The sequence below is a fragment of the Pseudophaeobacter profundi genome, from assembly GCF_029697505.1.
In the GTDB taxonomy this organism is placed as follows: Bacteria; Pseudomonadota; Alphaproteobacteria; order Rhodobacterales; family Rhodobacteraceae; genus Pseudophaeobacter; species Pseudophaeobacter profundi.
The window spans coordinates 400,572-577,162 of record NZ_JARJEF010000002.1; the positions used below are offsets into that span (position 1 = coordinate 400,572).

Annotated in this window: 169 protein-coding genes, 2 tRNA genes and 2 pseudogenes (1 of these 173 only partly in view); 104 read left to right on the forward strand and 69 right to left on the reverse strand. The window is 59.5% G+C overall.

Annotation, left to right across the window (positions count from 1 at the left end; all coding sequences use genetic code 11):
- Nucleotides 1-1,047, forward strand: the 3' portion of a protein-coding gene (locus tag P2081_RS05095; protein WP_278921788.1) for a dipeptide ABC transporter ATP-binding protein. The gene continues 1,041 nt to the left of window position 1, outside the view; 1,047 of the gene's 2,088 nt are visible here — the last part of the coding sequence; the start codon falls outside the window, past its left edge; it ends in the stop codon at nucleotides 1,045-1,047.
- 41 nt (nucleotides 1,048-1,088) lie between these two features.
- On the opposite strand, the gene P2081_RS05100 is transcribed toward P2081_RS05095, so the two are convergent.
- The 3 genes from P2081_RS05100 to P2081_RS05110 form a co-directional block, all read right to left on the reverse strand.
- Nucleotides 1,089-2,249 carry a cytochrome-c peroxidase gene (locus P2081_RS05100; RefSeq protein WP_278921789.1) on the reverse strand — a complete coding sequence of 387 codons (1,161 nt, stop codon included), beginning with the start codon at nucleotides 2,247-2,249 and terminating at the stop codon, nucleotides 1,089-1,091.
- Nucleotides 2,250-2,343: 94 nt separating this feature from the next.
- Nucleotides 2,344-2,718 carry a hypothetical protein gene (locus tag P2081_RS05105; protein WP_278921790.1) on the reverse strand — a complete coding sequence of 125 codons (375 nt, stop codon included), beginning with the start codon at nucleotides 2,716-2,718 and terminating at the stop codon, nucleotides 2,344-2,346.
- Nucleotides 2,719-2,939: 221 nt separating this feature from the next.
- Nucleotides 2,940-3,482 carry a lytic transglycosylase domain-containing protein gene (locus P2081_RS05110; RefSeq protein ID WP_278921791.1) on the reverse strand — a complete coding sequence of 181 codons (543 nt, stop codon included), beginning with the start codon at nucleotides 3,480-3,482 and terminating at the stop codon, nucleotides 2,940-2,942.
- Nucleotides 3,483-3,789: 307 nt separating this feature from the next.
- Between P2081_RS05110 and ssb the strand changes: the two genes are divergently transcribed.
- Nucleotides 3,790-4,308 (forward strand): single-stranded DNA-binding protein, encoded by a 519-nt coding sequence (gene ssb, locus P2081_RS05115; RefSeq protein WP_278921792.1) that lies wholly within the window; start codon nucleotides 3,790-3,792, stop codon nucleotides 4,306-4,308.
- 179 nt (nucleotides 4,309-4,487) lie between these two features.
- On the opposite strand, the gene aroB is transcribed toward ssb, so the two are convergent.
- The gene (gene aroB / locus P2081_RS05120) at nucleotides 4,488-5,609 is read right to left on the reverse strand and encodes a 3-dehydroquinate synthase (protein ID WP_278921793.1); all 1,122 of its coding nucleotides are present in this window, start codon (nucleotides 5,607-5,609) and stop codon (nucleotides 4,488-4,490) included.
- A gap of 2 nt (nucleotides 5,610-5,611) precedes the next feature.
- Nucleotides 5,612-6,199, reverse strand: a complete 588-nt coding sequence (locus P2081_RS05125; RefSeq protein WP_278921794.1) for a shikimate kinase — start codon at nucleotides 6,197-6,199, stop codon at nucleotides 5,612-5,614.
- An 81-nt stretch (nucleotides 6,200-6,280) separates the two neighbouring features.
- Between P2081_RS05125 and P2081_RS05130 the strand changes: the two genes are divergently transcribed.
- The 7 genes from P2081_RS05130 (at nucleotide 6,281) to P2081_RS05160 (ending at nucleotide 15,522) form a co-directional block, all read left to right on the forward strand.
- On the forward strand, nucleotides 6,281-6,430 hold the full coding sequence (locus P2081_RS05130) for a hypothetical protein (protein ID WP_278921795.1): 150 nt from the start codon (nucleotides 6,281-6,283) through the stop codon (nucleotides 6,428-6,430).
- A complete protein-coding gene (locus P2081_RS05135; RefSeq protein ID WP_278921796.1) occupies nucleotides 6,420-8,108 on the forward strand; it encodes a hypothetical protein in 1,689 nt (562 codons plus the stop codon). Before P2081_RS05130 ends, P2081_RS05135 begins: the two co-directional genes overlap by 11 nt.
- Nucleotides 8,109-9,125 (forward strand): tyrosine recombinase, encoded by a 1,017-nt coding sequence (locus P2081_RS05140; RefSeq protein WP_278921797.1) that lies wholly within the window; start codon nucleotides 8,109-8,111, stop codon nucleotides 9,123-9,125.
- A 147-nt stretch (nucleotides 9,126-9,272) separates the two neighbouring features.
- On the forward strand, nucleotides 9,273-10,583 hold the full coding sequence (locus P2081_RS05145; RefSeq protein WP_278921798.1) for an HlyC/CorC family transporter: 1,311 nt from the start codon (nucleotides 9,273-9,275) through the stop codon (nucleotides 10,581-10,583).
- Entirely contained in the window at nucleotides 10,580-12,202 is a 1,623-nt protein-coding gene (locus P2081_RS05150) for an MFS transporter (RefSeq protein ID WP_278921799.1), read from the forward strand. The genes P2081_RS05145 and P2081_RS05150 overlap by 4 nt, the downstream gene beginning before the upstream one ends.
- Nucleotides 12,203-12,368: 166 nt before the next feature.
- A complete protein-coding gene (locus P2081_RS05155; RefSeq protein WP_278921800.1) occupies nucleotides 12,369-14,786 on the forward strand; it encodes a GcvT family protein in 2,418 nt (805 codons plus the stop codon).
- Between the two features lie 133 nt (nucleotides 14,787-14,919).
- On the forward strand, nucleotides 14,920-15,522 hold the full coding sequence (locus tag P2081_RS05160) for a nucleotidyltransferase family protein (protein ID WP_278921801.1): 603 nt from the start codon (nucleotides 14,920-14,922) through the stop codon (nucleotides 15,520-15,522).
- Nucleotides 15,523-15,613: 91 nt separating this feature from the next.
- Here P2081_RS05160 and P2081_RS05165 read toward each other — a convergent pair whose 3' ends face one another.
- From P2081_RS05165 to P2081_RS05175, 3 genes are all read right to left on the reverse strand, one after another.
- Nucleotides 15,614-19,942, reverse strand: a complete 4,329-nt coding sequence (locus P2081_RS05165; RefSeq protein WP_278921802.1) for a Hint domain-containing protein — start codon at nucleotides 19,940-19,942, stop codon at nucleotides 15,614-15,616.
- Nucleotides 19,943-20,468: 526 nt separating this feature from the next.
- Entirely contained in the window at nucleotides 20,469-20,927 is a 459-nt protein-coding gene (locus P2081_RS05170) for a hypothetical protein (RefSeq protein WP_278921803.1), read from the reverse strand.
- A 799-nt stretch (nucleotides 20,928-21,726) separates the two neighbouring features.
- On the reverse strand, nucleotides 21,727-22,581 hold the full coding sequence (locus P2081_RS05175) for an alpha/beta fold hydrolase (protein ID WP_278921804.1): 855 nt from the start codon (nucleotides 22,579-22,581) through the stop codon (nucleotides 21,727-21,729).
- 121 nt (nucleotides 22,582-22,702) lie between these two features.
- Here P2081_RS05175 and P2081_RS05180 point away from each other — a divergent pair, with 121 nt between their 5' ends.
- Both P2081_RS05180 and P2081_RS05185 read left to right on the forward strand, forming a co-directional pair.
- The gene (locus tag P2081_RS05180; protein WP_278921805.1) at nucleotides 22,703-22,999 is read left to right on the forward strand and encodes a hypothetical protein; all 297 of its coding nucleotides are present in this window, start codon (nucleotides 22,703-22,705) and stop codon (nucleotides 22,997-22,999) included.
- Between the two features lie 581 nt (nucleotides 23,000-23,580).
- Nucleotides 23,581-24,248 (forward strand): annotated as a pseudogene (locus P2081_RS05185) (transposase); the annotation flags it as partial.
- Between the two features lie 60 nt (nucleotides 24,249-24,308).
- On the opposite strand, the gene P2081_RS05190 reads toward P2081_RS05185, so the two are convergent.
- The 5 genes from P2081_RS05190 to lsrA all read right to left on the reverse strand — a co-directional run bounded on the left by P2081_RS05190 (nucleotide 24,309) and on the right by lsrA (nucleotide 30,129).
- Nucleotides 24,309-25,550 carry a class II aldolase/adducin family protein gene (locus P2081_RS05190; RefSeq protein ID WP_278921806.1) on the reverse strand — a complete coding sequence of 414 codons (1,242 nt, stop codon included), beginning with the start codon at nucleotides 25,548-25,550 and terminating at the stop codon, nucleotides 24,309-24,311.
- Nucleotides 25,551-25,618: 68 nt separating this feature from the next.
- Nucleotides 25,619-26,635, reverse strand: a complete 1,017-nt coding sequence (gene lsrB, locus P2081_RS05195) for an autoinducer 2 ABC transporter substrate-binding protein LsrB (protein WP_278921807.1) — start codon at nucleotides 26,633-26,635, stop codon at nucleotides 25,619-25,621.
- Nucleotides 26,636-26,670: 35 nt separating this feature from the next.
- Nucleotides 26,671-27,654, reverse strand: coding sequence for an ABC transporter permease subunit (locus P2081_RS05200; protein ID WP_278921808.1), 984 nt, complete (start codon nucleotides 27,652-27,654; stop codon nucleotides 26,671-26,673).
- On the reverse strand, nucleotides 27,651-28,661 hold the full coding sequence (locus P2081_RS05205; protein WP_278921809.1) for an ABC transporter permease subunit: 1,011 nt from the start codon (nucleotides 28,659-28,661) through the stop codon (nucleotides 27,651-27,653). Before P2081_RS05205 ends, P2081_RS05200 begins: the two co-directional genes overlap by 4 nt.
- Nucleotides 28,654-30,129: an autoinducer 2 ABC transporter ATP-binding protein LsrA gene (lsrA, locus tag P2081_RS05210; protein WP_278921810.1), complete on the reverse strand. Its 1,476-nt coding sequence runs from the start codon at nucleotides 30,127-30,129 to the stop codon at nucleotides 28,654-28,656. The genes P2081_RS05205 and lsrA overlap by 8 nt, the downstream gene beginning before the upstream one ends.
- A gap of 246 nt (nucleotides 30,130-30,375) precedes the next feature.
- Between lsrA and P2081_RS05215 the strand changes: the two genes are divergently transcribed.
- From P2081_RS05215 to P2081_RS05225, 3 genes are read left to right on the forward strand one after another with little or no spacing between them, the layout of a single operon-like run.
- Complete coding sequence (locus P2081_RS05215; protein ID WP_278921811.1) at nucleotides 30,376-31,314, forward strand: sugar-binding transcriptional regulator; 939 nt, start codon at nucleotides 30,376-30,378, stop codon at nucleotides 31,312-31,314.
- 2 nt (nucleotides 31,315-31,316) lie between these two features.
- Complete coding sequence (lsrK, locus tag P2081_RS05220; RefSeq protein ID WP_278921812.1) at nucleotides 31,317-32,846, forward strand: autoinducer-2 kinase; 1,530 nt, start codon at nucleotides 31,317-31,319, stop codon at nucleotides 32,844-32,846.
- Between the two features lie 37 nt (nucleotides 32,847-32,883).
- Nucleotides 32,884-33,192 carry an antibiotic biosynthesis monooxygenase gene (locus P2081_RS05225; protein ID WP_278921813.1) on the forward strand — a complete coding sequence of 103 codons (309 nt, stop codon included), beginning with the start codon at nucleotides 32,884-32,886 and terminating at the stop codon, nucleotides 33,190-33,192.
- Between the two features lie 205 nt (nucleotides 33,193-33,397).
- Here the strand turns inward: P2081_RS05225 and P2081_RS05230 are convergent, their stop codons facing one another.
- Complete coding sequence (locus P2081_RS05230; protein WP_278921814.1) at nucleotides 33,398-34,087, reverse strand: ArsR/SmtB family transcription factor; 690 nt, start codon at nucleotides 34,085-34,087, stop codon at nucleotides 33,398-33,400.
- 76 nt (nucleotides 34,088-34,163) lie between these two features.
- Between P2081_RS05230 and P2081_RS05235 the strand changes: the two genes are divergently transcribed.
- The 4 genes from P2081_RS05235 to P2081_RS05250 all read left to right on the forward strand — a co-directional run bounded on the left by P2081_RS05235 (nucleotide 34,164) and on the right by P2081_RS05250 (nucleotide 36,300).
- Nucleotides 34,164-34,493 carry an NIPSNAP family protein gene (locus P2081_RS05235; RefSeq protein WP_278921815.1) on the forward strand — a complete coding sequence of 110 codons (330 nt, stop codon included), beginning with the start codon at nucleotides 34,164-34,166 and terminating at the stop codon, nucleotides 34,491-34,493.
- The gene (locus P2081_RS05240) at nucleotides 34,490-34,831 is read left to right on the forward strand and encodes an antibiotic biosynthesis monooxygenase family protein (protein WP_278921816.1); all 342 of its coding nucleotides are present in this window, start codon (nucleotides 34,490-34,492) and stop codon (nucleotides 34,829-34,831) included. Before P2081_RS05235 ends, P2081_RS05240 begins: the two co-directional genes overlap by 4 nt.
- 166 nt (nucleotides 34,832-34,997) lie before the next feature.
- A complete protein-coding gene (locus P2081_RS05245; protein WP_278921817.1) occupies nucleotides 34,998-35,546 on the forward strand; it encodes a YaeQ family protein in 549 nt (182 codons plus the stop codon).
- Between the two features lie 226 nt (nucleotides 35,547-35,772).
- Complete coding sequence (locus P2081_RS05250; RefSeq protein ID WP_278921818.1) at nucleotides 35,773-36,300, forward strand: universal stress protein; 528 nt, start codon at nucleotides 35,773-35,775, stop codon at nucleotides 36,298-36,300.
- Nucleotides 36,301-36,332: 32 nt separating this feature from the next.
- On the opposite strand, the gene P2081_RS05255 is transcribed toward P2081_RS05250, so the two are convergent.
- Nucleotides 36,333-37,067, reverse strand: coding sequence for an NYN domain-containing protein (locus P2081_RS05255; protein ID WP_417699982.1), 735 nt, complete (start codon nucleotides 37,065-37,067; stop codon nucleotides 36,333-36,335).
- A 548-nt stretch (nucleotides 37,068-37,615) separates the two neighbouring features.
- Here P2081_RS05255 and P2081_RS05260 point away from each other — a divergent pair.
- A tRNA-Asn gene (locus P2081_RS05260) sits at nucleotides 37,616-37,690 on the forward strand.
- 193 nt (nucleotides 37,691-37,883) lie between these two features.
- Here the strand turns inward: P2081_RS05260 and P2081_RS05265 are convergent.
- Complete coding sequence (locus P2081_RS05265) at nucleotides 37,884-40,532, reverse strand: hybrid sensor histidine kinase/response regulator (protein WP_278921820.1); 2,649 nt, start codon at nucleotides 40,530-40,532, stop codon at nucleotides 37,884-37,886.
- A 68-nt stretch (nucleotides 40,533-40,600) separates the two neighbouring features.
- Nucleotides 40,601-41,143 carry a putative pterin-binding protein gene (locus P2081_RS05270; protein ID WP_278921821.1) on the reverse strand — a complete coding sequence of 181 codons (543 nt, stop codon included), beginning with the start codon at nucleotides 41,141-41,143 and terminating at the stop codon, nucleotides 40,601-40,603.
- Nucleotides 41,144-41,533: 390 nt separating this feature from the next.
- On the opposite strand from P2081_RS05270, the gene P2081_RS05275 reads away from it, so the two are divergent.
- The gene (locus P2081_RS05275) at nucleotides 41,534-42,148 is read left to right on the forward strand and encodes a response regulator transcription factor (protein ID WP_278921822.1); all 615 of its coding nucleotides are present in this window, start codon (nucleotides 41,534-41,536) and stop codon (nucleotides 42,146-42,148) included.
- Between the two features lie 38 nt (nucleotides 42,149-42,186).
- Here the strand turns inward: P2081_RS05275 and P2081_RS05280 are convergent, their stop codons facing one another.
- Entirely contained in the window at nucleotides 42,187-43,458 is a 1,272-nt protein-coding gene (locus P2081_RS05280) for a cytochrome P450 (protein ID WP_278921823.1), read from the reverse strand.
- A 136-nt stretch (nucleotides 43,459-43,594) separates the two neighbouring features.
- Here P2081_RS05280 and P2081_RS05285 point away from each other — a divergent pair, with 136 nt between their 5' ends.
- Complete coding sequence (locus P2081_RS05285; protein ID WP_278921955.1) at nucleotides 43,595-43,933, forward strand: TfoX/Sxy family protein; 339 nt, start codon at nucleotides 43,595-43,597, stop codon at nucleotides 43,931-43,933.
- A gap of 101 nt (nucleotides 43,934-44,034) precedes the next feature.
- Here P2081_RS05285 and ndk read toward each other — a convergent pair whose 3' ends face one another.
- Both ndk and P2081_RS05295 read right to left on the reverse strand, forming a co-directional pair.
- Nucleotides 44,035-44,457: a nucleoside-diphosphate kinase gene (gene ndk, locus P2081_RS05290; protein WP_278921824.1), complete on the reverse strand. Its 423-nt coding sequence runs from the start codon at nucleotides 44,455-44,457 to the stop codon at nucleotides 44,035-44,037.
- Nucleotides 44,458-44,580: 123 nt separating this feature from the next.
- Entirely contained in the window at nucleotides 44,581-45,783 is a 1,203-nt protein-coding gene (locus P2081_RS05295; protein ID WP_278921825.1) for a multidrug effflux MFS transporter, read from the reverse strand.
- A 212-nt stretch (nucleotides 45,784-45,995) separates the two neighbouring features.
- Here P2081_RS05295 and P2081_RS05300 point away from each other — a divergent pair, with 212 nt between their 5' ends.
- From P2081_RS05300 to P2081_RS05310, 3 genes are all read left to right on the forward strand, one after another.
- Nucleotides 45,996-47,864 carry an ABC-F family ATP-binding cassette domain-containing protein gene (locus P2081_RS05300; protein ID WP_278921826.1) on the forward strand — a complete coding sequence of 623 codons (1,869 nt, stop codon included), beginning with the start codon at nucleotides 45,996-45,998 and terminating at the stop codon, nucleotides 47,862-47,864.
- Nucleotides 47,861-48,484, forward strand: coding sequence for a MarC family protein (locus tag P2081_RS05305; RefSeq protein WP_278921827.1), 624 nt, complete (start codon nucleotides 47,861-47,863; stop codon nucleotides 48,482-48,484). The genes P2081_RS05300 and P2081_RS05305 overlap by 4 nt, the downstream gene beginning before the upstream one ends.
- 69 nt (nucleotides 48,485-48,553) lie before the next feature.
- Nucleotides 48,554-49,135: a retropepsin-like aspartic protease family protein gene (locus P2081_RS05310; protein WP_278921828.1), complete on the forward strand. Its 582-nt coding sequence runs from the start codon at nucleotides 48,554-48,556 to the stop codon at nucleotides 49,133-49,135.
- A 249-nt stretch (nucleotides 49,136-49,384) separates the two neighbouring features.
- Here the strand turns inward: P2081_RS05310 and P2081_RS05315 are convergent, their stop codons facing one another.
- Both P2081_RS05315 and P2081_RS05320 read right to left on the reverse strand, forming a co-directional pair.
- A complete protein-coding gene (locus tag P2081_RS05315) occupies nucleotides 49,385-49,843 on the reverse strand; it encodes a DNA polymerase III subunit chi (RefSeq protein ID WP_278921829.1) in 459 nt (152 codons plus the stop codon).
- A 6-nt stretch (nucleotides 49,844-49,849) separates the two neighbouring features.
- Complete coding sequence (locus tag P2081_RS05320) at nucleotides 49,850-51,334, reverse strand: leucyl aminopeptidase (protein ID WP_278921830.1); 1,485 nt, start codon at nucleotides 51,332-51,334, stop codon at nucleotides 49,850-49,852.
- A 295-nt stretch (nucleotides 51,335-51,629) separates the two neighbouring features.
- On the opposite strand from P2081_RS05320, the gene lptF reads away from it, so the two are divergent.
- From lptF to rsmA, 6 genes are all read left to right on the forward strand, one after another.
- Nucleotides 51,630-52,775, forward strand: a complete 1,146-nt coding sequence (gene lptF, locus P2081_RS05325) for an LPS export ABC transporter permease LptF (protein ID WP_278921831.1) — start codon at nucleotides 51,630-51,632, stop codon at nucleotides 52,773-52,775.
- Complete coding sequence (gene lptG / locus P2081_RS05330) at nucleotides 52,772-53,875, forward strand: LPS export ABC transporter permease LptG (protein ID WP_278921832.1); 1,104 nt, start codon at nucleotides 52,772-52,774, stop codon at nucleotides 53,873-53,875. The genes lptF and lptG overlap by 4 nt, the downstream gene beginning before the upstream one ends.
- A 1-nt stretch (nucleotide 53,876) precedes the next feature.
- Nucleotides 53,877-56,039 carry an LPS-assembly protein LptD gene (locus P2081_RS05335; protein ID WP_278921833.1) on the forward strand — a complete coding sequence of 721 codons (2,163 nt, stop codon included), beginning with the start codon at nucleotides 53,877-53,879 and terminating at the stop codon, nucleotides 56,037-56,039.
- Entirely contained in the window at nucleotides 56,024-57,283 is a 1,260-nt protein-coding gene (locus tag P2081_RS05340; protein ID WP_278921834.1) for a peptidylprolyl isomerase, read from the forward strand. Before P2081_RS05335 ends, P2081_RS05340 begins: the two co-directional genes overlap by 16 nt.
- Nucleotides 57,280-58,311, forward strand: coding sequence for a 4-hydroxythreonine-4-phosphate dehydrogenase PdxA (pdxA, locus tag P2081_RS05345; RefSeq protein ID WP_278921835.1), 1,032 nt, complete (start codon nucleotides 57,280-57,282; stop codon nucleotides 58,309-58,311). The genes P2081_RS05340 and pdxA overlap by 4 nt, the downstream gene beginning before the upstream one ends.
- Before the next feature lie 83 nt (nucleotides 58,312-58,394).
- Complete coding sequence (gene rsmA / locus P2081_RS05350; protein ID WP_278921836.1) at nucleotides 58,395-59,240, forward strand: 16S rRNA (adenine(1518)-N(6)/adenine(1519)-N(6))-dimethyltransferase RsmA; 846 nt, start codon at nucleotides 58,395-58,397, stop codon at nucleotides 59,238-59,240.
- A gap of 135 nt (nucleotides 59,241-59,375) precedes the next feature.
- Here the strand turns inward: rsmA and P2081_RS05355 are convergent, their stop codons facing one another.
- The 3 genes from P2081_RS05355 to prfA all read right to left on the reverse strand — a co-directional run bounded on the left by P2081_RS05355 (nucleotide 59,376) and on the right by prfA (nucleotide 62,272).
- A complete protein-coding gene (locus P2081_RS05355; protein ID WP_278921956.1) occupies nucleotides 59,376-60,152 on the reverse strand; it encodes a DUF4167 domain-containing protein in 777 nt (258 codons plus the stop codon).
- A gap of 225 nt (nucleotides 60,153-60,377) precedes the next feature.
- Nucleotides 60,378-61,217, reverse strand: coding sequence for a peptide chain release factor N(5)-glutamine methyltransferase (gene prmC / locus P2081_RS05360; RefSeq protein WP_278921837.1), 840 nt, complete (start codon nucleotides 61,215-61,217; stop codon nucleotides 60,378-60,380).
- On the reverse strand, nucleotides 61,217-62,272 hold the full coding sequence (gene prfA, locus P2081_RS05365; RefSeq protein ID WP_278921838.1) for a peptide chain release factor 1: 1,056 nt from the start codon (nucleotides 62,270-62,272) through the stop codon (nucleotides 61,217-61,219). Before prfA ends, prmC begins: the two co-directional genes overlap by 1 nt.
- 73 nt (nucleotides 62,273-62,345) lie before the next feature.
- On the opposite strand from prfA, the gene P2081_RS05370 reads away from it, so the two are divergent.
- On the forward strand, nucleotides 62,346-62,660 hold the full coding sequence (locus tag P2081_RS05370) for a hypothetical protein (protein ID WP_278921839.1): 315 nt from the start codon (nucleotides 62,346-62,348) through the stop codon (nucleotides 62,658-62,660).
- A gap of 203 nt (nucleotides 62,661-62,863) precedes the next feature.
- On the opposite strand, the gene P2081_RS05375 is transcribed toward P2081_RS05370, so the two are convergent.
- From P2081_RS05375 to P2081_RS05390, 4 genes are all read right to left on the reverse strand, one after another.
- A complete protein-coding gene (locus tag P2081_RS05375) occupies nucleotides 62,864-63,286 on the reverse strand; it encodes a DUF1499 domain-containing protein (RefSeq protein ID WP_232400858.1) in 423 nt (140 codons plus the stop codon).
- Nucleotides 63,287-63,343: 57 nt separating this feature from the next.
- On the reverse strand, nucleotides 63,344-64,291 hold the full coding sequence (speB, locus tag P2081_RS05380) for an agmatinase (protein ID WP_278921840.1): 948 nt from the start codon (nucleotides 64,289-64,291) through the stop codon (nucleotides 63,344-63,346).
- The gene (gene speB / locus P2081_RS05385) at nucleotides 64,284-65,252 is read right to left on the reverse strand and encodes an agmatinase (protein WP_278921841.1); all 969 of its coding nucleotides are present in this window, start codon (nucleotides 65,250-65,252) and stop codon (nucleotides 64,284-64,286) included. The genes speB (P2081_RS05380) and speB (P2081_RS05385) overlap by 8 nt, the downstream gene beginning before the upstream one ends.
- Before the next feature lie 151 nt (nucleotides 65,253-65,403).
- Nucleotides 65,404-66,567, reverse strand: a complete 1,164-nt coding sequence (locus P2081_RS05390; RefSeq protein WP_278921842.1) for a M20 aminoacylase family protein — start codon at nucleotides 66,565-66,567, stop codon at nucleotides 65,404-65,406.
- 63 nt (nucleotides 66,568-66,630) lie between these two features.
- Between P2081_RS05390 and mazG the strand changes: the two genes are divergently transcribed.
- From mazG to P2081_RS05405, 3 genes are all read left to right on the forward strand, one after another.
- Complete coding sequence (mazG, locus tag P2081_RS05395) at nucleotides 66,631-67,488, forward strand: nucleoside triphosphate pyrophosphohydrolase (RefSeq protein WP_278921843.1); 858 nt, start codon at nucleotides 66,631-66,633, stop codon at nucleotides 67,486-67,488.
- Between the two features lie 92 nt (nucleotides 67,489-67,580).
- Nucleotides 67,581-68,531: a nucleoside hydrolase gene (locus P2081_RS05400; RefSeq protein WP_278921844.1), complete on the forward strand. Its 951-nt coding sequence runs from the start codon at nucleotides 67,581-67,583 to the stop codon at nucleotides 68,529-68,531.
- Nucleotides 68,528-68,977 (forward strand): GNAT family N-acetyltransferase, encoded by a 450-nt coding sequence (locus tag P2081_RS05405; RefSeq protein WP_278921845.1) that lies wholly within the window; start codon nucleotides 68,528-68,530, stop codon nucleotides 68,975-68,977. The genes P2081_RS05400 and P2081_RS05405 overlap by 4 nt, the downstream gene beginning before the upstream one ends.
- A 104-nt stretch (nucleotides 68,978-69,081) precedes the next feature.
- Here P2081_RS05405 and eno read toward each other — a convergent pair whose 3' ends face one another.
- From eno to P2081_RS05420, 3 genes are all read right to left on the reverse strand, one after another.
- Nucleotides 69,082-70,359: a phosphopyruvate hydratase gene (gene eno / locus P2081_RS05410; RefSeq protein WP_278921846.1), complete on the reverse strand. Its 1,278-nt coding sequence runs from the start codon at nucleotides 70,357-70,359 to the stop codon at nucleotides 69,082-69,084.
- 186 nt (nucleotides 70,360-70,545) lie between these two features.
- Nucleotides 70,546-71,478 carry a DMT family transporter gene (locus P2081_RS05415; RefSeq protein ID WP_278921847.1) on the reverse strand — a complete coding sequence of 311 codons (933 nt, stop codon included), beginning with the start codon at nucleotides 71,476-71,478 and terminating at the stop codon, nucleotides 70,546-70,548.
- Between the two features lie 320 nt (nucleotides 71,479-71,798).
- A complete protein-coding gene (locus P2081_RS05420) occupies nucleotides 71,799-72,224 on the reverse strand; it encodes a Fur family transcriptional regulator (protein ID WP_278921848.1) in 426 nt (141 codons plus the stop codon).
- Between the two features lie 369 nt (nucleotides 72,225-72,593).
- On the opposite strand from P2081_RS05420, the gene P2081_RS05425 reads away from it, so the two are divergent.
- A complete protein-coding gene (locus P2081_RS05425; protein WP_278921849.1) occupies nucleotides 72,594-73,901 on the forward strand; it encodes a DEAD/DEAH box helicase in 1,308 nt (435 codons plus the stop codon).
- Between the two features lie 109 nt (nucleotides 73,902-74,010).
- Here P2081_RS05425 and P2081_RS05430 read toward each other — a convergent pair whose 3' ends face one another.
- Nucleotides 74,011-75,429: a protein adenylyltransferase SelO gene (locus P2081_RS05430; protein ID WP_278921850.1), complete on the reverse strand. Its 1,419-nt coding sequence runs from the start codon at nucleotides 75,427-75,429 to the stop codon at nucleotides 74,011-74,013.
- A 71-nt stretch (nucleotides 75,430-75,500) separates the two neighbouring features.
- Between P2081_RS05430 and P2081_RS05435 the strand changes: the two genes are divergently transcribed.
- Nucleotides 75,501-75,920 carry a cupin domain-containing protein gene (locus P2081_RS05435; RefSeq protein ID WP_278921851.1) on the forward strand — a complete coding sequence of 140 codons (420 nt, stop codon included), beginning with the start codon at nucleotides 75,501-75,503 and terminating at the stop codon, nucleotides 75,918-75,920.
- 47 nt (nucleotides 75,921-75,967) lie between these two features.
- On the opposite strand, the gene P2081_RS05440 is transcribed toward P2081_RS05435, so the two are convergent.
- Nucleotides 75,968-77,077: an anhydro-N-acetylmuramic acid kinase gene (locus tag P2081_RS05440; RefSeq protein WP_278921852.1), complete on the reverse strand. Its 1,110-nt coding sequence runs from the start codon at nucleotides 77,075-77,077 to the stop codon at nucleotides 75,968-75,970.
- 224 nt (nucleotides 77,078-77,301) lie between these two features.
- Between P2081_RS05440 and tyrS the strand changes: the two genes are divergently transcribed.
- On the forward strand, nucleotides 77,302-78,588 hold the full coding sequence (gene tyrS / locus P2081_RS05445; protein WP_278921853.1) for a tyrosine--tRNA ligase: 1,287 nt from the start codon (nucleotides 77,302-77,304) through the stop codon (nucleotides 78,586-78,588).
- A gap of 109 nt (nucleotides 78,589-78,697) precedes the next feature.
- Here the strand turns inward: tyrS and P2081_RS05450 are convergent, their stop codons facing one another.
- On the reverse strand, nucleotides 78,698-78,835 hold the full coding sequence (locus P2081_RS05450) for a hypothetical protein (RefSeq protein WP_278921854.1): 138 nt from the start codon (nucleotides 78,833-78,835) through the stop codon (nucleotides 78,698-78,700).
- Between the two features lie 46 nt (nucleotides 78,836-78,881).
- Between P2081_RS05450 and P2081_RS05455 the strand changes: the two genes are divergently transcribed.
- Both P2081_RS05455 and P2081_RS05460 read left to right on the forward strand, forming a co-directional pair.
- Nucleotides 78,882-79,826 carry a GNAT family N-acetyltransferase gene (locus tag P2081_RS05455; RefSeq protein ID WP_313790327.1) on the forward strand — a complete coding sequence of 315 codons (945 nt, stop codon included), beginning with the start codon at nucleotides 78,882-78,884 and terminating at the stop codon, nucleotides 79,824-79,826.
- A gap of 88 nt (nucleotides 79,827-79,914) precedes the next feature.
- Nucleotides 79,915-80,670 carry an SDR family NAD(P)-dependent oxidoreductase gene (locus P2081_RS05460; RefSeq protein ID WP_278921855.1) on the forward strand — a complete coding sequence of 252 codons (756 nt, stop codon included), beginning with the start codon at nucleotides 79,915-79,917 and terminating at the stop codon, nucleotides 80,668-80,670.
- A gap of 126 nt (nucleotides 80,671-80,796) precedes the next feature.
- Here the strand turns inward: P2081_RS05460 and P2081_RS05465 are convergent, their stop codons facing one another.
- The 3 genes from P2081_RS05465 to P2081_RS05475 form a co-directional block, all read right to left on the reverse strand.
- Entirely contained in the window at nucleotides 80,797-82,629 is a 1,833-nt protein-coding gene (locus P2081_RS05465) for an ABC-F family ATP-binding cassette domain-containing protein (protein ID WP_438826527.1), read from the reverse strand.
- An 81-nt stretch (nucleotides 82,630-82,710) separates the two neighbouring features.
- Complete coding sequence (locus P2081_RS05470) at nucleotides 82,711-83,511, reverse strand: GNAT family N-acetyltransferase (protein ID WP_278921856.1); 801 nt, start codon at nucleotides 83,509-83,511, stop codon at nucleotides 82,711-82,713.
- Between the two features lie 114 nt (nucleotides 83,512-83,625).
- On the reverse strand, nucleotides 83,626-84,093 hold the full coding sequence (locus P2081_RS05475; RefSeq protein ID WP_278921857.1) for an outer membrane protein assembly factor BamE: 468 nt from the start codon (nucleotides 84,091-84,093) through the stop codon (nucleotides 83,626-83,628).
- Between the two features lie 98 nt (nucleotides 84,094-84,191).
- Here P2081_RS05475 and P2081_RS05480 point away from each other — a divergent pair, with 98 nt between their 5' ends.
- The 8 genes from P2081_RS05480 to P2081_RS05515 all read left to right on the forward strand — a co-directional run bounded on the left by P2081_RS05480 (nucleotide 84,192) and on the right by P2081_RS05515 (nucleotide 90,553).
- Nucleotides 84,192-84,734, forward strand: a complete 543-nt coding sequence (locus P2081_RS05480) for a YceD family protein (protein WP_278921858.1) — start codon at nucleotides 84,192-84,194, stop codon at nucleotides 84,732-84,734.
- A gap of 222 nt (nucleotides 84,735-84,956) precedes the next feature.
- Nucleotides 84,957-85,163, forward strand: a complete 207-nt coding sequence (rpmF, locus tag P2081_RS05485; RefSeq protein WP_027240639.1) for a 50S ribosomal protein L32 — start codon at nucleotides 84,957-84,959, stop codon at nucleotides 85,161-85,163.
- Nucleotides 85,164-85,202: 39 nt separating this feature from the next.
- A complete protein-coding gene (plsX, locus tag P2081_RS05490) occupies nucleotides 85,203-86,309 on the forward strand; it encodes a phosphate acyltransferase PlsX (protein ID WP_278921859.1) in 1,107 nt (368 codons plus the stop codon).
- A 20-nt stretch (nucleotides 86,310-86,329) separates the two neighbouring features.
- A complete protein-coding gene (locus P2081_RS05495; RefSeq protein ID WP_278921860.1) occupies nucleotides 86,330-87,301 on the forward strand; it encodes a beta-ketoacyl-ACP synthase III in 972 nt (323 codons plus the stop codon).
- Between the two features lie 92 nt (nucleotides 87,302-87,393).
- Nucleotides 87,394-87,696 carry an integration host factor subunit alpha gene (ihfA, locus tag P2081_RS05500; protein WP_278921861.1) on the forward strand — a complete coding sequence of 101 codons (303 nt, stop codon included), beginning with the start codon at nucleotides 87,394-87,396 and terminating at the stop codon, nucleotides 87,694-87,696.
- 120 nt (nucleotides 87,697-87,816) lie between these two features.
- Nucleotides 87,817-89,187: a MerR family transcriptional regulator gene (locus P2081_RS05505; RefSeq protein WP_278921862.1), complete on the forward strand. Its 1,371-nt coding sequence runs from the start codon at nucleotides 87,817-87,819 to the stop codon at nucleotides 89,185-89,187.
- Nucleotides 89,188-89,263: 76 nt separating this feature from the next.
- Nucleotides 89,264-89,340, forward strand: a tRNA-Pro gene (locus P2081_RS05510).
- A 133-nt stretch (nucleotides 89,341-89,473) separates the two neighbouring features.
- Nucleotides 89,474-90,553 carry a 2'-deoxycytidine 5'-triphosphate deaminase gene (locus tag P2081_RS05515; protein WP_278921863.1) on the forward strand — a complete coding sequence of 360 codons (1,080 nt, stop codon included), beginning with the start codon at nucleotides 89,474-89,476 and terminating at the stop codon, nucleotides 90,551-90,553.
- 37 nt (nucleotides 90,554-90,590) lie between these two features.
- Here P2081_RS05515 and P2081_RS05520 read toward each other — a convergent pair whose 3' ends face one another.
- The 8 genes from P2081_RS05520 to P2081_RS05555 all read right to left on the reverse strand — a co-directional run bounded on the left by P2081_RS05520 (nucleotide 90,591) and on the right by P2081_RS05555 (nucleotide 98,679).
- Nucleotides 90,591-90,824 carry a hypothetical protein gene (locus tag P2081_RS05520; protein ID WP_278921864.1) on the reverse strand — a complete coding sequence of 78 codons (234 nt, stop codon included), beginning with the start codon at nucleotides 90,822-90,824 and terminating at the stop codon, nucleotides 90,591-90,593.
- A gap of 175 nt (nucleotides 90,825-90,999) precedes the next feature.
- Complete coding sequence (gene scpB, locus P2081_RS05525) at nucleotides 91,000-91,674, reverse strand: SMC-Scp complex subunit ScpB (RefSeq protein WP_278921865.1); 675 nt, start codon at nucleotides 91,672-91,674, stop codon at nucleotides 91,000-91,002.
- Complete coding sequence (locus tag P2081_RS05530) at nucleotides 91,674-92,471, reverse strand: segregation and condensation protein A (RefSeq protein WP_278921866.1); 798 nt, start codon at nucleotides 92,469-92,471, stop codon at nucleotides 91,674-91,676. Before P2081_RS05530 ends, scpB begins: the two co-directional genes overlap by 1 nt.
- Nucleotides 92,464-93,468, reverse strand: a complete 1,005-nt coding sequence (nagZ, locus tag P2081_RS05535; protein WP_278921867.1) for a beta-N-acetylhexosaminidase — start codon at nucleotides 93,466-93,468, stop codon at nucleotides 92,464-92,466. The genes P2081_RS05530 and nagZ overlap by 8 nt, the downstream gene beginning before the upstream one ends.
- Nucleotides 93,468-95,087 carry an SPOR domain-containing protein gene (locus P2081_RS05540; RefSeq protein ID WP_278921868.1) on the reverse strand — a complete coding sequence of 540 codons (1,620 nt, stop codon included), beginning with the start codon at nucleotides 95,085-95,087 and terminating at the stop codon, nucleotides 93,468-93,470. Before P2081_RS05540 ends, nagZ begins: the two co-directional genes overlap by 1 nt.
- A 97-nt stretch (nucleotides 95,088-95,184) precedes the next feature.
- Nucleotides 95,185-96,930 (reverse strand): arginine--tRNA ligase, encoded by a 1,746-nt coding sequence (gene argS / locus P2081_RS05545; protein WP_278921869.1) that lies wholly within the window; start codon nucleotides 96,928-96,930, stop codon nucleotides 95,185-95,187.
- 159 nt (nucleotides 96,931-97,089) lie between these two features.
- Nucleotides 97,090-97,401, reverse strand: a complete 312-nt coding sequence (locus P2081_RS05550) for a YciI family protein (protein WP_278921870.1) — start codon at nucleotides 97,399-97,401, stop codon at nucleotides 97,090-97,092.
- 126 nt (nucleotides 97,402-97,527) lie between these two features.
- Nucleotides 97,528-98,679: a deoxyguanosinetriphosphate triphosphohydrolase gene (locus tag P2081_RS05555; RefSeq protein WP_278921871.1), complete on the reverse strand. Its 1,152-nt coding sequence runs from the start codon at nucleotides 98,677-98,679 to the stop codon at nucleotides 97,528-97,530.
- A gap of 90 nt (nucleotides 98,680-98,769) precedes the next feature.
- Between P2081_RS05555 and P2081_RS05560 the strand changes: the two genes are divergently transcribed.
- The gene (locus P2081_RS05560; RefSeq protein ID WP_232400813.1) at nucleotides 98,770-99,093 is read left to right on the forward strand and encodes a HesB/IscA family protein; all 324 of its coding nucleotides are present in this window, start codon (nucleotides 98,770-98,772) and stop codon (nucleotides 99,091-99,093) included.
- 80 nt (nucleotides 99,094-99,173) lie between these two features.
- The gene (xth, locus tag P2081_RS05565; protein WP_278921872.1) at nucleotides 99,174-99,980 is read left to right on the forward strand and encodes an exodeoxyribonuclease III; all 807 of its coding nucleotides are present in this window, start codon (nucleotides 99,174-99,176) and stop codon (nucleotides 99,978-99,980) included.
- A 29-nt stretch (nucleotides 99,981-100,009) separates the two neighbouring features.
- On the opposite strand, the gene P2081_RS05570 is transcribed toward xth, so the two are convergent.
- Both P2081_RS05570 and dksA read right to left on the reverse strand, forming a co-directional pair.
- Nucleotides 100,010-101,212 carry an FAD-dependent monooxygenase gene (locus P2081_RS05570; protein WP_278921873.1) on the reverse strand — a complete coding sequence of 401 codons (1,203 nt, stop codon included), beginning with the start codon at nucleotides 101,210-101,212 and terminating at the stop codon, nucleotides 100,010-100,012.
- Nucleotides 101,213-101,308: 96 nt separating this feature from the next.
- Nucleotides 101,309-101,731 carry an RNA polymerase-binding protein DksA gene (dksA, locus tag P2081_RS05575; protein WP_232401133.1) on the reverse strand — a complete coding sequence of 141 codons (423 nt, stop codon included), beginning with the start codon at nucleotides 101,729-101,731 and terminating at the stop codon, nucleotides 101,309-101,311.
- Nucleotides 101,732-101,917: 186 nt separating this feature from the next.
- Between dksA and P2081_RS05580 the strand changes: the two genes are divergently transcribed.
- The 4 genes from P2081_RS05580 (at nucleotide 101,918) to P2081_RS05595 (ending at nucleotide 105,894) form a co-directional block, all read left to right on the forward strand.
- On the forward strand, nucleotides 101,918-102,757 hold the full coding sequence (locus P2081_RS05580) for an AAA family ATPase (protein ID WP_278921874.1): 840 nt from the start codon (nucleotides 101,918-101,920) through the stop codon (nucleotides 102,755-102,757).
- A 333-nt stretch (nucleotides 102,758-103,090) separates the two neighbouring features.
- The gene (locus tag P2081_RS05585) at nucleotides 103,091-104,467 is read left to right on the forward strand and encodes a DUF2927 domain-containing protein (protein WP_278921959.1); all 1,377 of its coding nucleotides are present in this window, start codon (nucleotides 103,091-103,093) and stop codon (nucleotides 104,465-104,467) included.
- Between the two features lie 52 nt (nucleotides 104,468-104,519).
- Entirely contained in the window at nucleotides 104,520-104,687 is a 168-nt protein-coding gene (locus P2081_RS05590; protein ID WP_278921875.1) for a hypothetical protein, read from the forward strand.
- Between the two features lie 22 nt (nucleotides 104,688-104,709).
- Nucleotides 104,710-105,894 (forward strand): vWA domain-containing protein, encoded by a 1,185-nt coding sequence (locus tag P2081_RS05595; protein WP_278921876.1) that lies wholly within the window; start codon nucleotides 104,710-104,712, stop codon nucleotides 105,892-105,894.
- Between the two features lie 94 nt (nucleotides 105,895-105,988).
- On the opposite strand, the gene P2081_RS05600 is transcribed toward P2081_RS05595, so the two are convergent.
- Entirely contained in the window at nucleotides 105,989-106,288 is a 300-nt protein-coding gene (locus tag P2081_RS05600; RefSeq protein ID WP_278921877.1) for a DUF4389 domain-containing protein, read from the reverse strand.
- 43 nt (nucleotides 106,289-106,331) lie between these two features.
- Nucleotides 106,332-106,520 carry a hypothetical protein gene (locus P2081_RS05605; protein WP_278921878.1) on the reverse strand — a complete coding sequence of 63 codons (189 nt, stop codon included), beginning with the start codon at nucleotides 106,518-106,520 and terminating at the stop codon, nucleotides 106,332-106,334.
- A 20-nt stretch (nucleotides 106,521-106,540) separates the two neighbouring features.
- Here P2081_RS05605 and P2081_RS05610 point away from each other — a divergent pair, with 20 nt between their 5' ends.
- Both P2081_RS05610 and P2081_RS05615 read left to right on the forward strand, forming a co-directional pair.
- Complete coding sequence (locus P2081_RS05610) at nucleotides 106,541-107,227, forward strand: M48 family metallopeptidase (protein ID WP_278921879.1); 687 nt, start codon at nucleotides 106,541-106,543, stop codon at nucleotides 107,225-107,227.
- A 208-nt stretch (nucleotides 107,228-107,435) separates the two neighbouring features.
- Complete coding sequence (locus P2081_RS05615) at nucleotides 107,436-108,431, forward strand: LLM class flavin-dependent oxidoreductase (RefSeq protein WP_278921880.1); 996 nt, start codon at nucleotides 107,436-107,438, stop codon at nucleotides 108,429-108,431.
- On the opposite strand, the gene P2081_RS05620 is transcribed toward P2081_RS05615, so the two are convergent.
- From P2081_RS05620 to glnE, 4 genes are all read right to left on the reverse strand, one after another.
- Nucleotides 108,428-108,979, reverse strand: coding sequence for an RSP_2648 family PIN domain-containing protein (locus P2081_RS05620; RefSeq protein ID WP_278921881.1), 552 nt, complete (start codon nucleotides 108,977-108,979; stop codon nucleotides 108,428-108,430). The genes P2081_RS05615 and P2081_RS05620 overlap by 4 nt on opposite strands.
- Nucleotides 108,980-108,988: 9 nt before the next feature.
- A complete protein-coding gene (locus P2081_RS05625) occupies nucleotides 108,989-110,203 on the reverse strand; it encodes an RSP_2647 family RNA methyltransferase (RefSeq protein ID WP_278921882.1) in 1,215 nt (404 codons plus the stop codon).
- Nucleotides 110,204-110,372: 169 nt separating this feature from the next.
- Nucleotides 110,373-110,645 (reverse strand): hypothetical protein, encoded by a 273-nt coding sequence (locus P2081_RS05630; protein ID WP_278921883.1) that lies wholly within the window; start codon nucleotides 110,643-110,645, stop codon nucleotides 110,373-110,375.
- Nucleotides 110,617-113,463, reverse strand: a complete 2,847-nt coding sequence (glnE, locus tag P2081_RS05635; RefSeq protein ID WP_278921884.1) for a bifunctional [glutamate--ammonia ligase]-adenylyl-L-tyrosine phosphorylase/[glutamate--ammonia-ligase] adenylyltransferase — start codon at nucleotides 113,461-113,463, stop codon at nucleotides 110,617-110,619. Before glnE ends, P2081_RS05630 begins: the two co-directional genes overlap by 29 nt.
- A 145-nt stretch (nucleotides 113,464-113,608) precedes the next feature.
- Here glnE and P2081_RS05640 point away from each other — a divergent pair, with 145 nt between their 5' ends.
- Both P2081_RS05640 and P2081_RS05645 read left to right on the forward strand, forming a co-directional pair.
- Entirely contained in the window at nucleotides 113,609-115,174 is a 1,566-nt protein-coding gene (locus tag P2081_RS05640) for a caspase family protein (protein WP_278921885.1), read from the forward strand.
- Between the two features lie 215 nt (nucleotides 115,175-115,389).
- Nucleotides 115,390-116,067, forward strand: a complete 678-nt coding sequence (locus tag P2081_RS05645; protein ID WP_278921960.1) for a nitroreductase — start codon at nucleotides 115,390-115,392, stop codon at nucleotides 116,065-116,067.
- A 60-nt stretch (nucleotides 116,068-116,127) separates the two neighbouring features.
- Here the strand turns inward: P2081_RS05645 and parE are convergent, their stop codons facing one another.
- Nucleotides 116,128-118,086, reverse strand: coding sequence for a DNA topoisomerase IV subunit B (parE, locus tag P2081_RS05650; protein WP_278921886.1), 1,959 nt, complete (start codon nucleotides 118,084-118,086; stop codon nucleotides 116,128-116,130).
- 237 nt (nucleotides 118,087-118,323) lie between these two features.
- On the opposite strand from parE, the gene P2081_RS05655 reads away from it, so the two are divergent.
- The gene (locus P2081_RS05655) at nucleotides 118,324-118,746 is read left to right on the forward strand and encodes a PaaI family thioesterase (protein ID WP_278921887.1); all 423 of its coding nucleotides are present in this window, start codon (nucleotides 118,324-118,326) and stop codon (nucleotides 118,744-118,746) included.
- Nucleotides 118,743-119,441 carry a hypothetical protein gene (locus P2081_RS05660; RefSeq protein ID WP_278921888.1) on the forward strand — a complete coding sequence of 233 codons (699 nt, stop codon included), beginning with the start codon at nucleotides 118,743-118,745 and terminating at the stop codon, nucleotides 119,439-119,441. The genes P2081_RS05655 and P2081_RS05660 overlap by 4 nt, the downstream gene beginning before the upstream one ends.
- A gap of 162 nt (nucleotides 119,442-119,603) precedes the next feature.
- On the opposite strand, the gene P2081_RS05665 is transcribed toward P2081_RS05660, so the two are convergent.
- Nucleotides 119,604-120,287 carry an ABC transporter ATP-binding protein gene (locus P2081_RS05665; protein ID WP_278921889.1) on the reverse strand — a complete coding sequence of 228 codons (684 nt, stop codon included), beginning with the start codon at nucleotides 120,285-120,287 and terminating at the stop codon, nucleotides 119,604-119,606.
- The gene (locus P2081_RS05670) at nucleotides 120,280-121,566 is read right to left on the reverse strand and encodes a lipoprotein-releasing ABC transporter permease subunit (RefSeq protein WP_278921890.1); all 1,287 of its coding nucleotides are present in this window, start codon (nucleotides 121,564-121,566) and stop codon (nucleotides 120,280-120,282) included. Before P2081_RS05670 ends, P2081_RS05665 begins: the two co-directional genes overlap by 8 nt.
- A 383-nt stretch (nucleotides 121,567-121,949) precedes the next feature.
- On the opposite strand from P2081_RS05670, the gene P2081_RS05675 reads away from it, so the two are divergent.
- The 4 genes from P2081_RS05675 to P2081_RS05690 all read left to right on the forward strand — a co-directional run bounded on the left by P2081_RS05675 (nucleotide 121,950) and on the right by P2081_RS05690 (nucleotide 127,710).
- Nucleotides 121,950-123,065, forward strand: coding sequence for an NADH:flavin oxidoreductase (locus P2081_RS05675; protein WP_278921891.1), 1,116 nt, complete (start codon nucleotides 121,950-121,952; stop codon nucleotides 123,063-123,065).
- Between the two features lie 145 nt (nucleotides 123,066-123,210).
- Nucleotides 123,211-123,972, forward strand: a complete 762-nt coding sequence (locus tag P2081_RS05680; protein ID WP_278921892.1) for a SpoIIAA family protein — start codon at nucleotides 123,211-123,213, stop codon at nucleotides 123,970-123,972.
- 205 nt (nucleotides 123,973-124,177) lie between these two features.
- Nucleotides 124,178-126,070 carry a propionate-CoA ligase PrpE gene (gene prpE / locus P2081_RS05685; RefSeq protein ID WP_278921893.1) on the forward strand — a complete coding sequence of 631 codons (1,893 nt, stop codon included), beginning with the start codon at nucleotides 124,178-124,180 and terminating at the stop codon, nucleotides 126,068-126,070.
- Between the two features lie 209 nt (nucleotides 126,071-126,279).
- Nucleotides 126,280-127,710, forward strand: coding sequence for an amidase family protein (locus P2081_RS05690; RefSeq protein ID WP_278921894.1), 1,431 nt, complete (start codon nucleotides 126,280-126,282; stop codon nucleotides 127,708-127,710).
- A 309-nt stretch (nucleotides 127,711-128,019) separates the two neighbouring features.
- On the opposite strand, the gene P2081_RS05695 is transcribed toward P2081_RS05690, so the two are convergent.
- Nucleotides 128,020-128,775, reverse strand: a complete 756-nt coding sequence (locus P2081_RS05695; RefSeq protein WP_278921895.1) for an NAD kinase — start codon at nucleotides 128,773-128,775, stop codon at nucleotides 128,020-128,022.
- Nucleotides 128,776-128,963: 188 nt separating this feature from the next.
- On the opposite strand from P2081_RS05695, the gene glyA reads away from it, so the two are divergent.
- On the forward strand, nucleotides 128,964-130,259 hold the full coding sequence (glyA, locus tag P2081_RS05700) for a serine hydroxymethyltransferase (protein WP_278921896.1): 1,296 nt from the start codon (nucleotides 128,964-128,966) through the stop codon (nucleotides 130,257-130,259).
- 177 nt (nucleotides 130,260-130,436) lie between these two features.
- On the opposite strand, the gene P2081_RS05705 is transcribed toward glyA, so the two are convergent.
- Nucleotides 130,437-130,802, reverse strand: coding sequence for a hypothetical protein (locus P2081_RS05705; RefSeq protein ID WP_278921897.1), 366 nt, complete (start codon nucleotides 130,800-130,802; stop codon nucleotides 130,437-130,439).
- 131 nt (nucleotides 130,803-130,933) lie between these two features.
- Here P2081_RS05705 and P2081_RS05710 point away from each other — a divergent pair, with 131 nt between their 5' ends.
- Complete coding sequence (locus tag P2081_RS05710) at nucleotides 130,934-131,692, forward strand: alpha/beta fold hydrolase (RefSeq protein WP_278921898.1); 759 nt, start codon at nucleotides 130,934-130,936, stop codon at nucleotides 131,690-131,692.
- A gap of 52 nt (nucleotides 131,693-131,744) precedes the next feature.
- Here the strand turns inward: P2081_RS05710 and P2081_RS05715 are convergent, their stop codons facing one another.
- Nucleotides 131,745-131,942: a hypothetical protein gene (locus P2081_RS05715; RefSeq protein WP_278921899.1), complete on the reverse strand. Its 198-nt coding sequence runs from the start codon at nucleotides 131,940-131,942 to the stop codon at nucleotides 131,745-131,747.
- Nucleotides 131,943-132,169: 227 nt separating this feature from the next.
- On the opposite strand from P2081_RS05715, the gene P2081_RS05720 reads away from it, so the two are divergent.
- Complete coding sequence (locus P2081_RS05720) at nucleotides 132,170-132,865, forward strand: Crp/Fnr family transcriptional regulator (RefSeq protein WP_278921900.1); 696 nt, start codon at nucleotides 132,170-132,172, stop codon at nucleotides 132,863-132,865.
- A 60-nt stretch (nucleotides 132,866-132,925) separates the two neighbouring features.
- Here P2081_RS05720 and P2081_RS05725 read toward each other — a convergent pair whose 3' ends face one another.
- Nucleotides 132,926-133,144, reverse strand: coding sequence for a DUF1858 domain-containing protein (locus tag P2081_RS05725; protein WP_278921901.1), 219 nt, complete (start codon nucleotides 133,142-133,144; stop codon nucleotides 132,926-132,928).
- A gap of 124 nt (nucleotides 133,145-133,268) precedes the next feature.
- On the opposite strand from P2081_RS05725, the gene P2081_RS05730 reads away from it, so the two are divergent.
- Genes P2081_RS05730 through P2081_RS05760 form a run of 7 tightly spaced genes read left to right on the forward strand, consistent with a single transcriptional unit; the run spans nucleotide 133,269 to nucleotide 138,839 of the window.
- Entirely contained in the window at nucleotides 133,269-133,721 is a 453-nt protein-coding gene (locus tag P2081_RS05730) for a c-type cytochrome (protein WP_278921902.1), read from the forward strand.
- Nucleotides 133,722-133,733: 12 nt separating this feature from the next.
- Nucleotides 133,734-135,077, forward strand: a complete 1,344-nt coding sequence (locus P2081_RS05735) for a cbb3-type cytochrome c oxidase subunit I (protein WP_278921903.1) — start codon at nucleotides 133,734-133,736, stop codon at nucleotides 135,075-135,077.
- Between the two features lie 3 nt (nucleotides 135,078-135,080).
- On the forward strand, nucleotides 135,081-135,875 hold the full coding sequence (locus tag P2081_RS05740) for a CbbQ/NirQ/NorQ/GpvN family protein (protein ID WP_278921904.1): 795 nt from the start codon (nucleotides 135,081-135,083) through the stop codon (nucleotides 135,873-135,875).
- A gap of 4 nt (nucleotides 135,876-135,879) precedes the next feature.
- Entirely contained in the window at nucleotides 135,880-137,757 is a 1,878-nt protein-coding gene (locus P2081_RS05745) for a nitric oxide reductase activation protein NorD (protein ID WP_278921905.1), read from the forward strand.
- Nucleotide 137,758: 1 nt separating this feature from the next.
- Nucleotides 137,759-137,938, forward strand: coding sequence for a hypothetical protein (locus tag P2081_RS05750; protein ID WP_278921906.1), 180 nt, complete (start codon nucleotides 137,759-137,761; stop codon nucleotides 137,936-137,938).
- Nucleotides 137,935-138,159, forward strand: a complete 225-nt coding sequence (locus P2081_RS05755) for an NnrT protein (RefSeq protein ID WP_278921907.1) — start codon at nucleotides 137,935-137,937, stop codon at nucleotides 138,157-138,159. The genes P2081_RS05750 and P2081_RS05755 overlap by 4 nt, the downstream gene beginning before the upstream one ends.
- Nucleotides 138,156-138,839, forward strand: coding sequence for an NnrU family protein (locus P2081_RS05760; RefSeq protein ID WP_278921908.1), 684 nt, complete (start codon nucleotides 138,156-138,158; stop codon nucleotides 138,837-138,839). Before P2081_RS05755 ends, P2081_RS05760 begins: the two co-directional genes overlap by 4 nt.
- 138 nt (nucleotides 138,840-138,977) lie before the next feature.
- Here the strand turns inward: P2081_RS05760 and P2081_RS05765 are convergent, their stop codons facing one another.
- Both P2081_RS05765 and P2081_RS05770 read right to left on the reverse strand, forming a co-directional pair.
- A complete protein-coding gene (locus tag P2081_RS05765) occupies nucleotides 138,978-140,177 on the reverse strand; it encodes an NnrS family protein (protein WP_278921909.1) in 1,200 nt (399 codons plus the stop codon).
- Nucleotides 140,178-140,271: 94 nt separating this feature from the next.
- Nucleotides 140,272-140,700, reverse strand: a complete 429-nt coding sequence (locus P2081_RS05770; protein ID WP_278921910.1) for a pseudoazurin — start codon at nucleotides 140,698-140,700, stop codon at nucleotides 140,272-140,274.
- Nucleotides 140,701-141,065: 365 nt separating this feature from the next.
- Here P2081_RS05770 and nirK point away from each other — a divergent pair, with 365 nt between their 5' ends.
- The 14 genes from nirK (at nucleotide 141,066) to P2081_RS05840 (ending at nucleotide 154,728) form a co-directional block, all read left to right on the forward strand.
- A complete protein-coding gene (gene nirK, locus P2081_RS05775) occupies nucleotides 141,066-142,214 on the forward strand; it encodes a copper-containing nitrite reductase (RefSeq protein WP_278921911.1) in 1,149 nt (382 codons plus the stop codon).
- 80 nt (nucleotides 142,215-142,294) lie between these two features.
- Nucleotides 142,295-143,137 carry a formylglycine-generating enzyme family protein gene (locus P2081_RS05780; protein WP_278921912.1) on the forward strand — a complete coding sequence of 281 codons (843 nt, stop codon included), beginning with the start codon at nucleotides 142,295-142,297 and terminating at the stop codon, nucleotides 143,135-143,137.
- A gap of 56 nt (nucleotides 143,138-143,193) precedes the next feature.
- Nucleotides 143,194-143,355, forward strand: a complete 162-nt coding sequence (locus P2081_RS05785; protein ID WP_278921913.1) for a hypothetical protein — start codon at nucleotides 143,194-143,196, stop codon at nucleotides 143,353-143,355.
- Nucleotides 143,352-144,746 (forward strand): MocR-like ectoine utilization transcription factor EhuR, encoded by a 1,395-nt coding sequence (gene ehuR, locus P2081_RS05790; protein ID WP_278921914.1) that lies wholly within the window; start codon nucleotides 143,352-143,354, stop codon nucleotides 144,744-144,746. Before P2081_RS05785 ends, ehuR begins: the two co-directional genes overlap by 4 nt.
- Nucleotides 144,747-144,844: 98 nt before the next feature.
- Nucleotides 144,845-145,864, forward strand: a complete 1,020-nt coding sequence (dctP, locus tag P2081_RS05795) for a TRAP transporter substrate-binding protein DctP (RefSeq protein WP_278921915.1) — start codon at nucleotides 144,845-144,847, stop codon at nucleotides 145,862-145,864.
- 142 nt (nucleotides 145,865-146,006) lie between these two features.
- Entirely contained in the window at nucleotides 146,007-146,579 is a 573-nt protein-coding gene (locus P2081_RS05800) for a TRAP transporter small permease (protein WP_278921916.1), read from the forward strand.
- 2 nt (nucleotides 146,580-146,581) lie between these two features.
- Nucleotides 146,582-147,868, forward strand: a complete 1,287-nt coding sequence (locus P2081_RS05805; protein WP_278921917.1) for a TRAP transporter large permease — start codon at nucleotides 146,582-146,584, stop codon at nucleotides 147,866-147,868.
- A gap of 12 nt (nucleotides 147,869-147,880) precedes the next feature.
- On the forward strand, nucleotides 147,881-148,318 hold the full coding sequence (locus tag P2081_RS05810) for a universal stress protein (protein WP_278921918.1): 438 nt from the start codon (nucleotides 147,881-147,883) through the stop codon (nucleotides 148,316-148,318).
- A gap of 8 nt (nucleotides 148,319-148,326) precedes the next feature.
- Complete coding sequence (eutA, locus tag P2081_RS05815) at nucleotides 148,327-149,091, forward strand: ectoine utilization protein EutA (RefSeq protein ID WP_278921919.1); 765 nt, start codon at nucleotides 148,327-148,329, stop codon at nucleotides 149,089-149,091.
- A 20-nt stretch (nucleotides 149,092-149,111) separates the two neighbouring features.
- Nucleotides 149,112-150,101, forward strand: a complete 990-nt coding sequence (gene eutB, locus P2081_RS05820; protein ID WP_278921920.1) for a hydroxyectoine utilization dehydratase EutB — start codon at nucleotides 149,112-149,114, stop codon at nucleotides 150,099-150,101.
- Nucleotides 150,102-151,094: an ectoine utilization protein EutC gene (eutC, locus tag P2081_RS05825; protein WP_278921921.1), complete on the forward strand. Its 993-nt coding sequence runs from the start codon at nucleotides 150,102-150,104 to the stop codon at nucleotides 151,092-151,094.
- A gap of 181 nt (nucleotides 151,095-151,275) precedes the next feature.
- Nucleotides 151,276-151,758 (forward strand): Lrp/AsnC family transcriptional regulator, encoded by a 483-nt coding sequence (locus P2081_RS05830; RefSeq protein WP_278921922.1) that lies wholly within the window; start codon nucleotides 151,276-151,278, stop codon nucleotides 151,756-151,758.
- Nucleotides 151,759-151,867: 109 nt separating this feature from the next.
- The gene (locus P2081_RS05835) at nucleotides 151,868-153,343 is read left to right on the forward strand and encodes an NAD-dependent succinate-semialdehyde dehydrogenase (RefSeq protein ID WP_278921923.1); all 1,476 of its coding nucleotides are present in this window, start codon (nucleotides 151,868-151,870) and stop codon (nucleotides 153,341-153,343) included.
- 11 nt (nucleotides 153,344-153,354) lie between these two features.
- Nucleotides 153,355-154,728 carry an aspartate aminotransferase family protein gene (locus P2081_RS05840; protein ID WP_278921924.1) on the forward strand — a complete coding sequence of 458 codons (1,374 nt, stop codon included), beginning with the start codon at nucleotides 153,355-153,357 and terminating at the stop codon, nucleotides 154,726-154,728.
- Between the two features lie 337 nt (nucleotides 154,729-155,065).
- Here the strand turns inward: P2081_RS05840 and P2081_RS05845 are convergent, their stop codons facing one another.
- Nucleotides 155,066-155,212, reverse strand: coding sequence for a hypothetical protein (locus P2081_RS05845; RefSeq protein ID WP_278921925.1), 147 nt, complete (start codon nucleotides 155,210-155,212; stop codon nucleotides 155,066-155,068).
- 200 nt (nucleotides 155,213-155,412) lie between these two features.
- Nucleotides 155,413-156,321 carry a LysR substrate-binding domain-containing protein gene (locus tag P2081_RS05850; RefSeq protein WP_278921926.1) on the reverse strand — a complete coding sequence of 303 codons (909 nt, stop codon included), beginning with the start codon at nucleotides 156,319-156,321 and terminating at the stop codon, nucleotides 155,413-155,415.
- 90 nt (nucleotides 156,322-156,411) lie between these two features.
- Between P2081_RS05850 and P2081_RS05855 the strand changes: the two genes are divergently transcribed.
- The 15 genes from P2081_RS05855 (at nucleotide 156,412) to P2081_RS05925 (ending at nucleotide 169,718) form a co-directional block, all read left to right on the forward strand.
- Nucleotides 156,412-157,536, forward strand: coding sequence for an NAD(P)/FAD-dependent oxidoreductase (locus P2081_RS05855; protein ID WP_278921927.1), 1,125 nt, complete (start codon nucleotides 156,412-156,414; stop codon nucleotides 157,534-157,536).
- 13 nt (nucleotides 157,537-157,549) lie between these two features.
- On the forward strand, nucleotides 157,550-157,819 hold the full coding sequence (locus P2081_RS05860; protein WP_278921928.1) for a (2Fe-2S)-binding protein: 270 nt from the start codon (nucleotides 157,550-157,552) through the stop codon (nucleotides 157,817-157,819).
- Nucleotides 157,812-159,200, forward strand: coding sequence for an FAD/NAD(P)-dependent oxidoreductase (locus P2081_RS05865; protein WP_278921929.1), 1,389 nt, complete (start codon nucleotides 157,812-157,814; stop codon nucleotides 159,198-159,200). The genes P2081_RS05860 and P2081_RS05865 overlap by 8 nt, the downstream gene beginning before the upstream one ends.
- Nucleotides 159,197-159,967, forward strand: a complete 771-nt coding sequence (locus P2081_RS05870; protein ID WP_278921930.1) for an ABC transporter ATP-binding protein — start codon at nucleotides 159,197-159,199, stop codon at nucleotides 159,965-159,967. The genes P2081_RS05865 and P2081_RS05870 overlap by 4 nt, the downstream gene beginning before the upstream one ends.
- 23 nt (nucleotides 159,968-159,990) lie before the next feature.
- The gene (locus tag P2081_RS05875; RefSeq protein ID WP_278921931.1) at nucleotides 159,991-160,782 is read left to right on the forward strand and encodes an ABC transporter substrate-binding protein; all 792 of its coding nucleotides are present in this window, start codon (nucleotides 159,991-159,993) and stop codon (nucleotides 160,780-160,782) included.
- A gap of 67 nt (nucleotides 160,783-160,849) precedes the next feature.
- Nucleotides 160,850-161,539, forward strand: a complete 690-nt coding sequence (locus P2081_RS05880) for an ABC transporter permease (RefSeq protein ID WP_278921932.1) — start codon at nucleotides 160,850-160,852, stop codon at nucleotides 161,537-161,539.
- A 2-nt stretch (nucleotides 161,540-161,541) separates the two neighbouring features.
- A complete protein-coding gene (locus P2081_RS05885; protein WP_278921933.1) occupies nucleotides 161,542-162,309 on the forward strand; it encodes an ABC transporter permease in 768 nt (255 codons plus the stop codon).
- A gap of 2 nt (nucleotides 162,310-162,311) precedes the next feature.
- Nucleotides 162,312-162,656 (forward strand): RidA family protein, encoded by a 345-nt coding sequence (locus P2081_RS05890; protein ID WP_278921934.1) that lies wholly within the window; start codon nucleotides 162,312-162,314, stop codon nucleotides 162,654-162,656.
- A 271-nt stretch (nucleotides 162,657-162,927) separates the two neighbouring features.
- Nucleotides 162,928-163,377, forward strand: a complete 450-nt coding sequence (locus P2081_RS05895; protein WP_278921935.1) for a hypothetical protein — start codon at nucleotides 162,928-162,930, stop codon at nucleotides 163,375-163,377.
- A 237-nt stretch (nucleotides 163,378-163,614) separates the two neighbouring features.
- Nucleotides 163,615-165,009 carry a 30S ribosomal protein S6--L-glutamate ligase gene (gene rimK, locus P2081_RS05900; protein ID WP_278921936.1) on the forward strand — a complete coding sequence of 465 codons (1,395 nt, stop codon included), beginning with the start codon at nucleotides 163,615-163,617 and terminating at the stop codon, nucleotides 165,007-165,009.
- A gap of 852 nt (nucleotides 165,010-165,861) precedes the next feature.
- Entirely contained in the window at nucleotides 165,862-167,049 is a 1,188-nt protein-coding gene (locus P2081_RS05905) for a tyrosine-type recombinase/integrase (protein WP_278921937.1), read from the forward strand.
- Nucleotides 167,046-167,735 (forward strand): hypothetical protein, encoded by a 690-nt coding sequence (locus P2081_RS05910; RefSeq protein WP_278921938.1) that lies wholly within the window; start codon nucleotides 167,046-167,048, stop codon nucleotides 167,733-167,735. The genes P2081_RS05905 and P2081_RS05910 overlap by 4 nt, the downstream gene beginning before the upstream one ends.
- A gap of 398 nt (nucleotides 167,736-168,133) precedes the next feature.
- The gene (locus P2081_RS05915; protein WP_278921939.1) at nucleotides 168,134-168,343 is read left to right on the forward strand and encodes a helix-turn-helix transcriptional regulator; all 210 of its coding nucleotides are present in this window, start codon (nucleotides 168,134-168,136) and stop codon (nucleotides 168,341-168,343) included.
- 126 nt (nucleotides 168,344-168,469) lie between these two features.
- Nucleotides 168,470-169,219 (forward strand): hypothetical protein, encoded by a 750-nt coding sequence (locus P2081_RS05920; protein ID WP_278921940.1) that lies wholly within the window; start codon nucleotides 168,470-168,472, stop codon nucleotides 169,217-169,219.
- Between the two features lie 154 nt (nucleotides 169,220-169,373).
- The gene (locus P2081_RS05925) at nucleotides 169,374-169,718 is read left to right on the forward strand and encodes an HGGxSTG domain-containing protein (protein ID WP_278921961.1); all 345 of its coding nucleotides are present in this window, start codon (nucleotides 169,374-169,376) and stop codon (nucleotides 169,716-169,718) included.
- A 193-nt stretch (nucleotides 169,719-169,911) separates the two neighbouring features.
- Here P2081_RS05925 and P2081_RS05930 read toward each other — a convergent pair.
- The 4 genes and pseudogenes from P2081_RS05930 to P2081_RS05945 form a co-directional block, all read right to left on the reverse strand.
- Nucleotides 169,912-170,199: pseudogene (locus P2081_RS05930) on the reverse strand (ATP-binding protein); the annotation flags it as partial.
- Nucleotides 170,200-170,344: 145 nt separating this feature from the next.
- Nucleotides 170,345-170,857, reverse strand: coding sequence for a hypothetical protein (locus P2081_RS05935; protein ID WP_278921941.1), 513 nt, complete (start codon nucleotides 170,855-170,857; stop codon nucleotides 170,345-170,347).
- 60 nt (nucleotides 170,858-170,917) lie between these two features.
- The gene (locus P2081_RS05940) at nucleotides 170,918-172,219 is read right to left on the reverse strand and encodes a plasmid recombination protein (protein WP_278921942.1); all 1,302 of its coding nucleotides are present in this window, start codon (nucleotides 172,217-172,219) and stop codon (nucleotides 170,918-170,920) included.
- Nucleotides 172,220-172,469: 250 nt separating this feature from the next.
- Entirely contained in the window at nucleotides 172,470-172,775 is a 306-nt protein-coding gene (locus tag P2081_RS05945; RefSeq protein ID WP_278921943.1) for a hypothetical protein, read from the reverse strand.
- Nucleotides 172,776-172,779: 4 nt separating this feature from the next.
- Between P2081_RS05945 and P2081_RS05950 the strand changes: the two genes are divergently transcribed.
- Together P2081_RS05950 and P2081_RS05955 are read left to right on the forward strand one after the other, a co-directional pair.
- Entirely contained in the window at nucleotides 172,780-174,282 is a 1,503-nt protein-coding gene (locus P2081_RS05950; RefSeq protein ID WP_278921944.1) for a DUF1254 domain-containing protein, read from the forward strand.
- An 87-nt stretch (nucleotides 174,283-174,369) separates the two neighbouring features.
- Nucleotides 174,370-175,920: a DUF1254 domain-containing protein gene (locus tag P2081_RS05955; RefSeq protein ID WP_278921945.1), complete on the forward strand. Its 1,551-nt coding sequence runs from the start codon at nucleotides 174,370-174,372 to the stop codon at nucleotides 175,918-175,920.
- Nucleotides 175,921-176,591: the final 671 nt, after the last annotated feature.

The window sequence follows — 176,591 nt, forward strand, 5'->3', positions numbered from 1 at the left end:
AAGACCCAACCGGGCAAGGTGGTGCTGCAGGTCGACAACCTGAAGAAATACTATGAGGTGGCGGCAAATGCGCTGTTTGGCGGCGGTGCCAAAAGGGTGGTGAAGGCAAACGAGACCCTGAGCTTTGCAGCGCGCGAATCGGAAACTCTTGCAATCGTTGGTGAATCCGGCTGCGGGAAATCAACCTTTGCCAAGGTGTTGATGGGGCTGGAAACGGCAACCGAGGGGGAGATTCTGCTGGATGGCAACAACATCGAGCAGACCGCGATTGAAGATCGCGACACCCGCACCATTTCCGATGTGCAGATGGTGTTCCAGAACCCTTTTGATACGCTCAACCCCTCTATGACGGTTGGTCGCCAGATCATCCGCGCGCTGGAGGTGTTTGATTTCGGCAGCTCTGATCAGGACCGGAAACAGCGCATGCTAGAGCTGCTGGATCTGGTGAAACTGCCACGGGCCTTTGCAAACCGCATGCCGCGCCAATTGTCGGGCGGTCAGAAACAACGGGTCGGCATTGCGCGGGCCTTTTCTGGTGGCGCGCGCATTGTGGTCGCGGATGAGCCTGTTTCGGCGCTTGATGTCTCGGTGCAGGCGGCGGTGACCGATTTGCTGATGGAAATTCAGCGCAAGGAAAAGACCACCCTGCTGTTCATCAGCCACGATCTTTCAATTGTGCGCTATCTCAGCGATCGGGTGATGGTGATGTATCTGGGCCATGTGGTCGAATTGGGCGATACCGATCAGGTCTTTTCCCCGCCCTATCATCCCTATACCGAAGCATTGCTAAGCGCTGTGCCTATCGCTGATACCTCGGTCGAAAAGCAGCATATCGTGCTGGAGGGGGATATTCCTTCGGCGATGGATCCGCCCTCTGGCTGCCCGTTTCAGACCCGCTGCCGCTGGAAGAGCGAAGTGCCCGGCGGGCTGTGTGAAACCACTGTGCCGCCCACCCGCGAGATGCAGGCAGGCCATCAGATCAAATGCCACCTGAGCGATGAGATGCTGGCGCGGATGTCGCCGGTGATCACGGTTGCCGCAGAATGATCGCTACATTGCGGAACTGAGCCAGTGCCAGGATACCGGCGCTAGTCTTCTAGCAGGGATTCATAGCGCTGATCTGTGAGCGTCTTCAAAAAGGCGACCAGTGCCGCCACCCGGCGTTCATCCAGCGCAGGACCATGGGTGAGTTCCTTTTGCGACAGCGTACCGGGCACCATTGGGTCGCCCCAGGGCTGGCCGGTTTCTGGATTAATCTGCGCTGCGGCGGCCTTGCTGTTATAGCGGTTGTAAAACAACACGACACTGCGCAGATCCTGGAACACCCCATTGTGCATATAGGGGCCGGTCACCGCGACATTTCGCAGGGTGGGGGTACGGAATTTTCCGCGCTCGGCCGGATCCGTCACCGCCGGATTGGCCAATAACCCGTCATCGACATAGTCAGCTGCCAGGCCGACCTCTTGCTGCACTGCGGGATTTTGCGGTACACCGATATTGTGATAGCTGTAGTCGCTGAAGGTCTCTTGCGCGTCCATCGGGCTTTGGCGCAGCTGATGGCATTGGTTGCAATTGGTGAACTGATCGGAGAAGAACAGGGTGCGGCCCAGCTCTTCCTCTTTCGAAAACTGTGCCTTTCCAGCAAGGTAGCGGTCATACTTACTGTCAAAGGGAGCGAATTCTGCGCTGCGTTCAAAGGCGGCAATTGCCGCAGTCATAGCCGCAAATCCCCGATCTGGATCTTGCAGAACATCGGGCGAAAACAGCCCGGCAAAGGCCGCTTGATAGGCAGGTTTTTCCCGCAGTCGCTGCACCAGAACCGCCTTATCCGGCAACCCCATCTCGACCGGGTTCAAGGGCGGGCCACCGGCCTGCTCTTCCAGATCACGCGCCCGGCCATCCCAGAACAGGCCGCCGATCCAGGCACCATCTGCGTTTTTCTGAAAGGGCGGGATGAAGCCCGCGTAAGAAGCGGTCGGCGCGTTGCGGTTTCCCAGCGAATGGCCATCATCCCCCAAAGAAAATGCGCCGCGCGCCGATGGGCGCGGATCACTAAAGCCCATTTCCGGTGCATGGCAACTGGCGCAGGCCTGGGTCCGGTTTTGCGACAGGTCCTGATCGTGAAACAGCGCCTCTCCCAGCTCTTCCAGGCCCAACTCTTCCAAGGGCGGCTGCGCCTGACCTGCGCTGCCGCACAGGATCCAAAGCGCGGCAAGCGTAAAACGGATAGAAGATTGAGCGGGCTTCATCATGGGCTCCGGAATGAGGGGCGATGCCGGTAGTTTCCCCATCCCCATACTGCGATCATTGATGTAGCGCAATTTCCAATGGTAAAATCGGTGCTTAGCTCAACAAAAGCACCACAATCATAAGCAGATTCATCGAAGAAAACTGCATCAACCATGGGTGACGCCGACTGCGCAGCGCGACATAAAGCGCCAGAACAATCGAAACGCCCATCGCCGCAAGCGACAGCCCACCACCGACCAGCCCCGGTAAACCAGTATCCGGCCCCCAGGGGGACTCAGCAAGCGTTATACCCTTGACGCCAAACCCAATCGTAATGCCAAAAATCGCACCAAACAGAGTTGCCCCGACGCTGCGGGCCTTGGCCAGTCCGCGCCCGCCCAATACGCTATCAATCATGTCATGTGTCGGCACCACGCCAGGTGTCCATTGAATGCGCTCTAGCCGGTCTTCAAAGCTTCTGCTGGTCACGTGAATTCCTCCTGAAATCGCAGGCAAGATCATAAAAAATTAAGGCCGATTGGTGGCAACGTAGCGGAGTTAACAGGGCGTTAAGCAAAATTACGATCTCGTTAACGCGATCCGTGCTGGCGCGACGGGATGGCCGCATGGACTGGTCAGACATCCTGTCAGCCCCGTCTGACGGATACTTTGCATCCAGGCGCCGCTCTGGCCCCTCGCCTGCGCAGGCATCAGCTGCCCCAGATGACGGCCACGTAGTTTTGGGTTTCTTTGTAGGGCGGTACTCCGCCATATTTGCGCACCGCCTGCGGCCCGGCATTATAGGCGGCAAGCGCCAGACGCCAGGAGCCAAAGTTGCGAAACTGTTTGGCCAGATAGCGCGCGCCACCTTCAAGATTTTGTTTCGGAACAGCCGGGTCCACCCCTAGCCTGCGCGCCGTGGCAGGCATCAGCTGCGCCAGCCCCATAGCTCCTTTGTGGGATTTCGCATTTGGGTTCCAATTGCTTTCCTGCTGCACCAGCCGCAAGAACAGATCTTCGGGCACCCCATGTTTACGTGCAGCCCGGCGCGCCATCGCCAGGTATTCACCGCGATACTTGCCGCTGTAGCGCGGGCTGGCTGAGGTCAGGCCGGGAATAGGCTTTGGCTGCAAACGGACAGAGTTTTCATACTGCTGCGCGGCACGGGTATCCAGAATTCGCGTGTGCGACGCAAATAAATCACGTCGGCTCTTGGTGCTGAACATATCCGCAGATGCGCTGGATGCCAGCATAAGCCCACCTGCAAGACAGGCACATGACATCCCAAATCTCTGTGACCGCATTGCTCCCCCCCTTAACCCTGCAAATATTTTGCCATACTATAACGAAACGTTTACCAAATGAAAGCGATCCTGCCGACTGGGCTCTGCGGTTTGCCGCCGTTGCTGCAAGGTATTGAGACACAGAAATCCCGTCAGGATCAGAGCAGCGCTTTTCACCCCGCGCCAAGGTCTATACCCTCCCCCCAACTTTGCGGATGAGATTCGCTCGTAGTCCCGCACGCGTTACAACATAAGATAGAAATAAGGACGGACCCCAATGGCCGGCTCAGTCAACAAAGTCATCCTCATCGGCAACCTGGGCCGCGACCCAGAAGTCCGGTCGTTTCAGAACGGCGGCAAAGTGTGCAATCTGCGCATTGCCACTTCCGAAAACTGGAAAGACCGCAACACCGGCGAACGCCGTGAACGCACCGAATGGCATTCGGTTGCAATCTTCAGCGAAGGTCTGGTCCGGGTCGCAGAGCAATATCTGCGCAAAGGCTCCAAGGTCTATATCGAAGGCCAGTTGCAAACCCGCAAATGGCAGGACCAAAGCGGAAATGACCGCTATTCCACCGAAGTCGTGCTGCAGGGCTTTGGTGCCACGCTGACCATGCTGGACGGTCGTGGCGAAGGCGGCGGTGGTTTTGGCGGCGGCCAAGACAGCGGACAGGGTGGCGGCTATGGTGGCGGCAGTGGCGGTGGCTACGACAGCGGCAGCCAGCAGGGTGGTGGCTATGGCGGCGGCAGCAGCGGCCCGTCGCACAACATCGACGACGACGAGATCCCATTTTAAACTACCCAATCGCGCATGTCCGGCTGCAAAGGCAAAAAGGCCAGGCCGGACAAACACGCGTGAAACTGGCAAGACAACCATCCGTCCGGGCAATCAGAAAAGGGCCAGCATCTGCTGGCCCTTTTTCTCAGGTTTCTACTGTTCGTCTTGGCGCGCTAACTGGCCCAACCCAGCAGGATCTAAGCCTGAGGACGATCCGCCAAGGCGTCCTGCAAGACAGACAAGACCACCTCTTGGGGCACATCTGCAGTGACAAAGGCCTCGCCAATGCTGCGGGCAAGGACAAAGCGCAACTGGCCGTCCACCACCTTCTTGTCCTGGCTCATCAGTTCCAGCAGGGTCTCGGCATCGGGTAAGGTGCCGTCGATATCCGACAGATCAGTTTTCATCCCCATGGCTTTCAGATGGGCGCGTACCCGGCTGGGATCTTCCTGGCTGCACAGGCCCAAACGTGACGACAGCTCAAAGGCCAGCGCGCAGCCAATGGCCACGCCTTCGCCGTGCATCAGCCGGTTGGAATAACCGGTTGCGGCCTCTAGCGCGTGGCAAAAGGTATGGCCCAGGTTCAAGAGCGCGCGGTTGCCCAGTTCGGTTTCATCCTCGACCACGATATCCGCCTTCATCTGCACCGAACGGGCCACTGCCTCGACCCGCGCCTGCATATCGCCCGAGGCCAGATCTGGCCCCTTTTCTTCCAGCCATGAAAAGAAATCCGCATCGCCCAGCATGCCGTATTTGACCACTTCACCATAGCCGGCCAGGAAATCGCGCGCGCTAAGCGTGCCCAGAACCGCCGTATCCGCCAGCACCAATGTAGGCTGATGAAAGGCACCAATCAGGTTCTTGCCCTGGGGCGCGTTGATGCCGGTCTTGCCACCGACAGAGCTGTCGACCTGCGCCAACAGCGAGGTCGGGATCTGTACGAACCTTACGCCACGGCGCAGCACAGAGGCGGCAAATCCGACCAGATCACCAATCACCCCACCGCCAAGGGCGATGACGACGTCGTTGCGCTCTACCTTTTGCTCCAGCAGCCATTCCACCGCGCGCGAAAACTGCGGCCAGCTCTTGGTTGACTCACCCGCCGGCAAGGCCAGAGAGACCATTTCAATCCCGGCGTCGGCCAGCCCGGCGCGCAGGGCATCCAGATGCAGGCCCGCAACCGTTTCATCCGTGACCACCGCCACACGCGGGCGCGTCAGAAAGGGCCGAATTCGCTGCCCGGCGTGCTGCAACAGCCCCGGCCCGATCACCACATCATAGGCGCGCCCCTCCAGGGGAACATGTACGATCCGTTCCATTATCAGCTCTCCAATACGTCAGGTCGCGCCTGTAGGGCCAGCAGCACCCGGTCTACCATTTGTTCAATCGACGCCCGCCCATCCGATACCACCGCGATATCTGCCTTGGCATAAAATGGCACCCGCTGCTGATACAGCTCTGCCAGGGTGGCGCGGGGGTCAGCGGTCTGCAACAGAGGCCGCGTATCCCGGTGGCGTACCCGATTCCACAGCACCTCCAGATCGGCCTGCAGCCAGATCGAGGCACCATTTCGGGTGATGGTTTCACGATTTTCCGCCGCCAGAAAGGCACCGCCTCCGGTGGACAGCACGCCGCATTCCTCGGTCAACAGCCGGGCAATGACCTGGCGCTCTTTCAGACGAAAGAAGGCCTCGCCATCGCGGGCAAAAATCTCGGGGATAGTCATATTGGCGGCGGCTTCGATTTCGTGATCGCTATCCAGAAAGGGCACCCCCAGCCGCGCGGCCAGGGCGCGGCCAACTGCCGTTTTTCCTGCGCCCATCATGCCAACCATGACAACAGTCTTTTTCAAGCGTCCGGGATCGGGCTTTGAGGCATCTGCCTCGGTCATTTGCTCTTTTTCGCTCATTCTTCAGTGAATGACGTGATATTGCAAAAAAGGCCATATATAACTTGGTCAAAATACAAAGAAGCAGGCAGCAGGTGTGCAATGGTGCGATTGATCAAATATCTTGTCATTTTTGGGGTTCTGGCGGCAGTGGCTTTGATAGCCTATGCCTATATCGGCCCATGGTTCGGGGCTGATTTCAGTGTCCCCATTGAAGAAGTCCGAAAACCGGTCGTCCTAGATGCAAACTGACCGGGGCAAAAAACAGCGGAAAAAGAATCGCTCTTTCGCCACTCTTGCTTTCACTGCCCTGGCGATCTCTCTGCCCTTTGGTACGCTAGAGGCCCAGGGGCACAGTCAGGCACCGCTCACCGTTATTGACTGGCTGGGGCAACCAAGCAGTACCGGTCCGTTGCCCAGCACCGTCCTGCTAGAGCCACCGGTGACCGGCAGCGCCAGTCATCCGCATATCACCGTAACGCCCCTGCAGGCGCTGCTGCCGCCAACCGGGCTGGTCGCGCCCTCTGCAACCGGGTTGCCGGTGGACCTGTGGCGCGGCAGCGACCCCGAAGTCATTTCCCGACTGATCCGATCAGTTTCGGTGCGGGGGAATCCGGCGATGCAATCGCTGCTGTTTACCCTGCTGCTGTCGGAAAGTCGGCCACTGCGCGCCGAGGGCGATGTCGTTTTGCTGGCGCGGCTGGATCGATTGATCAGCCTTGGGGCGTCGGACCCGGCGCAGGCGCTGGTCGAACAGGCAGGCCCGACAGCCAGCCCGGCACGGTTTCGGCGTTGGTTCTTTACCGCCCTGCTAAGCGGTGGTGAGGACCGCAGCTGCACCGCCCTGATTGCGGAGCCATACCTTGCCCCCGACTACCGGGCGCGCATTTTCTGCTCGGCGCGGCGTGGCGACTGGCCCACTGCGGCGCTGATGCTGGAATCGGCCCATGCGCTTGATCTGTTGCCGAAGGCGCAGCTTGATCTGCTCGACCGGTTTCTCAACCCCGATATATTCGAGCTGGCGCCGCCGCTGTCCCGACCAAGCAATCCCGACCCGCTGACCTTTCGATTGTTCGAATCCATTGGCGAGCCGCTGCCCACAGCGCCGCTGCCACGGGCCTTTGCGGCGGCAGATCTGCGCGACCTGGCTGGCTGGAAGGCCCAGCTGGAAGCGGCAGAGCGTCTGACACGCGCCGGGGCGCTGAACCCAAATCAGCTCCTGGGGCTCTATACTGATCGCAGCCCTGCCGCCTCCGGTGGGATCTGGGATCGGGTCGCAGCTCTGCAGCATTTCGAGGCGGCCCTGAACAGTGGCAGCAGCGCCGAGGTTGGCAACGCCCTGCCCGCCGTCTGGACCGCGATGCAGCAGGCCGGATTGGAGGTGGGCTTTGCCGATCTGTTTTCGACCCAGCTGGCGCGTTTCAAGCTGAGTGGCCCGGCAGCAGAACTGGCCTGGCAGATCCGCCTGCTGGCCCCCACCTATGAAATCGCGTCTCACAGTCCGCCAAAGGACAGCGACAAAAACAAATTTCTGGCCGCGCTGGCCCAGGGTACCCCCGGGAACCCCGGCAGCAACATCGCGCAGCGCCCCAGCCCTGCGGCACAGGATACCGTGGAAACAACAGAGGAAATGCCCAACGACGGTGCCACGCCACCGCGGCAGGGATCATCCCTGCGTCATAGCTCCCCCCTGATGCAATCGATCATTCAGGGGTTTGACGAAGACGCCGAGGTGCCTACAGAAATCCGTACCCTGCTGGACAACGGGCAATTGGGCGAAGCAATCCTGCGAACCATGGATCTCTTTGCGCGCGGAGCGCAGGGCAACCTGGGTGCGCTGAGCAAGTCGCTGGCCGCATTGCGGGCGGTAGGATTGGAAGACACCGCACGGCGCGCCACCCTACAATTGATGCTACTGGAGCGCGATTGAATGGCCGCGCCCCGCGATGACCTGCAGTGGATCTCTACCTTTCTGGAGGCCCAGGCCGCCGAGGCGGGCGCGGCGCGCAATACTCTGCTCGCCTATGGGCGTGACCTGAAAGATGCCGCCACCTGGCTGCACCATCGCAACCGGGCCTTTGATGCCGCCAGCCGGGACGATATCGAGGCCTATCTGATTAGCTGCGATGCCGAAGGGCTGTCCCGCGCCACCCGGGCCAGACGGTTATCTGCCATTCGTCAGCTCTATCATTTTGCCTTTGAAGAAGGCTGGCGCGCCGACAATCCGGCAATCCAGATCAAAGGGCCGGGACGGGCCAAATCGCTGCCCAAGACGCTGGAAGTGATTGAGGTCGACCGACTGCTTGACGCTGCCCGCCAGACGGGGCGCAGCCCTGCGGACCGCCTGCGCAACACCTGCCTGATGGAGCTGCTCTATGCCACCGGCATGCGGGTGAGCGAACTGGTCTCGCTGCCGCTGGCGGCGGCGCGCGGCGATCCCAATATGCTGCTGGTCATGGGCAAGGGCCATAAAGAACGCCTGGTGCCACTATCGCCCCCGGCGCGTGCTGCCCTGCGGGCCTGGCTGAAACATCGCGACAGCGAGCAGGCCGAAAAACAGACCCGCCCCGATCACACGGGATCAAAGTTCCTGTTTCCGTCGCGCGGCAAATCCGGGCACCTGACGCGCCACTGGTTTTACCTGCTGATCAAAGACCTGGCGGTGAGCGGCGGGGTAGATCCGCAAAAAGTCACGCCTCATACCCTGCGCCACGCCTTTGCCACCCATCTTTTGGCCAATGGTGCCGATCTGCGAGCCATTCAGGCGCTGCTGGGCCACGCCGATATTGCAACCACCGAGATCTATACCCATGTGCTGGATGCGCGGCTGAGCGAACTGGTGCTGCAACACCACCCGCTATCGCGCGCGACAGAAACCGAAACAGACGGCGCTCAATCAGGCGAAGGCGAGGCTGCGCAGAACGAAAGCCAGGACCAGGCACCCTGACAGGCCCGGCTCCTCTACCAGCTACCCGCCTGTCTTGCTCCCTGTATCGCTTGCCTTTGCGCCAGATTGGACACCCTGAACAGGACTTGTCTGATAGGCCGCTACGGCCCATAACATCGAACGACACAAACAGAATTTGGACCCACCATGGACACCGCCCAAACCGTTTTGGACAGCGCATTCTGGATCTCAGCCGGGGCCATCCTGCTGCTCTTGGTTCTCTCGGCTTTTTTCTCTGGCTCGGAAACTGCCCTGACAGCCGCCTCGCGGGGGAAATTGCGGAGCCAGGCCGACAAGGGATCGCATGGCGCAGAACGCGCCCTGAAAGTGACCGAAGACAGCGAGCGGCTGATCGGGTCGGTTCTGCTGGGCAACAACCTGGTAAATATCCTGGCGACATCCCTGGCAACGGCCCTGTTGACCCGTGCCTTTGGCGAAAGCGGTGTGGCCTTTGCCACCCTGGTGATGACCCTGCTGGTGCTGGTTTTCGCCGAGGTTCTGCCAAAAACCTATGCCATTTCCAACGCAGAGAAGGCCGCCTCGGCGGTGGCCCCGATCATTGGCGTATTGGTGACCATTCTTGCCCCCATCGTGTCGGCCGTGCGCTTTCTGGTGCGGGGCATTCTGCGCCTGTTTGGCGTCCAGATCGACCCTGACAGCCATATCATGGCAGTACGGGAGGAAATCGCCGGCGCGCTGCAGATCGGCCATTCCGAAGGTGTGGTCGAAAAGGAAGATCGCGACCGTATTCTTGGCGCGCTGGATCTATCGGATCGCTTTGTAGAAGAGGTCATGCTGCACCGCTCTCATATCGAGATGATTGATGCCGAGGCAGAGCCTGCGGATATTCTGGAACAATGCCTGACCTCGCCGCATACCCGCCTGCCCGTCTTCAAGCGCGAACAGGAAAACATCATCGGCATTGTCCATGCCAAGGATCTGCTGCGCGAAATGTATGCCCAGATCGGTGGCCCGGATGGCGACGCCAGCGCGCTACGGAATTTTGAGATCACCACGGTAGCAAAACCGCCCTATTTTGTCCCTGAAACAACCACGCTGGACGATCAGATGCGGCAGTTCCTGCGCATGCGCAGCCATTTTGCCCTGGTGGTGGATGAATATGGTGCGCTGCAGGGGCTGATCACACTCGAAGATATTCTGGAAGAGATCGTTGGCGAGATCACCGATGAATTCGACCCGGCCGAAGAGTCACTGGTGCGCAAGGAATCCGATGGCAATTTTATCGTCGAGGGCGCCACCACCATCCGCGATCTGAACCGGGCCACCGACTGGAACCTGCCGGATGAAGAGGCCAATACCATTGCCGGCCTGGTCATCCACGAGGCCCAGATGATCCCCACCAAGGGGCAGGTGTTTTCCTTCCACGGCTTCCGGTTTGAGGTCACGGGCAGAGAAGGCAACCGGATCACCGCCTTCAAGGTGCGCCCGCTGACATGAACCGGGCCTATATATGGTTCGACCAGGTCCTATTGGACCTGCTGCGGCAATTGAGATGGAGCTTCCTGCCGCCACTGTTGATCTATTTTGCCTATGGCGTGCAGGGCGTCACCTCTGTGGCGGGGACCTTTTATGTAAAGGAATACCTGGACCTTGATGCCGCATTTCTTGCTGGTTTGGGGTTCTGGGTCGGGCTGCCCTGGGCCCTGAAGATGCCGCTGGGCCATTTGGTCGATCTGATGTGGCGCTGGAAATATCTGCTCATCGTGCTGGGCGCTGCGCTGATGGCGACAAGCTATGGCATTCTCGCCAGCCTGCTTCTCATTCCTGATGTGATGGCTGCGGTGATGCCCCCCAATGCCTGGTATGTGACTTCGGCCCTGCTCGCGCCCTGCGGGTTTGTGCTGCAAGATATCGTGGCGGATGCAATGTCTGTCGAAGCCGTTCCCCGTTATGATGCAGAGGGAGCCGAGTTTACCGCGGCAGAAACCCGTGTGCTGCATACCACGATGCAGACCCTGGGCCGGATTGCCCTGATTGGTGGTTTCAGCGCTGCGGCGGCGCTGAATGTCTGGCTGTTTGACGGCGCCGACGCCCTGACGCAGGCAGACAAGGGCGCGCTATATGCCCAGGTCTTTCTCTTGGCGCAGCTGGTGCCACTGCTGTCGCTGACGGGAATCGCCGTGGCGCTGTTTCAGCGCCTGCAGCTTGGTGCCAGGCTGCGCCGTATGGGGCTATCGACTGCTGACATCAAAGCCCGCCTTACCCTGCCCCGCGATCCGGTCTCGGTGAACTGGTGGTATTTCATCGGCGGCGGTGCTTTTGTGGCCCTGACCCTTGGCATTGGCCTGAATGATATCGAACAGGGGCAAGAGCTGGTCTTTGCGGGATCTATGCTTATTGTGCTGTTGCTGATGCGTCAGTTGATCAAGGTTCTGACACCAGCACAGGCGCGTGCCCTGATCGGTACCGCGATTATCATCTTTGCCTATCGCGCCACGCCCCTGACCGGGGCTGCTGCCACCTGGTTTGAAATCGACGTGCTGAGCTTTGACCAGCAGTTTCTGTCTGTGCTCTCGCTGATTTCATCGCTACTGACGCTCTTTGGCATGGTGGTGCTGCGGCCGCTGATCGCAAACAACACCATCGCCTGGATCATCATATTTCTCGCGCTGAGCGAGGCCATGCTGAGCCTGCCCAATATCGGCCTCTACTATGGCCTGCAGAACTGGACTGCCCCCTTGACTGGTGGTGTGGTGGATGCCCGCTTCATTGCACTGGTCGATACGGCGGTTGAATCCCCCCTGGGGCAGGTCGCCATGATCCCGATGCTCGCCTGGATCGCCCGCAACGCGCCCAGCAACCTGAAGGCAACCTTTTTTGCGGTGATGGCAGCCTTTACCAATCTGGCTCTCTCGGCCTCCAGCCTGGGGACAAAATACCTGAACGAATTCTTTGTCGTCACCCGAGAGGTCAGCAATGCCAGCGGTCAGGTTTCAACTCCGGCAGATTACAACCAGCTCGGCCTCTTGCTGATCACGGTTGCCCTGCTTAAACTGCTGATCCCGCTTAGCGCCGTTGTGCTGGTGCAAATCAGTCGGCTGCGCAGCACTGACTAAGGCGGCATTCCCTTCCCCCATTGGCAGACTGCGCCCTGCCCACCACCATGAGTGTTTGATGTTCGGGCGTGTTTTTGCCCACCAGCGGCACGCCTGGTCGCTTTTTTTGCTGGACTACTGTTCACAACTGTCCAGAATAAATCTGACACAACCAGGGAGAAGCCTCATGAAGACCACCACCCGCGTGGCTGTGATCGGCGGCGGCGTTGTCGGCTGTTCGGTCCTTTATCACCTGACCAAACTGGGCTGGTCCGATGTCATGTTGCTGGAACGATCCGAACTGACCTCTGGCTCGACCTGGCACGCGGCGGGGGGCTTTCACACCCTGAACAGCGATACCAATATGGCGGCGCTGCAGGGATATACCATCACGCTCTACCGCGAGCTGGAAAAGATCACCGGCATGTCCTGCGGTCTGCATCATGTCGGCGGCGTCACACTGGCCGACAGCCAGGAACGCTTTGACATGCTCAAGGCAGAGCGCGCCAAACACCGCTTCATGGGGCTACAGACCGAAATCGTCGGCCCCGAAGAAATCGCCAAGATCGCCCCGGTCACCAATATCGATGGCATCCTGGGGGGGCTGTATGACCCACTTGATGGTCACCTTGATCCCTCGGGCACCACCCATGCCTATGCCAAGGCGGCCCGGATGGGCGGTGCAACCATTGAAACCCACTGCAAGGTCATCGAGACAAACCAGCGTGCAGATGGAAGCTGGAATGTGGTGACCGACAAGGGCACAATCCATGCCGAGCATATCGTCAATGCCGGCGGGCTTTGGGCACGCGAGGTCGGCGCAATGGCCGGAATCTACTTTCCGCTGCATCCGATGGAGCACCAATATATCGTCACCGACGAGGTACCACAAATTGCCGAAATCATCGACAACGGCGGCGAACACCCGCATGTGATGGACCCGGCCGGAGAAAGCTATCTGCGCCAGGAGGGCCGCGGGCTGTGCATCGGATTCTATGAACAGCCCTGCAAACCCTGGGCGGTGGATGGCACGCCCTGGGATTTTGGCCATGAACTGCTGGCCGATAACTTTGACAAGATCGAAGCCTCGATTGATTTTGCCTACAAACGCTTCCCGGCCCTGGCAGAAGCTGGGGTAAAATCCGTCATTCACGGCCCCTTCACCTTTGCACCCGACGGCAACCCGCTGGTGGGGCCAGTGCCCGGAGTGCGCAACTATTGGTCCGCCTGTGGCGTCATGGCCGGGTTCAGCCAGGGCGGCGGCGTTGGGCTGATGTTGGCGCAATGGATGGTTGACGGAGAGCCAGAACGCGACACCATGGCGCTGGACTGTGCCCGCTTTGGTGACTGGATCACCCCTGGATATACCCTGCCCAAGGTCATCGAGAACTATCAAAAGCGTTTCTCCATCGCCTACCCCAACGAAGAACTGCCCGCAGCCCGACCGTTTCGTACCACGCCGATGTATGACATCTTTGATCAGATGGGCGCGGTCTGGGGCCAACAATACGGGCTAGAGGTTGCGAACTATTTTGCCAATAGCGATGAACCCCGTTTTGAAACACCATCGTTTCGCCGCTCCAACGCCTTTGCGGCCACCGCCCGTGAGGTCAAGGCGGTACGTGACGGCGTTGGCATCAATGAGGTGCATAACTTTGGCAAATACCGCGTCAGCGGCAGCGGGGCGCGGGCCTGGCTGGATCGTATCATGGCAGGCCGGGTGCCGCAGCCTGGGCGTATCAGCCTCACGCCGATGCTGTCGCATCAAGGTCGGCTTATCGGCGATTTCACCATCTCTTGCCTGAGCGAGCAAGAATTTCAGCTCACGGCATCTTATGGGGCCCAAGCCTATCACATGCGTTGGTTCCTGCAGCATCAGGTCGCGGGCGTCGATATTCAGAACGTTTCAGACAGTCGCAACGGGTTTCAGATTGCCGGCCCCCAGGCAAGCGCGGTGCTGCAAGCCTGCACCCGGACTGACATTTCTGACATGCGGTTCATGGATCTGCGCCAAATGACCATCGGCATGGTCGACTGCCTGGTGCAGCGGATCAGCTACACTGGCGATTTGGGCTATGAAATCTACTGTGATCTGCCCAGCCAGCGCGCGCTCTGGTCCAGCCTGTGGCAGGCTGGCAAACCCCATGACATGCGGCCCTTTGGCATGCGGGCTATGATGTCGCTGCGGCTGGACAAGTTCTTTGGCTCTTGGATGCGGGAGTACTCGCCAGACTATACTGCGGCGGAAACCGGGCTGGACCGGTTTATCTCGTTCAAAAAGACTGCGGATTTCATCGGCCGTGCCAAAGTCGAAGCCGAGCGAAAAGCAGGGCCCGCCCGTAGGCTCTGCGCCTTTGAGGTCGCGGCCACGGATGCCGATATCACGGCCTATGAACCAATCTCACTGGGCGGTGAAGTGGTGGGGTTCTGCACCTCGGGAGGGTATTCCCATCATGCGCAGAAATCCATCGCCCTGGGGTTTGTCCCGGCCCAGCATGTACAAGAGGGGCTGGAGGTCGAGATCGAAATCCTGGGCCAGATGCACAAGGCGCGGCTGATCACCACGGCGCTGTTTGATCCAGAGGGCACCCGCATGCGCGGCTGACCCGGTCGGCTGCGTTGCAATGTCATCCCCTTGCCAAGGGGATGACACCGGGCATTTCCACTGGTCATTCGCAGGCAATGTTCCCAAACTGCCCCGCAACACGTCACGGTCATTCACCAGCCCAGGGGGCACCATGGATAATATCGCGGTTCTTTTGCTTGCAGCCGGTGCGTCTTCGCGGATGGCGGGGCAGGACAAGCTGATACAGCGGATCGACGGCAAGCCCCTATTGGCGCGGATCTGCCAGCGCGCCGACAACACCGGACTGCCCTGCTATGTGACCCTGCCAAGCAAGACCCACCCGCGCGCGGCGCATATCGGTGCAGCGCAGATTGTTCCGGTTCCTGATACGGCAGAGGGCATGGCCGCCTCGATCCGCGCAGGAGTGACAGCCCTGCCAGACGCGATCGATGCGGTCATGATCTTACCCTGCGACATGCCGGATCTACAGACCGAGGATCTACTGAACCTGGCGCGCCGGTTTCACGGGCCAGACAGCCCAGTGCTGCGCGCCACCACAAGCACCGGCACCCCCGGTCATCCCGTGCTATTTCCGCGCCGAAGCTTTGCCGGTCTGCGCCAGATCACCGGCGATCAAGGGGCCCGCGCACTGCTGCGCCAGGAAACTGTGCAGCACGTCGCCCTGCCCGGCCAGCGCGCGGTGACCGATCTGGATACCCCTGAGGCCTGGGCGAAGTGGCGCGCCGCGCAACGACAGGCACAGCCAGAAATCTGACTTCCGTTATCCAAAGCTTGGCAGAAGATAATAAGGGACAGCACCCAGCGGCACCGTCCCCTATTTCATCATTGTCACATCGTTGATGCGCTTAGTGCACCAAAAGGCGCGCCTCGTGGCGTTTCAACGACCGTCGGGCAGAGCTGTAGGCGACGCGGCCCTGCTCTGACTTGAGTTCTGGGAACAGCTCAAAGACTTCGTTGCGCTGGGTGTTATCCAACCCGCGCAGAGTTTGATCCCCCGGCTGGAAGCTCTCGGTCCAGGCACCATCCGACAGGACCACCTCATGCTGATCGAACATAAAGTGGATATAGGTCACCGAACTGGTCTCTACCGCGTCAATGCCCACCAGCCCGGTCAGGTGCTTGGCTGCGACCAGCACTTCGCGGTCTTCGAAATACAGTGCGGTCTTGTCATTGGCCACCAGCACCCGGTGATTGGGGCTGACCATCATGTCGCGTTCCGGCAGACCATTACCCAGGGCGCCTTCACGGATCAGGATCGGCTGCAGATGTTCCGCTTGTTTCAGATCGGAACTTTCCAGACAGCGTGTCCCGAGCCAGCGAATGACCTGAATGCCGTTGTCGCGGGTGATGACCCGGTCCCCAACAGCCAGATCTTCCACCCGGCGCTCACCTTCTGGGGTGGCGATACGGGTTCCCGGTGTAAAACAGGGCACTACGACTGTCTCGATCTCATAGAAGTTCGCAGTCCCCGTTTCGGCACCGCTGGCATCAAAGAACGTCACCACACCGTTTTCGGGGTTGGTGTCATCCAGATCAACGGTCAGGCTGCCACCGGCGTTCTGCGCTTCGGCTGCACCGGTAAGATCCAGCACGTCGATGTCAGAGCCATCCGCATCTTCGCCACCATAGATCGTATCACCTTGGCCCATACCCGTGAAACTATCTGAACCGATGCCGCCAAAGGCCAGATCAAGACCGCTATCGCTATCAAGACCAACGGTATCTGCACCCGCGCCACCGGACAACAGATCGTTGCCCTCGCCGCCCGACAAGCTATCGTCGCCTGCGCCGCCTGCGACCAGATCATTGCCGTCATCGCCTGTCAGCGTGTCGTTGCCTTCACCGCCGGAAACGACGTCATCGCCTGCGCCACCGCCAAGAAGATCATCGCCAAGACCGCCAGAGACTTCATCCTCGCCGGTTTCACCGTAAACCGTGTCCGCACCGCTTTCACCGCGCAGCACATCGTCCCCGCTGCCACCTTCGATAAGGTCATCGCCACCTTCTCCAAAGACCTCATCATCGCCAGCGCCGCTGATCACGGTATCACCGCCATCGCCGGCAAGGACGATATCATCGTCGCCGACTTCACCGGGCAACAGAGCATCACCGGCATCGATCAGGTCGCCGTCCGGGTCGCCAAGGTAAGATGTGTCGATCACATCGCTCCCCGCAGTCCCTTCGACGACACCATCACCGGGTAGCGGGCGCGCTCCGGGAAGCAAGGGTGCCGCAGGCACATCATCCCCAGAAGGAGGCGGAGCAGGTGCCGCCGGCAATGGCGAGGTCGGGTTAATCACATCCTCAACAAATAGCACGTTCTCGATATTCGAGAATGTCGCGGTACCGATCACTGTCTGGGTTGTCAGGTCATAGAAATCGATCGTGCCATTTTCCGGGTTCGCCGGATCGTAGTTGATCACCGCAGGCCCGTTGATGACGACAGTATCATTGTCGATACCCGTTTCGCTGCCGTCGATCACATCGCCGGGGCCGACCTCGATAAAGACATCCTGATCGGCGCCACCGACCAAAAGGTCAGCGCCTTCGCCACCGTCGATCAGGTCGCCGCCGGTGCCACCAAGGATCGTGTCATCGCCGCTGCCACCAAGAAGAATATCAGCAGCGCCATCGACGCTGTTGCCTTCGTCACCGTCATTCACATCCCCATGCAGGATGTCATCCCCGTCGCCACCAACCAGCAGATCGCTGTCAGCACCGCCGGTCAGGCTATCGCTGCCCTCTCCCCCAAACATGAGGTCTGTATCGGCCCCCCCATCAATGGTGTCGTCACCTTCGCCACCGCCAAGGATATCAATCCCCGCGTTGCCGGAAATATCATCATCACCGCTGCCACCCAGCACCAGATCAACGCCATCGCCACCTGCAAGAAGATCATCACCATGGCCGCCCAGCACAATGTCCGACCCGTCGCCGCCATCAACCGTATCATCATCGATGCCCGCATCAATGAAGTCGTCGCCGCTGCCGCCGGTGATCAGATCGTCATCATCCTGGCCATAGATCACATCATTTCCGGCGCCGCCGTCGATGGTATCCATGCCATTGGTGGGATCAGGATCAACCGGGCGCCCGTCAGCGCCATCATCCATAATGTTCAGCGCATCCGGAAACGCCGGGTCAAGCCCACCATAGAGAGTATCATCACCCGCACCGCCAAGCAGGCTGTCGGATCCTTCACCGCCAGTGATGACGTCATCATCAGTCCCGCCATCGATGGTATCATCATCTATACCACCATCAATGGTATCAAAGCCCGCGCCCCCAGCGATCAGGTCATTGTCATCGCCGGTGGTGATCAGATCATCGCCGGCACCGCCATCGACGGTATCGCGATCATTGAAGGGATCAGCATCCGCCGGCACAAAAGGAATATTTGGCGTGGTGCCCGTATAGCCATCAAACCCCCGGTCCGGCAAAGGTGCCAGGTCATCCGAAGAGGTGTCGATGACATCATCGCCCTCGCCGCCATCAACACTGTCAGAACCATCGCCACCAATCAGCGAGTCATCCCCGTCATTGCCAAGGATGATATCATCGCCGTCGCCACCATCGATTGTGTCATCGCCCGGCACAACGGAAGGCGGGGTTCCAAGGGCGTCGAAGAAGACATCGCTAACCACCACGCTGCTAGAGATGTTGCCATCCTGGCTATGGGTGATCACAATCGATGTAACCGGTCCGGGAATGGTTACCAACATAGATGTATTGGGATTGTCGTCACTGGTGAAGGTGTCGTCTTCCTTGGCGGTGGCCGTGTCGTAACCGGAAACAGCATCGGTATCTGTCATCGTCAGACCAGGGCCACCCGCCAGGTTCACCACCACCGGGTTTCCGGCCGCATCAAAGGCAGTAATATTGACCACACTGTCAGCATCGATATCGCTGACACGGAAAGAGACATCACCAACCGGTCCCGAAAAATCCAGCTGATAGTCGGCACTGCTTGCATCAGCACTGGTTGCCGAATTCAAGCCGCTTTGCGGATCTGCCGCCACACCGCCGGTGTTGATATTGCCAACAAACTGCGGCACATCGGTAAAATCGCTGGTCGGCGCACCGGTGCTGGTGACAACCGAAAAATCAACAGTAACCGAGCCGGTATCCTGCGAGAATCCCGCCGTCAGGTCATCGCCGGGATCAACCGGGTCGCCGCCATCCGGATCAGGCGCGAGATCCCACTGGAACACTTCGCGGGTGCCACCACCGCCCACACCACCGGGAACATCAGTGTCGCCCTGCAGCACGTCATCGCCGGCGCCGCCGCTCAGGCTGTCTGCCCCGCTGCCGCCATGTACGGTATCATCGCCAGCACCTGCCAGCACAGTATCATCGCCGCTACCGGCATTGACCAGGTCATCGTCGGGTCCGTCAGCCGGGTTGATCGCATCGCCATTGTCGATACGGTCGCCTTCAGGATCCCCCAAATAACCGGTATCAATCAGATCATCTCCAGTGCTGCCTTCGACGATACCGTCGAGCCCACCGCCATTGTGCTGCACGACATTATCGTCCAGAACCGCAACATAGTCGATGCTGCCTTCAAAGGCATTGCCACCGTCACCATCGGCCCCGATGACAAAGCTATCTTCGCCATCCGCAGTCACATCAAGGGTCATTCCAACCACATCATCGCCGGTGGTAAAGCTGGTCCCCTGAGTGCTGTTTTCCACCACCAGGGTCACGCCGCCGGGGCTCCAGCAGTAGGAAACGGTCAGCAGATCACCCGCAGCAAAGAAACCGGGATCGCTTGCAAAATCCACTGTATTGCCATCATCAGCGTGGCTCAGGCTGACAACACCCTCTTCGCTCACCCGAATGACAAAGCGCTCACCGTCGGCATCATCCTGCGATGACAGACCTCGGCTTACGACTGTTTGCTCACCGCTTCCCGGCACCGCAGTGGCCTTGAAGGAAGTGATCAGGGAACCGGTTGCAAGATCAAACGGCCCGTCCTGGTCGCCTGCTACATTGAACTGGCTGTCACTGCCATTTCCCAGCATCCAGCCGCCCGCATAGGTCGCACCGCCAACCCCGACACCATCCTGGGCAATCCCATCGCCAAGACCGCTGTCATCGGTGGTGTACCCGTCGCGAAAGTCCCACAGACCAACCAGATTGGCCGAATACGGGTTGTCAAAATTGTCAGCCATCTCGTTCTCCTTATCGGTGTGGCGCCGCAGTCAGCGCGCCCCGTCGCTCGAAGCGTTCAATCCGAAATAAAATCAACCGCAAAACCGCAGTTCCAAATTCATGCCCGAAGTTGAGGAGACAGCACTATCTAGCCACGCGTTACGTGTTCTATCCCGTACAACAGGACAGAGTGCGCCGATTCAGGTTGTACGGAAATTGGATCAAACGTGAAGGCAGTTCACGCGGCGCCTTTGATAGCAGGCTGCGCCAGATCTGGTCTCGTAGCACCCTAGAAAATATACCCCCCAGTGGGTGAGTAATGAATAGCGGATGAATATATTTCAACAAAGAGAAAAAACCGTCAGAAATTTTAATAAATTGCCAGACAGCCCTGAAACTGGCCCCAGACCTGAAAATTGAGCAGCAGGCGGAAAGTCGCGATTGTTCTCAAATCAACATCAATGCGGCGCAAGAGCACGAATAGCGACCACTAACAGAGACAAAAGCCACCCATTCAGCGCAGGGTTGTTTCCAGTTACGCAACCTTCAGGCCCCCCCCACCCTGGCAGACACAGAGAGGCCGCGTGATATCCGCCCCGGCAAACGGATGGCAAAATTGGAACCAATTGCGAAAAATACGAGGAACTGTTTCCCTAAAATAGTCAATCGCGCGGGAATCGTATCACGCTCCACATCGCGCGCATGATATACACCGGGCCTTTCTGCCAAACATATCACCCCAACCAGCCTGCCATGGTCCAGCCCCTGAATAGAGCTTTCCTGCGTTCCATTTCGCTTCCAGAAAATCGGAATACCGGCGGCTGCAAAGGCCAAAGAAAAAAGGCGGTGGGCCACAGTCATCCTTTCATTCAACTGGTTCTGGTTGGCAGTCTTGCCGCGGTGACTAGTCAAATTAACGGGCGGATCCAACGCCGAAGGCGGTCTCGGCAACTTTTGCGCTAGGGGTCTGAAGCTCGCCGCGCGCACGAAGCAGGCATAGGTCATTCTGACTATGCACCGACCGTCGAGGCGATCGGTCGCCTGTTCGATAAACTGGCCCCCCCTTGGCAGCCGAAACGGTGGCCAAGGTCATCTGGGACGTCGCCAATGAGACCGGAGACCGCTTGCGCTTCCCGTGTGGGCGCAGATGCCAAGCCCCTGTTGGACGCGTGCAAGAGCCAGGATGACGCGAGCTTCAGCGATGGCATCAAGACGCTGATGAGCAGCAGATAGCAAGCCAACCGGAACTGGGTGAATGGCCCGATAGGTGAGAGCTGTGGCTGCGCCAAAGTCGACGCAGTCCGCAGAGTGGCCTGTCGTCAGCGTTGCACCGCTGCATGTGCAGCTAAACCGCTTCTTATTCTAGTGTTTTCCGCCATTCATGCAAAACAGACCGGTTCAGCTTAGTTCAGGGAACCTATGGATACTTCGTACTAAACCCAGATGACTGCAGCCAGCCCAAGTGGGCTCGAAGCCGACTTGAGGCGGTGCAGAGTGCTGATCGCTGGTCTGTACGGATATCTTCACCGTCGTTGGTGACCGCACCGCCCGACCTGCATGTGCAGGCCCGCCAAACGGGTCACCAGGCATGCGGCCGCTTGGGGCTGCTGGGGGCACCTGCGACAGCAACGGCAACCTTCCAGGCCGGTGATCAGCCCGCTGCGGTGCCGCAAGGCAGATCTGAGTCCGAAGTGTCGGATGCCAGAGTAAGTTCTAATGCCGGGACCGGTCAGAGGAGCGGACCCGGTGAAACTGGTCAGTTCCTGCAATACCCCGCGCGGTCTATATTCACACGGGGCATGCTTCAGGCTAGGAAGTTCAGGAGGGTTTCGTCAAACCGCTCTGCTTCTTCCAGTTGCGGGGTGTGCGCGCTCCGCTCAAAAAGAGCAAAGACCGGCTGTCGATTGTCCGGGTTAAGGGGGAGCCAGGTTTCCAGCGGCGCAACCAAATGGTCATGCCGCCCCATGCAAATCAGAAGCGGGGTCTGAATCTCCTGCAACGCTGTGCCTGGATCGAAATCGCGAAACACGTCCCCCCACAAACTGTCGAAAATCGGCATATTAACGTGGACACCCTGCCAAAGATCGGAAGCATCGAAACATGGATCAAACCAGCTGCGGGCGGCCAGCCCCAGGCACATCCAGATGAACCTCTTTTCCGGTTCGGCATCGATCTTCGCAGCCATCCGTTCCAGATCCTGCGCCAAACGGTGCTTGCGTTCCGGAGCCGCAAGCATACCCCAGATCCGCTCCACGTATGCCATGTGCTCCGACGAATGGCTTGGTCCGGTTGCAACAACCACGGTTTTCCGGACAAGATCCGGCCTGCGGCGGGCGAACTCCAGTGCCATGTAGCCGTGGCCCGAGTGCCCCATCACATCCAGGCGTGAAAGGCCAAGCGCGCTGCACATCGCAGAGATATCATCAGTAATGGTCACCAGTTTGCAGTCACGCGCCTCGACACCGCGGTCGGCATGAGAGAAGCCGCGGTGATCAATGAAGATAAGCTTTCGCTTGCTGCGCAAGCCTGCTGAAAATGTGCGAGGATAGAAGACGTGGCTGCCAATGATCAGCAGTGGTTCTCCTTCCCCCTCGATCGTGTAGCCGAGCGCGTAGCCATCCCGGTGGATGCGCCCTTGGACGCTGTCATATTTTTCCATATAAATTTACCCGCAAGAGGTGTCCTCTTACGCTCCGATTGAAGCAGTTGAACGTTCGGCCTGTCATTTGCCGGACGGCCGGTAATGATCGATCTGCGATCTTTGCTAACGGATAAGTTTCATGGAATCCCTGCTGCTGTTTCGGGGCGCTCCTATTGCTTTTCTCGTAACCAGTCAAGCCGCTGAGGTTTCCGGACAGGCAGCATTCGACCGCGGAGGCGTCATTGCCAGAGATGACGCGAACAGCAGCAGCCCGGCACTGTGTGAGCTCACAGGTTCCAAAACCTCGCAACCGCAGCGAATGGCCGGAACGGCGGGCCGCGCCGCAGCAGAAACCCTCTGCTGGTTGCATCAAACGGCCGAGTTTGCAAAGGGCGCTTTCTGCGCTTCGCTGCACTTGGTGCGAGCCGCAGCATAGCAGCACAGCAGCATAGTTGTATTGCCTTTCGACCTATGAATGGCTGCTATCGTCACGCTGTGGCTTGATCCGCGCATGTGCAGCGAATGACCGAACCGCCCATTGTTTTTCCACACAATCGGCTATCAGAAATCTTCGCAAGGAAGCCCTCAGCTACCGCGTGGTCGTCAAGTTCTAGAGCTAAGATTAACTCCGCGGCTCGCAGCCGTTGATCTCTCCATTTATTGCGCCCAAACGAAGGTTCGCCATCCATACACTCCTGGACCTCTGCAAATGAATTCGTGGGTCCTTCTGGCGCCCTGCAGCGTGGGTATATTCGCACCCCGGTGTTTGGGGCGATGGTGAATTTCCGCGGAGTTGGTTTTTGGATTGGGGTTGTTGTTATGTAGGAACTACACCGAGGCAATACTTGTTAGCTTTCTGGCCGGCATCTGACTTCGATCTCGATTGGCGCAGGGGCGCAGCTCACCAGCCTCTTCCTTGTTCAAACGCCCGGTGAGCATTTTACTCATGTTGACCTGCCCCCCGCGAAATCCCTCATTGTGATGTAGAGTCTGCGCCAACTCTGAAGGAGCAGACACATGCGAAAGAGCCGTTTCACCGAGGCGCAGATAATCGGGATGATCAAGGAGCAGGAGGCCGGAATGCCGACTGCGGAGGTGTGCCGCAGGCACGGCCTGAGCACGGCGACGTTCTACAAGCTCAAGGCCAGGTATGGCGGTATGGAAGTGTCCGAGGCGGCCAGGCTGAGGGCGCTGGAAGATGAGAACGCCAAGCTGAAGCGCCTGCTGGCGGACACCATGCTGGACAACGTCGTGTTGAAAGACCTGCTGGGAAAGAACTGACGACATTGATCAAGCGGCGAGATGCGGCGCTCCAGGTGATGCGGGATCATGACATCTCGCAGCGCCGGGCGTGCAGGCTGGTTGGTGTCGATCCCAAGACAGTCCGGCGAGAACGCCCGCCGGATTGCTCCGAGATCCGCAAGGAGATGCAGGAGATTGCCGGCAAGCGGCGTCGGTTCGGCTATCGTTGGATCGGCGTTATGCTCGAACGCAAGGGCATGATCATGAACCACAAGAAGCTGTATCGGCTCTACCGGGAGGAAGGGCTCTCGGTGAAGCGACGACGTGGCCGCAAGCGGGCCCGCGGCACACGCACACCGATGCCGGAGGCGGCGCGCCCAAATGCGCGGTGGTCGCTGGACTTTCTGTCGGACAGCTTCGGTGCTTCACGCAAGTTCCGCATAAGGACTGGTCGGCCGGAGCAGGTACCGTTCCCTTCGCACCGGCACCTGCATTGCTCCAAGTCACTTTTGAAGCTTTGCCTGCTCCAACGACCAATACTCCATATCAAACAGGTCCGCCTCGGAGATCGGGGCAAAGCGCTTGTAATCTTCCGCAGCATTCACGATCCGCGCGGTCTGCTCAAACAGATCGCCCGCGATACGCGCCGCTTGGTCGTTGGCGCCCAGGCCAAAGATCCCAAGCCCCGGCACCAACACAACGCGCGGCGTAGTATCCAGCATGACTTTCGGCTCGGATGCTTTGGGGGCGTTGCGATTGAAGTAAGCGGCATATTCTTCCGCGTAGGCATCCAGCGCCGCGTCAACCTGGGCAAGGTCGGCACCTTCTTCAACAATCATGCCAAAGGGCTTAATACGGATAACGTGATCCGGCGTTGCGGTGCCACGGCGCGACAGCTCTGCCAGATTGCCCCGAGACAGGTAGCTGCGGATGGATGGGCCGGTGCGAAAATCCATCGCAGGCTCTGCCCCCAAATCGCGCCGCGTCGCCAGCGCGCCGCGCAGGGTTTCCGCCAACCCCTTGGGCGCATCACGGTCTGTCACTTCGGGACCGGGCACCTGAATGCCGCGTTCAGCCAGATAGTCCTCGGCCATGGTGACAAAGGCAATCATCAGCTCATAGCTGGCCTGTGCGGTCTCGGCAAAGGTGAACAGGCCATGCTGCTCCAGCCACAATCCCTCAACCGACGGGTCGCGCGCCAGCGCATCCTTGCAGGCATGGCTCAACGAATAGCCCGGCATCACATAGGGCACAAACCCGACGCGACCGCCGTAAATTTCTGCGACGACCGTTTCCATGTCTTGCTGATCCGCCAGGGCAAGGATTGCGGTCGCATGGGTGTGGTCCACAAACGCATGCGGCATATAAGCATGCAGCAAGGCCTCGATCGATGGGTTGGGGGCGTCCTGATCCAGCAGATACCGGCGCAGATAGGCCACCATGTCCTCATCAGACATATGCGCGACATCGCGGGTCTTCAGCAGCGGTGCAAGCCACATCGCGGGCAAGCCCGGTGCCTCGATGTCACCCAGATCCCAGCCGGAGCCTTTCACATGAATGATCGCCCCGCCTTCGGCGTCGGGAATTTTGACGGAGGTATTGCCGCCCCCGTGCAGCACCAGATCTGGCTCCTGGCCAATCAGGCGCGAGCTGTAGACCCGCAAGCCAAGCGCGGCGGGCTGGCCCTGTGCCTCGGCGGCATCGATGAACTGTTGTGCCTCGGTGTCATTCCATCTGGACTGCATATCGGTTTCCCTGAAAGTCTGCGCAGGGATGCATGATGCACCCCTGCTGATTGTATTTATGACTTCGATCAGAAGTCAAAGTTGTCGATGTTTTCTGCGGTGAACACGGTGCGTTCAGGCAGCAGGACGATGCCGTTGCCCTCGGCTTCGTAGTCATAGCCCTGCACCGCGTTCGGCGAGACCTCAACTTCGCCGATGCCGGGCACGTCAATCTTGTCGCCCACATTCAGCGGGCCGTTTGCCAGCACATGTGCCGCAACCGCAACCGAGATCGCGCCCTGCTGGGTCACGTCCCACAGGCCGAACCGCTCAACCGTGCCGCGCTTAACATAGGGGCGCATCACGTTTGGGGTGGAAAAGCCCACGATGGTCACATCGCCGCCACGCTCCAGATTCTCAGCGGCCTGCGCAGAGGCCGGAAGCGCGTTGGCATCGGGCGCGATGATCACATCGAGATCCGGATAAGCGGACAGGATGCTTTCCGCAGTTTGCAGCGATTTCTGCGCGTCGTTGTACCCGTACTGCGTGGTCACAACCTCCCAACCGGGGTGCTCGGCGGCGATCTTGGCCTTGGCCGCTTCGGCCCAGGCGTTCTGATCGGTCACGGTCGGTGAGGAGTAGAAGAAGGCAACCTTGGCGTTTTCCTTACCTTCCAGACCGTCATCGGCCATGTCCACCAGAAGGCCACCCAGCTGTGCCGGCGTACCCTGGTTAACATAGTAGGAGCGGCATTCCGGGTTCACATCGGAATCCCAAGTCATCACCAGAACATCGCGCGCCATTGCCTGCTTCAGTGCCGGGCACAGACCATCGGGCGAGACCGACGACAGGATCACCGCGCCATATCCCTGGTTGACGAAGTTGTTCACGAACTGAACCTGGCCGGACACGCTCGGCTCGGTCGGGCCGTCATAGGTCACATTGACCCCCAGCTTGTCGCCCATCTCGGTGGCACCATTGCCGCCCGAGGTGAAGAAGCCGACACCGACGAGCTTGGGAACAAAGGCGATGTCCGCAGCGGTTGCTGCCGTGGTCATCATCAGGCCAGCCGCGATTGTGCTGAGCAGTTTTGCAGTGGTCTTCATTGTGGTTTCCTCCTCCATTGGAACCTGTGCCCGGATCAGTCGGCCTGCGCCGAGCGCTCCGGTAAAAACTCTCGCAGCAGCGCAGCCCCGTGGCGCAGCGCAACGACAAGAACCAGCAACGCCCCGGACAGCGCGCTGGAAATCTGGCTGGGGACACCGCTCATTTGCAGGCCCTGTTGCAGATATCCGATGATGAATGTGGCGATGACCGTGCCCAGCACTGATCCCTTGCCGCCATAGATGGACGCACCACCCAGAACCGCGGCGGTGATCGCGGGCAGCAGCGTCGCGCTGCCCAGATCCACCCGCGCCGAGCCGAAATAGGCCGACAGCATGATCCCGGCGAGCGCGGCAGCAAGGCCGGTCAACACGTATGTCATAAGCTGCACCCGAAACACCGGCATGCCGGAATGGCGCGCGGCATTCTCGTTGAGGCCGATCTGGAAAACCAGACGCCCAAAGCGGGTCAGGTGCAGCAATACCAGCAGCACCGCCGCAAAGCACAGGAAGACAAACAGCGGCATCGGCAGACCCATCACCTGCGCATAGCCAAGCGCTGTGAACCCTGCCGGAAAACCGCCGATCCCCTCGTAGCCATTTGCACCCACAACACCGGACAGAACTGTCGCCGCGCCCGAAAACATGTAGAGCGACCCCAGCGTCACCACGAGCGGCTGCAACCGCGTCAACCGGATGATGGTGGCGTTCAGAACACCTGCAAGCGCCCCGGTGGCAAAGCCCACCAGCAACGACAGCGGCAAAGGCTGACCAAAGAAGTTGGCGATGCCAAACGCAATCGCAGCAAGCCCCACGGTTGAGGCAAAGCTCACATCGATGCCACCTGCGATGATCACCAGCGTCAACGGCACGGCGACGATGCCAACCTGCACAAAGTCCGAGGTTCCAAACAACAAAGAGCTGGGACGCAGGAAGCGCGGGTTGATCATGCCGAAGATCAGAAGTTCGGCCACCAGAATGGCCAGCAGGAGCACCTCCCACCGCATCACATAGCGTTTCATGCTGCGTCCTCCAGCGGTTGGGATTTCTGTTCCGTATTGCTGCCTCGGCGATAGCGTGCGGCCCGGTCGCGGGCCTCCAGCGCGATGCGCAGCCGTCCATCGATCAACAAAACGCCCAGCAGCATCGCACCGCCAATCAGGTCGTTCCAGTAGGCCGGTATTTTCAGGAACACGAGAGAGGTGTCGATCGAGGTGAAAAAGATCACGCCGATCACTACACCACCAACGGAACCAACCCCGCCCAGCAGGCTGATCCCACCCAGCACCAGCGCCGCAATCGCACGCAGCTCAATCCCGCTGCCAGCCTGATTGGGCACAAATCCGATCTGCGCCGCAAAGGTGATCCCGGCCAGCGCATACATCGCGCCCGCCCAGGCAAAGGCCAACAGCTCAATCCGCCGTACCGGCAGGCCCAGATGATGCGCCGCCTCACGGTTGTCGCCGGTCACCATCACCCAGCGCCCCCGCCTGCTTCGCAAGAACCACCAGACTGCGACGATCACCAATGCGGTGATAATCCCCATGATGGAAAGCCCGCCATAGGATTTCGCACCAAGCGACTTGAGCGCCTCGGGGAGTTCCTCGATCCACTCACCTCCGGTAGCAATCAGCATGACCCCGCGAAACAGGCCAAGCGTGCCGAGCGTCGCCACGATGGATGGTACACCAAGCCCAGCCACCAGCAGACCATTCACCACCCCGGCACAGATCCCTGCCCCAAGCGCGAAGCCAAGCGCCAGCGGCAGCGCAAACCCATCATTAAGCGCCAGCCCCAGCACCACCGCAGACAGCCCAAGGATGGAACCACCCGAGACATCGATATTGCGCGTCAGGATGACCGGAAAGATCCCCAAGGCAACCAGCATCAGCACCAGCCCATTGGACCAGATGATGGTGGCCGTCCCGGCCGACAGGAACCCCGGCGCGGCCAGCCCGACCAGCAACAGCACGGCCACGGTGACAAGAAACAGGGTCGCGACACGGTCGCGGGCGATCCGCTCAAACATGCTCGGCCTCCTGGGCCTCAAAGGCCAGTTGTGAGATTTCATCCGGGGTTGCCCCAGCGGGCAGCTCTCCCGCCACATGACCGCCAGCCATCACCGTGATCCGGTCCGACAGGCGCACCACCTCGTCAAAATCTGACGAGATCAGCAGCACCGAGGTGCCCTGGGCCGCAAGCTCTTCGATGATGCGGTAGATATCGTTGCGCGCGCCTACATCGACGCCGCGGGTGGGTTCGTCCAGAATCAAAAGCTTCGGTTCGGCCGCAAGGCATTTGGCCAATAGAACCTTTTGCTGGTTGCCACCCGAAAGGCTTCCTGCCGGTTGATCCGGGCTGGCACATTTAATTCCCAGCATGTCGCGGTACTGGGCAAAGCGCTTGCGCTCAGCATTGGGGCGCAGGAAGAAGGGCAGCCGGTCATGAACAAAGGACGAGGCATTCCAAAACAGCGGTGCCGCAAGAAACAGCCCGTATTGTTGCCGATCCTCGCTCAGATGCACAATGCCCTGACGCACAGCGTCACTGGGGGAGTTTGCCAGAAATGCCTGCCCCTCAAGTATGACATCTCCACTACCGCGCGGGCGCAGACCAACAAGGGTCTCGGCCAGCTCGGTGCGCCCTGCCCCGACCACACCAGTCAGCCCCAGCACCTCACCGCGGCGCACCTCAAACGAGATATCGACAAAGCCTTCACCGCTGAGCGCATCGAGCGACAACACCACCCCGCGTGAGATCTGCTTGCCAGCACCGCGCGCTTCCAGCTCTGTCACACCCGGGCTCATCGCGGTCAGAATATCGGCGTCCGTGCTCTGGTCCATGCCAGCGCTCAACACCACATTGCCGTCGCGCAGCACCGTTATCCGGTCACAGACCGCACGCAATTCGTGCAGCTTATGTGAAATGAAAACCAGCCCGTGACCCGCAGCCCGCAGTGCCTGCATGCGCGCAAACAGGGTCTGCACCTCATGCGGCGTCAGGGCTGAGGTCGGCTCATCCAGGATCAGCACCTTCGCCTCGCGGATGAGGCCACGCAGGATTTCTACGATCTGACGGTCGGCAATCTCCAGCGTTGCGGCCTTGGTATCCGGCGACAGGGGCACGCCAATCTGCGCGATCAGCTCTTCAACCCGTGCGCGATAGGCAGCAGAAGGCTTGGGCAGGCCGATACAGATGTTTTCAAGCACCGACTGGTTCGGGAAAATATGTGCCTCCTGAGGCACCAGATAGAGCCCCATCGCCAGCGCCTGCGCGGGGGTCGCAGGCTCCAGTGGAGCATTGGCAATCCGCACCTCGCCACCGCTGGCCTGCACCAGCCCTGCGAGTATTTTCATCAACGTGGACTTGCCCGCCCCATTGCCGCCCAACAGCGCATGAATTTCCCCGGCACGCACCGAGAAATTCACCCGCTTCAACACCGGGACGCCAGCGTAGCTTTTTGACACAGAGTCCAGCTCTGCAAGCACAGGTTCCATAACGCCTCCTCAACGTTATCGGCTCTGCCGCTGAAGCGCTGATCCGGAACCCCTATCTGGATTCGCCAATTTGATCATCTGTTAGCGACATCATCATTTGTTCAGCATAATCAAATCCTGTCAACCGCCTTGAATCGCAAATTTTGCAATTTCACTCACCTGAACCGCCCAACAAGAAGCGGATTGACTTGAACAAATGATCTGTCATTAGTTAAATGATCTTGTGAGCCGTGGAGGAAGGCCCCTATGACCGACCAGACAACAAACGACGCTGACGAAGCGCTGCTGGCACGGGTGGCCTGGCTTTACTACAACGACGGCCTCACCCAGAGCGAAGTCGGTGAGATCCTCAACCTGTCCCGCATCAAGGTCTCGCGACTGCTGGATGCCGGGCGCACCTCCGGGCTGATCCAGCTGCGAATCAATTCGCGGCAGCGTGGATGCCTGGAACTGGAAAGCCGCATGAAGCAGCAGTTCGGACTGAGCGATTGCCGCGTCATTCCCGAAAGCCCCATCGACGATACCAATATGCGCATCGGTCAGGCTGCAGCGCAGTATCTGATGCAGAAGCTATCTCCCGGCGACAGCCTGTCGGTTGGCTGGGGCGACACCGTCACCCATTCCATCCGCATGCTGGGCTACACCGCACAGGAGCGTGGGGTTGGACTGTACTCCCTGACCGGTGGCGTGCAGACCTATGTGGAAGGCATGCGCGAGGCCAACTGGCACCGCAATGTCAACATCATCCCCGCACCGCTGGTGGTCTCCACCCCCGAACTGGCGCAGGCGCTCATGCAGGAACCAACTGTGGCCACTCTGATGGCCAAGGCGCTTGAGGCGGACTACAAACTCGTCGGCATCGGCGGCATCAGCGAGACGGCAACCGTGGTCAGCCATGGCTATATCCCACCGGGCGAAATTGACCCGCTGCGCCGCGGCGGCGCGCGCGGTGATATCCTGTGCCGGTTCTATGACCGCAGTGGCGCAGGCCTCGCCCTGCCCCTGCATGAACGCGTGATCGGTGTGGATCTCGACCAGCTGCGCAATTCCAGCAAGGTCATCGGTGCCGCAGGCGGCGCCACCAAGGTGGGCCCGATACTGTCCGCCCTGCGCGGCAAGATCGTCAGCATTCTGGTCACGGATGAACCCACCGCCCTCGCCCTTCTCGACGCAGCAGAGGTCTGAACATGACATACTATCTGGCAATTGACGCAGGCACCGGGAGCGGCCGCGCAGTCCTGTTCGACGACACTGGCGCAGAAATCTGCGCATCGGGACAAGAATGGTGGCATGCCTCAGACCCGCGCTACCCCGGCTCAATGGATTTCGACACTGCAGGTAACTGGGCCACGCTCGCCCGTTGCTGCCGTGAAGTGATTGCCAAGTCCGGCATCGACCCCAAGGATATCAAGGCCGTCAGCGCCACCGCCATGCGTGAAGCCTTTGTGTTGCACGACAAGACAGGCGCAGAAATCTGGGCCTGCGCAAATGTCGACGCCCGCGCCAGCCAAGAGGTGCGCGCGCTCAAGGCAGATCATCCGGATCTGGAACAGGACATCTATGCACGCTCTGGGCAGACCTACGCGCTTGGCGCATTGCCGCGGCTGATCTGGCTGCGCAAACATATGCCCGAGGTGCTGGAGCGCGCTCAGTCCCTGACCATGCTATCAGACTGGGTGCTGTATCGCCTCTCAGGCGCACTTACCTCGGAGCCGTCAAATGCAGGGACTACCGGCCTGATTGGCCTACAAAACCGTGCCCCGTTGCGCGATGTGTTTGATCGCATGGACCTGCCCACGGGCCTAATTCCGCGCAAGGCCAGCACCGGCGAGGTCATCGGGGAGGTACACTTATCCGCCGCCAAAGAAACCGGTCTTGCGCCCGGCACACTGGTGGTTGCAGGCGGTGGCGATTGCCAAACCGGCGCACTGGGGTTGGGCGTGGTCAATGAAGGCGATTGTGCCGTTCTGGGCGGCACCTTCTGGCAACAGGTGGTCAATGTACCTCTCAGCCTGACGGACCCGACCATGAACCTGCGGATCAACCCGCATGTGGTGCCTGACCTCAACCAGGCCGAGGCGATCAGCTTTTTCACTGGCGCGGTGATGCGCTGGTTCCGCGATGCCTTTGGCCAGGGCAAGAGCTACAGCGAACTGGAAGCCGCATCCAAATCCGTACCACCAGGCGCCTACGGTATCATCCCGATTTTCTCCGACGTGATGCGCTATGGTGAATGGTTCCATGCCGCGCCGTCGCTACTGAACCTGTCGATCGACCCGGAACGCGCTGGCCCCGAAGCAATCTTCCGCGCGTTGCAGGAAAACGCCGCCATCGTCGCGCATCGCAACCTCGAAGCGGTGTTTGATCTGACTGACCGGCGTCCGCAGCGGATCATCTTTGCCGGTGGAGCCTCAAAATCGGCCCATTGGTCGCAGATCCTTGCAGATGTGACCGGGCTGACCGTGGCCACCCCGCGCGTCAAGGAAGCCACCGCGCAGGGCTGCGCCGCCGCAGCGGCAACTGGCGCGGGCCTGTTTTACTCGCTCCGCGAAGCCGGAAATGCCTGGTCCCAGATAGAGGCCGAGTTTACCCCAAACCCGGACCTTCACGCGCTCTACTCCGACGCCAGCGCCCGCTGGGCCAAGGCCTATGCGGTGCAGCGCGAACTTGTTACCTCACATGTAACAACCTCCATGTGGCAGGCCCCCGGCACCTGACGCCGCACCCATTCAGAAAACTCCCGAAAGGATTCCCATGCTTATTCAACTGGTCAACATCAAGGTACAGGACGGCACACGAGATACCTTCCTTGAGGCTTTCACCATCAACTGCAATGGCACCCGCGAGGAGCCGGGCAATATCCGCTTCGACCTGCTGCACGACCCCGAGGATGTAAACAATTTCTTCGTCTATGAGATCTTTGAAAGCGAAGCGGCGCTGGATGAGCACCGCAAAACCGCACATTACCAAACCTGCGTTGAAATGATTGATCCGATCACTATTGGCGGCCGGACCAAGACCTATTTCACCCCTATTCTGGTTCAGGGAAAGGAAATGCTCTAAATACTGCTGAATTTGTCCGGTAAGCGGGACGATCTTCTTCCTGAAGGGATTGGACTTATCATTGCCCGTCAGGACAGCGAGCCTGGAAGTAGGCTTTTGACCGCCTCTTCCAGCCTTCCACCGACGAAGTTGCGATAGCATGGCGAGATTTCTTGTCGCGCGCAGGCCCTGTCTACGCGCGACCTGCACCACTGGACAGGTCCCGCTAGGGGTGAGCGACCGGAAACAGGCGATGGAAGGCGACAGCCCCCGGATCCGAAAAGGAAACGATACGGGTCTTTTGATCGCGTTTAGCCCAGGTCAGGTCTTCAAACCGGGTCAGGAACGCGCGGCCAAGGCTGCCCGCCAGATGCGACCGTCGCTCGCTCCAGTCCAGGCATTCCCGGCAGAGCGGAGCACGCGCCCGCTGTAATGCTTCTGCGTCAATCTCAAAATCTGATACAAAAGCCAGCCCTGACTGGGTCAGCGCCAGGTCTGCGCCCTCAAGAACAAGATGCCCCTGAGCGATCAGACTATCAAACATCTGCGTCCCCATGTCTCCGGCGAGATGGTTGTAGCAAACCCGCGCCCTGCGCAGTTCCGCATCCTTCGGACCCGTGCGTTTCCGTAGATGTCCGGCGCCGACCGCCAGCCCCATCAACCCTTCTAGAACATGGGCGACCTCATCACTGGCAAGCGAAAAATACTTGTGCCGCCCCTGCTTGCGCGGGCGTAGCAGCCCACCGGCATCCAGTTTTGACAAATGCGAACTGGCGGTCTGGATCGTAACTCCGGCCTCTTGCGCCAGTTCGCTCACCGTCAGGGCCTTACCGCTCATTAGGGCGGTCAGCATGTTGGCGCGCGCGGGGTCGCCGATCAGCGTGGCGACCTGGGCAATATCTGGACCTTCTTTCATACTTCGACCCTAGTCGAAACATTCAGGCCGCGCAATCGACTAGCGTAGTGGCACGACACCTATGAAAGAGACAGCCATGCTAACCTGTATAATTCGCTACCACATCGACCCGACAAAAAAGGCCCAGTTCGCGCAATACGCCCGAAACTGGGGGCAGGCCATCCCGCGCTGCGGCGCTGATCTGATCGGGTATTACGCCCCACATGAAGGATCTTCGACGCTGGCCTATGGCATCTACAACCTGGCGAGCCTTGCAGACTATGAAGCCTACCGAGCGCGCCTTGCGGCGGACCCGCTGGGACGGGAAAACTACGAATTCGCGCAGAAAGAGAAGTTCCTGCTGCGCGAAGACAGGACATTCCTGAAATGCGTATCTACGCCGCACGGGCCCGGTGCGGTCCGATGATTGCAGTCATATTTGAGGTTGAACCAGCGCCGGGGCGCAAAGGCGATTATCTAGACATCGCTGCCCAGATACGCCCAATGCTGGACGAGATCGAAGGTTTCATTTCCGTCGAGCGGTTCCAGAGCCTGACGAATGCGGATAAGATCCTGTCCCTGTCGTTTTTCGAGGATGAAGCCGCAATTGCACGCTGGCGCAATCTGAACGCGCATCGCGCTGCGCAATCGCAGGGACGAGACGGCGTTTTTGCCAACTACCGCCTGCGCATCGCCAGTGTCATCCGGGACTACGGCCTGTATGACCGCGACGAAGCGCCGTCTGACAGCAAGGCAGCACATTGATGATTGCCCCCATTGCAGTGGCCTAGCAGCACCTGCGCGGCAGCGATGTCGTCCGAACAAAACCCCATCGCTGCCGCATCCCTTCTGTTGGCCATGTCACTTTATCGCTTTCACAAAGCCACCAGACGCACTAGGCATCCCCATCTACGCAAATTTGGGACAGACCATGGCGCAAAAATCCACCATCTATAAAGTTGAACTCTCCGTTTGCGATATGGACCGTCACTATTACGAGACCCACAAACTGACCGTTGCCAAACACCCGTCCGAAACAGACGAACGGCTGATGGTGCGCCTTCTCGCTTTTGCGCTGAATGCGCATGAACAATTGGAACTGACGCGCGGCCTGTCAACGGATGACGAGCCAGACATTTGGCAAAAAAGCCTGAGCGGCGAGCTTGAATTATGGGTGGCGTTAGGCCTGCCTAGCGAGAAGATCGTGCGCCAGTCCTGCGGCAAAGCCAACGAGGTGATTATCTATTGCTACGGCGGCAAACCCGCTGAGATGTGGTGGGAGAAGATCAAAAACAGCACCACTCGGTTTGATAATCTTCAGGTTATAAATTTTTCCGAGACCGACACCCGCAACCTGGAAAAACTCGCAAGTCGTTCAATGCGGCTGCAGGTCAATATTCAGGACGGTGAAGTGATGGTCAGTGTTGATGATAACATCGTCTATGTGACCCCGGACAAATGGAAAAGCTCAGATCACTGATCTGTCGATCGGCCCGCCCCAACAGCAGCCACCACCAGCCGCGGTGACGCGCCATAGCCTGCAAAAGAACACCTGAACCCCACCGCTGCGCCAACCTCAGATCATGGGGGAAAGCTGTTTCCCAATGCAGGTCTTCGGAATATGTGCCGGGTCTTGACCGGCATCAATGCATCTGAAGACCGCGCTCTTTAGTCTCTCTCTCATCACACAAAAGGGAGAGGGAGACATGATTTCCAGTATCCTCGTCGCAACGGACGGCTCAAAAACGGCGGACCGAGCGGTTGGTTTGGCAGCCGAGCTTGCCGCAAAGCTTAGTGTCCCGCTGACTGTCGGTCACGTATTGCAGCATAGTGCGCAGGTAGAAGAATTGAGCCGCATGGCTGAAGTTGAGCACTTGGTACACCATGTCAAATCGCAAAAGCCGTTTCACCTGGGTGACATTCCGTCCAACATGGATGCCCTGTTCTCCAATGATCTCACTGGCGCAGAGCGCGAGAGAGTAATCGCGGTGATCGGTGACGAAATCGCAGCCCGCGCTGCCAGCCATGCCAAAGAGTTGGGTGCCAAGACCGTCTCAACCCGTGTAGTGAATGGCAATTACGATGACGGCATTCTCGGCATGGCAAAAGAGGTTGGTGCAGACATGATCGTGATCGGCCACCGAGGGCTGGGACCGATAAAACGCATTTTCCAAGGCAGCGTGTCGCAGAAAGTCAATCAGCAGGCCGATTGCACGGTGGTCACGGTGCACTGACCGCTTGGCACAGGCATGAAATGGTCAGAAACTCAGTCCAACCGGCGCACCAAGATCTGGTTGCCCTCGCCGCGTCTGGTTTCAAAGGTTTTCAGCGTTGATATCAGATCGCTGAGTTTACGTTTGCCATAGCTGCGGGTGTCAAAATCAGGTGCAGCGGCGCTGATATACTGACCGATCTGCCCTAGTGTGAACCATTCGTCATCCTGATTGATTGCATCCATGGCGCGCTTCACCAGCTTGCTTGGGTCTTCCAGTTGCGCCGGCGCGCCAACCAGGGCTTCTTCCTTTTGCGGCTTTGGTTTTTGTGATGTCTTTGTTGGCTCAGGCGTCAGGTTCTCGACATAGATGAAACGCTTGCAGGCCTTTACAAATGCAGCCGGGGTTTTGCGCATTCCCATGCCAAAAACATCCACGCCTTGTTCGCGTATTCGGCTGGCCAGCCGGGTAAAATCACTGTCAGAGGAAATCAGGACAAAGCCGTCAAACCGACCGGAATGCAGGATATCCATCGCATCAATGACCAAAGCAATATCCGAGGCATTCTTGCCTGTGGTATTGGCGAACTGCTGGTGCGGCACAATGGCCAAAGCCGCCAGCTTTTCCTTGGTCCAACCCTGCGCACCGTTACCAGAGAAATCGCCATAGATACGGCGAATACTGGCCTCGCCAAGCGAGGCGATCTCTTCGAACATGACCTCTGCATGTTTGGCAGAGATATTGTCCGCGTCGATCAGGACGGCCAGAAGTGGGGGTTTGGGTGCAATTACCACGGCATGGAACTTTCTCTTGGCAGATGAAATGGCGACAGATACGCCAATATTTTCAGCATGAAACAGTCCCACATCATCGTGATACTGTTGGCGAACATTGCTCTGTTTGCAGGGGCCTGACCGCGCGCAACGCGACAAAGCCTCTACTATCCTGCTCGCCTTTCAGAGGGTTACAATAGCAGATCCCCTTGGCGAGGTCAGGTCAGTTAGACCCTATCTTGAACCATGATGCAATTGAACAGGGAATACGGCAGGCGCTGTGGGCGGCGCAGACCTGATGGCACACATCCGCAGGAAACAGCCGAACAGCCAATGCTTTTGCGGTTCAGCGTCAGGGCACAGCCATGGATGCAATACGCTTCTCTGCGCAAGTCGCGTGCAGACGCCGCGAACGCGCTTGCACTGCAACCGCATGACCATCCCAAAACCGCAGGCCGCGCCCCTCTCCTGTGGCGCCTGGTAAAGAGGTTGGAAAAAAACTTTCGACATATGCGGTTTTCCTCTGGACGCGCAAAAACCGCAAAGCTATATCGGGCCCATATTCCGGCGTAGCTCAGCGGTAGAGCAGTTGACTGTTAATCAATTGGTCGTAGGTTCGATCCCTACCGCCGGAGCCAAAGATTTCAAGGGCTTAGAGGCTACGCCTCTAGGCCCTTAATCTATTTTGGGGACACCGGGGAAACGAACATTCAAGCGCACCTCACGTTCTGAATTACAGGTGTTCACCTGGCCTGATTGATCCAGCGGTACCAACGCTGATGTGCAGCCGATGAACTGCGCGAACGGTCACGGCCTGGGCAAGCGCGCACACTACGCCGTATGGGCGGGCTGTGTCAGATGCGCCTGCAACATCGGCTCTACCATCTGCCAGCTGCTCTCAAGCGCGGCAGCGGCGGGTGGCGCGTCAGTTGGTAGCATCTCGATGTCACTCAGGGCACTGCGCAGCTCTGCCAGCCCCAGAACAGCTGCCGATCCCGCGAGGCGATGGGCCTCTTTGCGCTGCGCCATTTGCAATGCTGAGCCAGCCTGAATCTGAGTGATGAACTGCGTAACCTCGGCAATGAAGGTCTGCAGGAAGCCCTGGGCACGTTCGGGGCCAAGCGTTTCGAAAAACTGGATAATATCGGATTGGCCGCGTGCTGGCTGTGCGCTTGTAGCCTGCGGAGCCGACGCGATCAAAGCGGACGAACCCTGCGCGCGGCGCAGCACGAGCGCCGCCAAATCCAGCCCGCTGATTGGTTTGGTCGCCACCTCGGCAAACCCTGCCGCAAGAATCCGGGCATGGTCCTCTGGCCCGGTATGGGCGGTCAGCGCGACGATCTCGACCCCTTCGGCCAGTTGCCCGGCACGAATTCGGTGGATCGCTTCGATCCCGTCCACCTCTGGCATGCTGATATCCATCAGGATCAGGTCAAATTTCTGCATGCGGCAGGCCTCGACCGCCTGCGCCCCACCAGCGGCGGCGGTAACCTGATGCCCCTGGCTCTGCAACATCTGCTGCAGTAATTCGCGGTTGATATCGTTGTCTTCCACCACCAGGATTTTGAAGCTGCACTCCAGCGCAGGCCTGTCCTGTGCGCGCTCTGGGGTTTGCTTGGCCTCCAGCGTCAAGGGCAGGGTCAGGGTGAACAGGCTGCCCTCGCCCAATTCGCTCTCGCAGGTGATGTTGCCGCCAAGAGAGTCAACAATACGGCGCGTGATGGCCAGGCCAAGGCCGGTTCCCTCGCTGCCGCGCCCAAAGCTGGCATCAAGGGTGATAAAATCCTCAAAGATCCGTTTCTGGTCCTGCGGTGCTATCCCAGCACCGGTATCAGAAATATGAAAGGCAATCTGGCCGGGGCTTGTACTGTGTTCAACATCGACCGTGATCTGCCCGTCGCTTGTGAATTTGATCGCATTGCCAATCAGATTTAGCAGCGCCTGCTGCAGCGCCCGCACGCGACCCACGACATAATCGCCGCCCTTTATATTATAGTTCAGGACCAACTGGTTGCCCCGGTTAGACGCCGAGGCCTTCTGGCTCTCGACCAGGCCATCAAGGATCTGCCGCAGATCAAAGGCACTGGCCTCTTCGGAGGCAACCCCGGCCTCTAGGCTCGACAGTTGTAAGATATCGTTGACGTGGTTCAGCAGCAGCTCTCCGGAAACCTGCATTGCATTCAAATAGCGCAGCTGCTCTTCATCGGGGTCAGTCAGATGCAGCAGATCAACCGCCCCCAGAATGCCCGTCAACGGTGTGCGCATCTCATGGCTCATCACTGTCAGCAGATTTGCCTTGGCCTGTTCACCCGCCAGGGCATCATCGCGGGCGCGCCGCAGCGCTTCTTCGGCGGCGATCCTATCGGAAATGTCACGAATATAGCTGACAACCACCAGATCCGCCTGGCTGCGGCTCACCGAAAGAGACAGCTCGACCGGAAAGACCTCGCCGGATTTGCGGAGCGCGTCCAGCTGCACCCTGCCGTTGCCGACAAGGCGCGGCTCGCCGGTTTGCCAATAGCGATCCATTCCCATCCGATGGGCTGCCCGCAGATGCGGCGGAATGATCAGGCGCTCCATGTTGGCGCCAATCGCCTCGTCGCGGCTGTAGCCAAAGATTGTCTCGGCAGCGCCATTGAAGGCAAGGATCGTCCCCTTCCGGTCCACCACGAGAATGGCGTCCAGCGAAGAAGAGATCATCGCCTCCATCCGGGACAGCGCCTTGCTGCGTTCCATCGCCAGGGCTCGACCCCGGCGATACATCCCCCCCAAGAGCAAGGCGGTGATGGCCAAAGCAACAACAAGCGCCACCACGACAAACGCCATACGCGACAGCAGGGCAAAAAGATTCAAGCGCTTGCCTTCGGCACCTTTGACCTGCATGGACACGCCGAGCAGCGCCAGTTCGCGTACCTCATCGCCGTTGCCCTGCAACTGCGCCAGGATCTCAGCTCGGTTTTGCATCAACTCTGCATCCGGCACGTCAATCAATTCCACCAGAGTTTCGCGCCGGGCCTCAAGGCGGTGCAGCACCCTGCCCCCGCGATCACTGTTGCGCATATCCGCAAAAAGCGGCCCCTCAACAAAGGTATTGATACGGCTGTAATAGATATCAAATTGCCGCCGCACCTTCGCCAGATCTGCGGGTTCCACCACCAAGAGCGTTTCGGATTGCAGCTTCAGGTGCTCGACCTCGGCCTGCGACAAAACCCATTGCATATTATCAGTGGCTGCAGCGGACAGGCCATCAAGGCGTTGCACCACCTCCAGCCCCATCCTCACGGCCTGCACTGCAAGCAGCGGCAAGATCACAAGCGCAAGAAAAAACAAGACCTTGGTGATGCGAGGCCAGCCCCCTGGCAGCAGAACGACAGGCTTGCGACCAAAAGGCCAAGCTGCAGAGAAGACCCCGCGCAATCCTGCGGGGGCGACAGTCTCTGTGGTGCGCGTCTGTTGGGCCTGTCGGCTGGTCTGCATCATATCACTCAGCCATCTTGGCCTTTCTTGTCAGGCGACCTGCGTCTCGCAGCATCAGCCAGTTCCAATGATCACTGCAGCGTCGTCTCAACAATCAGCCGGTCCAGTTGCCAGACACTGCGAGAATAGGTTGCCTCACTGCGATAGGCTGCATTGCTGTCATAGGGATAAACCACCCACAACGGCCCCTTGTTTCGTAAAGACATTAGCTTGCCATTGCGTTGAAAGGCAATCATCGCGCCGCCCTCAACGGCATCCGATACTGGCACTTCCACCATATAATCATTCACCGCACGCGCCTTGATACTGGTGGTCTTGAGGCCCTGTTCCTGCTGCAGCCGTGCCAGGATATCGACCAAAGGCACCCCGGTAAATTCTTGCGGTCCGGTTGTCCAAATTGTCGCCGTTGTAAAGCTCTCGATGTCAAAGCCCTGCAGATCCTGGAGAGAGAGGCTTAGCAGCGGCGAGGTGCCGCCTTCCTGGGCCACTGTCAGCAAAACAGGTTCCTGCCCGGACTGGGTCTCTGCCCGCGCCATGCCAATGTCACCTGTTGCTGACAGGCCAAGCAGGCCACACAAAAAGGCCAACGAAAATATCATCTTCCAGCGTTTCATATGTTTCTCTCCAACTTTCCGACGGCCCCGTTTGCGCATCACCTGATGCCGCAGCCTAGGGGCCAGACGTTTATCTGTCATAAACCCTGACACATCTGGTGCGAACACTCATCCACGCCTCAGGATACCGGGCCTATCCTTCCGTATAGGGCCAGTACCCGACACCCAGAAAGACCAGGAAAGATCGACAACCTTGGCAGATTATAAAGGTCACCAACTCCCCCACATTATATGACTGCCCATACCAACACCCCGCTCTACAACCACAGTCAGAGCACAGATTGCTCGCCCGCAAAGAAGCGCAGAGAATTGTCCTGAAAACTTTATGGAATTGAAAGACTTCTAGTTGTACGTTCTGAGTGAACCCAGTTGAACAGGTCACAGAAATTCATGCGTATCCTGCTAGCAGACGACCACGATATGGTCCGCGAAACCATCTCTGCCTATCTCGAAAGCAAAGGCGACGCGATCGTTGCTTTGGCCACCGACATCGACGGGGCGTTGCGCACAATCCGCGATGCGGGGCCGTTTGATCTCGTGTTGCTGGACTATCAGATGCCCGGAATGAACGGGCTGGTGGGGCTTAGTGCTGCGATCGAAGCCAATGGCGGCAAGGGTGTCGCCATCCTGTCCGGCAGTGCTCCGGCCAAAACCGCGCAAGAAGCGCTCAAACTGGGGGCAATTGGCTTTATTCCCAAAACCATGGGGGCGCAGTCACTTCTCAATGCGGTTCGTTTCATGGTCGCCGGAGAGGTCTATGTTCCGGTTGATCTGATGCGCGAAGAGGCCACACCATCAACCCATCCGCTGGCAGAGAAGCTCAGCCAGCGTGAATTTCAGGTGCTGGAAGGGCTTTGCAAAGGCCTGGCCAACAAGGAAATCGCCCGCGACCTGGATCTGCAGGAAGTGACGATCAAACTGCATATGCGCACCCTGTGCCGCAAGCTGGATGCAAAAAACCGCACCCAGGCCGCGATGGCTGCCAAAGAGGCCGGCCTGTTTTAGACACTGCGCCCGCCTGCAGGCCATCTGCCTGGCCCTGGTCATCCCTCGGCGGGGTGCCCATCTGTCCCGGACAAGCGCGTCGGCAAGGCTGCGTAGCCGCGAAAACGCATGCGCCCACCATCCCGCCGCCCCGGCAGAATGCTGTAGTCGGGAAAGCGTGCAAGAAAGCGTTCCAGCGCAATTCTGCCTTCCAGCCGCGCCAATGTCAGCCCGACGCAGACATGCGGCCCGCCCGCAAAAGCAAGATGGCGATTTGGCTTGCGCGCGATGTCAAATTTGGTGGGCTCGACGAAAACCTCTGGGTCACGGTTGGCCGCGCCAATCACCAGATGCAGATTGCTGCCCGCCGGAATCGTCACCCCGCCAATCTCTACCTGATCCGTGGTTTCACGATTGCCCAATTGATTGGGCGAGCGATAGCGCAGCACTTCTTCGACTGCGGTTTTCATCAACTCTGGCTGCGCCAGAAGTCGCGCCTTTTGCACCGGATAGTCGTGCAAAAGGGCCAGTCCGTTTCCGATCAGATTTGTTGTGGTCTCATGCCCCGCATTCAGAATGAAAATGCAGTTCTGAATCAATTCTATTTCGCTCAGCCCCTCTGCCCCGTCCGGGCCTGTTTCGGCATTGATCAGCCGGGTCAGCACATCGGTTTCGGGATCACCAGGCGCCGCGCGTCGCCGCGCCACCAGATCGCCCAGATAGGCCTTGAACTCGGCAACGGCGCGATTGCCGCGCGCCAGGGTTTCAGCGCTGAGCGCGGGTTCCAGCGCGCCCAGAATGGCCAGAGACCAATCGCGCAGCGGGGCGCGTTCATCCGCGGGGACATCCAGCAGATTGCCAATGATCTCGATTGGAATGCAGGCCGCGAAATCCTCAATCAGGTCCACTTCCCCGCGGCTGTCCATCTGCGTCAGCAACCGGTCTACTGCGACAATCAACCCTGGCTCCATTCGGGCAATGGCACGCGGCGTCAAGGCCGATGTCATCACCCGGCGCACCCGCGTATGCAGCGGCGGGTCGGAAAACACCAAAGAGCTGGTGTGATGCTCAAAAAGTTCGGACTCCGGGCCAAATTTGGGGGCAAAGGCCGCCTTTTTGTCGGATGAAAACAAGGTCGTATCGCGGTATATCCGGTCAAGATCCGCATGGCGACTGACCACATAGGACCCATCCTTTTGTGGTAGCACTGGCGCCTGCGCCAAAAGCGCATCATAGATGGGAAAGGGATCTTCGACAAAGCCGTCAAAGGGCGCAGCAAGATCAAAATCTCTGACGTCAATCACCGGTGTGAAATCTGCGGATATGGGCAAGGTGGCTCCTCCGATAGAACTGCGCGCAGGGTCCGCCACCAAACCGCAACTGTCAATCACATCCGGCGCTGACAGAGGCCGCGAATTGGCAAAACCTTCGGGTGACAGCCCGGCAAACCCGGTCTATGTTCGCCCTATGTCCACACCGATTTCAACCATCCGCAATCTTGGCCCCGCCTATGAAGAGGCCTGTAAACGCGCCGGTATTCACAGCGCAGAAGAGCTGCGCAGCCTGGGTGCGGATAGCGCCTATGCACGGCTGCTGGCCAATGGCAGCAAGCCGCATTTCATTGGCTATTACGTGCTGGTCATGGCGCTGCAGGGACGGCCATGGAACGATTGCAAAGGCGAAGAGAAAAAGGCCCTGCGCAAACGGTTTGACGCCATCAAGGCGCATAGCTTTGACACAGGGCTTTCAGAGTTTGAGCGCATCCTGGATCAGATAGGCGTGATCGAGAAACCCGCAAACGCCTAGCGCAGGGCCTATCCAGCCAAAGGCGACATCGCCATAAAAAACGGGCCGCACCGGCACTAGACCGATGCGACCCGAATTTGTCCTCAGATCAAAGCGGTGGCTTAGCCGACCAGCTCCAGACCAGAGAAGAAGTAGGCGATTTCAACAGCAGCTGTTTCAGGTGCGTCGGAACCATGTACCGAATTTTCGCCAACGGATTCAGCAAATTCGGCGCGAATGGTGCCGGGTGCCGCATCGGCTGGGTTGGTGGCGCCCATGATTTCGCGGTTTTTCGCGATGGCGTTTTCACCTTCCAGAACCTGGCAAACGATAGGCTCGGACGACATGAACTCGCACAGTTCGTCATAGAAGGGACGCTCGGCGTGCACTTCATAGAATTTGCCGGCCTGTGCCTTGGTCAGCTGAATGCGCTTTTGTGCGACGATGCGCAGGCCAGCTTCTTCAAATTTGGCGTTGATCGCGCCAGTCAGGTTGCGGCGGGTAGCATCGGGTTTGATAATCGAAAAAGTGCGTTGCAGAGCCATCGGGAGTTCTCCATTTAAAACCGGCGCCAGAAATTCTGCGCCATATGATCGCGCGCCGCCTACCATGCCTGTAGGCACATGGGAAGAGGGAGAGTTGCGCGCCAGATCAAAAAGGCAACCGCCTTACGCGGTTTCCTCCAGCGGCTCATGGATATCCAGCCAGCGGACATAAAGGGCTGCGGCCAGGGCGCAGAAGCTGGACAGCAGGATGATCGACAAGACCATGAATGGTGCATTGTCAGGCGTCACCAAAAAGCCGGTTCCGGTGGTCATCAGCGCCCCCAGCGCCACCACAATGGCCCCCGACAGGCCCGAAGCACTGCCTGCCAGATGCGGCCGCACCGACATCAGGCCCGTGCTGGCATTGGCAACAGTCAGACCATTGCCAAAGCCCACCGCAATAGCAGAGCCAAAGAACACCAGCGTCGCGCCCTGCCCGGCCAGAAACAGGCTCAATCCAATCAGCGGGCCAACAACCGCCGCCAGACGCCCTGCAAGGATCAGCGAGATCAGCGGCACCCGCCGCGCCAGCAGGCCGGTAACAAAATTGCCAACCATGAACCCGCAGGTGATAATCCCGATCCCCACCCCCAAGAGCGCCGGGTTCAAATCGAACCAGGCCGCCGCCACCAAGGGCGCCCCAGTGATAAAGGCGTAAAACCCCCCGATGGAAAAGGCGAGACAGAAGCTATAACCCCAGAACCGGCGCGCGCGCAGCAGCTCTGGGTAGCTGCGCATCTGCGCCCCGAATGTGGCAGCCCGCTGGTGATTGGTTTCGCCCCAATCGCTCCAGCTAAGCAAGAGCACGCCAAGCCCCAGAACCGCATAGAGCACAAAGCCGGAGCGCCAGCCAAAGGCGATGTCCAATGCGCCGCCCAGCATCGGCCCAAGCATCGGTGCCAGCGCCATTGCCATGGTGACATAGCCCAGCTTGCTGGCCGCATCTGCGGTAGAGTACATATCACGGATGGCCGCACGTGACAGCACCTGCCCCGCCACCACGGCGCCCTGCAACATGCGAAAGCCCAAGAACACCCAGATTGATTCTGCCAGCACGCAACCCACCGAGGCCAGCGCAAATACCAGCATCGACGCCAGCAGAACCGGCCGCCGCCCATAGCGATCCGACAGCGGCCCCATGATCAGCTGCAAAACTGCCGACAGCGCCAGATACCCGCCAAGCGACAGGTTCACCAGGCTATAGCTGCTGTCAAAGTCGGCGGCGATCCGTGGCAGCGATGGCAGGAACATGTTCAGTGACAAAACCGCCAACGCGGTGCTGACGATCAGCGTCACAAGATGAGGAGCACTCTGCGCAGCCCGCATTATTTCACCAGAAAGTTGTCGCTAGGTGTCCCCCTGCTATCAGCAAGCCCTGCGCCAGACCAGCCCTGCCAATCCGTCGCGTGACGCAGCCTGCGCCGCAGCGATTTAGAAGGTGACAATCGGCGCCAGCCAGGCCCAAGAAGTGACTGAACCCACAAATGCCACCCGAGACGCATTGACAAGGCGCGGACACTGCGACAGTGGATGACCCCATGCTACGTATTCAGGATATCACCTATTCGGTTGAAGGCCGCCCTCTGTTCGAAGAGGCCAGTGCCACCATTCCCAACGGCCACAAAGTAGGGCTGGTGGGGCGCAACGGCACCGGCAAGACCACCTTGTTCCGCCTTATTCGCGGCGAGCTGGCGCTTGAGACGGGGTCGATCACCCTGCCGTCAAAGGCCCAGATCGGTGGCATCGCGCAAGAGGCGCCTTCGTCCAATGTGTCGCTGATCGACACCGTGCTGGCTGCCGCCACCGAACGGGCCGCCTTAATGGCCGAGGCCGAGACCGCAACAGATCCGACCCGCATTGCCGAGGTGCAGACCCGGCTGGCCGATATCGACGCCTGGTCCGCCGAAGCGCGCGCCGCCTCGATCCTCAAAGGTCTGGGGTTCGACGAAGAGGCACAACAGCGCCCCTGCTCTGACTTTTCAGGTGGCTGGCGGATGCGGGTTGCCCTGGCGGCGGTGCTGTTTTCCGAACCCGACCTGTTGCTGCTGGACGAACCGACCAACTATCTTGATCTCGAAGGCGCACTCTGGCTTGAGGCCTATCTGGTCAAATACCCGCACACTGTAATCATCATCAGCCACGACCGGGAACTGCTGAACCGGTCCGTGGGCGGCATCCTGCATCTGGAAGACCGACAGCTGACCTATTATGGCGGCAACTATGATCAATTCGCCCGCCAGCGCGCAGCCAACCGGGCCAATCAGGCGGCTCAGGCGAAAAAGCAAGACGCCCGGCGCGCCCATTTGCAAAGCTTCGTCGACCGCTTCAAGGCCAAGGCAAGCAAGGCAAAACAGGCGCAAAGCCGCGTCAAAATGCTGGAAAAGATGGAAACCATCCGCGCACCCGAAGATGCCGCGCGCACCGTTTTCACCTTTCCCACCCCGGAAGAGCTGTCGCCGCCCATTATCGCCACCGAGGGCGTCAAGGTCGGCTATGATGACAAGGTGATCCTGAGCAATCTGGATCTGCGCATCGACCAGGATGATCGCATCGCGCTGCTGGGCAAAAACGGCGAGGGCAAATCGACCCTGTCGAAAATGCTCTCGGCCCGTTTGGCACCGATGGGGGGCAAGATGGCGCAGTCCAGCAAGCTGCGCATCGGCTTCTTTGCCCAGCACCAGGTGGACGAGCTGTATATCGATGAAACCCCGCTACAGCACCTGATGCGCGAGCGCGCCAGTGAGGGCCAGCCGCGCCTGCGGGCGCGTCTGGCTGGATTTGGCCTTGGGGCCGACCAGGCCGATACCGAAGTGGGCCGTCTGTCGGGCGGGCAGAAGGCGCGCCTGTCTCTCTTGCTGGCCACCCTGGATGCGCCGCATCTGCTGATCCTCGATGAGCCGACCAACCACCTTGATATCGAAAGCCGTGAAGCTCTGGTCGAGGCGCTGACCGCCTATACCGGCGCGGTTATTCTGGTCAGCCACGACATGCACCTGCTCAGCCTGGTGGCCGACCGGCTCTGGCTGGTTTCCAAAGGCACCGTCAAACCATACGAGGGCGATCTTGCCTCGTACCGGGCGCTGCTTCTGGAGAAAGACAAGCCCGCGCCCAAGCCCAACGCCAAGGCCGCTAAAAAAGACAAGCCGAAAGCCGCACGCCCATCGCGTGAGGCGATTCTGGCCCTGCGCAAAGAGGCGCGCAAGTCTGAGGAACGGGTCAACAAGCTCACTCAGATGAAGGACAAACTGGATGTGAAGCTGGCCGATCCGGAGCTTTACGAACCCGAGAAAAAAGACGAAGCTCGGGTTTGGCAGGGCAAACATAGCGAAGTCATCGTGGCGCTGGAACGCGCAGAACTGCTTTGGATGCGGGCTCTGGAAAAACTGGAAAAAGCCGAGGCCCTATGATCGACACCGCCTTTTTGATCACCTCTTTTGTGACGCTCTTTGTGATCATTGATCCCATTGGCCTTACTCCGATCTTTCTGGCGCTGACACAGGGGGCCACCCCACAGGAACGTCGCTCTATTGCGCTGCGTTCCGCCTTGACTGCCATGGTGCTGCTGGCGCTGTTTGCCGCCTTTGGCGAGGCGGTGCTGGGCTTTGCCGGCATTTCCATGGCCGCCTTTCGCGTGGCGGGCGGTGTGCTGCTGTTTCTCACAGCGCTGGACATGCTGTTTGAACGGCGCACCAAACGGCGCGAACATCAGGGGGAAGAGGCCACTGCGGCAGAGGATCCATCCGTCTTTCCGCTGTCTATTCCGCTGATTGCAGGCCCGGGTTCGATTGCGACGGTGATCTTGCTATCGGGGCAAAAACCGGGGCTGGAAGGCTTTGCCCTGGTGATGTGCGTGGTGCTGAGCGTATTGGCGCTGATGCTGTTGATGTTTCTGGTCTCTGGTCTGTTCGAACGCGCAATTGGCAAAACCGGCATCAATGTGGTGACCCGCCTGTTGGGGATGCTGCTGGCAGCGCTGAGTGTTCAATTTGTGCTGGACGGGCTGCGCGATTTTGGCTTTGCCACCTAAACCGCCCCACCAGCCTGCCCCAACCACCCAAAGCGCCCCATAAGCCGTCACCAATAAAGGATCATACGCGTGGAAAATCTTGATTTTGGTCGCCTGATCTATCTGGTTCTGCTGCTCTGCGCGGTTGGCTCCTGGGTCTTTGTGCAAAACCGTCAGGGCCTAAGCAAAACCGTGCAGCAACTGGCAATCTGGGGTTTCATCTTTCTCGGCGTGATTGCGGCCTATGGGCTGTGGGGCGACATCCGCCACACCCTGCGCCCGCAGCAATCCGTCATGGGAGCCGCCGGGCAGGTCACGGTGCCACGGGCACCGGATGGGCATTACTATCTGACCCTGACCGTGAATGGCGCCGCGATAGAGTTTCTGGTCGATACTGGTGCCTCTGAGGTGGTGCTAAGCGCGTCAGACGCCCGCCGCGCCGGGTTTGAACCGGAAACTCTGGCCTATCTGGGGCGTGCCACAACCGCCAATGGCGAGGTGCGCACGGCGCCGATCCGGATCAAGGAGCTGGCCCTTGGCCCCATTCGCGACCAAAATCTGCGGGCCTGGGTCAATCAAGGAGAGATGGATAAATCACTTCTGGGGATGACCTATTTACAGCGCTGGTCCAGCATCGAAATCCGCAACGGCGCGCTGGTTTTAACCCGCTAGGCGGCCGCCAGATCACTGCCAGATCACCGTGTGATCTGTAAAGTTCAACCTTTTCTTGCGCATATGCGCTTGCAATTGGCGCATCAACTGTTGGGAAAACAGGGGCGGCAAGATACGTTGAATAAGGCACACAGGCGCGGAAAATTTCGGTCTCTGTCAGAACGGCCGCCGCAGAATCCGCGCAACGCGGCAAAAGATAATCAGATATGGCAGATAGCGGGGTTTGACATCAGGCGCTGCGGTTCAGGATCAAGCCTCTGCCTTCATCTCCCAGCGCCCCGATTCTTCGGACCAATACTGCGCCGAACAGCCGGCACCCGTCAGTGATTTCCATTGCAGACGCGCCTGTTGCACCGCGCCTTCGTCGGTTCCATCAAACAGGATGCAGACCCGTTGCAGGGCCTGCACCTCTTCTGGGGTGATCGGCGCGCCATCCACAGTCATCAAACAATCAGGTTGATTTGGGCTTGCTTGGCTGGTGGTCAGCAGGATGGGTTGCAGCGCATCATGGGCGCCGCCCGACAGGCCATGCGCCAGAAAACTATCAGCCCGCCCCTGCCATAGCGTTTCATCCAGCCAGGTCATGCGCCCGACGTCCTGGCCCCGCACTGCAATGCGCCAGCCCGCACCGCGCGCCTTTTGCAACAACACGGGCAGTGTCTCTTGCAGCGGGCGGCGGGTCAGGTGGTAGAAATAGGCGGCTCCCATTGTCGGTTATTCTTCGGTCTCGAACTGGTCCTGCACCAGACGATCCAATGCCATGACCCCCCAGCCGGTTGCCCCCTTCGGCGCATAGGAGGTGGCCGATTTCACCGAGGCGACACCGGCGATATCAAGATGAATCCAAGGCATGTCTTCCTTGATGAATCGCTTCAGGAACTGCGCCGCAGTGATAGAGCCCGCCGGGCGGCCACCAACGTTTTTCATATCGGCAATGCGCGATTTCAGCTGATCGTCATAGCCCTGCGCCAGAGGCAGGCGCCAAGCCCCTTCATCCGCAGCCTCGGCCGCCTTCAGGAAGCCATTGCACAGGCTATCATCATTCGAAAAGACCCCGGCCTTTTCATGACCCAGGCCAATGATCACCGCACCAGTCAATGTCGCCAGATCAATGACGCCGCAGGGTTTAAAGCGTTCCTGCGCGTACCACAGCACATCACAAAGCACCAAACGCCCCTCGGCATCGGTGTTGATCACCTCGATGGTGTCACCCTTCATGGATTTCACCACATCCCCAGGACGGGTGGCATTGCCAGAAGGCATGTTTTCCACCAGCCCGACCAGGCCAACCACATTGGCACGGGCCTTGCGCAGGGCAAGCGCCTTCATGGTACCAACCACAACACCAGCGCCGCCCATATCCATGGTCATATCTTCCATGCCCGCCGCCGGTTTCAGGGAAATACCGCCAGTGTCAAACACCACCCCCTTGCCCACCAACGCCAGCGGGGCTGCGGCCTCGGCACCGCCCTTCCACTGCATCACAGCCACATGAGAGGGGCTATCAGAGCCCTGTCCGACGCAGAGCAAAGCCCCCATGCCCAGCTCTTCCAGTGCGGCCTCATCCAGAATTTCCACCTCAAGCCCGAGTGCGGACATCTCTTTGATACGCCGCGCGAATTCGACGGTGGTAAGCACATTTGCAGGCTCGTTCACCAGATCGCGGGTCATATGCACCCCTTCCGCCACAGCGGCCAGCGGCGCGTAGGCGGACGCCATGTCATCGGCAGATTTATGCGCGACCGTGATCGTCGGAAGATCAGCGGGTGCATCGTCTTTGGGCGATTTGTGATTGTCAAAACCATAGCTGCGCAGGGCGATGCCCATCGCAAGTTCTGCCGCTTTGGACATGGCACCGGCCATCACCGTCAGATTTTTTTCTGGTGCTGCTGCCGCCAGCTTTGCCCCTGCCTTGCGCGCCTCGGTTGGGGAAACGCGCCGTGGCAACACCAACACATGCAGGGCTTCGGCTATCAAACCAGCCGGCCAGGCCAAGGTGATAACCTTTCCAGGCTTGTGCTTGTCAAATCCAGGGGCTGCGATCAACCGCGCCAGAGCGCCCTTGGTCAGCCGGTTGGCCGCGCGCGCGGCCTGATCCATCACGCCCCCTGGGGTCACCAGAACGGCCACATGTCCGGTCATACCCGACAGCTCTTTTGGATCATACTCGGCAAAGCGGATGGCGGGCAAAGTGCTCATGTCTAGGGCTCCTGTCGGGATCAAATCTGGAATTGCTTCGCCAATAGGTAGCTTGCACCCCGCGCAATGGCCAGCCCCCACAGGCAAGAGCACAAAACGCAGTGTCAATTGGGGTTTGGCATAGGGCCTTCACGGCGGCGGGTGCCGCTCTGCCTGATTGCTCTGCGCTCTGTCGGGGCGTACCTGGCGCGAAAGCTTCGCAAGAACACGGAATTGGACCAAATTGCAGTTTTCCCCGCAGAACAATTCCTTTATGGTTTGGCAAAATGATAATGGCAGGGTCTGGGGGGATCGAGTGTCACGCTTCGACAGATACGTCCTGTCGCAATATCTGCTGTTATTCAGCTTTTTTGCGCTTATCTTAGTTGCCGTCTTCTGGGTGAACCGGGCGGTTGTCCTGTTTGATCGCCTGATCGGCGACGGCCAGACAGCGATGGTGTTCTTTGAATTCACCGCCCTGGCGCTGCCCAACCTTATACGCATGGTACTGCCGGTGGCGGTCTTTGCATCGGCAGTCTGGGTTACCAACCGGTTGCAGGGTGAAAGCGAATTGACGGTTCTGCGGGCCACGGGGACCAGCCCCTGGCAAATGGCGCGACCTGCGCTGGTCTTTGGGCTGATCACCGGGCTGATGATGTCGGTCCTGACCCATTTTCTGCTGCCCAGTTCGATCAATCAGCTGGCGCTGCGCGAACAGGAAGTATCCCGCAATGTGACCGCCAAGCTGCTAACCGAAGGAAATTTTCTGCACCCCGCCAAGGGCGTGACCTTTTATATCCGCCAGATCAACACTGACGGCACCCTGAATGATGTCTTTCTATCCGACCGGCGAGACCCGAATAACAGCGTCACCTACACTGGCGCCCGCGCCTTTCTCGTACGCGACGCAGAGCGTACCCACCTCATTATGGTTGATGGAATGGCACAACGTCTGGACCTGAAGAAACGGCAGCTTTCGACCACGAAGTTTTCTGATTTCTCCTATGATATCAGTTCTTTGACTAACAATTCTTCTGTGTCAAATCGCAATATCCGGGCGATTCCCAGCTGGGAACTGTTTCAAAACCGTGACCTGCTCCCCCAGTCGGACGGCTACACCCCCGGTGCCTTGGCAGAGGAATTCCACCTGCGCTTTGCCCGTGCCTTGATCTGTGTTGCCGTGGCGATGATCGGGTTTTCGGCACTGATGCTGGGATCCTACTCGCGCTTTGGCGTCTGGCGTCAGGCGCTCTTGGCTTTTTTGCTGCTGATCCTGATCGAAGGGCTGCGCGGCGTGGTTTCGGAACCCGTGATGAAAAACCCTGACCTTTGGCCGCTGATCTATTTGCCCGCACTGACCGGGCTTGCCATTGCGATGGGGTTCCTACAGCTGGCGGCGCGGCCACCGGTGCTGCAACGGCGCGGAATCGCGGCTGCAAACAAACAGGAGGCCCGGTCATGAAGCTGGATCTCTACTATGCGCGACGCTTTTTTCAGTGGTTCGCCATCATCTGCGGTGTCTTGATGACCCTGGTCATGCTGATTGACCTGAACGAACAATTCCGCCGGTTTGACAGCGTTGACATTGGCGCCGGGAAGCTCCTGGGCTTGACCCTGCTGAATGCGCCCGCCGCGCTAAGCGAATTTCTACCGCTGATCATGATCTTGACCACAATTGTGCTATTTGTCGGGCTGGCCCGCAGCAGTGAACTGGTGGTGACGCGGGCGATTGGGCGCTCTGGCATCCGGGCGCTGGCTGCCCCAGTTTTGGTCGCCGGGCTCTTGGGGCTCTTGGCGGTCAGCACGCTCAACCCGATTGTTGCCGCCACCACCAACCGGTACAAAACCCTGGCCGATACCTACCGCAACGGCGGGCCTGCTGTGCTGTCGCTCTCTGGCGAGGGACTGTGGCTGCGCCAGGGCAGCACAACTGGGCAAGCGGTGATCCATGCCACCTCATACGGTGGTGGGCAGGATGACATCATTCTTTATGACGTGACCCTTATCGAATATGCGACGGACAAGGGGCCGGTGCGGCGGATCATCGCCAAGAGCGCCAAGCTGGATGGGGAAGAATGGCTCTTGCGCTCTGCCAAAGCCTGGCAATTGGCAAGTGGCATCAATCCGGAAAAATCGGCCACCACCCATGAAACACTGCGCCTGCCGACCTCGCTAACCCAGGATCGTATCCGCGACAGGCTAGGCTCGGCCGATGGGATTTCGATCTATGATCTGCCAAGTACCATACGCGACCTGTCGCAGGCAGGGTTTTCCACCAAACGCTATCAGGTCTGGTATCAGGTAGAACTGGCCCGGCCTCTGTTCCTGATCGCGATGGTTCTGGTGGGGGCTGCCTTTACCATGCGCCATGTGCGCTTTGGTGGTACTGGGCTGGCAGTGCTGACCGCTGTGCTCTTGGGGTTTGGGCTGTACTTCATACGCAATTTTGCGCAAATCTTGGGGGAGAACGGCCAGATCCCGGTAGCACTTGCTGCCTGGGCACCGCCGGTGGCCTCTATTCTGCTGACGATGGGACTGCTCTTACATGCTGAGGACGGATAATATGCGCCGCGCCCTATTGCTCTCGGTGGTTCTGCCATGGCTGGTCGCTGCCCAGCCTGCAATCGCACAGGGCACCGGCCCCCTTCCCGTTGCAGAGCAGCCAGCAATCCTGGTTGCTGATCAGCTGTTCATCACCCCGGAACGCCAGTTGATTGCCAAGGGAAATGTCGAAGCATTCAGGGGCGATGTTCGCCTACAGGCCCGGCAGATCACCTTTGAAGAAAGCTCTGGTACCCTGCAGATCGAGGGACCAATCCGCATTGATCAAGGCGGCGATATCACCATTCTGGCCGACGCCGCCGAGATGGACCGCGATCTGCGCGATGGGTTGCTGACCGGTGCCCGCATGGTCTTCAAGCAGCAACTGCAAATGGCCTCGCTCGAAATGGCCCGAGTTGGCGGGCGGTATACCCAGCTCTACAAGACCTCTGTGACGTCTTGCCATGTCTGCGATGACGGCGAACCACCACTCTGGCAGATTCGGGCCGAGCGGGTGATCCATGATCAGGTCGAACAGCAGCTCTATTTTGAAGGTGCCCAGGTCAGGGTGCTGGATGTACCCGTCTTCTACTTTCCCGCCGTGCGCCTGCCGGACCCTTCGCTGAAACGCAGCACCGGCTTCCTGGTGCCGTCGACGCGCAGCACCTCGAACCTGGGAACCGGGATCAAGGTGCCCTACTTCTTTACCCTGGGCGACAGCCGGGATCTGACCCTGGCCCCCTACATTTCCGGCAGCACCCGCACCCTGGATGCACGCTACCGCCAAGCCTTTCGTCGCGGAACTATTGAATTGAACGGCGCCTACACACGCGATGATCTTCAGCCCGGCGATGACCGTGGTTATCTGTTTGCGACCGGCCAGTTTCACCTAAAGAACGATCTACAGCTGGAACTTGACCTCAAGTCCGTCTCGGACAATGCCTATATTGCCGATTACGGCCTGCCCGATCAGGATCGCCTGCGGTCTGAAATCACCCTGACCCGCGCAGGACGCGACAGCCTGCTGCGCGCCGGCATCATCAAGTTCAAGACCCTGCGCGACAGCGAAGACCAGGATCTTCTCCCCTCGAACATTGGTGAAATCTACTACCAGAAGCGCTATTTCCCGATCTCCATCGGTGGCGAGACACGACTGACACTGGAAGCGCATGGCCACAGTCGCACCTCGGACATCGAAGGGAACCGGACCGAAACCAATGGCCGCGATCAGGGCCATATTACCGCCGATGTCGATTGGCGTCGCCACTGGCAGCTCGCAGGCGGGCTAGAGGTCGAGTGGGCCGTGGGGGCCGCAGTCGACGGCTTCACCACCTATGACGATTCTTACTATGATGAACACAGCTCACGACTTACCCCGCGGTCGCGCCTGACCCTGCGCCTGCCAATGTCCAAAACGGATGCCAGCGGTGCCGCGCAGTTCCTGGAGCCCATCGTGCAACTGGGCTGGAGCAATACCATCGGCGAGGATACCGCCCGCGATGAGAGCAATTTTGTCGAATTTGACCAGGGCAACCTGCTGTCGCTTTCGCGGTTTCCGGCGGCGGATGCCCGCGAAGATGGGCTGTCACTGGCTTACGGGGTGAATTGGGCCCGCTTTGCCAGCAGCGGCTGGCAGGCCTATGCCACACTCGGCCAGATTTTGCGCCAGGACAGCGATCCCCGCTTTACCGAAAGCTCGGGGCTGGGAGGGATCACGTCAAACCTGTTGCTGGCCGGGCAATTGAAATTCAGCGACGATATGGCGCTGACGGCGCGCGGCTTGCTGAATGATTCCCTCAACTTCTCCAAGGCTGAGGTGCGCGGCGACTGGTATCGCGATGATCTGTCACTGTCCGGCAGTTATCTCTGGCTTGGCACCGACCCCACCGAAAGCCGCAATACCGAAACCTCTGAAATTTGGTTGGATGGCTCTTACGCGGTCTCAGCCAACTGGGAGGCCAGTGCCAACCTGCGCTACGATATCTCGGATGCGCGGGCGACCCGGGCCGGCATTGGCCTTGCCTACAGCAATGAATGTGTGACGGTCGACCTTTCGGTAAACCGGCGCTATACCTCAACCACAAGCGTCGATCCCTCAACGGATTTTGGGTTCTCAATCTCCATGAACGGGTTCTCAATCAATAACGGCAGCAAACAGTACAGGCGATCATGCAGACACTCTTGACCCAGGCCTTCTCCGCTTCCCTGATGCGAAGCTTTTCCAGAACCGCAGCCGCCGCCACGCTGGCGCTTGGGCTGGTTTCCACGGCCACGCCTCTGGTGGCGCAGGGGCTGTTTTCGCCCGCTATTACCGTGGATGGTGCCGTCATCACCAATTACGAATTGAAGCAGCGCGCCTTGTTCATGGGCATCCTGCGCACCCCCGGCAACCCAGAAATCATGGCCCGCAAGGAGCTGATCAATGATCGGCTCAAACTGGCGGAAATGGCAAGGGTTGGCATATCTCCCAGCGAAGAAGAGATCACTGCAGGCATAACGGAACTGGCTGGGCGGGCCAATCTGACCTTGAATGAATTCCTCAAGGTGCTTGGCGAAAACGGAATCGAGCCGGAAACAGTGCGCGATTTTACCAAGGTAGGCCTGGGTTGGCGGGAATATATCAGCTCGCGCTTTTTGGGCCGTGCCCGCCCCACCGAGGCAGAGATCGACCGCGCCATGGGCCAGGCCGGAGCAGGCGGGGTACAGGTGCTGCTCTCAGAACTGATCGTGCCGCTCAACGAGCAGAACGTCCAGCAGGTGCAGGAACTGACCGATCAGGTCGGGCAATTGACCAGCCAAGCCGCATTTTCCGCCGCCGCGGCCCAGTACTCCGCCTCTGACAGCCGCGCCAACGGGGGCAAACTGCCTTGGATGAACCTAACCAAACTGCCGCCGCAGTTGCAGCCCGTGGTGCTTGCACTTGATCCGGGCGAAATCACTGAACCGCTGCCACTGCAAGGCGCCGTTGCCATGTTCCAGATGCGCGGTGTGCGCGAAGTAACCGGCGGCAGCCAGCGATACTCGGCGATCGAATATGCCGCCTACTACATTCCGGGCGGCCGCAGCCCCGAGGCCCTGGCCCAGGGACAGAAGATTGCCAATTCCATTGACAGCTGTGATGATCTTTACGGTATTGCAAAGGGTCAGGACCCCGCCGTGCTGGACCGCAAAAGCCTGCCCCCTAGTGAAGTCCCCCAGGACATCGCCATTGAGCTGGCCAAGCTGGACCCAAATGAAACCTCGCTGACCCTGACCCGCAACCAGGGTCAGACGCTGATGCTGCTCATGCTCTGCGGGCGTAGCGCCGAACTCGGCGAAGGCGAATCCCGTGAAACGGTCGCAAATGCGCTGACCCAACAGCGGGTTGCCTCCTCCGCTGACAGCTTTCTGGAACAGCTGCGGGCAGATGCGCTGATCATCGAGAAATGACTCCTGCAATCCAGGGGGGCTCTGGGGCCTCCGCCGCCCCCAGAGCGCTGGCCCCGCTGGCGCTCAGCTGTGGTGAACCCGCCGGGATTGGCCCGGAAATCGCCGCCATGGCCTGGCAGCAACTGAAAGACAGTTGCCCGTTCTTTTGGATTGGCGATCCGCGCCATCTACCTGCGAGTCTGCCAGTGCAGCCGATCTCGCACCCACACGAGGCGCTGGCCCATGCGGCACGAGCCCTGCCGGTTCTGCCGCTGAAGTTTGCCGGCGATACCACCAAGGGCCGCGCCGATCCGGCCAATGCGCCCGGAGTGGTGCAATCCATTCAGCGCGGGGTAGAGCTGGTGCAATCCGGGCAGGCCGCCGCGCTGTGCACCGCCCCCATTCACAAGAAAGCGCTGATTGACGGCGCGCAGTTCGCCTTTCCCGGCCATACCGAGTTTCTGGCCCATCTGGCAGGTCGCGCCCGCGTGGTGATGATGCTGGCCAGCCCGGCCCTGCGGGTGGTGCCTGCCACCATTCATATCGCCCTGGCGGATGTGGCAACCACCCTGACCCCTGCACTGCTGCAAGAGGTGGTCGAGATCACGGCCCAGGGGCTGCGCCAGCAGTTTGGCATTGCGCAGCCGCGGATTGCCGTCGCCGGGTTGAACCCACATGCCGGCGAAGGTGGGGCCATGGGCCAGGAAGAACTGCTCTGGATCAATGCGTTGGTTGCAAAGCTTGATGCCGAGAGCCAAGCGCTGACCCTCACCGGGCCACATCCGGCGGATACGCTATTTCACGCCGCCGCCCGCGCCCGCTATGATGCGGCCATCTGCATGTATCACGATCAGGCGCTGATCCCGATCAAGACGCTGGATTTTGACCGCGGCGTCAATGTCACCCTTGGGCTGCCCTTTATCCGCACCTCGCCGGACCATGGCACCGCATTTGACATCGCGGGCACCGGCCAGGCCAATCCCTCTAGTCTGATCGAGGCGCTGAAACTTGCCCAGAGCATGGCGCAGCGCGCAACCGCGCCCTCTTGACGCGTTACATCCCACTGCCTATCCCGGCCCAACCCTCTCTTTGACTGGCGCCCCGCAAGGTCGCGCGCCCTGGACATATTGATATGAGTGCAATCGACAGCCTGCCTCCGCTGCGCGAGGTCATCGACACCCATCAGCTTCTGGCGCGCAAGTCGCTGGGGCAGAACTTTTTGCTGGATCTCAACCTCACCGCCAAGATCGCGCGTCAGGCTGGCGATTTGAGCGGCTGCGACGTGCTGGAAATCGGTCCCGGCCCCGGCGGGCTGACACGGGGGCTATTGGCCGAAGGAGCGCGGCGGGTGCTGGCAGTGGAAAAGGATAGCCGCTGCATGCCGGCGCTTGCCGAAATCGCTGCGGCCTATCCCGGCCGGTTGGAGCTGATCAATGGCGACGCGCTAGAGATCGACCCGCTGCGACATCTGACGCCTCCGGTGCGGGTTGCTGCCAATCTGCCCTACAATGTCGGCACCGAACTTCTGGTGCGCTGGCTCACCCCCAAGGACTGGCCGCCCTTCTGGCAAAGCCTGACCTTGATGTTTCAACGCGAAGTGGCCGAACGTATCGTTGCCCAGCCCGGTACCAAGGCCTATGGCCGCCTGGCGCTCCTGGCACAGTGGCGCGCTGATGCGCGTATCGTTCTGGCGCTGCCCCCCGAAGCCTTTAGCCCGCCACCCAAAGTGCATAGCGCCGTGGTGCATCTGACCGCGCTGGCCGAACCGCGCTTTCCAGCTGATGCCGCAACCCTGTCGCGGGTGATTGCTGCAGGCTTTAATCAGCGGCGCAAGATGCTGCGTGCCAGCCTCAAAAGCGTCGCCCCCGGCATCGAGGACCACCTGCGCGCAGCAGGTATCGCCCCGACTGAGCGCGCCGAACAGGTCAGCCTAGAGCAATTCTGCGCCCTCGCCCGCAGCATCAAGCCGCTGGACTAGCCCCCCGATCAGGCACCGCAGCTGATCCGGACACGATCGCGACTAGCAAATCATCAGACACAAAAAAACCGGTGCCCGAAAGGACGCCGGTTTTTTGTTGGGCTGTTCAAATAGATCAGCAAAACAGAAGAGGCCTTATTCAGCCGCTTCCGGTGCATCCTCAGGCTTGGCCTTGGGCTTTGCCCGCGCACGTGGCGCGCGTTTGGGCTTGGCTTCCTTGACCTCCTCCGCAGAAGACGCCTGATCGTCCCCCTCGCCGCTTGCACCCTGTTTGGGGGCAGGTTTGCGGCTGCGCGGTTTGCGGCTGGCCGGTTTTTTCCCGGCGCCCGCTGGCTCTTGCCCCTGCTGGCCCTGACCATGCTGGCCCTGGCTTTCGGGGGTTTCAACTAGGCCGCTCTCCTGTGCCGAAGCATCGACGCCGTTATCGACCGGCGCCCGTGCGGCGTCGCGCGGGTCCAGGACCTCGGGCTGCGGCGCGTTGGCCGGATCCGCATTGGCGGAGTCACCAGCCTCCCGGCGGGGGGCTGCGGCAGGTTGCTGCTGTTGTTGCTGATTGGCAGAGGCTTCGCGCTCCTGCCGTTCAAGACGCTCTGCGCGTTCGCGATCCCGCTCTGCCTGGCGCTCGCGGTTTTGCCGTTCCTGATCTTCACGCCGCGCATCGATTTCGCGCTGCGCTTCGTTCAACAACCGCAGGTAATGTTCCGCGTGTTGCTGAAAGTTTTCAGCCGCCACCCGGTCATTGCTGAGCTGCGCATCGCGAGTCAACTGATTGTATTTATCGATTATTTGTTGCGGGGTCCCGCGCACCTTGCCCTCTGGGCCGGAGCTATCGAAGACCCGATTTACAACATTGACCCCATTGGGGCGGTTCCGGTTCGACTTGGAACGCGAACGTGATTTTGACGATCTCATATGCCTAACGTCAGCCTTAATTTCATGTGTCATGGATCCAATGCAGCGCATCCCGGCGCCGGATGATCGACTATTTTGGGCTTGGTGTCGCTGGGAGGTAGAGAAACCTCGCCGTTATTGAGCGACACTTTGAGTAACCACTTTCTACCGCCCCAGACAAGGGGCGCACCTCATATTTCCCACATTTTCTTTCAAAAATAGAAATTTTCGCAACAAAATGCCACTTTAGGCCTGCCTTTGGCCGGTAACAACGCGGTCGCGCCCATCCAGATCCGGCAGGATGCGCAGATCGACCAGGCCCGCGTCTTGCAGCAATTTCACCACTGCTTGGCCCTGAGTGGGGCCAATTTCAAGGCAGAGCCGCCCGCCTGGGCGCAGATGCGCCATCACCCTGGCAGCGATTGCGCGATATGCGCCCAAACCATCGCCGCCATCGGTCAACGCCATATCGGGCTCATGGCCGCGCACCTCGGGCGACAGGCCTGCCATTTCGTCCAGGGCAATATAGGGCGGGTTAGCAGTGATCAGATCGAATTCACCACTGACATTGGCAAACCAGTCCGACTGCTGGATATCAATGCGGGCCTCCACCCGGTGCAGCACCGCATTGGCGCTGGCCTGCAGACAGGCGGCCTCGCTCAGATCCACACCCAGCCCCGACGCGCGCGGATTTTCCGCCAGCAGCGTCACCAGAATGCAGCCAGAGCCAAGGCCAAGATCCAGCACCCGTTCAAACGGCTGCGACAGGGCCACCTCGATCAGGGTTTCAGTTTCCGGGCGCGGATCCAGCACATCTTTGGAAACTTTGAAACGGCGGCCATAAAATTCACGCTCGCCAATCAGATGCGACACCGGCACCCGAACCGCGCGCAGCGCTATCAGTTGCTCGTAGCGGTCGGCCACCTCGGGGGAAAGTTCCTCTGGCGCGATCAGGGTGACGCGGCTGGCCTCTATGCGGGCGGCATGCGCTAGCAGAATACGGGCATCGCGCGCCGGATCCTCTACCCCTGCGGCCCGTAGCCGCGCCGCCGCAGCGGCCATGGCCTGGGCAGCGGTGCCTTCCATCACTGCCCCATCTCAGCCAAGAGCCGCGCCTGATTGTCTGCCGTCAGCGCGTCGATAATTTCATCAAGATCCCCCTGAAGGATTTGATCCAGCTTATAAAGGGTAAGGTTGATCCGATGGTCAGACATCCGCCCCTGGGGGAAGTTATAGGTGCGGATCCGTTCCGACCGATCCCCCGAACCGACCTGGCTGGCGCGATCAGCGGATCGTTCGCCATCAATGCGCTGGCGCTCCAGATCATAAAGCCGAGCGCGCAGAACCTGCATCGCAATCTCGCGGTTTCGATGCTGCGATTTCTCGGCGCTCACCACCATGACGCCGGTGGGAATATGGGTGATACGCACCGCAGAATCGGTGGTATTGACGTGCTGCCCCCCCGAGCCAGAGGCGCGCATGGTATCAATACGAATGTCACCAGGGTCGATCATCACATCGACCTCCTGGGCTTCGGGCAGCACCGCCACGGTGGCCGCCGAGGTGTGAATCCGGCCACCGCTTTCGGTGACGGGCACCCGCTGCACCCGGTGGACGCCGCTTTCGTATTTCATCCGGGCAAAGACGTTTTCGCCTTTGATATGGGCCACCACTTCCTTGATGCCGCCCAGTTCGGTGGCCTGTTCTTCGATAATATCGAACTTCCAGCCGCGCGCCTCGGCGTAGCGCTGGTACATCCGCAGCAAATCACCGGCAAAAAGCGCGGCCTCGTCGCCACCGGTGCCGGGGCGAATTTCCAGCATGGCCGGGCGGGTATCGGCTTCATCCTTGGGCAAGAGCGCCAGCTGCAGCGCCTGCTCTGCCTCGGGCAGTGCCGCCTGCAGGCTGGGGATTTCTTCTTCCGCCAGTTCCTTCATATCCGGATCCGCCAGCATTGCTTTGGCGTCGTCCAGATCTGTCAGCAACTGGCGATAGGCGGTGATCTGTTCGGCCACTGGCTTGATCTCGGAATACTCCCGCGCCAGGTTGGCGATCTCGGCACCGCTTGCCCCCTCTGCCATAGCGGCTTCAAGATACTGAAACCGTTGCAGGATCTGCTCTAGCCGCTCTTCGGGGATCATCCGTGTCTCATCCTCTTTGGGGTATCGTCCTGCCGCTTTGGCATAAAGATCTCTTCTGTGATATGCTAGCCGCATGCAACATGCCAGTGCCCTTATCGCATTCCTGTTCACCTGCCTTGCCCTCCCCGCGTTTGCGGATGTTCAGGGGCCAGGCGGCACGGTTATTGATTGCTACTGTACCGACAAAAGCGGCGCCAGGGTTGAGCTGGGCGAACTACGTTGCCTGAACGTAGATGGGCGCCGATTCATGGCCCAGTGCCAGATGTCGCTAAACGTGCCGATGTGGCGCGAGGTGCAGGCGAACTGCCTCTCGGCGAGCCTGTCGGGTTCTGCACGCAAAACCGCAGTGCAACACACTGCTCCGCGTGGGGCGCTGCCCGCCCTGTAGCATAACGGCTGCGACAACCGGGCAACTAGGCGGCGCGCGCCGCGAACAGGCTGAAACCACCGCCGGATCAAGGCCCAGCCCCCGGCTGGCAACAAGCCAAAGCATGGTGCCAGCCAGCGTGGCCACCAGGTTTTATGCGGCAAGAATATGCGAAATCAGACGCGTAGGCCCAGCGGCGTGACTGCAAATAAATGCGACAGGCTCTAGTCTGCAAGCTTGGGCATCAAGGACAGCCAGGCGTCAATCCGCGCCTTGTTGACGCCAAGATCAGAACGGCCAAACCGCAGCCGGGCATAGACCTTGAGCAGATCGCCATCCTGGCGTGCCGTGGTATAATCGGGAAAGCCGATGACCTTGGTACGGGTCACATAGGTCGCCTGCCCGTCCTCGACCGATCCGGACAGCAGATTGGTGCGCGCCGCGCCCGAGGCAATTCGATCAAACTGGCGCAGCCCATCCGGCCCCGTACGCACCACCCGAAACACCCCGCCGCGAAATTCCTTGTCTTCGGTCAGTTCTGGCTGGGTGTTCCAATCAAAAGGATCAACCGGGGCCAGCCTGATAAAGCCCACAATAACCACGGCTGCGGCCAACAACACCCAAGCCAGTATCATGATCCTACCCATCGCGGCCCCGCCCCCTTGCCTGATGTGCCCCCCAATGGATGGGCCATGCGCAGCAGCTTAGCGTGATTTCACACCAGGAAGAACGCACATCATCTCATACAGCAAATTCGCCGCAGTCAGCGCGGTATTCCCCGAGGGATCATAGGGCGGCGAAACCTCGACGAGGTCGCAGCCGACAATGTTCAGCCCCTTCATGGCGCGGATCAGTTCCAGCGCCTGGGGCGTGGTCAGCCCGCCTATCTCTGGTGTGCCGGTGCCGGGCGCATAGGCCGGATCAAGGCTGTCGATATCATAAGAAATATAAACCGGGCGATTGCCGATATCGCGGCGAATCTCAGCGCCCATATTGTGCAGTTGTCGCCCCCAAAGTTCTTGTGCCGGGAAATGCTGAAAGCCCCAGCCCTGTGCCTCGGTGAAATCATTCGCACCATAGCCAGTGCCGCGAATGCCGATCTGATAGGTTTTATCCGCGACAATCAGCCCTTCCTCATAGGCGCGGCGAAACACCGTACCATGGGTTTCTCGCTCACCGAACATATCGTCGTTCACATCCGCATGGGCATCGATATGCACCAGGGCAACGGGGCCGTATTTGGCCGCAATCGCCCGCAGGATCGGCAGGGTGATCGAATGATCGCCCCCCATGGCCATCGGGATCACTCCGCCCGCCAGGATGGCATTGTAGCTGTCTTCGATGATGCGCAGCGATTCCTTCAGCGAGAAGGTATTGATTGCCAGATCGCCGATATCCCCGGCATTCAGGCTGTCAAACGGTGCCGCCCCTGTCGCCATGTTATAGGGGCGCAGCATCGCGCTTTCGGCGCGGATCTGTTTCGGGCCAAAACGGGTGCCAGAACGCCAGGAGGTTCCAATATCGATCGGCACCCCCAGAAAGGCCACATCCAAGCCATCAAGCGAGGTTGCCTGCGGCAGCCGCATAAAGGTGCTCGGTCCGGAAAACCGCGCCAGATCATTGCCACTAATCGGTTGATTAAACTCAGCCATTTTCTCTCATATTCCAGCCCAGAAGGCAGATAATTTCCATTGCCACATGCGCCCCGGCCACTGCGGTCGCCCCTGTGGTATCAAATAGAGGCGAAACCTCCACCACGTCGCCGCCCTTGATATTGATCCCTGCGATCTCGCGCAAGATGCGCGCCGCCTGGGCCGAGGTCAGCCCGCCCCAAACGGGGGTGCCGGTGCCGGGGGCATAGGCTGGGTCCAGCCCGTCGATGTCAAAGCTAAGATAGGTCGGCTTGTCCCCGACGATCGCCTTGATCCGGGCTGCGGTCTCAACCGGGCCAATCTCGTGGACGGTGGGCGCATCAATGATGTTGACCCCAAGCGTATCCTCGACCGTGGTGCGAATGCCCACCTGCACCGAGGTGGCCGGATCGACAATGCCCGATTTCACCGCCTTGTAGAACATGGTGCCGTGGTCGACGCGGTCAAAATCATCATCCGGCCAGGTATCGGGGTGGGCATCGAACTGCACCAGCGATAGCGGGCCGTATTTTTCGGCATAGGCTTGCAGGATCGGAAAGCTGATATAGTGATCGCCCCCCAGCGTCACCGAGGCAGTATCAGTGGCCAGAATGCCGCGAATATGATCACGTAGCGCATCCGGAAAGGCCGCGACATTTGCATAGTCAAAGGCCAGATCGCCATAATCGGCAATCGCCAGTTCGCTTAAGGGATCATAGCCCCAGCCATAGGGCGGATCAAAAGGTTGCAGGCTAGAGGCCTCGCGGATGGCGCGCGGGCCAAGACGGGTGCCCGGGCGGTTGGTCACCGCCTGATCAAAGGGGACGCCGGTGATGGCAATATCAGCATGCGTCAGGTCTTTGGTATAGCTGCGGCGCAGAAAGGACAGCGCCCCGCCAAAACTGTTCTCAAAGCTGAGCCCCTTGAGATCATCACGTGTGAATGCCTGATCCACCTGCGTTTTTGCGTCTTCCAGTGCCATGGGTCTATCCCTCTTGCAGCCGCCTGCCCGGCGTCAAATCCGTGCGAAACGAGGCACGATGCTTGCGTGATCCCCAAAGGCAGGCATAATTTGATCATATTATAGGGCGGAAATAGCTGCTTTTTCCGCCCCTGTCACCTTTTTCCGTAGATCAGCGCAATGGCAACGCCCGTTCCACCAGCCGGGCAAAGAACGAAGCCCCCACCGGCGCAATGTCGTCGTTGAAATTATACTTGGGGTGGTGCAGTCCGGCGCCTTCGCCCTGACCAAGGAACAGATAGGCGCCGGGACGGGCCTTCAGCATGTAAGAGAAATCTTCGGCACCCATTTCGCGCTCGCCGTCTGGTTCGACGTTTTCAGCGCCTGAAATCTCGGCCGCCACGTCAGCGGCAAAGGCGGCCTTATCGGCATGGTTGACGGTCGCAGGATAGCCAAGTTCATAGTCCAGCGCGGCGGTGACGCCATAGCTGGCCGCCTGGCCTGCCACGATTTCCTCCATCCGGCGCATCACCATTTTCTGCACCTCCGGGTTAAAGCTGCGCACCGTGCCATTGATATAGGCGGTATCGGGGATCACATTGTCCACCGTGCCGGTGTGGATCTGCGTGACCGAAACCACCAGGTCTTCCAATGTGTGATGATTGCGGCTGATGATGGTCTGAATCGCCTGGGCAATGCCACAGGCTGCCATCACCGGATCACGGGTTTCATGCGGCATCGCGCCATGACCGCCCACCCCCTGGATATTGATATGAAAGGTATCAACCGCCGCCATCAGTGCGCCGGGCGCGGTCAAAAAGGTGCCCACAGGCAGGCCGGGGGCATTGTGCAGTGCATAGACCTCCTGAATGTCGAACCGATCCATGATGCCTTCTTCCACCATGATGCGGGCACCACCGATGGCCTCTTCGGCGGGCTGGAAGATCAGCGCCACCCGGCCGGCAAAATTGCGCGTCTCGGCCAGATATTTCGCCGCCCCCAGCAGCATGGTTGTATGGCCGTCATGGCCACAGGCATGCATGTTGCCCGCATGTTGCGAAACATAGTCTACGCTGGTTTCTTCCGGGATCGGCAGCGCATCCATATCCGCACGCAGGCCAATGGTCCCCCCCGGCCCCTGGCCATTGATGATGGCCACCATGCCCGAGGTGGCAATGCCCTCGTGCAGCTCATCCACGCCAATCTCGCGCAGGCGTTCGGCCACATAGGCCGCAGTTTTGGGCAGATCCAGCGCCAGTTCGGGGATCTGGTGCAGATGCTGACGCCATGTCTTCATCTCTGTCGCGTAATCAGCAATGCGGTTCACAACCGGCATGGGGTGGACTCCTGTGTGAGACTCGGGATTGATGCATCAGACACTGGAACAAGAGCCGCCGCAATGCCTGACACACCGCTACCGCCCCCCTATGACCCTGCGCTGATCCACAACGAAAGCGCTGGAATAGAACGACTTCTGGAGATCATGCAAGCCCTTCGCAACCCCGATCACGGCTGCCCCTGGGATATCGAGCAGGATTTTGCATCCATTGCGCCCTATACCATCGAAGAGGCCTATGAGGTCGCCGATGCGATCGAGCGCAAGGCCTGGGATGAACTGAAGGGAGAGCTGGGCGATTTGCTATTCCAATCAGTGTTTCACGCCCAGATGGCCGCCGAGGCTGGGCATTTCAGCTTTCAGGATGTGGTGACCACCATGTCGAACAAAATGGTCTCGCGACATCCGCATGTTTTTGGCGATGAGAATCGCGACAAAAGCCCCGAACAGCAGACAGCCGACTGGGAAGCGATCAAGGCAGCCGAGCGCGCCGGGCAGAAGCAGGATGGCACGCTTGACGGGGTGGCCGTGGGGCTACCGGCTCTGCTGCGTGCCTATAAACTGCAAAAACGCGCCGCCCGTGTGGGCTTTGACTGGCCGGTGATTGATGATGTCATCGCCAAGATCGCCGAAGAAAGCGCCGAACTGGCTGAGGCCCGCGCCGAGCTGAGCCAGGTTGAGGTCGAGGAAGAGTTTGGCGATCTGATGTTTGTCATGGCCAATCTGGGCCGCCACCTGGGCGTCGAACCCGAGGCCGCGCTTCGCAAAGCCAATGCCAAATTCATCCGCCGCTTTGAAGGCGTCGAGAGCAAGCTGGCCGCCAAAGGCAAAACCCCAGGCGATAGCGATCTGGCTGAAATGGATCTGCTCTGGGATGCGGTGAAACGCGATGAACGTGCTGCAATCCCTGAAAGCGATTGAAGAAATACCGTATTCCACGTGACAACCGCTGCACTGGACAATCCCCAGCCAGACTGCAAGGCTGGTAGCTTGAAATTCAGGACAGATCCCTCATGACCAGCACATCGCCTCGTAAAATCATCATCGACACCGATCCGGGCCAGGATGATGCCATCGCGATCCTGCTGGCGCTTGCCAGCCCAGAGGAGCTGGATCTGCTGGGCATCACCTGCGTGGCAGGCAATGTGCCGCTGGCGCGCACCCAAACCAATGCCCGCATCATCTGCGAGGTGGCAGGCCACCCCGAAGTCAAGGTCTTTGCCGGCCGTGACGCCCCCCTGTCGCGCCCTCTCGTCACCGCCGAAGCGGTGCATGGCAAGACCGGGCTGGATGGGCCTGAACTGTTTGACCCCAGGATGCCACTACAAACCCAACCTGGCGTTGACTTCATCATCGACAGCCTGCGCCAGGAACCAACCGGCACGGTCACTCTGTGTCCGCTGGGCCCACTGACCAATATCGCCGCCGCCTTTCAGGAAGCGCCCGATATCGTGGACCGGGTGCAAGAAATCGTGCTGATGGGCGGCGCCTATTTTGAGGTGGGAAACATCACCCCCGCCGCTGAATTCAACATCTATGTTGACCCGGAAGCCGCTGATATCGTGATGAAGTCCGGCGTGAAAATCACCATGATGCCACTGGATGTCACCCATAAGGCGCTGATCACCCGCCCGCGCATCGACGCGCTGCTCGCGCTGAACAGTCGGGTTGGCCAGTTTGCCGCCGAAATGCTCGACTTCTTTGAACGGTTCGATATGGAAAAATACGGCTCCGAAGGTGGCCCGCTGCACGACCCCTGCGTGATCGCCTATCTCATCCAGCCCGATCTGTTCAACGGGCGCCAGATCAATGTCGAGATCGAAACCCAGTCAGACCTGACCCTGGGCATGACTGTGGCCGATTGGTGGCGGGTGACGGATCGCCCGCAAAATGCACTGTTCATTGGTGATGTCGATGCCGACGGATTCTTTTCGCTGATCACCCAGAGACTGGCCAGACTATGAGCGCCGCACTGCATCTGGCCCGCCCCGAGGATCAAGAGAAGCTGTTACCCATGGTGGCCGCCTTTCACGCCGAGGCCGGGTTGGACACCAGCCCCGCGCAGCGCGAGGCAGGCATCGTGCCTTTGTTGGCGGGCATGCCCTACGGGGCGGTTTATATCATTGGCCCCACCCGCGCGCCGATTGGCTATATCGTCGTCACCTTTGGCTGGTCGGTGGAATTTGGCGGCATGGATGGCTTTGTCGATGAAATCTACATCCGCCCGGCCGTGCGCGGCCGTGGCCTTGCCACCGAGGTGCTGATCGAGCTGCCAAAAACCCTTGGCGCAGCCGGGGTCAAGGCGCTGCACCTGGAGGTAGACCGGCAGGATGAAAAGACTCAGAGGCTGTACCAGCGCACCCGGTTTGAACCGCGCGACCAATATATGCTGATGACCAAGGTACTGTAGCCCCCCTGATCACCGCGCCGCGCGGGCAATCAGACATTCGCAGAAAACGACAAAGGCCCCGAATTTTCGGGGCCTTTGATTTGGCGGCGCGTTACTTTTACGCCTTAGCCCTTAAGGATCGAACGACCTGCATATTCCGCCACCTCGCCCAGCACTTCTTCAATGCGGATCAGCTGGTTGTATTTCGCCAGCCGGTCAGACCGCGCCAGAGAACCCGTTTTGATCTGACCACAGTTGGTGGCAACTGCAAGATCGGCAATGGTGGCATCTTCGGTTTCACCCGAACGGTGCGACATCACATTGGTAAATCCCGCACGATGCGCCATATCCACCGCCTTCAGGGTCTCTGTCAGGGTGCCAATCTGGTTCACCTTGACCAGCATCGAATTGGCGCTGCCGCGCTTGATGCCTTCGGCCAGACGCGCGGGATTGGTGACAAACAGATCGTCACCCACCAGCTGTACCTTGTCGCCAATCTTGTCGGTCAGCAGCTTCCAGCCGTCCCAGTCATCCTCGGACATGCCGTCTTCGATGGAAATGATCGGGTAATCGGCAACCAGCGCTGCAAGGTAATCGGCATTTTCTTCCGAGCTCAGCACCTTGTCTTCGCCCGACAGCACGTATTTTCCATCCTTGTAGTATTCGGTCGCGGCACAATCGAGCGCCAGATAGATATCCTCGCCCGGACGGTAGCCTGCTTTTTCGATAGACTTCAGAATGAAATCCAGAGCTTCGCGGGTCGAGGCGATATTGGGGGCAAAGCCACCCTCATCGCCGATCCCGGTGGACAGACCTGCCGCCGACAGCTCTTTCTTCAGGGTGTGGAACACCTCTGCGCCCATGCGCACGGCCTCGCGGATACTGTTTGCAGCCACAGGCATGATCATGAATTCTTGAATGTCGATCGGGTTGTCTGCGTGTTCGCCGCCATTGATGATATTCATCATCGGCACAGGCAGAACCCGCGCAGAGGTACCGCCCACATAGCGAAACAGCGGCTGGGTGGTGAAATCAGCGGCTGCTTTGGCAACAGCCATCGACACCCCCAGGATAGCATTGGCACCAAGGCGCGCCTTGTTCGGGGTGCCGTCCAGGTCGATCATCGCCAGATCCAGCGCGACCTGATCGGTTGCATCAAAGCCGACCAACTCTTCGGCGATCTCACCATTGACGGCGGCAACCGCCTCCAGAACGCCCTTGCCCAGATAGCGATCCTTGTCGCCATCGCGGCGTTCAACCGCCTCATGCGCCCCGGTCGAAGCCCCGGATGGCACTGCGGCGCGGCCCATGGTGCCATCTTCAAGGATCACGTCAACCTCAACCGTGGGGTTGCCCCGGCTGTCGAGGATTTCGCGGGCGTGAATGTCGATAATCGTGCTCATTTGGACGGTCCCTGACTGTAACAAAAGATGCCTGCGTCATAGCAGCCGGGGGGCAAATGTAAACAGCTCTCGTTACCGCTAACGGCGTTTAATTCACGAGGTTAGGGCTAACATCTCACTGTTTGCGCCACCGGTAGCGATGCCGGTTTGGCCAGGGCTGACACCCGCATCGCCAGACCGCCCCGGTTACCGCGCCACAACCGCCACGCCATCCCCTGCCGTCGGGCCAGATGCCAGCGCGATTTCACGTGCCATCTCGCGGGCCAGCCGACGTTCACGCACAAAGGTGTAAAGCCCAGAGGCAATGATCAGCGCCGCACCACCAAGCGTCAGCGCATCGGGACGTTCGCCAAAAACAAGCACCCCGACAAGGATCGAAAACAACAGCCGACTATAGCGAAACGGCGTGATCGCCGAGGCATCGCCAATGCGGGTTGCAATCACGATCGCATAATAACCGCCAACGCCGAAGATGATGCCGCCCAGCATCATCAGCGCCTGTGATCCATCCACCGACACCGGGTCTGCGCCTGTCGACAGCAGCAACAGCCCGCCCGCCACAATCAGCGAGGCAAAGGCCTGAAAGCTGACTACCGCAGAGGAAATCGACACATCCACCAGACGTGTCAGCAGATCGCGCGCCGCGATGGCCAGAACCGCAAGCAACACCAGGAAGACAGCAGGGTCAAACCCCGCAAGCCCCGGGCGAACAATCAACAAGACCCCGACAAAGCCCACGCAGATCGCGCTCCAGCGGCGCCAGCCCACCTGTTCGCCCAGAAACAAGGCGGCGCCCATGGTGATGACCAGCGGCAGCGCCTGAAACACCGCCGCAACGGTAGAGATATCCACCAGCGACAGTGCCGTGGCAAAGGCCATGGCCCCGATGGCTTCGGCCAGGGTGCGCAGGATTGCCGGCCCACGCCAGGCTGCGGGCGCAAACAGATTGTCGCGCTTATAAATGGCGGCTACTGCAAAAACCGCCCCCGAACCCGCCCCCAGCATCATCAGAATCTGGCCCACCGGAATATCCCCGGACAGGCGCTTGATAAACATATCTTCCAGCGTGAAGGCCGCCATCGAGGCGATAACCAATAGAATTCCATTGAGATTGTTCATGGGCGTCCTCCTGAAATCGGGCAGGATTTAGATGGCCCCTATGCCCCCTGTTCCCAATGCCCGCACGCGTCTGTCGCCAGGATTTGCGCTGTAGCAATTGCGCCGACGACCCAACCGTGGATGCGGCGAAGCAGCCCCGGCTGCAAGCCTCTTTGCGACAACGGGCGCAACAAGTTGTGGGGTAAGGCATCACATAAATTGATGTACGTCGCGCGATAGCCCTGCAACCCTGGGCAGGTACAGCAAAATCACACTCTCTCTGGGACAGGGGGCTCTACGCTGGGCATTTTTTCCGAGTGAGACGCCCAAGCAATCTGCGGCTACTCTTCGTCGGGTGCCGCGTCCTTCTTCATCGGCACACCATAGAGCTCCAGCTTGTGCCCCTTTAGCCGATAGCCAAGCTTTGCGGCGATTTTTTCCTGCAGCGCCTCGATGTCGGGATCGCAGAATTCAATCACCGCACCGGTGTTGATGTCGATCAGGTGATCATGGTGTTCACGATCCGCATCTTCATATCGCGCCCGCCCATCGCCAAATTCCAGCCGATCCAGAATTCCCGCCTCTTCAAAAAGTTTGACGGTACGATACACGGTTGCAAGGGAAATCCCTGCATCCAGGGCGCTGGCGCGAGCATAGAGTTCTTCCACATCGGGGTGATCCGGGCTGTCTTGCAAGGCACGGGCAATCACCCGGCGCTGACCGGTCATCCGCAGGCCCTTGGCCTCACATCGCGCAATAATCGTCATCACGTATTACTTTCGTCCACTGATCTGGGTTCCCTATGTAGCCAAACAACGCGCCGACGAAAACCGGAATTCCACTCAGACATCGCATTGACTTTGGCGTCAGAACATCCCATGTGGGCTGCAGGTATACTTCCCTGCCGCGTGAGCAGAGACAGCCGAACGCGCAATATGCGCGACAGACCCGCTGTCTAGTGAAGTTCCAAGGTTCCCAAAATCACGCGTGGGGCACTCGCAAATCCCAGTGGCCGGGCAGTCGCCTGTTGCCGCTCGAGGGCTTTGCCCCAACAAAAAGCCAGCGCCTTTTGCGACTGGCACAGACGGCGCATGCCGATGGCTCTGCCATGGCACCGGGCCGCGAAAGGACGATACGTGACTGAATTTTCAACAATGGGCCTGCCCGAACAGGTACTTTCTCGACTGGCTGAAATGGGTCTGAAGGATCCAACGCCAATCCAGGCCCGCGCCATTCCCCATGCACTGAACGGCGAAGATGTGCTGGGTCTGGCCCAGACCGGCACCGGCAAGACCGCCGCCTTTGGCGTGCCGCTGATTGCCCGGATGCTGGACTATGGCCGCAAGCCCGCCGCCCATACAGTGCGTGGCCTGGTACTGGCCCCCACCCGCGAGCTGGCCAACCAGATCGCCGCCACCCTCAAAGCGCTGACCGAAGGCACCCCAATGAAAATTGGCCTGGTGGTTGGTGGCGTCTCGATCAACCCGCAAATCCAGCGGATTTCACGCGGCACCGATATTCTGGTGGCCACCCCTGGCCGCCTGCTCGACATTCTCGACCGCAAAGCGCTGGATCTTGGGTCCTGCGATTTTCTGGTTCTGGACGAGGCCGACCAGATGCTGGATCTGGGCTTCATCCACGCCCTGCGCAAGATCTCGGCGCTGCTGCCAGACGAGCGCCAGACCATGCTGTTTTCGGCCACAATGCCCAAGCAGATGAACGAGATCGCCAATTCCTACCTGCAGCGCCCCGTGCGTATCGAGGTGACGCCTCCGGGCAAGCCCGCCGCCAAGGTGACCCAGTCGGTCCACTTCATCGCCAAGGCCGAAAAGCTGAGCCTGCTGAAGGAACTGCTTGCAGACCACAAGGATGAGCGCACGCTGGTCTTTGGCCGCACCAAACACGGCATGGAAAAGCTAATGAAGACACTGGAGAAATCCGGCTTTTCAGCTGCGGCGATCCATGGCAACAAAAGCCAGGGGCAGCGTGAACGCGCCTTGGCCGCGTTCAAATCCGGCCAGATCAAAGTGCTGGTTGCCACTGATGTGGCCGCCCGCGGACTGGACATTCCTGACGTGAAATATGTCTACAACTACGAACTGCCCAATGTGGCAGATGCCTATGTGCACCGGATTGGCCGGACCGCCCGCGCTGGCAAGGATGGCCAGGCGGTGGCTTTCTGCGCCCCCGATGAGATGGACGAATTGAAGGCAATCCAGAAGGTGATGAAAATCACCATTCCAACTGCCTCTGGCTCCCCATGGGAGGCGATGCCAGATCCTGCTGGTGCGTCCCGTGGTGGTCGCCCCGGTGGAAAACCCGGGGGTGGCAATCGCCGTCGCGGCGGCGGCGGTGGCGGCGGACGCGGCCAATCCCAGGGCGGTGGCGGTGGCGGTGCGCGCTCCGGCGGCAAGCCCGGTGGCCAGCGGCGTCAGGCCACATAGGCCCCACCTGTAAAGGCCTAGGCCAAATGCGATGACCTGAATTAAAAGGCGCGCTGCTCTATGCAGCGCGCCTTTCCTGTTGTCAGTACAATAAAAACCGCCCCACGGATCAGGTGCCGCAAAAGGTCGCCGCGACGACCTCGTTCTCCTGTGGTGGACGGCGCAGATCTTCTGCATCTGCCTGCACCGTGAATGGATTGGCCAGAACCTGTTGCATCCGTTCAAACAAGGAAAGATCCCCGGCCACTGCGTCTGCGATCATCTCTTCGATCCGGTGGTTGCGCGGGATATAAACTGGGTTTGCGGCGCGCATCACCGCCTTTGGATCCTGTTCCTGCGCGCAGCGCTGGCGCCAGCGCCGTTCCCAGCCATCAAAGGCTTCGGGGGCCAGGAACTGATCGCGGGCATCGCCGTCGCCAAGGGCGGCAAAGACATTGGTGAAATCCGCCTGTCCCTGCTCCAACAGCTCCAACAGCTCCGAGATCAGCTCCATATCCGCGTCCTGCGCAGTCTCCAATCCGATTTTACGGCGGAACAGGCGCAGCCACTCGGCCTCAATCAGGGCGGGCATGGCATGTACGATCTCGGTGGCCTCATCCACTGCCTGCTGCGGATCATCCAGCTGCTGAATCAAGGCGGTGGCCAGCTGCGCCAGGTTCCACACCGCAATGCTGGGCTGGTTCGAATAGGCATAGCGCCCCATCCGGTCGATCGAAGAAAACACCTGATCGGCGCGGTAGTGATCCATAAAAGCGCAGGGGCCATAATCAATCGTTTCGCCGGAAATGCTGCTGTTGTCGGTGTTCATCACCCCATGAATAAAGCCCACCGACATCCAGGCGGCGATCAACCTGGCCTGCGCATCGCGTACCGCCCGCAGCAGCCCCATGGGCCCCTGCGCCTGCGGATAGTGGCGGTTGATGGCATAATCGGTCAGCTGGCGCAGCGCTGCGATCTCACCGCGCGCGGCAAACAGCTGAAAGGTGCCTACCCGCAGATGGCTCGCGGCCACGCGGGTTAGCACGGCACCCGGCATCCCGCCTTCGCGCCAGACAGTTTCGCCGGTGGCAACCGCCGCCAGCGCCCGGGTGGTTGGGATCCCGAGTGCGTGCATCGCCTCTGAGATCACATATTCGCGCAACACCGGCCCAAGCCAGGCGCGGCCATCGCCCCGGCGCGAATAGGGCGTGCGCCCCGAACCTTTGAGCTGAATGTCATAGCGCTTGCCATCCTGGCCCAACACTTCGCCCAGCAGAATAGCCCGGCCATCGCCAAGCTGCGGATTATAAGTGCCGAACTGATGCCCGGCATAGGCCTGGGCCAGCGGATCCGCACCACTGGGCATCTGGTTGCCAGCAAAGACCTGTGCCTGTTCCTGCGCGCTGTTGCCAGACACCTGCAACAGATCCGCCAGCGGCTGATTAAAGGCAATCAGCTGCGGCGCGGTCACCGGTTCCGGCAATTGCTTGCTGTAAAAAAGGGGGCCCAGATGGGCATATGTGTTGTCAAAGGGGATGTGCATAACCATAGCGCAAAGATATGCTGCAAATGCAGAATTGCCAGTGCAAATGTACGGCCTGTGTCAATATGAGGAACATCATGACCGCAGATGAAATCATCGCAGAACTGCAGCTCACCCCCCACCCTGAAGGCGGCTGGTACCGTCAGACCTGGGTGGCGAAAAATGCGGGACGTGCCAGCGGCACCTGTATCTATTTTCTGCTGCGCGGCGGTGAAACCAGCCATTGGCACCGGGTCGATGCCACCGAAATCTGGCTCTACCATGCGGGCGCGCCGCTGGTTCTGTCCATGTCGCCAGACGACACCGGCCCGGCGCAGGATCATCTGCTCAGCCCGGATCTGACAAAGGGGCAGCCGCAGCTCATCGTGCCAGAGGGGCACTGGCAGGCTGCGCGCAGCACCGGCGACTACACTTTGGTCAGCTGCACCGTCTCGCCCGGTTTTCAATTCGAAGGTTTTGAGCTTGCCGCGCCGGGTTTCGACATTCCGCGCGGATAGATCTGCCCCTGCGCCCCCTGCAAGCTCCCTGCGCGGGCGCAGGTGGTTCAGCGGTCAGGCATGCTGACCACGCCGCCACCGACACAGGCGCTGACCCCCGTTGTGCCCGGGGCAGAGGTCGCCAGCCCCCGCGCAACCCTCACTGCCAGATAGGCAAAGGCCTGCGCCTCAAGCATATCGCCGTCCAGCCCGACCTCTTCGATCTGTTTCACCGGACAATCAAGCGAGACCTCAAGCATCTGCATCAGGACTGGATTATGACGGCCACCACCGGTCACCAGAACCACCGAGGGCGGCTCGGGGCAATGCTCCATCCCCTGCGCCACAGATGCCGCGCACATGGCCGTCAGGGTCGCAGTGGCATCCGCATCGCTCAGCTCGCCGACAAGATCAATCATTTCAGCAAAATCATTTCGGTCCAATGACTTAGGCGGCATCTTGGTGAAATAAGGCTCTGCCAGGAATAGTTCTAGCGCACCGGTTTCGACCACGCCCTTGCTGGCAATGCGCCCATCCTTGTCAAAGGGCTGCCCCAGACGAGTCTGCATCAGATCATTGATCGGCGCATTGGCTGGCCCGGTATCAAAAGCCAAGAGCGCACCCGCCGCTTCGGGGCTGTCAAAGCGGGGGTCCACATAGGTCAGATTGCCCACCCCGCCGAGGTTTAGAAAGCAAATCGGACCGCTGGCCTTGATGTACTTGGCGCAGGCAAAGTGGAAAAACGGTGCCAGCGGCGCGCCCTCGCCGCCCAGACGCACATCATCGCTGCGAAAATCCCAGACAACCGGCAGGTTCAGCGCCGCTGCCAGCCGGGAGCCATCGCCCACCTGCAGGGTGCCCTGCAGGCGCGGAGCATGGGCCAGGGTCTGACCATGAAAGCCAACTAAATCAACCTCTTCAAACCCGGCAAGCGCAGCCTCATGCGCGGCGTCAACAACACCGGTGGCGGCGATGACCTCGGGCCCGTGCCACAGTCCAAGCGCGGCGCGCAGGGTACTGCGCTCGGCCTCGCTATAGGGGTGATAGCGGCTGGGGCCAAAGCCGTGGATCGACAACCCGTCGGTTTCCACCACCGCGACATCTACCCCATCCAGCGAGGTGCCGCTCATCGCGCCCATTGCGCGCACCACACCCGTCTTGGCGATTGCCTTGCTCATCCTGCGCCTCATCCCTATGGCCTGCTGTCGCGGCCTGCTATTCTACCCTGTTCACGCCCCGTCGCCAGACCTGAAACCACCGATAAATACTCACGGTTTCGTCTGCTGTACATATCGGCCTGCAGGATCGCTGAACACAGCCTGAAATTAGTCGGTAAAACAGGTTCCATGTAACCGATTTGCGGCTTATACACCACGTCGCAAACCAAAAACCGAGGTATACTATGACCTATCACCCCAAATCGGATTTCATCGCAGTCATGATGGAACGCGGCTATCTGGCCGACTGCACCGATTATCAGGGCCTGGACGAGGCGCTGCTAAAGGGGGTTCAGCCTGCCTATATCGGTTATGACGCCACGGCGCAGTCGCTGCACGTCGGGCATCTATTGAACATCATGATGCTGCGCTGGCTGCAAAAGACCGGTCACAAACCGATCACCCTGATGGGCGGCGGCACCACCAAGGTGGGCGACCCCTCGTTCCGCTCGGACGAGCGCCCGCTGCTGGGCCCTGAACAGATCGACGCCAATATCGCAGGGATGAAGAAGGTATTCGCCAACTACCTCACCTATGGTGACGGTGACACCGACGCCCTGATGCTGAACAACGCGGAATGGCTCGACAACCTGAACTACCTCGAGTTTCTGCGCGACATCGGCCGCCATTTCTCGGTGAACCGGATGCTGTCATTTGAGAGCGTGAAATCCCGCCTCGACCGCGAACAGTCGCTGTCGTTCCTGGAATTCAACTACATGATCCTGCAGGCCTATGACTTCATGGAGCTGAACCGCCGCTATGGCTGCACCCTGCAGATGGGCGGATCAGATCAGTGGGGCAATATCGTCAACGGCATCGACCTGACCCGACGGGTGATCGACCATGAGGTCTATGGCCTCACCTCGCCGCTACTTACGACCTCTGATGGTCGCAAGATGGGCAAATCGCAAGGTGGCGCGATCTGGCTCAACGGCGAGATGCTGTCTCCTTATGAGTTCTGGCAGTTCTGGCGCAACACTACCGATGCCGATGTGGGCCGTTTTCTCAAGCTCTATACCGAATTGCCGGTGGACGAATGCGAGCGCCTCGGCGCGCTGCAAGGGTCAGAGGTGAACGCCGCCAAGGTGATCCTGGCCAATGAGGTAACAACCCTGTTGCATGGTGCCGAAGCGGCCAAAACCGCCGAAGCCACTGCGCGCCAGGTCTTTGAACAGGGCGGCGTCGGGGATGACCTGCCCAGCTTTGCGCTCAAGCTTGGGGATCTGAACATCATCGACGGCACAACGCTGGAGCGCGAAGGTCAGTTCCTCTCTGCCCCGGCACTCTTTGTTGAGGCCAAGCTGGCCAAGACCGGCAAGGATGCCAAACGGCTGATCTCTGAAAACGGCGCGCTGATCAACGACGCGCCCGTACGCAAGGATTTCCCCTTTGTAGAAATCAACAGCCTGCGCGCCCAAACCAAGCTGAGCGCTGGCAAAAAGCGCCACGCACTAGTGCAGCTGGTCGATTGATCTACAATCCCGGAACACAAGATATAGAACGGGGCCCTTTGGCCTCGTTTTTTATGGGCTATCGCCGTGTTTGACAGCCCCTTGCCGCCCGTCCAGCGCCGCAGCGCTGCTACCACAGCAACAGATCAATAAGCGTCAGCACCACAAAAACCGGGATCGACAACAGGCTTGCCAGCACAAAAGCGGCGGTCAACGTGGCGCGCGGATTCGGGGCAATGCGCCCAAGGACAGGTTTTGACGTTTTCATGCCTGAATTAACCATGATTTAGGTTTCTGATTGGTAAACAGGGACCATGCTTGACCAACCCCTGCCTGATATGACGCTGACGCCCGCGCCGCTTCCCCCGAAGGGCCTTGCGCCCTTGGCACAGTCTGATGCCTTTTATCGCGCACTGTTGGCAACAGGGCAGGCACCGCTTCGGCTGCCTGAACAGGGCAACATGCTGGTCACCAGGCGTCGCGTTGCCCCCGGCCTTACACTCGCAATGATCAACCGTGCGCGCCATGATGAGATCAAGCATCTGCGCCAAACATTGCGGGACAACGGTCTGGGCCGCACCCCGGTCATATTGTCGCCCGACCACCCCTGCCCCAATCTGATCGAGATCGGCGCCCTGCCGCTGATCAGCCCCGCCGCCGTGGCGCTGCTCGACCTGACACAGCCCGTGGCCATCCGCCATGCGGCCCTGCATCAGAAATGGCGCAACCGCCTGACGCGGGCACAATCCGCTGGGCTACAGGTTCGCCGCCAGACGATGCCGCATGTCCCCAACCACTGGCTGTTCACCGCCGATGCCGCGCAGCAGCGACAGCGCGGTTATCGCAGCTGGCCCACTGCGCTGACCCTGGCCTATGCCAAAGCAAACAAGGGGCAGGCAAAGCTGTTTCAGGCCTTTGAGGGTAGCACACCCATCGCCGCCATCTTGATCCTGCGCCATGGCAACAGCGCCAGCTACCACATCGCCCACGCCACGGCACGAGGCAAGACACTCTCGGCGCATAACCTGCTGATCTGGGAAGCCATGGCGTGGCTTGCGAGCGAGGGCTGCCAACAGCTCGACCTTGGGGTGATCAACACAGAAGAAGCCCCAGGTCTTGCCCGTTTCAAGCTGGGCACAGGGGCGCAGCTGAGTCAGCTGGGCGGCACCTGGCTGCTCTGGCCACCTATGGGGCGACTGCTGCGACCTATCGCGGCGCTGGATCGTGCCCGGATGCGCGCACCATCAGACGCGCCGTAACAAGCCCCGAACAGAGGACGGACTAGACAGGGCAAACAGGTCTGGTAGTTATTGAACAGACGTTCAGATAACCAAGGGACCCGCACTCATGAAACTTTCACAGACCTGCGCCATCATCACCGGGGGCGCATCAGGCCTCGGAGAGGCAACCGCACGCCATTTTGCTGAAAACGGCGCCAAGGTCACCATCCTGGATCGCGACGCCGAACGCGGCGCAGCCGTGGCAGCAGAAATTGGCGGCCATTTTGTTGAAACCGATGTCACCAATGAGGCGTCTGTTACTGCCGCCATCGCCTTTGCGGTGGAAAAGATGGGGCGCATTTCGGCCTGCGTGAACTGCGCTGGCATCGCCTATGGCATCAAGACCATTGGCCGTGACGGTGCGCATCCGCTGGATGCATATCAACGCACAATCGACATCAACCTGGTTGGCACCTTCAATGTCGCCCGCCTGGCCGCAATCGAGATCGCCAAGAACCCCCCCGAAGCCGATGGCGCCCGTGGGGTGATCATCAACACCGCCTCTATCGCTGCCTATGATGGGCAAAAGGGCCAAGCGGCCTACGCGGCCTCCAAGGGAGGCGTGGTTGGCATGTGCCTGCCGATGGCGCGTGACCTGGCGTCCTCGGGGATTCGGGTCATGACCATTGCGCCGGGTATCTTCATGACGCCCATGCTGGCAGGCCTGCCCGAAGAGGTGCAGCAGCAACTGGCTGCAGATGTGCCCAACCCCGTGCGCCTGGGCGACCCGGCGGAATATGGCCGCCTGGCCGGCTTTATCACCGAGATGGGGTATCTCAACGGCGAAGTCATCCGCATTGACGGCGCCCTGCGCATGCGCTGAGGCTGAAACAAACTGGCCCAAACAAAATGGGCAGGCCCGGCAATCACTGTCGGCCTGCCCATCGCCCGAGGGCAAATCAAGATCAAGGTTGGAATTTAACACATTGTTAATTAACAACCTTACCTATCAACCTTCGGATTTCTCCTCAAGCATCATCCATTCTTCTTCGGCAGCGGCGAGCTTCTCTTGCCGTTCCACCATAGCCTCTGTCGCCTTTTTGAATTTCACCGGCTCGCGGGTAAAGAGCGCAGGATCCGCCATTAGCTGTTCCAGCTTGGCAATCTCTTGCTCCAACCGCTCGATCTCTGCTGGCAGGGCCTCTAAGCGGTGCTTTTCCTTAAAGGAGAGCTTGTCCTTGCCGCTGGCTCCGCTGCCTGCGGCACCCTCCTTAGCTTTGGCTCTTTGTCCTTTGTTTTTCTGCGATTTCTCGGCCTTCTCAGCCCCAGGCAGGCCACCGCGCTGGCTGATATAATCGCTCCAACCACCGGCATAGGCGGTCACCTTGCCATCGCCTTCCATGGCGATGGTGGTGGTGGCCACCCGGTCCAGGAAATCACGGTCGTGACTGACCAAAAGCACGGTGCCCTCGTAGCTGTCCAGCAGCTCTTGCAGCAGGTCCAGCGTTTCCACATCCAGATCGTTTGTCGGTTCATCCAGCACCAGCAGGTTGCTTTGCCGCGCCATCAGACGCGCCAGCAAGAGACGCGCCTTTTCACCGCCCGAAAGCGAACGTACCGGCGCGCGGGCCTGGGCCTCGTCAAAGAGGAACTCCTTGAGATAGCCGACCACATGCTTTGGCACGCCGCGCACCATGACCTGATCGGCCTTGCCGGAAATCCCCAGCAGAGGGTCCGAAGTGAGATTTTCCCAAAGCGTCGCATTGGGGTCCAGCTGATCGCGCGTCTGATCGAACAGGGCGATTTCAAGATTGGTTCCCAGCTTGACCGACCCGGCGTCCGGTTCCACCTGCCCCAGCATCAGTTTCAGCAGGGTGGTCTTGCCCGCGCCATTTGGCCCGACAAAAGCCACCCGATCACTGCGCTGAACCTTCAGGGAAAAATCCTGCACAATCTGTTTGTCGCCATAGGCTTTGCTCAACCCGTCGACTTCGATCACCTTACGGCCGGATTTAGGCCCCGCCTCCAGCGCCAGCTCTGCCGCGCCCTGGCGTTTGATCTGGCCGGCGCGCTCGTCCTTTAGCTCGTGCAGGGCACGAACACGGCCCATATTGCGCTTGCGGCGGGCAGAAATGCCTTCAACGGCCCAGCGGCTTTCGCTCTTGATCAGGCGGTTGAGCTTGTGCCGCTGCTGATCTTCTTCTTCCCAGATCTTGTCGCGCCAGGCCTCAAAGCCTTCAAATCCCTTTTCCTGTCGCCGGACCTGGCCCCGATCAACCCACAGCGTTGCCCGCGTCAGCGCCCGCAAGAACGCCCGGTCGTGGCTAATCAGTACATAGGCGGCGCGGGTAGATTTCAGTTCGGACTCAAGCCAGGTGATGGCCTCGATATCCAAATGGTTCGTCGGCTCGTCCAGCAGCATCAGATCCGGCGCTTCGGCCATCAACTTGGCCAAGGCTGCCCGGCGTTTCTCCCCGCCTGAGGCGGTGGCAACCGGGCGGTCGGGATCAAATTTCAGCCCCTCACCGGCGCGCTCTACCTTGTAGAGTTCGCCCGGGTCGAGTTCCGAGGCGGCAAATTCGCCAAGGGTGGCAAACCCGCCCATCTGCGGGTCCTGCTCCATATAGCCGACCGAGCGGCCAGACGGCACCACTAGGCTGCCGGTGTCGGCTTCAACAAGCCCTGCCATCACCTTCATAAGGGTGGATTTTCCCGATCCGTTGCGGCCAACAAGGGCAACACGGTCGCCAGGTTGCACCACCAGATCCAGGTCTGAAAAGATGGGATCGCCGCCAAAGGTGAGGGAGATACCGGTCATCTGTAAAAGAGGAATACGTGCCATGACAGCCAGCTAAACCGCGACGGGCCTGAGGTCAACGCTCCGCGCCATTGTTGGGTCGAAACGCCAGATCAGTGCCACGGTTCAGTGCCCTTGTGTGATCGCCCGCAGCAGGCGCTGTCGTACCCTCGGCACCCCGTCGACCTCCAGCCCCGTGAAAACATGGCAGGTGCCCAGGTCATGGTCGACCACCAGATGGTCGCTGACCCGCCCCCCCATTGCCAGATAGCTGCGCAACAGTGGCGGAAGTTGTGCCTGCGCCGCGTGCAGATCCGTTGCGGCCAGCGCGGCACGGCCCTGCAAGACCTGCGCAAACCCAAGCGCCCGAGGCGATTTTGCTCCCGGCCCCCAAGACAGCGGCGCCAGATACCGCTGCTGCAAGAGCGAAAAAGCATCCAGATAGGCGCCAGGATCGGTGCCGGTAAACGAGGTGCAGCCAAAAAGCAGACCAACATCGTGGCGATCTACCAACAGCGCCACCGCGCCCCAGGCAAAGCGCACAACATCCGCATCCCGGCAATCCGGGTCGATACAAAAGCGCCCCAACTCCATCACGGCGCCATCGCGGCTGGAAATATTTGCAAGATCATAGAATTGCGCCGAATAGCTCTTGTCGATCTGCGCGCCATTCGGCAGCAGCAAGCTGCGAAAATAGCCGACAGGCTCGGCGGTGCGGTCGTGTTCGATCAGGATATGCTGGCACACAGCATCATAGGCATCGCCGTCCAGCCCATCGGTTTGGAAACACCGGCTGCGCAGCTGCCGGGCCGCCATCAAATCCTGCGCCCCGATGGCAAAACGCGCACGGTAGCCGCTGCGCTGCAACAGCAGATTTTCTTTGCCCCCGCACATACCGGAAGGCCGCCCCAAACCTGTCTCAGCCACCCTGCAGGCTCCTTCTGCCAAGGCAAAGCCTGCCGGGGGTGAGGCGAGGTTCAGGCAAGGAATGACCCAGGGTGAAATCCATTCAGTCGCCCCCCGGATCCAAAACCCTGCCGTTTATTCGACAAACGAGCCAGGCGAGAAGTTCCCAAGGCTGCCAAGCAGCTGTCGCAGGAATGTCTTGTCCTGCACGCTGGAACTGGTGACGCGCCGCTCAAGCGGAATCACCCGCCCGTCTTCCAGGCTGTAGTGTTCGACACCGGAAACCACATTCTTGTCATCAAAACTGATCGCCACCAGGGAACGCGACACCGGTTTGGTTGCGCTCACCCCGCGGGTGCGCATCAGGGTCGCGACATAGTAGTAACCGCCATCGTTCAAAACGCCCGATGCGCCTGGCTCACCAATGGTTTCCGCAACAGAATCCTTGGTATCCACGCCAACGACCACCTCGGCCAATTGCTCTGAGGTCGGCACGTAGCCATGTTTCTGGTAGATCGCGGAGCAGGCTGTGAGGGCTGCGGCTGCAAGCACCCAGGCAGCGTATTTCCCCACCGATTTCAGCCTATTTTTCTGTGCATTCATCATCTTCCCCACACCACTGTCTCGCCTCTGGCTTGAACACGCCTTGGAACCCGATTACCTAATGCAAGCCTCCTGTTCAAGAAACGAAAGTTCTAACCATGACTGATAGCACCGCCCTGAGGGTGTCCGAACTGCCACAGAACAGGGCCACCACCTTTGATCTGAGCCCCGATACAGCAAGTCTGAAGGCCCTTGCCGATGAACTTGATATCAAGGCCCTGCGAAAGCTGCGCTTTACCGGCACGATCAGCACCAAGGGGCGGCACGATTGGCAGCTTAGTGCGCATCTGGGTGCCACCGTTCAGCAGGACTGCGTTGTGACACTGGAACCTGTCACCACCCGAATCGATGAAAAGGTCGAACGCTTTTTTGTCTCTGACTTCTCTGAACCCGATGATCCAGAGGTAGAAATGGTCGCGGATGAACGGATCGAACCGCTTGGCGAGACAATTGATCCGCATGCGGTGATGATCGAGGCGCTATCGCTGCTGATTCCCGCCTATCCGCGCAAGGAAGGTGCCGAGCTGGAAGAAACTGTCTATAGTCAACCTGGGGTTATCCCCCTGCGCGACGAAGACACCAAACCTTTTGCTGGACTCGCGTCCTTGAAGAAACAACTGTCGCCAGAAGATAAGGGTTAAAAAACTCGAAAATAGTGGTTTTGCGGGTGGCATCGGCCGCCCGACTGGCCTAAAAAACAGCTTGCGCCGTCGGAGATTCTAAGTATTTTCGCGCGCTCATCGAAATTTTTGGTTGGACATCGGAGAGGCTGCGGCCTAAACGCTCGCCTACCGATCAAGACGATTAAATGTGAAACGCGCCGCGGGCATGACCCCAAGGCCCCAAAATACGAAGGTTGAGACATGGCCGTCCAACAGAATAAAGTATCCAAGTCGCGCCGCAACAACCGCCGCGCGCACGATGCTCTGGTTGCTGCAAATCCAAACGAATGTTCAAGCTGCGGCGAACTGAAGCGTCCCCACCACGTCTGCCCCTCCTGCGGCAACTATGACAGCAAAGAAATTGTTGCCATGAATGACGACGTCGAAATCGACGAAGACGCGGCATAAGATCGCGACGATCACACATCTTGCGGGGCGGACTTTTGCATGACGGGTAAACCCGATCAATCAGTGACAAAAGCCGACCGCATTGTGATCTCGGTTGACGCCATGGGCGGAGACGCCGGCCCTGCTGTTGTGGTGGCCGGCCTTGCCATGTCTGCGGAAAAGAATCCCCAGCTGGGGTTTCTGCTGCATGGCCCCGCCGATGAGTTGACCCCCCTGGTCAATAAACGTCGCATCCTGCAGGGGCGGGTAGAAGTGCGTGATGCCCAAAAGGTTGTCACGATGGACGACAAGCCCAGCCAGGTGATGCGCAATGGCAAGGGCACCTCTATGTGGTCCACTCTAGAGGCGGTCAAACAGGGTGAGGCCGCCGGCGCCGTTTCTTGTGGCAATACCGGGGCGCTGATGGCGCTGTCGATGCTGCGTCTGCGCAAGATGCCAGGCGTCAATCGCCCGGCCATCGCCATCCTGTGGCCCTCGCGCAATCCGCAGGGGTTCAACGTGATGCTGGATGTCGGCGCCGATGTGCGCGCCGATGCACAGGATCTGTTGCAATATGCCCTGATGGGCACCTCTTACGTGCGCAATTCCATGAATATTCGCCGCCCTCGTGTGGGCCTGCTGAATGTGGGCACCGAGGAACACAAAGGCCACGCCGAGCTGAAAGAGGCCCATGCCCTGATCGCAGCCCAGGCCGCCACGGCAGATTATGACTTTGTCGGCTTTGTCGAAGGCAGCGACATTCCTGGCGATGCGGTTGATCTGATCGTCACCGATGGGTTCACCGGAAATGTCGCCATTAAAACCGGCGAAGGCACGGCAGGCATGCTGCGCAGCGCCCTGCGTGAAGCTTTCGAATATTCGATTTTGTCACGCATTGCTGCGGTACTTGCCTATACGTCGCTGGCACGGCTGGCCAAACGGCTGGATCCCCGCCACGTCAATGGTGGCGTCTTTTTGGGCCTGAACGGCACAGTGGTCAAATCCCACGGCGGCGCAGACGCCACAGGCGTTTCCGCAGCGGTCAAGCTCGCATTCCTGCTGGCCCAGCAGGGCTTTGCAGAAAAGCTGGCTGCGCGGGTTGCATCTGCCGTCGAGCTTACCCAAGATGGTAATCTCACCTCGGATGGCGAACATCCCTCCAAATAATTCCAAAAGGCAGGCAAAGAATGACGCGACGCGCAGTAGTGGTTGGCACAGGACATTATCTCCCTGAGCGGGTCGTGGAAAACGCCGAGTTCGAGGCCTCTCTGGATACCAGCGACGAATGGATTCGTTCGCGCTCTGGCATTGAACGGCGTCATTTTGCTGCCGAAGGCGAAACCACCTCTGATATGGCCACTGCCGCGGCGCTCAATGCGCTGAAAGACGCCGACCTGGATGTGTCGGATGTGGATGCCATTGTCCTGGCGACCTCGACGGCGGATCTGACCTTTCCCTCTGCGGCGACCATGGTGCAGGCCAATCTGGGCATGACCAACGGCTTTGCCTTTGATGTGCAGGCCGTCTGCGCCGGTTTTGTCTATGCGCTGACCAATGCCAACGCGCTGATCCTATCCGGCCAGGCAAACCGGGTCCTGGTCATCGGGTCTGAAACCTTCAGCCGCATCATGGATTGGACCGACCGCTCTACCTGCGTGCTGTTTGGCGATGGCGCGGGTGCCTTGGTGCTGGAAGCCCAAGACCAGCCAGGCGACACGGATGATCGCGGCATTCTTTCAACCGATCTCAATTCCGATGGTCGCTATAAAGATCTGCTCTATGTGGATGGCGGCGTCGCGACCCAAAATACCGGTCACCTACGGATGCAGGGCAACCAGGTTTTTCGCCATGCCGTAGAAAAGCTGGCAAAGACAGCCCAAACCGCGCTGGAGCGTGCTGATCTGACAACCGCCGATGTCGATTGGATTGTGCCACATCAGGCAAATATCCGCATTATTCAAGGCACTGCCAAAAAGATGGGCCTGTCTATGGACAATGTGGTGGTGACCGTGCAGGACCACGGAAACACCTCTGCAGCCTCTATTCCGCTGGCGCTCTCAGTTGGCAAATCACGCGGTCAAATCAAGCCCGGAGACCTGATCGTCACCGAGGCAATTGGCGGTGGCTTGGCCTGGGGCGCGGTGGTGTTGCGCTGGTAGCCTATGAGCCGGGAAACAAGCCGGCTGCAATTCATTGATATTGACAGGGAAATTCCCCTGCCCCTATGATTTGACAAACAATGGGGATTAGCATGGGCGAAAAAACTCTTACACGAATGGATCTGAGCGAAGCTGTCTTCCGTGAAGTCGGCCTGTCTCGAAACGAAAGTGCGCAGCTGGTAGAGAGCATGTTGCAACACATGTCCGATGCCTTGGTGAAGGGCGAACAAGTCAAGATTTCATCTTTTGGCACCTTCAGCGTGCGGGATAAATCTGCCCGCGTTGGCCGCAATCCCAAAACCGGAGAGGAAGTCCCGATTCAGCCCCGCCGCGTGCTTACCTTCCGCCCGTCGCACCTGATGAAGGACCGGGTGGCAGACGGCAACCGCAAGTAACGCTGCGCGGCTGCGCCACACGACGGATACAGATACGGCCTACCCTGTCTGCTCCGGGGCTCCGGGTAGGACCAGGTTAAACACGCTCGTCCCAGAGCAAAGATCATTGGAACCATCAAGATGTCAAAATCAGCAGACGCTTTTCGCACGATCAGCGAAGTCGCGGACTGGCTCGGCGTGCAGGCCCATGTTTTGCGCTTTTGGGAAAGCAAATTCACACAGATCAAGCCGGTAAAACGGGCCGGTGGGCGGCGCTATTACCGGCCTGCCGACATGTTGCTTTTGGGTGGCATCCGAAAACTTCTGCATACAGATGGCCTGTCGATCAAAGATGTGCAGGCAATCCTGCGTGATCTTGGCATTGGCCATGTCAGCCAGCTGTCCCATGGGCTGGACGCGGATGGGCCGCCATCCGAGGAGGCAGGTTCCACCACTGCTGCCGCCACTGCTGGGAATAGCGCAGAATCAGATACCGCCCCCCCCATAGCCGCAGCAACCCCGCCCGAAAGGGCGGCGAACCTGGGCGATGAAGCTCAGACGCGTGCCCCGTCTGAGACGGTCAGCCCCCCCTTTACCCCTTCCACGCATACAGAATGGGCGCGTCTCTCCGAAGCATCCACATCCAAGGCAACCACAACCAATGATGCCTCGGAACCAAGGTCAGTCGCCGGGAAAATGCCTGATGTCACGCCCGCCCCCGTTGGGGCAGAGCCAGTATCGTCGGCTGCCGAAACTGAACAGATGGATATGCTGCTCGATACGCCTGCCCCTGCTGCGCCCGCGTCGCCAGAGCCAGAGCCAGAGCCAGAACCCTCTATCACAGAGCCACCCAAGCAGCCGCTGCACGACTCGTCGGCAGCCTCGGAACCAGCCGCAATGCCAGCCGCTGTTGAAGGTGCGCCCCTAGAATCTGCACCACAAGACGGCGGTGCAGAGGCACCGGTGCCTGATGGCCACTCCGAACCAGCCGAGGCCCCCCTGGACAGCACAGCCATGCAGCCCGGCGCCCCAGCGGCCCAACCGATCGAAGCGCCTGCTGCCGAGACCGTCTTGCCAATTCTTGATGTAGAACCGGACTCTGACACTTCGCCCCGGCCTGGCAGCCCCGTTTTTGACAGCCCGGCCGCTGATGCAGTAGCGCCAGACAGCCTGGCAGCTGAACCAGATCCTGTGGACCATGACAGCGCCGCCGCTGCGGCAGCAGTGGATGCGCCAAATCTGGACCCGATGGCAGAGGCGGACGCCGCAGTAGCAGAGCAAGAGACTGCTCCTGTCCAGGATCAGCCGCAAGCGCAGGGGCTGGACAACGCGCCATCTGATGTGCCTCTACAGGGTGACCTGGTACTTGGTGCCGCAACAGAGCAGCTGCCGCCCTCGCCGTTTGCCGATGTGCTGATCTTGCTGGCGCAAACCAAGTCTTTACCAGCGCATGTACAAGACGAGGCCGCAGTCTGCCTGAACGAACTGCGCGCAATCGCGTCGCAACGCTAAAATAATCGCCGGACAGGAAAAAAACCGAAATTACCCCCTTGCCCCTGCCGCGAAATACAGTAGAACCCGTCCTCAGCGGGCTATGGCGCAGCCTGGTAGCGCGTCCGTCTGGGGGACGGAAGGTCGCAGGTTCGAGTCCTGCTAGCCCGACCAAAAACCGTCTGAGTGTTCATCACTCAGGCGGTTTTTTGCTTTTCCTTTCTTAGCCTTGCAAGGTTTTGCAAAATCTCTTGATTGCTGCTATCGCTTGGCATATCGGCAGCCCCGACCAAAAGGAAAATGGATCATGACCGGCGTTCTCCCCAGCCAAGCCATTGAGCAGATGTTTGCCCGAGCTGAGATCACCAGCCCGATCCCGCTGGTCGAAGGGCAGATCCAGCCCGCCAGTCTTGATTTGCGGCTGGGTACGGTTGCCTTCCGGGTGCGTGCCTCTTTTCTCGCCGGCAAGGACTGCAGTGTTGCCAATCGCATCAGCGAATTTGAGATGCACCGCATTGACCTGTCGGATGGCGCCGTGCTGGAAAAGGGCTGCGTCTATCTGGTGCCCCTGATGGAGGCGCTCTGCCTGCCCGATGGCATTTCTGCGGTGGCCAACGCCAAAAGCTCAACCGGGAGGCTGGACCTGTTGACCCGTACCATCACGGATGGCGGGGTTGAATTTGACCGCATCAAACCGGGCTATTCCGGACCACTCTATGCCGAGATCTGCCCGCGCTCTTTCTCGGTGCTGGTGCGCCCTGGCATGCGGTTGAACCAGATCCGGTTCCGCCAGGGCCAGGCCGTCCTGACGGACGATGAACTGGCGGAACTGCACGCCCAAAGCCCGCTGGTGGATGGCACAGCAGTGATCGAGGACGGCTTAGGCTTTTCGGTCGATCTGCGGCTGCCGGGCACCGATCTGGTGGGATACCGTGCCAAGCCCCATACCGGGGTCATTGATTTGGATCGCATCGGCGAATACGATCCGCAGGACTACTGGGAGGAAGTGCACAGCACCTCTGGCCGCATCATCCTGGACCCTGGTGCCTTTTACATTCTGGTCAGCCGCGAATCGGTACAGATTCCCCCTGCCTATGCCGCAGAGATGGCCCCCTATCTTGCCATGGTCGGTGAATTCCGGGTGCATTATGCCGGCTTCTTTGATCCCGGTTTTGGCCATGATGCGGCGGGCGGCAGTGGCTCTCGCGGGGTGCTGGAGGTGCGCTGCCACGAGGCTCCCTTTGTATTGGAACATGGCCAGGTGGTGGGCCGCCTGGTCTATGAACGTATGGCCAGCCTGCCAGAGCAGCTCTATGGTGCCGACATTGCGTCGAACTATCAGGGCCAGGGGCTGAAACTGTCCAAGCACTTTAAATCACCGCAATAATTTTGCGGCGGCCGTCAGCGTGGTGCCAAGGGCAGGATTACCCCTGCTGATTGCGCTTTGCCCGGCGTGCCTGCCGGATGGCGCGAATCCGGTCGCGTTCAGCCCGCGCCTCTGCCTCGGCGGGTGTTTCAATCCGGTCATCAGAGGCAGCGTGGCGCCCACGGCGCCGTTTTCGCCCTGAAAACGCGCCAAGGCCCGCATCAACCCCGGCATTCACGGCCTTCCCCAGCAGGCGGCGTATCACCATTTTCACGATCATATCGAGGTTCATCCCGGCTCTCCTGTGTTCGGCTCAAGCCCCATGTCCGGGCTGGCTCTGCCTGACGGCGTTCCCTCCGACCTAACAAGCAAATCGGGCAATTCCTTGACGCAGCCAACCACCTTTGGGGATCGTCTTAGGCCCAAAGCAAGCCGCGCAAGGCGGGTGCCGTTTTGCACGCCACGCCCTAGTCGCCAAACAGCTCCGGCTGCTCGCCCATCTCGCTGTCCTCATCGCTCCCCTCGCCCATGGGAAGCGATCCGGGCGGTGGTCTGTTTTCCAGCAATCCAGCGGCGCGTAGCTCTTTCAACCCGGGCAGATCACGGGCACTTTCAAGGCCAAAGTGATCCAGAAACACCGGCGTCACCACAAAGGTAACTGGCCGCCCTGGTGTCATCCTGCGGCGGCCAATGCGGATCCATTCCATCTCAAGCAGTTGGTCAACGGTGCCGCGCGACACCGACACGCCGCGAATCTCTTCGATCTCGGCCCGGGTCACTGGCTGATGATAGGCAATGATCGCCAGGGTCTCGATCGCCGCCCGGCTGAGCTTGCGGGTCTCGACGATCTCTTTTTGCATCAAAAAGCCAAGGTCAGGTGCAGTGCGGATGGCCCAGGCATCACCGACGCGAACAACCCGCACTCCGCGCCCCTCATACCGTTTGCGCAGATGCTCAATGGCGGCGCGTGGATCGCAGCCATGCGGCATCCGCGATTCGAGATCACGCAGGGTGACAGGGGTGGCACTGGCAAACAGCACCGCCTCGACCATGCGTTCCTGTTCGGCAATGGGAGGCGCGTCAAACAGGCTGTCGCTGTCCTGCGGCGGCTCTGGCGTATTGTGGGCGGTCGGGGTCTCCATCAAGGGTCCTCATCCAGGCTGCGCAGTTGAATAGGCGCAAAATTATCGCTTTGACGGATTTCCAGCCGCCCCTCTTTGACCAGTTGCAACGAGGCCGCAAAGGTCGCCGCCGTGGCCGAGCGCCGCTTGACCGGATCCTTGTGCCAGCCATCCGGCAGATAGCTGAGCATATCGGTCCAACTGCCGGTAAAGCCGATGAGAGCGCGCATCCGCTCCAAGGCCTCTTCCATGGTAAAGACACTGTCGCGATCCATCACAAAGGGGCGAAAGTCATCCTTGGTACGGATACGGGCATAGCCCTGCATCAGATCCAGCAGATTGGCAGAATAGGTGACAGTGCGAATGCGCTGAACATCCTGATTCTGGCCGCGGGAAAAGAAATCGCGCCCCAACTGATCGCGCCCCATCAACCGGGCCGCCGCATCGCGCATCGCTTGCAGACGTTCCAGCTGAAAAGCAAGATGCGCCGCCAGTTCGGCCCCGGAAGGCCCCTCCTCGCTGGGATCAGGCGGCAAGAGCAGTCGGGATTTCAGATAGGCAAGCCAAGCCGCCATCACCAGATAATCCGCCGCCAGCTCAATCCGCAGTTCCTTGGCGTGGTCTACAAATGTCAGATACTGACGCGCCAATTCCAGGACAGAAATTCGCCGCAGATCCACCTTTTGGGTGCGCGACAGCGTCAGCAACAGATCAAGCGGGCCCTCATATCCGTCGACATCAACAATAAGCGCCTCGGCCGCCAGCCGTTCTTCGACCGATTGCGCGGTGACCTCGTGAAACAGATTTTGTTCAGACATAGACCTTTCCGCTCATCAAGGCGGTAAGTTCGGCTTCAACAGCCTCTGTGTCAAGCGGCTTGGGCGGCAGCCGCTGTGCCAGGGCCGCTGCGGCACGGGCCTGCCCCTTCGCATCCATTTCGCCTGCGGCCTCGGCTACCGCGCGGCGGGCGTCCAGCGGGGCATTGCAATAAAGCACAAGATCGCAGCCTGCGGCACGGGCGGCGGCGGCATTCTCAGCCGGAGCGCCAGCCAGTGCCTTCATAGAGATATCATCCGTCATTATCAGCCCGTCAAAGCCAATGTCGCGCCGGATCATCCCCATCACAGTATCCGAGATCGTTGCAGGCTGACTGTCCAGCGCCTGATAGACCAGATGCGCCGTCATCCCCAGCGGCAAGTCGCGCAGCGCCTGAAAGACGGCAAAATCCTGCGCCTGCAGTTCAGCCAGTGGGGCAGCGACGCGTGGCAGGTCTTTGTGGCTGTCCGCGGTGGCCCGGCCATGGCCGGGAATGTGCTTCAGCACTGGCAGGACCCCGCCATCCAGATGGGCATTTGCAACTGCGCGCGCCAGACGCGCCACCTGTTCGACACTGTCGCCATAACAACGGTTCTTGAGGAAAGGATGGGTCTGCGCAGTCAGCAAATCAGCGACCGGGGCGCAGTTGCTATCGACCCCAAGCGCGTGCAGTTCAGCAGCAATCAGGCGATAACGCAGATAAAGCGCCCGTTCGGCCCCCGGACCGGCCTGTATCACATGATCCAGTGGCGCCATCCAGTTGCGCGCCAGCGGGCTGCGCAGGCGCTGTACCCGTCCGCCTTCTTGATCAATGGTGATCAGACAGTTCCGACCCACCGCATCGCGCAGCTCTTGACACAGGGCCCGCAGCTGCGGCGCGCTTTCGATATTGCGGGCAAAAAGGATAAAGCCAAAAGGATCGGCATCGCGGAAAAACGCCTTCTCGGCCGCGGTCAGTACCAGCCCTTCGGCATCCAGAATGGTTGCGCCCACCGCCATCAGCGGGTTGTCACAGGAATGCAGTCGGCCTTGCCCGCGACCAGAGTGGAACAAAAGCGGCGCGCGTCAGACAGCCCTTCAAAGCCCATGGCGCGCAACCGGTAAAAGGTACGCCCACCGCTTTCAGCGCGCTGAATCACCCGCGTCTTGCCTTCTAGGTAATCTTCAAAGCGGGCATAGATCCGATCCCATTCGGCCCGGGCCACTTCAGCGCTTTCATAGGCGCCTAGCTGGGCCAGACGCGTGCCCGGCTCCAGGCTCTTGGGATCGGCCTCTGGGGTGGTCCGTGCAGCCGCAGGGCTGGCAGAGGCCGTAGCAGCCGGGCTAAAACGCGCCGGGCGCAGGTTGGGCCGCAGCGACACCTTGACGCCGGGGGCGTTCAACAGGGCCGAAGACGGCGCAGTTGCCGTACCAATGGCCGCGATTTCAACGGGTTTCAGCGGAGCTGGCTGCACAATCGCAGGTGCCGCTGCGGCAGCGGTCTCCTGGGCAGAGCCAAGCGGCTGGACCCCATCGGTGAGCTCCGCCACCAGGGAATCAATATCGCCATTCCGGTAGGCCGTAACCGAGGCCTCTGAAATCTTTGCCTCTGCCTCCGCTGCGGCCTGATTTATCTCTTGCGGCGGCAAATCCGCCTCTGGCGCGGTCAGCCGCGACATCGGCTGGTCATCCTGTGCCAGTTCAATGGGTTTCGGCGCCAGCGTCAGCCGGTCGGCGGGGGCTTCCGCAGTGCCATTGGCGGCAACTGAATTCACGGCAAGCCCTTGGTTATCTGCCTGACGGCCACCAGGATTATCAGGCTGCGCCCGCATCGGGCCTTCGACTGCCCGCACAACCGGTACACCGCTGACATCACGCATAACCAGCTGATAGCCCCAGGTCCCAATCCCGATCACCAATGCCAATGAGGCCGCCGCACCAAGCAGGCTGGCGGTGCGGCCCATGCTGGTGCCCGGGTTGGCGGGGGATGTCACATAGTCGGCATCGCCATAGCCGTCTTGCGCGGTCTCTTGTGCATAATCGTAGCCATAGCTTTGGGAAGCCGCGCCACCATAGGCGTCGTGGTCATCGCTGCCGGGACCGCTATAGGCCAGGTCATGGTAGCCTTGATCCCGCGTGGTGTTCAGCGGCTGCGCGTTTACCGCCGGGCTGTCCTGCAGGGGATGGTTTTGATTGGGAAAGGTCTGGCTGGCATAGCCTTCGCCGGGAAACGCCTGATCAATGGCATGCTGGCCACCATAGCTTTGCGCGCCAATGCCGGGAACGCTGTAGTCATCGCTGACGTAGTCCTGCAATCTTGGCTGGGCCTGCTGACCAGCAGAAAAGGCAACCGGATCAACAGAGGCCCTGCCCCGGCCCAGATCATGACCGGCTTCGCTTGCCGCATAGTTTGAATAAAGATCGGGGCCTTCCGCCGGAAACGGGCTGGCCGCAGAGGCACGCAGCGCCGCCGGGGCGGGACGCGTCATCTGCGGCTGCACGCTGGCCATTGGACCAGCCTGACCACCCACTGCCCCGGCTGAAGTGCGCGCCGGGCCAAATTGATCAGAAGCCCCCTCGTCGCGGGTGCTATCGTGGGAATAGGGCTGACCAGAGCCCGCCTGCGCAAAATACGCCATAATCCGCCTCACTGCCCATGCAATCGGCGCGCCAAAACTCGCCTGATTGCTTTTGGGTCTCTTGAACTGCCTCTGTCCGACGGTTTGGGCGATTTTGTTACCGCATCTCCTGCGCCGGATTCACCCCTAGAATACCAAGACCGGCGGAAATAACAATGGAAACACTGCGCGCCAGCGCCAAATTGGCATGTGTTGCCGATTGGCTGCTCTCGTTAACGAATCGTAAACCAGTTTCGCTTTTGCCAAGGTGGTACAGCCCGTGCAGTTCTGAAGCGAGATCATAGAGGAAGAAGGCAACCCGGTGCGGCTCATGGGTGCGGGCCGCGATCTCGATCTGACGCGGCCATTCCGCCAGTTTCTTGGCCACGGCGAGCTGCGCCGGATGGGTGACCTGCGCCAAATCCGCACCGTCCAGAACCGTATCCGTAGTCTCGATCCCTGCCTCGTTGGCCTTGCGCAGGGTCGAACAGATCCGGGCATTGGCATATTGCACATAAAAAATCGGGTTGTCTTTGGATTGCTCTAGCGCCTTGTCCAGGTCAAAATCGAAGCCCTGGTCGTTCTTGCGGGTGAGCAGCATAAAGCGGGTCACATCCGAACCAACCGCATCCACAACATCGCGCAGGGTGACAAAGGTGCCTGCCCGCTTGGACATCTTGAACTCCTGGCCATCCTTGAACAGCTTTACCAGCTGGCACAGCTTGATATCAAGTGGCACCCGGCCATCAGACAGGGCCGCGACAGCCGCCTTCATCCGTTTGACATAGCCACCGTGATCGGCACCCAGAACATCGATCAGCTCATCAAAGCCGCGGCTGACCTTGTCATAGTGATAGGCGATATCAGGAGCAAAATAGGTCCAGGTGCCATCGGATTTCTTGACCGCCCGATCAACATCATCGCCATGGTCAGTAGATTTGAACAGGGTTTGCTCGCGCGGTTCCCAGTCATCGGGCTTCTTGCCTTTTGGCGGCTCCAGCACCCCCTGATAGATCAGCCCCTTGCTTTCAAGCGCTGCCAGGGCAGCCTCGATCTTACCGGTGCCGTACAGCGATTTCTCCGAATAGAAGACATCCATCTTGATGCCCAGCATGGCCAGATCTTCGCGGATCAGCGCCATCATCGCATCGGTGGAAAATTCCCGCACATCCGCCAGCCAGACCTCTTCGCCCTTGCCCACATAGGCATCGCCGACCTTGTCCTTCAGCGCCTGCCCCACCGGCACAAGATAGTCACCGGGGTAGGTTCCATCGGCAAAGGCAATCTCTTGCCCGTGGGCCTCCAGGTAGCGCAGGTAGACAGACCGCGCCAATACATCGACCTGACCGCCACCATCGTTGATGTAATATTCACGGGTGACGTCATAGCCGGCATAGGCCAACAGCGAGGCCAGCGCATCGCCAAACACCGCGCCGCGGGTATGGCCCACATGCAACGGCCCGGTGGGATTGGCCGAGACATATTCCACATTGACCTTTTTGCCCGCTCCGACATCGGCGCGCCCATAATCAAGCCCGCCCTTCAGCACCGCGCCCAGAACCGACTGCCAGACAACCGGGGCCAACCGCAGGTTCAGAAACCCGGGGCCTGCAACCTCGGCCGAGGCAACCCGTTCGTCCGCATCCAGCTTGGCCGCCAGGGCGCTTGCAATGTCGCGCGGCTTCATCTTGGCCGGCTTGGCCAGCACCATGGCCGCATTGGTTGCCATATCCCCATGTGCCGCATCGCGCGGCGGTTCAACCGCCACATTTGCAAAATCAAGCCCCTCGGGCAGCGCGCCCTCGGCGGTCATCGCGGTGAGGCTGTCAATCACCAGTGCGCGGATATCGGAAAAAAGGTTCATCTCGGGGCGTCCCATTGGTTCGGCTTGATGGTTTGACTTTGCGCTTATCATGCCTAGCCCAAGGGTCAACCTTTATGGCATCCGGCCAGCCCTGAAGCGGCCTGAAACAGGCGCAAACCGGCATCGTGACACACGACCGGCCCCCAAGCTGGACGCAGGCTACCCCGCCGACGCGCCAACAGCGCCCTCGGTCTGGGCCGCAATCACATAGCGGCGCAGACCCGCCACATAATAGGGATCAGAAACGATCAGGCGCTCCACATCGGCGCGGCTTTCGGCACAGACCGTCCAGATGGCACCGGGAAAATCCTGCATGGGCCGCATCGCCAGAGGCCCACCGATCTGCAACTCGGCCCGGCTGCGCACAAAAGCGATATGGGCAGCACGCCGCGCCTTATCGGCCCGGATCCGGCCCATGTCAGGGGCATCCTGAAAGGTCACGCGCCACTGCCTTACTGCTATTCCCGTCATTGTACCCTCTGCCCGATGTTTTGCACAAAAAGCGGCAAGCCAGCCGCAGATCATAGGGCCAGTCAGCACCAGAGGTAACGCCAGAGCGGCAGGTCGCCCGGAAAACATGCGGTTCAGGTCAGGCCGCTAGGATATCAGGCCAGCGGCGCGCAACGCCTTGTATTGCTGCAGGGCGAACCGATCGGTCATCCCGGCGATGTAATCCGAGGTAATCCGCGCCAATGCCACCTGGTCTGGCGCGGCGGCAATATCGCCATGCCAGCGCCCCGGCATCTGATCGGGATGGGCCATATAATACGGAAACAGTGCTTCGACCACTGCCGCCATGCGCGCGCGCACCTCCATCACCGATGGCGCCCGATACATGCGCCGGAACAGAAAGGCGCGGATTTCTTTCAAATCGCGCCAGATCTCTGGCGAAAAGGCCACCACAGGCCGCCCCAGGGCGCGTACCTCTTCGACGCTGGCCACCCCACTGTCAGCTAGGTTCTGACCTGTGGTTTCAATCACATCCGCCACCATCACCCCAAAGACCCGGCGCAGGGCTTCATGGCGACGACGCAGCGGCTCCAGGCCTGGGTATTTGTGATCAACGGCGCCATAGGCCGCGCCAATGATGGGCAGATGGGTGATTTCCGCATCCTCAAACAGGCCGGCGCGCAGCCCATCATGCAGATCGTGATTGTTATAGGCGATGTCATCCGACAGGGCCGCGACCTGCGCCTCGGCGCTGGCGTGGGTGTGCAGCTCCAGATCCATCGCGGCGTTACATTCCGCCAGCGCCCAGGGCAGCACCCCCTGCACCGGCCCATTGTGTTTGGCAATGGCTTCAAGGGATTCCCAGGTTAGATTCAAGCCGTCGAACTCCGCATAGTGGCGCTCTAGGCAGGTAACAATACGGATGGCCTGGGCATTGTGGTCAAAGCCCCCATAGGGCTGCATCAGCGCATGCAGCGCATCCTCGCCGGTGTGGCCAAAGGGCGTGTGCCCCAGATCATGCGCCAGCGCCACCGCTTCGGTCAGTTCCTGATTGAGCCCCAGCGCCGCCGCAATGGTGCGCCCCACCTGCCCCACCTCGATCGAATGAGTCAGACGGGTGCGATAGCTATCACCTTCGTGTTCGACAAAGACCTGGGTCTTGTGTTTCAGACGGCGAAAGGCGCTGGCGTGAATGATACGATCCCGATCTCGCTGATAGGGTGAGCGAAAGCTGCTTTCCTCCTCAGGGATCAGCCTGCCCCGGCTCTGGTCAGGCTTGGTGGCATAAGAGGCATGCATGACTAATCTTTCTCTAGTGAAATCTTGTCGTCTGGGCCGCACCTTTCTATATAATGAGGTGCGCTGCAATACAGCATCGGGAGAGACCACATGCACCTGCCACCAAAAGTGACCGACCGGGCCTTTGCCCGCCTGACCGAAATTGGCGCTGCAACGCAGGGCCAGGCGCTGCGCATTGCGGTCGAAGGTGGCGGCTGTTCCGGGTTTCAATACGAAATCGGCCTGGACGCGCCCAACCCGGATGATCTGGTGCTGGAAGGCCAGGGCGAAAAGGTTGTGGTTGATACCGTGTCCCTGCCCTTTCTGGAAAATGCCGTCATCGACTTTACCGAAGAGCTGATCGGTGCCCGCTTCACCATTGAAAACCCCAATGTATCCTCCAGTTGCGGCTGCGGCACCTCGTTTTCCATGTAGGCAGCCCCCCTTGCTCCTATCGCGCTATTCAGCGATAGATCGGCCACCCCAACCCCTTTGCCGAGGCAGGAGACGCAGCCATGAAGATCGCCAGTTTCAACATCAACGGCATCAAGGCCCGCGCCACCGCCCTGCCGCAATGGCTGGATGAGGCGCAGCCTGATGTGGTTGTCCTGCAAGAGATCAAGTCAGTGGATGAGGCCTTCCCGCGCGAGCTGATTGAAGATCGCGGCTACAATCTGGAAACCCATGGCCAAAAGGGCTTTAACGGGGTGGCGATCCTGTCAAAGCTGCCGCTAGAGGATGTCAGCCGGGGCCTGCCAGGCGATGAAGATGATATTCAGGCGCGCTGGATCGAGGCCACGGTTGTCGGCCAGCAGGCAATCCGCATCTGCGGTCTTTACCTGCCCAATGGCAACCCGGTTGAACTCACCGACGCGGGCGAGCCAGTACCAGGTGGAAAATACGCCTATAAACTGGCCTGGATGCAACGGCTGCAGGCCCGCGCCGAGGCGCTGTTGGCGGATGAAATGCCGGCGCTGATGGCTGGCGATTACAATATCATTCCCCAGGCAGAAGACGCCAAACGCCCCGAGGCCTGGGCAGAGGACGCGCTGTACCGCCCCGAAAGCCGCGCTGCCTATCAGCGGATTCTCAATCTTGGCTTTACCGATGCCTTTCGTGTCCGTCATCAGGGGCCGGGGCATTATTCATTCTGGGATTATCAGGCTGGTGCCTGGAACAAAGATGACGGGATTCGCATCGACCATTTCCTGCTCACTCCCCAGGCCGCCGACCTGCTGCTGGATTGTCAGATCGACAAGGAAATTCGCGGTCGCGACAAACCATCGGACCACGTGCCGATCTGGGTCGAATTGGACATCTAGGCAGGCCGTCCCTATCGCAAATCGGCCTTTCAGCCCTGTGCCGCTGCAGCCTGTGCCGTGACATCATGGCGATAAATCCAGTCGAACTGCGCCACCATACGCTGCGGCGCGAGCGCGCCGCCCAGTTTCAGAACCTGATGCGCGGGCCACTGTAGCGGGGGCCGCAGGTGGTATTTCCAGGCATTGCCACTGGCCGCCTGCACCACCCGTTCGGCGCGATTTTGGCGCTGGCTTTGATACGCGGCCAATGCCTCCGTCAGATCACGCCCCTGCGCCGCGGCCTCTTCAAGGCAAGCGCCCAGCACCCAGGCATCCTCAAGCGCCAGATTGGCCCCCTGGGCCATAAATGGCAGCGTCGGGTGCGCCGCATCTCCCAACAGGGCCACGCCCCCCTGATGCCAAGATGCTGCTACGGGATGGCGAAACAACCCCCACAGGGCGCAGTCACGCACCTGCGCCAACAACTGCTGCGCCACCCCGCCAAAGCTGGCAAAGGCCCGGCGCAGGTTCTCCGGATCATCCGCAAAATTCCAACTCTCATCGGCCCAGGCGCGGCGTTCCTGCACCGCCACCAGATTAATCAAAGATCCATCGCGCAATGGATAGGCCACCAAATGCTGCCCCGGCCCCATAAAGACCTGCGCTTCGGGCGGCAGACCGCTGTGATTGGGCACGATCGCCCGCCAGGCCACCTGGCCGGTGAACTGAGGCGTCTGCGGGGTGTTCAGCGCCCTGCGCGCCTGAGAGTGCAGCCCATCGGCACCGATCACCAGATCGCCACCACATTGCGCCCCATTGGCAAGATGCACTATCGGGCGGCCTGCCGTGGTCGTGATCCGATCCACCTTTTGCAACAGGCGCACCTGCACCCCGGCATCCCGCGCGCCATCCACCAGCAGACCGATCAGATCGGCCCGATGGACGCAATAGTAACGCAGATCAGAAGCATACTGGTCCAGGTCCAGGCGCAGCACCTCTTGCCCGCGCCGATGCCCGCGCAGCACAACCGCCCGGGCACGCTGGGAACACCAGGCCAGCGCATCATCCAGCTTCAACGCCCGCAGAACCGCCATGCCATTGGGGGTAATCTGCAGTCCAGCCCCAACTTCCGAGACCGCTTCGCTTTGCTCCAGCACTGTGACCTGCGCCCCAAGTCGCCGCAAAACCAAAGCCGCCGCCAGACCACCAATGCCGGCCCCAACAATCGTGATCTTCAAATGTTCCAGTGTCATTGCGGCCCGCTGCGTTGCGCTTGTACAGGTTCCATAAACGAAAAACGCCGGAGCAACAGGCCCCGGCGCTATGGTTTTTTTACTTTGACGAAATAATCAATCGTCGCGGTGTACTTTTTCGCGCCGTTCATGACGTTCCTGGGCTTCCAGGCTCATGGTGGCGTTGGGACGGGCATCCAGCCGCTTCAACGAAATCGGCTCGCCGGTGACTTCACAGTACCCATACTCGCCTTCGGCAATGCGACGGATCGCAGCGTCGATCTTGGAAACCAGTTTGCGCTGGCGATCCCGCGTGCGCAGTTCCAGTGCCCGGTCGGTTTCTTCGCTGGCGCGATCAGCCACATCTGGAATATTACGAGTGTTGTCTTGCAAGCCCTCAATCGTATCGCGGCTTTCAGCGAGCAGATCCTGCTTCCAGTTCAGAAGTTTGCGACGGAAATACTCAAGCTGCCGATCATTCATGAAAGGCTCATCTTCGGCCGGACGGTAATCTTCCGGCAGAAACATTTCTTGTTTCATTTCGGCTCCTTCGGTCTCGCTCATTCTGTAGGTCTCATTAATTTTCGCCATACATCCTGGCTCCCCATGCCGCTGCGTTTATCCCCTGAAAGGCCAATTGTCACTACACAATCATGACGCACACAGGTTAAAACCGTGCTAAATATGCCAAATCGAGGCAATGCTAGCAGGGGATCGACTATAACTATGCAATTTCAGGGCACTAAAGACTACGTCGCCACGGACGATCTAAAAATTGCGGTCAATGCCGCTGTCACGCTGGAACGCCCCTTGCTGGTCAAGGGCGAACCGGGCACCGGTAAAACAGAGCTGGCGCGGCAAGTGGCTGACGCCATGGGGCTCAAGATGATTGAGTGGAACGTCAAATCCACCACCCGCGCGCAGCAAGGCCTGTACGAATATGACGCCGTCAGCCGGTTGCGCGATAGCCAACTGGGCGAAGAACGCGTCCATGATGTGAAGAACTACATCAAAAAAGGCAAACTCTGGGAGGCCTTTGAGGCCAATGAGAAAGTGGTCTTGCTGATCGACGAAATTGACAAGGCCGACATCGAATTCCCCAATGATCTGCTGCAAGAGCTTGATAAGATGGAATTCCACGTCTACGAGACCGGCGAAACGATCCGCGCGGTCAATCGGCCGATCATGATCATTACCTCCAACAACGAAAAAGAGCTGCCGGACGCCTTCTTGCGCCGCTGTTTCTTTCACTACATCCAGTTTCCCGATGCCGAAACGATGAAAAAAATCGTCGCGGTGCATCACCCTGATATCAAAGAGGCGCTGCTCACGACGGCTCTGACGCAGTTCTATGAAATTCGCGACACGGCCGGCCTGAAGAAGAAGCCCTCCACCTCAGAGGTGCTGGACTGGCTGAAACTGCTCTTGGCAGAGGATCTGACCCCGCAGGATCTGGCCCGTGACGGCGCCGATGCCCTGCCGAAACTGCACGGGGCACTGTTGAAAAACGAACAGGACGTGCATCTTTTTGAGCGCCTTGCCTTTATGGCACGCGGCCGCCGCTAACGCCTGTTGCGGCGCCAGGCGACATCTGATTTGCAGGGGGGATCAGCCGATCTCTCCTGTGAAACACTGATTTCGCTGCTACGAGATGGTCACGCTTTTATGCAGGCGACAGCGGGGCGCGCTTCGCCTCTTCAAATCTTGCGGTTCTTGCCCTAACAATTGGAAAAGAGCCTGTCTGTCCGGGGCCTTGTTCGCCGTTTCTGAAGCATTTACCCCCTGAGTGGAGACCCTGCGGTGATCGCGACATCTCAACCGACCACCCCGATCTTGTCGCCCACCCCGCGGTCTTGCGGACTGCTGTGCAATACAGGCCCCAAACGCTGGGCTGCTTGCCTGCGTCGCAGCGCCACAGTGTTGGCCCTCTGCTCTCTTGTCGCGGCCTGCGGCCTGCCCGCCGGTCAGATGCAAAGTGGCGCAACACCCGCCAGCCGGGCAGCGCTGAACGCCAGAACCCTTCCCCCGGCCAAGGTCTTTACATCCTCGAGCCCGCAGCCGCCGCAGCGGTCCAATCGCGATATCGCGCGTGATTTTCTGGATCTGCATTTCCAGCTGGAAGGCGGCACTGTGCTGCCCGTCTTTACCCGTTTCGAACGCCCCGTCCGGGTGCACGTGACCGGCAGACCAAGCCAGATATTCCTGAAAGATCTCGACCGGCTGTTGGCCCGCCTACGCCAGGAGGCCGGGGTCAGCATCAAGCGCGTCACCACCGGACCGGCAGAGATCACCGTGCAGGCGGTTTCCAGTCGGGACATCCACCGCGCCCTGCCACAGGCCGCCTGTTTTGTGGTGCCCAATGTTGGCTCTCTGGCGGAACTGCGGCGCAAGCGGCGCAGCCCGCAGACCGATTGGTCGCGCCTGCGCAGCCGCGAGAGACTTGCCGTCTTTGTTCCGATAGACGTCAGCCCGCAGGAAGCCCGCGACTGCCTGCACGAAGAGCTGGCCCAGGCTGTGGGTCCGTTGAACGATCTTTACCGCCTGTCCGACTCTGTATTTAACGACGACAACGTTCATACCGTGCTCACCGGGTTTGACATGCTGGTGCTGCGCGCCAGCTATGCGCCTGAACTGCACACCGGCATGAGCCGCAGCGAAGTGGCGGCACAGTTGCCCCAGATCCTGGCCCGGCTGAACCCAGCCGGAGAATCTATCGCCGCCCGCCCCCTGCCCGCGACCCCGCGCAGCTGGATCGCCGCGATCGAAACGGCGCTGGGACCTGGCAGCAGCCTTGGGATGCGCAAACGGGCCGCCAATCAGGCGGTCATCCTGGCGCGCAATGCAGGCTGGTCCGATCACCGCCGCGCCTATAGCCACTATGTCTTGGGGCGGATGATCCAGGCCGATGAACCAGATCTGGCGCAGCGCCATTTTCAGACCGCGCTGAATGTGCTGCGCGCGCAGCGCGGAAGCGCGCTGCACCAGGCCATTATCAATCCGCGTATGGCCGCCTATCAGATTGCCCGTGGCGATGGCGCTGCAGCCCTGGAACAGATCACCCCGACGCTTGCGGCTGCTAATCGCTCGGAAAATGCCGCCCTTTTGGCCACCGCCATGCTGATCAAGGCCGAGGCCCTGGATCTACTGGGCCAATTTGCCACTGCCAACACGGTCAGACTGGACAGCCTGGGATGGGCGCGCTACGGCTTTGGCCCGGATTGGGCAGTGCAGTCCAAGATCCGCGAAGTCGCGGAACTGCGCCCCTCGGACAACTGAACAGGCAACAGATATCGGCGCGCCCTCGGCGGCAAAAACAGGCGGAGAAGACATGATCGTAATTGGTGCAGTGCTGCTGGGGATCCTCTTGGGGGTCTATAACGCCCGGAAACGTGGCGGCAATACAGCCGATTTGCTGCAATATGCCGCTGTCTATGCCATCGCCTTTGGTATTGTCGGGGTCATCGCCACCATCGTGATCCATCGCGTGCTGGCCTAAACCGTCGCGAAAGGCCTCTTTCATGTTTCAGCCCTTTTTTGAAAATCTGCGCAAGGCGGCAATCCCGGTGTCTTTGCGCGAATACCTTACCTTTCTGGAGGGGATGAAAAAGGGGCTGGTGACCTACGACATCGAAGCCTTCTATTTTCTGGCCCGCGCCGCCATGGTCAAGGATGAGCGCAATATCGACAAGTTCGACCGCGCGTTTTCCGCCACGTTCAAAGGGTTGGAATCGATCCCGAATTCCGCCGTAATGGACGCTGTGGACATCCCCGAAGACTGGCTCCGCAAGATGGCTGAAAAGCACATGACGCCGGAAGAAAAGGCCGAGATCGAAGCCATGGGCGGCTTTGAAAAGCTGATGGAAACCCTGAAACAGCGGCTGGAAGAACAAAAAGGCCGTCATCAGGGGGGCAGCAAATGGGTTGGCACCGCCGGCACCTCGCCCTTTGGCGCCTATGGCTATAATCCCGAAGGCGTCCGCATCGGCCAGAAAGAAAGCCGCCATCAGCGCGCGGTCAAGGTCTGGGACAAGCGCGAGTTCAAGAACCTGGATGGCGATGTCGAACTTGGCACCCGCAACATCAAGGTGGCGCTGAAGCGCCTGCGCCGCTGGGTGCGCGAAGGCGCGCATGAAGAGCTGGATCTGGACAATACCATTCGCTCTACCGCGGAACATGGCTACCTGGATGTCAAAACCCGACCTGAACGCCATAATGCCGTAAAAGTCTTGTTGTTTCTGGATGTTGGCGGCTCGATGGATCCGCATATCAAGGTGGTGGAAGAGCTGTTTTCAGCCGCCCGCACCGAATTCAAACACCTGGAATATTTCTACTTTCACAACTGCCTCTATGAAGGTGTCTGGCGCGACAACCGCCGCCGTTGGGACGCGCAGATGCCCACCCATGAGGTGCTGCGCACCTATGGTCCTGATTACAAATGTATCTTTGTCGGCGATGCCTCGATGTCGCCCTATGAAATCGCCTATCCCGGCGGTGCCAATGAGCATTGGAATCAAGAGGCCGGTCAGGTCTGGCTGGAACGGGCGCGCGACCAGTGGAAATCGCATCTCTGGATCAACCCGGTACCGCAAACACACTGGGACTATACCCATTCCATCGGCATGATCCGCGAGATATTCGAGGATCGCATGGTGCCCATGACGCTGGATGGCTTGGAACGCGGCATGAAAGAGCTGACCAAATAGGGCCAGCCCCCCAGTTTTGCCGACGTGATCCCCCGCCGCAACAGAGCGCGGTAGCCAATTTGGCCGCCAGCTCAGATCGGGCAGTCCGGGTCAGTCAGTCCAAATCGCTCCAGGGCCAGGGTTTCACATTGCTCGCCACCATCTGATAGCGCGCCGCCTTGGCGATCCAGATTCCCAGATCGGTGCCAAAATCGGCCAGCCGCTCGTTTGGCTCTTTGGTGACGGCAAGTACAATGAACTGCAGCACCGTCGCAGTGGCAAGCACCGTCTGGGCCACCGAAATCATCACTGCGATCAGGATCATATAAAGCAACCGTGTCAGCAGGCCTTCCTGCTCCTCCGGTTCAAACTGTTCGCCATGTAAACGGCCATCGATATCATCTGGATCAGGCACCGGCACCCTCTTGGTTTTGGATTATTCCTACGCCTACCCTTCCCTACCCAAGGCCAGTCTGCAACCGTGAAAACTCCAGCGAGGCTGCGCAATCGGTGCCATACCCCGCATCGCGCGCGCCATTTGCCCCCAGTGCCGAGGAACCAGTGCCGAGGAAAACGCCACGCACCAGGGTGGTTTTCACGGCGACCGAACCGCACAGGATGCCGCTGCTCTCTTGTCCTGCGCGCATTTTCTGCCCATATCTGACCCATGTTGCGTTTTACCCCCATCCTGCTGGCCGTGATCTATGGCCTTGTCATGTACCGGATTTCGGTCTGGCGCACCCACCGCGAGCTGGACGCGCGTTCAACCGAGCTGGCTGATGCCAGGCTGCGCCGCCTGACCGATCGCATGGCCGCTGCGCTCGAAATTGATCGCATTCCGGTGTTCATCTACGAGGTTGATCCCGTCAACGGGCTGGCAGCACCGGATGGGCGGATCTTCATCACCCGTGGGTTCTACCGCAAATACCAAAGCGGCGAGGTCACCGACGCCGAGCTTGCCTCGGTCATCGCGCATGAAATGGGGCATGTGGCGCTGGGACACGCCAAGAAACGCATCATTGATTTCTCAGGCCAGAACGCCCTTCGCACTGCATTGATGATGATCCTTGGACGCTACATCCCCTTTGTTGGCCCCTGGATCGCCGGATTGCTGGCCAATCTGCTTGCCGCGAGACTGTCGCGCGGTGACGAATATGAGGCCGATGAATATGCCGCCGCACTGCTGACCAAGGCTGGCATCGGGCTAGAGCCGCAAAAGAGCCTCTTTGTCAAACTTGAGGCCCTGACCGAATCACGGGCTGGCATGGCTCCGGCCTGGCTGATGTCACACCCCAAAACAGAAGAGCGCATCGCGGCGCTGGAACGGCTGGAAGCAGGCTGGAACAAGCACTGATGACATCTGCCCGCGCAGCGCGCCTTCCGCCCTGCTCTGTGCAGGCGCAAGTACAGCGGCCCGGCGCGCAAGCCCCCGAGGACTGGCCCGTTTCTGACACAACGTCATTCTTGTCTTGCCCCCTTGTCATTGCGCGTCAGGCATCCCAGATCAGACACTCCTGTAACTGGAAGCCTATTGATTCCTGGACGCTGAATTGGACCCCCTTATGCGCTACTCTCTTCTTGATCTTGCCCCGGTACCCGAGGGCAGTGAAATCCAGCAGTCCCTTGCCAATAGCACCGATCTGGCGCAGCAGGCCGAAGGCTGGGGCTATCACCGCTACTGGCTGGCAGAGCATCACAACATGCCCGGCATCGCCAGCGCCGCCACCGCCGTTCTGATCGGCCATATTGCCAGCCAGACCAAAACCATCCGCGTTGGCGCCGGGGGCATCATGCTGCCAAACCACGCGCCCTATATGGTGGCCGAGGCCTTTGGCACCCTTGCAGCCCTACATGGCAACCGGATTGATCTGGGGCTGGGCCGCGCCCCCGGCACCGATATGCAGACCGCTCGCGCCCTGCGTCGCGGCATGGCAAGCGGCGCTGCACATGGCGACAACTTCCCGCAGGATGTGGTTGAACTTATAGGGTTTCTTGGTCCGCTGGACCCCGCGGCCAGGGTGCGCGCCTTTCCAGGGCAAGGCAGCAATGTACCGGTCTGGATTCTTGGCTCCAGCCTCTATGGCGCGCAACTGGCGGCGCAACTGGGGCTGCCCTATGCCTTTGCCTCGCATTTTGCACCGCAGGCGCTTGAGGACGCGCTGGCGATCTATCGCCGCGATTTCCGTCCCTCCGCCTATCTGGACAAACCCCACGCGATGATCGCGGCAAATGTCTTTGCTGCCGAGACCGACGCCGAAGGAATCCGGTTGCGCACCACCATGCAGCAGGCCTTTGCCCGCTTGCGCCTTGGCCAGCCCGGAAAACTGCCGCGCCCGGTGGATGATATTGCCGACCACCTGTCGCCCCCGGTGCTGGCGGGTGTGAATGAGGCGCTCACCATCTCTGCTACCGGCAGCCCGGATACCGTCCGGCAAGAGCTGTCGCAGATCGTCGCGCGATATGCGCCGGACGAAGTGATCATCACCGGCCAGATCCACGACCATGCGGCCCGACTGCGCTCTTTTGAAATTGCGGCAGAGGTGCTGAAAACGCTCTAGCTCTGGCCCGAGGCCAGCGCCTTGGCCAGACGCGGCAACCGCGCCTTTTTCAACAGGGGCCTGATCTCCCAGCCGCCGCCAGACAGGCGGTTGGCCTCGTCCAGAACCCGTGCCCCCAGCGCCTCCATTCTGGCGTTGTCCTTGAGCCAAAGATCGTACAGCAGCTGATCCGGCCCCAGCCGCTCCAGCCCTTCTTCCGCCAGGGTATGGCGGGGGAAATCCTTGTTGTTCAACGTCACAATGGCATCGGCATGGCCCGCAATCGCGGTGGCCAGCACATGGACATCAGCTGGGTCCGGCAGCCAGAGCCGGGCCTCGACCCCCGGCGCAGGCGGCACCACCGCCTGCGGCCAGGCGGCGCGTATCAGCGCCACCTCTGCCTCGGCCTGGGCCGCGCCTTCCGGGCCAAGTTTCAGCGCCGCACGGCGCCATTCTTCCAGAATGCGATCTGACCATAGGGGGGTAAACGCCCCCATCCGTGCCGCGCCGATCAGCATTTCGCGCATCACGGTGGGGTAGAGCACGCAGGTATCCAGCAGCAACTTCATGGTGCCGGGTCAGTCCAGGCGAAAGAAAACAGACTTGAGATAGCCACTTTCCGCCAACTGCGGCAATTGCGGATGATCCGCCCCGGCATAGCCGGTGTGGATCAGCTGCCCACGCCGTCCCGCGCGACCGATCCCGCGAGCAGAGGCATTGCGGAAGCGCGATAGATCCGCCGCATGCGAACAGGAACACAGGCCCAGATAGCCACCGGGTGCCACCAGCGGCGCCGCCAGCTTGGCGATCCGCTCATAGGCGCGCAAACCCGCCTCCAGCGCCTGTTTTGACGGGGCAAAGGCCGGGGGATCACAGATCACCACATCAAACAACCGACCTTCTTCGGCCAGGGCGGCAAGCTGATCAAAGGCATCGCCTTGACGCGCAATGAAACTGTCGCCAAAGCCCGCCGCAGCCGCCCCCTGTGCCGCCAGATCCAGCGCCGCTGCCGAGCCATCGACACAGGTAACAGAGCCAGCGCCGGCGGCACGCATCGCCAGGCCGAAACCGCCGACATGGGAAAACACATCCAGCACATCGCCCCCCTGCGGCACCAGACGCGCGGCAAAGGCATGGTTGTCGCGCTGATCATAGAACAGCCCTGTTTTCTGTCCGCCGGTCAGATCCGCCATATAGGTGGCGCCGTTCATCTGCACTGGCATCGGCGCCGTCGGGGTCTCCCCCAGCAGAGTGAGGCTCTCATCATCGAGCCCTTCCAAACCACGGGTCCGCCCCGAGGCATTCTTGAGGATCACGGTGCAGCCTGTGACCGCGGCAAGGGCTGCGGTCAGTGACTCCAGATGGGCCTCGGCCCAGGCGGCGTTGGGCTGCACGACACAGGCCTCGCCAAAGCGGTCGATCACCACCCCCGGCAGGCCATCGGCCTCGGCGTGGACCAACCGGTAATAGGGCGCATCATAAAGGCGTTCACGCAGCGAAAGCGCCTGAGATATCCGCGCCTGGAACCAGGCCTGATCAATCACCGCATCCGGGTCGCGGTCCAGCATCCGGCAGATGATCTTGCTGGTCGGGTTCACCGCCACCGTGCCCATCGGTGTCTGGGCTTCGTCCAGCAATACGGCCAGGCTGCCGGGCGCGAGTTTGCGCGTACGCCGGTCGGTGACCAGTTCGTTGGCATAGACCCAGGGAAAGCCATGGCGCAGGGCACGGGCATTGGCTTTGGGCAGGAGTTTTACGCGGGGGCGCTCTGGCGCCGAGGATGAGGCTGTCATGCCCTCTCTTATCCCCATCGCGGCAAGGGGGCAACCGGCGTGACAGCCCGCCGCCACAGCCGCCAGATCAGTGGACAGACGGCTGTGGTTGTTACCAAAGCCCATGCCCCAGCATCAGGGGTCTGCCTAGGCACTACCATGCAGGCAGGGCCAGTCCCGCCCGGTCACATCAGTCGCGCGGCCGGGTACGCCAACCGCCGCGGCGGCGTGGTTCCCCGATGTCAGTCAGCCCCTGACGCAGCACCTGCGTCATCGGATGATCTGCCGGGGCCCCGCTATAGTGATCCAAGATCTGGGTGATGGCACTGCGGTGATCCAACCCGGTGGGCAGGCTCAGCGCCCAGTCGAGAAAAATACTGCGGCATTGGCTTTCGGTGATGCCTTCGATCCGGTAGGCCTCGCGGATCAGCTGCTTATCGTCCAGCCCTGTCAGGCTCTGCATGGTCAACTCCCTCCTGCAAGGTCTGCGCAATGATTGCGTCACAGCCCCTATACGCCGCCTCCAGCGCCGCTTCCAGATCTTCCAGACAGTCAAAGCCCGCACTGCTGCACAGAAACTGCGCACCGCCCTCGCCCAGATTTTCCTGCAACAGGGGACTCTGAGAGATCAGTCGCGCGGCTGTCTGTACCGACCAGTATAGATCATATGACTGGTGCAACCGACGCGCATCTGCGGCATCCAGCCAGCAACGAGCGACCGCCTGCTGCAATCCACCTACGACATCACGGCTGGGGGCCACCTCGCCACCAGCGCCTGAATCCAGGCTGCCCCGCCCCGCCAGCAAGGCCCCGGCTTGCGACAGCAGCTCAATATCCATCATCCGCCCTGCCCCTGTCTTGGCATCCCAAACCCCAGAGGGGCGTTTTGCGGCCGCCAGACGCTGGCGCATGGCGGCGACCTCGGCCAATACGGTCGGCACCTCGCGCTCCTGCGCCAGCAGGCTGCGCCGAAAGGTTTCAAAGCGTTGTTGCAAGGCTGGATTTCCGGCGATGCCCCGCGCCCGCGTCAGCGCCAGGTGTTCCCAGACCCAGGCCTCTGATTGTTGATAGTGGCTATAGGCGGACCAGCTGGTTGCCACCGGCCCGATATTCCCCGAGGGGCGCAGCCGCATGTCGACCTCATAGAGCCGCCCCTGCGACATCGGGGCCGACAGCCCGGTGATCAACGCCTGGGTCAAGCGCGCGTAATAGGCGCGGGTTCCAAGCGGCTTGCGCCCCTCGGACATCTCCACCTCCTCGGGGTCGTAGATAACAATGATATCCAAATCCGACTGCGCGTTGATCTGCCCCGCCCCCAAAGAGCCCATGGCCACCACCACCGGACCACTGCCCGGCGGCGGGCCGTGCTTGACGCTAAACTGGCGGATCACCCGTGGCAAAAGCGCCTTGATAACGGCTTCGGCCAGTTCGCCATACTGCGCCCCCGCTGTCGCCCCATCAATCAAGCCACGCAGGTGATGCACCCCGATGCGAAAGTGCCATTCCTTGCACCAGCGCCGGGCCCCGTCCAGCTGGGCCTCATAGTCCTCTTCCAGATCGAGAACCGCCTCCATCTCTTGGCAAAGCACCGCCCCACCCGGCCAGTCTTCGAAGAACGAGCCGCCAATCACCGCGTCAAACACGCCAGAGTTTCGCGACAGAAAGCCCGCCAGCGCGGGTGATGTGCCGACGATATCAACCAAAAGATCCAGCAGTTGCGGGTTCGCCTCAAACAGTGAAAACAACTGCACCCCAGCCGGCAGCCCGGCCAGGAACCCATCCAGCGCCAATAGCGATTCTGCTGGTTTTGCCGTGCGTGACAGCCGGGCCAGCAGATCCGGTTTCAGACGTTCAAAGATCTGCGCCCCCCGCTGCGAGCGCAGCGCCGGATAGGTGCGCCAGCGCGCCGTGATGCTTTCGTCCATCTCGACGGGCAGTTCGGGGCGTGGCTGCGCGGCTGCGTCCGGGGCAAAGAAATCTTCGGTCAGCTCATGCACTTCTACCAGACGGCGGTGAATGTCGCGCTGCAGCTCTGCCGGATCCTGCCCCATCAGACAGGCCACACGGGCGATGCCCTCTTCTGCACTGGGCATTCTATGCGTCTGGGCATCATGTACCATCTGGATCCGATGCTCGACGTCGCGATGGGCGCGGTAATGATCGCTCAGCCTCGCCGCGACATCGTCAGGGATCCAGCCGCGGGCAGCCAGGGCGTGCAGCCCCTCGACCGTGCCGCGCAGACGCAGGCTTTCGTCGCGCCCCCCTGCAATCAGCTGACGGGTCTGGGTGAAGAATTCAATCTCGCGGATACCGCCACGGCCCAGCTTCATGTCATGGCCTGGCACCGTGATCGGACCGCCGGTCCCCTTGTTTTCCCGGATACGCAGACGCATATCATGCGCATCCTGAATGGCGGCAAAATCCAGATGCCGCCGCCAGACAAAGGGACGCAGGGTTTTCAAAAAGGCCTCGCCCGCCGCCAGATCACCGGCACAGGGGCGCGCCTTGATATAGGCGGCGCGTTCCCAGGTGCGACCCAGGCTTTCATAATAGCGCTCTGCCGCCTCCATCGCCAGGCAGACCGGGGTGACGCCCGGATCCGGGCGCAGGCGCAGATCGGTGCGGAACACATAGCCATCAGAGGTGCGATCGCTGAGGGTGGCGCACATATTGCGGGTCGCCCGCACCATGCTCTGGCGCGCCTCAAAGAACGCATCCGGCTCAAACCGGGTTTCATCAAACAGGCAGATCAGATCAATATCAGAGCTGTAGTTCAGCTCATGCGCGCCCATCTTACCCATGGCGAGGATGCTCAGCCCGCCTGCGGTTTCAATCTCCGCCTCGTCTAGCCCTGGCAGTTTCTTGCGCCGGATCAGGGCGGCAATTTCCGCCTTTATCGCCACATCCGCGCTCAGCGCACCAAAATCGGTCAGCGCGCCGGTCACCTCCTCCAGGCTCCAACCACCGCATAGATCACAAAGCGCCGTCAGCAACGCCACCCGGCGCTTGGCCTGACGCAGCCCCGGCTTCAGCTGATCCGGCGCGAGGCTGCGACAGCTGGCAAAGATCTCTGCCAGGGCCGATTTGGGCGCGCCCAATGCGCCCCCGATCCAGTCGGCTTCCTGTTCGATCAGGCGCCGCAGATAGGGGCTGGATCCGGCAGTGCCAGCAATCAGCTCCGCCTCCTCAGGCGCTAGCCCCGCGACCAGATCACGGGTTTCGGCCCCTAGGGCGGCATCATAGGGGCGTGGCAAGCGGGTGATGTGCAAACAATCAGACATGTGCAAACTTGTTCTGCCTGCGCCACCGCGTCAATCCAAGAAGCGCCGCAGCGCGGCAAACTGCGCGGTTTGGACAAAATGGTGACCTGCGCCGCGTTCTCTGCCACAGTATGACAAGAGTGAGGGGCAAACAGAAAGGACTGCGATGTTTGGGCAGGGAATGGTTGGGCAGGCGACGCTTGTCTACAGGCGCTTGGCTGTTTTCATCATCGTGATTTTCACCAGTTGCGCCCCTCTGCAGGCGAAAGAGCGCATCGCGCTGGTGATCGGCAACGCCAGCTACGCCCATACCTCGCCACTGGCAAACCCTGGCAATGATGCCACGACCATGGCTGCCACCCTGCGCGCAGCTGGCTTTACCGTCACCCGACTGATTGATGCGGATCAGACCAGCATGAAGCGGGCCTTGCTGCAATTTGGCAGGGCATTGCGTGGCCCTGCAGTCGAGGCCGGATTGCTATACTATGCGGGCCACGGGGTGCAGCTACGCGGTGAAAACTATCTGGTGCCAGTGAATGCCAATATCACCAGCGAAGATGAAATCGATTTTGAAGCCATCAATGTGAACAGCTTCTTGCAGGTGATGAACTCTTCCAACGCAGATATCAACATCGTCATTCTGGATGCCTGTCGCAACAACCCCTTTGCCAGCAGCGCGCGCTCGGCCACGCGGGGCTTGGCGCCGGTGGATGCCCCCAAGGGCACCCTGATTGCCTATGCCACCGCGCCCGGCGATGTGGCGTTGGATGGTGCCCAGGAGAATTCGCCCTATACCCAGGCGCTGAGCGCGGCCATTGCATCAGGTGGCGGGCGCACCATCGAGGCCATTTTCAAGACGGCCCGACGGCAGGTTCTGGCTGCGACCGACGACCAGCAGGTGCCTTGGGAAACCAGCTCCATCATCGGTGATTTCTACTTTCACCAAACCCCCAGCACGCCCGGTGCAGCCCCGCCCACGCCGCAGCAGCCGCAGCAGATCGTTGCCATGCCTGCGCCGCAGACCAATCCCGTGCAACCACTGGACGAGGAAGAGATAGCGCGCAAATATGACCTGGCCCTGCGGCTGAACAGCGCGGCAGCCTGGCGCATCTTTGTCAAAGAATACCAGGATTATCCCGATAGTTTCTACATGGCCCTGGCGCTGGAGGCCCTGTCGCAGCTTTCACAGGGGGCGGCTGCAATTGCCCCTGCGCAGCCCTCCATCAGGCCGACAACGCCGAAGCTGCGCCACTGGCCCCTTCCACAGATGCGCATTCGCGACTGCTATGACCGGCAGTTCGGCCCCGCCGCGCCCAGTGCCCAGCTCTGCGTCTCCTCACTGCTGGCCCCGCAGGCCGGCAATAGCTACGCCGGCGGCAATCTGGCAGACAATCGGCCCGAAACCGCCTGGATCGAAGGCGAGCGCGGCGATGGTATCGGCCAGACCCTGCGTTTTGCCTTTCAGGCCCCGACCCAGATCAACGCCATCCTGCTGGCCAATGGCTACACCAAAAGCCCCAGCATCTTTACCAAGAACAGCCGGGTGCGCGCCCTGCGCGTGCAAAGCTCGACAGGCTATGACAGCACCGTCCGGCTGCTGGATCAAGGCGCCATGCAGCGGCTGAATATCCCCGCACTGGGCCCCGTCACCTGGATCACCCTGACCCTGCAGGATGTCTATCCGGGCAGCCGCTACCGCGACACCGCCATCAGCGAGATCCAGTTTAGATAGCCAAGCGTCATAGATCACAGGCCACAGGCGGGGCCCAAGTGCCGCTGCGGCACGCGCGCAAAACCCCCTGTAAAGCACGAAATTTGCCACCTAAGATCGCTGACATGGGTGCCCCGATCCGAAAAGGGTCGAGGTGCCCAGCTGCCGCATCCGCCCCGTCAGCGCAGGTGGGCGATGTGGTCGATCATGCAAGCAAGGTGCAAAAGGGGCCAATGATGAAGCTTGAACAGGCAATGCAAGAGCGCCGCTCTATCCGTGGGTTTACCGATCAACCCGTCGCAAAAGAACTGCTGCAAGAAATCATTGCACTGGCGAACCGCGCACCCTCTTCGATGAACACCCAGCCCTGGCATCTGCATGTGCTGACCGGCGCGCCGCTGGAACAGGTGCGCCGAGGCAATACCGAACGGATGCTGGACGGCACGCCCCCCAGCCGCGACATCGAAGACTATGCCGCCTATGAAGGCGAACATCGTGCCCGCCAGATCGAAATCGCCGTGCAGCTGTTTGAGGCCATGGGGATTGAACGCCACGATAAAGAGCGTCGGCAAGACTGGGTCATGCGCGGTTTTCGCCAGTTTGACGCGCCGGTTTCAATCGTGGTCTGCTTTGATCGCAGCCTTTTGGACAATACCATTGCCCATTTCGACACCGGCGCCCTGACCTACGGCCTGGTTCTGGCCGCCTGGAGCAAGGGCCTGGGCGCAGTGATCAATGGCCAGGGCATCATGCAAAGCCCGGTGGTGCGTGAGGTTGCCAATATTCCCGAGGATCAGATCATTCTGACCTGTGTGGCCCTTGGCTGGCCGGATGAGGATTTTGTGGCAAATTCCGTGATCTCACGCAGGCGCCCAGTCGCAAACACCACCCGCTTTCTGGGCTTTGACGACTAGCCCAGGCACCGCTGCCCCCAGCATCGGGGGCAGCCGAAGCAAAACCAGGGGCTGGGCAGGTTAAACGTCCAGTTCTTCGACGAATTTGGCGTTTTCCTGGATGTATTGATAGCGCAGTTCAGGCTTTTTACCCATCAGACGTTCCACCAGATCGCCCGTCTCGCCCGGTTCATCCTCGTCAATGGTGACGCGGATCAGCTTGCGGGTGGTCGGATCCATGGTGGTTTCTTTCAGATCCTTGGCATCCATCTCGCCCAGACCTTTAAAGCGCGAGACATCAATCTTGCCCTTGCCGCCCAGGCCCTTTTCCAACCAAGCGTCGCGTTCTGCTTCATCCAGGCAATAGACCCGGCGCGCGCCCTGCGTCAGGCGAAACAGCGGCGGGCAGGCAAGATAAAGATGCCCACCGTCAATCAAGGGCCGCATCTGGGTAAAGAAAAACGTCATCAGCAAAGAGGCAATATGGGCACCGTCAACATCCGCATCCGTCATGATGATGATTTTGTCATAGCGCAGATCATCCAGCATGAATTTGCTGCCCATGCCGACGCCCAGCGCCTCACAGAGATCATTGATCTCGGCGTTGGAGCCCAACTTGTTCGAGGCCGCGCCCAACACGTTGAGGATCTTGCCCTTCAGCGGCAGCAAAGCCTGGTTCACCCGGTTGCGCGCCCCCTTGCCCGAACCACCAGCCGAGTCACCCTCGACGATGAACAATTCGGTGCCCGCGCGGTCCTTGGAGGTGCAATCCGTCAGTTTGCCCGGCAGGCGCAGCTTTTTGGTGGCCGTTTTCCGCTGGGTCTCTTTTTCCTGCTTGCGGCGCAGGCGTTCTTCGGCCCGGAGCACCAGAAAATCAAGGATGGCACCGGCCGATTTGGTATCCGCCGCGAGCCAGTTATCAAAATGGTCGCGCACCGAATTTTCCACCATCTTGGCAGCCACCTCGGTCGACAGGCGATCCTTGGTCTGGCCGACAAAGGCCGGGTCGGCAATAAAGCAAGAGACCAGCGCGCAGCCCCCAACCGTCAGATCTTCGCGGGTGATGCTCGCCGCCTTCTTATTGCCGACCAGCTCACCATAGGCTTTGATCCCCTTAAGAACCGCCGCCCAGAACCCGGCAACATGGGTGCCGCCTTCGGGGGTGGGCACCGTGTTACAGTAGCTTTGGGTGAACCCGTCACGCGATGGCGTCCAGTTGATCGCCCATTCCACATAGCCCGGCGCGCCAAATTTCTCGCGGAACTCGACCTTCCCGGCAAAGGGCGCGTCGGCATAGACAGAGGATTTGCCCAGCACCTCGGTCAGATAGTCTTTCAGCCCGCCGGGAAAGTGGAAGGTGGCGTCTTGCGGAGTTTCCCCATCATTGATGGCGCTTTTCCAGCGGATCTCAACGCCGGAGAACAGATAGGCCTTGGACCGCACAAGGGTGAACAGGCGCTTGGGCTTGAACCGGTGCGAGCCAAAGATCTGTTCATCCGCATGAAAGGTAACAAATGTGCCCCGCTTGTTCGGCGCGGCACCGATCTTTTCCACCGGACCCAACGGCAGGCCACGGGAAAACCGCTGCTCGTACAGCTCTTTGTTCTTGGCAACCTGCACCACCAGACTGTCGGACAGCGCATTCACCACCGAAGAACCAACCCCGTGCAACCCCCCCGAGGTCTGATAGGCCTTGCCCGAAAATTTGCCCCCTGCGTGCAGGGTACAAAGGATCACCTCCAGCGCTGATTTATCGGGGAACTTGGGGTGCGGATCAATTGGAATGCCGCGCCCATTGTCCGAAATGGTAATGGAATAGTCGGCATTCAGCGTAACTTCGATCCGGTTGGCATGGCCGGCAACCGCTTCATCCATCGAGTTGTCGAGGATTTCGGCCACCATATGGTGCAGCGCTCTTTCATCGGTGCCGCCAATATACATGCCGGGACGCTGGCGAACCGGTTCCAGCCCCTCCAGCACCTCGATAGAGGAGGCGTCATAGATATCGGCGTCGGGAGTACTGAGGAGGTCGTTTGCCATCGGCGGGGGCTGCTCTTCATTTGTTTTGGTTGCGGCCATTATGGCAGGTGTTGTGGCCTTGTGAAAGAGGTCCCCTAGGGGCTGTGAAAAACCTTTCCTGACGCTCTTGCAGTCAAGGGCAGTATTCCTGGCAGACCCGCCCCCCCTGACGGGAGAATTCCTGCCGCGAAATCCAGGGTGGAGTTGACCGCCCGGCACAGCTAGGCTTCTGCATGACCCCACAGCGATGAGACCAAAATGACTCAGCCAGACCTGATGAGCGTCACAGACGCGCAACGCCTGTTGGATGAAAACTTTGCCGAATGGGTGCGCGCCCTGAATTTGACGGTCACCACATTTTCCCCGACCGAGGCCGTACTACATATGCCCCTTGCCCCGCATCTGGAACGGGTCGGCGGTATTGTATCAGGTCAGGCGCTGACCGCACTGGCAGATACCGCCATGGTGCTGGCCGCGATTGCCCATGCCGGCACCCTGCGGATGTTTGCCACCACCGATCTGCACACACAGTTCCTGCGTCCGGGCGTTGGCTCTGCCATCCTGTGTCAGGCGCAGGTGGTGCGGGCGGGCAAGGCCCTGGTCTTTGCCCGCGCTGATATGCGCGAAGAGACCAGCGACAAGCTGGTCGCCACCGCCACTGCCACCTTCTATGCCGCATGAGACTGCGCATCGGCCTGGTCCTCTCTGTGCTTCTTGGGCCGCTTCTGCTGTCCTGTGGCCGCCCGGTCAGCCAGGCGGAACGGGGGTTTCTGGCCGAAATTCACGGCGAAAGTATCGATCTGGACCGGGTGCGCCTGGTGCGGGGCGCGCCGGTCGCACCCGTCACCTATCGCCGCAAACCGCGCCCGCGCGAAACCTGCCGGGAACGTATCCTGCCCCCCATAGAGGAAGAAACCGTCGTCACCTCTTCGCCAGCCGCCATTGCCCTGTTCAACCGCATCTTCTTTGTCAAAGACTGGTATACCGAGGATTACATGCCCGCCTACCCAGAGCGGCTCTATCTGGTAGAGGCCATGTTGCTGGCGCATGAGATGACCCATGTCTGGCAATGGCAAAACCGCGCCCAGACCGGCTATCATCCGCTGCGCGCCGCCGCCGAACATGGCAGCAGCCCCGATCCCTATCTCTTTGCGCTGGATGGCAGCCCAGATTTTCTCAGCTACGGCTATGAACAGCAGGGGGCCATCGTCGAAGAATATGTCTGCTGTCGTGCCCTGGCACCACAGGCCGCCCGCAGCAAGCGGCTGCATGCGATGCTCAAGGCGGTCATGCCGGTGTCGGATCTGCCAGCCAGCCGCGAAAGCGGCGTCTATCTGCCGTGGAAAGAGGTCGAACTGGCGGGGATCTGCGGCTAGTCGAAGGCCCCATCGATACCGCCCTCCGGGTAGAAACACCGGCGCGCGCTTTACGCCTTGTCTCTTGCGCCTGCTCCACAGCAGGCTCTGGCCGGTACTTGCGACAAGAACCGGCCTACCCGTGGCGCCTGGCGTCTGGATTACCCAGCTGGCCTGACCTGGCTAGAAATCCACCAGCCGCCCGTTCTCCAGCTTGACGCGGCGGTCCATCCGGGCCGCCAAATCGGGGTTATGGGTCGCCACCAGCGCCGACAGGCCCGTGCCCGAGACCAGATCCAACAACGCGGCAAAGACCTGATCCGAGGTGCCAGGGTCCAGATTGCCTGTGGGTTCATCCGCCAGCAAAACACGCGGGCTATTCGCCAGGGCACGGCAAAAGGCAACACGCTGCTGTTCGCCACCCGACAACGCCGCAGGGCGATGATTGGCGCGGTTCGACAGGCCCACCAGAGACAACAGCTCTAGCGACCGCAGCCGGGCCGCCGCCTGCGGAGTGCCATTGGCCAGCTGTGGCAGCACGATGTTTTCCAGCGCAGTGAATTCCGGCAACAGGTGGTGGAACTGGTAGACAAACCCCACGTCGCGTCGCCGCAGGGTGGTACGCTTGCCATCGCCTTTGCCATCGCCCCCCTGCCCGGCCACATGAACAGATCCACCGTCCGGCGTATCCAGCAACCCCGCGATATGCAGCAAGGTGGATTTCCCCGCCCCCGAGGGCGCGACCAGGGCCACCATCTCTCCGGCTGCAAGGCGCAGATCAACACCGCGCAGCACGTCAATCTGCGCCGCAGTGCCCTGATTGTAGGATTTCGTGACGGATTTCAGTTCCAGAACGGCTTCATTCATAGCGCAGGGCCTCTACCGGGTTCAGCCGGGCTGCGCGCCGGGCGGGAAAGATTGTCACCACGAAGGACAGGCCCAGCGACAGGCCGACAGCCGACAGCACATCGGGCAGGTTCAGCTCGGCCGGCAGCGCATAGATGCCGCGGATCGACGGATCCCAGACACCGCCCCCCATGAGGTAGTTCACAAAAGAGAAAATCGGATCGATATAGCTGGCAAAGAGACAGCCCAGAATGACCCCGAACAGCGTCCCCAACACGCCGGTAAAGGCACCACAGATAAAGAAAATGCGCATGATCGAACCTTCGCTCAGCCCGATGGTGCGCAGGATCCCGATATCGCGGCCCTTGTTTTTCACCAGCATGATCAGGCCCGAGACGATATTCATCGTCGCAATAAGCACCAGGATCGACAGGATGATGAACATTACATTGTCTTCGACCTCCAGCGCGCGCAAGAACCCGCCCGAAGCATCGCGCCAGGTCCAGACGCCGATCGACCCTGCCGCAGCGCGCAGCAGCGGCAGCACCATCAGATCCACCTCTTCCGGGGCCTCGACCATGACCTCGATTTCATCGGCCACACCTTCGCGGTTGAAAAAGCTCTGCGCCTCAGCAAAGGGCATGTAAAGGCGGGTGCGGTCAATGTCATAGCGCCCTGCAGTAAAGATATAGACCACCTCATAGGCCTTGACCCGTGGGCTGGTGCCAAATGCAGTCTTGACGCCATCGGGTGAAATCAGCTTGATCCGGTCGCCGGGGCTGACGCCCAGTTCGCGCGCCACCCCCGAGCCAATGGCGACCCCCTCTTCAAAGCGGGCAAGGTCCCCCATTGCACCGTCGCTTTCGGCCACGCCGGGAATGGTCAGAATACCTTCTTTGGCGATGCCGAAGACTTCGACGCCGGAATTACGCTGGCGGGCGCTGGCCATGACCTGCCCCTTGATCAGCGGTGCCGCCCGGATCACGCCGGGCACCTTGGCCACCCGCGCGGCCATGGCATCAAAATCTTTCAGGCTGCGCTCCATCTGGCCTGCCGCATTCAGGGCCCCGTGGGAATAAAGCGTGACATGCGCATTGGCCCCCAGAATGGTGCCGACAAATTCCGAGCGAAACCCAGACCGCACCGCCAGAGTGGCAATCAGGGCAAAGACCGCCAGGGTAATGCCGATCAGGCTGATCCAGGTCATCACCGACACGCCCCCTTCGGCCCGGCGGGCTCGCAAATAGCGCCAGGCTATCATCCATTCAAAGCGCGCAAAAGGTGGGGGGGTCGTGGCCATGCTGGCTCCTGCTCAAAGTTTTGCGCCAAAGTGGTCTTTCCCGCCGCGCGGGTCAAGCAACAGCAGGCTGCATCGGCAATTCTGCACCCGGCTGTATCGACCTTTCCCAGCACCTGCCAGCCTGCGGTGCGCATACCCAAGACATGCAAGACCAAAAGCCCAGGCAATCGTGGCCGACCCCAGCGCCGCCGCAAGACATGAAACCACCGCGCGCCAGAGCTTTGCAGGCCCCAGCCCCACAGAAGGCGCCGGATGGAAAAACGCTGGGTCACAGTCCCTCACGACCCAAAGTAACCCCTACCCTGTAACCGCTACCTGCTGTTTCATATCCCCAACGCCTGGGCGGTCAGAAAGCACGCGCCCACACCGAAGCACAAAAGGACATGACCATGGACCCTGTCGAGACCCTGTTTACCCCCGTCACCCTGGGCAAGCTCAGCCTGAAGAACAAGATCGCCATGGCACCGATGACGCGTACCTTTTCGCCCGGCAATGTGCCTGATGACAAAGTGGTCGCCTACTATCGTCGCCGGGCCGAAGGCGGCGTTGGGCTGATCATCACCGAGGGCACCTTTATCAACCACGAGGCCGCAAGCGGCTATCCGAATGTGCCCGCCTTTTATGGTGATGCGGCCTTGGCGGGATGGAAAAAAGTTGTCGATGCGGTGCATGCGGCGGGTGGCAAGATCGCGCCGCAGCTATGGCATGTAGGTGCCATCCGTCGCCCCGGCGTCACCCCAGGCGGCGACACCCCCGGCCACAGCCCCAGCGGCATGGCCATCCCCGGCAAGATCACCGGTCACGCCATGACCCAAACCGATATCGACGCAGTGGTCGCCGCCTTTGCCCAGGCCGCAGCCGACGCCAAGGACATCGGCTTTGACGCGATTGAGCTGCACGGTGCGCATGGCTATCTGATCGACCAGTTCTTTTGGGAGGGCACCAACCAGCGCAGCGATGGCTATGGTGGCGATCTCGCCCAGCGGTCCCGTTTTGCACTAGAAATCATAGCTGCCGTGCGTGCCGCCGTGGGCGAGGATTTCCCGATCATCTTTCGCTATTCCCAGTGGAAACAGCAGGACTATTCCGCCCGGCTCTGTGACACCCCCGAGGCGCTGGAGGCGTTTCTGGCCCCACTGGTCAAGGCAGGCGTCGACATCTTTCACTGCTCGACCCGCCGGTTCTGGGAACCCGAATTCGGCGGCAGCGACCTGAATCTGGCGGGCTGGACGCGCAAGCTGACAGGCAAGCCCTCCATCACCGTGGGCAGTGTCGGGCTGAACGCCGATTTCCTGCCGGAAGATGGCACCGCCGATTTCAAGGCGGCAGAACCCGCCAGCCTCGACCGTCTGGTGGAACGCGCCAATCGGAACGAATTTGACCTTGTCGCCGTTGGCCGTGCCCTGATCGCCAACCCCGACTGGCCAAACCAGGTGGCCGCTGGCCAGGGGGATCGGTTGATCGCCTATGAAAAGAAGATGCTGCACGACCTGCGATAACGGCAGCACGGGGCTGCCGCATTGCCGTTATGCGCGCGCCCCGTCTCGCTTGTGGCCCATGCGGACAGTCCCGATTTGATATGCACCAGTGAAAATCTACATCCTAATCATTCTGGGAACACCGAAGGCTTTCACGATGATCAAAATGAGCGATACTGGCACCGCAGGCCAGCTTGAGATGCGCATGAGCGGAACCATCTCATCCGAGGACTATGAATACGTACTGACACCAGCACTTGAAGCGGCGCTAACCGAAGTTGACGCGGTGCGCCTGCTGATTGTGGTTAGTGGCGATGTGAATTTTGAAGTCGGGGCCGTCTGGGCCGATATGAAACTTGGCCTCAGTCATTGGCGCGGCTTCGACCGGCTGGCGGTCTGCGCGGCCCCTGGCTGGATTGCCAACAGCTTTCGCGCCTTTGCGCCGTTCATGCCCTGCCCGGTACAGGTTTTTGATCTGAAAGACGAAGACGCAGCCCGGCGTTGGCTCAGAGAGTCACTTGGCGCCATTCACCTGCGCACATTGGGCGGCCCAGCCGTGCAAATTGAACTGATCGGCAAAGTGAGCCCCGAGGACTACGCAATCGCGCAGGGTGATCTAGATGCAAAGCTGCGCGAAATGAACGGGTTTCGCTTGCTGCTTGATCTGCGCGAATTTGATGGCTGGCAAGGATTGTCGGCCATGGCGGCCCATATGTCGCTTGCGCGTTGCCACGTCGGGATGCTGGACAAGGCGGCCATCGTTGGCGACCGGGCCTGGCAGAAAATGGCGCAAAAGATCGGTGCGCAGTTCGTGGGGGCAGAGACCCGGTTCTTTGACGCGGAAAATTTTGAAACCGCAAAGAGCTGGCTGATTTCAGACCAACCCCAGGATCGCCAAGCCAGCAAACACCCGGCAGGCGGAGATTAGCCATTTCAGATTAGCAAGTTTGCGAAACCAAGGAAAACTTGCTGTGAAACCCATCTATATAGAGACTTTGCAAAACTTTGCAGTCACTCTTGACCGCAGGGTGCAAATTTATTGCGTCTCTGTGACGCGGGGTCACTATGATTACTTGCTCAGACGGCGGGCTTGCGCCTAACTCGTTTCAACACAAAACGCGTGGAGGACGCCGATGTCGTATAAAGAGACCTATGCCCAGTGGAAAGCCGACCCAGAAGCCTTTTGGATGCAGGCCGCCGAAGCCATTGATTGGGATACCCCCCCAAGCAAGGCGTTGACAACCAAGGGCGAGGGGCTTTTTGAATGGTTTGCCGATGCCAAGGTCAACACCTGCTACAACGCGGTGGACCGCCATGTTGAGGCCGGGCGCGGCGAGCAGACGGCGATCATCTATGACAGCCCGATCACCCATACAAAACGCGAAATTTCATATGTGGAGCTGCGCAATCGCGTGGCAAATCTGGCCGGCGCCCTGCGTGCCAAGGGCATCGAAAAGGGTGATCGCGTCATCATCTATATGCCAATGATCCCCGAAGCGCTGGAGGCCATGCTGGCCTGTGCCCGTATCGGTGCCGTGCATTCGGTGGTCTTTGGCGGCTTTGCTGCCAATGAACTGGCAGTGCGCATTGATGACGCCACCCCCAAAGCCATCATCGCCGCCTCTTGCGGGGTAGAGCCGGGCCGCGTGGTACATTACAAGCCACTGCTGGACGGCGCCATTGAGCTGGCGACGCATAAACCGGATTTCTGCGTCATCCTGCAGCGCGAACAGGAAGTGGCACAGCTGGTCGAAGGCCGGGATTTCAACTGGCATGGCTTTCAATACGGGGTCGAACCCGCCGACTGCCTCCCGGTTGAGGGAAATCACCCCTCCTATATCCTCTATACCTCTGGCACGACGGGTCAGCCCAAGGGGGTTATTCGCCATACTGCAGGACAGTTGGTGGCGCTGAACTGGACAATGAAGAACATCTACAACGTCGATCCCGGCGATGTGTTCTGGGCCGCCTCGGATGTGGGCTGGGTCGTGGGCCACAGCTATATCTGCTATGGTCCGCTGATCCACGGGAACACCACCGTTGTGTTTGAAGGCAAGCCCATCGGTACCCCGGATGCGGGCACGTTCTGGCGGGTGATTTCCGAACATAAGGTCAAAAGCTTCTTTACCGCGCCCACCGCCTTTCGCGCGGTAAAGCGTGAAGACCCCAAGGGCGAATTCGTCGGCAAATACGACCTGAGCTGCCTGGAACAGGTCTATCTGGCGGGCGAGCGCGCCGATCCAGACACCATCACCTGGGCGCAAAACCAGCTCAAGGTGCCGGTGATCGACCATTGGTGGCAAACCGAAACCGGCTGGTCGATTGCCGCCAACCCGCTTGGTATTGAAGAGCTGCCAACCAAACTGGGCTCGCCCGCCTTGCCAATGCCCGGCTATGAAGTCGATATTCTGGATGAAGGCGGCCACCCCGTCGCCGCCGGAGAACTCGGCGCCATCGCCATCAAGCTGCCCCTGCCCCCCGGCACCCTGCCCACGCTGTGGAACGCCGAGGCGCGCTTTCGAAAAAGCTACATGACGACCTTCCCCGGTTATTATGAAACGGGAGATGCGGGCATGAAGGACGAAGACGGCTATCTTTACATCATGGCGCGTACCGATGACGTGATCAACGTGGCCGGGCACCGCCTGTCAACCGGAGCGATGGAGGAGGTTCTGGCCGCGCATCCGGATGTGGCGGAATGCGCAGTGATTGGCGTGGCCGATGCGCTCAAGGGGCAAATGCCGCTGGGCCTTCTCTGCCTGAATGCCGGGGTCAACCGCGATCCGGATGAGATCATCGCCGAGGTGGTCAAACAGGTACGCGACACGATTGGTCCGGTGGCGGCCTTCAAGACGGCGGTGATTGTCGACCGCCTGCCCAAGACCCGATCCGGTAAGATCCTGCGCGGCACCATGGTGAATATCGCAGATGGCACCGCCTGGAAAATGCCGGCGACCATTGATGACCCGGTGATTCTGGATGAAATCACCGAAGCACTGCAAAGCCTTGGCTTTGCCAAAGCCTGACACCAGATCGCTGGCCTTTTTTGGGGGGCGGCAACGCCCCCTGACCGCCCCGCAAGCGCCGCCGCGGCGATAGATTGACCGCATGGCGCACAACGGCCGCAAAAACCAGGAAACACCCAAAAAATCTAATCGATCCGCGCGAACTATGGGCGGGTTTCCCTTGCAACCGATTTGTGCCGCTCTACCCTGCCCGGCAGGAGATGAGCATTATGAAAACAGACGATATCTGGCGCCTTAGCGCCACCGAACTTTCCACCCTGACACGGGCCGGCGACCTCTCGGCAGAGACCGCTGTTCAGGCCTCGATTGACCGCATGCAGGCGGTCAACCCCGCGCTGAACGCGGTGGTGGAAGACCTGAGCACCGAGGCCCTGACCCGGGCCCGAGATCTGGACAAGGCCCGCGCTGCTGGCGCGACGCCGGGGCCCTTGCAGGGGGTGCCCGTGACCATCAAGATCAACGTTGATCAAGCAGGCCATGCCACTTCAAACGGTGTGGTGGCGCTGAAGGATCTGATCGCCCCCGACGATGCGCCGGTGGTGGCAAACCTGCAAAAGGCCGGCGCGGTTGTGATCGGCCGCACCAACACGCCCGAGTTTTCCTTTCGCGCGGACACCGACAACCCGCTGCATGGCCGCACCCATAACCCCTGGGGCAAACATATCTCGGCTGGCGGGTCTTCTGGCGGAGCGGGTGCCAGTGTCATGGCAGGCATTGGCGCGCTGGCGCATGGCAACGACATTGGTGGCTCGCTGCGGTTTCCGGCGGCCGCAAATGGTGCGGTGACGGTGAAACCCGGCCTGGGGCGTGTGCCCGCCTGGAACCCCAGCCAAAAAGCCGAACGCGGCATCCTGGCGCAATCCATGTCGGTGCAGGGTCTGATCACCCGCTCGGCGGCAGATCTGCATCTGGCGATGCCCAACCTGATTGCCCCCGATCACCGCGATCCCTTTCATGTGCCCCTGCCTTGGCGCGGCGCGGCGCTGGATGGCCCCATCAAGGTTGCCTTTACCCGCAACACCTATGGCTATGATCTGCACCCCGAGGTCAATCTGGCACTGGAAACCGCCCGCGATGCGCTGTCGGATGCAGGCTATGTGGTGGAAGAGGTCGAAACGCCAGATGTCTTTGACGCTGGTCGCACCGGCTATCGTGCCTTGATGGGCGAAGTCTATGCCATGATGAAGCAGGATATTGACGCTGCCGGGTCTGATACCGTGCGCCAGATTTTTGAGGTCTATTTTCAGGAATTCCCCCCCTTTGCCGGGACGGAACTGCTGCAGATGATGGCCAAACGCAGCCACTACGCCCGCGAATGGGCGCAGTTCATGCAGGATTATCCGCTGGTGCTGACGCCGTTTTTGCCGCAGCCGTTCTTCAAGCCGGATCGCGACACCGAAGGTGCCGAGGGCGTGCATGAAGTGCTGGGCTGTGCGGTCTATTCCTACGCGATGAATTACCTCGGCCTGCCAGCGGGCTGCGTGCCGGCACGACTGGCGCCCCTGGCAACCGGGCCGCAGCCGATCAATGTTCAGATTGTGGCCCGGCGCTGGCGCGAAGACATGGCGGTCGATGCCTGCGCCGAAATCGAACAGCGGGTTGGCCGCTTTAGCCCACAACTGTGGGATCAGATGGCCTAGGCGGCGCTTTGGCGCCCGCAAGACTATGCACATAAAAGAAGACCGGGAGAGGGGTTGCCCCTCTCCCGGCTCCTTTCAGACCATGAAAACTAGCTGATACACGACTGCCTTCCGCCAAAGGGCCAAATTTGTCGCTCACTACACAGGCAGGCTCCATCCAGAAGACTAGGAATGACCACAGAAACTTTGACCTGCCGTAGGGTAAGAGTGCCTTAGAAACAGGCGACAAGACCAGCCCTATCACAGAAACGTGATCGTATATCGCGCGCACCTGCAGCAAAGAGCAGCCCGGCCAGGCCCCCTCCTCTTTCAGGTAAATTGTTCTGAGATCAGGCGCTCTTCCAACCCATGGCCAGGATCGAACAGGATCTTGTGGCGGATGCTGCGTTCTGTCTGGATTTCAACCCACTGGATATCGGGGCAGGAAATGGAATCCGCATCGGCCATCACCGGGCGCTTGTCTGCCTCCAGCACATCAAAGCGTACCTTGGCGCTGCTGGGCAACAGTGCGCCCTGCCAGCGGCGGGGGCGAAAGGCGGCAATCGCCGTCAGCGCCAGGACATCCGACCCAATTGGCAGGATCGGCCCATGCGCCGAATAATTATAGGCGGTGGATCCCGCCGGGGTCGAGACCAGCGCCCCGTCGCAGACCAGCTCTGACAGTCTTTGCCGCCCATCCACCGATATCTTCAGCCGCGCCGCCTGCGGACCTGCCCGCAGCAGCGAGACCTCATTGATCGCCAGGGCCTTGTGGACGGCCCCATCCCTGCCCATGGCTGTCATTGACAGCGGATTGATGATCTCTTCATTGGCGGCCTCTAGCCGGGCAATCAAACCGTCCTCATGGTATTCATTCATCAAGAAACCAACGGTGCCGCGGTTCATGCCATAGACTGGCGCCGCAAGATCGACCATCTCGTGCAGGGTTTTCAGCATGAAGCCATCCCCGCCCAGGGCCACAATCACATCGGCCTCGGAGGCGTCGACCGTACCGTGCCGTTTGACCAAAGCATCACGGGCCAATTGTGCCACCGGGGCATCACTGGCCAAAAAGGCGATTCTCATTGTCTCTAAACCCTGTTTCCGGTGTGAGCCATTTTGTTCCGAAACAAGCACAGCTGAACCACAAAGACCAGACTTGCCGCTCTAACGCCGATGATTGCCGCTTTACAGCCTTTAAGATCTGTGAAGTTTCCGATAGGAAATTCGCAAGAACACCCAAACCTGCCACCTCCTACCTAAGCGGAGCCATCATGACAGCGACCCCCCGTGATCCCGGATTTTTCACCGAAGCCCTGGCCGAACGTGACCCCGAACTTTTTGGTGCCATGACAGACGAGCTGCATCGCCAGCGCGACGAGATCGAATTGATCGCCTCTGAAAACATCGTCTCTGCCGCGGTGATGGAAGCACAGGGTTCTGTGCTGACCAACAAATACGCCGAGGGCTATCCTGGCCGTCGCTACTATGGCGGTTGCCAGCACGTTGACGTGGCTGAAAACCTGGCCATCGACCGCGCCAAGCAGCTGTTTGGCTGCGAGTTTGCCAATGTGCAGCCCAACTCTGGCAGCCAGGCCAACCAGGGGGTGTTTCAGGCGCTGATCCAGCCCGGCGATACCATCCTTGGCATGGACCTCTCTGCGGGCGGTCACCTGACCCATGGCGCGCGGCCAAACCAGTCGGGCAAATGGTTCAACGCAATCCATTATGGTGTGCGCGAAGACAACAACCTGATCGACTATGACCAGATCCAGGCGCTGGCGACCGAACACCAGCCCAAGCTGATCATTGCTGGTGGGTCTGCCATCCCACGTCAGATTGATTTTGCCAAGTTCCGTGAAATTGCCGATTCCGTTGGCGCCTATTTCATGGTTGATATGGCCCATATCGCTGGCCTGATTGCTGCGGGTGAACACCCCTCGCCCTTCCCACATGCGCATGTAGCCACCACCACAACGCACAAAACCCTGCGCGGCCCCCGTGGCGGCATGATCGTGACCAACGATGAAGCCATCGCAAAGAAGGTCAACTCGGCGATTTTCCCCGGTATCCAGGGTGGTCCGCTGATGCATGTGATCGCAGGCAAGGCTGTTGCCTTTGGCGAAGCACTGCGTCCCGAATTCAAAGAGTATCAAAAGCAGGTGCGCGCCAATGCGGTTGCCCTGGCGGATGAGTTGATCAAAGGCGGTCTTGATATCGTCACTGGCGGCACCGACACCCATGTCATGCTGGTGGACCTGCGTCCCAAAGGCGTGACCGGCAACATCGTCGACAAAGCCCTTGGCCGCGCCCATATCACCACCAACAAAAACGGCATCCCCTTTGACCCGGAAAAACCCACGGTCACGTCCGGGATCCGCCTGGGCACCCCTGCGGGTACTACCCGTGGCTTTGGCGAGGCGGAGTTCCGCGAAATCGCGCGGCTGATTGTCGAAGTGGTTGATGGGCTGGCCGCCAATGGCGAAGAAAACAACGCAGAGGTAGAGGCTGCCGTACGCGGCAAGGTTTCAGCCCTTTGCGAAAAATTCCCTCTGTATCCAAACCTCTAAGGCTGGATCTTAACAAAAACAGAGCCGTCGCCGATACCCCGGCGGCGGCTTTTTGAATTCTGTTTCCCAGTGTTCTAACCCACATGTCGCAGGCCGCTTGGCGCCTTCGAATAGATCACCCAGCACCGACGCGGTTCCGCCCCGGCCACATCTCTCCTGCATCAGATGGTTCAGGACCTAGATAAAGCCCCGCCAGCGCAGAACCACAACCAGCAGCACAAAGACCACCAATAGCGAAAACACCATTCCTGCCAGCATCTCTAGCAGGCGTCCCTTGCGTCTATCCGCGATATCAATGGATTTCAGGTGTCTTTTCACTTCGCGCGCGGCCTTTCGCAGGGACTCTTCGTCCTGGATCTGGCGCAGTTTTGGATGTTCCAGCAGCGGCAGCGCCTCGGCCAGGCGCATCCCCTGTTTGTAAATCCGACGCGGCAGGCGACGGCGCGCCTTGGCCAGGGCCCCTGCCAGATCGCCAGAGGCCTCGGCACGAGAGTTCAGCAGGTCTTGCACCTCTTTGATATCGGCAAAGATGTCCTGGGCCATAGCTGTGCTCCGCGCTGCGGGGCCACGATGATTTTGCGCCCCAAAAATGTCCTGCCCCTCTCAGTAGCGCAAGGGCGGCGGTGTCTCAATGGGGCTGGCGCCGCAAAGCGCAGGGCGCTATCACTGCGCCCATGCTGAACTACATCCTACATGGCCAAGCCACCGACAAACCGCCCCTGCTGATTGCCCATGGGCTCTATGGTTCTGCCCGCAACTGGGGGGTGATCTGCAAACGGCTGGCAGATGAACGCCAGGTGGTGGCGGTTGATCTGCGCAACCATGGCCAAAGCGCCTGGACCCAGAGCCACAGCTATCCCGAGATGGCCGAAGATCTGGCGGAGGTCATCACGCAGTTTGGTGGACAGATGGATGTGATCGGTCATTCCATGGGGGGCAAGACCGCAATGATGCTGGCCCTGAACCACCCGACCATGGTGCATCGGCTGATCATCGCCGATATCGCCCCGGTGCCCTATAGCCACAGCCAGATCCAATTCATCGAGGCCATGCGCGCGGTGGATTTTTCGCGGGTGGAACGCCGCCCCGATGCCGAGGCGCAGCTGGCCGCCGCCGGGGTGGAACCTGCCTTGCAGAGCTTCTTCACCCAATCACTTGATATTGCAAACAAAGGCTGGCGACTGAACCTAGACACCCTGGCCCGGCACATGCCGGACATTATGTCCTTTCCACAGACCGAGGCCCAGTGGACCGGGCCCGCGCTGTTTTTGGCAGGAGCCGAATCTGACTATGTGCGCCGCGCAGATCGCGACGTCACCCTGGCCCGGTTTCCCAATGCACGTTTTGCCAAAATTCCCGGCGCTGGCCATTGGCTGCATGCCGAAAAGCCGCGCGAATTTGAGGCCAACGCGCGTGCCTTCCTGAACGCCTGATCAACATTGGCAGATAAGAATCGGCCAGCCCGGGCGTCTGCCCAGCAGGCCGTTAGCTATGGGCAGCAGCCCCCTGATACAGCTGGCGCGCCACCAACCAGGCGACCGGCATCCCCAGCAGCGCCCCCATCGCGGCGGCAGTCAAGATTGCCTGGACAGAAACAAATCCAGCAACCAGAACGACAATAACGCCCGCCCCGGCCAGGCTGCTGCCAATGAGAGAATACAAAATGGATGCAAGGCGTAGCATGTGAACCTCCTTTAAGGTCTAGGCCTGGAAATTACGCCCTATATAAACGCACGGGGCCCTGGCCACTTTGATCAGGATCATCCCGCCGCCAAGAAACCGTCATCAGGATTCACGCCGCCGCTCATCGGCAACACAGTCGGCTGCGGTGCTATTTACCTCATGTATATCCACACAGTTTCTGATAGGGGGTACGAAACCGAACCAGCATGAGCCAGCATGAGGCGCCTTTGAAAAATCTTGATGAAAGCCTGCTGACGGGATTGCCCCCCTTTTGTCTTTTGCAGCGTACAGAGATCCGCGAGATTCTGGATCAGGCGACAAGCAAACGGATCGACGTAGGGGCCGAAGTGTTTCACGAGGGCCACGATGCGGAACGGTTCTATCTTCTATTGGATGGCTTCATCCGGGTGATCAAGAACACGCCCACCGGCGAGCAGATCATCGCGCTGCATATTGCGCCCGGGCAGCTGTTCGGAATTGCCCCTGCGCTTAGCCGTACCACCTATCCGGCAACCGCCGTGGCCGCAGCGGAATCCATCGCCCTGTCATGGCCCGTCCGCCTGTGGGATGACTTCACCAGCCGCTACAAGGGATTTTCCACCGAAAGCTACAAGACACTGGGGCAACGGTTGGAGGAAATGCAAAGCAGGATCACCGAGCTGGCAACACAGGCCGTTGAACAAAGAATTGCAGCCGCTTTGCTGCGCTTGGTCAACCAGTCCGGACGCAAGACCGATCAGGGGCTGGAGATCGCCTTTCCGATCACTCGTCTGAATATTTCGGAAATGACCGGAACAACCCTGCATACGGTCAGCCGCCTGCTATCCGCCTGGGAACGTGACGGCGTGGTCAAATCCACCCGCAAGCATATTGTCGTGACCGATCCGCATCGGCTGGTGCTGCTGAGCAAGCCCAAAGGCTAGGCCTGCGGCAATCGCGCATAATAGTCCCGGCCGCTGCGCGTCTGCGGGGATCAGCTGGGGTCAGCCGCCTTTCTGGCGGATCTTCTGGCGCAGTTCAGCGCGAAATTCTTCTTCATCCAGGGCGTATTCCTCGCAGGCGTCGATAACCGTGTGAAACGGGGCGATCGGACAGCCCGGGCAAAGCATGTCGCGCGCGAGAAACAAATCCACCACATCCGGCCAATTCGCAAATAGCACAGACAGCGGCAGATCCGGGTCTTCCGGGTCATGGTCGGCCATGGGCAGATCCTCCTTTTGATGCATTCTGCACTCAAGAACAGATCCGAACTTTGCGCTGGCACAACATTCGGCAGGCGCAGTCTTTTATTCATCAGACATCCGCAACTGTACTCAGGACCGCGACATGTCAGAGATACTCACCAAATCGCGGGCCAGGAATGTGTTCTACGGAGGATCCTTGTTCTTCGTCGTCGTATTCGTGGCCATGACCGTGCATAGCCATCGCTATATCGTCGAAACCTCCACCGCAGGAATGCCGCTAACGGACGAGGTGCGCCTCGGCAAGCACGTCTGGGAACGCGCCTCCTGTATCAACTGCCACACCCTGCATGGCGAAGGCGCCTATTTTGCGCCCGAAGTGGGCAATGTGATGACCCGCTGGGGCGTTCTGGACGACCCGGAAGGCGCCTATGAAATGCTTGATGGCTGGATGCAGGCCCAGCCATCCGGAATCGAGGGACGCCGTCAGATGCCCCATTTTGACATCACCGAAGAGGAAATGCGCGGGCTCGCAGAATTTCTGCGGTGGGCCGATCAGACAGACACCCAGGACTGGCCGCCCAATGATGCGGGCTAAGGGAGAAATACTATGAAATATCAATCACAAAAAGTGGCCTACGCCTATTTTCTCGTGGCAATGGCCCTGTTCGCGATTCAGGTTCTGGGCGGGTTGCTGGCCGGGTGGATCTATGTATCGCCAAACACGCTAAGCGAGCTAGTGCCCTTTAACGTTGTGCGTATGCTGCACACCAATGCGCTTATCGTCTGGCTTCTGCTCGGCTTCTTTGGCGCCGCCTACTATCTGGTACCGGAAGAAAGCGAGCGGGAACTCTTCTCGGTCAGACTGGCCTATATCCAGCTTGCGATCCTGGTCGTCGGCACCCTGGGCGCGGTTGTTTCCTACCTCGTAGGGATCCACGGCGGCCGCGAGTTCCTGGAGCAGCCGCTCTGGGTGAAATTCGGCATTCTGGTCGCAGCGGTGATTTTCCTCGTGAATATCTCGATGACCGTGTTGGCCGGGCGCAAGACCGCAATTACCAATATCCTGTTGATGGGGCTGTGGCTCTTGTCCCTGTTGTGGATCTTTGCCTTCATCAACCCCGACAACCTCAGCCTTGATAAAATGTACTGGTGGTTTGTCGTTCACCTCTGGGTGGAGGCCACCTGGGAACTGGTGATGGCAGCAATCCTTGGCTATCTGATGCTGAAGATGACCGGCGTTGACCGCGAGGTGGTTGAAAAATGGCTCTATGTCATCGTTGCCACCGCGCTGTTCTCCGGCATCCTTGGCACTGGCCACCACTTCCTGTGGATTGGCACCCCCGGCTACTGGCAGTGGGTTGGCTCCATCTTCTCCACCTTTGAGGTGATCCCGTTCTTCGCCATGATGAGCTTTGCCTTTGTCATGGTCTGGAAGGGCCGCAAGAACCACCCCAACAAGGCGGCGCTCTTGTGGTCGCTCGGGGCCTCTACCGTGGCCTTCTTTGGGGCAGGTGTCTGGGGCTTTTTGCACACATTGCACGGGGTGAACTTTTACACCCACGGCACCCAGATCACCGCCGCCCACGGTCACCTGGCCTTCTATGGTGCCTATGTGGCGATGAACCTGGCGATGTTCTCTTATGCGATGCCGCAGCTGCGGGGCCGCGATCCCTATAATCAGGTGCTGAACATGGCCTCTTTCTGGCTGATGACTGGCGGCATGGCCTTCATGACCTTTGTGCTGACCTTTGCCGGCACCATCCAGACGCATATGCAGCGCATCGTCGGGGACTACTACATGGATGTGCAGGACCAACTTGGCCTCTTTTACATGATGCGCTTTGGCGCAGGTGCTGCGGTGGTTCTTGGGGCTTTGCTCTTTATCTACAGCCAACTGGTGGTCCGGCGTGAAGTCATCGCCCCCGGCCCGATTGCAACCCCAGGAGAATAGAAAATGAATGCGATCAACACTCCTGCAGTGCCTTTCTATCAGGCCAGCAAAGACGAAATATCGGTCTTTGAAATGGCCCAAGCCAACGGTTTGCCCCTTCTTCTGAAGGGGCCCACCGGCTGCGGCAAAACCCGCTTTGTGGAACATATGGCAGCCCGGCTTGGGCTGCCACTCCACACCGTTGCCTGCCACGATGACCTCTCGGCGGCCGACCTGATCGGGCGCTATCTGCTGAAGGGCGGCGAAACCGTCTGGGTCGATGGCCCGCTAACCCGTGCGGTACGGACGGGCGGCATCTGCTACCTCGACGAGGTGATCGAGGCGCGCAAGGATGTGGCCGTGGTGCTGCACCCCTTGACCGATGATCGCCGCCGTCTGGTGATCGACCGCACCGGCGAAGAACTGACAGCGCCCAAATCCTTCATGCTGGTGGCCAGCTACAACCCCGGCTATCAGAACATCCTGAAAAAGCTGAAACCCTCCACTCGGCAACGCTTTCTCTCCATCGGCTTCGATTTCCCCGAGCCAGGGCTGGAAACCGCCGTGGTTGCGGCCGAAAGCGGTCTGGATGAAAGCCGCTCTGCCGCCCTGGTGCGGCTGGCGGGTCATATCCGCAAACTTTCCGGCATGGATCTGGAGGAAGGCGTATCGACCCGCCTGCTGATCTATGCAGCCACGCTGATCGCCAAGGGCATGCGCGTGGATCAGGCGCTGGAGGCTGCGATCATTGCACCGCTCAGCGACGAGGACGACGTCTGTCAGGCGCTGCGCGATCTGGCAGCATCGGTTTACGGGTGACATCATGATACATGCGCGCGACCTTCTTGAACCCGAAGAAACCGTGGGAAACCTGTGGCATGACATTTCCACACGTATTGGCGCCGATGGCGCCAATACCGGCGAGGCGGTGTCCTACGATGAGGTCCGAAGCAGTGTCGCCACCCTGTTCCGCGCGCTTGGCGGCCGCAGCGGTGTCGAAATCCAGGAAGCCCCGGCCACTGCGATGGACCACCGTCCGGACCTGCTGCGCCGTCTCGGCACCCCCCGCGAAACCGGCTATCGCGCCAGTTTTGACGGCGAGCGATTGCGGCTGCCGCCGGTGATGGCAGCCTTTCCCAGCCGCGCGCTCAACCGTCAGGCCTATTTGTGGCTGGCCGCCATGGCCGCGCATATCGACCTGCCACAGCCCAACCTGCCCCCCTATCAGGCAGATCAGGCAGAAATCACCGCCAATGCGCAGGCCGCCGACCGCGCTTTTGCCGCCTGCCCAGGGCTGCGCCAGGGCTATGGCGCCCTATCGGCCCATCTTACCGCCAATCGCAAACGCAGCGGCCTGCCCCGCTTCGAGGCACAGATCGAGCGCCGGATTCTGGATCAGCTCGGCGCGCCCTACGCGCCGGTTGCCCCCTGCAGCAACACCGCACCGCGCGGCTATCGCAGCTATCTGGCGGTGCCGATCTGGCTACGCCTGCCCACCTGCGGCAACAGCCGCCCCCCTGCCCCAGATGCCGAAGAAAGCGAGGCCCCAAGCCTGGCCATGGCCACCCGCAAGGCGGGCCAGCGCGAAGACCGCGAACAGGCCAACCGCAAGGACAGCTTCATCATCCACCGCTTTGAATCGATCCTGTCCTGGGCCGAAAGCCTGAACATCAACCGCATGGTCGATGATGACGATAATGAACACGCCGAAAAGGCCGCCGAAGATCAGGACAGCATCACCCTGTCGCAGCACATGAAGCGGGCGGCTTCGCGGCTGCGGATCTCGCTGGATCTGTCACCGCAGGATGCCGAACACGAACGGCTGGCGGATCGCTACACCTACCCCGAATGGAACCACCGCCTCGGCCAGCATATGCCCGATCATACCCGCGTGCTGGAGGTCGAGGCCGAACCGGCAATGGATTTCAGCCCCGATGCGCGACTGGTGGCACGGGTACAGCGCCAGTTTGCCCCCTTGATGCCAAAGCGGGTGATGCTGCCCCGGCAGTTGGACGGCGACGATCTGGACCTGGACGCAGTGGTGCAGTCCCGCGTTGATCTGTCGATGGGCCAGCAGGGCAGCGACCGTGTCTGGCAGGACAGCCGCCCGATGGCGCGTGACCTCAGCGTTGCGGTGCTGATGGATTGCTCGCGCTCGACCGAGGCCACAGTGGGGGACCGGCCGGTGATCGACACCGCCCGTGAATCCCTGGCCGCCCTGGCTGCGGGCATCGCCACTGCCGGTGATCGCCTGGGCATCTGGGGCTTTTCTTCGCTGCGCCGCGACCGGGTCTTCCTGACCCGCGCCAAAACCTTTGAACAACCGATGGACCAAAAGGTCACGGCCCGGATCGGTGGCTTCAAACCCGGCCACTACACCCGACTGGGCACCGCCATCCGCCATGCCTCGGCCCAGTTGGCCGAGGAAGGCAGCGCGCGGCGTCTACTGCTGGTGCTGACAGATGGCAAACCCAACGACCTGGACCACTATGAAGGCATTCACGGTATCGAAGACAGCCGCATGGCCGTCCGCGAAGCCCGCGCCCTGGGACATGCGGTGCATGCGGTAGTGATCGACGCGGATGGCCAGGACTGGTTTGCCCGCATCTTTGGGCGCGCGGGCTTTACCCTGCTGCCCGATCCGGCCCGCCTGCCCAGCGCCCTGCCTGAAATCTATCAATCCCTCACCATGGAGCACTGACATGAAACAGATCCTCTGCGCGCTTACCCTTTGCCTTGCCCCCCTGGCCGCCCTGGCCGATAGCTTTGAGCGCCCGATCCCGCAGCCCCAGACAGATGTCGCCGAGTTCTGGTTTATGATCGCCTCTATCCTGTTGATCGCAGCGCTGGTTTCGGTGCATATCGTGTTGAAACGGCGATGACATCCCGCCCCTCTTTCAAGCTGTTCGCCTGTCTCTACCCCTTTGGGGCGGGGGCGGCGGCGGTCAATGTCTTCTTTGCCGCGCTGATTGGCAGTTGGCTGGGATGGGAGGTGCTGACCCCGCAGATAAGCGTGCTGATCGGCGCGTTTCTGGGGGTGCCTGTCACCTGGGTCTTTGCCTGCCATATTAAAAACCTGATGGAGCAAGCAGACAGGAAATGACCGGATGGCAAGAATTCGCTCTGGCGCTTGGCGCTTTTATGCTCAGTCACCTTGTCCCGCGGATCGGTGGCCTGCGTGACAGATTGATACAAGCCATGGGCCGACGGGTGTATTTTGCCCTATACGGAGCCCTATCGCTGGCGCTGCTAGCCTGGGTCATTGTGGCGGCTGGCCGCGCCCCCTATGTCGCGCTTTGGGATCAGGTCGCCTGGACCCGCTGGGCGCCGTTCTTGCTCACCCCCTTTGTTTTTGTTCTGACCACCTGTGGGATCGGCAGCCCGCTGCCCGATAGTCTTGGCGGCAGTCGCAAGCGCGCCTTTGATCCGGGCCAGCCCGGATTTTCGGCCATCAGCCGCCATCCGCTGCTGCTGGCGCTGGCGCTCTGGGCGGGGGCACATGTGCTACCAAATGGCGACCTGGCCCATGTGGTGCTATTTGGTCTGTTTGCCGCCTTCCCGCTGTTGGCGATCTGGGCCTTTGACCGCCGTGCGATGAAAACCTACAGCGCTCAGCAACTGCAATCCGCTCCTATCCTGTCGCTGCGTCCCCTGCTGAACGCAGACTGGTGGCGCAGAAATACCCGCCCTGTGTTGATCCGCACAGCGATCGGGCTGGTGCTTTGGGCCGGGGCGCTGCATCTGCATGGCCCGGTGATTGGCGTCTGGCCGTTTCCGCATTAGGCCTATTCCAATCAGCCTGTCCCCATGGGCACTGCTGATGACTTCAAGACCACAGGTAAAACAGCGCGGGCAGAGGAAACCCTGCCCGCGCTGTCTTGTCAGTTCTATTCGGGACGCCGGCCAGATCAGTCGGCCAGATCAGTCAGCCCGCACCTGATTGGCCTTTTTGCGTGCGGCCCGCCCAGATGCCAGCCAGGGGACCAGACGCCAACACAAGAGCGCAAAGGAAGTCGTCCACAACAACGCCGCCAGATCCAGCCCGGTCAGGCCAGCAGGCAATTCAACATAGCGCCACAGCCGCCCGATCAAGGCCAGCACCAGCCCGGCGAAGGCCAGGTTCAACACCGGTCCAGAGACCAGAGCGCGGCCAGTGTGCCCCATGGTCGCCCGCATCATCACAGCAACGGTCATCCCGCCAATCGCGCCGATGCCCCAGATATGCAGCCCCGCATCAGCAGAGAGCAGCCCCATTGCCGCCGCCGCATTGGCAATCATCCCCAGAGGGGCAAAGAAAAAGGCGACATGCAGCATGGCCAATATCGGATTGTGCCACGTGGCAAACCCGCACCAGCGCCCCAGCCGGATAAACTGCAGAAGCCCAGCCATAAGGATAAACGCCGCTGCCACCGGCGCCTGCGGCCAGATCACCCAGATGACCAGCGCAGGCGCGGATACCAGCAGGCTCAGCTTGTCAAACCCGCCAAAGGGCGCGGGCAGACGGCTGTGCCCCGCCTTGTTCAGCCAGTTGCGGGTAAAGCTGGGCAGGATACGCCCGCCAATCAGCAGGACCAGGAATATCAGCAGCGCCAGACCAAGGCGGCGACCAACCGCAGCCTCGCCAGTCCGGGCGACCTCGGCGAAAAAGAACAGATTGGCCAGCGACAATAGGCTGACGGGGATCAGCACCATCAGATTGCGCCAGTTGCGCCCAGCAATGATTTCGCGGGCAATCAGAATGGCCAGCACGATCAAAAAGGCGCTATCGATCAGCGCAACGCCCCACCAGGGCAGCGGCAGCAGGCCGAAGACCGCAACGCGACCACTGAGCCACAAGATCAGCATCAAGAGTAGTGGCCGCCCCCGTGTTGGCATCCCGCCAGTCCAGTTCGGCACAGCCGTAAACAAAAATCCGGCAATCACCGCAGCGCCGTAGCCAAAGATCATTTCGTGACTGTGCCAATCCACCGGCGGCAACGCGCTGTTAAGGCTAAGCTCTCCCTGCCAGATCAGCATCCAGAAGGGGATCGCCACCAGCCCAAAGAGGCAGGCCGCCATAAAGAAGGGGCGGAACCCATAGGACAAAAAGGCGGGTCCAGTATAGGGAGTTGGGCGGGACATATTAAACTCCTGCGATTGCGAATGGAAAAGGCGGCCCCATCATGGCGCCGCCTGTCAGGGCAATTGGCCGACAATTCTGTGGCCGTTCCCTGAATTACTGCACCTGGGCAAACAGGTCTGCAAAGACGCCCTTGGCTTTGCCTTTTTGCTTCACCGCCTCGGCTGCCTCTCGGTTCACCGCTTCGCCAACCTGAATAAGCGCAACCATGCCCATACCATAGTGGGGGGTGCATTTGACGCCATAGACGCCTTGCGCATCGACAGTCATCTCAAAGTCAGCGTTGAACTTGGTTTTGAACGCCTCCACGCCTTCGGGCAACATCCCCTTGACGCTTTCGACATTGTGGCCTTTGTCGGTGGCGACAAAATGGATCACGTCACCCGGCGCGGCTTTGACAAAGGCCGGTTCAAAGACCATCGCCCCTGCTTCGCCCCGATTGAGCATCTTGACCTCAAAAGTCTCGGCTTGGACCAGGGAGGCCACACAAGCAAAGATCGCGGCACAACCAATTTTCTTGAACATCTGATTTCCTTTCACGGGTTCGGTCTGTGTTTGTTTGCGCCCCGCTTATCAAATGTTTTGGCATGGCGATTATTGCTCTGGATCAAACTTCCGACTGAACGTCCGCTGGTTCTGCTTTTGCTGCTTTCCATCGCTTGGCCTGCCGCCCGCAACGCCGAGTCTCGCGCGGGTGACACTGCCGTCCAGCTGTAACCAGTTTGCCAGGGAATGCAGAAAACCGAAAATAATGCCTCCGTATGGTGGGGGCGAAAAAAGCCGGAAAAAAGCGACGAATACCCCGCCAATGTTGTTTCAGATCAACCTTCGAATTTTCTGGTCTGCTTATCGTCTGGCCAACAAACACGTTCATCAAAGGAGAAGAAGACATGCTTACCAGACGCGCAGCACTTATGGCCGCCGCAGGGGCTGCTGCCCTTCCAGCGTTGATCAAAACCGCCAAAGCAGAAGAAATCATGGATACCTCGGGGGCCGCGCCCGTCGATCTGTCGACCCTGAAGCGGATCAAGCATAAACTTGTCCGCCCCCCCATGGTTCACGAACACGAACAGGTCGCACCGGCGGAACCACGGATCGTCGAATTCGAAATGCAGATTGTCGAAAAGGAAGTCGAAATTGACAGCGGTGCCCATCTGCAGGCGATGACTTTCAATGGCTCGATCCCTGGCCCGATGATGGTGGTCCATGAAGGCGACTATGTCGAGCTCACTCTTTTTAACTCGCCTGAAAATCTGATGCAGCACAACATCGACTTCCACTCTGCGACAGGTGCGCTTGGCGGTGGGTCGCTGACACTGGTGAACCCCGGAGAAAAGACCACCCTGCGTTTCAAGGCGACCCGTCCAGGGACATTTGTCTACCACTGCGCCCCAGGCGGCCCCATGATCCCATGGCACGTAGTCAGCGGTATGTCCGGCAGCATTATGGTTCTGCCCCGTGACGGGCTGAAAGATCACAATGGCAAACCCGTCAGCTATGATCGCGTCTACTACATCGGCGAAAACGACTTCTACATCCCCAAAGATGAAAACGGCGACTACAAGCGCTTTGAAGATGTCGGGGCCAGCTATCCTGATACCCTGGAGGTGATGAACGGCCTGATCCCAAGCCACGTTGTCTTTAACGGCAAGGTTGGCGCGCTGACCGGCGACAATGCGCTGCACGCTTCGCAGGGGGAAAAGGTGCTCTTTGTGCACAGCCAGGCGAACCGCGACAGCCGCCCACACCTGATCGGTGGTCATGGCGATCTTGTCTGGGAAACCGGCAAGTTCAACAACACACCGGAACGCGACCTGGAAACCTGGTTCATTCGCGGCGGCTCTGCCGGGGCGGCGCTGTATGAATTCCTGCAGCCGGGCGTCTATGCCTATGTGAACCACAACCTGATCGAAGCGGTAAACCTGGGCGCAACCGCCCACGTGGTGGTCGATGGTGACTGGAACAATGACCTGATGGAACAGGTCGAGGCACCAACCGCATACGATGCCGCCTACGAAGGTAAATCTGCCCTGCCATAGGTCGCCACGGCACCGCAGAGACAAGATCACCAAAGGCGGCCGGGCCACTGGCCGCCTTTGGACCGCTTAGGAGAACAAACATGAAACCGGTTGTGAAAATTATCGCTGTGGCGGGCCTTGGTGTCGGCCTTATCGCCAGTCTTGCAATCGGACTGGGTTTGACCAGGCCGCAAACAGCGCCCGGCAGCGCCGCATCAGTTGACTTGGTTAATATCCCGGCGGGCACCATCGACTACCGCCCTTTTGGCAATTTTGTCGCCGAGGGAAAATCACGCTCGCCGCGCGCGTACAAGCTGGAGGTCGCCGGTTTCACCATCATGAAGTATCAGGTCAGCCGCGCCGAATATGCCGCCTGTGTCGCCGATGGCCCCTGTGCCAGCGTACCCACCACCGGTGGCGATTACCCGCAGACCTATGTAAATTGGAAAGATGCCAACGACTACGCCCGGTGGTATTCACAAAAAACCGGCGAGCACTGGCGCCTGCCCAGCGACGCGGAATGGCAATTGGCCGCTGCAGAACGCTATGGCGATGCCGCACCGGATACGCTTGAACTGGATCCCGGCCAGCGGATGCTGGCGCAGTATTCCGCTGGCACACTGCTGCGCGGCACCGCCAGCCCGGCGCTGCGCCCTGCCGGGGGCTTTGGGGAAAACTCGCTGGGCCTGGCCGATATCTCCGGCAACGTCTGGGAGTGGACCGATGGCTGCATGCAGAGCGGCTCCCTGCGCGCAGATGGAGCCGTCGCAGAGAGCGAACCCTATTGCTGGGTGCGCATTGCCGGGGGCATTCACCGCGCGGCAATCGTAAGCTTCATACGCGATGCCAGCGTTGGCGGCTGTGCCGTTGGCCTGCCGCCAAACCATCTCGGCTTTCGGCTGGTCCGCGACACCCTGCCCGCCCGGTGGTGGCAGCTTTTCTGACGCCCCCCCACTCATCTCGGTGCGGGTGCGCGTTTGAACGCACAGGAAACCATCTGGTGGCTGATCTCTTTGATGCACCGGACATCAGAACATCTGGGCAAAAAGCACCTGATTGCCAGCTGGTCAGCGCCTTACTGTCGGCGTTTCAAATACCCGCCAAACGCCCGGTGATAGATCTTCTTGTCCGCGGATTTGAATTGGCTACAATTGTCGCATGACAAATTGGATCCCCTCCCGAAATTCACTGAGCTCGCCGCTGCACACCAGCCTCGCCATGTCGATTGCCGAAGCGATCAAAGATGGCAGCTTGTCAGTGGGACAGAAGCTCCCGCCCCATCGCAAACTGGCTGACGATCTGAGGCTCAGTGTAAATACAGTGAGCAAAGCCTATGATATTCTGCGCCGCCAAAACCTGATCGAGGGCCAAATCGGGCGTGGGAGCTATGTCGTGGACCCCGGCAAGCCCGATCACCAGCCCTTTAAACCAGAGGTCGATTCGCAAAACCTGTTCGACATGTCGATTTCGCACCCGCTGTTCAATCGCCTGCATGTCGACGCCATGCAATCTACCCTGAAGTCGATGCAGGCAGATCTCGATCCGGCCCTGTATCTGTCCTCTCGTCCGAACATCGGCCATGAAACGCATCGCAAAACCGGTGTAAAATGGCTGTCGCATTGCGGGCTTGAGACCAGCGTTGGCTCTGTCCTGATGACCAATGGCGTGACCCATGGCCTGTCGGCGGCACTGTCGGCGATCCTGCGTCCTGGGGATGTCATTTTGTCGGATATGATCACCCACCACCTGCTGGTTTCAAGCGCCGCCTACTTTGGCTACCAGCATGTTGGCCTTGAAACTGACGCGCAGGGAATACTGCCCGATGCCCTGGAAAAGGCCTGCGTAGAAAAGTCACCTAAGCTATTGTATTTGCTACCATCACTGGCAAACCCCAATGTCCACATGATGCCCGAAGAGCGGCGGCGCCAGATTGCTGCCATCGCCCGCAAACATCGGCTGCACATTGTCGAAAACGATGCGTTTGGCCCAGTAGCCGAGGATAGACAGCCACCTGTGTCGATCTTTGCGCCCGAACTTTCCGTCTACCTGACGACCTTCACCAAATGCACGGTCAGCGGCTTGCGCGCAGGCTATGCTGTGGTTCCGGACCATCTGCTACCAGCCATGACAGCACGATTGATCGTATTCGGTTGGATGGCGACGCCACTGATCTGCGAACTCGCATCACGCTGGGTAGAGGATGGCACGGCGCAGGCATTGGCAGACTGGCAGCGCGTCGAAATCGGCAAGCGGTATCACATTGCAACGCAAGAGCTTGCCGGTTTCAGCTGGACCGGTCACCCGGCGAGTTTGCATCTGTGGCTACACCTTCCGCCTGATTGGGATTCCAACAGCTTTGTTGCCCATGCCCGCGAACTGAACGTGGCGGTATCGCCGGAAAGCCCCTTCCTTCCTCCCCAGGCTTTGCCAACCAATGCGGTGCGTATTGCGCTTGGGAGCATCCGTGAAACAGACCGTTTTCGCCAGGCGCTGAGGCTGCTGTCAGGGTTGCTGACCCGCCCGCGTGAGCCGCTGCCGCAACTCGCCTATTAGGAATGTAGCACAACAATATAATAATTGACTCACAGGTCATTCTTCGGAAAGTGATATGGCATCAAAACCCAAAACACTGGAATATCTGGGAGGATATGATGACTGTTGCCACACCTTTCGCCCTGCGCGTCGGCGCGCCCCTGGTCGCAGCGCTGCTGACCACAACTGCGGCCTATGCTGATAACTGGCGCTATGCCATGGAAGAGGGCCTGGAAGATCCACAGGGCCTCTATGCGACGAAGTTCAAAGAAGAAATTGAGGCCAACTCGGATCACACGGTGCAAATTTACGCTGTTGGCACCCTTGGTGAATCGGCAGATGCGATGGAGCAGGCGCAGGCAGGCTTGCTGCAGTTCATCGACCAATCACCAGGCTTTACCGGTGCCTTGATCCCGGAAGCCGAAGCGTTTTTGGTGCCTTATGTACAGCCAACCGACCCCAAGGTTGTGCGCAAGTTCTTCAAGGAAGGCGTCGCGGTAAACGAGATGTTCCACGAGATCTATCGTGAGCAAGGCCTGGAGCTGCTGTCAGTCTTCCCCGAAGGCGAAATGGTTGTCACCACGATGGAGGAATTCCGGACCCCTGCCGATCTGGAAGGCATGAAAATCCGCACCATGACCTCGCCCCTGCTTTTGGAAACCTACACAGCCTTTGGCGCCTCGCCGATTGCCATGCCCTGGGGCGAGCTGATCGGCGGGCTGAAAACAAAAATGGTCGATGGGCAGGAAAACCCCACGATCTGGATCGAAGCCTATGATCTGGACAACCTTACAAATGTCATGACCTACACAGGTCACGGTCAATATACCACGGCGGTGATGGCCAACGCCGATTTCTACGACGGGTTGAGCGACGCAGACAAACAGCTTGTGCAAAACGCCTCACAGGCAGCGCTTGACTATATTCTTGATGTGGCCGTCGAGCTGGATGCAACCGGTCTGGCGAAAATCAAGGAAACCAACCCGGACTACATCATCAACCGTCTGACCGCAGAAGAACGTGCGCCATTCAAGGAACGTGCGAAAGCTGTCGAAGCAGCCTTTGTTGAACGTGCGGGTGAACGTGGCGCGGCCATCTTGGAACAGATGAAAGCGGATCTTCTTACTGCACAGCAGTAACGCGTGTAAGGGGCACGCATGTCGGCATCCGCCCCCCCCCGAAACACCAAACCATCGCGGACCCTGACCGGGTGTTGGGGGCCGCGCTTTGGAAAATGACAAGAAATAACAATCAGATTTGCGACGATCCTGGGGAGGACGCATGAGCGATACGCCAGTACAAAAAACGGGCCTGACTTGGCTGATTGATGGCATCGACAAAGGCATCGCAGCGCTTGAACGCGCAATCATGGCCATCGGGGTCATTCTGATGGCGGTGAATACCATCGCCAATGTCATCAGCAGGTTCGTCTTCAACCATTCCATCATCTTCGCAGAAGAGCTGAACAGCATTTTCATATTGTTGGTGACCTTTGCCGGCATTGGCTATGCTGCGCGCCATGGTCGGCATATCCGAATGTCGGCAATCTCGGACGCGCTGCCGCAACGGGCACGCAAACTGCTCATGCTTCTGATCTCGGCTGTAACAGCAGTGCTGCTGCTGGTTTTGGCCTGGTACGCAGTGCAGTACATCATGAGCATGTATAGCAAGGGACGGGTCTATCCTGCGCTTGGGATCCCTGTCTATATCAGCTACCTCTGGGTGCCCATTGGCCTGTTCGTAACAGGCATTCAGTATGCTTTGACCTTCATCAAAAACCTGCAGGAACGGGAAATTTACCTGTCCACGGATCTGTGTGAAGCAGATGCGCAAGAACTGGAATTGGAGCTTTAACCATGGCACTCGTGATGTTTTCCGCAATGGTTGTCCTGCTGCTTCTCGGGTTTCCAATGATGGTTCCCCTGATCGCCGGCGCCTTGATCGGCGTGATCGAACTGTTTGGCACGGTTGATAAAACCGAATTCATGATCCAGCAGATGCTGGGGGGCATTCGGCCCTCGTCATTGATCGCGGTGCCAATGTTCATTCTGGCCGCTGATATCATGACACGTGGTCAATCCGCTGGACGCTTGATTGATATGGTCATGGCCTTTGTGCGCCATGTGCGCGGCGGATTGGCCGTCAGCACTGCGGCAGCCTGCGCATTGTTCGGGGCGGTTTCCGGCTCTACCCAGGCAACGGTTGTGGCCGTCGGGACGCCGCTAAGGCCGCGAATGCTCAAAGGTGGCTACAAGGATTCCTTTATTTTGGCGCTGATCGTCAATTCAAGCGATATTGCCTTTCTGATCCCGCCCAGCATTGGCATGATCATCTATGGCGTGGTCGCCAAGGCCTCTATCCCAGAACTATTCATCGCCGGAATTGGCCCGGGCCTGCTGATCCTTGTGATGTTTTCCATCTACAGCATGATCTACGCCAAGATGAATGATGTACCGACCGAACCCGCCGCATCGTGGAGCGAACGCGCGCAGGCGGTCAAACGCGCCCTCTGGCCGTTGGGCTTTCCGGTTCTGATCATCGGCGGCATCTTCTTTGGCATCTTCAGCCCAACTGAAGCAGCAGCGATCAGCGTGGCCTATGCGGTCATTCTGGAGGTACTGGTTTTCCGGACGATGAAGATCACCGAGCTATATCATGTTGCCCTGTCAACCGGAATGGTCACGGCAGTGGTGTTCATTCTGGTGGGCGCAGGGGCCGCCTTTGCCTGGGTTCTGTCATTTGCACAGATTCCGCAACAGATACTGGGCGCGCTTGGCATTGATGAAATGGGACAGATCGGCGTGCTGTTCACCATCGCCGTGGCCTTCTTCATCGGCTGCATGTTCGTGGATCCGATTGTGGTCATCCTGATCTTTGTTCCGATCTTTGCCCCCGTGGTGGAAAAAACCGGACTTGATCCAATTTTGGTTGGCACCTTGATCACACTGCAGGCCGCTATCGGTTCGGCGACACCGCCATTCGGATGCGATATCTTCACCGCAGTCGCGGTATTCAAACGCCCCTATCTGGAAGTGATCAGAGGCACACCGCCATTTGTCTTCATGCTTCTCAGTGTCTCGATCTTGATGATCTTCTTCCCGCAGGTTGCACTGTTTCTGCGCGATATCGCTTTTGACAAATAGGAGGCACAGTACATGTTCAAATCCATACTTGCCGCTTTTGACGGCTCCGAAGGATCAGAGGCCGCGCTTTCCAAGGCCGCCGAATTGGCCATACTGTGCGGTGCAGAATTGACGATCTTGACCATGTACCGCCATCATTCGGTGCTAGAGGGATCGATGTATGTAACCAATGCCGATCAGCCCGATGATGTTGATGCAATCATGAGCAATCATGCCAAGACAACCGCCGAAGGCGGCGCGGCGCTCGCGCGGCGGGCAGGCTGTGAAAAGATCCGCGCCTTTGTCAAAGGCGGGCCGACGGCGCGTACAATCGTCGGTTTCGCAAGAGAGCACGACAATGACCTGATCGTCATGGGTAGTCGCGGACTGGGATCAATTGAGGGATACCTGCTCGGCAGCGTTTCTCATAAAGTCACAAGCCTTGCGCAATGTCCGGTTCTGTTGGTGTGAAGAAGGTGATGACGCTGGACTTGCGATCTTCCGCCTCATCTGTGACTGCCCGGCTGGATCGGCAACCGGTTGCCAAACGCATCGGGCTTGTTGCGCTGGCAACGGATCACACCACCGAGACCGATTTTGCCCGCATGTTGCAGGGGCATGATGTCGGGGTTTACGTAAACCGGATCGAATTTGAAAACCCGATAACCCACGAAAGCCTGTTGCGGACCGGCCCCCGTCTGACCGCTGCTGCGGCAGATATCCTACCGGATGAGCCACTGGATGTGTTGGTCTATGGCTGTACAAGCGCATCGGCTGTCTTGGGCAATGCCAAGGTGGCCGAGTATATGAACCGCGCCAAGCCGGATACGCCCTGTGTCACCCCCAGTTCAGCGGCACTTGATGCCTTCGCCGCACTGGGGATCAAAAAGATAAGCGTCCTGACGCCCTATGCAAAGGATGTGACGGACACACTGGTCCGCTATTTCGCAGAGCACGGCCCCGAGGTGGTGAGTGCAGAGTGCTTTGGATTGTCCGATGATCGCGACATGGCGCGTGTCTCTCTGGACAGCATCATCGACGGCGGGGTTGCTGCCTGCGCCGCGCAGGCGGATGCGCTTTTCGTCTCCTGCACCGCCTTGCGCGCAGCCAGTTGCGTGGCACAGTTAGAGGCCCGCCTGGGCAAGCCGGTGATCACCTCTAATCAGGCGATGGTCTGGCGCTGTATGCGACACCTCGGGCTGACCGGCGACTTTCCCGTTGGCGGCACGCTGTTCAAAACCTAAGAAAACGTCAGGATGACACAATGAACTCTGAAGTCACATTTCAGGATAGCTTTGCTGCGCGCGCACGGATCACCGGGGCAATACGGGTGACACCGACAGTGCCATCAGACTGGCTCAGCCAGGCCAGTGGCGGCGATATCCGCCTAAAGCTGGAACAGCACCAGATCACCGGTAGCTTCAAACTGCGCGGGGCGACAAATGCAATCTTGTCACTCAGCGATGCGCAGCGCGCCAAAGGTGTGGTTGGGGTATCCACCGGCAATCACGGGCGCGGCCTTGCCTATGCGGCTGCAAACGCCGGGGTACGCTGCATCATCTGCATGTCCGAACTGGTGCCGCAAAACAAGGTAGAAGGCATCAGGGCACAGGGGGCCGAAGTGCGTATTGTCGGGCGCAGCCAGGATGATGCACAGACCGAAGTCGACAAGCTGGTGGCAGAAGGCATGGTCATGCTGCCGCCTTTTGACCACCGCGACATCATTGCAGGCCAAAGCACAGTCGCGCTAGAGATGCTGGAACAGTTCCCAGAGCTTGAAACCGTCCTGGTGCCCCTGTCGGGCGGCGGGCTGATTTCGGGCGTCGCAATGGTGATGAAGGCGGTAAATCCATCAATCAGGGTTATCGGTGTCTCGATGGAGCGTGGCGCGGCCATGTATGAAAGCCAGCAGGCGGGCAAGCCGGTCATGGTGCCGGAACTGGCAACCCTGGCGGATTCCCTTGGCGGTGGGATTGGCTTGGACAACCAGCATACCTTTGCCATGACGCGCGACCATGTTGATGAACTGGTTCTGGTAAGCGAGGGTGAAATCGCCGCCGCCATCCGCCACGCCTATTGGCAGGAACGCCAGATTATTGAAGGATCTGGCAGCGTAGGCATTGCTGCGCTGCTGGCCGGAAAAATCAAAGACCCGCGACGCTGTGTTGCCCTGATTTCAGGGCAGAATATCGACATGGCTCTGCATCACCGGATCATTTCCGGCGAAGATGTTGATGTAATGGAAGAAACATAAATGCCCGATATCAAGATACTGACCGAAGCCGACCTGCGCGATCTGGTGCCGCTGGATATCGATGCGGTGGACTGCATCGAACAGGGGTTCACAACCCTGGCGCAGGGCGGCGTTGTCATGCCGCCGATCATGACACTGATGGTGCCGGATCATAACGGCGAGGTCTGCGTGAAATCAGCCTATGTCCCCGGCATCGACAGTTTCGCCATGAAGATGAGCCCCGGCTTCTTCGACAACCCCAAGCTTGGCCTGCCCAGCACATCAGGGCTGATGGTACTGTTCTCTAGCAAAACCGGCATGCTGGAAGCCCTGCTGCTGGACAATGGGTATTTGACGGATGTGCGCACGGCTGCTGCGGGGGCGGTTTCGGCACGGCATCTTGCCCGCGCAGATGCGACGCGTGTCTGCGTCATCGGGGCTGGCGTTCAGGCGCGGCTTCAGCTCCTGGCGCTGACCCTCGTACGCGGCATCAACAGTGCTGTGATCTGGGCACGGGACGGCGCAAAGGCCAAAGCCATGGCGGCCAGCCTGAGTGATGAACTGGGCTTTGAGGTCACCGCCAGCACAGATGCGGCAGCTGCCGTTGCCTCGGCCGATATTGTTGTCACGACAACGCCTGCAACCGAACCTGTGATCAGGGCGGACTGGCTGCGGCCCGGACAGCTGGTCATCGCCATGGGATCGGATCAAGAACACAAAGGCGAGCTGGCCCCGGAATGCCTGGCCAAGGCAACGCTGTACCTGCCCGATGCGCAGGCGCAATGTGCCATCAAGGGCGAGCTGCGCAGCGCCATTGACGCGGGCATTTTCCCGGCTGATCGCCAGTTTGCCGAATTGGGTGATGTCACCTCTGGCAAGGCGGCTGGCCGTCAGTCTGACAGCGATATCATCATCGCAGATCTGACTGGCACCGGCGTGCAAGACACGGCCATCGCCACCCTTGCCAAACAACGGGCCATGGCCGCAGGCAAAGGCTCCAGCTTTACCAGCTGACCCTGCCCCAATGCTGCCCTGCCATCCGCCGCAAAATCGGTATCGGCAAGGCCTGCGCGGAAAAATTGGCCCCTGTTGCGCGCAGACCCGCCGGATATTTTCCCGGACTTATCCATGCGCGTGATTGCACAGCGATGATCGGGTTGTTAGGTGCTTAATCGCGTTCTCCGGAGGTGACACCATGCGGCTTGATGCCCGCGATCTTGATATTCTGAAGGTCCTGTCAACCGAGGGACGTATCACCAAAACGGCCTTGGCGACCCGTGTTGGCCTATCGCCCACCCCCTGCTGGGAGCGGTTGAAAAAGTTGGAAAAAGCCGGCTTGATCAAAGGCTATCGGGCCGAGATCAGCCTGCAAAAGCTTGGTGCCCATGTGACAATCTTTGTCGCCGCCGAACTCTCGGATCATACTGCGGCCAGTTTTCAGACCTTTGAGGCCGCGATGCAACGCTATGACGAGGTCACGGCCTGCTGGGCGCTTGGCGGCGGGTTTGACTACATCCTGCAGATTGTCACCCGCGATATCGATTCCTATCAGCGCCTGATCGACGAAATGCTCGATTCCCGTATCGGGCTGGCACGCTATTTCACCTATGTGGTCACCAAGCCTGTAAAAGGCCATGGGGTACCGCCACTTTCGCTCATCGCAGGGCACCAAGAGTAAATCTCTGCCCGCGACGGGCCAGGCAGAGAAAACCTCTGCTTAGCCTTTGATATTTGGTCTCTTCCTTGGGTCAAAATGCCAACAATGGCAGACAACAAAGGAGAGCCCGATGACAAACACTGCCCTGTCTGCGCGCGATGATATCGCTGACAAATCCTTGGTGCGCAGTTTTTCCTATGTAAATGGGAAATGGTGTGCTGCTGCCTCGAGTGACACCATCCGCGTGACCGATCCGGCAACTGGCGCGGTTATCGGCGAAGTGGCCAGCCTCTGCGCAGAGGAATCCTCTGCCGCTGTGGATGCGGCGCAGGCCGCCTTTCCCGCCTGGTCCGGTCTATTGCCGCAAGAGCGCTCTGCCATTCTGCGCCGCTGGTTTGACCTGATCCTGCATCACAAGGAAGACCTGGCGCGGATCATGGTGTTGGAACAAGGCAAGCCCCTGTCGGAAGCACGCGGCGAAATCGACTATGCGGCCTCCTTCGTGGAATTCTATGCCGAAGAAGCCAAGCGCCCAAATATCGAAGGGGTCACCAGCCACCTGCCCGATGCCGAGGTCGAGGTCTGGCTGGAACCGGTCGGTGTGGTGGCCATGATCACCCCCTGGAACTTTCCTGCCGCAATGCTGACCCGGAAAGCCGCCGCCGCCATGGCAGTCGGCTGTACCGTTGTCGCCCACCCGTCCGGGGAAACCCCGCATTCGGCGCTGGCTCTGGCGGAACTGGCCGAAAAGGCAGGCGTTCCGGCGGGTGTGTTCAACGTGGTTACCGGCCGCGCCGCTACCGTGGTTGGGCCTTGGACAAAAGACACCCGTGTGCGGGCGCTCTCCTTCACCGGCTCGACCGAGATCGGGCGGTTGCTTTATCGTCAATCCGCCGACACCGTGAAAAAACTGGTGATGGAACTGGGCGGGCATGCACCAGTGATCGTGTTCAAGGGGGCGGATCTGGACGTGGCGGTCACTGAAACGATCAAAGCCAAATTCGCCACGTCAGGACAGGATTGCCTGGGTGCCAACCGGATTTTTGTCGAACGCGCCATCTATGATGACTTCTGCGCCCGCTTTACCACCGCAACCCGCGCCTTGTCGCTGGGCATTGGCATGGATGACCCCGATATCGGGCCGCTGATGAATGAAAAGGCGGTGCTAAAGCAGGAAGAGCACGTCGCCGACGCCCTGGCCAAAGGCGCCAAGCTGGCCTGTGGTGGCGCCCGCGATCCGCTGGGATCGCTGTTCTATCAGCCCACGGTTCTGACAGATGTCCCCAAAGAGGCCGCCATTATGTCGGACGAGACCTTTGGCCCGGTGGCGGCCATCGCGCCCTTTGACACCGAAGAAGAGGTGATTGCCCGCGCCAATGACACCGAATACGGGCTGGTTGCATATCTGCACAGCCATGATCCACGCCGCATCTACCGGATGTCACGTGCGCTGCAATTTGGCATGGTTGCGGTGAACCGCACCAAGGTCACCGGTGCCCCCATTCCCTTTGGCGGTACCAAACAGTCTGGCCTGGGGCGCGAAGGTGCGCGTCGGGGCATGGAAGAGTTTACAGAAATCAAATACGTCTGCCGCGATTGGGCATGAGGAGAGAAAAAATGCTGAGAAACGACCAACTTGATCAATGGGACCGCGAGAACTTCTTCCATCCCTCTACCCATCTGGCCCAGCACGCCCGTGGTGAGAGCCCGAACCGGGTGATCAAAACCGCCAGCGGAGTGCATATCGAAGACCGCGACGGCAACAGGCTGCTGGATGCCTTTGCCGGGCTGTACTGTGTCAATGTCGGCTATGGCCGCCAGGAAATCGCCGAGGCGATTGCCGCGCAGGCGAAAGAGCTGGCCTATTATCATTCTTACGTAGGGCATGGCACCGAGGCATCGATCACCCTGTCAAAGATGATTCTGGACCGCGCACCCGCCAATATGTCCAAGGTCTATTTTGGCCTTGGCGGCTCTGACGCGAATGAAACCAACGTCAAATTGATCTGGTATTACAACAATATCCTTGGCCGTCCCGAGAAGAAGAAGATCATCTCGCGCTGGCGTGGCTATCATGGGTCGGGTCTGGTGACCGGATCACTGACAGGTCTTGAGCTGTTTCACAAGAAGTTCGACCTGCCCCTGGCCCAGGTGCTGCACACCGAAGCGCCCTATTATTTCCGCCGTGACAATCTGGACCAGACAGAAGAGCAGTTCGTCGCCCATTGCGTGGCCGAACTGGAGGCGATGATCGAACGCGAAGGTGCCGATACCATTGCCGCCTTTATTGGCGAACCCATTCTGGGTACCGGTGGTATCGTACCGCCCCCTGCAGGCTATTGGCCCGCGATTCAGGCCGTGCTGAAAAAGCACGACATCCTGCTGATCGCGGATGAGGTCGTCACCGGGTTTGGCCGTCTCGGCACTATGTTCGGCTCTGATCACTACGGGCTTGAAGCTGATATCATCACCATCGCCAAGGGGTTGACCTCGGCCTATGCGCCGCTGTCTGGATCTATTGTATCGGACAAGGTCTGGAAGGTGCTGGAGCAGGGCACGGATGAAAATGGCCCCATCGGCCATGGCTGGACCTATTCCGCCCACCCCATCGGCGCCGCAGCCGGGGTTGCCAACCTGCAGTTGATCGACTCGCTGAATTTGGTGGAAAATGCCGGAAGCACGGGTGCCTACCTGCAGAAATCCATGCAAGAAGCCCTGGGCGATCACGCCAATGTTGGCGATATCCGTGGCGAAGGGATGCTCTGCGCGGTGGAATTCGTAAAGGATCGCGACAGCCGCACATTCTTTGATGCCGCTGACAAGATCGGTCCGCAGGTCTCGGCCACACTCTTGTCGCAGGACAGCGTCATCGCCCGTGCCATGCCGCAGGGGGATATCCTCGGCTTTGCCCCGCCCTTCTGTCTCAGCCGGGAAGAAGTCGATACCGTCGTCGCCGCCACCAAACGCGCCGTGACGACAGTCTTGGGCTAGGCAACCTGGCATTTGTCCCCCGGGTGTGCAGCGGTCAATCTGGCCGCAACGCACCTGGGGGGCGACACGCGATGCAGGCGCTTGTTGCACGGCGACTGCTGAACCTGACCGGGGTATGCGTGCGATTTCTTTGCGCGGGCCGTAGCTCATAGAGAACAGCAGTTTGTCGAGGCAAATTGCAGATGACGTCGTACAATTCAGGGGAAACGGAACGCAGACTAAGGTCATCGACGCACTGACCGACCCGTCTAACACAAGCTCACCTTTGGGGCGAGCACCGTGCAGGTTGGCCTCAGGGGCGCGTAACTGATAGAAATCAATTCAGCTATGGCGGAGGTCACATGCGTTTATTCTTTCTGATTACCGTTGCGGCATCAACTAGAGATTTGGCGTCGGTTGCGGCTTCTCCACCTTCGTAGGCAGAGGTCTCGCTCTCAAAGCAGCTATTCGCATCGGCAAGCTGAGCATTTCTAATAGCACTCATACAGGTGCCTCCCTCGTCAGGGACAGCAAAGCGGGCGATTGCTGGATTGTCTTGCAGGCCCATGCCTGGGCAACCGGATTGGCCTGTCCAGCCCAACCAGGACATTTGACTGACCTGCCCTCGCAGCCGCGCGGCATTCCAAAATATGCCGTTCAACCCGCGAATTCGTCGAGACAAAAAAATCGCCCGAGACGCTATACTTAGACACCAAGAAGCGCATCAAAACGCGCTTCAACCAGTTTCAAAAACTGCTCTGCTACGCGCGACGGCTTTCTGGTGGTCGGCAGAAGCAGATCATATCGAAATGGCTGTGCAGGCAACAAAGGGCGCGCCGAGATCCGGCCGAGATTGGCAAAATGTGTTGCCGTCACCGGCTCTACTATCGAAATACCAGCCCCGGCTGAGACCATCTCACAGATCGACGCAGACAATTGCGCTTCGGCGACGATCCGGGGACGGGCGCCGCCTGCCGATAAAAACGCATCTGTTTCCGAACGGGTTCCGATTTCCGCACCCAGAGCGATGAAGGGACGCTGATCGAAGTCTTCCGGCGCGAGCACCGCTTTTTGTTCGAGTTCGTGGGCCGGAGGGAGCACGGCCAGCATCGGCGCGGTGAACAGCTCGCGGCGCAGCACGGCGGGATGGTCATTGTCCAACGCAGCAAACCCAAGATCAAATTGTTGCGAACTAAGATGACGCAGCACCGCCTGAGAGCTTCGTGTACGCAAAGAGACGGTGATTCCGGGCTCTTCTGCGATGAACTCCGCGATGACGTCGGGCAAGAGCTTCAGAGCGAGTGCAGGCATGCCAGCAATAAGCAAGCTGCCGGTCCGAAAGTCTCGAATGTCCTCGATGACGCGGGAAATTTCCATCATCCCCACGAAGGCCCGCTCAACCTCTTCATAAAGGGCGCGGGCCTCAGAGGTGGGCACGACCTGCCTGCCCTGTCGCTCGAACATGTCAAAACCGGCAGCGCGCTCTAAATCCGCAATCAGTTTGCTGACCGATGGCTGCGTGGTGCCGAGCACCGTAGCAGCGGAAGTGACCTTGCCGGTCTCCATCACGGCCCTAAACGCTTCGATCTGACGATGAGTAAGTCGAGGGAGCATAAAGATTCATAGCCTCAGAGAATGATTTGAGAAAATAATACAATTATTCTTATGAATGCAAAGCTGCGATTTTGACGGTGGAGGAATCACATGCAGCAACGCACCCCTGAAATCACTATCGTCGGCGGCGGCATTGTCGGCCTGTCTGTAGCACTCGGCCTGCTGTTGGCCGGATCGCGCGTGCGAGTACTGGATGGGGCTGACAGTGATGCTCGGGCTTCACAGGGGAACTTTGGTCTCGTCTGGGGGCAAGGCAAGGGCTGGAATTTCGCGCCTTATGCCAACTGGACGATGGATGCGCTGGACGCTTGGCCAAGCTTTGCACAGAAGTTGCAGGAGCTGTCAGGCATCAACGTGGCATTGGTCCAATCCGGAGGCTATGAGTTTTTTACCGATCCAACAGAGATGGAATGCTTCAAAGCAGAGCTGGATCAGCAAGCCGGATATCTGGGCCGCCGTGCTAGTTATGAGATGCTAAACGGCGATGACCTGCGCAGCCAGCTGCCTGATGTCGGAGCAAAGGTTGTCGGCGCAAGCTTCTCGCCACGCGATGGCCATGTAAATCCGCTCCGTTTTCTTCGCGCCCTGCGTTGTGCGGTTCAGGCGATGGGCGGGCGCGTGACTATGGGCGCCACCGTTGCTGCGATCACGCCACAGCCTGGGGGTGGGTTTGCGCTTGCGCGGGCCGATGGGGAAGTAACCCACACCGAGCAGGTCGTGCTTTGCGCCGGTCTTGGCGCAACCACTTTGGCCCGGAATCTTGGCTTTATTACACAGGTCAAGCCGCAGCTTGGCGAGTTACTGATCACCGAAAAGCTGGGGAGCCGCCTTCCCTTCCTGTCCAGCACTATCCGCCAGGTCGACGAAGGCGGTGTACAGATTGGCGGTACCAAGGCCGATGCAGGGTTCGACGATCATGAGTCATTGGCCGCCATCGCTGGGCTCGCGCGCCATGCGGTTACGGTATTCCCGGCGCTTGCCGATGTGCGGGTTATCCGGGCCTGGGGCGCGCTGCGGGTCATGTCGCCGGACGGTTACCCGGTCTATGCCAAATCCGCCGCGCATCCCGGCGCATTTCTGGTGACCTGCCACAGCGGTGTCACGCTTGCACCCCTGCATGCCAGCGTTCTGGCTCATTGGATTTTAAACACGTCCCCCACCCCTGATCTGGAGGCTTTCGATGAGTGTCGATTCGCGCTTTCTCATGCTGCCTGAGACCGGAAATCGCATGCGGTTCACCCTTGATGACAAACCGGTTACGGCCCCAGTTGGGGTCACACTGGCAGCGGCGCTACTGGCCCATTCGGGTGATTGGACGCGACAGACCGCACAGGGCACTTCGCGCACGGCCTTTTGCATGATGGGTGTCTGTTTCGATTGCCTGGTTGAGGTCGATGGTACGCCCAACACCCAAGCCTGCATGACCCCGCTGCGCGAAGGCATGATTGTCCGTCGACAGGTGGGGCTACCCGCTCTGAAAGGGGGTCAGAATGGCTGATGTCGACCTCATCATCATTGGCGCAGGGCCCGCTGGTATGTCAGCGGCCGCCGTGGCGGCCCGTGACGGTATCCGGGTGTTGATTTTGGACGAACAGCCGCAACCCGGTGGACAAATTTATCGGAACGTCGCGCAAAACCGAGGCAATCGCAGCTGGCTTGGGCAATCCTATGCCGCCGGGGCATGCCTTGTTGACGCGCTTAAACACCCTGGCATCACCATTCAATCCGGCGCGACCGTTTGGCGGTTGGACAAAGGACCGTTCGTCACTTGGTCGCGCGGCGGCATAAGCCAGACAACCTCGGCTGCTCATGTGCTGCTGGCGACCGGTGCACAGGAGCGCCCGGTTCCGTTTCCTGGCTGGACGCTCCCCGGTGTAATGCCTGCCGGCGCCGCGCAAATATTGATGAAGACCGCAGGGTTGCTGCCCAAGAATGCCGTTCTCGCGGGTTCCGGCCCCCTGCTCTACCTAATTGCCGCGCAGATGATTGACGCTGGAAGCGCCCCACAGGCCCTGGTCGAGACACAGACGCCCCGCCAGATGCTGCGCGCGCTGTCACATTTGCCGCGCGCAATGTTCGGCGCGCCAACCTTGCTGAAGGGTTTGACCCTGATTGCCAAAATCCGCGCAGCAGGTGTGCCGCGCTATACCGCTGCCTCGGATTTCCGAGCCAGTGCCGAAGCAAACGGCGACATTGGTTTTCGGTTCCGGGTGAAGGGGCGCGATCGAAGCCTCACCTGTGGCCTGCTGTTGACGCATCAGGGCGTGATCCCCGGCACCCATATCACGCGGGCTGCGGGCATCCCGCATCAGTGGAACGCCGCGCAGGGTGCCTTTCAGCCCGAACATGATCTTTGGGGCGCTACCGATCAGCCGAGCCTGCATGTGGCCGGAGACAGTTCCGGGATCGGCGGGGCGGATGCCGCAGCGGCAGCGGGTGAATTAGCGGCGCTGAACATCCTGTGCCAAACTGGCCACCATAGCACCGAAACCCGCGATCAGCGCGCCGCCCGTGCCCGCGCTGCTCTGTTCCGCGCCCGCGCCATTCGGCCTTTCCTTGATACTGCCTATCCGCCACCCGCCGAAATACTCACCCCGTCAGACGACACCATCGTTTGCCGCTGTGAGGAAGTCTCTGCCGGGGCCATACGGCATGCCATACGTGAAGGCGCCCAGGGCCACCGCCAGATCAAGACATCCCTGCGCTGTGGCATGGGCCCCTGTCAGGGCCGCATGTGCGACGCCACGCTGCGCGGCCTTCTTAGCGCTGAGGCCACCACAAACCGAGCTATTTCCCCGCCCCGCGCCCGTACACCAATCAAACCGATTGCGTTAGGCGAGCTGGCCGCACTCTCACCCCTTCAGGAGGAAACCACATGACCGCCCCCGCAGCCCTGAAAGTCATAGACCTGCACAAGAGATTTGGCGCACATGAGGTCATCAAAGGCGTGTCCCTTGAGGCGCAAAAGGGCGAGGTAATTGCCATTCTTGGTGCATCGGGCTCTGGCAAGAGCACCTTTTTGCGCTGCATCAACTTGCTCGAGACGCCGAACTCCGGCGAGGTCTGGCTGGCAGGCGAGCAGATGCGAATGACGCAGAACCGCCGGGGCGAGATCGTACCGCAAGACCTGCGACAGGTCGAAGGCATGCGCGCCCGTCTGGCGATGGTGTTTCAGGGTTTCAACCTTTGGTCACATATGACCGTGATGGAAAACGTCATGGAGGGCCCGCTCTACGTTCAGGGCACCCCCCCGGCGCAGGCCCGAGAGAAAGCTGAGGCGCTGCTTGCCAAGGTCGGCCTGTCGGATCGGGCGGACTATTATCCCGCGCATCTGTCGGGCGGCCAGCAGCAACGGGTGGCAATTGCCCGCGCGCTTGCAATGGACCCTGACGTGATGCTGTTTGACGAGCCGACTTCGGCACTGGACCCCGAACTGGTGGGCGAAGTGCTGGGTGTCATGCGTGATCTGGCCGATGAGGGCCGCACAATGCTCGTTGTGACTCACGAGATGGGTTTTGCCCGCGATGTCTCCACCCGAACCGTGTTTCTGCACCAAGGCGAGGTCTGCGAAGAGGGCCCGCCTGCAGAGCTGTTTTCCAACCCGCAAACCCCCGAGTTTCAAGCGTTTTTGTCACGCATGAACTAATCACCCACAGAGAGGACCAACCCATGTTTCGCAGAACCATCCTGAGTGCCGTCGCTGCTTCTGCACTGAGCGCACTTGCCCTTCCCCTTGCTGCACAAGACACGCTGCGCATCGGCGTCGAAGGCGCTTACCCTCCGTTTTCCTCCAAGGAGTCCGATGGCACACTTATCGGCTTTGACATCGAGATCGCCAAGGCGCTCTGCGCGGAAATGAAGCGCGACTGCGAGTTGATCGAGCAGGAATGGGACGGCATGATCCCCGCACTGAAAGCCCGCAAGTTCGATGCCATCGTTGCTTCCATGTCGATCACGGAAGAGCGCAGGCGTCAGATTGATTTCTCTGAAAAATACTACAAGACCCCGGCGCGGCTGGTGGCTCCCAAGGACGCCGATTTCGAAGGCACCCCCGAGGGTCTGGCCGGTAAGCGCATCGGTGTGCAGCGCGGTGCGACACACCAGTGTTACGCAGAGAAGATGTTCCCCGATGCCGAGATCGTGCTCTACGGCTCGCAGGACGAAGTCTTTCGCGATCTGGCGCTTGGCCGCGTGGATGCGCAGCTCTCTGATAGCCTGATCGCACAAGAGAGCTTCCTCAGCGCAGAAGCCGGTGGCGACTATGCCTTCCTTGGCGGAGATCACACCGACGTCGAATGCTATGGCGAAGGCGTCGGCATTGCCGTGCGCAAGGGGGAAGATGCGCTGCGCGCGGATCTGAGCAAGGCCATCACAGCACTCCGCGAGAACGGCACATATGCCGAGATCAACGACACATACTTCCCCTTCGATATCTACGGTGGTCGACCTGCGGGCGACTGATCTTAGACCTGACACACTTCATCAGGGCGACCCACCGCTGCCCTGATGATCCAATGAAGGATACGCCATGAACCTGCTTTTGGAATATCAAACCCAATTGATCGACGGCACGATCATGACGATCACACTGGCGCTGACATCGCTGGTCATCGCCTTGACCTTTGGCCTGCTCGGTGCTTGGGCGAAACTTTCCGCCAACCGTTTGGCCCGGCGGTTGGCCGGAGCTTATACCACCATAGTGCGCGGGGTGCCTGATCTTGTGCTGATCCTGCTGGTGTTCTTCGGCGGTCAGGTAACGCTTAACAACATCGGCGCGGCGACAGGGCTTTGGGGCTATGTCGAAGTCAGCCAGTTCGCGGCGGGTGCAGGCACAATCGGCGTGATCTTCGGCGCCTACTTCACCGAAACGTTTCGCGGCGCCATCATGGCAATCCCGCGTGGTCAGATAGAGGCAGGTATCAGCGGCGGGATGCGCAAATCGCTGATATTCCGTCATATCATCTGGCCGCAGATGGTCCGCTTTGCCTTGCCGGGTTTCACAAACAACTGGCTGGTACAACTCAAGACTACGGCGTTGGTTTCAGTCATCGGGCTTCAAGACTTGGTCTATAATGCTTTCACCGCCGGTCGCTCGACGGATCAGCTTTTTACCTTTATGGCGGCCGCATTTGTCATCTACCTGCTGCTAACTGGCGTGTCCGACCTACTGCTGCGTGCGGTGGAACGTCATTACAACCGCGGCGCGGTAAGGACGTGATCATGGAAACCCTGCTGTCCTATATCCCACTCGACCTTGCCCTGATCGCCGAGAACTTTGACCGCTTTCTCTATGGGGTTTGGGTGACACTGAACCTGACCTTCCTGTCGCTGCTGCTGGGCGGTTTGCTGTCGATCCCCATGGCAATCGCCCGCGCATCGAAACACCGGGTCTTCAACCCGTTGGTGCAGGGTTACACCTATGTCTTTCGCGGCACGCCGCTGTTGGTGCAAACCTACCTGATCTATTACGGCGTCGGCCAGTTTGAGGTGATCCGCACAAGCTTTCTGTGGGACCCTGTTCTGTCCTCCGCCTGGTGGTGCGCGCTCATCGCCTTCACACTCAACACCGCCGCCTATACGACCGAGCTGCTGCGTGGCGCCATAGCGGACACCCCCACCGGCGAAGTGGAGGCTGCCATTGCCACCGGCCATTCCGACCGCAGCCGCATGCGCCGGATCATCCTGCCCTCAGCCTTTCGCCGCGCGATTCCGGCCTACTCCAACGAAGTCATCTTCATGCTGCACGGCTCAGTCATTGCCAGCACGATCACCTTGCAGGACATCCTTGGCGTAGGGCGCTGGCTGAACGGGCGCTATTACCTCGCTTACGAGGGTTTCATCACCGCCGCCGTGCTCTATTTCCTGATCGTCCTGTGCATCACATGGGCCTTCCGCAGGTTCGAGCGCCGCTACCTACGCCATCTGACCCGTCGCGACACAGGCATCGCGCCTCACGCGGCCTCCCTCCCGACCCCTGAAAGAGTATGACCATGATCGAACGCATCCACACCAATCAACGCATGAGCAAAATTGTCAAACACTGCGGTGTCGTCTATCTTTGTGGGCAGGTCGGCAGCGGGACAACTCTGGCCGAGCAGACCGAAGACTGTCTTGGACGCATCGACAAGCTGCTCTGCGAAGCAGGGTCATCGCGCGCACATATATTGCAGGCGATTGTCTGGCTTGCTGATATGGCGGAATTCGACGAGATGAATGCAATTTGGGACGCTTGGATACCCCAAGGTGCAGCACCGGCACGCGCCTGTGGAGAAGCCAAACTGGCGGATGCAGATTTGCGAGTGGAAATTATCGTAACCGCTGCTGTAGTTGGTTGACGATCGGTTCCAGGTTCACCCTGTTGTCGATGACGTCCCAGTCTTCGGCAAATTTGCCGAAGACAACGTTGGCCCATGGTCCCTGTCATCGGCAGATTGACAAGCCAAAGATACAGGGTAGGCTCAACTTATGGTTATGCATGAGAATCATTTCCGGTTTCTGCTTCTGAACCGCCCCCGTCCCCGGGTGGCGCACGCTTAGGCGTCTCTTCAACCCCCGGGGCCATCTCAAACCCTTCATTGAGACTGCGATCCTTTCCGGGGGACCATCATGCACATCACCGATCCGATGCACTTGCCTGCGGGCAGTGCATATCAACCGTCGTTCAAATGCCTGCCACTCAGAGGCCGCTACCAACTGATCCAAGCCGACAGGATTGGGATCGAGCGGTTGCTAAGTCTTGGCCTCTCGGCGAAATGTCCAAACCCGACACTGATCGAAGGCTTTCTGCGGCACAAGCTACGTCTGGCCCGGCGTGCGCCCGAACCGACGCCCCCAAACCTCGTGGTGGCCGGGCGCCAGGTTTCGTTCATGACCACCGGCGGCAAGGCCCGCAACGGCAAAATCACCATGGTGCCGGGCGAGAACCTGGGTTGCATCCCGGTCACCTCGTTTTTGGGGGCGACAATGCTGGGGATGCGAAAGCTGCAAAGAATGCCCCTACTGCGCGAGGACGGGTCAATTGACACCCTCGTTGTGCTGGACGTGGGCGACGCTTGACGCGGCGAGGCCCGCAAGGCCAAGATTCGCTTGCCTCACCGCCGCAAGTCCGGATTGAGCCCAAAGCGCGGAATGCTGGTGAGTGTTAAATGTCAGCGTCCGCCCCGGAGCAAGCGATACGCCACGCAACATACTGTGCAAAATTTGGCAAGTCGGCAGTCCTATTTAGGCTAGCTCCGGGCGCTCAAACTTGATAGCGCGAATTGAATATCGCCAAACATCCGAGGAGTCGATTGCTTGGAAAACGTATTTTGTCTCGGCTGGGAAGAATGGCTGAGTTTGCCTGGGCTGAGCCTTCCCGCTATTCGAGCGAAGGTCGACACCGGGGCAAAAACTTCTGCCCTTCATGCCGTTGCAATCGAACCCTTTGGCCCCGCCGATGCGCCCCAGGTCAGGTTTGTCGTACAGCCGAACCCGGACGACGAGAACCTCGAAATCACCTGTTCTGCGAAAGTCGTTGATCGTCGGCAGGTTACGAGTTCAAACGGAGAGATTGAACTACGTTATGTGATCGAAACTCAGGTTCTGGTGGGCGGTCGGGAATGGCCGATCCAGGTCACTTTGACCAACAGGGAAACCATGGCTTATCGCATGTTGCTGGGCCGCTCGGCGATTCAGGATGATATGCTTGTCGACCCCAATGTTTCTTTTGCCCAGCCCAGACTTTCCTTCTCCGATTACAGAGGGTTGCCGCGAAAACGCCCGGTCAAGCGTCCTTTACGCATTGCTTTGCTTACACGTGAAGCAGGTAGCTATTCGAGCAAGCGCCTTATTGAGGCAGCCCAGGAAAGGGGCCATGTCGTCGAAGTCATCAATACGACCCGCTGCTATATGAAAATCGGAGGCATTACCCCGGAGATCCACCTTGATGGCAAAGTGCTTCCAAGATTTGACGCCGTTATCCCGCGCATTGGAGCATCGGTCACAAGTTACGGAATGGCGGTCTTGAGGCAGTTTGAGGCAACCGGAGCATTTTGCCTGAACTCAGCAGAAGCAATTGGTGCCTCTCGCGACAAGTTGCTGGCCCATCAAATATTGGCGCGGGCAAAGATACAAATGCCAGTTACGACATTCGCCAGTTCACCAAAAGACACCAAGAGCCTTATCGAACTCGCGGGGAAAGCCCCGGTTGTTGTGAAGCTGTTGTCATCGACGCAAGGCAAAGGTGTTGTTTTGGCAGAAACCGCGAAAGCGGCAGAAAGTCTTGTAGATGCATTTCGCGGTTTGGATGCCAGTTTCCTGGTTCAGCAGTTCGTTAAAGAAGCCTCTGGATCAGATTTGCGCTGCTTTGTCGTCGGCGGCAAAGTTGTGGGCGCAATGAAGCGTGTCGGGGCTGACGGTGATTTTCGCTCAAACCTTCACCAAGGCGGAACAGCAAAATCCGTTCAGATCTCTAAGGAAGAGCGGGAAACAGCCAAGAGAGCTGCCAAAGAATTGGGCTTGTCCGTGGCCGGAGTTGACATGTTGCAGTCTTCGGATGGCCCCAAAGTGCTGGAGGTAAACTCATCTCCGGGACTTGAAGGAATTGAGCGAACGTCTGGAAAGGACTTGGCCTCTATTATCGTAAAGCATCTTGAACATCACGTCAGACCTTTGTCGCGTTATCGAGACGGCGGGAAAACGGCCAGCTGACATTTTGAAGCTGCGGTACTCCAAGCGACGCGCGTCCCTTGGTTGGGAAAACGCGGACATTCGCGCGCGCGGCGGCGGCTTGAAGGGCTTACGGACACATCACTTCTGGGGTCTATTGAAATCAGCTCCAAATCGCGCCGCGCGACAGTCAGAACTGAAGGCATGAGCGGTATTTCTCGAATACCGCTTGCCGGGGCGAGGTCCTGCAACTGACGATCTCGCCACTTGGCAAAATCCTTCGCAGACAGATCCTCAAGGCGAATTTTGGCAATAGAGTCTCGCCCAGACTTCTCCAGCCTGATGACTTCCCACCTGTGACTGCGCTTGGAGGGCGAAACCTCGCACGCATAGCGGTTGAACACCTCGCCCAATGTCTGCTTGGCTGCCATCTTATCGCTGTTCAGAATCTCGCGTTCCGCCCAAAGAGCCCAATCTTTGGCCCCTTGCTTTATCGGAAATACCTTTGACTTTCGGATATCGTTGCGGACAACCTCGGCCCGGCATCCTGATTTAAGCTTCCGAATGGACGCAACGAATTACGCGCCGTGCGGAACATATGCGTAAACGAATACACATTCCTGCACATCATGGCCAGCTACCCGATACCGCCACATCTGCAAAACACTTATTTTAAAAGGAAAAACATTCAAAACCGTTCATATCAGTTTAGATGCTGGTGCGGGCGGTGGGACGCGCAGTTCAATATCTATGCACATCAGCCGTAGTCAATTCATGGATGGAGCCAGCTTTGGTGTTGAAAACAAAGCATCTTCCCGTCTCATTCCATCTCGACGATCTCCACTGAATACTATACCCATAGGTGGACTAAAAGGTGGACTGTAAAGGCCTCAAATGATCCGGAACAAACTAACGGCCCGCGGCCTCATGACTCTGAACGCAGGGAAATATTGTGATGGCGCTGGGCTCTGGCTGGTGAAATCCGATCAGAAGAACGGAAAATGGGTCCTGCGGCTCACCGTTCATGGCAAGCGCCGGGAAATGGGGCTGGGGCGCTGGCCTGATGTAAATTTGGCGGAAGCCCGCGAGAAGTCGGGGGAAGCGCGCCGTGAGTTACGTGAGGGGCACGACCCAATCCGGCAGCGTCAAAAACGACGCCAGGATGCCCTGCGAAACCTTCACCTCTTCCGAGACATTGCCCGTGATGCGTTTGAAGCACGCAAGGCGGAGCTGAGGGATGGCGGCAAGGCAGGCCGTTGGTTCAGTCCGCTTGAACTGCATGTGTTGCCAAAGTTGGGGCATGTGCCTGTAGCAGAGATCACCCAGATTGACCTGCGCGACTGTTTCGCGCCGATCTGGCACACGAAAGCTGAAACCGCGCGCAAGGCCTTGACCCGCACCTCTATCTGTCTGGACCATGCGGCGGCGCTGGGCATCGATGTGGACCTGCAGGCCCCAAAAAAGGCGCGGGCTCTACTCGGAAAGTCCAAGCAGACATCCACCCATATTCCTGCGCTCCCCTGGCAGGAGGTGCCGGGGTTCTATCAGAGCCTTGATGAGGGAACAGTGACGCATCTTGCATTACGGTTGCTGATCCTGACCGGGGTACGCTCCAAGCCGCTGAGATTCATACGAGAAGAGCAAATACAGGACAATATTTGGATAATCCCTGGAGATCAAATGAAGGGACGTAAAGACGCCACCACCGACTTCCGCGTCCCTCTTTCGGCTGAGGCACTAAATGTCATAGATAAAGCGCGTCAACATGCACGTGATGGCTATCTGTTCCCCAGTGTTCGCAAGGGGGTCCTCTCTGACGCCACGATGTCCCGATTGATGGAACGGCGGGGTCTTGAAGCACGCCCTCATGGGTTCAGGTCAAGCCTCCGGGTTTGGTTGGCTGAGGTCACTGACGCCAGCCATGAAGTGGCCGAAACGATGCTTGGCCATGTGGTCGGCAGTGCTGTTGTACGCGCCTATCGGCGTACGGATTTTCTCGACCAGCGCCGAACCCTGCTTGAGCGCTGGGCCTCGCATCTTGCAGACAACACCAATACTCCCGTCAATCAGGTGATAAAATGACTGCGCATAAACGCTACCTCCCTCTCTTCGATGAAACAGGTGCCTGGGCTCTGGATCGGCCCGACCTTTATGTGTTGGTCCGCATGTCCGTGCAGGAGGGGCAAGCGAAGAGCGATCCAGAGGCAACCTACCGCTACATCGCCGAAGCGTCTGATAATACGAAATCCGAATTAAACGACCCCGAAAGCACGCTTGAGAAGCACTACATCAGAGGGCATATGACCGAGCGCCGGTACGCCGCAATGGTGGTGACGGAACTGTTACGGCTCAAGTTGAACGACGAGAAACCCACCCTGGCCAATGCACTCAAGCTGATCACGCACGAGCTGAGCAGAGCAAAGCCAACCACTCAGGAAAGTTCAATCAAAAGCCAAGTTAAAACCGCTTTCAGCAAATGGCGAAACACCAGCCATCTCGAGGCTGCGTTTCGGATTAGTGGCATGTCTGGTCAGTCATTCGAGGCCGATCACAAGCAGTTCCTGAGTTTCCTCGCAATCGCGAAGGCGCTTGAGGACTTCATGGATGAAGTTTGCGGGCAAGGCGATCTGAGTTGGAACCCTTGGCGTGTCCCGGAGCAAATTGACGCTGCATTCTCAGGACAAATGACCCGTCTCAGTGATGAAGAAAGAAAGCTTCTGTCTACGAATTGCCCCCCCCGTGAATTGCCAAGTCACGCTTATCCATAACCTGCGGGCTGCGTCCTGTTCCGGGGATAGCATTGGCCTGCGCGGCTGTGGTTAGGCCAGAAATTTTACGGGAAACATAGGAAACTTTACAAATACAGTCTGTGTTTTTTGTGTGAAAAGTCGCAAAAAAATCAAAAATACAGAATTTTAATAAATGAATACAGTCGACTAACTTTACGAGCGTAGGGAAATCAGAAGCAAAGCAGACCAAGAAGAAGATATTGATGACTGATGGCGCTGATACAGGCCACAGCCCCTTTTCCCTTTGGCAATGATCGATATCGTCCGGACAAACTCAGGCCCAGAAGGGGGGGGTAGAATTTTTTTCTACCCTCCCCACGCCGGGCGTTGTCGCCTTTAGATGTCTCATCTCAACTCGAATAGAGGCATCCAAAAACATGTCGAATCAATCAATCTCTCGCACAGATGGCGTCGACCCACTGCTCAAGGTCAGCGAAGCCGCAAATATCTTGTCAATCAGCGTCCCAAGCTTCTGGCGGCGGGTCGCAGATGGATCCGTTCCCCGACCGATCAAGCTTGGCTCTTCGTCCCGCTGGCTATGCTCAGAAATCCTTGCGGTGATCGAAGAGGCCAAGGCGCGTAGATGAAACGCAACCGTATCGCTGAGCTGCCCCCTTGGAGGACTGCTCGCCAATACCCCTGAGATCCCGCATTCATGGCGCGCCTGCACGCTGCCGGTGGGAAAGGGATCATTTTTTTCGAAAGGCCGCCTCATGATCGGAGATATGGTTTTCCTCCAAATTCTCATCCAGGACATGCTGCGCGTGTTTCGCCGCCTAGAGTATGTCGAGCTTGGGCTGTTCATGCGCATTGTACTCGAAAATTGCCTGCACCAAGGTCCATTGCAGCGAGACGACCCTGGGCTTTTTAAACTTCTCGGGGCCAAAACCAAGAAAACCTTCAACCGCACGCTGGAGGTCTTGATCGAAAAGGGCGTGGTTCGAGACGAAAACGGTGCCATCATGGCACCTCTGGCTGAGAAAAGTATCAGTCATTTTCAAAATCGCTCTGGCACGGCTAAACGCGCCGTTGCGAGCCGCAAGGATCGGCAGCAACACAGCTCCGAAATGGATGCATCGCCGCCCGAATTCGCGCCCCCTGCCCTGGAAAGCAGTCGCTTTGAAGCCGCCTCCCAAATTGGCCAACATGAAACTCGAGAAAAAGGCGATGCAAATCAGCAGCTGCCATTTGATCGCTTGCTCACAGAATTGCAAAGCCATGCGCTCGACGGGGGGCACCCGAACCTCGCAGAGGGGCTTATTGAGGAAGGTGCCCAGCGCCAGGTAGAGGCATGGTGTACGTTGGGATTGCCCCACTCAAAGATCGTCGCAACCATCGTCAAGACCATGCAAAAGAAGGGCCCTAGGCGGATCTCCTCCTGGAGCTATTTTGACCAGCCTCTGCAGGAAAGCGCGGGCTCGTTTTTGTGGGACCAACGGCATCTGACTGCCCCTCAAGCTTAGGCTTCAACGCACAAGGCAAAATGGCCAATTAAGTGCCGAATATGGGCTACGGGAAGAAGTGAAACTCCATGGGGTATTACTGGGATGATGAAGTGTGACGATTTTTGAGAAAAAAGTTATGAGAAATCCCCGCAGGAAAAACGAATCCAGTTGGATGGAGCTGGAAGAGGTTTATCGCCGTTCAAATATAGAATACCGGAGTTGCCCCTTTGAGGCCGTAACAGGCCGCAACCACGAGCGGGTTTGTCACGTTTGCCTCTTGGGAGGCTGCCGGGATCTCATCACTTTGGGGCTCGATGACGAGGGGAGAGCCCTTCCACCGGCGGCGCGTCCCCGATGTGGTGCAAAGAACCGGAAAGGCTCCCATTGCAAACTACCGGTGGCGCCCGGCAAGCGGCGTTGCCGGTACCACGGCGGCGCCTCCACCGGCCCCAAGACCGCTCAGGGGCGCGCAAAAATTGCAGAAGCCCAGCGCAAAAGATGGGCTAGACAAGGATGATCACATTGGGCAACCCTGCAAAGGCGCTTCACTCCCGATGGGACTATGGGAACAGGCATGCCCACACGCGCAGCTTTGATCACATGATTTAGTTACCCTCGTAACATCGCATGGAGCCCAAATTAGGGCTATGTCTGTCTGTTGATTGTCACTGAGAACTGACCCGGTATTTTCACCGAGATTTGACCCACCTTCAGTTATGCGCTGTAGTATATGATGTGGTCAATGTTGCGGTCTCCTTTCCTGTTTTCTTTGCAGCCTCAGAGCTGGCTTTGAAGCGGTAGCTGTCGTTTCCGGTTTCCAGAATGTGACAGCGGTGTGTGAGCCTATCGAGGAGCGCAGTGGTCATCTTGGCATCTCCGAAGACCTGCGCCCATTCTGAGAAGCTGAGGTTGGTGGTTATGATCACGCTGGTGCGCTCATACAATTTGCTGAGCAGATGGAATAGAAGCGCACCTCCAGACGCGCTGAATGGCAAGTAGCACCGTTGTAGCACTGCGCATCTAACAGCAACGCAGAAAGCCGCCCTGAGGCGGTGCTATGCGTCTTATTTCATTTAGTAATTATTGGTTGCGGGAGTAGGATTTGGCCTGTGGCGAACGATTTTTACGGATTTCTCCTGAGCTTCACGCGGAGGTGAGTTCTGAACTCTCATCACAGCCATCTTTACCCTGAGACTTTTCCGCCTCGCGTTGTGCCTCTTCTTTCTGCTCACGCAGATCATCTTCAACCCGCTCGAAGACGCCCTCTGGCATTGGGCTATGTTTTGCGATGCGGCGGCGATTGCCGGCGGTCGCCAGCATGCAGACCTCGTAGTAAAAATCCTCAACGGCTTCGGGCTCGTTTTCCGCCAAAAACCCGATCCAATCTTCGATCGTTTCGGCGATCGCCTTTCGGGCGGCCTGTTGTGTGGCCTCGTCCTTTCTGGACATATTCGCCGCGACATTCGCGACCTTGAACATAGCGGCTTGCATCGCCGGGCTCATTGTCGCCGCAGCAAGGTTCTTACGGGTGGCTTTGACGGGCTTGCGGAACATACGTTTGCTCATTTGAGTGTCCTTTGGTTTGGTGTTTTTACCGCTTGAGGCGGGATTGCCCCGCGGCATAAAAATTAGATAAAAACGTTTTTCTGTGGGCAATCGTCTTTTCCCGGAGAAAATGGTGCGAGAACCATTCAACTATCTGTATTATATATATTTTTATTTTTCCCGCCTCTTTGTGGATCTTTCATGTGAAAGATTTCCCGCCGAAATCGTCATTTTAAGACGTCGAGCCAGGTCTGGAAGTTTACTGATATTGCCCGACAGGTCGGCTCCCAAAGCCCCGCCAATCCTGGCCAACAGGGCTCTCACCTCTTCAAGCGTTTTATTGGCAGCCTGGAAATCCTGATTGACCCTCTCAAGCGCTTCGTTGCGCGCCGTCTTGAACATCGCGCCCCATCCACGGCGGAAGGCCTTTGCAATGCGCGATGCCCCTTTGGGTGAACGTTGCGCATGTCGCTGTGCCCGCAAGAACACCGCGTCCTGTTCGCGCCCTTTCACTGGCACCAACGCGTCCTCAGCAGTTTGCGCAACAGGATCGACCGCGCCCTGCGCCACCGCATCGGTGATTTCAATGATGGTCTCTGCCTCCGCCGCTTTCTCTTCTACGACGGCCGAGCGGGTCTCAAGGTCACGCTCACGCTTGGCCAGCTCAAGGTCCTTCTTGCGCCGCCAGTCGCGCGTTTTGCTGTGCATCCGCTTTGGAGGCGGTGTCTCGCACTTGGCGATGGCCTCGCGGTATGCCTCCTTACGCCGCTCCCCACGATCAAGACCGATCTCGGAGAACCATTCGCCAACGCTATCTTGGGCGTGCTCATAATCTTCGATCACATCAAACTTGGAAGGCTGCAGCATTTGCCGGGTCGCAATGACTTTTTTCTCACCGGTCTTTTTGTCCTTGCGCGTCATCTCAACCTGCACGCGCGGCAGGATCACAGCGTGAATGTGGTAGGCCTCTTCATCGAGGTCCGCACGAGCATGGATGACATCATCGCCAAATGCACCCTTCAGCCAGGCAATCGACCGCTCTTCAAAATCCGAGATCCGTTGATTGTGCTCGACACCTTCGCCGAACACAGCTGCGGGGTCAGCATCGAACCATTCTTTGTTGGCCGTCAGGATCACCTCGCGCATCGGCCCGTGCCGCGTTGGCCGCCAGGGGTTGTGCGGGCCTTCTGCCAGCCGCTTCTGGATGTCTTTTTTTCGCTTGCGCTGCTCCAGGGCTTCCAGTTCTGCCGCAAAGTTCTGCGCCTTAATAGCTGCGATCTCCGCCAAGGCATTGGCAGCCCAGTCCTCGCCTCCGATCAGCAAGCGATTTGGCGCTGGCGGATGTTCAAGAATGTGGCCGATGTCACCGCCGACCCGCTTGCGGTGTTTCTCATAGCCTGCGAGGTGTTCAGGCCCGATACCCTCAAAGCGTAGGACAACCGGGTAGCGTGTTTCGAAGTGTGAACCATCCATTTTTCATCTCCTTGGTGGTGGAGACGAAAAAATGGTTATGCGGTTTTCGAGACCATAATTTGGATGCGTCGAAAGTTGCAGGTGAAAGAAATCGCCTCAGCGATGGACCGGCAAGGGCCGATCAAACGCAAATGGATTCGGGCGGAAAGTCTGAATTCGCCGCGCTTGCGAACACACACTGTCAAACACACGAAAGCAGCTATTCAGGACCCAGGTTCGACGCGCCGACCTGCTGCAACAACTGCCAAAGTCAGCAATGCGCAAAACGGAGTTTGCAAAGTCCGTCTTTCGGCCTGGGAACACAGCCTGCGACCGCTGCGATGCCGCGTGAAAAGCGGTCATTGATGAGAGGTGCAGCGAAATTTTGGGGTTGGAGGGCAGCACTGCGGGACACAGCGGTCATCCAGGTGATTTCGTCAGTTGCTGGTGTGGAGCCTAAAGATGACGGTCCAAAGCGGCACCGGATTGTGCTTTGCTTTGCTTTGCTTTGCTTTGCTTTGGTGAAACCGTAGTGTTGAGACAGCACAATCATTAATTGAATAAGAATCAGGAACAATATTATGATCCGCTCAACCACTGCGCGTGGCCTTTGTCTTTCGATCCTATTGTCATCACCTGCAGTCTCTCAGGTTTCGCAGGAAGAACTCGACGCGATCTCCATCCCCGACAAGGTCGAGACAGCAATCGGGACGCTGGAGTTTTTTGATGGCGTACCGACGGACGCCACGATCTCTACCGTCTATGATAACCTCGACCGCATGCGCGGCATCGACGTGTTTCTCGACAATATCGGCGCCGTGTCGATGTACAGCGTGCGCAAAGGGCTGGCAGATGCCGGGGCAGAAGGGGCGAACAAGATCGCCCTTTTCGGAAATTTGATGGATTCTCAGACCCTTGTGGTCACGGCCAACACCTCGACGCTCTACGCCTATACTTATACCGACCTTGCCAAGGATGGCCCGACGGTGATCGAGGTTCCGCCGGGGATGCTCGGCTTTCTCAACGATGCGTGGCAGCGTTTCGCCGGAAATATGGGCGTCACCGGGCCGGACAAAGGCAAGGGTGGTAAATATCTTGTCGTGCCCCCCGGCTATGCCGGTGATATTCCTGACGGATACTTCCTTTTGAAGCCATCGACCAACCGGAATTTCCTTTTTCTTCGGGGGTCGATCGCAAATGGGCTTAAGCCCGCGGTCGAGAATATCGAATCGAAGCTGCGGGTCTATCCGCTGAAAGATGAGGCCAACCCGGCAGTGACAGAGTTCGTCAACGTATCCAATAAGGCGTTCAATACCGTGTTTCCAAGCGACTTCAGTTATTTCGAGATTCTGGACGAGGTGATTCAGGGAGAACCAATTGAGGCAATCAGTCCAGACGTGCGTGGTGAGATCGCGGCGATCGGTATTGTGAAGGGTCAGACCTTCGCGCCGGATGACCGGATGAAGCAACTGTTGACCGAAGCCGCCACACTCGGCGCCGCTTCGGCCCGCGCCATCACCTATCATCCCCGTATCGCCGGGGTGAGTATCTACCCCGATGACCCCAAGAGCGTCTGGTCCACCGCCTTCGCCAACAAGAACACCAGCTTCGAGGCGGATGGTACAATGGGACTGGATGCGCGGGCACTGTATTATTTCAATGCCGGTGGCGTGACCCCGGCCATGGCCGCCACTACGCCAGGCGCAGGCTCGGATTATGGTTTGGCGGTCCTTGATGCCAATAAGCAGGCGTTTGACGGATCAAGGACCTACAAGCTCACCCTCCCCAAGGACGTTCCGGTCAAGGATTTCTGGGCTGTTACCCTCTACGATACCCAGACCCGCTCGCAACTTCAGACCGGGCAGCCATTTCCAACTATCGGCAGTCAGACCAAGGGCATGACCCAGAACGCGGACGGGTCCTACGACGTGTATTTCGCGCCCGAGGCACCGGAAGGCAAGGAAGGCAACTGGCTGCAGACCGTTCCAGGCAAGAGTTGGTTCACGATCCTGCGCATGTACGGCCCGCTGGAATCTTGGATCGACCAGAGCTGGCGCCCCGGCGAAATCGAATTGGTTGAATGACTGCATCGGCGGGGCAGTTGTCCCGCCGAATAGCACCGAATGCCTGTCACGCATCAGTGTGCCGGAATTTACATAGAGGATAAAGAGATGATGACACAGACACACGGATATCCGGGCGCGCCGTTTGCCCCGACGTGGATCAGCGCGGTGCTGGCACGTTCGAGTGAAGTGCTGAACTCCACAAAGCGTCACGCGATCAAAGCCTTGGCGGCCATCTCCCTTGTCGGCATGACCGCTGGCGCACAAGCCCAGACAGAGCAGAAACCGGAGGACATCGCAGCGCAGGCCTATATCTACGGCCTGCAACAGGCAATTTATTATGGACAGCGCTGGGTTTACACCCAGAATGACGACAAGGACAACATCGTCTACGCCGGTCTGAACCAGTTTTCCTGGGTGCGCAAACAGATCACACCGGATTATCCGGTGGTTACGCCGAACGCGACCACGCTCTATGGCGCAGGCTTTCTCGATTTGCGCGCAGGGCCGGTTGTCGTCGAAGTGCCTGAAATCACCGACCGCTATTTCAGCGTTCAGATCATGGATCAGTACGGTATTTTCCGGATGATCGTCGGGTCACCCTTCAATGGGACAAGGGCGCGGAAATATATTCTGGTCCCGCCAGGATTCACCGGCAACCTTCCGGCCGATTTTCCAACCACCGAAATAGTACAATGGCCGGCCCTGACCGCTTACGGTGTGGTGCGGATGGCTGTCGAAACCGGGACGGATGCCGAAATCAAGACAATCAACGGCTATCAGGATCAGGTGACAATCACGCCTTTGGCTGACTGGCTGTCCAATGGCAACAAGGGCATCGCCCAAGCCGACAGAGAGATCGTGAAGGGCGATTTCCTCATCCCCAATGGTCTGCCGGAATATCAGTTCGGTCAGGTCGACAAACAGACTGCCGAGCAATATTTCACGCTGCTCAGCGTAATCCTGAATGATCCGACTATGCCAACGCTCACGGATTCGATAAAGGAAGCCAACATGCTCAGGCAGCTTGAGGCGTTCAGTATCGGCAAGGGCCTGAGCTTTGACTGGTCCAAGCTGACGGCAGAGCAGCAAACGGCACTGGAGTCCGGGTTTAAGGCCGGGTTTAACAGCGTGCGTCAAACGATGAAGAGCAATATGATAAACATGAACGGCTGGGGCGTTGTGCGAAATGACGGCGGATTTGAAACCCGCTGGATGGACCGGGCGATCATTGCGGATGCGGCCTGGGCGGCGCCCGACAAAAATATCTCGCATGGTGGCGCGTTCTTGTTCACCGATTCCGACGGCAATCCCTTTAACGGCAAGAGCAAATATACCCTGACTTTCGACATGAATGATCTGCCGCCCGTGACGCAGTTCTGGTCAATCCCGATCTACGACGCCAACGGGTATTTCGTTGCCAATGAGATCAACCGCTACACTGTAAACAGCTTCATGCTGAAATCTGGTGAACTGGCGGCTAAGGATGGTAAATTGGTGATCTACATCCAGAACGAAAAGCCCTCTGATCCGGATCAGGTTAAAAACTGGCTTCCGGCACCTGCGGCCGGCTTCCGGTTCACGTCACGGTATTACGGACCCTATGCGCCGCTGACCAACGGCACCTACAACATGCCCAAGGTCATCAAGGAAGAATAAACGCCAGACAGCTAGGGGCAGTAGTCCATTGCCCCCTAGCTTCCCTGCCTCGCAACGGCGGTAATGAGATGATCCTGTCACATCCGGCTCCGGCTAGCGAAATACCAGATTAAAATTGAAGAGCCGTCTCCTTGGCTTGGATTATCATTTCTGCTGCGGGATTTTCGCTATAGCGCAGTTGGCCAGTTCAGTAAATTTCGTGGCTGAATCAGCGAACGTAAAACCCGAAAAACTTCAGGCTTTGATGCACCCCAGTAGCTCGCTGCGAGCGCGAGTGACCTTTGCCAAAACAACGTCTGCATCGGGCTCTCACCCGCCGTTCGCCTCGCCAGCACACCAAATCGGCACTGAGACCGGAGGTCAAGGTCAGCTGAGCGGGACTTTCCCGACCTTCGTTTTTCGCGCTTTGCTGACGCAGCATTTGCTCGCACTTGCGGCACGAGTGTTGTTGCATCGCAGCGTGTGTCGCCATTCCAGCCGTTCAAGAGAGGTGTTTTGGGTGGAACCGAGACCGTGCTTTCGCTGCATGCGGTCCAGACAAACAAGACGCGGACAAAGCCGACCTCTGGTTTTTATTTGAGGATGTCTGCTTTACAAACGGCTACCGCCTACAGACTTTAGCTAGTATCAGAAGTTAATAGGTGTTTATGACAAGCTCCTTCACCACACGA

What these genes read in the sequence shown, in the direction of transcription:
- P2081_RS05100 (WP_278921789.1), bottom strand. Translation starts at nt 2,249, where the DNA reads ATGAAGCCCGCTCAATCTTCTATCCGTTTTACGCTTGCCGCGCTTTGG.
- P2081_RS05110 (WP_278921791.1), bottom strand. Translation starts at nt 3,482, where the DNA reads ATGCTGGCATCCAGCGCATCTGCGGATATGTTCAGCACCAAGAGCCGA.
- ssb (WP_278921792.1), top strand. Translation starts at nt 3,790, where the DNA reads ATGGCCGGCTCAGTCAACAAAGTCATCCTCATCGGCAACCTGGGCCGC.
- aroB (WP_278921793.1), bottom strand. Translation starts at nt 5,609, where the DNA reads ATGGAACGGATCGTACATGTTCCCCTGGAGGGGCGCGCCTATGATGTG.
- P2081_RS05125 (WP_278921794.1), bottom strand. Translation starts at nt 6,199, where the DNA reads ATGAGCGAAAAAGAGCAAATGACCGAGGCAGATGCCTCAAAGCCCGAT.
- P2081_RS05130 (WP_278921795.1), top strand. Translation starts at nt 6,281, where the DNA reads ATGGTGCGATTGATCAAATATCTTGTCATTTTTGGGGTTCTGGCGGCA.
- P2081_RS05135 (WP_278921796.1), top strand. Translation starts at nt 6,420, where the DNA reads ATGCAAACTGACCGGGGCAAAAAACAGCGGAAAAAGAATCGCTCTTTC.
- P2081_RS05140 (WP_278921797.1), top strand. Translation starts at nt 8,109, where the DNA reads ATGGCCGCGCCCCGCGATGACCTGCAGTGGATCTCTACCTTTCTGGAG.
- P2081_RS05145 (WP_278921798.1), top strand. Translation starts at nt 9,273, where the DNA reads ATGGACACCGCCCAAACCGTTTTGGACAGCGCATTCTGGATCTCAGCC.
- P2081_RS05150 (WP_278921799.1), top strand. Translation starts at nt 10,580, where the DNA reads ATGAACCGGGCCTATATATGGTTCGACCAGGTCCTATTGGACCTGCTG.
- P2081_RS05155 (WP_278921800.1), top strand. Translation starts at nt 12,369, where the DNA reads ATGAAGACCACCACCCGCGTGGCTGTGATCGGCGGCGGCGTTGTCGGC.
- P2081_RS05160 (WP_278921801.1), top strand. Translation starts at nt 14,920, where the DNA reads ATGGATAATATCGCGGTTCTTTTGCTTGCAGCCGGTGCGTCTTCGCGG.
- P2081_RS05165 (WP_278921802.1), bottom strand. Translation starts at nt 19,942, where the DNA reads ATGGCTGACAATTTTGACAACCCGTATTCGGCCAATCTGGTTGGTCTG.
- P2081_RS05170 (WP_278921803.1), bottom strand. Translation starts at nt 20,927, where the DNA reads ATGACCTATGCCTGCTTCGTGCGCGCGGCGAGCTTCAGACCCCTAGCG.
- P2081_RS05175 (WP_278921804.1), bottom strand. Translation starts at nt 22,581, where the DNA reads ATGGAAAAATATGACAGCGTCCAAGGGCGCATCCACCGGGATGGCTAC.
- P2081_RS05180 (WP_278921805.1), top strand. Translation starts at nt 22,703, where the DNA reads ATGGAATCCCTGCTGCTGTTTCGGGGCGCTCCTATTGCTTTTCTCGTA.
- P2081_RS05190 (WP_278921806.1), bottom strand. Translation starts at nt 25,550, where the DNA reads ATGCAGTCCAGATGGAATGACACCGAGGCACAACAGTTCATCGATGCC.
- lsrB (WP_278921807.1), bottom strand. Translation starts at nt 26,635, where the DNA reads ATGAAGACCACTGCAAAACTGCTCAGCACAATCGCGGCTGGCCTGATG.
- P2081_RS05200 (WP_278921808.1), bottom strand. Translation starts at nt 27,654, where the DNA reads ATGAAACGCTATGTGATGCGGTGGGAGGTGCTCCTGCTGGCCATTCTG.
- P2081_RS05205 (WP_278921809.1), bottom strand. Translation starts at nt 28,661, where the DNA reads ATGTTTGAGCGGATCGCCCGCGACCGTGTCGCGACCCTGTTTCTTGTC.
- lsrA (WP_278921810.1), bottom strand. Translation starts at nt 30,129, where the DNA reads ATGGAACCTGTGCTTGCAGAGCTGGACTCTGTGTCAAAAAGCTACGCT.
- P2081_RS05215 (WP_278921811.1), top strand. Translation starts at nt 30,376, where the DNA reads ATGACCGACCAGACAACAAACGACGCTGACGAAGCGCTGCTGGCACGG.
- lsrK (WP_278921812.1), top strand. Translation starts at nt 31,317, where the DNA reads ATGACATACTATCTGGCAATTGACGCAGGCACCGGGAGCGGCCGCGCA.
- P2081_RS05225 (WP_278921813.1), top strand. Translation starts at nt 32,884, where the DNA reads ATGCTTATTCAACTGGTCAACATCAAGGTACAGGACGGCACACGAGAT.
- P2081_RS05230 (WP_278921814.1), bottom strand. Translation starts at nt 34,087, where the DNA reads ATGAAAGAAGGTCCAGATATTGCCCAGGTCGCCACGCTGATCGGCGAC.
- P2081_RS05235 (WP_278921815.1), top strand. Translation starts at nt 34,164, where the DNA reads ATGCTAACCTGTATAATTCGCTACCACATCGACCCGACAAAAAAGGCC.
- P2081_RS05240 (WP_278921816.1), top strand. Translation starts at nt 34,490, where the DNA reads ATGATTGCAGTCATATTTGAGGTTGAACCAGCGCCGGGGCGCAAAGGC.
- P2081_RS05245 (WP_278921817.1), top strand. Translation starts at nt 34,998, where the DNA reads ATGGCGCAAAAATCCACCATCTATAAAGTTGAACTCTCCGTTTGCGAT.
- P2081_RS05250 (WP_278921818.1), top strand. Translation starts at nt 35,773, where the DNA reads ATGATTTCCAGTATCCTCGTCGCAACGGACGGCTCAAAAACGGCGGAC.
- P2081_RS05265 (WP_278921820.1), bottom strand. Translation starts at nt 40,532, where the DNA reads ATGATGCAGACCAGCCGACAGGCCCAACAGACGCGCACCACAGAGACT.
- P2081_RS05270 (WP_278921821.1), bottom strand. Translation starts at nt 41,143, where the DNA reads ATGAAACGCTGGAAGATGATATTTTCGTTGGCCTTTTTGTGTGGCCTG.
- P2081_RS05275 (WP_278921822.1), top strand. Translation starts at nt 41,534, where the DNA reads ATGCGTATCCTGCTAGCAGACGACCACGATATGGTCCGCGAAACCATC.
- P2081_RS05285 (WP_278921955.1), top strand. Translation starts at nt 43,595, where the DNA reads ATGTCCACACCGATTTCAACCATCCGCAATCTTGGCCCCGCCTATGAA.
- ndk (WP_278921824.1), bottom strand. Translation starts at nt 44,457, where the DNA reads ATGGCTCTGCAACGCACTTTTTCGATTATCAAACCCGATGCTACCCGC.
- P2081_RS05295 (WP_278921825.1), bottom strand. Translation starts at nt 45,783, where the DNA reads ATGCGGGCTGCGCAGAGTGCTCCTCATCTTGTGACGCTGATCGTCAGC.
- P2081_RS05300 (WP_278921826.1), top strand. Translation starts at nt 45,996, where the DNA reads ATGCTACGTATTCAGGATATCACCTATTCGGTTGAAGGCCGCCCTCTG.
- P2081_RS05305 (WP_278921827.1), top strand. Translation starts at nt 47,861, where the DNA reads ATGATCGACACCGCCTTTTTGATCACCTCTTTTGTGACGCTCTTTGTG.
- P2081_RS05315 (WP_278921829.1), bottom strand. Translation starts at nt 49,843, where the DNA reads ATGGGAGCCGCCTATTTCTACCACCTGACCCGCCGCCCGCTGCAAGAG.
- P2081_RS05320 (WP_278921830.1), bottom strand. Translation starts at nt 51,334, where the DNA reads ATGAGCACTTTGCCCGCCATCCGCTTTGCCGAGTATGATCCAAAAGAG.
- lptG (WP_278921832.1), top strand. Translation starts at nt 52,772, where the DNA reads ATGAAGCTGGATCTCTACTATGCGCGACGCTTTTTTCAGTGGTTCGCC.
- P2081_RS05335 (WP_278921833.1), top strand. Translation starts at nt 53,877, where the DNA reads ATGCGCCGCGCCCTATTGCTCTCGGTGGTTCTGCCATGGCTGGTCGCT.
- P2081_RS05340 (WP_278921834.1), top strand. Translation starts at nt 56,024, where the DNA reads ATGCAGACACTCTTGACCCAGGCCTTCTCCGCTTCCCTGATGCGAAGC.
- pdxA (WP_278921835.1), top strand. Translation starts at nt 57,280, where the DNA reads ATGACTCCTGCAATCCAGGGGGGCTCTGGGGCCTCCGCCGCCCCCAGA.
- rsmA (WP_278921836.1), top strand. Translation starts at nt 58,395, where the DNA reads ATGAGTGCAATCGACAGCCTGCCTCCGCTGCGCGAGGTCATCGACACC.
- P2081_RS05355 (WP_278921956.1), bottom strand. Translation starts at nt 60,152, where the DNA reads ATGAGATCGTCAAAATCACGTTCGCGTTCCAAGTCGAACCGGAACCGC.
- prmC (WP_278921837.1), bottom strand. Translation starts at nt 61,217, where the DNA reads ATGGAAGGCACCGCTGCCCAGGCCATGGCCGCTGCGGCGGCGCGGCTA.
- prfA (WP_278921838.1), bottom strand. Translation starts at nt 62,272, where the DNA reads ATGATCCCCGAAGAGCGGCTAGAGCAGATCCTGCAACGGTTTCAGTAT.
- P2081_RS05370 (WP_278921839.1), top strand. Translation starts at nt 62,346, where the DNA reads ATGCAACATGCCAGTGCCCTTATCGCATTCCTGTTCACCTGCCTTGCC.
- P2081_RS05375 (WP_232400858.1), bottom strand. Translation starts at nt 63,286, where the DNA reads ATGGGTAGGATCATGATACTGGCTTGGGTGTTGTTGGCCGCAGCCGTG.
- speB (WP_278921840.1), bottom strand. Translation starts at nt 64,291, where the DNA reads ATGGCTGAGTTTAATCAACCGATTAGTGGCAATGATCTGGCGCGGTTT.
- speB (WP_278921841.1), bottom strand. Translation starts at nt 65,252, where the DNA reads ATGGCACTGGAAGACGCAAAAACGCAGGTGGATCAGGCATTCACACGT.
- P2081_RS05390 (WP_278921842.1), bottom strand. Translation starts at nt 66,567, where the DNA reads ATGCCGGTTGTGAACCGCATTGCTGATTACGCGACAGAGATGAAGACA.
- mazG (WP_278921843.1), top strand. Translation starts at nt 66,631, where the DNA reads ATGCCTGACACACCGCTACCGCCCCCCTATGACCCTGCGCTGATCCAC.
- P2081_RS05400 (WP_278921844.1), top strand. Translation starts at nt 67,581, where the DNA reads ATGACCAGCACATCGCCTCGTAAAATCATCATCGACACCGATCCGGGC.
- P2081_RS05405 (WP_278921845.1), top strand. Translation starts at nt 68,528, where the DNA reads ATGAGCGCCGCACTGCATCTGGCCCGCCCCGAGGATCAAGAGAAGCTG.
- eno (WP_278921846.1), bottom strand. Translation starts at nt 70,359, where the DNA reads ATGAGCACGATTATCGACATTCACGCCCGCGAAATCCTCGACAGCCGG.
- P2081_RS05415 (WP_278921847.1), bottom strand. Translation starts at nt 71,478, where the DNA reads ATGAACAATCTCAATGGAATTCTATTGGTTATCGCCTCGATGGCGGCC.
- P2081_RS05420 (WP_278921848.1), bottom strand. Translation starts at nt 72,224, where the DNA reads ATGACGATTATTGCGCGATGTGAGGCCAAGGGCCTGCGGATGACCGGT.
- P2081_RS05430 (WP_278921850.1), bottom strand. Translation starts at nt 75,429, where the DNA reads ATGGTTATGCACATCCCCTTTGACAACACATATGCCCATCTGGGCCCC.
- P2081_RS05435 (WP_278921851.1), top strand. Translation starts at nt 75,501, where the DNA reads ATGACCGCAGATGAAATCATCGCAGAACTGCAGCTCACCCCCCACCCT.
- P2081_RS05440 (WP_278921852.1), bottom strand. Translation starts at nt 77,077, where the DNA reads ATGAGCAAGGCAATCGCCAAGACGGGTGTGGTGCGCGCAATGGGCGCG.
- tyrS (WP_278921853.1), top strand. Translation starts at nt 77,302, where the DNA reads ATGACCTATCACCCCAAATCGGATTTCATCGCAGTCATGATGGAACGC.
- P2081_RS05450 (WP_278921854.1), bottom strand. Translation starts at nt 78,835, where the DNA reads ATGAAAACGTCAAAACCTGTCCTTGGGCGCATTGCCCCGAATCCGCGC.
- P2081_RS05455 (WP_313790327.1), top strand. Translation starts at nt 78,882, where the DNA reads ATGCTTGACCAACCCCTGCCTGATATGACGCTGACGCCCGCGCCGCTT.
- P2081_RS05460 (WP_278921855.1), top strand. Translation starts at nt 79,915, where the DNA reads ATGAAACTTTCACAGACCTGCGCCATCATCACCGGGGGCGCATCAGGC.
- P2081_RS05465 (WP_438826527.1), bottom strand. Translation starts at nt 82,629, where the DNA reads ATGGCACGTATTCCTCTTTTACAGATGACCGGTATCTCCCTCACCTTT.
- P2081_RS05475 (WP_278921857.1), bottom strand. Translation starts at nt 84,093, where the DNA reads ATGAATGCACAGAAAAATAGGCTGAAATCGGTGGGGAAATACGCTGCC.
- P2081_RS05480 (WP_278921858.1), top strand. Translation starts at nt 84,192, where the DNA reads ATGACTGATAGCACCGCCCTGAGGGTGTCCGAACTGCCACAGAACAGG.
- rpmF (WP_027240639.1), top strand. Translation starts at nt 84,957, where the DNA reads ATGGCCGTCCAACAGAATAAAGTATCCAAGTCGCGCCGCAACAACCGC.
- plsX (WP_278921859.1), top strand. Translation starts at nt 85,203, where the DNA reads ATGACGGGTAAACCCGATCAATCAGTGACAAAAGCCGACCGCATTGTG.
- P2081_RS05495 (WP_278921860.1), top strand. Translation starts at nt 86,330, where the DNA reads ATGACGCGACGCGCAGTAGTGGTTGGCACAGGACATTATCTCCCTGAG.
- ihfA (WP_278921861.1), top strand. Translation starts at nt 87,394, where the DNA reads ATGGGCGAAAAAACTCTTACACGAATGGATCTGAGCGAAGCTGTCTTC.
- P2081_RS05505 (WP_278921862.1), top strand. Translation starts at nt 87,817, where the DNA reads ATGTCAAAATCAGCAGACGCTTTTCGCACGATCAGCGAAGTCGCGGAC.
- P2081_RS05515 (WP_278921863.1), top strand. Translation starts at nt 89,474, where the DNA reads ATGACCGGCGTTCTCCCCAGCCAAGCCATTGAGCAGATGTTTGCCCGA.
- P2081_RS05520 (WP_278921864.1), bottom strand. Translation starts at nt 90,824, where the DNA reads ATGAACCTCGATATGATCGTGAAAATGGTGATACGCCGCCTGCTGGGG.
- scpB (WP_278921865.1), bottom strand. Translation starts at nt 91,674, where the DNA reads ATGGAGACCCCGACCGCCCACAATACGCCAGAGCCGCCGCAGGACAGC.
- P2081_RS05530 (WP_278921866.1), bottom strand. Translation starts at nt 92,471, where the DNA reads ATGTCTGAACAAAATCTGTTTCACGAGGTCACCGCGCAATCGGTCGAA.
- nagZ (WP_278921867.1), bottom strand. Translation starts at nt 93,468, where the DNA reads ATGGCGGTGGGCGCAACCATTCTGGATGCCGAAGGGCTGGTACTGACC.
- P2081_RS05540 (WP_278921868.1), bottom strand. Translation starts at nt 95,087, where the DNA reads ATGGCGTATTTTGCGCAGGCGGGCTCTGGTCAGCCCTATTCCCACGAT.
- argS (WP_278921869.1), bottom strand. Translation starts at nt 96,930, where the DNA reads ATGAACCTTTTTTCCGATATCCGCGCACTGGTGATTGACAGCCTCACC.
- P2081_RS05550 (WP_278921870.1), bottom strand. Translation starts at nt 97,401, where the DNA reads ATGACGGGAATAGCAGTAAGGCAGTGGCGCGTGACCTTTCAGGATGCC.
- P2081_RS05555 (WP_278921871.1), bottom strand. Translation starts at nt 98,679, where the DNA reads ATGCATGCCTCTTATGCCACCAAGCCTGACCAGAGCCGGGGCAGGCTG.
- P2081_RS05560 (WP_232400813.1), top strand. Translation starts at nt 98,770, where the DNA reads ATGCACCTGCCACCAAAAGTGACCGACCGGGCCTTTGCCCGCCTGACC.
- xth (WP_278921872.1), top strand. Translation starts at nt 99,174, where the DNA reads ATGAAGATCGCCAGTTTCAACATCAACGGCATCAAGGCCCGCGCCACC.
- P2081_RS05570 (WP_278921873.1), bottom strand. Translation starts at nt 101,212, where the DNA reads ATGACACTGGAACATTTGAAGATCACGATTGTTGGGGCCGGCATTGGT.
- dksA (WP_232401133.1), bottom strand. Translation starts at nt 101,731, where the DNA reads ATGAAACAAGAAATGTTTCTGCCGGAAGATTACCGTCCGGCCGAAGAT.
- P2081_RS05580 (WP_278921874.1), top strand. Translation starts at nt 101,918, where the DNA reads ATGCAATTTCAGGGCACTAAAGACTACGTCGCCACGGACGATCTAAAA.
- P2081_RS05590 (WP_278921875.1), top strand. Translation starts at nt 104,520, where the DNA reads ATGATCGTAATTGGTGCAGTGCTGCTGGGGATCCTCTTGGGGGTCTAT.
- P2081_RS05595 (WP_278921876.1), top strand. Translation starts at nt 104,710, where the DNA reads ATGTTTCAGCCCTTTTTTGAAAATCTGCGCAAGGCGGCAATCCCGGTG.
- P2081_RS05605 (WP_278921878.1), bottom strand. Translation starts at nt 106,520, where the DNA reads ATGCGCGCAGGACAAGAGAGCAGCGGCATCCTGTGCGGTTCGGTCGCC.
- P2081_RS05610 (WP_278921879.1), top strand. Translation starts at nt 106,541, where the DNA reads ATGTTGCGTTTTACCCCCATCCTGCTGGCCGTGATCTATGGCCTTGTC.
- P2081_RS05615 (WP_278921880.1), top strand. Translation starts at nt 107,436, where the DNA reads ATGCGCTACTCTCTTCTTGATCTTGCCCCGGTACCCGAGGGCAGTGAA.
- P2081_RS05620 (WP_278921881.1), bottom strand. Translation starts at nt 108,979, where the DNA reads ATGAAGTTGCTGCTGGATACCTGCGTGCTCTACCCCACCGTGATGCGC.
- P2081_RS05625 (WP_278921882.1), bottom strand. Translation starts at nt 110,203, where the DNA reads ATGACAGCCTCATCCTCGGCGCCAGAGCGCCCCCGCGTAAAACTCCTG.
- P2081_RS05630 (WP_278921883.1), bottom strand. Translation starts at nt 110,645, where the DNA reads ATGCAGAGCCTGACAGGGCTGGACGATAAGCAGCTGATCCGCGAGGCC.
- glnE (WP_278921884.1), bottom strand. Translation starts at nt 113,463, where the DNA reads ATGTCTGATTGTTTGCACATCACCCGCTTGCCACGCCCCTATGATGCC.
- P2081_RS05640 (WP_278921885.1), top strand. Translation starts at nt 113,609, where the DNA reads ATGTTTGGGCAGGGAATGGTTGGGCAGGCGACGCTTGTCTACAGGCGC.
- P2081_RS05645 (WP_278921960.1), top strand. Translation starts at nt 115,390, where the DNA reads ATGAAGCTTGAACAGGCAATGCAAGAGCGCCGCTCTATCCGTGGGTTT.
- parE (WP_278921886.1), bottom strand. Translation starts at nt 118,086, where the DNA reads ATGGCAAACGACCTCCTCAGTACTCCCGACGCCGATATCTATGACGCC.
- P2081_RS05655 (WP_278921887.1), top strand. Translation starts at nt 118,324, where the DNA reads ATGACTCAGCCAGACCTGATGAGCGTCACAGACGCGCAACGCCTGTTG.
- P2081_RS05660 (WP_278921888.1), top strand. Translation starts at nt 118,743, where the DNA reads ATGAGACTGCGCATCGGCCTGGTCCTCTCTGTGCTTCTTGGGCCGCTT.
- P2081_RS05665 (WP_278921889.1), bottom strand. Translation starts at nt 120,287, where the DNA reads ATGAATGAAGCCGTTCTGGAACTGAAATCCGTCACGAAATCCTACAAT.
- P2081_RS05670 (WP_278921890.1), bottom strand. Translation starts at nt 121,566, where the DNA reads ATGGCCACGACCCCCCCACCTTTTGCGCGCTTTGAATGGATGATAGCC.
- P2081_RS05675 (WP_278921891.1), top strand. Translation starts at nt 121,950, where the DNA reads ATGACCATGGACCCTGTCGAGACCCTGTTTACCCCCGTCACCCTGGGC.
- P2081_RS05680 (WP_278921892.1), top strand. Translation starts at nt 123,211, where the DNA reads ATGAGCGATACTGGCACCGCAGGCCAGCTTGAGATGCGCATGAGCGGA.
- prpE (WP_278921893.1), top strand. Translation starts at nt 124,178, where the DNA reads ATGTCGTATAAAGAGACCTATGCCCAGTGGAAAGCCGACCCAGAAGCC.
- P2081_RS05690 (WP_278921894.1), top strand. Translation starts at nt 126,280, where the DNA reads ATGAAAACAGACGATATCTGGCGCCTTAGCGCCACCGAACTTTCCACC.
- P2081_RS05695 (WP_278921895.1), bottom strand. Translation starts at nt 128,775, where the DNA reads ATGAGAATCGCCTTTTTGGCCAGTGATGCCCCGGTGGCACAATTGGCC.
- glyA (WP_278921896.1), top strand. Translation starts at nt 128,964, where the DNA reads ATGACAGCGACCCCCCGTGATCCCGGATTTTTCACCGAAGCCCTGGCC.
- P2081_RS05705 (WP_278921897.1), bottom strand. Translation starts at nt 130,802, where the DNA reads ATGGCCCAGGACATCTTTGCCGATATCAAAGAGGTGCAAGACCTGCTG.
- P2081_RS05710 (WP_278921898.1), top strand. Translation starts at nt 130,934, where the DNA reads ATGCTGAACTACATCCTACATGGCCAAGCCACCGACAAACCGCCCCTG.
- P2081_RS05715 (WP_278921899.1), bottom strand. Translation starts at nt 131,942, where the DNA reads ATGCTACGCCTTGCATCCATTTTGTATTCTCTCATTGGCAGCAGCCTG.
- P2081_RS05725 (WP_278921901.1), bottom strand. Translation starts at nt 133,144, where the DNA reads ATGGCCGACCATGACCCGGAAGACCCGGATCTGCCGCTGTCTGTGCTA.
- P2081_RS05730 (WP_278921902.1), top strand. Translation starts at nt 133,269, where the DNA reads ATGTCAGAGATACTCACCAAATCGCGGGCCAGGAATGTGTTCTACGGA.
- P2081_RS05735 (WP_278921903.1), top strand. Translation starts at nt 133,734, where the DNA reads ATGAAATATCAATCACAAAAAGTGGCCTACGCCTATTTTCTCGTGGCA.
- P2081_RS05740 (WP_278921904.1), top strand. Translation starts at nt 135,081, where the DNA reads ATGAATGCGATCAACACTCCTGCAGTGCCTTTCTATCAGGCCAGCAAA.
- P2081_RS05745 (WP_278921905.1), top strand. Translation starts at nt 135,880, where the DNA reads ATGATACATGCGCGCGACCTTCTTGAACCCGAAGAAACCGTGGGAAAC.
- P2081_RS05750 (WP_278921906.1), top strand. Translation starts at nt 137,759, where the DNA reads ATGAAACAGATCCTCTGCGCGCTTACCCTTTGCCTTGCCCCCCTGGCC.
- P2081_RS05755 (WP_278921907.1), top strand. Translation starts at nt 137,935, where the DNA reads ATGACATCCCGCCCCTCTTTCAAGCTGTTCGCCTGTCTCTACCCCTTT.
- P2081_RS05760 (WP_278921908.1), top strand. Translation starts at nt 138,156, where the DNA reads ATGACCGGATGGCAAGAATTCGCTCTGGCGCTTGGCGCTTTTATGCTC.
- P2081_RS05765 (WP_278921909.1), bottom strand. Translation starts at nt 140,177, where the DNA reads ATGTCCCGCCCAACTCCCTATACTGGACCCGCCTTTTTGTCCTATGGG.
- P2081_RS05770 (WP_278921910.1), bottom strand. Translation starts at nt 140,700, where the DNA reads ATGTTCAAGAAAATTGGTTGTGCCGCGATCTTTGCTTGTGTGGCCTCC.
- nirK (WP_278921911.1), top strand. Translation starts at nt 141,066, where the DNA reads ATGCTTACCAGACGCGCAGCACTTATGGCCGCCGCAGGGGCTGCTGCC.
- P2081_RS05780 (WP_278921912.1), top strand. Translation starts at nt 142,295, where the DNA reads ATGAAACCGGTTGTGAAAATTATCGCTGTGGCGGGCCTTGGTGTCGGC.
- ehuR (WP_278921914.1), top strand. Translation starts at nt 143,352, where the DNA reads ATGACAAATTGGATCCCCTCCCGAAATTCACTGAGCTCGCCGCTGCAC.
- dctP (WP_278921915.1), top strand. Translation starts at nt 144,845, where the DNA reads ATGACTGTTGCCACACCTTTCGCCCTGCGCGTCGGCGCGCCCCTGGTC.
- P2081_RS05800 (WP_278921916.1), top strand. Translation starts at nt 146,007, where the DNA reads ATGAGCGATACGCCAGTACAAAAAACGGGCCTGACTTGGCTGATTGAT.
- P2081_RS05805 (WP_278921917.1), top strand. Translation starts at nt 146,582, where the DNA reads ATGGCACTCGTGATGTTTTCCGCAATGGTTGTCCTGCTGCTTCTCGGG.
- P2081_RS05810 (WP_278921918.1), top strand. Translation starts at nt 147,881, where the DNA reads ATGTTCAAATCCATACTTGCCGCTTTTGACGGCTCCGAAGGATCAGAG.
- eutA (WP_278921919.1), top strand. Translation starts at nt 148,327, where the DNA reads ATGACGCTGGACTTGCGATCTTCCGCCTCATCTGTGACTGCCCGGCTG.
- eutB (WP_278921920.1), top strand. Translation starts at nt 149,112, where the DNA reads ATGAACTCTGAAGTCACATTTCAGGATAGCTTTGCTGCGCGCGCACGG.
- eutC (WP_278921921.1), top strand. Translation starts at nt 150,102, where the DNA reads ATGCCCGATATCAAGATACTGACCGAAGCCGACCTGCGCGATCTGGTG.
- P2081_RS05830 (WP_278921922.1), top strand. Translation starts at nt 151,276, where the DNA reads ATGCGGCTTGATGCCCGCGATCTTGATATTCTGAAGGTCCTGTCAACC.
- P2081_RS05835 (WP_278921923.1), top strand. Translation starts at nt 151,868, where the DNA reads ATGACAAACACTGCCCTGTCTGCGCGCGATGATATCGCTGACAAATCC.
- P2081_RS05840 (WP_278921924.1), top strand. Translation starts at nt 153,355, where the DNA reads ATGCTGAGAAACGACCAACTTGATCAATGGGACCGCGAGAACTTCTTC.
- P2081_RS05845 (WP_278921925.1), bottom strand. Translation starts at nt 155,212, where the DNA reads ATGAGTGCTATTAGAAATGCTCAGCTTGCCGATGCGAATAGCTGCTTT.
- P2081_RS05850 (WP_278921926.1), bottom strand. Translation starts at nt 156,321, where the DNA reads ATGCTCCCTCGACTTACTCATCGTCAGATCGAAGCGTTTAGGGCCGTG.
- P2081_RS05855 (WP_278921927.1), top strand. Translation starts at nt 156,412, where the DNA reads ATGCAGCAACGCACCCCTGAAATCACTATCGTCGGCGGCGGCATTGTC.
- P2081_RS05860 (WP_278921928.1), top strand. Translation starts at nt 157,550, where the DNA reads ATGCGGTTCACCCTTGATGACAAACCGGTTACGGCCCCAGTTGGGGTC.
- P2081_RS05865 (WP_278921929.1), top strand. Translation starts at nt 157,812, where the DNA reads ATGGCTGATGTCGACCTCATCATCATTGGCGCAGGGCCCGCTGGTATG.
- P2081_RS05870 (WP_278921930.1), top strand. Translation starts at nt 159,197, where the DNA reads ATGACCGCCCCCGCAGCCCTGAAAGTCATAGACCTGCACAAGAGATTT.
- P2081_RS05875 (WP_278921931.1), top strand. Translation starts at nt 159,991, where the DNA reads ATGTTTCGCAGAACCATCCTGAGTGCCGTCGCTGCTTCTGCACTGAGC.
- P2081_RS05880 (WP_278921932.1), top strand. Translation starts at nt 160,850, where the DNA reads ATGAACCTGCTTTTGGAATATCAAACCCAATTGATCGACGGCACGATC.
- P2081_RS05885 (WP_278921933.1), top strand. Translation starts at nt 161,542, where the DNA reads ATGGAAACCCTGCTGTCCTATATCCCACTCGACCTTGCCCTGATCGCC.
- P2081_RS05890 (WP_278921934.1), top strand. Translation starts at nt 162,312, where the DNA reads ATGATCGAACGCATCCACACCAATCAACGCATGAGCAAAATTGTCAAA.
- P2081_RS05895 (WP_278921935.1), top strand. Translation starts at nt 162,928, where the DNA reads ATGCACATCACCGATCCGATGCACTTGCCTGCGGGCAGTGCATATCAA.
- P2081_RS05905 (WP_278921937.1), top strand. Translation starts at nt 165,862, where the DNA reads ATGATCCGGAACAAACTAACGGCCCGCGGCCTCATGACTCTGAACGCA.
- P2081_RS05910 (WP_278921938.1), top strand. Translation starts at nt 167,046, where the DNA reads ATGACTGCGCATAAACGCTACCTCCCTCTCTTCGATGAAACAGGTGCC.
- P2081_RS05915 (WP_278921939.1), top strand. Translation starts at nt 168,134, where the DNA reads ATGTCGAATCAATCAATCTCTCGCACAGATGGCGTCGACCCACTGCTC.
- P2081_RS05920 (WP_278921940.1), top strand. Translation starts at nt 168,470, where the DNA reads ATGATCGGAGATATGGTTTTCCTCCAAATTCTCATCCAGGACATGCTG.
- P2081_RS05925 (WP_278921961.1), top strand. Translation starts at nt 169,374, where the DNA reads ATGGAGCTGGAAGAGGTTTATCGCCGTTCAAATATAGAATACCGGAGT.
- P2081_RS05940 (WP_278921942.1), bottom strand. Translation starts at nt 172,219, where the DNA reads ATGGATGGTTCACACTTCGAAACACGCTACCCGGTTGTCCTACGCTTT.
- P2081_RS05950 (WP_278921944.1), top strand. Translation starts at nt 172,780, where the DNA reads ATGATCCGCTCAACCACTGCGCGTGGCCTTTGTCTTTCGATCCTATTG.
- P2081_RS05955 (WP_278921945.1), top strand. Translation starts at nt 174,370, where the DNA reads ATGATGACACAGACACACGGATATCCGGGCGCGCCGTTTGCCCCGACG.